Origin of the sequence: Mucilaginibacter lacusdianchii (assembly GCF_009770985.1) — a bacterium.
Classification (GTDB): Bacteria; Bacteroidota; Bacteroidia; order Sphingobacteriales; family Sphingobacteriaceae; genus Mucilaginibacter; species Mucilaginibacter lacusdianchii.
In genome coordinates this window covers 1-230,686 of the sequence record NZ_WSRW01000002.1, presented here as the reverse complement: position 1 = coordinate 230,686, position 230,686 = coordinate 1, and the positions used below count along the sequence as shown (strand labels likewise).

The 230,686-nt window shown below is 40.6% G+C and carries 185 protein-coding genes, 5 tRNA genes and 2 pseudogenes (1 of these 192 cut by a window edge); 104 read left to right on the top strand and 88 right to left on the bottom strand.

Annotation, left to right across the window (positions count from 1 at the left end):
- Together GPM24_RS08005 and GPM24_RS08000 are read right to left on the bottom strand one after the other, a co-directional pair.
- A protein-coding gene (locus GPM24_RS08005) for a sensor histidine kinase (protein ID WP_158826243.1) crosses the window boundary here: on the bottom strand, positions 1-528 show its beginning. Its footprint begins 819 nt before the window's first position; only the first 528 of its 1,347 coding nucleotides appear in the window; its start codon is at positions 526-528; its stop codon lies off the left edge, out of view.
- A complete protein-coding gene (locus GPM24_RS08000; RefSeq protein WP_158826242.1) occupies positions 518-1,876 on the bottom strand; it encodes a sigma-54-dependent transcriptional regulator in 1,359 nt (452 codons plus the stop codon). The genes GPM24_RS08005 and GPM24_RS08000 overlap by 11 nt, the downstream gene beginning before the upstream one ends.
- Positions 1,877-2,178: 302 nt before the next feature.
- Between GPM24_RS08000 and GPM24_RS07995 the strand changes: the two genes are divergently transcribed.
- The 10 genes from GPM24_RS07995 to GPM24_RS07950 all read left to right on the top strand — a co-directional run bounded on the left by GPM24_RS07995 (position 2,179) and on the right by GPM24_RS07950 (position 16,423).
- Entirely contained in the window at positions 2,179-3,432 is a 1,254-nt protein-coding gene (locus GPM24_RS07995) for an efflux RND transporter periplasmic adaptor subunit (RefSeq protein ID WP_158826241.1), read from the top strand.
- 87 nt (positions 3,433-3,519) lie between these two features.
- Positions 3,520-4,197, top strand: a complete 678-nt coding sequence (locus tag GPM24_RS07990) for an ABC transporter ATP-binding protein (RefSeq protein WP_158826240.1) — start codon at positions 3,520-3,522, stop codon at positions 4,195-4,197.
- 124 nt (positions 4,198-4,321) lie between these two features.
- Complete coding sequence (locus GPM24_RS07985; protein ID WP_158826239.1) at positions 4,322-4,831, top strand: hypothetical protein; 510 nt, start codon at positions 4,322-4,324, stop codon at positions 4,829-4,831.
- 51 nt (positions 4,832-4,882) lie between these two features.
- Positions 4,883-7,306, top strand: coding sequence for an ABC transporter permease (locus GPM24_RS07980; RefSeq protein WP_158826238.1), 2,424 nt, complete (start codon positions 4,883-4,885; stop codon positions 7,304-7,306).
- Between the two features lie 38 nt (positions 7,307-7,344).
- Positions 7,345-9,762 carry an ABC transporter permease gene (locus GPM24_RS07975; RefSeq protein WP_158826237.1) on the top strand — a complete coding sequence of 806 codons (2,418 nt, stop codon included), beginning with the start codon at positions 7,345-7,347 and terminating at the stop codon, positions 9,760-9,762.
- Between the two features lie 23 nt (positions 9,763-9,785).
- The gene (locus GPM24_RS07970) at positions 9,786-12,158 is read left to right on the top strand and encodes an ABC transporter permease (protein WP_158826236.1); all 2,373 of its coding nucleotides are present in this window, start codon (positions 9,786-9,788) and stop codon (positions 12,156-12,158) included.
- A gap of 229 nt (positions 12,159-12,387) precedes the next feature.
- Positions 12,388-13,065 (top strand): ABC transporter ATP-binding protein, encoded by a 678-nt coding sequence (locus tag GPM24_RS07965; protein ID WP_158826235.1) that lies wholly within the window; start codon positions 12,388-12,390, stop codon positions 13,063-13,065.
- 5 nt (positions 13,066-13,070) lie between these two features.
- On the top strand, positions 13,071-14,417 hold the full coding sequence (locus GPM24_RS07960) for a TolC family protein (protein ID WP_158826234.1): 1,347 nt from the start codon (positions 13,071-13,073) through the stop codon (positions 14,415-14,417).
- Positions 14,418-14,505: 88 nt separating this feature from the next.
- Entirely contained in the window at positions 14,506-15,099 is a 594-nt protein-coding gene (locus GPM24_RS07955; protein WP_158826233.1) for a porin family protein, read from the top strand.
- 157 nt (positions 15,100-15,256) lie between these two features.
- Positions 15,257-16,423 (top strand): zinc-dependent alcohol dehydrogenase, encoded by a 1,167-nt coding sequence (locus tag GPM24_RS07950; RefSeq protein WP_158826232.1) that lies wholly within the window; start codon positions 15,257-15,259, stop codon positions 16,421-16,423.
- Positions 16,424-16,500: 77 nt separating this feature from the next.
- On the opposite strand, the gene GPM24_RS07945 is transcribed toward GPM24_RS07950, so the two are convergent.
- Entirely contained in the window at positions 16,501-17,760 is a 1,260-nt protein-coding gene (locus GPM24_RS07945; protein ID WP_158826231.1) for a nucleoside permease, read from the bottom strand.
- A gap of 196 nt (positions 17,761-17,956) precedes the next feature.
- Entirely contained in the window at positions 17,957-18,556 is a 600-nt protein-coding gene (locus tag GPM24_RS07940; protein ID WP_158826230.1) for a bifunctional nuclease family protein, read from the bottom strand.
- 294 nt (positions 18,557-18,850) lie between these two features.
- Here GPM24_RS07940 and GPM24_RS07935 point away from each other — a divergent pair, with 294 nt between their 5' ends.
- Complete coding sequence (locus GPM24_RS07935) at positions 18,851-19,195, top strand: tetratricopeptide repeat protein (RefSeq protein WP_158827300.1); 345 nt, start codon at positions 18,851-18,853, stop codon at positions 19,193-19,195.
- A gap of 26 nt (positions 19,196-19,221) precedes the next feature.
- Positions 19,222-20,421 (top strand): chromate efflux transporter, encoded by a 1,200-nt coding sequence (gene chrA / locus GPM24_RS07930; protein ID WP_158826229.1) that lies wholly within the window; start codon positions 19,222-19,224, stop codon positions 20,419-20,421.
- 4 nt (positions 20,422-20,425) lie between these two features.
- Here the strand turns inward: chrA and dnaB are convergent, their stop codons facing one another.
- Complete coding sequence (gene dnaB, locus GPM24_RS07925; protein ID WP_158826228.1) at positions 20,426-21,979, bottom strand: replicative DNA helicase; 1,554 nt, start codon at positions 21,977-21,979, stop codon at positions 20,426-20,428.
- A gap of 190 nt (positions 21,980-22,169) precedes the next feature.
- Here dnaB and rlmB point away from each other — a divergent pair, with 190 nt between their 5' ends.
- Positions 22,170-22,928, top strand: coding sequence for a 23S rRNA (guanosine(2251)-2'-O)-methyltransferase RlmB (gene rlmB / locus GPM24_RS07920; protein WP_158826227.1), 759 nt, complete (start codon positions 22,170-22,172; stop codon positions 22,926-22,928).
- Between the two features lie 104 nt (positions 22,929-23,032).
- Here the strand turns inward: rlmB and GPM24_RS07915 are convergent, their stop codons facing one another.
- Positions 23,033-24,118, bottom strand: a complete 1,086-nt coding sequence (locus GPM24_RS07915; RefSeq protein WP_158826226.1) for a mannose-1-phosphate guanylyltransferase — start codon at positions 24,116-24,118, stop codon at positions 23,033-23,035.
- A 247-nt stretch (positions 24,119-24,365) separates the two neighbouring features.
- Between GPM24_RS07915 and recQ the strand changes: the two genes are divergently transcribed.
- Complete coding sequence (gene recQ, locus GPM24_RS07910; RefSeq protein ID WP_158827299.1) at positions 24,366-26,558, top strand: DNA helicase RecQ; 2,193 nt, start codon at positions 24,366-24,368, stop codon at positions 26,556-26,558.
- Between the two features lie 85 nt (positions 26,559-26,643).
- On the opposite strand, the gene GPM24_RS07905 is transcribed toward recQ, so the two are convergent.
- Both GPM24_RS07905 and GPM24_RS07900 read right to left on the bottom strand, forming a co-directional pair.
- Positions 26,644-28,542 carry an OmpA family protein gene (locus tag GPM24_RS07905; RefSeq protein WP_158826225.1) on the bottom strand — a complete coding sequence of 633 codons (1,899 nt, stop codon included), beginning with the start codon at positions 28,540-28,542 and terminating at the stop codon, positions 26,644-26,646.
- 35 nt (positions 28,543-28,577) lie between these two features.
- Positions 28,578-29,201, bottom strand: coding sequence for a 7-carboxy-7-deazaguanine synthase QueE (locus GPM24_RS07900; RefSeq protein ID WP_158826224.1), 624 nt, complete (start codon positions 29,199-29,201; stop codon positions 28,578-28,580).
- 100 nt (positions 29,202-29,301) lie between these two features.
- Here GPM24_RS07900 and GPM24_RS07895 point away from each other — a divergent pair, with 100 nt between their 5' ends.
- Both GPM24_RS07895 and GPM24_RS07890 read left to right on the top strand, forming a co-directional pair.
- Entirely contained in the window at positions 29,302-30,066 is a 765-nt protein-coding gene (locus GPM24_RS07895) for a hypothetical protein (protein WP_158826223.1), read from the top strand.
- Positions 30,066-30,404, top strand: coding sequence for a Rieske (2Fe-2S) protein (locus GPM24_RS07890; RefSeq protein ID WP_158826222.1), 339 nt, complete (start codon positions 30,066-30,068; stop codon positions 30,402-30,404). Before GPM24_RS07895 ends, GPM24_RS07890 begins: the two co-directional genes overlap by 1 nt.
- Before the next feature lie 101 nt (positions 30,405-30,505).
- Here the strand turns inward: GPM24_RS07890 and GPM24_RS07885 are convergent, their stop codons facing one another.
- The 3 genes from GPM24_RS07885 to lepA are packed head-to-tail and all read right to left on the bottom strand — an operon-like array spanning position 30,506 to position 33,922.
- A complete protein-coding gene (locus tag GPM24_RS07885; RefSeq protein ID WP_158826221.1) occupies positions 30,506-31,402 on the bottom strand; it encodes a bifunctional 5,10-methylenetetrahydrofolate dehydrogenase/5,10-methenyltetrahydrofolate cyclohydrolase in 897 nt (298 codons plus the stop codon).
- 8 nt (positions 31,403-31,410) lie between these two features.
- Positions 31,411-32,115: an acyltransferase gene (locus tag GPM24_RS07880; RefSeq protein ID WP_158826220.1), complete on the bottom strand. Its 705-nt coding sequence runs from the start codon at positions 32,113-32,115 to the stop codon at positions 31,411-31,413.
- A gap of 19 nt (positions 32,116-32,134) precedes the next feature.
- Entirely contained in the window at positions 32,135-33,922 is a 1,788-nt protein-coding gene (gene lepA / locus GPM24_RS07875) for a translation elongation factor 4 (protein ID WP_158826219.1), read from the bottom strand.
- A 71-nt stretch (positions 33,923-33,993) separates the two neighbouring features.
- On the opposite strand from lepA, the pseudogene GPM24_RS07870 reads away from it, so the two are divergent.
- From GPM24_RS07870 to GPM24_RS07850, 4 genes and pseudogenes are all read left to right on the top strand, one after another.
- Positions 33,994-34,878, top strand: a pseudogene (locus GPM24_RS07870) (fructosamine kinase family protein).
- A 22-nt stretch (positions 34,879-34,900) separates the two neighbouring features.
- Positions 34,901-35,212, top strand: coding sequence for a hypothetical protein (locus tag GPM24_RS07860; protein ID WP_158826217.1), 312 nt, complete (start codon positions 34,901-34,903; stop codon positions 35,210-35,212).
- Positions 35,213-35,357: 145 nt separating this feature from the next.
- Positions 35,358-35,442: transfer RNA gene (locus tag GPM24_RS07855), tRNA-Ser, on the top strand.
- Between the two features lie 206 nt (positions 35,443-35,648).
- Positions 35,649-36,959, top strand: coding sequence for a hypothetical protein (locus GPM24_RS07850; RefSeq protein WP_158826216.1), 1,311 nt, complete (start codon positions 35,649-35,651; stop codon positions 36,957-36,959).
- A gap of 141 nt (positions 36,960-37,100) precedes the next feature.
- On the opposite strand, the gene GPM24_RS07845 is transcribed toward GPM24_RS07850, so the two are convergent.
- Complete coding sequence (locus GPM24_RS07845; RefSeq protein WP_233268762.1) at positions 37,101-38,402, bottom strand: NAD(P)/FAD-dependent oxidoreductase; 1,302 nt, start codon at positions 38,400-38,402, stop codon at positions 37,101-37,103.
- A 388-nt stretch (positions 38,403-38,790) separates the two neighbouring features.
- Between GPM24_RS07845 and GPM24_RS07840 the strand changes: the two genes are divergently transcribed.
- A complete protein-coding gene (locus GPM24_RS07840; protein ID WP_233268761.1) occupies positions 38,791-39,381 on the top strand; it encodes an EcsC family protein in 591 nt (196 codons plus the stop codon).
- 155 nt (positions 39,382-39,536) lie between these two features.
- Positions 39,537-42,242, top strand: coding sequence for a non-ribosomal peptide synthetase (locus tag GPM24_RS07835; RefSeq protein WP_158826215.1), 2,706 nt, complete (start codon positions 39,537-39,539; stop codon positions 42,240-42,242).
- 27 nt (positions 42,243-42,269) lie between these two features.
- Here the strand turns inward: GPM24_RS07835 and GPM24_RS07830 are convergent, their stop codons facing one another.
- The 4 genes from GPM24_RS07830 to GPM24_RS07815 form a co-directional block, all read right to left on the bottom strand.
- Positions 42,270-43,229: a hypothetical protein gene (locus GPM24_RS07830; protein ID WP_158826214.1), complete on the bottom strand. Its 960-nt coding sequence runs from the start codon at positions 43,227-43,229 to the stop codon at positions 42,270-42,272.
- Between the two features lie 4 nt (positions 43,230-43,233).
- Complete coding sequence (locus GPM24_RS07825) at positions 43,234-44,661, bottom strand: MBOAT family O-acyltransferase (RefSeq protein WP_158826213.1); 1,428 nt, start codon at positions 44,659-44,661, stop codon at positions 43,234-43,236.
- Between the two features lie 95 nt (positions 44,662-44,756).
- Positions 44,757-44,999 (bottom strand): acyl carrier protein, encoded by a 243-nt coding sequence (locus GPM24_RS07820; protein ID WP_158826212.1) that lies wholly within the window; start codon positions 44,997-44,999, stop codon positions 44,757-44,759.
- A 3-nt stretch (positions 45,000-45,002) separates the two neighbouring features.
- On the bottom strand, positions 45,003-46,730 hold the full coding sequence (locus tag GPM24_RS07815) for an HAD-IIIC family phosphatase (protein ID WP_158826211.1): 1,728 nt from the start codon (positions 46,728-46,730) through the stop codon (positions 45,003-45,005).
- A gap of 380 nt (positions 46,731-47,110) precedes the next feature.
- On the opposite strand from GPM24_RS07815, the gene GPM24_RS07810 reads away from it, so the two are divergent.
- Complete coding sequence (locus GPM24_RS07810; protein ID WP_158826210.1) at positions 47,111-47,989, top strand: heparin lyase I family protein; 879 nt, start codon at positions 47,111-47,113, stop codon at positions 47,987-47,989.
- 169 nt (positions 47,990-48,158) lie between these two features.
- Here GPM24_RS07810 and GPM24_RS07805 read toward each other — a convergent pair whose 3' ends face one another.
- On the bottom strand, positions 48,159-48,497 hold the full coding sequence (locus GPM24_RS07805; RefSeq protein ID WP_158826209.1) for a hypothetical protein: 339 nt from the start codon (positions 48,495-48,497) through the stop codon (positions 48,159-48,161).
- A 234-nt stretch (positions 48,498-48,731) separates the two neighbouring features.
- Here GPM24_RS07805 and GPM24_RS07800 point away from each other — a divergent pair, with 234 nt between their 5' ends.
- The 12 genes from GPM24_RS07800 to GPM24_RS07745 all read left to right on the top strand — a co-directional run bounded on the left by GPM24_RS07800 (position 48,732) and on the right by GPM24_RS07745 (position 66,026).
- Complete coding sequence (locus tag GPM24_RS07800; RefSeq protein WP_158826208.1) at positions 48,732-50,894, top strand: AAA family ATPase; 2,163 nt, start codon at positions 48,732-48,734, stop codon at positions 50,892-50,894.
- Positions 50,895-51,094: 200 nt separating this feature from the next.
- A complete protein-coding gene (locus GPM24_RS07795; RefSeq protein ID WP_158826207.1) occupies positions 51,095-51,592 on the top strand; it encodes an OmpA family protein in 498 nt (165 codons plus the stop codon).
- Between the two features lie 244 nt (positions 51,593-51,836).
- Positions 51,837-53,198, top strand: a complete 1,362-nt coding sequence (locus GPM24_RS07790) for a lipopolysaccharide biosynthesis protein (protein WP_158826206.1) — start codon at positions 51,837-51,839, stop codon at positions 53,196-53,198.
- Complete coding sequence (locus GPM24_RS07785; protein WP_158826205.1) at positions 53,167-54,492, top strand: O-antigen ligase family protein; 1,326 nt, start codon at positions 53,167-53,169, stop codon at positions 54,490-54,492. Before GPM24_RS07790 ends, GPM24_RS07785 begins: the two co-directional genes overlap by 32 nt.
- Positions 54,485-55,855: a glycosyltransferase family 4 protein gene (locus GPM24_RS07780; protein ID WP_158826204.1), complete on the top strand. Its 1,371-nt coding sequence runs from the start codon at positions 54,485-54,487 to the stop codon at positions 55,853-55,855. The genes GPM24_RS07785 and GPM24_RS07780 overlap by 8 nt, the downstream gene beginning before the upstream one ends.
- 9 nt (positions 55,856-55,864) lie before the next feature.
- Entirely contained in the window at positions 55,865-57,040 is a 1,176-nt protein-coding gene (locus GPM24_RS07775) for a glycosyltransferase family 4 protein (protein ID WP_158826203.1), read from the top strand.
- Between the two features lie 70 nt (positions 57,041-57,110).
- Positions 57,111-58,967, top strand: coding sequence for an asparagine synthase (glutamine-hydrolyzing) (asnB, locus tag GPM24_RS07770; RefSeq protein ID WP_158826202.1), 1,857 nt, complete (start codon positions 57,111-57,113; stop codon positions 58,965-58,967).
- Positions 58,968-59,031: 64 nt separating this feature from the next.
- Positions 59,032-60,114: a glycosyltransferase gene (locus GPM24_RS07765; protein ID WP_158826201.1), complete on the top strand. Its 1,083-nt coding sequence runs from the start codon at positions 59,032-59,034 to the stop codon at positions 60,112-60,114.
- 38 nt (positions 60,115-60,152) lie between these two features.
- A complete protein-coding gene (locus GPM24_RS07760) occupies positions 60,153-61,301 on the top strand; it encodes a glycosyltransferase family 4 protein (protein WP_158826200.1) in 1,149 nt (382 codons plus the stop codon).
- Positions 61,302-61,432: 131 nt separating this feature from the next.
- Positions 61,433-62,806, top strand: a complete 1,374-nt coding sequence (locus GPM24_RS07755) for an exopolysaccharide biosynthesis polyprenyl glycosylphosphotransferase (RefSeq protein WP_369409675.1) — start codon at positions 61,433-61,435, stop codon at positions 62,804-62,806.
- Between the two features lie 38 nt (positions 62,807-62,844).
- Entirely contained in the window at positions 62,845-63,651 is an 807-nt protein-coding gene (locus GPM24_RS07750) for a polysaccharide biosynthesis/export family protein (protein ID WP_158826198.1), read from the top strand.
- A 23-nt stretch (positions 63,652-63,674) separates the two neighbouring features.
- A complete protein-coding gene (locus GPM24_RS07745; protein ID WP_158826197.1) occupies positions 63,675-66,026 on the top strand; it encodes a GumC family protein in 2,352 nt (783 codons plus the stop codon).
- A 235-nt stretch (positions 66,027-66,261) separates the two neighbouring features.
- Here the strand turns inward: GPM24_RS07745 and GPM24_RS07740 are convergent, their stop codons facing one another.
- The gene (locus tag GPM24_RS07740; protein WP_158826196.1) at positions 66,262-68,079 is read right to left on the bottom strand and encodes an AAA domain-containing protein; all 1,818 of its coding nucleotides are present in this window, start codon (positions 68,077-68,079) and stop codon (positions 66,262-66,264) included.
- Positions 68,080-68,222: 143 nt separating this feature from the next.
- Positions 68,223-68,567 carry a hypothetical protein gene (locus GPM24_RS07735; RefSeq protein ID WP_158826195.1) on the bottom strand — a complete coding sequence of 115 codons (345 nt, stop codon included), beginning with the start codon at positions 68,565-68,567 and terminating at the stop codon, positions 68,223-68,225.
- A 246-nt stretch (positions 68,568-68,813) separates the two neighbouring features.
- On the opposite strand from GPM24_RS07735, the gene GPM24_RS07730 reads away from it, so the two are divergent.
- Together GPM24_RS07730 and GPM24_RS07725 are read left to right on the top strand one after the other, a co-directional pair.
- On the top strand, positions 68,814-69,992 hold the full coding sequence (locus GPM24_RS07730) for a sensor histidine kinase (RefSeq protein ID WP_233268760.1): 1,179 nt from the start codon (positions 68,814-68,816) through the stop codon (positions 69,990-69,992).
- Complete coding sequence (locus tag GPM24_RS07725; protein ID WP_158826194.1) at positions 69,955-70,686, top strand: LytR/AlgR family response regulator transcription factor; 732 nt, start codon at positions 69,955-69,957, stop codon at positions 70,684-70,686. Before GPM24_RS07730 ends, GPM24_RS07725 begins: the two co-directional genes overlap by 38 nt.
- A gap of 145 nt (positions 70,687-70,831) precedes the next feature.
- Here the strand turns inward: GPM24_RS07725 and GPM24_RS07720 are convergent, their stop codons facing one another.
- Both GPM24_RS07720 and GPM24_RS07715 read right to left on the bottom strand, forming a co-directional pair.
- Positions 70,832-71,653 carry an alpha/beta fold hydrolase gene (locus GPM24_RS07720; protein WP_158826193.1) on the bottom strand — a complete coding sequence of 274 codons (822 nt, stop codon included), beginning with the start codon at positions 71,651-71,653 and terminating at the stop codon, positions 70,832-70,834.
- A gap of 181 nt (positions 71,654-71,834) precedes the next feature.
- On the bottom strand, positions 71,835-73,010 hold the full coding sequence (locus tag GPM24_RS07715) for a DUF5009 domain-containing protein (RefSeq protein WP_158826192.1): 1,176 nt from the start codon (positions 73,008-73,010) through the stop codon (positions 71,835-71,837).
- A gap of 284 nt (positions 73,011-73,294) precedes the next feature.
- Here GPM24_RS07715 and GPM24_RS07710 point away from each other — a divergent pair, with 284 nt between their 5' ends.
- The 6 genes from GPM24_RS07710 (at position 73,295) to GPM24_RS07685 (ending at position 84,486) form a co-directional block, all read left to right on the top strand.
- Positions 73,295-74,632, top strand: a complete 1,338-nt coding sequence (locus tag GPM24_RS07710) for an alpha-L-fucosidase (protein ID WP_158826191.1) — start codon at positions 73,295-73,297, stop codon at positions 74,630-74,632.
- Positions 74,633-74,979: 347 nt separating this feature from the next.
- On the top strand, positions 74,980-75,561 hold the full coding sequence (locus tag GPM24_RS07705) for an RNA polymerase sigma-70 factor (RefSeq protein WP_158826190.1): 582 nt from the start codon (positions 74,980-74,982) through the stop codon (positions 75,559-75,561).
- An 88-nt stretch (positions 75,562-75,649) separates the two neighbouring features.
- A complete protein-coding gene (locus GPM24_RS07700) occupies positions 75,650-76,843 on the top strand; it encodes a FecR family protein (protein ID WP_158826189.1) in 1,194 nt (397 codons plus the stop codon).
- Positions 76,844-77,156: 313 nt separating this feature from the next.
- Positions 77,157-80,387, top strand: a complete 3,231-nt coding sequence (locus tag GPM24_RS07695) for a SusC/RagA family TonB-linked outer membrane protein (RefSeq protein ID WP_158826188.1) — start codon at positions 77,157-77,159, stop codon at positions 80,385-80,387.
- Positions 80,388-80,400: 13 nt separating this feature from the next.
- Positions 80,401-82,041, top strand: coding sequence for a RagB/SusD family nutrient uptake outer membrane protein (locus GPM24_RS07690; protein WP_158826187.1), 1,641 nt, complete (start codon positions 80,401-80,403; stop codon positions 82,039-82,041).
- Positions 82,042-82,206: 165 nt separating this feature from the next.
- Positions 82,207-84,486, top strand: a complete 2,280-nt coding sequence (locus tag GPM24_RS07685; protein ID WP_158826186.1) for a GH92 family glycosyl hydrolase — start codon at positions 82,207-82,209, stop codon at positions 84,484-84,486.
- Positions 84,487-84,759: 273 nt separating this feature from the next.
- On the opposite strand, the gene GPM24_RS07680 is transcribed toward GPM24_RS07685, so the two are convergent.
- A complete protein-coding gene (locus tag GPM24_RS07680; RefSeq protein ID WP_158826185.1) occupies positions 84,760-86,748 on the bottom strand; it encodes an HRDC domain-containing protein in 1,989 nt (662 codons plus the stop codon).
- A gap of 234 nt (positions 86,749-86,982) precedes the next feature.
- Here GPM24_RS07680 and GPM24_RS07675 point away from each other — a divergent pair, with 234 nt between their 5' ends.
- Positions 86,983-88,173: a PAS domain-containing sensor histidine kinase gene (locus GPM24_RS07675; RefSeq protein ID WP_158826184.1), complete on the top strand. Its 1,191-nt coding sequence runs from the start codon at positions 86,983-86,985 to the stop codon at positions 88,171-88,173.
- Positions 88,174-88,350: 177 nt separating this feature from the next.
- Here GPM24_RS07675 and GPM24_RS07670 read toward each other — a convergent pair whose 3' ends face one another.
- The 4 genes from GPM24_RS07670 to GPM24_RS07655 all read right to left on the bottom strand — a co-directional run bounded on the left by GPM24_RS07670 (position 88,351) and on the right by GPM24_RS07655 (position 92,699).
- On the bottom strand, positions 88,351-89,805 hold the full coding sequence (locus GPM24_RS07670; RefSeq protein WP_158826183.1) for a TolC family protein: 1,455 nt from the start codon (positions 89,803-89,805) through the stop codon (positions 88,351-88,353).
- Between the two features lie 24 nt (positions 89,806-89,829).
- Positions 89,830-91,209 carry an HlyD family secretion protein gene (locus GPM24_RS07665; RefSeq protein WP_158826182.1) on the bottom strand — a complete coding sequence of 460 codons (1,380 nt, stop codon included), beginning with the start codon at positions 91,207-91,209 and terminating at the stop codon, positions 89,830-89,832.
- On the bottom strand, positions 91,202-92,203 hold the full coding sequence (locus GPM24_RS07660; protein ID WP_158826181.1) for an ABC transporter transmembrane domain-containing protein: 1,002 nt from the start codon (positions 92,201-92,203) through the stop codon (positions 91,202-91,204). The genes GPM24_RS07665 and GPM24_RS07660 overlap by 8 nt, the downstream gene beginning before the upstream one ends.
- 205 nt (positions 92,204-92,408) lie before the next feature.
- Positions 92,409-92,699, bottom strand: coding sequence for a hypothetical protein (locus GPM24_RS07655; RefSeq protein WP_158826180.1), 291 nt, complete (start codon positions 92,697-92,699; stop codon positions 92,409-92,411).
- Between the two features lie 457 nt (positions 92,700-93,156).
- Here GPM24_RS07655 and GPM24_RS07650 point away from each other — a divergent pair, with 457 nt between their 5' ends.
- The 3 genes from GPM24_RS07650 (at position 93,157) to GPM24_RS07640 (ending at position 96,080) form a co-directional block, all read left to right on the top strand.
- Positions 93,157-94,323 carry a DUF6807 domain-containing protein gene (locus GPM24_RS07650; protein ID WP_158826179.1) on the top strand — a complete coding sequence of 389 codons (1,167 nt, stop codon included), beginning with the start codon at positions 93,157-93,159 and terminating at the stop codon, positions 94,321-94,323.
- Positions 94,324-94,400: 77 nt separating this feature from the next.
- On the top strand, positions 94,401-95,273 hold the full coding sequence (locus GPM24_RS07645; protein ID WP_158826178.1) for a sugar phosphate isomerase/epimerase family protein: 873 nt from the start codon (positions 94,401-94,403) through the stop codon (positions 95,271-95,273).
- Between the two features lie 315 nt (positions 95,274-95,588).
- Positions 95,589-96,080 (top strand): hypothetical protein, encoded by a 492-nt coding sequence (locus GPM24_RS07640; RefSeq protein ID WP_158826177.1) that lies wholly within the window; start codon positions 95,589-95,591, stop codon positions 96,078-96,080.
- A gap of 201 nt (positions 96,081-96,281) precedes the next feature.
- On the opposite strand, the gene GPM24_RS07635 is transcribed toward GPM24_RS07640, so the two are convergent.
- The 3 genes from GPM24_RS07635 to GPM24_RS07625 are packed head-to-tail and all read right to left on the bottom strand — an operon-like array spanning position 96,282 to position 97,493.
- Positions 96,282-96,545, bottom strand: coding sequence for an MBL fold metallo-hydrolase (locus GPM24_RS07635; protein ID WP_158826176.1), 264 nt, complete (start codon positions 96,543-96,545; stop codon positions 96,282-96,284).
- Positions 96,526-96,936, bottom strand: coding sequence for a DUF6691 family protein (locus tag GPM24_RS07630; RefSeq protein ID WP_199269711.1), 411 nt, complete (start codon positions 96,934-96,936; stop codon positions 96,526-96,528). The genes GPM24_RS07635 and GPM24_RS07630 overlap by 20 nt, the downstream gene beginning before the upstream one ends.
- The gene (locus tag GPM24_RS07625) at positions 96,933-97,493 is read right to left on the bottom strand and encodes a YeeE/YedE family protein (RefSeq protein ID WP_158826174.1); all 561 of its coding nucleotides are present in this window, start codon (positions 97,491-97,493) and stop codon (positions 96,933-96,935) included. Before GPM24_RS07625 ends, GPM24_RS07630 begins: the two co-directional genes overlap by 4 nt.
- Positions 97,494-98,247: 754 nt before the next feature.
- On the opposite strand from GPM24_RS07625, the gene GPM24_RS07620 reads away from it, so the two are divergent.
- Positions 98,248-98,808: a TlpA family protein disulfide reductase gene (locus tag GPM24_RS07620; RefSeq protein ID WP_158826173.1), complete on the top strand. Its 561-nt coding sequence runs from the start codon at positions 98,248-98,250 to the stop codon at positions 98,806-98,808.
- Positions 98,809-99,042: 234 nt separating this feature from the next.
- Here GPM24_RS07620 and GPM24_RS07615 read toward each other — a convergent pair whose 3' ends face one another.
- Complete coding sequence (locus tag GPM24_RS07615; RefSeq protein ID WP_158826172.1) at positions 99,043-99,960, bottom strand: helix-turn-helix domain-containing protein; 918 nt, start codon at positions 99,958-99,960, stop codon at positions 99,043-99,045.
- Positions 99,961-99,968: 8 nt separating this feature from the next.
- Positions 99,969-100,778 carry an SDR family NAD(P)-dependent oxidoreductase gene (locus GPM24_RS07610; RefSeq protein ID WP_158826171.1) on the bottom strand — a complete coding sequence of 270 codons (810 nt, stop codon included), beginning with the start codon at positions 100,776-100,778 and terminating at the stop codon, positions 99,969-99,971.
- Positions 100,779-100,902: 124 nt separating this feature from the next.
- Between GPM24_RS07610 and GPM24_RS07605 the strand changes: the two genes are divergently transcribed.
- The 4 genes from GPM24_RS07605 (at position 100,903) to GPM24_RS07590 (ending at position 103,725) form a co-directional block, all read left to right on the top strand.
- Entirely contained in the window at positions 100,903-101,946 is a 1,044-nt protein-coding gene (locus GPM24_RS07605; RefSeq protein WP_199269710.1) for an amidohydrolase family protein, read from the top strand.
- 126 nt (positions 101,947-102,072) lie between these two features.
- Positions 102,073-102,318 (top strand): hypothetical protein, encoded by a 246-nt coding sequence (locus GPM24_RS07600; protein WP_158826170.1) that lies wholly within the window; start codon positions 102,073-102,075, stop codon positions 102,316-102,318.
- A 67-nt stretch (positions 102,319-102,385) separates the two neighbouring features.
- Positions 102,386-102,670 carry a hypothetical protein gene (locus tag GPM24_RS07595; protein ID WP_158826169.1) on the top strand — a complete coding sequence of 95 codons (285 nt, stop codon included), beginning with the start codon at positions 102,386-102,388 and terminating at the stop codon, positions 102,668-102,670.
- Positions 102,671-102,804: 134 nt separating this feature from the next.
- On the top strand, positions 102,805-103,725 hold the full coding sequence (locus tag GPM24_RS07590; RefSeq protein ID WP_158826168.1) for a helix-turn-helix domain-containing protein: 921 nt from the start codon (positions 102,805-102,807) through the stop codon (positions 103,723-103,725).
- Between the two features lie 170 nt (positions 103,726-103,895).
- On the opposite strand, the gene GPM24_RS07585 is transcribed toward GPM24_RS07590, so the two are convergent.
- Positions 103,896-104,099 (bottom strand): hypothetical protein, encoded by a 204-nt coding sequence (locus GPM24_RS07585; RefSeq protein ID WP_158826167.1) that lies wholly within the window; start codon positions 104,097-104,099, stop codon positions 103,896-103,898.
- 786 nt (positions 104,100-104,885) lie between these two features.
- Complete coding sequence (locus GPM24_RS07580) at positions 104,886-105,974, bottom strand: NAD(P)-dependent alcohol dehydrogenase (RefSeq protein ID WP_304608909.1); 1,089 nt, start codon at positions 105,972-105,974, stop codon at positions 104,886-104,888.
- A 183-nt stretch (positions 105,975-106,157) separates the two neighbouring features.
- Here GPM24_RS07580 and GPM24_RS07575 point away from each other — a divergent pair, with 183 nt between their 5' ends.
- The 3 genes from GPM24_RS07575 (at position 106,158) to GPM24_RS07565 (ending at position 108,451) form a co-directional block, all read left to right on the top strand.
- Positions 106,158-107,045 (top strand): helix-turn-helix domain-containing protein, encoded by an 888-nt coding sequence (locus GPM24_RS07575; protein ID WP_158826166.1) that lies wholly within the window; start codon positions 106,158-106,160, stop codon positions 107,043-107,045.
- 14 nt (positions 107,046-107,059) lie between these two features.
- Positions 107,060-108,199, top strand: coding sequence for an LLM class flavin-dependent oxidoreductase (locus GPM24_RS07570; RefSeq protein ID WP_199269709.1), 1,140 nt, complete (start codon positions 107,060-107,062; stop codon positions 108,197-108,199).
- 84 nt (positions 108,200-108,283) lie between these two features.
- Entirely contained in the window at positions 108,284-108,451 is a 168-nt protein-coding gene (locus GPM24_RS07565) for a hypothetical protein (RefSeq protein WP_158826165.1), read from the top strand.
- A gap of 554 nt (positions 108,452-109,005) precedes the next feature.
- Here GPM24_RS07565 and GPM24_RS07560 read toward each other — a convergent pair.
- Positions 109,006-109,079: transfer RNA gene (locus tag GPM24_RS07560), tRNA-Ile, on the bottom strand.
- A gap of 66 nt (positions 109,080-109,145) precedes the next feature.
- Between GPM24_RS07560 and GPM24_RS07555 the strand changes: the two genes are divergently transcribed.
- From GPM24_RS07555 to GPM24_RS07505, 11 genes are all read left to right on the top strand, one after another.
- A complete protein-coding gene (locus tag GPM24_RS07555; RefSeq protein WP_158826164.1) occupies positions 109,146-109,778 on the top strand; it encodes an HAD family hydrolase in 633 nt (210 codons plus the stop codon).
- Between the two features lie 331 nt (positions 109,779-110,109).
- The gene (locus GPM24_RS07550; protein WP_158826163.1) at positions 110,110-111,789 is read left to right on the top strand and encodes a GMC oxidoreductase; all 1,680 of its coding nucleotides are present in this window, start codon (positions 110,110-110,112) and stop codon (positions 111,787-111,789) included.
- A 22-nt stretch (positions 111,790-111,811) separates the two neighbouring features.
- Positions 111,812-113,263: a Gfo/Idh/MocA family protein gene (locus GPM24_RS07545; protein WP_158826162.1), complete on the top strand. Its 1,452-nt coding sequence runs from the start codon at positions 111,812-111,814 to the stop codon at positions 113,261-113,263.
- 49 nt (positions 113,264-113,312) lie between these two features.
- Positions 113,313-113,882, top strand: a complete 570-nt coding sequence (locus GPM24_RS07540; protein ID WP_158826161.1) for a gluconate 2-dehydrogenase subunit 3 family protein — start codon at positions 113,313-113,315, stop codon at positions 113,880-113,882.
- Between the two features lie 17 nt (positions 113,883-113,899).
- Positions 113,900-115,051, top strand: a complete 1,152-nt coding sequence (locus GPM24_RS07535; RefSeq protein ID WP_233268759.1) for a Gfo/Idh/MocA family protein — start codon at positions 113,900-113,902, stop codon at positions 115,049-115,051.
- Between the two features lie 7 nt (positions 115,052-115,058).
- Positions 115,059-116,111 (top strand): sugar phosphate isomerase/epimerase family protein, encoded by a 1,053-nt coding sequence (locus tag GPM24_RS07530; RefSeq protein WP_158826160.1) that lies wholly within the window; start codon positions 115,059-115,061, stop codon positions 116,109-116,111.
- 14 nt (positions 116,112-116,125) lie between these two features.
- Positions 116,126-116,563, top strand: coding sequence for a c-type cytochrome (locus GPM24_RS07525; RefSeq protein ID WP_158826159.1), 438 nt, complete (start codon positions 116,126-116,128; stop codon positions 116,561-116,563).
- A 25-nt stretch (positions 116,564-116,588) separates the two neighbouring features.
- The gene (locus GPM24_RS07520) at positions 116,589-117,842 is read left to right on the top strand and encodes a nucleoside permease (protein ID WP_158826158.1); all 1,254 of its coding nucleotides are present in this window, start codon (positions 116,589-116,591) and stop codon (positions 117,840-117,842) included.
- A 4-nt stretch (positions 117,843-117,846) separates the two neighbouring features.
- Positions 117,847-118,731 carry a hydroxypyruvate isomerase family protein gene (locus tag GPM24_RS07515; RefSeq protein ID WP_158826157.1) on the top strand — a complete coding sequence of 295 codons (885 nt, stop codon included), beginning with the start codon at positions 117,847-117,849 and terminating at the stop codon, positions 118,729-118,731.
- Between the two features lie 32 nt (positions 118,732-118,763).
- Positions 118,764-119,639, top strand: a complete 876-nt coding sequence (locus GPM24_RS07510) for a sugar phosphate isomerase/epimerase family protein (protein WP_158826156.1) — start codon at positions 118,764-118,766, stop codon at positions 119,637-119,639.
- Positions 119,636-120,418, top strand: a complete 783-nt coding sequence (locus GPM24_RS07505) for a 3-keto-disaccharide hydrolase (RefSeq protein ID WP_233268758.1) — start codon at positions 119,636-119,638, stop codon at positions 120,416-120,418. The genes GPM24_RS07510 and GPM24_RS07505 overlap by 4 nt, the downstream gene beginning before the upstream one ends.
- A 35-nt stretch (positions 120,419-120,453) precedes the next feature.
- Here the strand turns inward: GPM24_RS07505 and GPM24_RS07500 are convergent, their stop codons facing one another.
- From GPM24_RS07500 to GPM24_RS07485, 4 genes are read right to left on the bottom strand one after another with little or no spacing between them, the layout of a single operon-like run.
- Positions 120,454-121,107 (bottom strand): response regulator transcription factor, encoded by a 654-nt coding sequence (locus GPM24_RS07500; protein ID WP_158826155.1) that lies wholly within the window; start codon positions 121,105-121,107, stop codon positions 120,454-120,456.
- Positions 121,104-121,910, bottom strand: coding sequence for a sensor histidine kinase (locus GPM24_RS07495; protein WP_158826154.1), 807 nt, complete (start codon positions 121,908-121,910; stop codon positions 121,104-121,106). Before GPM24_RS07495 ends, GPM24_RS07500 begins: the two co-directional genes overlap by 4 nt.
- Positions 121,891-122,568, bottom strand: a complete 678-nt coding sequence (locus GPM24_RS07490; RefSeq protein WP_158826153.1) for a hypothetical protein — start codon at positions 122,566-122,568, stop codon at positions 121,891-121,893. Before GPM24_RS07490 ends, GPM24_RS07495 begins: the two co-directional genes overlap by 20 nt.
- Positions 122,558-123,097, bottom strand: coding sequence for a hypothetical protein (locus GPM24_RS07485; RefSeq protein WP_158826152.1), 540 nt, complete (start codon positions 123,095-123,097; stop codon positions 122,558-122,560). Before GPM24_RS07485 ends, GPM24_RS07490 begins: the two co-directional genes overlap by 11 nt.
- A 391-nt stretch (positions 123,098-123,488) precedes the next feature.
- Here GPM24_RS07485 and GPM24_RS07480 point away from each other — a divergent pair, with 391 nt between their 5' ends.
- Complete coding sequence (locus GPM24_RS07480; protein ID WP_158826151.1) at positions 123,489-124,325, top strand: sensor histidine kinase; 837 nt, start codon at positions 123,489-123,491, stop codon at positions 124,323-124,325.
- Positions 124,326-124,375: 50 nt separating this feature from the next.
- Here the strand turns inward: GPM24_RS07480 and GPM24_RS07475 are convergent, their stop codons facing one another.
- The 5 genes from GPM24_RS07475 to GPM24_RS07455 all read right to left on the bottom strand — a co-directional run bounded on the left by GPM24_RS07475 (position 124,376) and on the right by GPM24_RS07455 (position 130,988).
- Positions 124,376-124,585 (bottom strand): hypothetical protein, encoded by a 210-nt coding sequence (locus tag GPM24_RS07475; protein ID WP_158826150.1) that lies wholly within the window; start codon positions 124,583-124,585, stop codon positions 124,376-124,378.
- Between the two features lie 156 nt (positions 124,586-124,741).
- Positions 124,742-127,927: an efflux RND transporter permease subunit gene (locus GPM24_RS07470; protein ID WP_158826149.1), complete on the bottom strand. Its 3,186-nt coding sequence runs from the start codon at positions 127,925-127,927 to the stop codon at positions 124,742-124,744.
- Between the two features lie 52 nt (positions 127,928-127,979).
- Positions 127,980-129,041, bottom strand: a complete 1,062-nt coding sequence (locus GPM24_RS07465) for an efflux RND transporter periplasmic adaptor subunit (protein ID WP_158826148.1) — start codon at positions 129,039-129,041, stop codon at positions 127,980-127,982.
- A 42-nt stretch (positions 129,042-129,083) separates the two neighbouring features.
- Positions 129,084-130,457: a TolC family protein gene (locus tag GPM24_RS07460; RefSeq protein ID WP_158826147.1), complete on the bottom strand. Its 1,374-nt coding sequence runs from the start codon at positions 130,455-130,457 to the stop codon at positions 129,084-129,086.
- Between the two features lie 75 nt (positions 130,458-130,532).
- The gene (locus tag GPM24_RS07455; RefSeq protein ID WP_158826146.1) at positions 130,533-130,988 is read right to left on the bottom strand and encodes a MarR family winged helix-turn-helix transcriptional regulator; all 456 of its coding nucleotides are present in this window, start codon (positions 130,986-130,988) and stop codon (positions 130,533-130,535) included.
- Between the two features lie 131 nt (positions 130,989-131,119).
- Here GPM24_RS07455 and GPM24_RS07450 point away from each other — a divergent pair, with 131 nt between their 5' ends.
- The gene (locus GPM24_RS07450; RefSeq protein WP_199269708.1) at positions 131,120-132,760 is read left to right on the top strand and encodes a M28 family peptidase; all 1,641 of its coding nucleotides are present in this window, start codon (positions 131,120-131,122) and stop codon (positions 132,758-132,760) included.
- Positions 132,761-132,814: 54 nt separating this feature from the next.
- On the opposite strand, the gene GPM24_RS07445 is transcribed toward GPM24_RS07450, so the two are convergent.
- Both GPM24_RS07445 and GPM24_RS07440 read right to left on the bottom strand, forming a co-directional pair.
- Positions 132,815-134,314, bottom strand: coding sequence for an MFS transporter (locus GPM24_RS07445; protein ID WP_158826145.1), 1,500 nt, complete (start codon positions 134,312-134,314; stop codon positions 132,815-132,817).
- Between the two features lie 441 nt (positions 134,315-134,755).
- Positions 134,756-137,389: a glycoside hydrolase family 3 C-terminal domain-containing protein gene (locus tag GPM24_RS07440; RefSeq protein ID WP_158826144.1), complete on the bottom strand. Its 2,634-nt coding sequence runs from the start codon at positions 137,387-137,389 to the stop codon at positions 134,756-134,758.
- Positions 137,390-137,573: 184 nt separating this feature from the next.
- Here GPM24_RS07440 and GPM24_RS07435 point away from each other — a divergent pair, with 184 nt between their 5' ends.
- Both GPM24_RS07435 and GPM24_RS07430 read left to right on the top strand, forming a co-directional pair.
- On the top strand, positions 137,574-139,427 hold the full coding sequence (locus GPM24_RS07435) for a PAS domain S-box protein (RefSeq protein WP_158826143.1): 1,854 nt from the start codon (positions 137,574-137,576) through the stop codon (positions 139,425-139,427).
- 144 nt (positions 139,428-139,571) lie between these two features.
- On the top strand, positions 139,572-142,139 hold the full coding sequence (locus GPM24_RS07430) for a TonB-dependent receptor (protein WP_158826142.1): 2,568 nt from the start codon (positions 139,572-139,574) through the stop codon (positions 142,137-142,139).
- A 68-nt stretch (positions 142,140-142,207) separates the two neighbouring features.
- Here GPM24_RS07430 and GPM24_RS07425 read toward each other — a convergent pair whose 3' ends face one another.
- Complete coding sequence (locus tag GPM24_RS07425; RefSeq protein ID WP_158826141.1) at positions 142,208-142,429, bottom strand: hypothetical protein; 222 nt, start codon at positions 142,427-142,429, stop codon at positions 142,208-142,210.
- Between the two features lie 53 nt (positions 142,430-142,482).
- Positions 142,483-144,435 carry a hypothetical protein gene (locus GPM24_RS07420; protein WP_158826140.1) on the bottom strand — a complete coding sequence of 651 codons (1,953 nt, stop codon included), beginning with the start codon at positions 144,433-144,435 and terminating at the stop codon, positions 142,483-142,485.
- 273 nt (positions 144,436-144,708) lie between these two features.
- Here GPM24_RS07420 and GPM24_RS07415 point away from each other — a divergent pair, with 273 nt between their 5' ends.
- From GPM24_RS07415 to GPM24_RS07405, 3 genes are read left to right on the top strand one after another with little or no spacing between them, the layout of a single operon-like run.
- Entirely contained in the window at positions 144,709-145,644 is a 936-nt protein-coding gene (locus GPM24_RS07415; RefSeq protein ID WP_158826139.1) for a ring-cleaving dioxygenase, read from the top strand.
- A gap of 4 nt (positions 145,645-145,648) precedes the next feature.
- Positions 145,649-146,305 carry an alpha/beta hydrolase gene (locus GPM24_RS07410; RefSeq protein ID WP_158826138.1) on the top strand — a complete coding sequence of 219 codons (657 nt, stop codon included), beginning with the start codon at positions 145,649-145,651 and terminating at the stop codon, positions 146,303-146,305.
- A 2-nt stretch (positions 146,306-146,307) separates the two neighbouring features.
- On the top strand, positions 146,308-146,595 hold the full coding sequence (locus GPM24_RS07405) for a GNAT family N-acetyltransferase (protein ID WP_158826137.1): 288 nt from the start codon (positions 146,308-146,310) through the stop codon (positions 146,593-146,595).
- A 124-nt stretch (positions 146,596-146,719) separates the two neighbouring features.
- Here GPM24_RS07405 and GPM24_RS07400 read toward each other — a convergent pair whose 3' ends face one another.
- Together GPM24_RS07400 and GPM24_RS07395 are read right to left on the bottom strand one after the other, a co-directional pair.
- Complete coding sequence (locus GPM24_RS07400; protein WP_158826136.1) at positions 146,720-147,142, bottom strand: secondary thiamine-phosphate synthase enzyme YjbQ; 423 nt, start codon at positions 147,140-147,142, stop codon at positions 146,720-146,722.
- A gap of 130 nt (positions 147,143-147,272) precedes the next feature.
- Positions 147,273-148,919: an ATP-binding protein gene (locus GPM24_RS07395; RefSeq protein WP_158826135.1), complete on the bottom strand. Its 1,647-nt coding sequence runs from the start codon at positions 148,917-148,919 to the stop codon at positions 147,273-147,275.
- A gap of 252 nt (positions 148,920-149,171) precedes the next feature.
- On the opposite strand from GPM24_RS07395, the gene GPM24_RS07390 reads away from it, so the two are divergent.
- Positions 149,172-150,053 (top strand): SDR family oxidoreductase, encoded by an 882-nt coding sequence (locus GPM24_RS07390; protein ID WP_158826134.1) that lies wholly within the window; start codon positions 149,172-149,174, stop codon positions 150,051-150,053.
- Between the two features lie 60 nt (positions 150,054-150,113).
- Here the strand turns inward: GPM24_RS07390 and GPM24_RS07385 are convergent, their stop codons facing one another.
- The 3 genes from GPM24_RS07385 to GPM24_RS07375 all read right to left on the bottom strand — a co-directional run bounded on the left by GPM24_RS07385 (position 150,114) and on the right by GPM24_RS07375 (position 153,696).
- Positions 150,114-151,121 (bottom strand): SDR family oxidoreductase, encoded by a 1,008-nt coding sequence (locus GPM24_RS07385; RefSeq protein ID WP_158826133.1) that lies wholly within the window; start codon positions 151,119-151,121, stop codon positions 150,114-150,116.
- Positions 151,122-151,336: 215 nt separating this feature from the next.
- A complete protein-coding gene (locus GPM24_RS07380) occupies positions 151,337-152,320 on the bottom strand; it encodes a hypothetical protein (protein ID WP_158826132.1) in 984 nt (327 codons plus the stop codon).
- Positions 152,320-153,696 carry an MBOAT family O-acyltransferase gene (locus tag GPM24_RS07375; protein WP_158826131.1) on the bottom strand — a complete coding sequence of 459 codons (1,377 nt, stop codon included), beginning with the start codon at positions 153,694-153,696 and terminating at the stop codon, positions 152,320-152,322. The genes GPM24_RS07380 and GPM24_RS07375 overlap by 1 nt, the downstream gene beginning before the upstream one ends.
- Before the next feature lie 54 nt (positions 153,697-153,750).
- On the opposite strand from GPM24_RS07375, the gene GPM24_RS07370 reads away from it, so the two are divergent.
- The gene (locus GPM24_RS07370) at positions 153,751-154,032 is read left to right on the top strand and encodes a hypothetical protein (RefSeq protein WP_158826130.1); all 282 of its coding nucleotides are present in this window, start codon (positions 153,751-153,753) and stop codon (positions 154,030-154,032) included.
- 2 nt (positions 154,033-154,034) lie between these two features.
- Here the strand turns inward: GPM24_RS07370 and GPM24_RS07365 are convergent, their stop codons facing one another.
- On the bottom strand, positions 154,035-156,314 hold the full coding sequence (locus tag GPM24_RS07365) for a GH92 family glycosyl hydrolase (protein WP_158826129.1): 2,280 nt from the start codon (positions 156,312-156,314) through the stop codon (positions 154,035-154,037).
- A 510-nt stretch (positions 156,315-156,824) separates the two neighbouring features.
- Complete coding sequence (locus GPM24_RS07360) at positions 156,825-157,409, bottom strand: hypothetical protein (protein ID WP_158826128.1); 585 nt, start codon at positions 157,407-157,409, stop codon at positions 156,825-156,827.
- A gap of 226 nt (positions 157,410-157,635) precedes the next feature.
- Here GPM24_RS07360 and GPM24_RS07355 point away from each other — a divergent pair, with 226 nt between their 5' ends.
- Positions 157,636-159,324, top strand: coding sequence for an RluA family pseudouridine synthase (locus GPM24_RS07355; protein ID WP_158826127.1), 1,689 nt, complete (start codon positions 157,636-157,638; stop codon positions 159,322-159,324).
- A gap of 62 nt (positions 159,325-159,386) precedes the next feature.
- Here the strand turns inward: GPM24_RS07355 and GPM24_RS07350 are convergent, their stop codons facing one another.
- The 5 genes from GPM24_RS07350 to GPM24_RS07330 form a co-directional block, all read right to left on the bottom strand.
- Positions 159,387-160,568 carry a metallophosphoesterase gene (locus tag GPM24_RS07350; protein WP_158826126.1) on the bottom strand — a complete coding sequence of 394 codons (1,182 nt, stop codon included), beginning with the start codon at positions 160,566-160,568 and terminating at the stop codon, positions 159,387-159,389.
- Between the two features lie 123 nt (positions 160,569-160,691).
- The gene (locus tag GPM24_RS07345; protein WP_158826125.1) at positions 160,692-161,417 is read right to left on the bottom strand and encodes an SDR family oxidoreductase; all 726 of its coding nucleotides are present in this window, start codon (positions 161,415-161,417) and stop codon (positions 160,692-160,694) included.
- A gap of 287 nt (positions 161,418-161,704) precedes the next feature.
- A tRNA-Leu gene (locus GPM24_RS07340) sits at positions 161,705-161,790 on the bottom strand.
- A 47-nt stretch (positions 161,791-161,837) separates the two neighbouring features.
- Positions 161,838-161,910: transfer RNA gene (locus GPM24_RS07335), tRNA-Gly, on the bottom strand.
- Between the two features lie 101 nt (positions 161,911-162,011).
- The gene (locus tag GPM24_RS07330) at positions 162,012-162,503 is read right to left on the bottom strand and encodes a regulatory protein RecX (protein ID WP_158826124.1); all 492 of its coding nucleotides are present in this window, start codon (positions 162,501-162,503) and stop codon (positions 162,012-162,014) included.
- Between the two features lie 57 nt (positions 162,504-162,560).
- Between GPM24_RS07330 and GPM24_RS07325 the strand changes: the two genes are divergently transcribed.
- Together GPM24_RS07325 and GPM24_RS07320 are read left to right on the top strand one after the other, a co-directional pair.
- A complete protein-coding gene (locus tag GPM24_RS07325) occupies positions 162,561-165,029 on the top strand; it encodes a bifunctional UDP-N-acetylmuramoyl-tripeptide:D-alanyl-D-alanine ligase/alanine racemase (protein WP_158826123.1) in 2,469 nt (822 codons plus the stop codon).
- Between the two features lie 14 nt (positions 165,030-165,043).
- Complete coding sequence (locus GPM24_RS07320; RefSeq protein ID WP_158826122.1) at positions 165,044-165,637, top strand: DUF502 domain-containing protein; 594 nt, start codon at positions 165,044-165,046, stop codon at positions 165,635-165,637.
- A 54-nt stretch (positions 165,638-165,691) separates the two neighbouring features.
- Here the strand turns inward: GPM24_RS07320 and GPM24_RS07315 are convergent, their stop codons facing one another.
- Positions 165,692-166,939, bottom strand: coding sequence for a TCR/Tet family MFS transporter (locus tag GPM24_RS07315; RefSeq protein WP_158826121.1), 1,248 nt, complete (start codon positions 166,937-166,939; stop codon positions 165,692-165,694).
- A 73-nt stretch (positions 166,940-167,012) separates the two neighbouring features.
- Positions 167,013-168,245: a TCR/Tet family MFS transporter gene (locus tag GPM24_RS07310; protein WP_158826120.1), complete on the bottom strand. Its 1,233-nt coding sequence runs from the start codon at positions 168,243-168,245 to the stop codon at positions 167,013-167,015.
- Positions 168,246-168,337: 92 nt separating this feature from the next.
- Here GPM24_RS07310 and GPM24_RS07305 point away from each other — a divergent pair, with 92 nt between their 5' ends.
- Positions 168,338-170,296, top strand: coding sequence for a TlpA family protein disulfide reductase (locus GPM24_RS07305; protein ID WP_158826119.1), 1,959 nt, complete (start codon positions 168,338-168,340; stop codon positions 170,294-170,296).
- Positions 170,297-170,400: 104 nt separating this feature from the next.
- Here the strand turns inward: GPM24_RS07305 and GPM24_RS07300 are convergent, their stop codons facing one another.
- Together GPM24_RS07300 and GPM24_RS07295 are read right to left on the bottom strand one after the other, a co-directional pair.
- Complete coding sequence (locus GPM24_RS07300) at positions 170,401-171,108, bottom strand: LOG family protein (protein ID WP_158826118.1); 708 nt, start codon at positions 171,106-171,108, stop codon at positions 170,401-170,403.
- 25 nt (positions 171,109-171,133) lie between these two features.
- A complete protein-coding gene (locus GPM24_RS07295; protein WP_158826117.1) occupies positions 171,134-172,618 on the bottom strand; it encodes a sodium:solute symporter in 1,485 nt (494 codons plus the stop codon).
- Between the two features lie 172 nt (positions 172,619-172,790).
- Between GPM24_RS07295 and recR the strand changes: the two genes are divergently transcribed.
- The 3 genes from recR to GPM24_RS07280 are packed head-to-tail and all read left to right on the top strand — an operon-like array spanning position 172,791 to position 175,048.
- Positions 172,791-173,408: a recombination mediator RecR gene (recR, locus tag GPM24_RS07290; protein WP_158826116.1), complete on the top strand. Its 618-nt coding sequence runs from the start codon at positions 172,791-172,793 to the stop codon at positions 173,406-173,408.
- 1 nt (position 173,409) lies between these two features.
- Entirely contained in the window at positions 173,410-174,249 is an 840-nt protein-coding gene (locus GPM24_RS07285) for a glycosyltransferase family 2 protein (protein ID WP_158826115.1), read from the top strand.
- Positions 174,233-175,048, top strand: a complete 816-nt coding sequence (locus tag GPM24_RS07280; protein WP_158826114.1) for an SDR family oxidoreductase — start codon at positions 174,233-174,235, stop codon at positions 175,046-175,048. The genes GPM24_RS07285 and GPM24_RS07280 overlap by 17 nt, the downstream gene beginning before the upstream one ends.
- Positions 175,049-175,238: 190 nt before the next feature.
- On the opposite strand, the gene GPM24_RS07275 is transcribed toward GPM24_RS07280, so the two are convergent.
- On the bottom strand, positions 175,239-176,099 hold the full coding sequence (locus tag GPM24_RS07275; RefSeq protein ID WP_158826113.1) for an SDR family oxidoreductase: 861 nt from the start codon (positions 176,097-176,099) through the stop codon (positions 175,239-175,241).
- 68 nt (positions 176,100-176,167) lie between these two features.
- Positions 176,168-177,115 (bottom strand): ion channel, encoded by a 948-nt coding sequence (locus GPM24_RS07270; RefSeq protein WP_158826112.1) that lies wholly within the window; start codon positions 177,113-177,115, stop codon positions 176,168-176,170.
- A gap of 290 nt (positions 177,116-177,405) precedes the next feature.
- Here GPM24_RS07270 and trpD point away from each other — a divergent pair, with 290 nt between their 5' ends.
- The 4 genes from trpD to trpA are packed head-to-tail and all read left to right on the top strand — an operon-like array spanning position 177,406 to position 180,997.
- Entirely contained in the window at positions 177,406-178,395 is a 990-nt protein-coding gene (trpD, locus tag GPM24_RS07265; protein ID WP_158826111.1) for an anthranilate phosphoribosyltransferase, read from the top strand.
- Positions 178,396-178,420: 25 nt separating this feature from the next.
- On the top strand, positions 178,421-179,029 hold the full coding sequence (locus GPM24_RS07260; protein WP_233268756.1) for a phosphoribosylanthranilate isomerase: 609 nt from the start codon (positions 178,421-178,423) through the stop codon (positions 179,027-179,029).
- Positions 179,026-180,207: a tryptophan synthase subunit beta gene (gene trpB, locus GPM24_RS07255; protein WP_158826109.1), complete on the top strand. Its 1,182-nt coding sequence runs from the start codon at positions 179,026-179,028 to the stop codon at positions 180,205-180,207. Before GPM24_RS07260 ends, trpB begins: the two co-directional genes overlap by 4 nt.
- A 4-nt stretch (positions 180,208-180,211) precedes the next feature.
- Positions 180,212-180,997 carry a tryptophan synthase subunit alpha gene (trpA, locus tag GPM24_RS07250; RefSeq protein ID WP_158826108.1) on the top strand — a complete coding sequence of 262 codons (786 nt, stop codon included), beginning with the start codon at positions 180,212-180,214 and terminating at the stop codon, positions 180,995-180,997.
- 151 nt (positions 180,998-181,148) lie between these two features.
- Here the strand turns inward: trpA and GPM24_RS07245 are convergent, their stop codons facing one another.
- The 3 genes and pseudogenes from GPM24_RS07245 to sucC all read right to left on the bottom strand — a co-directional run.
- Positions 181,149-181,769 carry an L-threonylcarbamoyladenylate synthase gene (locus GPM24_RS07245; protein ID WP_158826107.1) on the bottom strand — a complete coding sequence of 207 codons (621 nt, stop codon included), beginning with the start codon at positions 181,767-181,769 and terminating at the stop codon, positions 181,149-181,151.
- 119 nt (positions 181,770-181,888) lie between these two features.
- The gene (locus GPM24_RS07240; RefSeq protein WP_158826106.1) at positions 181,889-182,422 is read right to left on the bottom strand and encodes a YceI family protein; all 534 of its coding nucleotides are present in this window, start codon (positions 182,420-182,422) and stop codon (positions 181,889-181,891) included.
- A gap of 134 nt (positions 182,423-182,556) precedes the next feature.
- A pseudogene (gene sucC, locus GPM24_RS07235) lies at positions 182,557-183,750 on the bottom strand (ADP-forming succinate--CoA ligase subunit beta); the annotation flags it as partial.
- 119 nt (positions 183,751-183,869) lie between these two features.
- On the opposite strand from sucC, the gene GPM24_RS07230 reads away from it, so the two are divergent.
- The 4 genes from GPM24_RS07230 to GPM24_RS07215 are packed head-to-tail and all read left to right on the top strand — an operon-like array spanning position 183,870 to position 187,013.
- Positions 183,870-184,526, top strand: coding sequence for an ABC transporter ATP-binding protein (locus GPM24_RS07230; protein ID WP_158826104.1), 657 nt, complete (start codon positions 183,870-183,872; stop codon positions 184,524-184,526).
- An 11-nt stretch (positions 184,527-184,537) separates the two neighbouring features.
- The gene (locus GPM24_RS07225) at positions 184,538-184,840 is read left to right on the top strand and encodes a hypothetical protein (RefSeq protein WP_158826103.1); all 303 of its coding nucleotides are present in this window, start codon (positions 184,538-184,540) and stop codon (positions 184,838-184,840) included.
- A complete protein-coding gene (locus tag GPM24_RS07220) occupies positions 184,833-185,444 on the top strand; it encodes an HAD family hydrolase (protein WP_158826102.1) in 612 nt (203 codons plus the stop codon). Before GPM24_RS07225 ends, GPM24_RS07220 begins: the two co-directional genes overlap by 8 nt.
- A gap of 57 nt (positions 185,445-185,501) precedes the next feature.
- Positions 185,502-187,013: a S41 family peptidase gene (locus tag GPM24_RS07215; RefSeq protein ID WP_158826101.1), complete on the top strand. Its 1,512-nt coding sequence runs from the start codon at positions 185,502-185,504 to the stop codon at positions 187,011-187,013.
- A 10-nt stretch (positions 187,014-187,023) separates the two neighbouring features.
- Here the strand turns inward: GPM24_RS07215 and smc are convergent, their stop codons facing one another.
- The 10 genes from smc to lpdA form a co-directional block, all read right to left on the bottom strand.
- Positions 187,024-190,569, bottom strand: a complete 3,546-nt coding sequence (smc, locus tag GPM24_RS07210; protein WP_158826100.1) for a chromosome segregation protein SMC — start codon at positions 190,567-190,569, stop codon at positions 187,024-187,026.
- Between the two features lie 209 nt (positions 190,570-190,778).
- Positions 190,779-191,564: a PhzF family phenazine biosynthesis protein gene (locus tag GPM24_RS07205; protein ID WP_158826099.1), complete on the bottom strand. Its 786-nt coding sequence runs from the start codon at positions 191,562-191,564 to the stop codon at positions 190,779-190,781.
- Between the two features lie 12 nt (positions 191,565-191,576).
- On the bottom strand, positions 191,577-192,227 hold the full coding sequence (locus tag GPM24_RS07200) for an ATP-binding cassette domain-containing protein (RefSeq protein WP_158826098.1): 651 nt from the start codon (positions 192,225-192,227) through the stop codon (positions 191,577-191,579).
- Complete coding sequence (locus GPM24_RS07195) at positions 192,220-192,537, bottom strand: hypothetical protein (protein ID WP_158826097.1); 318 nt, start codon at positions 192,535-192,537, stop codon at positions 192,220-192,222. The genes GPM24_RS07200 and GPM24_RS07195 overlap by 8 nt, the downstream gene beginning before the upstream one ends.
- Before the next feature lie 73 nt (positions 192,538-192,610).
- Positions 192,611-193,807: an early set domain-containing protein gene (locus GPM24_RS07190; RefSeq protein WP_158826096.1), complete on the bottom strand. Its 1,197-nt coding sequence runs from the start codon at positions 193,805-193,807 to the stop codon at positions 192,611-192,613.
- Between the two features lie 5 nt (positions 193,808-193,812).
- Entirely contained in the window at positions 193,813-194,754 is a 942-nt protein-coding gene (locus GPM24_RS07185; RefSeq protein ID WP_158826095.1) for a pepsin/retropepsin-like aspartic protease family protein, read from the bottom strand.
- Positions 194,755-194,841: 87 nt separating this feature from the next.
- Positions 194,842-195,543 (bottom strand): deoxyribonuclease V, encoded by a 702-nt coding sequence (nfi, locus tag GPM24_RS07180; protein ID WP_158826094.1) that lies wholly within the window; start codon positions 195,541-195,543, stop codon positions 194,842-194,844.
- Between the two features lie 57 nt (positions 195,544-195,600).
- Positions 195,601-196,461, bottom strand: a complete 861-nt coding sequence (locus GPM24_RS07175; protein ID WP_090466905.1) for a sigma-70 family RNA polymerase sigma factor — start codon at positions 196,459-196,461, stop codon at positions 195,601-195,603.
- 173 nt (positions 196,462-196,634) lie between these two features.
- Entirely contained in the window at positions 196,635-197,477 is an 843-nt protein-coding gene (locus GPM24_RS07170; protein ID WP_158826093.1) for an MBL fold metallo-hydrolase, read from the bottom strand.
- A 119-nt stretch (positions 197,478-197,596) separates the two neighbouring features.
- Positions 197,597-198,988 (bottom strand): dihydrolipoyl dehydrogenase, encoded by a 1,392-nt coding sequence (gene lpdA, locus GPM24_RS07165; RefSeq protein WP_158826092.1) that lies wholly within the window; start codon positions 198,986-198,988, stop codon positions 197,597-197,599.
- 340 nt (positions 198,989-199,328) lie between these two features.
- On the opposite strand from lpdA, the gene GPM24_RS07160 reads away from it, so the two are divergent.
- Complete coding sequence (locus GPM24_RS07160; RefSeq protein ID WP_158826091.1) at positions 199,329-202,523, top strand: TonB-dependent receptor; 3,195 nt, start codon at positions 199,329-199,331, stop codon at positions 202,521-202,523.
- A 148-nt stretch (positions 202,524-202,671) separates the two neighbouring features.
- Here GPM24_RS07160 and GPM24_RS07155 read toward each other — a convergent pair whose 3' ends face one another.
- On the bottom strand, positions 202,672-203,853 hold the full coding sequence (locus GPM24_RS07155) for an AIR synthase related protein (RefSeq protein ID WP_199269707.1): 1,182 nt from the start codon (positions 203,851-203,853) through the stop codon (positions 202,672-202,674).
- Between the two features lie 70 nt (positions 203,854-203,923).
- On the opposite strand from GPM24_RS07155, the gene GPM24_RS07150 reads away from it, so the two are divergent.
- Complete coding sequence (locus tag GPM24_RS07150) at positions 203,924-205,702, top strand: chloride channel protein (protein WP_158826090.1); 1,779 nt, start codon at positions 203,924-203,926, stop codon at positions 205,700-205,702.
- Positions 205,703-205,749: 47 nt separating this feature from the next.
- On the opposite strand, the gene GPM24_RS07145 is transcribed toward GPM24_RS07150, so the two are convergent.
- On the bottom strand, positions 205,750-207,921 hold the full coding sequence (locus GPM24_RS07145) for a glutamine synthetase III family protein (RefSeq protein WP_158826089.1): 2,172 nt from the start codon (positions 207,919-207,921) through the stop codon (positions 205,750-205,752).
- A gap of 271 nt (positions 207,922-208,192) precedes the next feature.
- On the opposite strand from GPM24_RS07145, the gene GPM24_RS07140 reads away from it, so the two are divergent.
- Positions 208,193-209,044 carry an energy transducer TonB gene (locus GPM24_RS07140; protein WP_158826088.1) on the top strand — a complete coding sequence of 284 codons (852 nt, stop codon included), beginning with the start codon at positions 208,193-208,195 and terminating at the stop codon, positions 209,042-209,044.
- A 97-nt stretch (positions 209,045-209,141) separates the two neighbouring features.
- Here GPM24_RS07140 and GPM24_RS07135 read toward each other — a convergent pair whose 3' ends face one another.
- Positions 209,142-209,543 (bottom strand): GNAT family N-acetyltransferase, encoded by a 402-nt coding sequence (locus GPM24_RS07135; protein WP_158826087.1) that lies wholly within the window; start codon positions 209,541-209,543, stop codon positions 209,142-209,144.
- 155 nt (positions 209,544-209,698) lie between these two features.
- Here GPM24_RS07135 and purL point away from each other — a divergent pair, with 155 nt between their 5' ends.
- From purL to GPM24_RS07115, 4 genes are read left to right on the top strand one after another with little or no spacing between them, the layout of a single operon-like run.
- Positions 209,699-211,924: a phosphoribosylformylglycinamidine synthase subunit PurL gene (gene purL / locus GPM24_RS07130; RefSeq protein ID WP_158826086.1), complete on the top strand. Its 2,226-nt coding sequence runs from the start codon at positions 209,699-209,701 to the stop codon at positions 211,922-211,924.
- The gene (gene gloA2, locus GPM24_RS07125; protein ID WP_158826085.1) at positions 211,925-212,314 is read left to right on the top strand and encodes an SMU1112c/YaeR family gloxylase I-like metalloprotein; all 390 of its coding nucleotides are present in this window, start codon (positions 211,925-211,927) and stop codon (positions 212,312-212,314) included. It abuts the gene before it with no gap.
- A 2-nt stretch (positions 212,315-212,316) separates the two neighbouring features.
- On the top strand, positions 212,317-213,030 hold the full coding sequence (locus tag GPM24_RS07120; protein WP_158826084.1) for a tRNA1(Val) (adenine(37)-N6)-methyltransferase: 714 nt from the start codon (positions 212,317-212,319) through the stop codon (positions 213,028-213,030).
- A 47-nt stretch (positions 213,031-213,077) separates the two neighbouring features.
- Positions 213,078-213,566 (top strand): metallophosphoesterase family protein, encoded by a 489-nt coding sequence (locus GPM24_RS07115; protein ID WP_158826083.1) that lies wholly within the window; start codon positions 213,078-213,080, stop codon positions 213,564-213,566.
- 260 nt (positions 213,567-213,826) lie between these two features.
- Here the strand turns inward: GPM24_RS07115 and rnhA are convergent, their stop codons facing one another.
- Positions 213,827-214,285: a ribonuclease HI gene (gene rnhA / locus GPM24_RS07110; RefSeq protein WP_158826082.1), complete on the bottom strand. Its 459-nt coding sequence runs from the start codon at positions 214,283-214,285 to the stop codon at positions 213,827-213,829.
- 112 nt (positions 214,286-214,397) lie between these two features.
- On the opposite strand from rnhA, the gene GPM24_RS07105 reads away from it, so the two are divergent.
- Positions 214,398-214,474: transfer RNA gene (locus tag GPM24_RS07105), tRNA-His, on the top strand.
- Between the two features lie 669 nt (positions 214,475-215,143).
- Here GPM24_RS07105 and GPM24_RS07100 read toward each other — a convergent pair.
- On the bottom strand, positions 215,144-215,947 hold the full coding sequence (locus GPM24_RS07100; RefSeq protein ID WP_158826081.1) for an alpha/beta fold hydrolase: 804 nt from the start codon (positions 215,945-215,947) through the stop codon (positions 215,144-215,146).
- A 511-nt stretch (positions 215,948-216,458) separates the two neighbouring features.
- Here GPM24_RS07100 and GPM24_RS22195 point away from each other — a divergent pair.
- The gene (locus GPM24_RS22195) at positions 216,459-217,007 is read left to right on the top strand and encodes a plastocyanin/azurin family copper-binding protein (RefSeq protein WP_158826080.1); all 549 of its coding nucleotides are present in this window, start codon (positions 216,459-216,461) and stop codon (positions 217,005-217,007) included.
- 493 nt (positions 217,008-217,500) lie between these two features.
- Here GPM24_RS22195 and GPM24_RS07090 read toward each other — a convergent pair whose 3' ends face one another.
- Together GPM24_RS07090 and GPM24_RS07085 are read right to left on the bottom strand one after the other, a co-directional pair.
- A complete protein-coding gene (locus tag GPM24_RS07090) occupies positions 217,501-218,172 on the bottom strand; it encodes a TerD family protein (RefSeq protein WP_158826079.1) in 672 nt (223 codons plus the stop codon).
- A gap of 7 nt (positions 218,173-218,179) precedes the next feature.
- Positions 218,180-218,755 (bottom strand): TerD family protein, encoded by a 576-nt coding sequence (locus tag GPM24_RS07085; protein ID WP_158826078.1) that lies wholly within the window; start codon positions 218,753-218,755, stop codon positions 218,180-218,182.
- 200 nt (positions 218,756-218,955) lie between these two features.
- On the opposite strand from GPM24_RS07085, the gene GPM24_RS07080 reads away from it, so the two are divergent.
- Positions 218,956-219,183 carry a hypothetical protein gene (locus GPM24_RS07080; RefSeq protein WP_158826077.1) on the top strand — a complete coding sequence of 76 codons (228 nt, stop codon included), beginning with the start codon at positions 218,956-218,958 and terminating at the stop codon, positions 219,181-219,183.
- A gap of 445 nt (positions 219,184-219,628) precedes the next feature.
- Here the strand turns inward: GPM24_RS07080 and GPM24_RS07075 are convergent, their stop codons facing one another.
- From GPM24_RS07075 to GPM24_RS07065, 3 genes are all read right to left on the bottom strand, one after another.
- Positions 219,629-221,800: a TIM-barrel domain-containing protein gene (locus GPM24_RS07075; RefSeq protein ID WP_158826076.1), complete on the bottom strand. Its 2,172-nt coding sequence runs from the start codon at positions 221,798-221,800 to the stop codon at positions 219,629-219,631.
- 127 nt (positions 221,801-221,927) lie between these two features.
- Entirely contained in the window at positions 221,928-223,688 is a 1,761-nt protein-coding gene (locus GPM24_RS07070) for a RagB/SusD family nutrient uptake outer membrane protein (RefSeq protein ID WP_158826075.1), read from the bottom strand.
- 15 nt (positions 223,689-223,703) lie between these two features.
- A complete protein-coding gene (locus GPM24_RS07065) occupies positions 223,704-226,718 on the bottom strand; it encodes a SusC/RagA family TonB-linked outer membrane protein (RefSeq protein ID WP_158826074.1) in 3,015 nt (1,004 codons plus the stop codon).
- Between the two features lie 451 nt (positions 226,719-227,169).
- Here GPM24_RS07065 and susR point away from each other — a divergent pair, with 451 nt between their 5' ends.
- The 4 genes from susR to GPM24_RS07045 all read left to right on the top strand — a co-directional run bounded on the left by susR (position 227,170) and on the right by GPM24_RS07045 (position 230,228).
- Positions 227,170-228,777 (top strand): SusR family glycan utilization regulator, encoded by a 1,608-nt coding sequence (gene susR, locus GPM24_RS07060; RefSeq protein WP_158826073.1) that lies wholly within the window; start codon positions 227,170-227,172, stop codon positions 228,775-228,777.
- A gap of 385 nt (positions 228,778-229,162) precedes the next feature.
- Positions 229,163-229,354: a hypothetical protein gene (locus tag GPM24_RS07055; RefSeq protein WP_158826072.1), complete on the top strand. Its 192-nt coding sequence runs from the start codon at positions 229,163-229,165 to the stop codon at positions 229,352-229,354.
- 53 nt (positions 229,355-229,407) lie between these two features.
- Positions 229,408-229,668, top strand: coding sequence for a hypothetical protein (locus GPM24_RS07050; RefSeq protein WP_158826071.1), 261 nt, complete (start codon positions 229,408-229,410; stop codon positions 229,666-229,668).
- Positions 229,650-230,228 (top strand): hypothetical protein, encoded by a 579-nt coding sequence (locus tag GPM24_RS07045; protein ID WP_158826070.1) that lies wholly within the window; start codon positions 229,650-229,652, stop codon positions 230,226-230,228. The genes GPM24_RS07050 and GPM24_RS07045 overlap by 19 nt, the downstream gene beginning before the upstream one ends.
- The last annotated feature ends 458 nt before the right edge of the window (positions 230,229-230,686 follow it).

The window sequence follows — 230,686 nt, the reverse complement described above, 5'->3', positions numbered from 1 at the left end:
GCTACTGCCAGCTTTCAGGTTAGTTAATTCTGCATATAGTGATGGATCACGTGATTGGAGCGAGTGAATGCTGCGCAGGTAGGGGATCTCTAAAAGTTGCTTGCAGGCGTCGTTTATCCAGCCAGTGTCGCCGCTTTCTTGCTCATAAGATAATATGCCGGTTCCTACCAGTTCCAGGATATTTTGCAGATAATGATATTGCGTTTCGCGCTCTCGCCTGATGGTTTGATAGGTTTCATTTATTTCATTGAAGCCGGCACGTAGCTCTTGTATGCTGGCCGGTGCAGTCTTAACGGCATAATGGCGGGAAAAATCACGGTAATGAACGGCTTCTGCAAATTCATGAACTTCTTGCTGTACTTTATTTAAATATCGAATAAGTTTTGCAATAACGTAGATAGCTATTGGCACCAACACCAGGTCATAAGCGTACTGATGCTTTAATGTAAAATAACTTAGCGCAAACAACAAGGCCGATAATATCAGCACTTGTAAGATAAGTTGCCACTTATATCGTTTAAATATCATACTTGTTCAATCGGCGGTACAAGGCGGTACGGGTAAGGCCAAGTTCTTTAGCGGCTCGCGTAATATTGCCGCCATGCTTTTCAATAACTTTTAAAATGGCGTTCTTTTCCATAGTACTTAAAGGTACATTGTCTAAAGCCGGAACAGCTTCATCAACACTTTTCTCAAGCGACGAGAATAGCAAATCATCTGCTCCTAATACGCTGTTGTCAGCCATTATTACTGCGCGTTCTATGGTGTACTGCAGCTCGCGTACATTGCCCGGAAAGCTGTACTGCCTCAGCTTTTGAACGGCAGACGTGTCAAAGTCCACGGCCGACTTCATGTATTTTGTAGCATATACTTTAGCAAAGTGCCGGGCCAGCAATACAATATCGTTACTGCGTCTGCGCAGTGGTGGCATGGTAATTTCAACCGTGTTAATCCGGTAAATCAAATCTTTACGAAAACGGTTTTCATTGGCCAGTTCCATTAGCGGAACGTTGGTGGCACAAATCAGGCGTATATCTACATCAACAGGCTTGTTGGTACCTAATCGGGTAACCTGGCGGTTTTGCAATACAGTAAGCAGTTTAGCCTGTTGTTGTAACGTGATGTTACCAATTTCATCCAAAAATAAAGTGCCGCCGTGTGCCTCTTCAATTCGGCCAACGCGATCTTCACGCGCATCGGTAAAAGCACCCTTTTTGTGTCCAAACAATTCGCTTTCAAATAACGAATCGGTAAGAGCGCCCACATCCACCTTAACAAAAGGCTTGTTGGCACGTAACGAACGCTCGTGGATAGCTTTAGCCATTAAATCTTTACCGGTACCGTTCTCGCCTAAAATTAAAATATTGGCATCGGTGGGGGCAATTTTATTCACTTTGTAAAAAATGTCCTGCATTACCTCAGCTTCGCCTAAAATGGCAGTGTTGCCAGCATTGCTTTTTACAGTTACTTTAGGTTGTTTTGGTCCTTCTTGCTTATCCAGCAAATCACGAATGGTTTCAATAAGCTTTTCATTATGCCAGGGTTTTACAATGAAATCATGAGCACCTTCTTTTAACGAGCGCACTGCTAAATCGATATGACCATACGCAGTAATCATAATTACGCAAATGTTGGGTTTCCATTCTTTAATTTTGCGCAGCCAGTATATACCCTCGTTGCCGGTATTAATGGCACTATTAAAGTTCATATCCAACATTACCAAATCAACCTGATTGCGGTTTAAAAGGGAATTAATATTCTCCGGATTTTTTTCGGTGATGATCTCCCGTACCTCTGTTTTAAGCAGCAGTTTTACGGCCGTCAATACATCAGTGTCGTCATCAACAACCAGCACAGTTGCTTTTTTTAATATCATTGGATCTGCTGTGAAAGGTTATATTAAATATACAATTACTAAAATTATAAAAAACGCTGCTTATAACCAACATTTCGTCAGTTAGCACTTTGCCCAAAACTAGCAATTTGCCAGCCATAGCGGTAAGTGTTTGTATTCCATATAATTGAAATGATAAGTGCTTATTTATATTGTATCATAACCGTACAGTTGTTGTAATACAAGCGTACGGCTAATATTATATGTGTTGTATAATTTGCTGATAATTAATTATTTATGTTGTGGCATAAGCTTTATATATCCTTTAGCAAATAGTTTTAAACGTGGATAGAATTATACAACAAAAGAAATGGAATAGCAAACGGCTGATGACTATAGGCGGTGTGGCAGCCGTGGTAGCGTTGGTGGCGGGCAGCGTATATTTCACATCAGGCAAAAGCAAATTAAATGTAGACGTTGAACGCATTACCATTAGCGATGTTAAAAAAGGAGCCTTTCAAGAGTTTATCCCTGTAAACGGAACTGTATTACCCATTACTACCATTTATTTAGATGCTGTAGAAGGTGGCCGGGTAGAGAAGTTGTTTGTGGAAGATGGCGCTACCATGAAAAAAGGCGATCCTATACTGAAGCTATCGAACACAGATTTAGAGCTGAACTTGGCCAATCAGGAAACTGCCGTATTTAACGTGCTTACACAAATGCAAATATCGCATGATAACGCCCGCCAAAATACCATCAGCAAATTAAACCAAATGGCCGAGGTAGAGAGCACCTTAAAAGAAGCCGAGAGGATTTATAAGCTAGATAAGCGTTTGTATGAGCAAAAGGCCATTGGTTTGCAAGAGTATCAGAAAGCCGAAAACGATTACCAGTATGCTATGCGCCGTAAACGTTTAACCAGCCAGATACTTAACCAAGATTCTACTTCAACGCAGCAACAAAATGCCCAGTCGAAAGAATCATACGCTCATATGAAAGGTACGCTGGATTTGATGCGCAAAAAAGTAGGCGATTTGGTAGTGCGCGCGCCGGTTGACGGTCAGTTAACGTCGATGGATGCCGAGATTGGTCAGAACAAAAATAAAGGCGAACGTTTGGGACAGATTGACGTGTTATCGGGTTTTAAAATTCGGGCCGATATAGACGAACATTACATTACACGCGTATTTAACGGTTTGATGGGCGATTTTACTTTGGGTGATAAAACATACAAACTGAAAATAAAAAAGGTGTATACTCAAGTAACAAACGGCCGCTTTCAGGTTGATATGCAGTTTGACGGACCTATGCCTAAAGACATCCGACGAGGACAGAGCCTGCAAATAAGGTTGGCACTAAGCGACGAAACGCAAGCGGTATTGGTGCCAAAAGGCGGCTTTTATCAGCAAACTGGCGGCAATTGGATTTTTAAACTAAGCGATGACGGCAAAATGGCTTATCGTGTGGATGTGCAACTGGGCCGCCAAAATCCTGAATATTATGAGGTGATGCAAGGTTTAAAACCCGGCGACCGAGTAGTAACGTCAAGTTATGATAATTACGCAGATATGCAGGAACTGGTGTTAAAGCAGTAGTTAAATAAGGTTCAATTTCGCCATTTCAATATACAATTACTAATCACAATTAAGCATAAAACCCTTGAACATGGGGTGGGGAGGCATATGATACAAATAACTAATCTCGAAAAATTTTACCGTACCGAAGAGGTAGAAACAGTTGCCTTAAATAAATTAAACCTCGAAATAAAAACCGGCGAGTTTGTGGCCATCATGGGGCCGTCCGGCTGCGGCAAATCTACTTTGCTGAACATATTGGGTTTATTAGATGACCCCGACGCTGGTAGCTATCTTTTTAACGGCACTGAAGTAGCGCATTTCAATGAACGCAAACGTGCCGATTTACGCAAGCATAACATTGGGTTTGTGTTTCAAAGTTTTAATTTGATAGACGAACTAACCGTGTTTGAAAATGTAGAACTTCCGCTAATTTACACAGGTGTAAGTGCTGTGGAACGTAAGACGAGGGTAGAAGAGGTGCTCACCAAAATGCAGATTATGCATCGGCGTAACCATTACCCACAGCAATTATCGGGCGGACAGCAGCAGCGTGTGGCAATTGCACGGGCGGTGGTAAATAAACCAAAACTGATATTAGCAGATGAGCCCACCGGTAACCTTGACAGCAGTAACGGTAATGAAGTGATGGAACTGCTAACCGACCTGAATGAACAAGGAACCACCATCATTATGGTAACACACTCCGAGCATGATGCACGCTACAGCCATCGCATTGTGCGCCTTTTAGACGGGCAAACCGTAATGGAAAATATTATGATGTAATTATATACATCACTATTATCAGAACCTAACCCATTATCATAACTGCAACAGGCCTGTGCAATTTGGCACAGGCCCAAATACCAGCTCTGGCAAAACATGATTGCTATTTAAATCACAGATTATAATGAAAAATTTCATCACCATCATATTGCTATCAGGTTTGGTTTATACCACCCAGGCCCAACAAAAAGTTCATCAAAATCTGCATAAAAGCGTACATGATAACGGCACCACTATGCAAGTAAATATTAGCGGTACCACGGGTAAAAAATCGGTATATTATAACCAAAGCTATAACATCAAAGGCTGGACCCAATCGCAAAAAGATGCACTGCTTAAGCGGATTGCCGACTCGCTTCAGATACAAGATCCGCCACCGCCGCCTCAGCCACCCGTTCCGCCAACCCGTCCAGGTGTTAACGCTGAGGCTAAAAACGCACATATTAACTCCAGCATAAATGATGATGGAGCGGTAATGAGCCTGGACTTTAGCGGTACAAGTAAAAATAAGACGTTTAGTTATAGCCGAACTTTCAACGTGAAAGGCATGAGTAAACAACAAAAGGCCGCGCTGATTAAGCATGTTACCGATTCATTAGGTATCAGCGAGCAAGTAAAAATCAGCGGACAGTAATTTATTAAAATAAATCTCGTACTTCCTTACAAGAGGACAAGCATAAAGTTTATGTTCAAAAATTATCTTAAAACCGCTTGGCGGAATTTGTGGAAAGGCAAAGTGTTTAACGCCATGAACGTGGTAGGTTTATCGGTAGCTGTTGCCTGCTGTATCTTACTCTTCCTGACGGTTTACTATGAATTCTCTTACGATCGGTTTCATACTAACTTATCCAATCTATACCAGGTATATGCCGTATCTCACCGGCCAAATGGCGATGAACCTTCTACATCTATGCCTGTTCCGCTAACTCCGGCTTTAAAAGCGGAGTATCAGGACGTGAAGTTTGCCAGTCGCTCGGCCAACAGCGGTGCAATAGTTAGATACGGAGATAAAGAGCTGGACAAAGATATTCATTATGTAGATGAAGATTTTTTGAAGATGTACAGCTTTCCACTTGTACAAGGCAATGCTAACACGGCTTTGTCTGGTATCAACAATGTGGTCATTAGTGAAAATGCAGCTGAGTCCTTATTTGGTAAGCAAAATCCAATCAATAAAACTATTCAAATCAACTTAGATAATAAGCCAACCAGCTTTTTGGTAACAGGTATAGCTAAAACTGCCCCAGATAATTCAAGCATCCAGTTTGATATATTAATGCGCTTTGAACATTATGAGACCTACCAGCGCGACCTCGATCATTGGGATAATGCTACGCATTTGGTATATGTGCAAATGAAGGAAGGTTTTGATCCATCAACCTTTACCAAACGGTTGCAGCCGTTTGTAAAAAAGCATTTCGCCCAAAATATTGATCTTTTGAAAAGGGATGGTGCCAAACCAGATGCTGAAGGAAATATATACTCGCTTAAGCTTACCAATTTTGCCAACAACCATTTTAACGTAAACATGGGCGGGGTAGAAGGTAGTCCGATAAGCAAAATTTATGTTATAAGCCTGGCAGCCATCGGGTTATTTATATTGGTCATCGCCTGTATTAATTTTATTAATTTATCAGTAGCTCGTGCATTCACCCGCGCGCGCGAGGTTGGCGTTCGCAAAACGCTAGGAGCCGGTAAATGGCAGCTACTTGTACAGTTTTGGATGGAAACGGTTATGGTGTGTTTTGCTGCAACTGTGTTGGGAACCCTTTTAGCAGCTGTAGCTATGCCACAGTTTAAAGCCATTTTCAAAAGCCAGGTAAGCATGGGAATGCTACTGCAACCCACACAATTAATCGGTGCATTATTGCTTTTCATTATCATCACTGTTATAGCCGGCTTTTATCCCGCTTTGATAATGATGCGCTATAAAACCGTGAGTGTGCTTAAAGGTGCTGTTTTAAATAATAAACCGGGTAAGCTGCGCAATACTTTGCTGGTAGTGCAATTTTCTTTATCAACGCTGCTTATTATATGTACCATCGTTACCTGGCAGCAAATTCAGTTTCTGCAAAATAAGCCGCTGGGATTTAACAAAACGGAAGTGCTGAGTATACCCACCGGACACAACGAAATTGGTTTGAACGTGCTTAGCCTAATGCGTAACAAATTAAGCGACAACCCTGACGTGGTATCGGTAACAGGCGCTTACATGAATTTTGGCCGTGGCACAGATGGGTCTATGCGTACATCCATTCAAGGTTTTAACTACAAAGACACAGAGGTGCGCACCCACATTGAAAGGGTAGATTACGAATATTTGAAAACACTGGATATCAAATTACTGGAAGGACGTGATTTTTCGAGAGCGTATGCCGGAGATACAACAGCAGTGGTAATTAATGAGGCTATGGCTACTCAACTAGGCGGTAAAAATTTGGTTGGAACGTATTTGCCGATGTATGATAACGGAGAAAAGACGCAGATTATCGGCATTGTGAAAAATTACAACTTCCGCTCCCTGCATGAGGATATTGCGCCGTTAACGCTAACCATGAATAAAGAATATTCCATTAACTACATTTATGTAAAGGTAAAACCAGGCAGCTTGATACAGGCTTATGATCGTATTAAACAAAGTTGGCATGCTCTTTTACCTAACACTGAATTTCAGGGTTCATGGCTCAACGAAAATACTGAGCGGCAGTACCGCGCCGAAAAGCGCCTGTCTGGTATTTTTGTAAGCGGTGCGGTCATCGCCATCATTATTTCGTGCATTGGCTTGCTGGCCATCTCAATCATGATTGTTATGCAACGTAACAAAGAAATTGGAATCCGCAAAGTTTTGGGCGCTAGCGTACCTCGTATTGTGATGATGCTTTCAAGCGATTTTGTGAAGCTGGTGTTGCTTGCTGCGGTAATTGCTTTTCCAATTGCATGGTGGCTGATGCATAACTGGTTGCAAAGCTTTGCCTATCGTGTGGTTTTGCATTGGTGGGTATTTGCTGCAGCGGCGTTGTTGGCTATGTTGGTCGCCTTTGTTACTATCAGTTTTCAATCTATTAAGGCGGCAGTATCAAATCCAATCAAAAGCTTACGAAGCGAGTAAGCGGTATATCAATCCAATTAACTGTAACACATTAGCTTATGTTAAAAAACTATTTCAAGATAGCGTTTAGGGGGCTATTAAAAAACAAAAGCTTTACCCTTATAAATATACTCGGCCTGGCTTTAGGAGTTACTGCTTTTTTGCTTATTGTTTTTTATGTGGTTGATGAATTAAGTTATGACCGTTATAACATCAAAGCCAGCAGAATTTACCGTGTAAATGAAGATCTGAAACTTGGTGATAATAAAGTGCAATATGCGGTATGTATGGCGCCTTTGGCGCAAACCCTAAAAAGTGACTATCCGGAAGTTGAGAACGTAGTACGGTTTAAAAGGACATCGTCTCATTTCAAAAAAGGAACTGAAACCTTTTTAGAGTACGATGTACTGTTTGCAGATGCCTCTGTATTCGATGTGTTTACGCTGCCGCTGATATACGGCGATGCGCACCATGCGTTAGCAAAGCCGAATACGGTTGTACTTACCAAAACGGCTGCTAAGAAATACTTTGGCAGAACCAATGTTGTGGGCGAAAGCCTGCTGGCTGACAACAATGTAAGTCTTTTGATTACTGGCGTAATGAATGATATGCCGGCAACATCACATTTTAAGGCAAACTTTTTAGTGTCTATGTCCAGTTATCCTAATAGTTACTCGGATGAATGGTTAAGAAGCGATTACAATACCTATGTATTGTTCCATGATAAATCTGGCTCAAAGAAGCTGGAAGCCCAATTTTCACAATTGTTGAAAAAGTATAGTGGTTTGCAAATGCAAAGCGAATTAAAAATGAGTTATGATGCATTTGAAAAAGGCGGCAGTTATTTTAAGTTAAATTTGATACCCTTAACCGATATACACCTGCACTCGAACATGACGGGCGAACTGGGTGTAAATGGTACAGTACAATACGTTTATTTCTTCTCCATCATCGCTATATTTATACTGGTAGTAGCCTGTTTAAACTTTATAAACCTGTCAACCGCACGTTCAGCTAACCGCTCGCGAGAAGTTGGTGTACGTAAGGTGCTTGGTTCGGCCCGTAAACAGCTGGTTTTTCAGTTTTTGAGCGAATCTGTTTTAATTGTGTTTATTGCCACTCTAATTGCCTTAGCAGCAGCCGCGCTATTACTTCCGGTATTTAACCAGCTTTCCGGAAAAAGCCTTGCCGTTACAGTAGGTACACTGCAGTGGTTAGTACCGGCCGTTTTAATTTCGATTATGGTTGTTGGCTTACTATCAGGTGCTTATCCTGCATTTTTTCTGTCATCATTCAGGCCTGTTGATGTGCTTAAGGGTAAGCTGTCAGGCGGGTTCCAATCCAGCAAACTGCGTAACGCTTTGGTGACATTTCAGTTCTTTATATCGGTGTTTTTAATTACAGGTACACTGGTTGTATTTAAACAGCTTCAATATGTACAAAACAGAGATTTGGGATACAACCGCAATCAGGTTTTAATTATACATAACGCATTTGAACTGGGAAACCAAGCCAAAGTATTAAAACAAGAGCTGAGAGCTATGCCTGGCGTGGTAAACGCTACTTTAACTGCATTTTTACCGGTTGCAAGCGCCCGCAACACCGCCATCTTTTACAAAGAGGCAGTGGCTGATCCGAAGCAATCATTATTTCCACAGGTTTGGAGTGTAGATGAGGATTATGTAAGCACACTAGGGATGAAAATTATAGCAGGGCGTAATTTTTCCAATCGTATGTCAATGGATTCGTCCGGTGTTATTCTAAACCAAACTGCAGTAAAGTTTTTAGGGCTTATCAATCCTATTAATAAAACCATATACCGCTCATCAGGAGGAGTTAATCCGACGTTTAAGCCTTACCGCATATTAGGTGTGGTGAAAGATTTCAATTTCAATTCGCTAAGAGAAAATATAAGTCCGGTGATAATGCAGCTTAGTGAAAATTCAGGCAGTTTGAGTATTCGTATCAACACAGCCAACTTACCGGCTTTGTTAACCAATATTCAGCAAAAATGGAAATCCTTATCGTCTGCACAATTCGAATATGCCTTTATGGATGCCGAATTTGATAAACTCTACCGCACCGAACAACAGGTTGGAAAAATATTTTTAACATTTACAATCTTGGCCATAACTATCGCTTGTTTGGGGCTATTTGGCCTGGCTGCCTACGCGGCCGAACAACGTACTAAGGAAATAGGTATACGTAAAGTATTGGGAGCCGAGGTATCAGTAATAGTAGCACTGCTATCAAAAGATTTTATCAAATTAGTGGTAATTGCCATTGTGCTGGCTACACCGCTGGCTTGGTGGGCCATGCACCAATGGCTGCAGGAATTTGCCTATCGCATAAACATATCATGGTGGGTATATGCGCTGTCGGGATGCACAGCTATTTTCATCGCTTCAATTACGGTTAGTTTTCAATCTGTTAAAGCGGCAATGGCTAACCCAATTAAAAGTTTACGAAGCGAGTAATAAGAATTTTAATTATCGTCTACATGCTGAAAAACTATTTTAAAATTGCTTGGCGCAGCTTAGTTAAGCGTAAATTTTACTCAGCCTTAAACATCGCAGGCTTGGCTTTGGGTGTAGCCTGCTTTATGCTGATTTACTTGTATATCACTTACCATAATAGTTTTGATACTTACCATGCTAACGCTAATAAGATATACCGGCTGGTAAATGTACTGCATCTCGACAAAACGGAGTACGAAAAAGGCTCATCTATAGCTATGCTGCGTGCATTGCAAAAAGACTTTCCGCAGGTGCAAAAAGCAGCAATTTCCATCAGCAAGCAAAGTTTTGTGGTGAATATAGAGGGTAACAGCAACAAGCGTTTTAAAGAAGACAAGACCGTCACTTTTACAGATGCCGATTGGTTTAAAACGTTCAGCTACCAATGGGTGATTGGAAGTGCCGCCGGCTTAGATGAACCGAATACCGCCGTTTTAACTCAAAGGCAGGCTTGTAAGTATTTTGGTAAGGAAAGTCCGGTTGGAAAGGTTTTCAGCATTAATCATCAACAAATTAAAGTTGTTGGTTTGATAGCTGACGAGCCTTATAATACTGACCTGAATTCTGATATTTATCTTTCTCTATCTACGTTTAAAAACGTAAACCCGAAGGTAGAAAATAATTATTTTACCGATTGGGGGTACATCATGTCGGTGCACAATTCGTTCGTGGTGTTAAATAGCACCAATCAGCAAAAGGCTGTTGAGTCACAATTAAAAAGAATGATATCCAAGAGGCTGGGAGCCGATGCCAATAAGTACTACACGTTTAAGTTGTTGCCGTTAAAAGAGATGCATTTTGATACTCGTTACGGCGGCACTGTGCAAAAGTCGCTCTTGTATACGTTGGCTGCCATTGGCACGCTTATCATCTTAATTGCTGGTATCAACTACGTTAATATGACCATTGCACAGCAGGCGCGGCGAAGTGTTGAGATTGGCACACGTAAAGTTTTGGGAGGTTCGACATTTCAATTGTTTATGCAGTTTATGGCCGAATCTTTTCTAACGGCTTTCCTTGCTGTAATCATCGCGGTGGTGTTGGTTTGGTTAACTATACCGCAGTTAAACCAAACTTTATTTACCGATCAGCCTTTGCATATCGTTTCTTACAAAAATTTTTACCTTTTCTGTTTGCAGGCGCTGTTTCTTATTACTATAGGCACCGGCATTTATCCTGCTTTGCTATTGAGTAGAATGAGCATTTTTAAGGCTATCAAAAATAATGTGTGGAATCTTTCGGCTGGTACAAATCGCAAAATTTTGGTTGTCATACAAAATGTAGTAGCACAGGCGCTCATTGTAGGAACAATCGTAATTGTTAAGCAAGTGCAGTTTTTGAGGAATACTGATAAAGGATTTAACCGAGATTTTGTGATGACGATACCCTTAGGCGAAACAAGCGCCTCTCAAAAAGAGCAGTTGAACCAAAGCTTGCGGAATATGCCCGATGTACAATCATTCAGTTATTGCCACCGTTCGCCTGCCAGCGAGAGCATGCGCGGTTCTACAGTAATGTACAATGGCCGCTGGCAAGACTGGCCGGCACGTTATGCCATAGGCGATTCTGCGTATTGCAAAACATTTGGTATAAAAGTGGTAGCTGGCCGCAATATCCGAAGTGAGCAGGCTGTACCCGAATTTTTGGTAAATGAAACCATGGCTATCCGGTTAAGCCCCAAAAATCCATCAGATGTCGTCAATAAAAATCTGGTGGCTGGTGATGGTAAAGGAGTTATAGTAGGTATTGTGAAAGACTTCAACGTTCGCTCTCTACTCGAACCTATTGAGCCGTCTGTGTTGTTGGAAGATAAATTTGCTCAAACTAATTTAGCTATTAAGCTTTCGGACAAGCACAATGCACAAAATATTGATCAGTTGAAGAATATTTATCAACGTGTTTTTCCTGATCAAGTTTTTGCCTATCAGTTTGTTGATGAGCAGATTGCAATGCTGTACAAAAAAGAGATATTGCAGCAAAAATTAATCGGCATTGCAGCAACGGTGGCTATTATTATTAGTTCATTAGGGCTACTAGGCTTAGTGTCCCTCATTACTTTACAACGTACAAAAGAGATTGGTATTCGTAAGGTTCTAGGCGCATCAGTTGCCCGCATTGGTGTAATGCTATCTACAGAACTCTTACAAATGGTAATAATAGCCGTGCTTATTGCAGTGCCCATATCCTTGTGGGCAATGCACCAATGGCTGCAAAATTTTGTTTATCGCATTCATATATCTTGGTGGGTATATGCTTTAGCAGGATGCACCGCTATCTTAATTGCGCTAATTACAGTAAGCCTGCAATCTGTTAAGGCTGCAATGGCTAACCCGGTTAAGAGTTTGAGGAGTGAATAGTTTTTGTAAATTAATAACTAGCCCGATGCTGTTTAGCATTGGGCTTTTTTGTTTCAAACTAATTGTATCGTAACCGCACATCCTTGTTGCACAAGCGTACATGTAAACTTTATAAGTTTGCATATAAGCAATTGTGAATCAGCTTTTTAATTGTTTGGTACAAAATTGCTTATGTTTAAGCTAATACATAAGAGTTATACTTAATACATTTCAACTCCTTTCATACATCATGCTATCATTAAAGCAAATATCCAAATACTATCAAAACGGGGGCAGCAAGGTTTATGTTTTAAACCGGATTGACCTTGACGTCGACAAAGGCGAATTCATCTCCATTATGGGGCCGTCTGGCTCAGGTAAATCTACCTTACTTAATATAATTGGTATGTTGGATGAACCCAATGAAGGTTACCACTACTTTGTGGGCGAGCCGGTACATCAGCTAAAAGAAAAACAGCGGTCGGCGTTGTACAAGCAAAATATTGGGTTTGTGTTTCAGGCTTATCATCTAATTGATGAGCTAACCGTATATGAAAATATAGAAACGCCGCTGATTTATCAAAATGTAAAAGGCAGCGAACGTAAAGCTTTAGTAGCCGATGTATTGGATCGGTTTAATATCGTTGGTAAAAAAGACTTATTTCCTTCACAACTATCAGGCGGACAGCAACAATTGGTTGGTATAGCCCGTGCATTGATTGCCAAACCTAAGCTATTGTTGGCCGATGAACCTACCGGCAACTTAAATTCTAAGCAAGGCGAGGAAATTATGGACTTATTCCGCAAGCTGAACCAAGAAGATGGTGTGACCATCATCCAGGTAACGCACTCCGAAAAAAATGCCCAGTATGGTTCGCGCATTATTGAACTGCTGGATGGTGCAATTGCTTCTTCTACTAACGTTTGAAACCGATGATACGTCACATTTATACACTATTTGTATTGATTGCCATTATAACGGGCACCAAAGTATATGGCCAGTCTGCAGCTGATTCGGTATATAGTCTGCAACAATGTATTGACATAGCTATACGCAACAACTTAACCGTTAAACGCAGTGAGCTGGATATGGAGCGTAGCCGCGTATACTGGCAACAACAGCGTGCACTTCTGTTACCGGCGTTCAATAGCAATATAGCACATACTATTAGTAACGGCCGAAGCCAGGATCCTACCACGTATAACTATGTAAACCGGCAAATTACCTACGCTCAATACAATGTGAACGGCGAGCTTTTGCTGTTTAACGGACTAAACGTACAAAACGCCATAAGGCAGTATGCACTAGCCTATGAAGCCGGCAAAATGGATTTTCAGCAAGCTAAAGATCAGATTACTCTAAATGTAATTACTACGTATTTACAAGTATTAAGTAATGAGGATGTTTTGACTCAAGCTAATAATCAGGTGGCTGTTTCTCAAAAACAGGTGGAGCGATTATCTATTTTACAAAACGCCGGCAGCGTACCACCTGCACAGTACTTTGATTTAAAAGGTCAGTTGGCTAATGATCAGTTGGCTGTCATTGACGCAAAGAACGCCGCCTATGCCTCCAAATTGAATTTGTTGCAAATCATGAATGTAACTTTTAACAAAGAAACTAAGTTGCAGCGTTTGTCAGTAAATGATCTTCCCGGCCAATATACAGCCTCGTCTAACGATGTTTACCAGCAATCGTTAAATAACCTGGCTCTTGTTAAAGCTGCAGAATTGCGTTTGCGAAGTTCCGTAAAAGGGGTTAAAGCAGCTAGGGGATCGTTATTTCCAGCGATATCTTTATCAAGCGGCGTTACAACTAATTATTCAAGCACTTCGCTTAATAGCAGTGGTAATACGCAAGCTTATTTCAGCCAATTGAAAAATAACTACAGCCGCTTTGCGTCCATAGGTTTAACCATCCCAATCTTAACAGCCTTTCAAAACCGCAACAAGGTGTCCTTAGCCAAAATTGACTACTTGGATGCCAAGTTTACCGACGAAAACACTAAAATCCAGTTAAAGCAAAGCATTGAGCAAGCATTCGTAAATATGACGGCAGCTTACGATCGCTACCAAATTTTGAACGATCAGGTGGCTGCCTTTGCAGAATCATTCCGCACAGCCGAGGTAAGGTTTAATGCTGGCGTGTTAAACTCTGTCGAATTCCTGGTATCTAAACGATACATGGATAACGCCCGCACAAATCTTATCAATGCCCGGTACGATTATTACATCCGTACCAAAATTCTTGACTATTACCAGGGGCATTTGTCTTTATAAAGATGTTTGATTTACTTTACAACTTGATAAGCTGTTTTGTTCAGCACAAAACCTTTTCAGCTTTGTTAACATTCAACACTTTATTACTATGAAAAAAATTATTTACCTCATTGCACTAAGTTTATTAACGGCTGGTTCAGCGTCGGCGCAGCTAATACCAAGCTTTCAGTTTGGGGCAAAAGCAGGCTTCAATTTGTCGAATTTCTCTACCAATAATACACTAAGCAGTAAGAGTCGTGCAGGATATCTAGCAGGCTTTTGGGCTAGGGTAGGTGCTGCCGGGTTTAACTTTCAGCCCGAGATATACTTGACCAGCAAAAATGTAGATATTACCAACAACGGTCAAACCAATCGTGCCAAATTTACAAGTATTGACGTGCCTTTATTAATAGGCACACGCATTGGTGCTGTAGGCATTGCCGGTCGTTTAAATACCGGCCCGGTTCTGTCTTTTGCTGTAAATAAAGATCAAAGTGTTGGAGATGCTTTTGGCAATGCAACAAGGCTTAATGCAAAAGACCAGAATTATGCCTGGCAGTTCGGTGCCGGCTTAGACATTCAGCGTTTATCACTTGATTTGCGATATGAATTAGGTTTAAACAAAGTGAGCAATAGTCAGGGCGACGAAACTCGCATCAACATGTTTAACCTAACGTTAGGTTATCGTCTGTTTTCTCTATAAAATAGCAGCTGCTATTTATCAAAGCCCTGCATAGGTAACTATGCAGGGCTTTTTTGTAATGGCTTAATTATGAACAATATTATTTCAAACTAACATTCATTGGTTTTGTTGAATTTTAGTATTTGCTTATAAAATAAACTAAAAGTTAAGATCTATTATGAAAGCAGCAGTTTTTCACAAACCTGGCGATATCAGTTACGATACCGTTGAAGATCCAAAAATTGAAGAAGCCAATGATGTTATCTTAAAGGTAACTTCTACAGCTATTTGCGGATCTGATTTACATATTTACGACGGTGGTATACCGCAAACCAAAGACTTAATTATGGGCCATGAATTTATGGGCATAGTTGAAGAGGTTGGTCCTTCGGTAAGAAATTTGAAACGTGGTGATCGGGTAGTAGTACCATTCCCGATAGCTTGCGGTCATTGTTTTTTCTGTACTCATGGCGCATCGCCGCATTGTGAAAACTCCAATCACGAGCATTACGGTCCGGAAGGCGATTTGATGGATAATAAAGGTGGTGCCTTATTTGGTTATACCGATTTGTACGGTGGTTACTCTGGCGGACAAGCCGAGTATGTACGTGTGCCTTATGCCGATATTAGTCCGCGTATTGTGCCCGATAACATGACCGATGAGCAGGTGCTGTTCCTGACTGATATTTTCCCAACTGGATGGTCAGCCATTGATTGGGCGCAGATGAAAGGTGGGGAAGTAGTAGCCATATTTGGTTCCGGTCCGGTGGGTTTGATGGCTCAAAAAGCCGCCTGGATAAACGGCGCTAGTCGCGTTATTGCTATCGATCCGCTTCCGTACCGGTTAAAACGTGCCAAAGAAGTAAATAAAGTAGAAACCATCAACCCGCATGAGGTTGACCCGATTGAGGCCATCCGTGAAATGACCGGCGGCCGCGGTGCCGACGTATGTGTGGATGCTGTGGGTTTTGAAGCCGAACGCAATTTTTTAGAAAAGGTTAAGGCAACAGTTAATTTCGAAAAAGGTACATCTAAAGTAATTGAAAACTGCTTTAAAGCTGTACGCCGGGGTGGTACGGTTACTATTGTAGGGGTGTACGGCACGCCATTCGATAATTTCCCGGTGCATCGTATGTTTGATAAAGGTATTACTATTAAACAAGGTCAGGCACCGGTGTTAAATTATATTGATCATCTGATTGAATTAATTAAGCAAGAAAAAGTAGTATTGGATGATATTATTTCTCACAGGCTGCCATTAAGCGATGTGGCGCATGCTTTTGATATCTTCAAAAACAAACAGGATGATTGCGTGAAAGTGGTTTTAAAACCGCATGAATTGTAAACATCTCTGCATTTAAACAAAAAAGGCTGCTCTTAAACTGAGCAGCCTTTTTTGTATGATAACGTATGTAAGCCTAATTAAGCGTGCTTATAAGCATTTTCTAACGCTGCGTTGTGTTTATATCTGAACACAAATGGAAAGATAACTGCAATAACTAAAGCATAAGCGGCAAAGCAAAGCCAGATGTGATGCCAGTCTTTAGTGTTGTTTGAAAGCGTAAAAAATTTGTCAATTAAAATACCGCTGGTAAAGCTGCCGAATAAAGCGCCAAAGCCGTTTACCATCATCATAAACAAACCTTGTGCACTACCGCGAATGGCAGGTGTGGTTTGCGTTTCAACAAACAGGGAGCCTGATATATTAAAGAAGTCGAATGCCATACCATAAACAATGCATGATAAAACAATCATCCACAAGCCACCGGCCGGATCGCCAAAAGCAAATAGTCCGAAACGCAATACCCAGGCCAGCATGCTGAACAACATCACATACTTAATGCCGAACTTGCGCAAAAAGAATGGGATTGCCAAAATGAATAACGTCTCTGATATCTGAGAGATAGACATGATGATGGCCGGATACTCTACTGCTATCGAATCTTTGTATTTATCTACCGTGGCAAAGTCATGTAAAAACGTATCACCATAAGCATTGGTAAGCTGTAAAGCCGCACCTAATAGCATTGAAAAAACAAAGAAAATGGCAAACTTTGGCTCTTTAAACAATGCAAATGCGTTTAAACCAAAGCGGTCGGCCAATGATTTATTATCATTCTTACTTAATAACGGAGGTGATTTAGGCAAGGTAAAAGCATAAATTCCTAATCCTAAAGCTACTGCTGATGCAATGTAGAATTGATTGGCCGAGGTTTCGTTATGGGTTAAACTCACTGTCCATAACGCTGCAATAAAACCGATGGTTCCCCAAATGCGGATAGGGGGATAATCTTTCACTACATCAAGATTGCTTTGTTTCAAGGCAGAATAAGCAACGGTAATGGATAGCGATAAGGTGGGCATGTAAAACAGCATGTTCAACAACATCACCCAAAAAAATGTAGATGGATTGGTAACCAGTGGTAAGCTAAATAATACCAATGAGCCTAAAATGTGCATAATGCCATAAAGTTTTTCGGCATTAATAAAGCGGTCAGACAAGATACCAGTGAGTGCAGGCATAAAGATAGCCGAGATACCCATGGTAGAGAAGATAGCGCCAAACTGCGCGCCAGACCAATGCTTATTCTGAAACCAATATGTTGCAATAGTGAGCAGCCATGCTCCCCAGATAAAAAATTGCAAAAAGTTCATCACTATTAAGCGAAACTTAATATTCATACTGCACCCAAGTTTGAAATAAAATTAATCAATGTTAAATTAAAGACGGAAAGTAACGAAATATTGCGAAACCAGAAACTGGATTAATACATTCGTAGAAAAGAGAATATATTCAAGGCCTTTAGCAAACCAAATGATATATGCATTAACGTTGACAGAACGTGCTTAAAGTATCAACGCTTTAAGCACGTGATTATTAGGAAGATTTACGTTTAGTCAGTTCGTCACGGATTTTAGCTGCTTTTTCATAAGCTTCTTCGCTAAGAGCTTCCTGCAACTTGGTTCGCAGTTCTTCTTCGCTTAACGAAGCATAATTGGTTGCACCAGCAGCAACGTTTTTCTCCTCGACAGCTTCACCAATGTTTTCCAGATATACGAAATCGTTGCCCTCAATCACAATACCAGCGGTGGATAGGATAAATTCGTGCGTGTAAATCGGGCAGTCAAACCTAACGGCCATCGCAATAGCGTCAGACGTGCGAGCGTCAATCTCTACATTCTTTTTACCGTCCGAGCAAATGAGTTTCGAGTAAAAAATACCGTCAACCAGATTATAGATAATAACCTCCTGGATGGTGATATGATAGGCGTGGGCAAAGCTTTTGAACAAATCATGGGTAAGCGGGCGGCTGGGTGTCATTTTTTCAATTTCAATGGCAATGGCCTGCGCTTCAAAACTGCCAATGATAATAGGCAGCCGGCGTCGGCCACTAACTTCACCCAAAACCAAAGCATAGGCACCCGATTGTGTTTGACTGTAAGACAATCCAACAATATCGAGTTTTATTTTTTTCATGTTATTACCCATCACAGCTTACCTTATATTTTATTGCAAGCATTATTTGTGCCGCAACCGGTTATGATACATCTTTTTGTATCGGATAGTTTTATCTAATTTAACAATAAACCCGGTAAACTTATGTTTGTTGCACCATAAGTATATAAGTTTATGCTTGTAAATTGCACAAGGCGTTTGCTATATAAATAACGGTTTATAGGTATGAATACTTACAAACAGTACCTTTGTACGCAAACGAATTGTCTGCTTAAACAAGCAGCACAAAATTAATTAAAAAACACACAGTTGAAAATGCAGGTGAACCGGTTACAAAAATTACTTGAGTTTTTAGAAAACGAACCTAACGACCAATTTTTACTATACGCGCTGGCTACAGAATATCTAAAGCTAAACGAAACCGACAAAGCTTTGCATTACTATGAAAAGTTGGTAACAGAATATCCTGGCTACACCGGTACATATTATCATCTGGGTAAATTGTATGAAGTGTTAAACCGTAAAGACGACGCTATAGCTACTTACCAAAAAGGTATGCAAATTACCCGCGAAAAGCGTGATAACCATGCCTATTCTGAGCTGCAGTCGGCTTATAACCAAGCTTCGGGCTTGTTTGATGATGACGATGATGATTACTAAATCGAGGTAATTTTAAATTGCAACTTTTGACTCAACGGCGCCTTTTATTTCTACGCGATGTGCTGGTGTATGCCTTTACCACATTTGGTGGTCCGCAGGCGCACGTAGCAATTTTGCTGCGTGAATTTGTGGAAAAGCGCGGCTATATTACCGAAGAGGAGTTGATGGAGTTGAACGCTTTGTCGCAAGTATTACCTGGTCCGTCATCTACACAAACGCTTGTGGGTATAGCCTGGAAGGTAGGTGGCTTAAAACTGGCTATTATTACGTTTTTGATATGGATACTGCCCTCGGCAACAGTTATGTGCCTGGCGGCAATCTTTTACAAAGCGTTTGCCACAAGCGGTAGGGTAGATGAGGTTTTGCGTTTTTTACAGCCTACAGCTGTTGGTATTGTAGCTTATGCTGCCTTTAGCTTCGGCCAAAAGTTTTTAAAAACCCAGGTAAGCAAAATGCTGGCAGTGGGGTCATTGGTTGCCACGCTAATCTTGCAAAATCCGTATGCCTTCCCGTTATTGATATTATTGGGCGGTATCATTTCATCTGCGTTGGAAACGCAGCCTAAAGAGGATGAACTTCGCGTGAAATTGTTTTCGAACGTAAATCCAAAAAAGGTGGGTTACTTTCTCGGGATCTTACTGTTCTTTGCTGCGTTGGGTGCCATCATCAACCGTACATCGCCATTTAGTTTACCGGTACGATTGTTTGAGAATTTTTACCGCAACGGTATTTTGATATTTGGCGGAGGGCAGGTATTGGTACCACTGATGTACACTGAGTTTGTTGAACTAAAGCACTATTTATCTAACTCCGAATTTCTGTCGGGTTATGCTTTGCAGCAAGCGTTGCCGGGACCGACATTTTCTTTCACGTCATTTGTAGGCGCTATTACTTTAAGTAACAAGGGCTATAGTTTAGGCGGACAAATTATCGGTGGTGTGGTAGCGGTGATTGGTATTAATTTACCGGGGCTCATCCTCATTTTGTTCATTGTGCCGTTTTGGGAGGATTTAAAGAAGATAACCCGTATTAAAAACTCACTCAGCGGTATCAATGCCGTAGCAGTAGGCTTTATGGTTACGGCGCTTATATTGCTCGTTAAACCTTTTGGCACAAACTGGCTTGCTTATGCGGTTATGGCAGGGGCCTTTTCGCTCATGTGTTTTACCAAACTAAAAACGCCGATTGTTATTTTAATCGGCGTTGTGTTGGGGTTAATATTTTAATGTTTTAAAATGGCGGCTCATCATCCATATCGTCCATTCTAGATGGCCGGATGATGATGTTGCCCGGATTGCTTTCGAAACCTTGCGAAGGAGAAAGCCCGCTGAAAGCACTTGCACCACCTGTTGGTGGTGGCATGTATTCCATGCTTTGTTCCAAATCGGCAAATTTTACATATTTACCAACAAATTTCAAGCGCACGGTACCGGTTTCACCATTACGGTGCTTGGCAATAATAATCTCGCCCACGCCCTTCGTTGGGTTGTTATCTTCATCGTATTCTAAACCATAGTATTCCGGACGGTACAGGAACAACACCATGTCGGCATCCTGCTCAATGGAGCCGGATTCACGTAAGTCGGACAACATGGGCTTTTTGGATCCACCCGGACGATTTTCAACCGCACGGCTTAACTGCGACAGTGCAATTACCGGCACGTTTAATTCTTTGGCCACTGTTTTTAATGAACGGGATATGGCACCAATTTCCTGCTCACGATTACCACCCTTACCATCTGTTTTACCAGACATCAGCTGCAAGTAGTCGATGATGATCATCTGGATATCGTATTGCGATTTTAAACGGCGGCATTTAGCACGGAATTCAAAGATATTCAAACCAGGGGTATCGTCAATGATGATAGGCGCCTGCTCTAAGCGACCAATTTTGGAGTGAAGTTGTTGCCATTCCCACTCTTCCATTTTACCTTTCCGTATTTTTTCCTGTTCAATTTCGGCCTCACCAGATATCAGACGATTAACCAACTGAACCGACGACATCTCGAGCGAGAAGATAACAACCGGCTTTTCAAAATCAACAGCGGCATTACGTGCACAGCTTAATACGAAAGCGGTTTTACCCATTGCCGGACGGGCAGCAATAATCACCAAATCTGATTTCTGCCAGCCCGATGTCATACGGTCAAGCTCTGTAAAGCCCGAACCAACTCCGGTTAGTCCATCTGTTTTATCACGCAGCTTTTCAATCTCGGCTAATGATTCTTTTACGATGTCATCCATCTTGCGCGAGTCGCGGCGAAGGTTGTTTTGGGCAATCTCAAAAAGGTTTTTCTCAGCTCGGTCCAGCATTTCCAATACGTCACTCGTGTCTTCGTATGCGCTGGTAATTACATCTGTAGATATACGAATCAGCTCACGCTGAATGAATTTTTGAATTACAATACGCGCATGATACTCGATGTTAGCTGCAGAAGCCACCCGCTCGGTAAGCTGCGTAATATAATAAGCGCCGCCAACCATCTCCAACTCACCTTGCTTACGCAACTGGGCCGTCACCGTCAGGATATCTACCGGCGAAGTGCTTTCAAATAATGTACGGATAGCCAAGAAAATTTTCTGGTGGCTTTCCACGTAAAACACCTCGGGTTTTAATACGTCAATTACGGCTGATAGGGCGTCGCGCTCCAGCATCAAAGCGCCTAAAACGGCCTCCTCCAAATCACGGGCCTGAGGTGGTAATTTGCCTAAAGTACTTACCGTATTGGCAAAGTTTTTAACCCTCCGGTCACTGTTCGCTCTGTTACTGTTCTCGAAAATCATACTCAACAAAAATATGCAAAAAGGCTTCTAGCTGTGTTAAAAAGTCATCCACATTCTTGTGGATAACTTATGATCCTGATAATGAGGTGATTTTGTATTTTTACGCCTTAACCGCGGCATTTTTTGAATACTGGCATCATATGTTACAAGGTAAATAAATATACTTACTTTTGCTGCCTTAATTCAAGATATGTCAGGCAACTTTAAACCCAGAAGGGATAATAACCAATTTGTTTTCGGGATACGCGCTATTATTGAGGCTATAGCATCGGGTAAAGAGATCGAGTCACTTTACATACAGCGCGGATTAACGGGGGGCTTGTATCAGGAATTAAAGACTATTACTAACGAGTATCACATCGTTCCGCAATATGTGCCGGTTGAAAAGCTTAACCGGATGACGCCTAAAAACCATCAAGGCGCTGTTGCGGTAATATCGCCAATCATATACCAAAGGGTTGAAAACATAATTCCCGAAATTTTTGAAAAAGGTGAGGTACCATTAATATTGGTATTGGATAGTATTACCGACGTACGCAATATGGGTGCCATAGCCCGCACGGCCGAATGTTCCGGTGTGCACGCAATAGTAATACCAGCTAAAGGATCAGCTCAAATTAATGCAGACGCTATAAAAACCTCGGCTGGGGCGTTGTACAAGATACCGGTTTGTCGGCACGAAAATTTCGTTCAAACTGTTCGCTTTTTACAGGAATCGGGTTTGCAGGTGGTTTGTTGTACCGAAAAAACACAGGAATATATATACAAACCTGATTATACATTACCTACCGCTATTGTAATGGGATCGGAAGAAGACGGTATTCGTAACGAACTAATCCGTACGGCCGATCATCTGGCTAAGATACCGATGCATGGCGAAATAGAATCGCTGAACGTTTCTGTATCTGCCGGGATTATTCTATATGAGGCTGTAAGGCAGCGGCAATAAAATAAACCAGAAACAAGAGCCAAGAACTAAGAAACAAGACTCGATCAAAAGTTTGGTTTTCTTAGTGCTTGGCTCTATTCAATTTCCCCGTTAGGGGCAAGGGCTTAAATATATTTTACGCCGAACTTTTGCTTTACGTCAGCAACTACCTGTTTTACATTTTGTTCCTGGTCGCGAGGGCAAATAAGCAAGGTGTTGTTTGACTCTACCACAATAAAATCGTGCAAACCTTGCAATACCACTAGCTTTTCGTCCGGTACGTTTACCATACAGTTAGATGAATCGTACATAATCACCTTTTCTGACGGTATAACGGCATTACCCACATAATCCTTTTCGGCCAATTGGTAAATAGATGCCCATGTGCCTAAGTCAGACCAGCCAAACTCTGACGGCAACACGTATACATTCTCGGCTTTTTCCATAATACCATAGTCGATGGATATGTTGGTGCAGCGTTGATATGCAGCGTTAACATGGCTCTTCTCATTTTCACTGTTGTAAACAGAGCGGGCTTCGGCAAATATCTCGAACATATCGGGCAGGTGCTTATCATAAGCACCGATGATAGCCTTAGCCGACCATACAAAAATGCCTGCATTCCACAAAAAGTCGCCGCTTTGGATAAAGGTTTTGGCAATTTCTAATGTAGGCTTTTCAGTGAAAGTTTTTACTTTATGAAACTCTCCGTCAAGCACCTGGTCAGTGTACTGAATATATCCATAGCCGGTATCCGGGCGTGACGGCATAATGCCTAACGTTACCAGGCATTCATTTTTTTGAGCTGTTTCTAATGACTTGTTGATGGCATCTACAAAACGATCTTCATTCAAAATCAAGTGATCAGATGGTGCTACCACAATCACCGCGTCAGGGTTGATACTCTCAATCTTGAAGCAGCCATAAGCAACGCAGGGAGCGGTGTTGCGCATTACCGGTTCAGTAAGTATCTGCCCATCAGTCATGGCAGGCAACTGGGCCTTGATGATATCTGTATAGCTTTCATTAGTTACTACATAAATATTCTCTGGCGGACAAATCTTCAAAAAACGATCGTATGTATTTTGGATAAGCGTTTTACCCGTGCCTAAAATGTCAATGAATTGTTTAGGATGTGAGGTACGGCTTATAGGCCAGAAGCGGCTTCCAATACCACCTGCCATTATAATGGCATAATAGTTTTTATTCATAGTTAACAGCACTAAAGATATCTTGTGATACTGTGGTCAAATTTGTAAAAAAAAAGCTACAGTTCAACAATAATATTTTGTTATATTTAGTTATAACCTTTGTAAGGTCGATACGTAAAGAGAACCGCGATGATAACATTAAAAATCATAATACTCTAATATTTTGTTAACATTTTCCCGGTTTTACGAAAAATTTTGTTATTTTGAACCTTTATTCAGAAATACCCAAGTCCCTTAAAAGAAAATGATTGAAATAAAAAAATCGCTCTTTGATAACCTGCAAAATTTTTTCGGATTTGATAATTTTAAGGGCGAACAAGAGGCGATTATTACTAATATATTAGCCGGTAAAGACACGTTTGTAATCATGCCAACCGGTGGCGGCAAATCCATGTGCTACCAGTTGCCCGCCTTAATGACCGAAGGAACCGCTATCGTCATTTCTCCCCTTATAGCCCTGATGAAAAATCAGGTTGATCAGTTAAGAGCTTTTTGTAATTCTGACAGCGTTGCTCACTTCCTTAACTCTTCTTTAACCAAGGCCGAAACCATTAAGGTGAAAGATGATGTGCTGAGTGGCAAAACCAAACTATTATATGTAGCGCCCGAATCTTTAACTAAACAAGATAATATAGATTTTTTACGCCTGAACAAGCTTTCGTTTGTGGCGGTTGATGAAGCGCATTGTATCTCGGAATGGGGACATGATTTCCGTCCGGAGTATCGTAAAATACGCCAGGTGATTAGCAACCTGGGCGAAAATATTCCTATTATTGCTTTAACGGCAACTGCTACTCCAAAAGTACAGCACGATATCCAAAAAAACCTGCAGATGAACAATGCAACGGTTTTTAAATCATCGTTCAACCGTTCAAACCTGTATTACGAGGTTCGTGCTAAACGCAATGTACTAAAAGAAATTATTAAATTTATTAAGCAACATCAGGGCAAATCGGGCATTGTATATTGCTTAAGCCGCAAAAAGGTTGAAGAAGTAGCAGGGGCGCTTAACTTAAACGGCATCAAAGCTTTGCCTTATCATGCAGGTTTAGATGCCAAAGTACGCGCCGATACGCAGGATAAGTTTTTGATGGAAGATGCTGAAGTTATTGTAGCAACGATAGCCTTCGGTATGGGTATAGATAAACCGGATGTTAGATACGTTATCCACCACGATGTGCCGAAAAGCATGGAAGGTTACTATCAGGAAACTGGTCGTGCCGGTCGTGACGGCGGAGAAGGTATCTGCGTGGCATTCTACTCTGAAAAGGACGTAGATAAGCTGCAAAAGTTCATGAAAGATAAACCTGTTTCGGAACGCGAAATAGGTACACAGATATTGAAAGAGGTTATTGATTATGCCGAGTCGTCTGCATGTCGCCGTAAACAAATTCTTCATTATTTTGGTGAGGATTACGATGCTGCCGATTGCAACTGTATGTGCGATAACTGCGCTTCACAACGTCAGTTCTTTGATGGCGAAGCGCAGTTGCACCGCGTATTAAGCCTTATCAAATTATTAGGCGAAAAGTTTGATGACCACCACATCATCAGCGTATTGATGGGGCAGGATAACCCGAACGTTCATCATTACGAGCATCATTTGATGGATGTGTTCGGCTCGGGAAAAGAAGACGGCGAAAATCTGTGGAAATCATTGATTCGTCAGGCCCTGCTGGACAATTTCCTTTCAAAAGATATCGATAATTACGGCTTGTTGCATGTAACGCAAAAAGGCCACAATTTTATAGAAAACCCTTACAGTCTTCGATTTGTGATGAATACGCCTATAGAGGCGGGTGATGATGAGGATGGTGAAGATGGGCCTAAAACAGGTGGCGGCGCACTGGATACGCAGTTGCTGCAAATGCTTAAAGATCTGCGCAAAAAGATTGCTAAGCAAAAAAACCTGCCACCGTTCGTTATCTTTCAGGATCCATCGTTAGAAGAAATGTGTACGCACTACCCGGTTAGCACCGATGAGCTGAAACAGATATCAGGTGTTGGTGCCGGTAAGGCTGCTAAATTTGGCGGACCGTTCATCGAACTTATCAAAAAGTACGTTGAAGATAATGATATTGATCGCCCTGTAGATCTAGTGATTAAAAGTGCTGCCAACAAATCAGCATTAAAAGTTTACATCATTCAGAATATCGATCGCCATTTAGATTTAGAAGATATTGCGGCTTCAAAAGGATTAACTTACGAAGAGATACTTCGCGAGATTGAATCCATAGTAAACTCTGGTACCAAACTAAACCTTAACTATTACATAGATGAGGTGATAGACGAAGACAAGCAAGACGAAGTTTATGATTACTTCCGTTCGGCTGAAGTTGATTCCATAGATGATGCACTGGTGGATTTGGGTGTAAATGATTATACCCGGGAAGAAGTGCAGTTGATGCGTATCAAATTCATGTCGGAGTTAGGAAACTAATATGTCTACATGATGCCATAAGCAAAAAAAAGGAATTGCAACTGGTTCCTTTTTTTGTTTATACCACCCCCTTGCAAAAGAAATGCTATTTACTAATGACCTTGAATTCTGTACGACGATTTAAACTACGGCCCTCGGCAGTGGTGTTAGGAGCAATAGGCTGTAGTTTACCATAGCCTTTATATACAAGCTTAAGTGGATTTACACCATGAGCAGTAAGATACTGATATACGGCTTTTGCCCGATTTTCGGATAGTGTTTGATTTATTTTATCGTTACCTGCATTATCCGTATGCCCCGAAATTTCGATACGTACAGTCGAATTCAGTGACAAAAATTCGCTCAGCTTTTGTAGGGCCGATTGCGATTCCGGTTTTAAATCAAATTGATTAGTGTCAAAGAAGATATTCTTTAACACGGCCCTTTTTCCTATCTCTATCGGGTCGAGGCTAACGCTGATTTGGTAATCCTTTTGCGGTTGACTGCCTTTTAATGAAAAGTTCTCTGAATAAAATATATAACCGTTTTTAGAAATGGTAAGGCCATAAATTTTACCTACTGGCAAAGTTGCTAAAAAATCGCCGTTTTGCGGCGTGCTGTAGTTTTGGTAAACTGATCGGTTGTTTTCCAAATCTGTAATTTCTACACTTGCTTCCAGAGGCTGTTTGGAAGCTGCATCCTTTACACTACCTTTTACATAAATGACCGTATGTGGACGTGCTGCCTGTGGCAATTCAAAAGTATAAATATCAAAGCCACCAAAACCATTTAATGTGTTGGAGGCAAAAAAAGCATAGCTGCCGTTAGCAGAGATAGTCATGCCGTTTTCGTCACCGCTGGAGTTGATGGGATAACCCATATTTTCTGGTTTTTGCCATTTGCCATTTGCGTCTAGGCGGCTTACAAATAAGTCCTTATTACCCATGCCAGGCCAGCCGTTTGAACAAAAGTAAAGTGTACTATCATCGGGATGTATATACGGTGACTGCTCATCGTAAGGCGTATTAACATTTGGGCCCAGGTTTTCTGGCTGCGACCAGCCTTTTTCACTTACCTGGCATTTCCATATATCATATCCACCATAGCCACCCGGCCGGTTACTTACAAAATATAAAGTATGGCCATCGGCACTGATAGATGGCTGTGATTCCCACCCCGAACTGTTAACCGGTGTGCTTAAATTAAACGGCTTACTCCAGTCGTCGCCCTTTTTTTGCGAAACGTAAATATCACAGCGTCCACGGCCATCGGGGCGGTTGCATCCGGTAAAAAACAAATACTTACCGTCTTGCGATATCGATTGGGCACCTTCGTTGTACTCGGCGGTATTAATTTGCTTACTCAGGTAAACGGCGTTCGTCCACTTATTATCGAGCTTTTGGCTTTTATAAAAATCTTCGTTGTTATTTATCTTCCGGGTAAAAATCAGCGTGGCTTCATCCGCTGTAGATACCGGTAGATATTCGTCATTTGCAGTATTGATGGATGCCCCTAAATTAACCGGTTTAAAAGGTACCGGATGTTGTAAAGCGTTTACAGCAAAGTTACAATCATCAATTAGTTTACGGGCGTAGAATCTGTTCTCGGTAGTAATATTAGGATAAGTGATATATTTTTCGAGATGTACTTGCGCTTGTTTGTAATCGGCAACGTTAATCTCTGTCTCCCCAATTTTTAAATAAACAGCACGACTGAATTCCGGGTTTAGCTCAATAACCTTTCGATAATGTTCAAGCGCTTCTTTATATTGTAGTTGCAGTTTTAACAGATCGGCCAGTTGGGCGTGGGCCTCCGTAAAATTAGAATCAGCGTCAATAGCCTTGGTTAGCATGTCTACAGCCGCCATGTGATCGTGGCGGTCTATACCTGCATTAGCTTTTTGATAGTAGGTAATTGCCGCACTGCTTTTCGTTGCATATGGTTTGTTTTGTCCATAAACAGCAGCTGTTGCCAGCATCAAAATCAAAACTACACAACGCCTCATTTGTAAACAGTATACGTAAGGCTAAGCTATAATGTTTATGGAATGTTCATGTACTTGTGGGTTTGTAAAGACATCTCCCATTTAGGATTGTTCATTACATAATCCACAATTAACGGCATCATTTCTTTGGATTTTGACCATTCAGGCTGCAAAAACAATTTGCACTCGGGCGAAACCCGTTTGGCGTGCTCCTCGGCCCAGGCAAAATCAGATTTGTTGAACACAATTACTTTCAATTCATGCGCAAATGCCGATACATCTGGCATAGGTGCCTTAAACTTTTTAGGCGACAAGCAAATCCAGTCCCACTGGCCCGAAAGGGGATAGGCGCCGGACGTTTCTATAAAAGTTTTAATACCGTTTTGATGCAGCTGAGTGGTTAAATACTCTAAATTATAGATAAGCGGTTCTCCACCGGTTACCACAACATTTTTGGCGGGGTAGCGGTTGGCATTTTCTACAATTAAATCGGCAGATGTGAGCGCATGAAGTTCTGCATCCCAGCTTTCTTTCACATCACACCAATGGCAGCCTACATCGCAGCCGCCCAGCCTAATAAAGTAAGCTGCTTTGCCGCTGTTGTAACCTTCACCTTGTATTGTGTAAAACTCTTCCATTAACGGAAGCTTTGTGCCGTCATCCGGTATTATATGTGCCATAAATTAATCGGCAAATATACATAATCCGTAGTTCCTAAAATCATTTTAAAAGCTTCATTAACCAATAATTTATTCGTATAATTACCTGCAAATGAGGGCTATGAAAAAAGTTTACTTTTTGATTATACTCGGCATATGTGTATGCTGCTCATCTTGTGTAGATGTGGTAGAGCAATACACCTTCAAAGCAAACGGCTCTTGCAATGTAACTTATAACTTTGATATGAGTCATGCGGTATCAGTACTAATGAACCTGATGTCTGATTCGGTTACGGCCACGCCGCAGTTTGCAATAGTAAAGGACACCTCCATGAATTATTACAGCGCCCTTCCAGATAGTACTCAGGCCAAAATGACATCATCCGAAGCGGAGATTGCTAAAGCAAGTAATTTGTCTATCCTGATGAACTTGAAGAAAAGGCAAATGAAAGTAAGTATTAGCCATGAATCTAAAACTGCGGCCGACTTGGAGTTCTATTTGCAGCGCTTATCTAAGCTGGCCGCCGACAATCATTTAAATACATCCGGTAAAGAAGACAAAGGTTTTAAGGGAGTTGATGTGCAGCAGTTAATTGCCGGGCAGGATTGTTACAATTATCAAATTACGCCACACAAATTTTACCGCATTATTGACAAAACAAAGTTTAATCAATTTCTGAAAAAAACGCAGGCTACCTTTGCCATGGCCCGCGCCATGCTCATTGAAACGCCTTATAAGCTGGTATTGAAGTTTGCCAAGCCGGTTAAAAAGCTGGACAATCCCAAAGCTGTACTCTCGGCAGATCGTCGTCAGGTAACGTTGCAGACGAATATGGATGAGATTATGCGGAACCCAATGGTGATGAATTTGAAAGTTGATTTTTAATGGCCTGGTTTAAAGTAGATATTTTAGATGACAGCAAAGCTTCTTACATCCAAAAAGTAAAAGCAGGATCGCAAACTATTTGCCTGGTTAAAGAGAATGGTAATTTGTATGCACTATCCAGTAAGTGCCCCCATGCCGGTGCCGATTTAACGCAAGGCTGGTGTGAGCAAGGTAAATTAATTTGCCCCTATCACCGATACAGTTATTATTTGCAAACAGGCAAGGGCAGTACCGGGCAAAACGATTATGTGAACACGTACAAAACCAAGGTACGTACCGATGGAATATATGTAGAAGTTTTGTCGTTTTGGGAGCGGGTCAGTCAAGCGTTTAAATGAGTGAACAATATTAAGTATTGATTATACCCTTGTCAAATCACGAATAGTAAAAAAGCCATTGCTTAAAAGCAATGGCTTTTTTATAAAATTCTATAATAGTATTATATTGTTTCAAGATCAGGATAAATCTGGCGATTGGCAGAAGCTAAAGTGTTCTTTAACAAACCAATAATCGTCATCAATCCAACCCCACCCGGTACAGGTGTAATCCATGACGATTTAGGCGCTACGCTATCAAAATCTACGTCGCCATACAATTTATAACCAGATTTGGTTAGGGTAGATGTTTCGCGGTTCATACCTACGTCAACTATAACCGCCCCTTCCTTCACCATATCGGCTGTAATAAAATTCTTCTTGCCGATAGCTACAATCAGGATGTCTGCATCTAACGTAAATTTTTTAATATCCGGTGTGCGGCTATGGCAAATAGTAACCGTGCAATTGCCCGGTTGGGTGTTGCGTGCCATTAAAATACTCATTGGCGAGCCAACAATATTGCTTCGGCCTACTACCACACAATGCTTCCCGGCGGTATCTATCCCATATTCTTTCAACATCAGAGTAATGCCATAAGGCGTAGCCGGAATGAATGATGGCAGATTGCGCTGCATGCGGCCCAGGTTGATAGGATGGAAGCCATCCACATCCTTACGGTGATCTATCTTTTCAGTTACTTTTTCAGGATCTATATGTTTGGGTAAGGGAAGTTGTACAATGATGCCGTCAATGTCCGGATCACGGTTCAACTCGGCTACTTTAATCAACAACTCTTCTTCCGTTACATCATCTTCGTACCTTACTAAGCTCGATTTAAAACCTACTTTTTCGCAGTTGCGCATTTTGCTGGCTACATAAGTTTCGCTACCGCCATCATGGCCAACCAATACGGCAACCAGGTGTGGCTTGCGGCCTGTTTGTGCCAAGTATTCTGCCGCTTCTTCGGCTATTTCAACTTTTAATTTTTCGGATACGTACTTTCCGTCAAGTAGTTGCATATAAACAATTATTGGTATGGGACACCAAGTTGTGCTTTGTCATAAAGCCTTTTCCGGTCCCAGTTGATGTTTTCTTTAATAATTACAGCAGGGCTACCGCCTACAATCACTCCTTTTTTATCGAATGATTTAGTAACTACACTGCGTGTGGCGATTACACTATTGTCTGCAATATTTACTCCTTTAAGTATCGAACAGTGTGCTGCCACCCAAATATGGTTGCCAAAAATCACATCCTTAGCATAGTTGATACGCTTATTACTTGTAGCGTCGAGTATAGAGTGTGAATCCCCGGTCCGAACGTCTATGTCGTATGCAAACATGCAATCGCTGCCGATAGTTATTTTGCTGTTCGGTTCAGTAGCCGCTAAATGCACTGATTCAAATGAAGTATGGTGAGCAACACTAATTACACAATGCTCATCCTCAATCCAAAAATCCGCAGAGCGGTTTACGCGGACATGTTCAGCGATATTAATTGTGTTATTGCTGCCCTTAATGAAGAATTTAACATTGTTCAAGCGACAATTAGCAGCTACGTAAATAGAATTATTATCACCTATAACTTCGATAACACACTGATTAATCTGACAACCTGGCTCAAATATTACGTTGTTGTTTTCGCCTTTAATACTTTTTTTTAGAGTATTTGATGTGTTACTCCTTAAAAGTCTTGAAGGATTTTTTACATAATATTTGAGTTTCTTAATCATTTGCTATTCAGTCATGAATTTAATCCAGTTTCAATACAGCCATAAAAGCAGACTGCGGTATTTCGACGTTGCCTACCTGACGCATTCGTTTTTTACCCTTTTTCTGCTTTTCTAACAGTTTACGTTTACGCGAGATGTCACCACCGTAACATTTGGCCGTTACGTCTTTACGCAAGGCACGCACGTTTTCGCGGGCAATAACTTTGGCACCAATGGAAGCTTGAATAGCAATTTCAAACTGCTGGCGTGGTAAAAGTTCTTTCAATTTTTCACAAATCTTTTTGCCAAAATCATATGAATTACTGCGGTGAATCAAAGATGACAAGGCATCTACAGGTTCACCATTCAGCTTAATATCTAAACGAACCAAGTCCGACTGGCGGTAACCAATCTGTGTGTAATCGAATGATGCGTAACCTTTAGATATGGTCTTCAACTTATCGTAAAAGTCGAACACAATCTCGCCCATCGGCATTTCAAAGATCAGCTCAACACGGTCCGACGTTAAATATGACTGGTTGACAATTATACCGCGCTTCTGAATACATAAAGACATTACCGGACCTACAAATTCGGCTTTGGTAATGATGTTGGCTTTGATGTAAGGTTCTTCTACAAACTCTAATTTGCTTGGGTCGGGTAAGTCTGATGGGTTATTCACAATCAGCTCATCACCTTTGGTGGTATAAGCGATATAGGATACGTTGGGAACGGTAGTGATCACCGTCATGTCGAACTCGCGCTCCAAGCGCTCCTGGATAATTTCCATGTGGAGCATTCCCAAAAATCCGCATCGGAACCCGAAGCCTAACGCTGCAGATGATTCCGGTTCGAACACCAGCGACGCATCATTCAATTGCAACTTAGCCATCGATTCACGCAGTTCTTCGTAATCCTCAGTATCAACCGGGTAAATACCCGCAAATACCATTGGTTTTACTTCTTCAAAACCTTGTATACCTTCGGCAGCAGGGCGCTCAACCAACGTAATGGTATCACCTACCTTTACCTCACGGGCTTCTTTAATGCCCGAAATAATATAACCTACGTCGCCTGTTTTAATAACGTCTTTAGGTAACTGGTTCAATTTTAGCGTACCTACCTCGTCGGCAAAATATTCGCGGCCTGTAGCCATAAATTTTACCTTCGTGTTTTTACGAATTTCGCCGTTTACTATTTTGTAGTAAGCAATGATACCACGGAACGAGTTAAATACCGAGTCGAAAATTAAAGCCTGCAAGGGTGCTTCCGGGTCACCAACTGGTGCAGGAACGCGTTCAATAATAGCACGTAAAATATCTTCGATACCCATACCTGTTTTACCCGATGCTGCCAAAATTTCTTCACGTTTGCAGCCAATCAGGTCAACAATCTGGTCTTTTACCTCCTCAGGCATAGCACCGGGAAGGTCCATTTTGTTCAACACTGGGATGATCTCCAGATCATTCTCTAACGCTAGGTACAGGTTAGAGATAGTTTGGGCTTGTATACCTTGTGATGCGTCTACAATCAGTAATGCGCCTTCACATGCCGCAATAGAACGCGATACTTCGTATGAGAAGTCAACGTGTCCGGGCGTGTCAATCAGGTTTAAAACATAGGCTTGGCCATCCAGTGTATAATCCATCTGGATAGCGTGGCTTTTTATGGTTATACCGCGCTCGCGCTCCAGGTCCATGTCGTCTAGCAACTGGGCCTGCGCTTCGCGCTGGGTAATAGTTTTGGTATATTCCAGCAAACGGTCGGCCAGGGTACTTTTACCGTGGTCGATGTGTGCGATGATACAAAAGTTACGAATGTGCTTCATTTCAAAACGCAAAAATAGCTTTTTAACCGGATAATTTGTTATGCTGCAAACGATTTCGCTAATTTGAAATTATGCCTTTGCAAAAGCAATTTATCACTTGGCTCGAAAGTGGCTTAACCAGCATTTTACAGCAATCTGTAACTATAAGCGATACCAGCCCAGTAAGTGGTGGTAGCATCAATTCAGCTTGGTGCGTACAAACCAATCAAGGTAAGTTTATGCTGAAGCTGAATAGTAAAGATGCGTATCCTGATATGTTTAGGTTAGAAGCTGATGGACTAGTCGCTATCCGCAATACACAAACCATCGGTGTGCCTGACGTGATTTGGCAAGCGCATTACGCAGATCAAAGCTTTTTGCTGATGGAGTGGATTGCGCCAGGAAGTAACACTCAGCAAGCGTCACAACTATTAGGCCGTCAATTAGCAGCTATGCACAAGCATACTGCAGTCAAATTTGGCTTTGATAATGACAACTACATGGGTTCTTTGCCTCAAAGTAATCGCAAGCATGCTACCTGGACCGCATTTTTTACTGAAGAACGCTTGCAACCCATGGTAAAGCTGGCTTATGATAAGCACTTGATTACCTTACAAGATGTAAGCGATTTTGAGCAACTATACCGCAACTTACCCAGCTTGTTTACCGAAGAGCAACCTGCTTTTATACACGGCGATTTGTGGGGTGGTAATTATATAATTACAGCCGATGGAAAGCCTTATCTTATCGACCCGGGAGTAAGCTACGGCCATCGAGAGTTTGATTTAGCTATGACCACGCTGTTTGGTGGATTTAGTAACGAGTTTTATTTGGCTTAGCAAGAAGCATATCCGTTAGCTCCTGACTGGCATGAGCGAATTGATCTGTGGAACTTATATCCACTGCTAATGCATTTGAATTTATTTGGTGCAGGATACTTGCAACAGGTGAGAGAAAATTTGAAGCAATATATTTGACTAAATATATCTTTATATTATTATGAACGAAAACTTAGCCCCCTCAACGAACATGCCTGTGCAGTATTGCATACTTAAAGTAAATACTAAATTTTTAAGCAGCAAATTAGAATTTGAAGTGGACTTTGGAAAGGAAAGCGAATCGATTATTGGCAATCAAGAGTCGCTGATTGCACAAGCTCTAAAGGTTACTAACTATTACACGCTGGTTGATGGCTTGAATTATATGTCGAGCCTGGGTTGGGAAATCGTAAACGTTTATTACCGGGAGTTTAGCGGTACTACATATAATAACCCCGAATATTTAATGAAAAAGAGCTTAAGCAAAAGGTAATTTCTAATTGTGATGGGGAAATTGTGAACAGATTGAGTCGCTAATTAACGAATGTTTTAAATTTTTATTGCTGATAATTAGCGAATTGCCTGATAAATCACAAATTTCATCTGAAAATTTAAAGCAGAATACTACTTTTGTCCCCGGAGAGTTGGCAGAGTGGTCGATTGCGGCAGTCTTGAAAACTGTTGACTGTAACAGGTCCTGGGGTTCGAATCCCTAACTCTCCGCCTACAAAATTCATCAAAAGCCTGCAATGTAAATTTGCAGGCTTTTTTGTTTGCTATGAATCGGTATGATTATACTTGATTCTATTCTCAACTCTAAATTTCTTCCCACTTTAAAGGTTTGCATTTCATTAAAATATTCTATTGGTAACCGTTTTTCATTAAGTCGTCTGTTGTTTGTAGTTTTACGGCGGTCTATTTATCCGTCTATGAGAAAATTATTGTTGCTGGCACCGGTGTTGTTTGTTTTGTCGTGTAAGAGCACTGCTGAGAAAGAAGAAAATAAAAAGCTGAATAAACTTGCCGAAGAATACGTGCGTTTAGGCCTTACCATCGGTCAGTATGACGGTGATTTTGTAGACGCATACTACGGACCAGATTCGTTGAAACCCAAACAAGAGGCAGCAGATGATTTTCCAAAAGACAGCTTGTTAGCCTCAGCAAATGAGCTGATGAACGACCTGAGATCTTTGGCACATACAACAACTGTTGATTCCAACAAAATCAGGGCAAACTGGATGTGCGATCAGTTGCTAGCTTTTAGCCGTCGTGTCAGGATATACAGTGAAGAATATGAGTCGTTCGATGAGGAGTCAAAAGCACTTTTTGGTGTGGTAGCACCTGTTTATGATGAAGATTACTTTAAATCATCCATAGCGGAGTTGGATAGCATACTGCCGGGTAAGGGCAATGTGAACGATCGCTTTCAAAAACTGGCCAACAAATTCGCTATTCCCAAAGACAAGCTGGAGCCGGTTATGAATGCTGCCATTGCCGAAGCGCGCAAACGTACTAAATCCCACTATCAGCTGCCGGCAAACGAAAGTTTTACGCTTGAGTTAGTTACCAAAAAGCCTTGGTCGGGCTATAATTGGTACAAAGGCAATTATAAAAGCTTAATACAAATAAACACCGACAACAAAATTTTTATTGATCGTGCTATAGATGTAGGCAGCCATGAAAGTTATCCGGGGCATCATGTGTACAACATGCTGCTCGAAAAAAATCTATATCATGACAGGGGATGGGTGGAGCTTTCGTTATACCCATTGTTCAGTCCGCAATCTTTAATTGCTGAAGGCAGTGCAAACTACGGTGTGGAATTAGCTTTTCCAGGTAACGATAAAGTGAAATTTACCAAGTCGGTATTGTTGCCTTTGGCCGGATTAGACACTGCCGGTGTAGACACATATTTTAAAGCATTGGCTATAAAAGGTAAACTAAATTATGCTAGAAACGAAGCAGCACGTGGATTAATCAATGAAACCATGAGTAGGGGCAAAGCCATTAGCTGGCTCAAAAAGTATTGCCTGATGAATGATGAAACCGCAGAGAAATCTATAGATTTTATTAGAAAGTATCGCAGCTACGTTATCAATTACAACTACGGGCAGGATTTAATAAAAAGCTATGTTGAACAAAACGGTGGCACTGCTCAAACCCCCAACAAGCGGTGGGATGCATTCGGGAAATTGCTGAGTGAAGAAGTAACGCCTGCCAGCTTAGTAAAAACAAAGTGATAAAATTTTCAATTGAAATTTATATAATTCTTATACAACAATAAAAAGAAATGGCTGCCTGAATTCAGGCAGCCATTTCTTTTTAGAATTACTATTGGTACTTCAATACGAGCATGTTTAATTTAAAGTACCTTACGGATATTAGCGCCAGTGGTCGGCTTCTTCTTCCTGTAATGTACGTGATTTTACAATCATGCGTAAATGCTGGTCTTTGCTTAAGTAAGCCGCTACCCAGTTGTAAGCAGTTTTAAGCTTGTTACGGAAGTTAACCAAGCTAATTAAGTGAACAAACAGCCACATTAACCAAGCTATAAAGCCGTTCATATGAATAGCCGGTTTTGGCAGATCGGTAACTGCTTTGTTGCGGCCAATAATAGCCATTGAGCCTTTATCGTGGTAAGTAAACGGCTTTTGGTTACCACCATTCATTGTTGCCACCAAATTTTTGGCCAGGTTTTGACCTTGTTGAATAGCCACTTGTGCTACTTGTGGGTGCCCGCCTGTAAATGCAGGGTCGGTGGTTTGTAAACAGTTATCACCAATGGCGTAAATGTTACCTTCGCCTTGTACTTTGTTAAATGCATCTACCAGCAAACGGTTGCCACGACCATAGCTTTCTACGGGTAAGCCTTTAAAGCGTTGAGAAGTTACACCGGCTGCCCAAATTAAGTTGCGGGTTTCAATTACCTCGCCGTCTGCAAATGATACACGCTCGCCTTGAAAGTCTGTTACCCGTTTGTTCAGCTTAACCTGAACGCCCATATTGGTTAACGATTTTAAAGTATAAGCCTGAGATTTTTCACTCATTGGGGTTAACAGTGTGGCCATGCCATCTACCAAATAAATATCAAATGATAAGTCCGCTAACTCAGGATAATCTTTTTTAAAGATGTTCTGACGAAGCTCAGACAGCATACCTGCTACTTCAACTCCGGTAGGGCCGCCACCAGCTACAACAATAGTAGTTAATCTTTTACGCTCGGCCTTGTCTTGTGTACGCGAGGCAATTTCCAATCGGCTAAGCAGCGTGTTTTTAAGCGCAATGGCATCGTCGATGGTTTTCATCGGCAAGGAATATTTTTCAATATTTTGCATGCCGAAGTAATTGCTGGTTGTACCAGTAGCTATGATCAGATTGTCATAGTGCAATTCGCCGGTAGATAATTCAATTGTGTTTTGATCCGGACGGATTTCCAGCAATTCACCCATTTGAAAAGTGAAATTGGGCTGATTGCGGAACAAACGGCGGTAAGGGTAGCTGATGTTCGAAACATCCAGAAAACCCGTAGCCACCTGATAAAGTAAAGGCGGGAAAAAGTTGTAATTATTCCGGTCTACTAATGTAACGTGAATATTTTGGCTGCTTTTTAATAGTTGCTGTGCAAGGTTGATGCCGGCAAAGCCGCCGCCGACAATGACCGTTTTCATCTTGGTCGTATCCATAGCTTTAAGTTTAAAATATAGACAGGGTGCAAGACAGCAATTCAATTAAATCAAGCGCTTGCCCATTAGTATTTTTCCACCGGGCTATCTTGCTTTCCTGACTTGACAAATATACGAAATATTTCTCATAGTGTAGGAATTACACCCGTCACGTACCTTCCTGTTCAATATCTTTTACGCAATAAATCACCTTATAGTTGTTAAAAAGCGTAACGATCCATTAATTGGATTGAAAACTTGATAAGAAAGTTGAAAAGTTTGATTTGCTTGAGATACATCACAATAATGTAATAATATATGTTTGGTTAATGTCTGAAAAATGAGCAGAAGAATATTTACCAGTTATAAAAATATGGCATGATAATCGTTTTAAGTTTGTTAATTAAAAATGAAACAGATGCGCAAGATACGCTTACCTAAATTGAGGCTGGACAAGGTTAAGGTTGATTTGAAAAAAGGATTAGAACAACTGTCGGCCGGAGGGTTTCAGAAAATTTATGAACAGATAGATCAGCTGAATATTAAAAAAGGGGTAGATCAATTGGGTATTGATAGGTTTGTAACACAATGCGCTATACTGGCCGCAGGTTCGGGCGCTATCACTGGTTTAGGCGGTATTACAACATTGTTGGTTGGGGTGCCGTTAGATATCATCAATTTAATCACCCAGCAATTTCGGGTAACACTGGCTATCTCATACCATCATACAGGTAAATATGCGCTTAGGTTCGAAGATTTTTTTCGTATCGTGGCATCTTCTTTTAAAGTAGATGCTGGTATGGCAGTGTCAAAAAATATGATGGAGCAGGTTGCCGAAAAAATCCTTTTAAGTGTGGGCGCAAAAACCGCTGAACGCCTTGTTCCTGTTGTTGGTGCTGTAATCGGCGGAACCACCAATTATCTTTTTATCAAACGAATTGCAACCAATATCATTGAAAAACACAATGAAAATAAGGTGGATATAAGCTCATTAAATTAGTTGATGTTGCTTAGATTTATTATTGTAAAATGTAAAGAAAACCTAACTGCTGCAAAACTCATATCTTTGAAATTTCGTACTACGTTTTAAAGTGATTTTAAAGATGCCTGTTTTGGCTTGTTCATCAAGAAGGAAACAGGCGTGAAATTTCCGATATGGCAGGAGAAATCAACAGAATACATATTAGCAGTTACTCTTCAAACTTTTTAAATGACACGCCGGTATCAGAACAATATTCTCATGCTAAATCCTTAATTGGAGGAAAGCAAAAAGATATGTTTGGCATAAAAACTTTGCCCGAAATTATAGCGGATATAAGCCAGATCGTTCCAGATAAGATTGCCGTAGAATTTAAAGATCAAAAACTCAATTATCGCGATTTAAATCAGAAAATCGAAAATATAGCTTCCTTCCTAAATGCAAACGGGGTTAGTGATGGCGACATTGTCGGTTTGGCCGTTGACCGGTCAGCTGAACTAATCGTGCTACTTTTGGGAATACTTAAAAGTGGGGCAGCGTATTTGCCACTAGATCCAACTTTTCCGGATGAACGCCTTTTATTTATGCTGCAAGATTCATCTGCTAAAGTAATTGTAACAAATGGTCGGTACAAAGGCAGATTCCAGCCTCATGTTAAAGAGTTGATAACAGAAGAGTTTGATCACGCTCATTTTACGTCAGCCATGCCGTCTGTGCAAGTTCATGGCAACCACTTGGCATATGTACTTTACACATCTGGCTCAACAGGCAAACCAAAAGGTGTAATGATTAGTCATGCCAATCTGGTAAATCTGCTTGTTAGCATGATTGACTTTCCGGGTTTGGGAGCGTCAGACAGATTGCTGGCTATCACTACCATATCCTTTGATATTGCCGGGTTAGAGCTTTTTTTACCTTTAATTGTAGGCGCTACTGTGGTAATTGGTGATACCAGCACTATACGGGACGGTAAAGCATTATTGCAATTGATTAAGCAAGAGCAAATCAGTGTAATGCAGGCTACTCCGGCCACTTGGAAATTAATGCTGGCCAGCGGCTGGCAAGAGAAGTTACCGTTAAAAATATTATGCGGCGGCGAACCAATGTCCAAAGACTTGGCCGAAAAGCTCTTGGAACGTTGCAGCTCACTTTGGAACATGTATGGCCCTACAGAAACCACCGTGTATTCTACCGGAAAGCAAATCACTAAACACGATACAGAAATTACGATTGGTGTGCCTGTAAACAATACACTGGTTTATCTGCTGGATGAAGCTGGTTTGCCTGTGAGTATCGGCGAACGAGGCGAACTTTACATTTCGGGGGATGGTGTAGCGATGGGTTATTTAAATAGACCGGAACTTACGGCCGAAAAGTTTTTGCCTGATCCTTTCAAAAAAAGAAATGCCACTATGTATCGCACCGGTGATCTTGGTCAGTTAACACCCAACGGAGAAGTGTTATGCTTAGGGCGTATCGACCAGCAGATTAAAATAAGGGGCTACCGTATTGAGCCTGGTGAGATAGAATATTTACTTAAACAACATCCGGAAGTAAAAGAGGCCGTGGTAACAGCGCGCCTGGAAAAAGGGGAAGAATATCGTTTAATTACTTACATAGTGCCAGCAAGTAATGCGCACTTAAATAATTTTAAAGCGCTGGTGCCATTGCTCAAAAGTGAGTTAAAAAAGGTATTGCCAGGCTATATGGTGCCTTCTGAATTTTATCCGGTTGTGGAGTTGCCTTTAACACTTAGCGGCAAGATAGATTATAAAGCCTTGCCTGCTGCTAAATATATCATGCACGAGGAAGAAAACGGCGCTTCAAATTGTTGTAATGATACAGAAAAGTTGTTGTACGAAATTTGGGCCGATGCTCTGGAAAGCCGCGACTTTAATGTTAACGATAACTTTTTTGATATTGGAGGCCACTCGCTTATTGCAGTATACGTAATGAGTGAGATTGAAATCCAAACCGGAAAAGGCTTACCCATTTCTGCATTCTACGAATATCCAACTATCAAAGAATTGGCGGCCTTGTTAAATACCGATACTCGGGAACGTTTGTGGAAATCGTTGGTTGCCATCAGGGCAACGGGCAATAGAACGCCACTTTATCTTATTCATGGTGATGGCTTAAATGTGTTGACATTTAGCCATTTGGCCAGCTTGCTGGATGATGAACAGCCAGTTTATGGACTGCAAGCTATAGGCCTGAATAATCCAAAAATAGAAATTGGTACGATGGAGCAAATTGCAGCCCGTTATGTAAGTGAAATTGTACAACAAAATCCTAAAGGCCCCTATGCTATAGCCGGATACTCTTACGGCGGTAATATTGGCTTGGAGATGGCAAGACTGCTGACAGAAATGGGAAGAGAGGTAACAGTTTTAGCCATGATTGATGCCAATGCTCAAAATTCTGAACGGCATCGCGCACTCATCCCAAAGCTAGTAGCGAAAGTTTTAAGGCAGGTTCCGAAATTAGAATGGTTTGTCAAATCTTTGCTTCAACACCCCAAAAAAACTATTGGTTATCAGTACTTGGTTTTACAACGGCGTTTACATGCTGTAAGCGGTAAGCTAGGTTTGCGTAAAAAAGAAGAGCTAGAAGGGATGTTTAAGCAGTTTGAAGTAATTCAAATGAAATATGAATGGGCATATGAAAATTATCAGCTTAAGCCATATGATGGAGAAATCTTTCTTTTTAAGGCAAATGAAAGGGTGTACTTTGTAGAAGACCCCGATTCTTTAGGCTGGTCAGCGTATGCAACAAATGGTGTTGGCGTTTTCGACATTCCTGGCGATCATAAAACCATGCTGCAGCCTCCTAATGTTAAGGTTTTGGCTGAAGCACTTCAAAAGCTATTGAACCGGCAATAAGAGTACTCACAAAACAAAACGGTTGGCTTATCTAAGAGGGGGAGAGCTTGTGGTCTGGTTGGCTATTTCAAAGTGCTTGTTTTGTTGATTGATGTATTCTGCAATTTGCTTTGAAAACAGCCGTGCACCGTTGACATTTAAGTGGTAATCGTCACTGTATAATTTGTTATCTATCCAGCTTTTGTTGTTAGCAAAATTTAAAAAAGCAGTGTTGCTAAACTTTTCATCTGCTTGTTGGCAAATACTGGTAGTTACAGAATTGACGTACTTATAATGCATCGGTGAGATTACAAGCAAAGTAGGGATGTTCTTGTTATTCAGCCGACCTAGCAGGTTATAAAGTTCTTTTACTTTCAGACTGTCTGTGGCGCCCTTTTCTTTCAGCGGCTCCAATTTGGTGTTTGATATGACACTGGTTTTAGGAACGTAGCCTTTGTAATCTTCTATCCAGTTTCTATCAAGTCCAACCAGTAAATTTGTGATTAATGAGTTGTAAGGGTAAATATGCGACAGCATTTTTACCTGCTGAAATTTACCGTTGTATTTTAAATAAGGTTTTACTGCATTGTTGTTGTAATAAGGTAGTAATGTGGCGAGCTCTCCTTCCTCAAATTGTGAAAATTCGTCGGGCTTAATTTCAATGATTACATACTTTGGTGTATATCGGTTTAGTATGGACGATATTACCGCGCAGCTGTAAAAAATACTTTGTTTATCACGGCCACAATTATAAAAACTGGAGTGAATGCTACTCTCAAAAACACGCGGGTCATAATGATGATTAGCCCTGGAAGCGCCTACAACTAAATAGTCGGCTTTGGTGCTGTCTATGGCATAACTGGTTCTGTACAGCACGCCTGATTGTTGTTTGCTATATAAATATCCTAAAGCATTGCCTAATAACCAATCGCAAAGGAGTATAGCCAGCAATATAACCAAGAATGATTTTATGAATTTAAAGATATCCGGATTGTTAGCGATCATCATATCATCAAAACTGAAAGTATATAAACTGGCTGTTGTCAAATACCCCAAACTCCAGAATGGCAATTACAATCATTACGTAAGATAACCGCCTGATCAGTATGTTAGAGTTGTTAAAAACGGAAAAGCCGTTGAAAAGCTTATACTCGCTAATAACTTCAACTACTATAAGCAGTGCTATAAAGAACAACGAGAAGATCATATTTTTGCGTTCGCCGATAAATAAGGAGCCGGGCTCAAGAAAGATTTTGTGAAGGATGCTGACCGATGTATGTAGATCGGGAGCACGGAAGAAAACCCAGGTAAAGCAAGCAAACAGAAAGGTAAGTATGATGCTTAACGGATCGTAAATGAATTTAGGCGTATTTTTAGATAACTTTTTTCTGAATTTTTTGGTCAACAGTTCATACACAATGCCGAGTCCGTTTAGCAATCCCCAGACGATGTAGGTCCAGTTGGCACCATGCCATAAACCGCTTACCGAGAAAGTAACCAGTACGGCAAACATTACCGCATATTTACCCCAATGGCGTTTAGCAAATATAATGGGTGTAAAAAGATAATCGTTGAACCAGGTAGATAATGAGATGTGCCATCTGCGCCAAAACTCGGTAATGCTGCGGCTTTGAAACGGCATGTTAAAGTTAGTCATTAGCTTAAAGCCCATTGTTCTGGCAGCGCCAATGGCTAAATCAGAATAACCCGAAAAATCACAGTAAATCTGGAAAGCAAATAGAATAGTAGCTATCAGTAAAGATGTGCCGTTATGTTTGTCGTGATTATTGTAAACAGCATTTACATATATGGACAGCCTATCAGCTATCACCACTTTTTTAAACAGGCCCCAAGCCATCTTTTTTAAACCGGCTGTAGCATCATTATAATTAAACTCATGCTTTTCATAAAACTGGTGTAGCAGGTTTTGCGGTCGTTCAATGGGCCCAGCTACCAACTGCGGGTAAAACATTACGTACAAACTGTATATACCAAAGTCTTTTTCAGCCTTTTGGTTGCCCCAGTAAACTTCAATTACATAACTTAAACTTTGAAAAGTATGGAATGATAGTCCTATAGGCAAGATTATATGCAGCAATGGCAGGGAGTAATGCAAATCTAAAAAGCTGGCCACTTCATTAATATTGCTGTTTACAAAGTTGAAATATTTAAACACAAACAACACCAGGCAAGTAGAAATGATACTGAACAGGAGCCATGCCTTGCGTGCTTTGCCTTGTGCTTGTTCAATGCGTATGCCAGCGTAATAATCAATAATGATCGTAACAATCAGAATCAGTATATAAACCGGAATAAAGAAGCAATAAAATATACAGCTGGCCAACAGCAAATGAATCCACCTGAATTTGTGCGGAAGCAAAAAGTATAAAACGGTAACAATTGGAAAAAATACCAAAAAGTTAAATGAGTTAAATAACATATTGCTGTAGCGGTTTAAATTGTATGTGGGCAGTAAAGTCGTAATGCTCCGAGTGGCAAGAGCTTGCTTTGAAACGGATAAGGACCATCAAAATATTATTGCGTCTTAGCCATTATGGAATCTATCATTTCGCCAACGTTATTCCAGCTATGAATTTCTGTAGATTTAAAGCGGATATTGAAACTTTTTTCGATGTCAACAACTAGCTGGATATGGTTAAGGGAATCCCATTCATCAACGTCTTTAGCTGTTGTTGCGTAATTAATGCAAAGGTCATCGTTTTCTAAAGTGTCTTTAAATATCACGTTGAGTTTTTCTAATACTTCGCTCTTTTCCATATTCTAGTTTTTGTTTTTAATAAAGCAGTCTTTGTTTTGATATTGGGAAATGTTTAACAGCCAGTGGCCGTTGCATTGTTCAAAGCCGAGATTAGCATAATGGTCTTTAACCATCGCGTTTTTGGCCGTTGGTAAATACTCTCCTTTAATATAGGCAAACCCTTTTAGCCGTGCACAATCAACAATGGTGTTGAGCGTAAAATGCTCCATTTTTCGTTTCAACACACGGCAGCTCATACACCAGGTGTCAATAAACAGTGTGTCTTCATCTTCCTTTTTTAATATAATGACACAGATAAGGCCGTTATCACCAAATTTATCTTCAAGCGTAAATGAAAACGTAAAAGCCGTATGTGACTGAGTCAGGGCTTCTACCTCTGCTTCGTTGTAGCGTATGGTTCGTAAATTAAACTGGTTTGAGCGCTGTGTAAGTTGTGCAACCCTTGGTGTGTTAAATTTATTAAAGGGCTCTACCAGCGAAAGCATATTTAAACTTTTCAGATAATCATCTTCATTTACAAAACTTTGCTGTATGGCTGTTCGCTGCGCTTCAATCTGGTATTGCTTGGTTCGTTCCGCATCTTCGGCTGATACGGACACCGTTTCAAATAAATTTAAGGTGTATAGGTATTCTAAATACTCTGCCGGGTCTTCGGGTAGTTCCGGTACGCATAGCTGTGGGATACTCTCTTTAACCAGATTTCTTTCAAATGGATTGTCATCTAAAAACACCATCGAATCAAAGCCTATATTCAGTGTTTTTTGAATAAGATGAATATTGTCGGCCTTGTTATCCCAGTTGGCCACAAAAACCGCAATGTCATCCAGGTGCAGCACCATATCCGGATGCCTTTCAAAAGGTTCTTTAGCAACGTGCTCGGTGTTTTTACTGCAAACCGTTAAGATAATTCCTCTGTTTTTTAATTTCTTTAACCAGTATTGAAACTCGGTAAACGCTTTGCCAATACCCAATGAGCCTAGCTGTATGTTTTCTAAGCCATCATCGCCAATGATGCCGCCCCATAAGGTATTGTCTAAATCCAAAACAACGCACTTAATGAATTTGCCATACATAGCGCCTATCAAATCAAGCGTACGTGCTGCCACATAGGGTAAGCCGGCAATACTCAGCACCATATCAGAGTTAATATAAACTGAGGGGTGAAAGAGCACTGACTTGCTTAGTTGGCTTTGTAACGCCGAAATGTCAAGCAAATGGAAGTTTGGATATTTGATGGCCAAATTCATCAGTTCGTAGTTAAGCTTACGAAGTTGATACAGAAACGATGTTGCGGATTTGTTGGCGTAATTGCCAAACACGCTATCATTAATCTCGGGATAATTAAAGAATATAATATTTGAATTTATTCTTTTGGTAATTTGTGTGATAAGGCTTTCAATGGTCATCAACTCATTACCAGCCAGATTGTTGTACTTGTTTGCGGATAACTTATTGTATTGCGATAGCAGTTTATGTGATGATTTAAAAATAATGACTACATCAGGCTGATAAGCATATAAGTTTGATGACGGATCAAATACTTCTTGTTCTATTTGATTAAAATCAGCCTCATAAATTTGTAAATCAAAGCCGTAATCAAAGCCGGTGGCACGAATGCCCTGCACTAAGAATTGAGTTGCGGTATCGCCTAAAAGAGCTACTTTAACTTCCTTTAAACCCGAAAAATCTTTTTTAAGATTTTTCTTTAAAACGCTAAAATCTTTTGTCATTTACAAGGTTTTGGTAGGCCTGCTATTTATATTCGTTGAATCAAGAAGGCTTAACATATAAGTATCAGTTTAATATTTATTTGATTAATGAACTGCAAGAATTAAATAATGGCCTAAAGTTGTAGCAAGGATTTTTAATTTAAAAGGAATAATTATAAACTGTATAGAAACGTTACTTAATTGTACAATATTTCACATAAGTAATTTTCTATCTTGAACCAATTAATTACGGTAAAAAGTGTTTAAACTTTTAATACCTCATTTTTAACGCTTAAAGGGATTTAATTAAGTTAAAGGCAACAAATATTGAACTTATTCGTAAAAGCTCTTGTATTTAAAGCCCTAATTAATTAATGAACTATTTGCAAAAATTGTACACAATGGTATGGTTACTCTTGTTGTCGTTGAATTTTATTTCGTGTAAAAAAGACTCGGCCGAAGTCCCTTTGGCCGATGCCCCTAACTTTTCTGCAAGTCAAATTGCGGACACTACCTCTTTGGCTTCAACTTCATTTAGTCAAGCAGGTAATGTGAAATTTTTTGATGCTGGGTTGGATGATCGTGGTTGTCTATCAGCCTATAACAAAACCAACACAGCTTTCACTTCTATGATTATCAATCCTGATTTGATTAAAGTGGTTGGCGATCCGGTTTATGGTGCTAAAAGAAAAGTGATGCTGATGGATGTAAAACCCGATCAAACCGGTAACGTTACTAACAATCCCCGCGCACAGGTGCAAACACCTATGCAGTATACCGAAGGTCAGGATGTTTGGATTGGTTTTTCTGTTTACTTCCCTAAGACCATCTGGACTTACTTTTTAACTTTTTCTGAATTGTACGGCGCTCCTTATAAAGGAAGCTCGCCATTTAGATTAGGTATCCAGGAAAGCAATATCATTATCGACTATAACGGCGGTACCAAATGGCGTAAACCGATGAAGGCCGGCGTTTGGTATGATTTTGTATATCATGAAGTGTTGAGCCAAGACGCCACAGTAGGTAAAGCCCAAGTGTATTTACGTGAACAGGGTAATGCCAAATATACAGAAATATTGCCATTAACCAACATGCCAACTATCACGGCCGCTAATTTTGCCGGCCCGCAATACCACAAGTTAGCTTGCTATTATGACCGCACGCACACATTTACAGATGCAACCAGAAAGACTAATGTAGATCGTGTTCAGGTGTATTTTGCTAACCATAAAGTAGGTAACAGCTTCAAACAGGTAGCACCTGCCAATCTGGATAATTAAACTAAAGTTGTTCCAATAAAAAAGCCTGCTGGGTACATAATCTTAAATATGTACCCAGCAGGCTTTTTTTATTAGAAAGTATCTAATTACGACTTATGATGTCAGTTAATGACTGCGATGCAACCGTAATATCGAAATATAATTAGCCTTTAAAAAAGGCTAATTATATTTATACCTCAACTGCTGTGAAAGGGAGTTTTTGACGGTTAACAGCGTTGTTCTCATCATCAGAAACTTGGCGTTTATTTCTGCAAATGCAACCTGTTTCTTTAAACGTTTTAAACTTAATGTAATACGAGATGCCGTATGTGAATGGTATTAACCCAACGGCAAACAGTATAGCAGATGCATTATAGTGTTTTACGCAAAAAGCCAAAACAGCTACAATGTAAGTAGCTATTGCGGAAGTAAATAGAACAACCGCGCGGGTCAGTAATGCATGTTTAGCAACAATTTTATCGTCACATTTGCATTTAGTGCAGCATGTTATATCAGAAGTATCTTTCATGTTAATAAAAAGGCTTGTGGCCAAATGAGAAGTCTTTAAGCTTATTTGATTTAACTTAATATGTATACGATAGCTTAAAGCAAACTGTTGTGAAAAAATCTGGTAAAAAACATATTGCTTACAATATGTACTTTTGCCTAAGTATACTGATTGACAATGCGTTGATTCTCATATTTTCACATTGGTTCACAAAAGTATATTATAACACTTTACGTTCCTAATATTTCAATCTAAATGTCGTCTTCAAATCCCTTTTTAAAACAATTAGCTGGTAGATATAAATCGATATTCAAAAGCAAAATTGGTTTAATTGTTGTGGGTTTGGCGGTACTGATGTCTCTTTATGGCATTTACTGGCAACCGCCATTGTATATTGTTTCTGCTAACATTCCGGTAAGCACTATATTAAGCAGTATTGATAAGTTGCGCGATTCTACCACTGTTAATAAAATATCAGGTGCAACATCAAAACAACAAAGTTTAAGTTTATTGAAGTCTAAAATCTTAATAAGCCACTTAGCAAGCGACGACAGATTTCAAGTAAACTTTTATAAACAAAACCGGCTACACAAAAGTCAGGAACTTTATGAGGATCAAGTACCAATTGAGATTAAGATTTTAAGGAACGATCTTAATACTAACCGAACTTACCAGTTTAAGCCAATTAATCACTCAAATTTTGTATTGGTTGACGATGATGGCAATTCCAAAATCTATTCATATGGTCAACTTGTCGAATCAAGTGACTTAGCGTTTGCTGTTTCAAATAAGCCGAAAAAGGTGGGCGGTTCACAAAATTTGTTTTTACAAGTTGACAGCCGAAATAAATTTACAGATGATGTGGTAAAAAAAATGGAAGTGCAGCCAGCAAGTGCCGATACCAGTGTGGCAAATTTATCTATCAAAGATGTAAATCCGCTAAAGGCTAGTCATATCTTACAAGCCATTTACCATCAATTTTTGCTTGCCAACGTCAATTATGCTGAAGATAGAAAAGCCCTGTTAGATATTGATAAGCAAATTAAAGCTTTAAAAGAAGAGTTAGCGCAAAATAGCAAACTTAAGGATACCTATACAGCTAAACCTGTTGCTGCCAAGAACAATTCAAAAAAGCTGAATTATAAGGAGGCAAAGAAACAGCTATCTGTATTACAAATACTAAAGCCTTACTTAAATAACTCCCCTAAACAATTTTCGCTGTTGCCGAGTGCTTATAAGTTGTTAGATGATAGTTTAAATAATCTCATCATCAGATATAATACAAACCAGTTTGAAAAACAACAGGCGTTAAAAACTGAGCCAGCTACTTCGGCTAAGGTTAAAAGTACTGAAAACACGATCATTGCTCTAACTCAATTGATTTTAAGAAAGATTAATGCTGATCAGCGTTTTTACAACAAATTCATCAACCACGGCAATCTGCAAAAGAGCATTCCAATTAAGACAAAGCTGGATGCTAACAAGTATGCGCAAGATTATCAAGCCAAGGTGAGACTCTATCTGTATTTAGTGGCACAGCGTGAAAATGTTCTGGCCAATAAGAAGCTTATTGATCAGCTAAATAAACAGAGTGCCAATTTGATAGTTACTGTGAGTAAGTCATATTATTATCGATTTTTATATGGTGGTTTAGGGTTGGCTTTACTTATCATATTGCCATTGATTATTGCACTTTTAACAGCAAAAAAGCACACAAAGCTTGACATAGCTACGATACAAAGGTTTACCTCTATTCCTGTATTGGGTATGGTGCATGATCTTCCGCGCTGGGGTGATATATCTGCGGGAAAAAATCCGCAAAATGGTTACCAGATGTCAGCTATCGCCCGAAAAGTATTGAGTATATTAGATAAGAATGATAAAGAAGGTAAAGTCGTTATAATTAGCTCTGATGCAAAAAGTAGCGGAAAAGCATTAATAAGTGCCAACCTGGCTCATTGCGTAGCACAAACTGGTAAGAAAGTATTACTGGTTAACGCACAAGTTGGACAAATTAATACTATAGATATTACCGCCCAATCAATTACTTGGGGCCTTGCCGACTATATAGAAGATATTGGAATAAGTGTGTCCGAGAGTATTCAAAAAACAGATGTTGCCACAAACTTATTTGTTATTGGAGCAGGGAAAACGGCGGCAGATGAAGACGATTTGTTTGCAAACGAAAGATTCCAAGTGCTACTGCAGCAAGTAAAGCAGCAGTTTGATTATATAATTATAGAGGTGCTCACCTTTACACAAATTAACAACAATAAAACGCTTATAGAATGTGATAGCTGTATTAATATTGTCGATACTAAACTAGCAAAATGGTCTCTTATTCAAACGTTTGAAACTTTTTCTAAAAATAATCAAATCAAAAATCCATTGTTGTTGTTTAATGAGTCAAAGGTTTAATAATTTGCACGTAAAGGAATTTATAGTTACCTTTCGTTAAAATACGTTTTTCTTTTCCCGATCCTGACATAAAAGACATGCCGTGAAAGTTATATATAGAGCTGTAAAAATAGCTCTGTATTAGCTTATACCAATTGCTCATCCTGATAATACGTTAACTATTACTGATTCGGAGTTGTTAATCATCAACCAGTAATATTATGAAAACAGTTCATTTAATCAGGGCGGCAGCGCTAAGCGTTGGCCTGTTTGTAGGTTTATCCGGATTTATTTTTGCCCCTTTATCTGTCAAAGCAAATAAAGGAAGTAAGCCGGCTAAGTTGAATGTCGGCACTACAAAACGTCCATCTCCCAAAGTGGACTTGAAAGATATAGCCTTAAAAAACGTAGAGTTTAATTTTAACTCCAATTCCGTTCGTGCGTCATCTTACCCGGAACTCGATCGGGTAGCCAAACTTTTAGTCGAAAACAACGGCTCTATTCAGCTATCTGGCCATGCCGACAATAAAGGTCCATACGTGTACAATTGGCATTTATCGAAAAAAAGAGCAGACGCTGTTAAAGCTTATTTAGTAAAAGCAGGGGCACAGGAGGCTAATATTGCTTCTGTAGAGTTTGGCGATACCAAGCCTATTGCATCAAATCAATCCAAAACTGGCAGGCAAAAGAACAGAAGGGTTGAACTGACTTTTTTATAACCTATAATACACTGCTATATACAGATGCTTAAAAGGTATAATAGAAAAGTCATTAAGATTACTGAATATAATAATTACGTGAGCTGCAAGACTTATAGGCTTACATGTTCCGAATAGGGTTAACTAGCATACAGACTACCTATCGGATCAATAGGTAGTTAAATATTGCATAACACAATCCTTTAGAAGTTACTTATTAATACCTGCAGTTCAATTCAATTTTACACCATTTTTTACTATTTGCGTGATATTAGTTAACAAAATCTCCCGTAAGATACTGGGCGATAATGACAGAACCATCCGGGCTGGAAAAAACATATTGTATTCCTTTTTGATAAAAGGCTACTCGGTTGTTATTCAGTTTGCCTTAGTACCACTTACACTGCATTATCTTGATAAATTTCATTATGGTATATGGCTTACGCTGGCATCACTATTAGAGTGGTTCAACTTTTTTGATATCGGCATTGGTCATGGCCTCAGAAATAAGTTAGCCGAGGCGTTGGCACAAAATAATACTGCATTATGCAAAACCTATATCAGCACCGCTTATGCTTTTGTAGCTACCATATTTACAGGTTTCATAATTATTTTTTGCCTGATTAACCCTTTCTTACACTGGGCATCCATACTCAATACTTCTGCAAGCTTAGGAAGTGAGCTTCGGTCGTTAGTGTTATATGTGTTTATATTCTTCTGTTTAAGGTTTATTTTCAACCTAATCAGCGTAGTCATTTACGCTAATCAAAGTCCGGCATTAAACAATTTGATGGGACCGTTGGGCAGTACATTATCTTTTATTGCCATTTACATCTTAACCAAAACCACTACCGGCTCTTTGTTTTGGGCGGCTATGGTTTTAAGTGCTGCTCCGCTGATCATACTCATACTATTCAACTTGCTGTTGTTTAATACTAAATACAAGCATATTAAACCTGCCATTAAGCATGTAGATTTTAAATATGCTAAAGATTTGTTGGGCCTTGGGTTACAGTTTTTTGTGATTCAAATGTCTATACTGGTAGTATTTTCAACAGACAATATTATTCTTACCCAGCTTTTTGGCCCGGCGCAGGTTACGGTTTATAATATCGCCTTCAAGTATTTTACCATTGCACTGCTTATCAACAGCATCATTACTTATACCTTTTGGACACCCTTTACAGAGGCTTATGTGAAACGCGACTTTGACTGGATTCGAAAAACTCTGGCTAAGTTAGATACAATAGCATTGGTACTCATCATTGGCGTCTTCCTATCAACCTTAGTAGCCGATAAACTGGTTTATCTGTGGGTAGGCAATGCGGTTGTTATTCCGCTTTCCATGAAAATCGCGCTGGCCCTATACGTCATTATTAACCTGTCATCGGCGCCTTATAATATGTTTATCAATGGCTCCGGAAAGATAAGATTGCAGTTGTACATGGCCATCTTATCAATAATCACTACCATACCGTTGTCTTACCTTTTTTCTAAAACGCTGGGATTTGGGCCTTCGGGCGTAACCATTGCAATGGTTTTTACAGTATTACCCAATGCAATTTTGTGGAGAATACAATCAAATAAAATTTTAAATGGAACAGCTGCGAATGTTTGGAACAAGTAACCAGAAAATGCCTGTTACTGCCAAAGAGTACGGACTGATGTTCTTGTTATTAGCTACATCCGGAAATCCGTTTTTTACGCAGAACTTGCCCATTGTTATCACATTAGTTTCAGCTTTTTCATTGTATTATATATTAAGTCATTACAACCAAAAAATCTATCACCGCACGTTTTTAATTTTTGTGTTCTTTATGGGATATGAAGTGTTACATGCAATCATGTTTCATCTTGATTACTCCGTAACAATCGTCAAGTTGTTTCTGATAATGTTGTTTGGTTTTGCAGTGGTTAACACGCTTAAAAAGCGGTTTGTACCAGTGTTTATCCAAACTATGTATGTTATCAGTATTATCTCTTTTGTATTTACAGTACTGGTTTACATACCGGGACTTGGCAGAGCTTTATACAATATTGCTGAGCAGCTTTTTCCATTAAAAAAAGATTTTAAAAACTATTCAACGCCAACGCTTCTGTTATATACCTTTTTGCCTGAATTTTTTGACGGACGTTTTACTTATGCCCGTAACGCAGGTATATTTTGGGAAAGTGGTGCTTTTGCAGTGTATTTAAATGTGGTGCTATATCTGCATTATTATACTAAAACCATTGTAGGATACAAAGACCTGATCGATAAAAAATCAGTTGTGTTTGTCATCGCTATCCTCACTACTGCGTCAACTATGGGCTTCTTGTCTTTAATAGTTGTATTAACTGTTTACGCACTTCAGTTTAAATCAAACCTAAAGTATTTATTTGTGGTACTGGTGTTCCTCGCGTCGGCATTGGCGTTTAATAGCTTTGACTTTTTGGGTGCTAAAATTAGCGAGCAACTAGCCGTTAGCGGTGTAGACAATAACCGTTTTGGATCGGCTTTAATGGATTGGCATGACATTATGCAACGGCCAATTTTAGGTTGGAGCCGCCGGATAGAAGTATTGTTTGGCACTACGGTATCAAGTGCCCGCTCGCACAGGCCTAATGGTTTAACCAACTTTTTACGAAACTACGGTTTCTTGTATTTCACCGTTTACTTCTATTTGGTATATGCATCATTTAAAAGCATAGGTACCTATTACAAAATTAGCAGAGCTAGTATGGCAATCCTTGGTGTGTTGCTACTGTGGATTGTAAGCTTTTCGGAAATGATTTTTGATGAGGCTTTCTTCAAATCCCTGCTTTTTTTATATATGGTTTATTTGCCGGCATCGGTACCCACAGTAAGCTATGTAAGGCCGAAAGGAAGCATTACGCTTAAGCAACTTCAATCAGTTATAGGTCAAAACGCTCATGAATAACGCTAACGACATATTAATAGTAGATACAGACTTGCCCAAAGTAATGATAATTGGGCAAACCTTTACCACGGATACAGGTGGCGGTATAACCTTATCGAGCTTGTTTAAAAACTGGCCTAAAAATAAGCTGGCCGTAGCAGTTGAAAGCAAAGAAACACTCGATTTCAGCAAAGCATCAAATTATTATCGCTTGGGTTTTCAGGAGCAGGCTATGCCTTTCCCATTTTCCATGTTTCAGCGCAAAACTAAAAGCGGAAGGGTAACAGAAGCAGTTGTACAAGGGGCTGTTCATGTAAAAGAAACCACTACTTTAAAGGCAACGCTTAAGCGCAATTTAGATAACACATTGCATCACTTAGGGCTATTTTATTGGCTATACGGCAATCAAAAGTTAAGCAATGATTTTATCGATTGGTTTAATGATTTTAACCCCGATATTATCTATTATCAGCCCAACTCTTATAAATCTTTTGGCTTTGTTACGGCATTAAAAGGCATAACTAAAAAGCCACTGGTTATACATGTGATGGATGACTGGTTTACGTTTGCTGTTAAAAACAGTCCACTTAAAACCTATTGGGAGCGCAAGTTTGATCAAAAAGTGCGCTTGTTATTTTCACTGGCTCAAGTTCATTTGAGCATTTGCCAATATATGGCTGATGCCTATTTGCAAAGATATGGCTACCAATTTTATCCTTACCATAACTCGGTCGACCTGGATTTTTGGACACATACAAACCTCAAAATCAAAGTTGATGATAGTCCTTTTCGGCTTCTCTATGCTGGGCGGGTTGGATACGGTGTTGAAAACACATTGCAAAGCGTAGCAAATGCTGTTGAAACAATGGCATCTGAGGGTTTGCCTATACAGTTGGAAATTCAAACAAAAGACGCAAATCATCCGCTGATAGCCACGTTGCGAAAATTAGGGCATACCATCATCTCCGAAACTATACCCTACAAACAATTGCCTGACAAATTTGCTTCAGCCGATGCTTTACTTATTCCTTGTGATTTTGATGAAATGGGCTTGAAATTCATTAAATATTCTATGCCCACTAAAGTGAGTGAATATATGGCTGTAGGCACGCCGGTGTTTGTGGTCGGCCCGCCGCAAACTGCATTGGTTGAATACGCCAGACAAGGTTGGGCGCATATATGCACATCTATTGATGCTGTAGCAATTAAGAGTGCTTTGGCCGAATTGGTAAACTCACTGGATTTGAGAAACGGGCTTGTTAAAAGTGCTGGTGCCTTAGCCCGGCAAAATCACGATGAGAAAGAAATTATTAAACAGTTTAGATCGATGATGTATGCTGCAGCACACAATAGGCCGGTATCTGAAGTTTCCGTTAACGCTTAATTAAAAAGAATGAATAAACCGCTAAATATCGTGTTTTTCCCGCATTCGGCTAATTACGGATTGGCAGGTACTAACCGGCTGCAAAACATTATCTATCATTTAAAGCTCAACCACCCCGACATTGAGATAGCCAATATTGCACTTGAAGATGAGAGTAAACTACTGAGTAAGGAGCAGGCTGAATTGTATGTGCCTAAATATAAGGAGTTGTATTATGGGCCGTCTGTAAAGCAGTTTGTTAAGCACATTCCACAAACGTTTAGCTACCTCCGTAAATTTAAGGTGGCTGGGCGCAAAAATGTAATTTACTTTTATGGCGAGGTTGATATCAAGAATTTCTTTTTTGTATTGTGGGCAAAATCGTTAGGGTATAAAGTGGTCATTGATATTGTTGAGGACTTGGACACCTACACTCAATATAAGTCTTTCAAAAACCGCATCAAATATAAGTCCGCCGTTTTCTTTCGTCAAAGGCTAAATCTTTTCGCCGATGGATTTACAGCGGTGTCCAGGCATCTGGAACAAAAGATTAAGGGCTTATTTAAAAAAACGCCTGTTTTCTTTTTGCCGGTAACAATAAACAAATACTTACTGAACGCCATAGATCCGAATGCTGAAAATCAAGGCGCAACCACCATATTTTATAGCGGATCTTTCAATGAAAAAGACGGACTTGTATTCCTGTTGAAGGCATTACAAGGTGTAAAAGCTAAGGGCAAAGCATTTCGGTTTTTATTGTCGGGCAAAGGTTCTGACAAGGAGATGGAAAACTTTTGGACAAAAGTAAAACAGTATGACCTAGAACAAGAGATTAATTATTTAGGCTTCTTAACTCGTGCCAATTACATACAAATATTAACTACAGAAGCAGATATTTTATGCATGACCCGTATTAATTCGGCTTATGCCAATGCTGGGTTTCCATTTAAACTGGGCGAGTTTTTGGTTACCGGCAAGCCAGTAATTGCATCAAAAATTGCTGACGTAGAAAGCTACTTAACATTCGAAAGTGCCTGGTTGGTGGAACCGGAAAACGCTGATGATATATGTAAGGCCATTCTTGAAATAATGGATAACCCGCATATGGCTAAAAAGGTGGGAGAGAACGGACGTAAAGCAGCATTAAAATACTTTGATCACGCTAATTATGCTGACGCATTAGAACGATTTATCGAAACTGTTTGATGGTAGCAGTCAGGACGACCTTGAATTTAATAAGACAATAATAAAGAACAAAAAGAAAGAACAAATCAATATGTGTGGAATTGCAGGTTTATATCATTTTGATAGGCAAAGAAGTGTTGATGCAGCACGGCTGCAAAACATGTCGTCCGTAATTCACCACCGAGGGCCCGATGGCGAAGGCTTTTATATTAATGGAAATGTAGGTTTGGCACATCGCCGGTTGTCTATTATTGATCTGGCCTCCGGTCAGCAGCCCATGTACAATGATGATAAAGAGATAGCGCTGGTGTTTAACGGCGAGATTTATAATTATTTGGAAGTACAGCAGGAGTTGATTGCCTTAGGACACCGCTTTCATACTTCTTCAGATACCGAGGTAATTATTAGAGGGTATGAAGAATGGGGTACAAAGTGCCAGGAAAAATTCAACGGCATGTGGTCATTCGCCCTTTGGGATAACCGGCAACAGCTTTTGTTTATTTCGAGAGACCGGATGGGCGAGAAGCCGTTGTATTATGGCGTGATAAACAACACACTAGTATTTGGGTCGGAAATAAAAAGCTTTAAAGGTAATGGGTTGAGTTTGCAACCAGATACCGATATGCTGGAATTATATCTGTTTTTAGGCTACATTCCCGAGCCTCACACGTTTTATAAAAATATAAAAAAGCTAAGGGCGGGTCATTACTTACTAGTAAGCGGTCAAAATGTTCAGGAACTTAAATATTGGGATTTACCCGATATTAACGAGAACCATTTACTAAGCAATGCTGGTGAAGTGACAGAAGAATTCTCGCACCTTTTTACCAGTTCAGTTGATTTACGGATGCGTAGCGATGTGGCTTTCGGCGCTTTTTTAAGTGGCGGGCTCGATTCTTCAAGCATTGTGTCAGTGATGTCGGGCATTAGTAAAAAGCCGGTTGAAACCTTTACTATTGGCTTTAACGAAAAAAAGTTTGACGAACGCGATAAAGCCCGGCTAGTTGCCGATCGCTTCAAAACCAATCATCATGAGCATGTTATTGAAGTTGACACGCTGGAGGATGCGCTGAAAAAGATTCTGTTTCATTATGATGAACCCTTTGCCGATCCGGCGGCAATACCTACTGGTATTATTTCCAAATATGCCGGGCAAAATGTTAAAATGGTACTCACAGGCGATGGCGCAGACGAAGTACTGGCTGGCTATTCATCTTACCAAAGTGAAAAGATGGCAGGTGGTTACAATAGTTTGCCAGGTGTGATACGCAAATCGTTACCATTTTTACTGCAGCAGTTTTCACCGCTGTTCGCCGGTAATCTGCGCTATAAAATTAATCAGGGCGTGCGTGTGCTTAACGCTTATAACATGCCATTCCAAAATCGGCTTATCTCAAAATCGGTTAAAATTGCGCCCTCGGGTATGAAGGCACTTTTATGTGATAAGCATTTGCCCATTGAAGATTTTGTGCAAAATGCGATGAAAGATTGCCCTTTCACTGATCCTTTTTATCAATTGATGTACTATCATCTCAAGGTATCATTACCCGGACAAATGCTGGTTAAGGTTGATAGGATGAGTATGGCCTATTCGATAGAAACCAGAGCGCCGTTTTTAGACCACCGTATTGTAGAGCATATGTATAAGGTTGATAAAAAGGTAAAAGTGCCTGATATGAAATCGGTAAAGCAGGTGCTAAAGTCGGCCATGAAAAATAAGTTGCCGGATGAAATCATCAACCGGAAGAAAAAAGGCTTTGATGTCCCTCTACGTGAGTGGTTTAAAGACGATTCTTTGGGCAAAACGCTAGACGTCGATTTTGGCCAGTATGGCTTGAATCAACAATATATTAAAACATTAATATCCGAAAACAACGCCGGTAAAGCCGACCACGGAACGTTGATTTGGCGCTTACTAGTGTACAGCAACTGGATGAAGCAGTTCTAACAATGGAGTAAGCATAACAATAGACGGTTAAAAGTCAATGATCTAAATTTAATGGAACAAAGCTTTGGAAGATAAGAAGAACATAGTAGTATTTACCAATACCTTATTATCAGGTGGTGCGGAGAAGCAAGCATTGCTGTTGGCTTCTGCGCTGCATAAAACACACCGGGTGTTGCTGGTAATTTATCACGGGCAAAAGGTAGAGCAAAAGTTTTTGGACATCATTGTTCGTGAGCACCTGCATGTGGTTTACCTTTCTGGTAATGCTGTGGCAAAGACGTTGGCTTTTTACAAACTCTTAAGAAAATATAAAGTAGATATCATATTTTCTTACTTGCTTACTACTAACTTAATAGGTGCGTTAATAGGCAGATTGGCAGGTGTAAAATATCGGGTAGGCGGCATTCGCAATGCACAGCTTGATCCAAAAAAGTTACCTATACAGCGTTTTATAAACAACCATCTAAATACGCATACCATCTTCAATAATTACACAGGTCTTCAGTCACTTAAAACCAAAGGCTTTAATGATAAAAATGCTGTAGTTATATCAAACGGATTTGAGCTGAACGGCGATGTTTTGACTAGGGCAGATAAGAAACCCATTAATATTATTACGGTAGGCAGGTTTGTACAGCAAAAAGGGTACTTTATTGCATTGGAAGTTATGCGTGCTCTACAACAGGCAGGCGAGAACTTCAACTATACCATTATCGGATATGGCGAGTTGGAATCGCAAATCCATGCAGAAATCATTGCCTTACAGTTGCAGGATTGTGTGCAAGTGGTCATCAATCCCACTAACATCAACGCTTATTACGAATCGGCTGATATTTACTTATGTACCTCCTTCTTTGAAGGACTATCTAATACCGTTATGGAGGCACTGAGTTTTAGCTTACCGGTAGTGGCAAGCAACGTGGGCGACAATAATCTTTTGGTAGAACACGGGCGAAATGGATTTATTGTTCAGGATATGGAATACAAATCGTTTATCGAACCGATAAAACTGCTCATAAATTCATCAAAAGTGAGAAATATTATGGGACACGAAAGCTTTAAAATAATTAGGGATATTTACGGTATGGAAGCTTTTGAAAAAAAATACCTCGATTTTATACAAAGGTGTGATATGCAATTAGCTTGATGTTGCGAATGCAACCTAGGCTTATTAACTAAACAAAAGTGAAACCAAAAGTAATAATATACGGGGTAAACTATTATCCACCCAAAGGCGGTACCAGCCGTGTTGTGGAAAATCTAATTATCCAACTCAAAGATCGTTATGATATAACGATATATTGCTATAAAAATGCTCTTGCCAAACAGCATATTGAAGGCGTGAATGTGGTGCAGTTTACGCCGATCGCACCGGGCAGTTTAGGTTCTTTAATCTATTTTTTTATGTCGGCCATACACATCCTTTTGTTTGGAAAGGCCGACCTTATTAATGCGCATAAAACCGATTGTGCCCTGTTTATTCCATTGTTGCGCTTGCGGTTTAAAGTAATGGCCACATCTCATGAAGCGCCATACAAACGCGATAAATGGAATTTTATACAAAAAATGTACTTCAAAGCTGCTGAATATATATTTATTCAGGTATCAAATGTTTGCACTTGTATATCAGAACCGTTAACCCACTATTATCAGCAGAAGTATCATAAAGACGTTTACTTTATTCCAAATGGTATTAATCCGGTGCAGCCTGGCGACTATGATTTTGCTGCTGCCCAAGCTTTTATACCTGCGGGTGCTTCTCTGCACCAGCCATTCATACTATTTTCAGCAAGGCGCCTTATGGCTACCAAAGGTTGCCATACCATGCTTAAAGCGTTGAATGCTTTAAACTACACCGGACAAATATTTATTTCGGGCGAACTGAATGAAAACTCTTCTTATTTAAAGCAATTGAAACAGCTGGCCGGCAATTTAAACGTGTTTTTTATAGGATACGTAGAGCCGCTGCCTGCATTGCTGGCCCTCATTCACTCTTCCAGCCTTTTTATTTTCCCTTCCGAAACGGAAGGTATGTCAATCATGCTGTTGGAAGTGGCGTCAGTAGGCAAGCCTATTATAGCCAGTGATATACCCGAAAACACACAAATATTTTCAGATAAAGAAGTGCTGTACTTCCAAAATCAGGATGTGCCGGACTTGGCTCAAAAAATAAAATATGCTTTGGCCAACCCTGATGCCATGAAAAACTTTGGCAGGCTTGCTAAGCAAAAAGTGTACGCAAATTATTTATGGAAAACCATCGCTAACAGATATGATGATTTATTCTTAAACGCTATAAACAATACAAATATGATTAAGCAAAATATTAATTAAATAAATAAGTAATGTGTAAATTAGTTAAACCAAATAAATACAACCATACGCGAGGCATCCTTTTCTTTTCGGGAAAGTAGTTTCCCTTTTGCCGTCTACCTATTACTTCTTAAATAACTATCATTTAGCTTATGAGAATGAGAAACATTATTCTTTGTTTTCTATTGCTGGACCTCGCTATAATCAGTTGTTTGATGCTGCTTGTGTCGGGACTGCATTATGATGACGGGCCTGGCAATTACTTTCCGGCAATAAGAAGCTTGCTGATTCAGTTTAACATAGGCTGGATTATTACAACGCTGATTTTTATTGACGATATGCGCAACCTGAAATTAGGTTTGTCCAGCGCTTTTAACACGCAGATTAAAAAGATAGTTGTATTCGTCTCTATCGTTTCTGTCGCTATAATCAGTGTTAAAATCAATGATTTTTCGCGCACGGTTTTTTTCGGAACCGTAGGGTTGTTCATCCTGGTTAAAATGATGATATCCTTATGGGTATATTATTACTATACCATGCGCGATCATGTGACCCCAAGGCCAACGGTGATTATAGGAAACACCAAAATTGGGAATGAACTTTTCAGATACTTTTCAAAATACGCATATCTGGAATTAAGCCCCATAGGCATATTGGATGACAAAACTGTGCCAAATCCAAACAACAAAGTAATTGGTAATATTGCTGAGTTTACGAAGCTTTATGAAGAGCAACCGTTTTTGGATGTGATTATCACCTTGCCCTTAAACGAAATCAACAGCATCGAAGAAATCATTTTTACCGCAGAGAAAAATGGTATCCGGGCACATATAATACCTAATTATTACGGCATCATCAATCGGTCATTTAAGGTGAAAACCTTCGGTGCCATCCAAATGCTCGATTTGAGATGTGTTCCTTTAGACGGATACACCAATCGGTTTTGGAAACGTGCATTTGACCTTCTATTTGGGCTTTTTCTGTTGGTCATGCTCTCTCCCTTGCTGCTGTTTATAGCAATATTAATTAAGCTGGATAGTAAAGGGCCTGTATTTTACAAACCCATGCGGTTGGGTATAAATGGTGTGCCTTTCAAAGTTTTCAAATTCCGATCCATGTACAACGATGACGATTCTGCTGGCGGAACAAGATCGACAGTACTGAATGATAGCCGCATCACCAAACTGGGTAAGTATTTAAGAAAGTATAATTTAGATGAATTGCCCCAACTGCTTAATGTCATCAACAACGAAATGTCGTTAGTAGGTCCACGGCCGCACCGCTTGCACTTAAACATGACACTTAAGCAAAAGATGAACAGTTACATGGTACGTCACTGGGTGAAGCCTGGTATAACCGGCTGGGCTCAAGTGAACGGATGGAGAGGACCTACAGAAAATAAACTGCAATACCGTGCCCGTACACTTCATGATTTGTGGTACCTCGAAAATTGGAATTTCTGGATTGATATATACATCATCATACTTACTGTATTCGGCAAAAAAACCAATAAAAACGCTTTTTAGATACTAACTACGCTATACCATACTAACTACATCTTATTATGAATAAAAATTATCACTTACCTTTTCTCTCTAATTTCATTTTTCTTCTGGCAATTGCTGTTGTGCTTTTCTCATCATGCCGTTCGCATAAAGACCTGATGTATCTGCGCGACGTAAACGGACGCGAAACCTTAAGCGGGTTGCCAAGAGCACAAACTATGTATAGAATTAAGCCCAAGGATAACTTATACATCAGCATAGTTACTGCTAACCCCGATCTGAACAAGGTATATAACCCACCGCAAACCGGAACCAATACATCTGAAAATAATCAGTTTGAAGGAATGGCAGGGCAGTTTATTAATGGTAACGAAGTTGACGCTGCTGGTAATGTAACCCTACCTATTATTGGTAAAGTAAACTTGGAAGGTAAAACGTTACCCGAAGCCCAACAGGAAATTGAAACTAAAGCAAACACTTTTGTAAAGCAGCCTACCGTAAAAGTGCGTTTACTCAACTTTAAAGTGACCGTTTTAGGCGAAGTGAAAAATCCGGGTGTGTATACCAATTACAACTATGATTTTACAGCGCTTGAGGCTATCGGAATGGCTAATGGGAATACTGAGTTTGCGGCGCTGAACAATGTGCTAGTGTTGAGGCCGTCGCCTAAGGGGAGCCAAACTTACATTTTAAATTTCAATACAAAGGCAGTATTAGGCTCAGAAGGGTATTACTTGCAGCCTAACGACGTAATAGTTATTCAACCCGCCAAGACCAAGAATTCGCAGTTCCGCATTTCAACTGCATCACTGGTTTTAGGAACAATAAGCTCTATACTGCTTCTTTTAAATTTCTTGAAAGACTAACTAAATCCCGAAGCAACATCACCATGAAAAGAATTAGAAATAATATTCGAACTGTAAACGAACCATCGGGTATAAACGTCCAGCAATTGCGTGTTGCTATTTACAATAATCGCATTTGGTTTATAGTATTTGGCGTACTCGGCATTTTGGCTGCCATACTTTATAATGTAGTATCTCATCAAAAGTACAAGGTGGGAATGACGGTTTTGGTTAAACAAGATAATACCCAAGGTACTTTAAGTGCACTTTACAAACAATTAGGCGTTCCTCAAAACATAAATGTACAAAATCAGGTAGGCGTTTTAAGTTCATTCACCGTCAATTTGCAAACGCTGCAGAATCTTAATTGGAAATATTCGTGGGCTTTAGACGGTGTATTAACCAAAAAAGATTTGTATAAGAATGCGCCACTAGCAATTACTTATTTGCCTAATGTTGAACAAACGTTAGATGTACCACTGCACATTAAAATATTAGATGCACAGCGATACGTAGTAAAAGCAAGCACAACTAGGGAGATTGATGGTATAAAAAGGGATATTGATTTTGAGGAAACCGGTACGTTTGGCAAGCCCTTTAAAAATTCTTACTTCGCTTTTACACTAAATAAAATACCAAACCATATTATTGAAAAAGACGACCAGTTTGTACTGACTTTTAACGACTTGGTATTAATGGCCAAAGATTATCAGGAAAAGTTGAAAGTTACAATGAACGATGCCGAAGCGAACCTGATTAGTGTTGAATTAAAAAGCCCGCACTTGGACAGGGCAATTGATTATTTAAATGAATTGGGCAATGTTTATATTCAATTTGGCCTGGCCGAAAAAAACAGGTTGGCTAATAACACTGTAGAGTTTATTGACAAGCAATTAGCAGGCGTGTCAGATTCTTTGCAGGTGGCCAGTAATAATGTTACCAGTTACCGCTCCAACAATAATATTGTTGACGTTGATCAACAGTCTACATCCATTATTGAAAACATGAGCAAACTGGAAAGTGACGAGGCTACCGCACGTATGAAGGTAGATTATTTCAGAAGTCTTAAAAGATATATCAACAACTCGGGCGCTTTACGAAATTTGGTTGCGCCGTCTGTTGTTGGTGTCACAGATCCGTCGTTGAATGCACTGGTAATCCAATTAAGTGATTTGTTCAGGCAGCGTGAAGTCTTGTCAAACACCGCACAGGAGGGAAGCCCGCAATTAGTTTCGTTAAATAGCGAAATTGCTTATACCCAACGCAGTTTGTCTGAAAACATTAACAATTTATTGGGTAATGCACAGCTTGAGTTAAATAACCTGCAGCAGCAACGTCAAAACATGGGGGCTCAGAGATCTGTTTTGCCTAAAAAGGAACAAAATTTAACAAACATAAAGCGTAATTTTGATCTTAAAAACGAGCTTTACACCTTCCTTTTGCAAAAGCGTTCAGAAGCTCAAATTGCTCATGCCTCACGTGACCCGGACGCACAAATATTGGATAAAGCTAGTTTGGGTACTGCTAACCTTGTTGGATTTAATCGTTACGTGAACTTAATTATTGGTTTTATTTTGGGCTTGTTATTGCCACTGGCTTTCTTGACCAGCAAAACGTTTTTCCAGAAAAATCTAGTTCACGTATCAGATGTTAGTACACAATTGAAGCTTCCTATTTTAAGCAATATACTTTACAACAAGTTTAATGATGAGTTACCGGTGCTGACTTACCCAAGTTCTGATATCACAGAGTCTTTTAGAGGATTACGAATAAATATTCAATATCTGCTACAAAATTCAATGTCAAAAGTGGTTGCTGTTCATTCATCAATAGCAGGTGAGGGCAAAACATTTGTGTCTGCCAACCTTGCTGCAATTTTAGCCATTACAAACAAAACCGTTCTACTGGTTGATGCCGACATGCGTAAGCCGCGAACGCACATCCTGTTTAAAATTAGTAACGAGGTAGGTTTGTCTAATTATCTGCAGGGCGAAGCCGGCTTTACCAGTGTGGTACAGCCAACCACTGTTAGCGGATTGAGTGTAGTATGCGCCGGTCCGAAACCGCAGTTTCCGTCTGAATTATTGAATACTAAATATTTGGAAAGCTTTATCACTGAAGCTAAAAAGCATTACGAATACGTCATCATTAACAATCCACCGGTAAACATTGTAAACGATGGCCTGATGGTAGCGCCTTTTGCAGATATCAACATGTTCTTACTACGCATTAAAAGCAGTACCAGAAACGAATTGCTTTATGTAAACAACATGGCACAGGAAGGGCTTATAAAAAATATGGCTGTAGTGCTAAATAATGTAACCAATGAGAGTATTGGCTTGTATGGCAAAAACAGTGGCGGTTACTATAGTGATAACCGGATGCTGACAACGTAAGCCTAAATGTGAATAGTACATAAATATACCACTTTAAGTACAATTAAAACGTAATTAACTTAAAGCGACATAAAAAGAAAAGCCATTTTCAGATTAGAAGATGGCTTTTCTTTTTATGTTGCTTAATCACTCGATTTATTCGCTGTGAGTACAATTGAGTCAACTATAAATGCGATTATTTTGATAAGCAATATTGAATTATTAGGAAAGAGTGAAGTAAACGGCAAAAATAACTTCAATATTCCCATACACTTTCGTAACCATCCATACGCTCTGCGTAACTAATCAGTTCCGCATAAAATGGCGTTTGCGCCAGGGTTGCACTATCACCAACCAAAACTAGTTTGTATTTGGCCCTCGTCATGGCCACATTCATTCGCCGGTAGTCAGATAAAAAACCGATGGTGCCGTCAATATTGCTTCGGGTGAGTGAGATATAAATCACATCACGTTCCTGGCCCTGAAAACCATCTACGGTATTTACTTCGACAGGTGTTCCAAGTAATAATTCTTTCAACGTGTTAACCTGTTCTTTATAAGGCGCAATAACGGCAACGCTAACACCCGCGTAGTTCATTGCGGCAATGTGCCGGGCAACAAAAGCAGCTTCCTCGGGGTTGGTGGTGCTGGTTCCTTCAGCCTGTTCTTCAAAACCCGCTCCGGCAGTATCTATAAACAAAAATGGTTTATCTCCAGGAGCCAATACACGATCCGCCACTGACGCGTGTGCAGTAAGTTTGTTTTGATAAAATTTTTCCGAAGAAAATCCCATGATTGACGTATTCATGCGGTATTGTTCTTCCAATAACGTTACCGCATCTGGGTGCAGTATAGTACATTTTTCGAGCAGGGTAGTTGTTAATTCACTGGGAAACGATTTAACCGTTGGCGGCAATTGGAGATGATCACCGGCAAGAATGATACGCTGTGCCTTTAAGATTGGTATCCAGGCAGCCGGTTCTAGAGCCTGTCCGGCCTCATCCATAACCACGGTATCAAATTTAAGCTTTTTAATAGAGTAATGGTCCGACCCTACAAGCGTAGCGGTAATGATCTGCGCTTTGCTAATTACATCATCACTCACAAACTCTTCAATCGCAGTTACATCGCGCATAATGCGGTGTGCTTCGTTAAATAGCGCCTTGCGTTGGTCTCGTTCAGCTTTGCCAAAACTGCGTTTATACTTGTGCGCCATGTTTTTGTACTCGGCAGCTGCCTTTTTTAGCTTTTTCACTTCTTTCATCTGGTCATGCGCTGCTATGCGGCTGTCCAGTGTCAGTGTTTGAAGGCGCTCGGTTACCCGAACCGGGTTGCCAATGCGCAGCACATTCAGCCCGGTTTGGGATAGCTTTTCGCTCAACAAGTCAACCGCCGTGTTGCTGGGAGCAACTACCAGTATCTGCTTTTCATTACGTTCAATTAAAGCACGGATGGCAGCTACTAAAGTGGTTGTTTTACCAGTACCGGGTGGGCCATGCACAATAGCCAAGTCATGTGCGCTCAATATACTGCTTACAGCCGCCGCCTGCGACGCATTTAAAGCAGGATTACGGTAGGTAGTAGGCACAAATTGAGGACTTTCATGTCCAGTCAATACACGAACAATTCGGGAGTCGGTTTTGTCTGCTTGTTTGAGCGCGTTCCGCATCTCGTCATAACTGTAGGCATCAAACAGTAGGTCAATACCCAGCTTACCGTCGCCAGCCCAGTCTGGTAGCTCTTCGGTCGTCAACGTTACCCTCATGCGGTCTGCGCCCAAATAGCTAACTGTTCCGTTAACCCGGTTATTTTGATCGTGGTTGGAAAACAAAGATACTGAGCTGCCAAACCGTATCTGATGCGATAGTTCTTTATAAGTGGTGCGTTCAACCTCAACACTAATGTAATCTCCGCGTACGGGCTCGGTGCCACGAATGGCGATAGGGTACCAGCATAAGCCTAAAGCCCGGCGTTGAGCGGTTCCTGTACCTGCGGTTAACCCAGCAAATGAAGCTTCATCGGCCGTACGCTCCGCAGCAAGTAAAGTTAAAAGATCCTGGAAATAGCTGCTCATGGGCAGCAAATGTAGGATAATTGAACTTCAATAAATACTTTCTACATCTTTCCATGTGTAATTGATTACATGATAATACTCACGAATGTGGGTGCTTGCCAAGCTAGTTGTATTCCAAACGCTGTTAGCTTAGGTAATTTCATTTATCGCTGTTTGCCTTTAAGGTTAATGGCTACCCAGCTTTTGTTGTATACAGCTTGCTTTTCTAAATTCCACGCAAGTAATGCAGAGTCTAAACCTTTCTTAAGGCAACGGAGTGTTTTAATGCGATTGATATTTACTTTTTGATCCCGTATTTCTTCTTGATAGATAAGGGAATTCTCTGCGTTATAAAACTGGACCGTTGTGACGTTCTTTGTGTTTTTATTGCTTACCAATACCCAGTAACCATCTGGTGATAAACATTCAGTTCTGCTTTGTGCATTAACTTGAGGGGCAAAAGCGCTAATTAATAATAACGCAATTGTAGTCATAAAAAGATTTTTCATATTTAACGAGTTAATTTGTTGATTATAAATAAACTATACATCAAATATAAGTTCTGCTAACGCATCAATTTTGGAAAGTAGACTGGTGGCTGTTTCATGGTGTCATAATATTAATTAACACACATGAAGTCTTTTTATCGTCGATGAAATGCTTTTGTACCCTAAAAAGAGTTGTTGAGCTAATAAGCATACTTGTGCTGTGCTTTTGTTAGAAACAATTGTATCTTTAAAGTAAGTAGCTTGGTTATGAATGCTTTACCTTTCGTGTTTTCCAATCAAACCAAATGGCGAATTGTTAGGCATTGCGTATTTTGGTTATCGTGGTTTCTGTTTCAGGCGGTGCTGTATTCCTTTTCGCCTTCGCCGGTATTGCAACAGCAAAGTTTTTTAGCACGCCTAAGCATGACTAGCCCCGAGAGTCTTGCTTATTTAATGCCGCATCAGTTTTTGGCTTATACACTGATGTATTGGGTAATACCCCGCTTTGTGTTAAAAGGGCAGTATGGCATAGCAACTTTTGTGTCTGCCATTCTGTTTCTGGTTACGGCTATATTGTCGGCCATTATTACGCTTACGTTAATAGAGTATATGCGAAAGGCATCAGGCGTTCCATCAATTAATGCTGAGTCGCCTCTATATATTCAGCTCTGTATTTCTGTTATGGCTGGTCTCAGAGGGGGGATAACTATCGGCGGATTAGCTGCAGCTATTAAGCTGATGAAATGCTTTTATGAGAAAGAGCAGGCTGCGCTGATTTTAGAGCGGGAAAAAGTAAGTGCAGAATTACAGATGCTAAAGGCCCAAATACACCCTCATTTTCTTTTCAATACATTGAACAACATATTTAGTTATACACAGGAGGTATCGGTCACTGCATCAAACATGATATTCGGACTATCTGAATTGCTGCGCTATATGCTTTACGAGTGTAATCAGCCATTTGTGTCGCTCGACAAGGAGTTGAAAATGTTGGCTGATTACATAGCGCTGGAAAAAGCCCGTTATGATAAGCACCTCGATCTGTCTGTAAATATGCCAAAGCCGCCAACTAACTTAAAAATTGCTCCATTATTGCTGCTTCCGCTAATTGAAAATTGTTTTAAACATGGCGCCAGTAAAATGATAAGCGATCCGTGGATTAGCATGGACATGACTTTGAACGGAGCTGTGTTATCTTTAAGGCTAATTAATGGCAAAGCCCCGGGCATAAAAGAAGCCCATGCCGGTATAGGTACCGCAAACACACAAAAAAGATTAGATCTAATTTATGCCGGTAAATATGAATTTAAGGTGCTTAATGAAGTAGACATGTACGTAGTTAACTTGAAACTTTCGCTTGATTATGTACCACCTGCTGATCTAGCTACCTCAAAACCAAACCCATATCATGAAAGCAGAAAAGATATTCAATTGTCTGATCGTTGACGATGAACCGCCTGCGCGGGAAATATTGAAGCGGTACATCAGGCAAATACCTATGCTTAACTTAATTGATGAATGCAACAATGCCCTGCAAGCACTGGCCGTACTACAATCACATGCCATTGACCTTTTGTTTTTAGATATACACATGCCACAGGTAAGTGGTCTGGAGCTAATTAAAACACTAAAGGCACCTCCTAAAATTGTGCTTACCACGGCTTTTGAGCAATACGCATTGCAGGGTTTTGAACTTGATGTAGCTGACTATTTACTAAAGCCAATACAATTTGACCGATTTTTAAAAGCCGTTATGAAAGCATTGCCAAAAGAGGTTGTGCAAGACCAAGTAAGTGAAAGGCCGGTTGAACCATTATCAAACCAAGCTTTCCTTTACTTTAGGGCCGACCGGAAGATGGTTAAGGTTTTAATAAAAGACATCCAGTACATTGAAAGCCTTAAAGATTATGTAAAAATCATTACAGAAAAAGGCACCATTATTACCAAATACTCTATTGCGGCATTAGCGGTAATGCTGCCTGAAGAATCGTTTATACGAACACATCGCTCGTTTATCGTTGCTATTGACAAAATAACTTCATTCACTAACGAATCGCTCGAGATTCAGCAATATCAAATCCCGGTTAGTAAGTTGTACCGGCAACTAGTGCTAAAAAGTCTGAATGTGTTCCCACATTAAAATCTCTTGAGAAAAACTTCGTTTAGAATTCTGCATACTGGTAAAACCATAGGTACTTTCTAACTAACTGCGGTTTGATACAAAAAAAGCTGCCAACATCTCCGTTGGTAGCTTTTTAGTGTTTATATCTTAAACGATATACAGATCAGGATTGAATGAAAGCTAAAAGATCTTTGTTGATGGTTGCCGCTTCCGTTGTTGGCATTCCGTGCGGAAAGCCCGGGTATGAAATCAGTTTTCCATTTTTAACCAGTTGGGCTGCTTTGGCGCCGGTAATTTCAAAAGGTACAATCTGGTCATCTTCGCCATGTAAAACTAGTACTGGTATCTCAATACTTTTTAAATCTTCCGTAAAATCTGTTTCCGAAAAAGCTTTTATACAATCATAGTGCGCCTTGATGCCACCCATCATACCCTGGCGCCACCAGTTGTCACGAACACCTTGCGATACTTTTGCACCTTCACGATTATAACCGTAAAAAGGCAGCGTAAAATCCTGAAAGTATTGTGTTCTTTGCGTTGCCGTCATTTCACGAATTTCATCAAATACGGACAAAGGCACACCGTTGGGGTTGTTTTCATTTTGAACCATGATAGGGGTAACAGCGCTAATAAGTACCGCTTTCGCAACACGGCCTTTACCATACTTGGCCACATAGCGTATTACCTCACCGCCTCCGGTAGAATGGCCTACATGGATAGCGTCTTTAAGGTTCAGGTGTTCAACCAGTTCTGCAACATCGGCCGCATAAGTTTCCATGTCATTGCCGGTTGCTGTTTGGGTTGATCTGCCATGGCCTCTGCGGTCGTGGGCAATTACCCGGTAACCTTTTTCTACAAAAAACATCATCTGTGAATCCCAGTCATCACTTGATAAAGGCCATCCATGATGGAAAACAATTGGCTGACCTGTTCCCCAGTCTTTGTAATAAATTTCGGTTCCGTCTTTTACTGTAATTTTGCTCATGATATGTGTTGTTTAGTTTGTTAATGCAAAGAAACTTTAGTTACGTCAACTCAGAGTTAATGTACATTAAGAAATGTTACATCCTTAATTATCTGCAGCAAGCCCAACTGTAAGGAACCAATGACATCATACCAACTAAAAACGGTAATATTGAATTTACATATCTGCTTGTTATTGCTTGCTATATTTTAAGTCGCAAATGCCTTTTCTCTAAAAAGCCTGCAATTTGAATAAGAATAAAAGCAGTAAGCAACGAGCGTAATATGCCGCCTGCCCCATAATTGAACACATCCGGATATTTAACATTGAAAAGCATCAGCAGAAAGACTTGGAAATAGGGTAGAAGATAACAGGTAAGTGTGCTTGTGCCTGCTGGTCGTATCCACTTAAACCAGTCTTTATTACCTTTTACGTCTATTAAATAAATAGTTAATTCAAAGGCAAGAATAGTGATGCCGCTGCATATAAATACCCAAGCCGGTGTTGAGCGTATTTTGGATATGCCTTCTGCATAAGGCCTTATTAGTAATCCTGCCAGTATAAGGCCGGTACCCGCAACAGCTAAAAATAACCACATTCTATTGCTTTTTCCTGTTTCTACCAGATAAGCAAATAGCTTTGAAATCATAACGCCACCCATAACCAGTGCAACCGAAGATGCATCGCCAATTATCCACAACTTGCCTTTGGGTACTGCTGTATGAAATAGAATGTTAATAACAATAAAGATTACATAAAATACCAGGAGCAGTTTTATATTACCTTTCAGGACGAAGTACAATAGCCCGCATACCAGATACGACCATCCGATGATACCCAGAATGCCCCACCATGAAGGGCGCATGCCATGAGGTACGGAATCATCACCGCCTTTATATAATGAAGCCATAGCTAATAGCAACAATAGGCCAGCTGCCATAAGGCTGTATTTTGCTGTTTTTAAAAATGTCTTGGGATAATCGAGCCAAATCAAAAAAAAACTAAAGGTGATGATAAGTGCCCAAACGGCTTTGGGTAACATCGCAGTGGCGCTGTACGATTCCAGATTAACGTGGTAAAAACCCATAATTAAAAGCGCAGCGCTTCTGGTAAGTATATAGTAGAATAACCGCCGGTTATTGTCGCCTTTTTTGATACGGTTATTAATGGCCAGCGGCAAAGACAGTCCAACAATAAACAGAAACGCAGGAAATATAACATCTGCAAAACCCATGGCATCATCTGACGCTTTTGCATGGTCTATCCATTCTGGAATATGTTTTACACCGCTTACATCGTTAACAAAAATCATCAAAAACATGGTTAAAGCTCTTAGCACGTCAATAGATAATAGCCGCTGAGGAAGTTGTAGTTGCATATATGGCCGTAATTGATTTTAGGTTTTAAATTCAGGTAGATATAGTTTGGACAAGCCATTCTATGAAGAAGCTTGCCAGCACTTATCCTAATATAGATTAAATAAGTAACAACTTCTTAGTAAATGAAAAACGATAACTGACAGATAAAAAAATCAATCGCTTTGCTTCCAGAAGGACACGCAGGTAGTATTGTAAAACATAAGCATGTTATAGCTTTAAGCAGCAAAATAGCTTACTTATTACTATCTTGTTTACTAATACGTTTTATGCCATGTTCAACCTCATGAAAGTGAAATCTATAGTCTTTTGCGCTTTATCATTAATTATTGCTATCCGTAGTTTTGGACAGGATACTTACAAACCCACAGTCGCTAATCAGCAAGCAAGGCAGTGGTTTACACAAGCTAAATATGGTATGTTTATTCACTGGGGGCCTTTTAGTTTACCTGGCGATGGCGAATGGGTGATGAACAATCGAAATATCACGGTTAAAAATTATACCCGGTTAGAAAGGTTTTTTAACCCTATAAACTTTAACGCCCAGCAATGGGTTGCCATAGCTAAGCAAGGTGGCATGAAGTATATAACCCTGGTTAGCCGCCATCACGATGGGTTTAGCTTGTGGGATACCAAGTATTCCGATTTTAACATTATGCATACGCCTTATAAAAAAGATATTGTTAAACAGATGGCAGACGAATGTCATAAGCAAGGTATTAAGCTATTTTTATACTACTCTCTGCTTGATTGGCGGCGGGATGATTATCAATACTGGACCGGTCGAACCGGTAAAGGGACCGGTCGGACAGTGCGTGGCGATTGGAACAACTACATCCAGTTTATGAAAAACCAGTTAACCGAACTGCTGACCAATTATGGCGAGATTGGCGGAATTTGGTTTGACGGTTACTGGGATCAGATGGAAGAAAGCAAAGATCATAGAGTTACTAAAATTAATGCCGACTGGCACATTCGTGAAATTTACGATTTAATTCACCGCTTGCAGCCACAATGTATGATAGGGAACAACCATCACAATACACCATTGGAAGGTGAAGATTTTCAAATGTTCGAACAGGATGTACCCGGCGAAAATACTGCAGGCATGAGCTTTCAAAACATATCAAATTTGCCACTGGAAACCTGCGCTACTATTAATAACAGCTGGGGTTTTAACCTTGTGGATACGACTTATAAGTCGCACGCCCAACTGGTTAACCTGTTGGTTAAATCAGCAGGTAACGGCGGCAACCTTTTGTTAAATATTGGCCCGATGCCCAATGGCGAAATTCAACCCGAATTTGTAGAACGCCTGCATTGGATGGGAGAGTGGCTGAAAACTTATGGCCCTAGTGTATATGAAACCCAAATGGGATACATTCGTCCGCAAAAATGGGGCTGCATTACACAAAAAGACAATATACTTTACATTCATCCCCTTAAACCAGTAAACAATCAAATTGTACTGCAACAGGTTCCCTTTAAAAAAGTTGAGAGGGCCTATCTCCTGAAAACAAAACAACAGGTAAAAGTTAGTCTAATTGGCAAAACGCTTACAATGCCAGTTCAGCAGCCTGATGCTGATGACCCGGATAAGGTAATTGTATTAATAACCAAATAAAGAGGTGCTGTATACGTCATGATTTACGCACTTGAAGATTGCTCATCAGTGAAAAGTATAATTTGGTTCATTTTAACCAAAGCTCGGTTTGTTTTATCTTCACACAGGCATTGTTACGATGTCTAACTGTAAAAAAATAGAAATAAATCAAATTAAGATAAAATGATGAAAGTCGAATATTCTTACTTATTTAGTGGAGAAAATGGTGAGAAAATAATCGGATTTAATTTAAAGAAAAAAAAATTATAATTATGTCTGGGCTATTTTCATTTGTAGATATATTATATATTTACCAAACGCTATATTTAAACAAATTCAATAGTACATCCTAAACAATTATAATTGCTGTGTCTTACTTTGAGTTATGTGATCAAGAATCTCTAAAAAAAATTGCTGACGGCGATGAAATTGCATTTCGCCAGCTATTTAATCAATATCATAATCAGTTAGGACGATACATAATGGTCTTAACTAATTCTGTTGAAATGGCAGAAGAAGTGGTTCAGGATGTTTTTCTAAAAATTTGGATGAACCGATCTGCATTAAGATCCGTCAAAAATTTTAACGCTTACTTGTTTGTTATATCAAAAAATCATGCCTTAAACTGTTTAAAAAAACAGTTTAGCATTCGCATGGGGCAAAAACAAGTTGAAGAAAGCTATAGCCAAATTTTTGAAGAAGATGCCAGCTTGAATGATTGTTATGAGCTAATTGACGAAGCTATTGACCGCTTACCCACTCAACAACGTAAGGTGTATTTGCTAAGCCGCCACGAGCGGTTAAAATATGCTGAAATTGCCGAAGTAATGCATATATCGCATGAAACGGTAAAAAAATATCTTCAGATAGCTAATATATCCATTGTAAATCATGTAAAAAGTCGCAGCAGTTCACTGCTGTTCTTAACTTTCATGATGAATTTTATTTAAAATATTTCAAAGTCAATACCCCCTTTTTTTGCTCTCTTATTGTCTTGTTATTAATTAGCCTTAAACTACTGTTTGGGCGTTATAACCTATGGATATCCTAAAGGAGAGGCTTTACTATCTTTTACAAAAATATTTTGATAATACCGCCACATCGTCAGAATTGGAGGAATTGTATCAGCTATTTAAAGATGGCCGATATAACGATGCCATTGATTCTTATTTATCTGATGTTTGGGAAAAAGCTCAAAAGCCCGAACCGCTATTTTCTGCTGAGCAAAGCGAACGTGTATTTAAACACATTTTTGAAACACACCCTACTGATACAGAGAAACACACTACCAAGAATAACTTTTCCTTTTGGCTTTTCATGGCAGCAACGCTGTCGGCTGTCTTAATAACTGTTGGTTATATATATTGGAAAAACCTAACGCCTTCAATTAAAGAGGGTGTTGATAAGACGAAACTAGCGCATGACCTTCTACCCGGAAGCGACAAGGCTACGTTGACATTAAGTAATGGAAAGGTAATTGTATTAAACACATCTCAGCAAGGAGTGCTTTTAAATCAAGGTGGTATTGCTGTACGCAAAGAAGCTAACGGACAGTTAGAATATAAGTTTAACGGCAATTTACTTAAACAGCAAGCATTAGTATACAACACATTAGCCACACCGCAGGGTGGGCAATACCGCGTGGTATTATCAGACGGTACAAAAGTTTGGTTAAACTCTGCGTCCTCTATACACTTTCCTTCAGTATTTAATGCAAGCAATAGAATTGTTGAACTAACCGGAGAGGCTTATTTTGAAGTAGCAAAAAATCCGTCAAAACCATTTAGCGTTATAGCCAACCAATCAGAAATTAAAGTATTTGGTACCCATTTTAATGTAATGGCTTATAGCGATGAAGGTGTAACTAAAACTACTTTGCTTGAAGGCTCGGTTCAAGTGAAGAAGAATGCGGTAGAAAAACTATTAACTCCAGGAGAACAAGCTGTTACTGACTCACAAGGAAAATTGATTGTTAAAAGCAATATAGACATTGAAGCCGAAACAGCCTGGAAAGACGGATTTTTTAAATTCGACGACACCAGTATTTCCGAAGTTATGCGGCAGATAAGCCGTTGGTATAATGTAAATATTACCTATGCTGGAAATATACCCACAAAAAATTTAACCGGAACCATATCACGCAATGTGAAAGCGTCTGAACTGCTTAACATGCTTAGCTACACAGGCGTTAAATTCAAAATTGAGGGCAGTAATATTATTGTCCTCAATTAATTTTTCTAATCATTAACTCCAATCCCAATTACATTTATGAGAAAAAAAGTACTTAATTAAACCCACTAAGCGGCAAACCTGTAATGTATGTACAGCATGGCCGAAAGTTAATGTGGCTTTTATTTTTATAACTGGTTTATGAAATAAAAAGCCGGAAAGTGTTGGCGCACTTTCCCGACTTCAGTTAGTCGCATTTTCTTAAAACTATCCGAGTAAGAAATCGAATGTTTATTTAACCTTTAACGCAAGTATGAAATTTAATACTAGGGCCAATCCCTTATATTGGCCTCAACAATCACAAACGATTTTAGTTATGAAATTAATTGCTGTTTTTCTTCTTACATCATTAGTGAATGTATATGGAAAAACGTATAGCCAAATTGTAAGCCTGCATGAAAAAAATGCAAATGTAAAAACTATCTTAAGTGAAATCGAGAAGCAAACAGGCTATCATTTTTTGTATGACAAAAAAGATGTTTCAAAAGCAGGTTTGATCACCGTAAATCTTGAGCAGGTATCATTAGAAAAAGCTTTAGAAATATGCTTTAGAAATCAACCTTTAAACTTTAAGGTTTTTCAACAAACCATCGTGCTTAAAAAGGCAGAGGTTTCTGTAAATCACTCAGCAGTAGCTGCTCCAATTCAAGTACAAGGTACAGTAACCGATAGCCAAGGTCAACCTTTACCTGGTGTAAGTGTTAAGGTAAAAGGTTTTACTACTGGTACGGTTACAGATGTTGCCGGTCGCTATAGCATTAGCGTAGAAGCAACCGGAACGCTGGTTTTTAGTTTTGTGGGTTTTACAACTCAAGAAGTAAGCGTAATTAGCCGTACTCAAATAAACATTAAGCTTGCAGAAAATTCTCAAGCTTTAAGTGATGTTGTAGTTGTAGGTTACGGTAGCCAAAGCAGAAAAGAAGTAACATCGGCAGTTGCTCACGTTGATTCGGCCGATTTTAGACAAAGCGGAGCGAGAAGTCCGATAGACCTTGTACAAGGCAAAGTGGCTGGTTTAACTGTTACCCGTGCCGGAGGATCTAACCCTAATAGTGCTGTTTCCATTCAGTTACGTGGTGCTGTAACGGTTACCGGAAGTACAACGCCGCTATTTGTAATTGATGGTATACCTGGTGGTAATTTGGATTTGTTACAACAGGATGATATAGCATCGATAGACGTACTTAAAGACGGATCGGGTGCTGCAATTTATGGTACGACAGCAAATAACGGCGTAATTTTAATTACTACAAAAAAAGGTAAAAAGGGCACTCCTCAGTTTGATTACTCTAATTATGTAAGAAAAGAATTTTTAATTAGGCGCCTTGACTTTTTAACTGCTGACGAATACCGTCAGCGCATTGCTTCAGGCGACATCAAGCAAAAAGATTTCGGAAGTTCAACTGACTTTCTTGGCGATTTGGTTAATAAAGACAACATAAGTCATAACCATAACTTTGCGCTTTCGGGTGGTACAGACAAAAGCACTTACCGGGCGAGTTTAAACTACCGGGATTTGCAAGGTATAGGTAAAGAGAACGCACGCAAAGAGTATACCTTAAGATTAAACATGACCCAAAAAGGTCTGAATGATAAGCTGAATGTTGCTGTGGATTTAGCCACCAATTTTAACAGAGCTAACTTATTAGGCGGCGGCGGATGGGAAAGTGAACGTACCAAAAACCCAACGCTATCTAATTTTAATCCCGATGGCAGCTACCGGTTTGATTTGACTAGTACTAACGAATATGCTCGTTTATTTCAAGAAACAAACATACGTAAGCAACAAACCACATCAGGTAGCGTGAAAGCTGATTTGGAAATTGTTAAAAATTTAACTGCAACAGCATTTGGCTCCGTAGTAAGAAACAGCTATGTTGATAGCCGGTATGCAATGAAGCAGAGTGAGGCATCTAGAGAGTATACCAGCATTGTTAATGGAGGTTATGCTTATAAAGGTGACTATTTAAGCCAAGAGTATGCTTTTGAGCCTACGTTGCAATATAAAAACACCTTTATGCAAAAACATAGCGTAACAGCGCTTGCGGGGTATAGTTATCGTTATGGTATATTTGAAAATTCCTATGCTGAGAATAGAGGATTTATCAACGATCAGTTTCATGAGGATAATTTAAGCCAAGGCTCTGCACTTACACTTGGCAGAGCAGGTATGGGCAGTGGTAAGAATGATAACACTTTGGTTGCATTATTTGGTAGAATTAATTATGCTTTTGACGACAAGTACCTGTTGCAAGGTATTGTAAGAAGAGAAGGATCATCAAGATTTGGGGACAATAACAAGTTCGGATACTTTCCATCAGTAAGTGCTGGATGGGTGCTTAGTCAAGAATCATTCATCAAAAAGTACGATTTCATTGATTATTTAAAGCTACGTGTAGGTTATGGTGTAACCGGAAATAGTGGCTTTGAAAACAATGCCTCAAGAGTAACGTTAGGCGGCGGCGGTAGATACTTATTTCCTGATGGAACATACTTAGAAACCTATGGACCAGACAGGAATCCTAATCCAAACTTACGTTGGGAAACCAAAAGGGAAGCAAATTTAGGTCTAGATTTCACCTTGCTGAAAAACCGCCTTTCTGGTTCAATTGATGTATACAAACGAACCACTAAGGATTTATTAGACCGGTATGAAGCACCTGTGCCTGCCTTTGTTCGAAACTTCTTATATACAAATGTCGGAACAATCTCTTCAAAAGGTATAGAATTACAGTTGAGTTACGCGGCAATACAGGGTAGAGATTTTAAATGGAACATCGATGCTACTGCGAGCACATTTAGCAATAAGTTAGATTCTTACTCAAATAATGAATACACAATCAAATTAATAACATCATCTCCAATCGGTGGAGCAGGTGCGTTAGGTGATGCTGTTGCAGTATTTGAAGGCGGTGCGCTGGGCGAGTTTTGGGGTAAGCGTTTTGCCGGATTTACGCCTGACGGTAAATGGTTGTTTTACAACCGTAACGGAGAGGCAGTACCAAATGCTTCGATCAACAGCAACTTAAACGATCGTAGCACTACAGATTTAGCTAAGCTGGGTAATGCTATCCCTAAGTATTATGCATCATTAACAAACAGCTTCGCTTATAAAAACTTTGATCTAAGAACGTTTTTAAGAGGAAAGTTTGGTTTTAAGATACTTAACACCACTGCTTTAAGCTATGCAAACCGCACATGGTCGGGTAACTTATTGGAAAGTACATTCTCAAAATATAACCAGATCAACGATACTTATCAATACTCTGATTACTACCTTGAAAACGGCTCATTCTTAAAACTTGACGAAATAACTTTAGGCTATACGTTTAAATTTAAGACAAAGATGATTCGTAATCTGCGGGTGTATTTAACAGGCCAAAATCTAATCACTATAACCAGTTATACTGGAAACGATCCAGACTTTGTATCAGATATAAGTGCCGCACGTACTAATGACAATAGCCCATTATCATTAGGAGTGGATAACAGAAGTTCATATCCAAGCACTCGATCAGTCTTAGTAGGTTTAAATGTTGGCTTCTAATATTATAAGTTATATGAAAAAGAAATCATTATTATACATGGCGCTTGCCGGTGTTTTATGCACTACAGCTTGCAAGAAGCAGTTGGAAGAAAACGCTTACAACCAATTGCTTACTGAAAATTTTTACACAAATAAAAACGAAGTTATATCAGCAGTATTAAGGCCTTATACCCATGCCAATGCCTGGGTAACACCATCGGGACAAGACGGCTGGTGGCGGTTGGCTGAACTATCGGCGGACCAATTAGCTTGGCCAACTAAGGGCCGTCACGGTGAAGATGGCGGCAAATGGAAGCGTTTGCATTACCACACCTGGACCACTGACGAAGGGGGGATAAATAACGCGTGGGTATTAATGTACTGGGGAATGGGCTTATGTAATGATGCTATCGGCAATATCGAAAAACGTGATATTGCGCAGATGGGTATTACCCAGGCCGAAAAAGACAGTTATTTGGCTGAATTAAAGCTATTGAGAGCCTTCCATTATTTAAAACTAATGGATTTGTTCGGTAACATACCTATAGCAACAGAAGTAGGAACTCCTGTTAAGCCGGAAACTAGATCAAGAGCAGAAGTTTTTGCGTTTATCGAGAAAGAAATTAAAGATAATATTGATAAGGCGCCGAAGCTTTCAAAAGGACAACTAGGCCGCATGAGCCAGGCCGGTGCTTACGCAATGCTGGTAGAGTTATATCTTAATGCAGAGGTATGGACTGGTACCCCACGTTGGGATGACTGTATTGCAGCAGCCGATCAGCTGATCAATAATGCTGGTGGCGGTCAGAACGGAGTTATGGCGTTGGATCCAAACATTACGGATCAATTCAAAACCACTAACGATTTGTCGAAAGAGGCCATATTTTCTATCGCTTATAACTTCAGTGTCGCTAATTTTGAGCCATCATGGCCAAGCGAATTTTATCACTTCAAGCAACAAGAGATTTATGGTGGCGGCCGCAATGGTAATGACGGTATTGTAGTTATACCTAACGTATATCCTACTTACGATGCTGCCGACCAGCGCCGTTCTAATTGGTTGCTCATCGGCCCGCAAGTTAAATTTTCTGATGGCGTTACACCGGTACTTGCATCTGAAGAATACAATGGTTCCCAACTGGAATTTGTAGATAACATTCGCAAAAATAAAGCAGGGTCCACTGTTTCTAACATGAGCGAAGGTGAGGAGAATAGCGGTGTCCGCTTTAATAAATACAAGCTTGGTAACCAAATACCAGGGCCAGGTGGTGTGCCGGCAATCGATCCAAACTACAACAATGGTGACTGGAACATCTACCGTTTAACCTGGGTTTACTTTGCCAAAGCAGAAGCGTTGATGCGTAAAAACGGTGGAGTAGCTACTGATGCAGCTGTTCAGTTAGTTAACGATTGCAAAAAGCGTGCGTTTTCGTCAACTGATTGGGCTACAAAAGCTTATACTACATCAACTTTAACCTTAGACGAATTACTAGCCGAACGAGGCCGTGAATTTATATTCGAAGGTTTTAGAAGAGACGATATGATACGTTTTGGTAAGTTTACAACTGCAACCTGGTGGGATCACAATGCAACACAGCCTACAAAGGCGTTGTATCCAATTCCTGTCCGTCAGATCAACTTGAATAGTAATCTGAGACAGAACCCTGGCTATTAATAACAATTAAAAGTCGTTACACAGGGCTGGCGTTTTAACCAACGTTGGCCCTGTGTTCTGTATAAGCCAGCTTATAACCAAACTTGAGTTCTTAAACAGAAATAATTATTTGCTTTGTTTATTATTAAAAGCAAATTTATATAGAACCAGAATTGCAATAACTAAATGAAAAAATTATTAATCGGCACTTTACTATTGGCCACCAAAATTGTTTTCGGACAACAGGTAGATAAAGTTAGTGCGCCAGAGGAGTGGGCTAACCCTTTAATGGGTTCCGACTCTAAATTTGAGCTATCTAACGGCAATACTTACCCGGCGGTGGCTGTGCCTTGGGGCATGAATTTTTGGACACCGCAAACCGGCAAAAATGGCGACGGTTGGATGTATACCTATGGCTCCGACAAAATACGTGGTTTTAAGCAAACCCATCAGCCATCACCATGGATGAATGACTATGGTCAATTTTCTGTAATGCCGGTTACCGGGAACATGGACTTTGACCAGGAAAAGAGGGCAAGCTGGTTTAGTCATAAAGCAGAGGTAAGTAAACCTTACTATTACAGTGTTTACTTAGCCGATCATGACGTTACTACCGAGCTTACACCAACTGAGCGCGCTGCGCAATTTAGGTTCACTTATCCAAAGGCCGACAGTTCCTTTGTGGTGATAGATGCTTTTGATAAAGGATCATACATTAAAGTGATTCCAAGCGAGCGGAAAATCATTGGTTATTCCACCAAATATTCATGGGGAAAGCTTCAAAATTTTAAAAATTACTTTGTTATATACGTAGATAAGCCCTTTACAGTGGCGCGTACATGGAATGACAAAGCTTTGGCTGGCGATTCATTAGAGTTAACAGCTAATCATGTTGGCGCAATCATCGGATTCAAAACTGCAAAAGGCGAAAAAGTACATCTTAAAACAGCATCGTCTTTCATCAGCTTTGAGCAGGCTGAGCTTAATTTAAAGCGTGAACTAGGAAACGACAGCTTTGATGCAACGCAGCAAAAAGCGAAAGCCATATGGAACAAAGCCATGAGCCGCATCAAGGTAAGCGGTGGCTCGGTTGATCAAACCCGCACTTTCTATTCTTGCCTGTATCGTATGCTGTTTTTCCCAAACAAGCTGTATGAAGTAGATGCGCAGAATAAGATTATGCATTATAGCCCATATAACGGACAGATTATGCCGGGCTATATGTTTGCCGGCACCGGCTTTTGGGATACTTTCCGTGCATTATATCCTTTCTTGAATTTGATGTATCCATCCATTAACAAAGAAATGCAGGAAGGTTTGATTAACGATTACAAAGAAGGAGGGTGGTTGCCCGAATGGAGCAGTCCAGGATATGCCAACATCATGGTGGGTAACAACTCGGCGTCTGTTGTGGCTGATGCGTATTTAAAAGGTTTGCGCGGGTATGACATCAATAAACTGTATGAGGCATTGATACACGGTGCAAACAACGAAGGGCCAATTTCGGCCGTTGGTCGCTATGGTGTTAAATATTATAATGAGCTGGGTTATGTGCCAACAGATGTAAAAGTAAGAGAAAGCGTGGCCCGTACTTTAGAGTACGCTTATGATGATTTTGCCATATACCAGCTAGCTAAGGCTTTGAATAAGCCCGCCGCCGAGGTGGAACTGTACAGAAAGCGCTCACAGAACTATCGTAACCTGTACGATAAAGCCAGCGGTTTAATGCGTCCTAAAAACGAGGATGGAAGTTTTGACAAAAACTTTAATCCGCTTAAATGGGGCGGAGCATTTACCGAAGGTAATAGCTGGCATTACTCATGGTCGGTTTTTCATGACGTACAAGGATTGGTTAATTTGATGGGTGGTTCTAAACAATTTGTAAACAAGCTCGATTCTGTATTTACACTTTCGCCTAGTCTGGCGGGCAATGGTGGTGTAATACATGAAATGCGCGAAATGCAGGTGATGAATATGGGCCAGTATGCGCATGGCAATCAACCTATACAGCACATGCCTTACTTGTACAATTTTGGAGGTGCGCCTTGGAAAACGCAATTCCATGTGAGAGAGATAATGAACCGGTTGTATATGGCAACGCCGGATGGCTATTGTGGTGATGAAGATAATGGACAAACCTCGGCTTGGTATGTTTTCTCAGCTTTAGGTTTTTATCCGGTTTGCCCGGCAAGTAACCAGTATGTATTGGGCGCTCCGTTGTTCAAGCAGGCAGTGATTACCTTAGAAAACGGTAAAACTGTCACCATCAATGCAGCCAACAACAATGCCGATAACAAATACATCCAATCGATGACCGTTAACGGCAAGCAATATGATAACAATTGGTTAGGACATGCTGCGCTTATGCAAGGCACAACTATAAATTTTAATATGTCTTCCACGCCAAATACTACCCGTGGTACTAATCCGTCAAGTTATCCTTTTTCATTATCAAGTTCTAAATAATAGCTTTAAAAGAATTGGTTTACACGCAAAATGGAGCGTTAATATCCAACTTACGTATAAAGTTATAAATATAAAAAGAGCTGCTTAGCAATAGGCAGCTCTTTTTGTACAACCGCAATCAAATCTTGTAAAATTTTACCTGTACGAACTTTTTTCTCAGCTCCACTTCCATGTGCTTAAAAACACGTTAAGTTTTGCCAAGATTGTGTAGGCTCACTTATTTTGCTCAACCGTATTTAAAAGCTTATGTATTAATTGTAAAACCTTGATGAATTAGAATAAGCTAGCTTGTTCAGTTGTGCCGTTTTCGCTCTGCTGATAGGTGCGAATCAGGGTTAAAATAGCAGCGCCATAGCGGTTGGTTTTTTCCGGCCCAATGCCTCTGATGCCGCTTAGGGCTCTGAGCGTTGCAGGTAGTTTAGCAGCAATGGCGGTTAACGTTTGTTCTGTAAATAGCATACTGCCCAAAACGCTTTCTGCTTTTGCTGTTTCATTGCGCCATGTAATTAACTGTTCGTAAAGCTTTTCATTGGCTTTCGCGTTTAACGCTTTTAAGTATGAATGTTTCAAAGAAACTTTCGGTTCTCGTTTAAGCGTAAGATAATTATCTGTAGCAAACGGTAAGTCCTTAAAAGCTTCCAGCAGTTTTAATCTGGTCATTAACCACCGCAATAGTTCGTCTGCTTTACCTGCCAGTTCTTTAGAGTTGCCTACAAGTTGACTAAGCTGTATATGCAGGTCTGGTATTGCTGTCTCTAACTTTTCATAAAAATACGTGGCCGCTTTCTGAATGCGTTCGGCGGAATACTTGGATAATTGTCCAGGTAGTTTTTCGGCCACCATAAAAATATCATCTGAAAGCTTTGGCAATAAGCCGTCAAATTTTTGAACCCTATCTTTAAGTTCGTTGAAATTGAATAATTCCGTTAATAAATATAAGCGATAAGCGTCCTGATGTTTTTGCAAAGTATGGTTATCGGGCTGATGCTTGTATGTGTCTTGATTAAAGCGCGTAACAGCCGGATCGCCTATGATATTCTGTGCTGTTACCGGATTACGCAGCACCAAGCCTTCCAACGACCGGCAACGGCTGAGTGCTACGTAGGCTTGCCCGTGTGTAAAGGCTTCGCTTACATCGATTATGGCCTTATCAAACGTAAGTCCTTGACTTTTGTGTATGGTAATGGCCCAAGCCAGTTTAAGCGGAATTTGTACAAAGTTTCCGGCATTATTCTCTTTAATCTCTTCCCCGTCCAGCTGATATTTAACGTTTGACCATTCAAGCGCCTGAACAGCGATTTCCAAGCCGTCTGGCGTAATCACATGAACTGTATCGGCTTCGAGCTTTATCACGGTTCCGACTTTTCCATTATAGTACCGTTTCTCAGGCGAACTATCATTCTTGACAAACATAACCTGGGCGCCCGGCTTTAACTTTAAGCTGGTTTCTGTAGGATAAGCGTCGGACGGAAACTCGCCACGTATACTGGCTTTATACTCGGTTTCAATACCGGGCTTTTCTTCTAACCGTTCCGTATTAATTTGCTGTGCAATACGGTTGTGGGTAGTTAAAGTGATGTAAGGGTCTCGAGGGCTAGGTTTAAAGTTGGGCAGATAACGGGCATTTAATTTTTCTAGAGCAGCAGCCGATATTCGCTGCTCACGCATTTCGTTTAAAATACGCACAAAATTCTCGTCGTTTTGTCGGTAAACTTTGTCAAGTTCAATACGCAAATATGGAGTGCGTTGAAGTACTTGGCTGCTGAAAAAGTAAGGTGTAGTGTAGTAGGGGCGAAGCAAGGCCCATTCTTCATCACGCACAATAGGGCTTAGCTGAGCCAGATCACCAATGAGCAACAACTGCACACCACCAAATGCATGCTGGTTGCCACGAACATTACATAAGATAAGATCAAGCTGATCGATCACGTCTGGCCGTACCATACTGATCTCATCAATGATGAGCAATTCCAAACTTTGCAGCAAATCACGCTTTTCTGCATTAAAACTAATTTCCGGTCGTTCTGCCGTGCCAGGCAATATAGGGCCAAACGGCAATTGAAAAAGTGAATGGATAGTCATACCGCCGGCGTTAATGGCAGCAACACCAGTAGGTGCAATAATGGCCAGCTTTTTTTTAGAAGTTTGGCGAATGTGTCTTAAAAAAGTAGTTTTTCCGGTTCCCGCCTTTCCTGTCAAAAACACCAAGGTATTTGTTGTATCAATGTAGGCTTGGGTTAGTTCAAGTAAGGGGTTCTCCATATTGGCTACAAAGATAGCACCCTTGGCTAAAGGAATTAAGCATTTGTTTGAATGCTTATCAACCACTACTAAAGTAGTGGTTGATGCGACGTAAATTATTGGCAACCGATACTTGCTATTCAAACAATATTGTGCTTAAAGTAGTGGTTTTTACACAACTAAAATGACAATTGTGCCCTGGGTGGTTCAATAAACATTTTTAAACACAGTTTGTATTTTTAATAAAATATTGCTTTGGAAACATCCTTACAAGACTTAGCTACAGAAAATCGGTTGCTTAAAGAACAGTTGGAATCATTGAAAGCATCACATGAACAGGCTCTTCAAAAGCTAAATGAAAGCTTAGTGATTGAAGAGCATCTTCAGGAAAGTCAGCAACGGTTCAAAACTATATTTGAGCAATCCAGAGTTGGCCATAAAATCATTAACACGGATCTGAAAATGATTCAGATTAACCAAGCGTTAGCCGATATGCTGGGTTATACTAAAGAAGAAGTAACCAACTCTGTAATTCTAGATTATACCCATCCAGATTTTGTTGCCTACTGGTATGACCTGCACGAGGCGTTATGGACAAGAGAACTACCGTATTTTGAACTGGAAGCATGTTTGATTAGGAAAGATGGTAAACATATTTGGTGCATAGTTCATACCATACGGTTTACAGACAGGGGGCAAACACTTGGGTATACCATTTTGGAAGATATTACAGAACGAAAACAGCTGGAACGGCATAAAGATGAATTTGTGAGTACTGTAAGCCATGAACTTAAAACGCCACTTACATCGCTTAAATCACAATGCCAGGTTTTAAACCGGCATGTGCAAAAAGCCGCAGATGATTTTGCTGCAAAAATGACGGCAGGAATGGACAAACAAATCAACCGCTTAACGCGCTTAATAAAGGATTTGGTAACTGTATCTAGAATTGAAAGCGGAAAATTGCAACCTATGGTTGTGCCTTATCAGCTTAATGAACTGGTAACTGAAGTGGTTAACGAGTTTAAAGTCATTCAACCGGATAGAAGAATGAATATTGATGCGCCAAAGATTTTAAATATGAAAGGCGATAAGGATAAAATACATCAGGTAATTTATAATTTAATAGCAAATGCGGTTAAGTTTTCGGCTAAAGAAACCGGCATTGATATTACCGTTCAAGAAAAAGACCGCCATGCTGTAGTGTGTATACAAGATTACGGCAAAGGTGTACCTAAAGACAGTTTAGAGCGCATTTTTGATCGGTTTTATAAGGCAGAAACCGCGTCTAGCCATGTAGAATCGGGTATGGGATTAGGGTTATACATTTGTACAGAAATAATAAAATATCAAAACGGAAAGCTATGGGTGGATAGTGAACCAGGTAAAGGCTCAACCTTTTGTTTTACGCTGCCTATGCTGACAAATGCACTTATGGTGAGTTAGGAATAGTATTAATAAAGGCATAAACAACGAGTAACTGATTGCAATCGCTTGTTATAAAATTAGCTACGGTTATAACATGCCTTAATATGATAAAATAAAACCGGCCCTTTAAACTAATGTTGAAGGGCCGGTTTTTTTAAAAACGAAAATCTAGAAACATGCAATCACATGAAGCCACTAGTCTTGGTTTTGCCTAGTTCCAGCTTTATAATAAAGGCCAGCAAGTGCTTTTTGAAAGCCGGCAATCATTTCTTCACGTTTCACCTGCATATCAATCAACTTCGATTCGCGACTATTGATTAAAAACAAAGTACTCTCACCTAAATCAAACTTTTGAGATTCGCCTTTGAGTAGCACTTGTTGATAATCTATATTTTTAATTTGTATAGCCAATTGCGATTCATAAGCCTTTAAATCATTGTAAGAGGTCATAACATCATTTTGTATAACCCGGCCCGATTGCTGTAAATCATAATCAAGCTGTTCTTGCTTAATCTTCACTTCACGGAGCTTCCCCCGTTCGGCCCGCAAAAACAGCGGAAAAGAAAACTCTAATCCAACTTTGTAGTTGCTCCATCCAAAGTCATAATAGTCGGGCACATAGGTATCAAAACTTCTGCGTTTTGAAAGCAACGAACCGGTTACGTTAATTTTGGGCTTCAACATTTCGCGGCGGTAACTACGTTCAATAGCCAGCTGTCCGCTTTTAGCGCGAAGCTTTACTAGCTCCGGGTGCTGATCGGCAGCCTGCCTAATGAGCGTGTCAACTACTTGACGGTCAACTTTCGAGGCCGCTGCCAATTGCGGAACAGCATCAACAGGTAATTCAAGCGGCGTGTCTTTGTCGCTCCATAAATGATTAGATAATACCAACCTGGCGTTTTGCAGTTCAATTTTAACTTTTTCTAGCTGAATACGACGATCCTGAACAGTGATGTTCGCCTCAACCGAATCTATGCCTGGTTTATCGCCCAAAAGTGTTTGGCCGCTCACGGCAAGATATCTTTGTTGTGCTAATCTTACCCCTTCGTTGATGAGTTGGTATTGTCTGTATGCATAATACCAGTTCCAATAATCTTTCACCGCGTTATACCAAACCGCGTTGATTTGCTTAATACGTTCGGCTTCTGCATAGCCTACCATTATTTTCGATTGCCGGAGCGTGCTACGCCGGGAATCTATAATCAGTCCCTGGCCAAGCGGAATGCTTAAGCCTATACCTGTAAGACCAGACAAACTTGTATGGGTCTCGGGGTTAGTGTATTCGCCCACATTCCGGTCGTAACCAATTTTTAAATCGGCACCGGCCAACCACAGCGGCACTTTAAGTTCGCTGGTCCAATGATTATAATACTCGGAATGGCCAAAAAGCTTCCGGCCAAATGCAGCTTTTAAAGCCGGATCAAAATAGCCTAAAGATTGCAGTACATTGGCCCTTGCAGCGTCGCTTAGTAACGCGGCCTGTTTAACAATAGGGTGGTTTTTAAAGACAAACTCTTGTAAATCCTGAAGGGCAAAAACTTTACTACTGTCCGAAACTTTATTATTCTGAGCCTGGGCTATTGCGCTGCCTTTGCTTAAAAAGAACAAAAGGCAACTGATAAGCCCGTAAGCTATTAACTTCAATTTCATGTTATCCTTGCACAATTACTGGGTTTAACCTTTTTTCTCTTTACCATCACTTGCTTTATCGCCCTTTGGTTCTTTTTCCAGACTTGGCGGAAAGCCGTTCAGCTGACGCCATATTTCATACCACAACGGAACCGAACGCAAAACAATACGGCCGAAAGCACCTGATCCCTGGCGCAGTTGTTCTGGCCATTTTTCATCATTAGCAGGTACCGGATAGGTTTGCTTAATGAGCACACGATATTTCCCGCCAGCACTGCTTACACGGTCTATAACCGCAACTTTGCCGGCAAAAGTTCCAACCGCTACTGATGGCCAACCCGCAAACTGCACTGATGGCCAACCCTCAAATTGTAGTCTGACATCGCTGGTATCCAAAATAAGTGGTACGTCCATGGCATCCACATAAAGTTCAACCGCAACCAATGGCGATTTGGGTTGTAAGGTGGCTATTGATTCGCCCTCTTTTATGTTTTCACCAATACCGGCTTTTAGTGTTTTTACCACAAATCCGCTTTGCGGTGCACGCACCACATAAAGGCTACGGCGAACACCGATATTGGCAATCTCGTTACGCAATTTAGCAATCTCGCCACGTACGCTTGCCCGGCTGGATACAGCGGAACTTAAATCTGACTGTGCCTTTGCTAAGCCTTCTTGATATTTAGCACGGATGTTATCCAAATCAATACGAGCGTTTAGCAGGTTTTGCTTAGAATTATTCAGCTTATTTTGCTGGCTGATAACTTTGGCGTTATCTTCTTGCAGCTTTAATCTGCGTGTTTCAATATCTGTAAGAGAGAATAATCCGTTTTTGTAACCGGCTTCGTAACGCACCAAACGGGCTTTACTGGTTTCGTAAAAGTTTTTAACCGCGACCAAGTCCGCGCTATCTATTTCTACATAATTAATGGCCTGCTTTACTTTATTTTCGGCAGCTGATAACTGATAACGCAACCCACTGGTCATGGCTTGGATTTGAGCATTTGTAGCCTCCATTTTTTGAGCAGCGGCCGTTTCGCTTCCTCGTTTGGCATCAAGCTGTTCATTTAATCGGGCAGGCAGTTCCGGGTCAAAGTATGACTGGCTGGTTTCAGATAAAACAAGAATTGTATCACCTTTTTTAACCTCTTGACCTTCGCGTACCGCCCAGCGCTCTATGCGGCCGCCAATTTGATTTTGTACGGTTTGCGGACGGTCTTCGGGCCGTAAGGCAGTTACGCTTCCCCGGCCGGGTATGGTTTGCCGCCAAGGCAGCAGCAGTATAATGATAAAGGCAGCCAGCAGTATCAGCATAATTTTGCCTAGTATACGCGGCCCTTTGGCTACTAACAGGGCTTTGTTTGATTCCCTGTCTATATCTTCCCAGTTATGTATCTGTTGAATAAATTTTAATTGATTAGCCATGCTTTACCTCGCTTTCTTCTAATTCCAGATCGGTAACAACAGCCAGCTTTTCACTGCCGGTAACCATATCAAAAACGGTGTTCATATTGGTCATCAATTTTTCAATAGCGTAGCTAATTTGTACAATAATAACTTCGGCGGCCACAAACTGACCGAAAGTCATTTGGCGTTCTACCACGAAGTAAGATCCCAGTAATAGTAATCCTCCCATTAAGACTGTTCTTAAAGCAACAGCGCTGGCAAAAAACTTTTTCAGTACACTAAAGTGATCGTTACGTGCGCGCAAATAATTGGCTGTTATATCATCAGTTTTATCAATTACAGTGGCCTTATCTTTATCATTACGATGGGCATCTAGGTTGGCAGCAACTTCTTCCAGGTATGCCACCACCTCGTATTTATACTCAGACTCTTCAATGCTGGTTTGTACGCCTCGCTTAAAATATAGTACCAATACCAAAGCAATAACGATCAGTGTAAGAAGTCCAAAACCCATAAAAACCGGATGGTAGAAGGAAAGTAATATAGCACTGAATAATATTTGAATGGCAGCAGCTACAATATCTACCAGCAATTTGGTAAGCCCTTTTTGTATAGTAAGAATATCAAAAAAGCGATTAACCAGCTCTGGTGGATTTTCTCCTGCAAGTTCTTCTTTTTTGATGCGTGGTAAGCGGTAAGCAAATTCAAGCGACGCTTTAGCAAATAATTTTTGCTCAATCACTTCAACTAAGGTAAGCTGTCCAATAAGTAATAGACCACCCAGCACTATACCCATCAATACAACAATAATTAAAATGTACGTAGAGCTGTACATAGCACCATTTGATAGCAGGTTGTAGATAGCTGTGGTGCCAAGGGGCAGTGTTAGGCCAATAAGACCTATCAGGCCTGCATAAATAAAAATATAATTAATAGTTGAGCGCTCATAGTGGAGCATGCCCATCAGTCTTTGCCACGGACTAGGCGCATTGACTGCATGTTTCTTTTTCATTTTTACCAAGTAATAAATAGGAAATCAAAGTTTAATTCGGGAAAGCACATGCGCCATCAGCACCCAAAAAGCAGGTTCAAATGGTATCACTGTTATGTGCAACACAAGTTTTAAAACAAATTTTTTTTAATTCAGCATTAATGCCGAACAAAATCTGTTAAATCTCACATGTACGTATAGCGCATGTGTGAGACTAAGAGAGTACTTAGCAAAAAAGAGGAGGGGGCGTAGGCACCGTTTGCGGTGGATCTTGAACGGTGTTAAGATAATAAAATGATATGTGCGATTTAACACTGCCAACCAGTGCTAGCGGAGCATATAAATAGCTATGATAATCGCATGAATATATTTTTTTCTCGGTCTTATCTAAAAAGTCTTCTTTAGTATCCTTACCGTCTTCTGCATTTTTTTCAAGCGAAATCGGGTCGGTATTAGACTTAGTGAAATGATGAATAAAAAGGGCGCCAGCGTTCAAAGCAAAAACGCTGAGCAGCATAATGCTTAATAAACTTGTTAATATTCCCTTTCTAAAAACGTTCATCAATTTGTGCAAATATAAGAAATACCTTCCATGAACAAAACATGTTACAACATGTTTTAAGAATATAGAATATATTGTTTATTATATCTAACATTCTGTATGAGAGAATATAAGTATGTTGTTATAAGCTTAAGAAGCGGTAATATTATTGCGTTTAAATGAAAAATGTTGATGCACCTGTCTTAATACTCTTGTTTTTTTTGCCCAAAAGTGATGCGGCAAGTACACGTTTGGGTGTTATTCGATATGCAATAATAAATTACATTCTCACTGTCACCCAAATTGCAATCCGTAATAAATTTTATTACTTAACTCATTTATCATCAATTATCTTCGATATTTAATTCTATCGTTGTTATAAACCATACTTCGTTATTTAATCCGCTTTTATCACAAACTCATTTTAATTAAAATGGAGCTATCTTTTGAAATTCTTATCAGGCAAGTATTCCGTGCAAATGCCAACGTTCCTCTAGTTAGAACTGGTTTGAGTGCCATCAATATCAATCGTATTATTCGCGCATATTGTTCGTTACTCGTAATTTCGTTTAACGCATTATGTTATTTAGCATTATTTATATTTTCTGCATTGCCTGCAACAGCACAAGAGCAGGTGGTAACCTTTAATAACGATGTTGCGCACAAAACCGTTGATGTGTTTGTGGGCGGTGAGCTGTTTACTGCATTTAGATACCCAGATACGGTAGAAAAGCCGGTTTTATTTCCGTTGATTGCCGCTAACGGGACGGTTATTACCCGTGGTTTTCCTTTAAATCCAAAAGCCGGAGAACCAACGGATCATCCTCATCATATTGGTTTGTGGTTTAATTTTGAAAACGTAAACGGTCTCGATTTTTGGAATAATTCTTATGCAATTGCCGCCAACAAAAAAAATCAATATGGCTGGATACGGACAGATAAGATTACTAAAGTTAAGAGCGGCGCTTTAGGTGTATTGGCCTATCATGCAAACTGGGCCAATCAAGCCGGGCAGGTAATATTGGAAGAAACTACCGAGTTTGAGTTTAGCGGCACGGCCAACCAGCGCGTAATTAACAGGTTTACTACATTAAGGGCCAAGATGGATGCGGTGTTTACCGATGCGAAAGATGGACTACTCGGGCTTCGCCTGGCTCACGAGCTGCAGATGCCAACCACTAATGACGAACGCTTTACCGACAGCAAAGGTATAGTAACCTTAGTAAAAGGCGGTACAGATAACGTACCAACAGGCAATTATTTAACCAGTGCAGGAAAAAGCGTCAATGACGCATGGAGCAGCCGTGGTATATGGTGTAAAGTGTACGGCAAAATGGGGGCTGATTCTATGAGTATTGCAATTATTGACCATCCTAGTAATCCAAATTATCCTACCTTTTGGCATGCCCGAGGTTATGGTTTGTTTGCAGCCAATCCTTTGGGAGAAAAAGTGTTCACCAACGGCAAGTCTGCAAAGAACTTAAGTTTGAAAAAAGGGGAGTCGGTGACATTCAAATATCAGGTGGTTATTACTAATGGCCAGCATACGCCAGATGCTAAGCAATTAAACAAAATGGCAGCGCAATTTGCTAAGAAGTAATTATAATCAATTAACTTTTAAGCTTTAGCTTTTGTAAGCTATATAAGTATTTTCTGGCATTTAATCATAGCAGCAACATGAATTGGAAACCTAAAAGGCACCTTGTTTTAAGTGCAATTTATTTGATACTATTGGGTATAGCTAATACAACTTTTGCACAAGCGAAAAAACTATTTCCTGAACCACCAGGCATAGTATCATATACTTACCGTAATAATTTTGCAGAAAACGTTCCGGCTACACTGGATCTGATCAAAGAAAACGGCATCACGGATATTGAGTTCTCAAATCTTTTTAATCAAAAGCCGGAAAATTTGCGCCGTATGCTTGATGAGCGAGGCTTGAAATGCTCATCGTACGGTGTCAGTTGGGAAAGCCTGATGGAGAAGACAGAAGAAGTGGCCGTTACAGCTAAAGTGCTTGGTGCGCAGTATGTTCGTGTAGCTGGCATTCCACATACTAAAGGTGCTTTTACGTTAAATGATGCCAAATTAGCCGTTGCGGAGTTTAATCGAGTAGGCAAGATCCTGAAAGATAAATACAATCTGGACTTTATTTACCATAATCATGGTTTTGAGTTTGAGCCGTATGAAGATGGTACGCTTTACGATTATATAGTTAAAAACACGGAACCTCAATACGTAAGTTTTGAACTGGATATACTTTGGGCGTTTTTCCCCGGGCAGAATCCGGCGCAGCTATTGGATAAATATAGAAGCCGTTACAAAGCTTTGCACCTAAAAGATTTGAAAAAAGGTGTGACCGGAAATAATTCAGGCGGTACCGATCCGAATAACGATGTCGTTTTAGGTTCAGGGCAAATAGATATTCCTGCTGTCATTAAATCTGCTCGACGTGCCAACATCAAACATTTTTACTTGGAAGATGAAAGTAGCACATCCGTGCAACAGGTGCCGCTAAGTATCCAATATCTCAATAATCTTAAATAAAATTGTAGCTGTATGATTCAAAGGCTGATGACACCAGTTCGATCAGAGTCATAAGTAACATATCTCTGTGGATTAAATACCTAAGGTTATTAAACTTAAACAAACGCTGCCTATATTGAATTATTTATGCGAATGATGTAAAGGGTTAGTGCTGGTAGTTTATTAGTTATTGATGAATATACGTTTGTTGAATTAAAAACAACGAAGTTTTAATAGTATATGTTGTTGCATAGTTGACCCAGTGTGCGTATAGCATATTATGAAACCCAGTAAACCTTATGTCGAGGTTTATGTCTTAGCATTAAACAATACTAGATGATACGTCAAATTTATTCCGCCTTTTTAGTAGCCGCAGTTTTTTCTGTTGGCTGCCATTCACAAAAGTTGCCGACCGAGAGCGGTCAGTCTGTAACTGTTACAAATAAATTGAAAACCCATATGGCACTTGCGGTGCAGCCAGTAGCTAAAGATTCCGTCATGTTATCGTTTACGGTTATCAATCCAACAGGCAAGCCGCAACGTTTTTGCAAATGGGAAACACCATTTGAGCCTCGTTTAGGCAAGTATTTTGATATAGAAGATAACAAAGGCAGCAAAGCAGCTTTTAAAGGTGCTATGGCCAGACGGGTTATGCCACCACCTCCTGAAGCTTACATTGAAGTATCTGCGCACGACAGCGTTCGAACAGTTATTAATCTGGCGAACCATTATACCTTTGTGGCAGATAAATATACACTCAAATACACTGGCGGTGGTGTAAGCGGACTGAATGCGGGAAATACAATCAGGATAACATTTAACAGGTAAACAAATGACAAGACGTCGATCTGTATACGGCACATTGGCGTCTCGTTATTAGCTACAAGTTTGCTGGATTCGAATCTTTTCTAACTTCGCACAATAGCGTAACGCTTGATAAGGTATGTCTGTGCAAGACTGGCCAATGTCAACGCCTCCTCACTTTCGGCAACTAAAAAAAACTTCTTTCGGGGCAATGATGCTCCCTAATCAGGTTTCAAATTGTCCGCCGTCCTGGATATTGATCGAACCTGGCAGGTGCCCGCTTACAAAGTCAGCATAGGGATGTGTTTTGATCACGCCTATAATGGTTGCAGCATGCTTTTGGGCATAGGTAAGATAAGGGAATATATCCCTTGACGGGGCAAGCAACACAATCTGGCTTTCGCATTCGCTAAGTATAGCATCGGAGTAATGCGATAACCCTTTATTTTCAAATTGTCTAATTTCGTAATTAATGAGGAAGTTTTTCACGTAAAAAACCATAAATCCAAGTACCGGCTATAGCACTAAATAGTGTAACCAAAGTAACCAGAGTACCACCGCCGATCTGCGCGAACAATGGTCCGGGACAAGCGCCCGTAATTGCCCAGCCCAGACCAAAGATCAGTCCACCGTAAACGTTGCCCCAGTGAAATTTCTTATCAGGAATTACGATACTTTCACGGTGTATCGTTCCGATTTGGAAACGCTTGATGAGTAATATGGAGATCATCCCTACTAAAATGGCACTGCCAATGACACCGTACATATGAAATGACTGTAACCGGAACATTTCCTGAATGCGGAACCAAGATATCACTTCAGATTTGACCAGGATAATGCCGAAAAGCATACCGATGATCAAAAATTTAATATTATTCATAACCGTAAAAGATAAGGTAAAATAAACCATGTCATCACAAAGCCGCCGATCATAAAGCAGCAGGTAGTCACCAGTGAAGGCCATTGAAGTGATGAAATGCCCATAATGGCATGGCCAGAGGTGCAGCCCCCTGCATAGCGGGTACCAAAACCAATCAAAAAGCCGCCTACAACCATAAACACAAAACCCCGTAAAGTTAACAGCTTGTTAAAGCTAAAAATATCCCCGGGCAATAAGCCACTAAAATCCTTCACACCTTGTTGCTGTAACGAGGCTACGGTATGGGGATTGAGATTTATTGGACCCTGCACCGATAAAAAGTATGTGGCGATAAAGCCACCAATTATAATACCCGCTGCAAAAAACAGGTTCCAGCTTTCCTTATTCCAATCGTATTTGAAGAAGGAAATGTTTGCCGGGACACACGCCGCACAGATATGGCGGAGTGTGGAGGAGATACCGAAGGTTTTATTGCCCAACAGTAACAAAGCCGGTACGACTAGCCCGATCAGTGGCCCCGCAATATACCAGGGCCAGGGTTGATTAATGATTTCCATATTATTTGTTCAAAGTGCTTAAAGGTACAAAGGTTCCCATGAGCAATACAAACCAGCCAAAAGCAGGTTTAAGCTTGGCATCATTGATGTATTTAGTTAAATAATTGCCGGCAATTATACCATATTTCTGCCATAGCAATGTTAACACACCTCATAAGCTTAAGGAGTCATCAGGTTTACGTTTATAAGCACTTCAGCATCTTAGTGTTTTAGCGGATTTAACATTATCTAGCTACCATACTTAAGCTACCTAAGCATAAACGAAACTTACATCTGCAAACAGAAAAATACTGGAATTAGATGGCAGCAGTCATCGTAATAACAATTTTAATACGTGTCTTAACTGGTCTTTCTGTTCGTCAGTGCGGGCACTTAATAGTTACCGCAATTTTCAGTTTCTGGTTAGGGCTGCTCTTGGCATCGGTAATATCTCTTAGAAAGAGAATATTACATTGATCCCATTCTTTCCTCAAATTTAGCTTCACGCCAGCACAGCGTTCACTTCGTTCAGGGTAGTACATAGAACTATGGAGTACCCTATATAGGGATACTCCATAGTTTTATGTCTTTACCTTGTTATAGTGCTGCCCTTATCGCCTTCGGATTACTGCTCTCATTTTAGGTAAATGCACAGTACAAATCTCTAGTTGAATCTCCAATGTTCAAAAAAGACAAAGTAAATCTATTTTTGGATAGTGCCAACCGGCAGGTCTTTACGCTACCTCATATAGACAGCTTGTATCAAGCTGGTAAAATGAAATTCCAGATCTACAACCGGGAAGTCAGAGCAGATAGCATCTATTGGAAAATACGGGTGATTGACACCTTACCGACCATTCGCGCCAAATGGATCGGCAAGCAATTTCCCATGGCAAATTTTACAGATATGAAAGGAAATAAGCTATCCATCACTGATTTGCAGGGGAAGGTGTTAATCATCAATTGTTGGAGTGTTACCTGCGGACCCTGTGTCTCAGAAATACCGCAATTGAACCGGGTAGCGGATGAATCTGCAAAGCGGGGAATACTATGCCTGGCTTTAACTTATGATAAGGATCAAGAGATTACGCGTTTTTTCAAAGCAGAAAAATTGAAGGAATATATCAAGATGTCCCGGCCCGAATTTAAATTTCGCATCATTGCAAATCAAAAGCCATTTCTAGATCACTCACTGCAGGTCATTAATTATCCAACCACATTCATCGTTGATAGGAATGGAGTAATTAGGGAGGTACTGGAGGGTGTTAATCTGGACGAGGCCGGAAAGCTCAAATCATACAATGAAATTATGAGCGTAGTTGCTGAACTTAAATGAATTATCAGCAAACTATTTTAAATACCTTGTAAATAATACAATCTAGCAGATGTTACACTTTGGCTTTTATTAAAAAAGGAAGGCTTTTTAAAATGGTAAAGCTGTAAGGTTAGAATAGCATCCACTTTCCGATTTCAATACAAGTCATTGAAGTATGTTAATCAAGTTGCTCAAGTATATAACAGTTAGAAATTTTTAAAATAGCATAACAGCATTGGATTTGCACCTAAAATGTTATCTCAATTGATTGAACGATTGCCTGAAGGCCAACGGCGTGAGGGCGGATTTGCTCTTGAACAACTTGCTAAACGATTGCGACTGTTCAAATCCCAATTGAAAAGCAATTTCGTTGATGGTCAACGTTGTTGAAGTGAGTAGACCTTTAGCCTGTTCTACAATCCTGTCATGAATAATTTGCTGCGTGGTTTGCCCGGTTAACTGTTTCAGGCAATCACTCAGATACTTCGGAGACAGGTTCATTTGATCTGCTAAATGGGCTACGGTTGGCAAGCCGCTTTCAGCCGCATTTTCCATCTGCCTTCCCAAAACTTCTTCAAATCTAATCAGCAATTCATGGCTTAGAGCTTTGCGGGTGATGAACTGGCGGTTATAGTAACGGTTACAATACGTAAGCAGCAAATCCAGGTTGGAAACAATTACATCCTGACTGAAGCTATCAATAGGTAAATAATATTCTTTCTCAATTTGCAGAAAGATGCTTTCAATGCTTTGTTGTTCTTCATCCGATAAAATCAAAGCTTCGTTTACCGCATACTCGAAAAAACCGTAGGCTTTTATCTTTTTGCCTAACGGATGCAGGCGGAGAAAGTCGGGGTGAATAGACACCTGCCAGCCGGAAGTAGCAGGTCTAAAATCCTGATTGATGAAGGCAACTTGTTTGGGTGCAAAACAAGAGATGATACCTTCATTAAAATCAAAGATATTTTGTCCATACTGAATCTTACAAGGATGCGCCTTTTTTAATGTAACCTGGTAGAAGTCTGTAACCAAGCGTGTTCGCTGCTTAATCTCGATTTTGGGGAAATCCTCAAAACGTAAGATACTGAACAGCGGGTGACGGGGTTTGGCCACATTCAGCATCTGGTGCATTTGCGCAACGGTTTCAATATGAATGTTTACGGTTTCCAGCATGACCAAAACTACATTTTCTGGTTTGTTTTCTTACGATACGAATCGGCCATGTATTTGGTAATCATTTTATTGGGTAGCAAAGCTAGTATGCGCATGCCCCAACGATTCTTTTTGCCGGAGATATGAAAGTGCTTGTTCTTGCCCAACGCGTTTAATGTTTCGGTGGCCACTTCTTCCGGGGTTTGGGTGGACGCAGTGGCGTAATTTGAACTTAACGCATTTCCTTTTTTGCTGTTCAAGCCAGCCGCCTCGTTGAAATTAGTACGGGTAAGCCCGGGACTAAGCAGCATCACCTGTATGCCGTAGGGTTTGTATTCCTGGGTAAGTGCTTCGGTAAAAGAGCGAACGAATACTTTACTGGCGGCATAGGTAGCCATGTAGGGAACTGGCATAAAGGCCGTCATTGAGGCAATATTAATCAATGTTCCTCTTCGTTTTTTCTTCATTTCTGCCAAATACAAATGCGAGAGCGTTACCAATGAGACGATATTGAGTTGCAGTAGGCTAAGTTCTGAGGAGAGGTTAATATCTGTAAACTCACCGCTGGATCCGATGCCGGCGTTATTGATAAGCATACTGATGTTCAGGCCCTGTCTTTGTGTTTCGTTAAATAATTGGAGCGGGGCGTCGCGATTTGATAGGTCCGCTACAATGATCTTTATGTCCGCTTGGTATTTGGTGGTGAGCTCATCTCGCATTTTGCTTAGTTTATCAGCGTTACGGGCTACCAGAACCAGATGGTGTTTTCTTGCTGCCAGCCCATGGGCTAACGCTTCACCAATCCCGCCGGATGCACCGGTAATTAAAGTATATTCCATTTGATGTCGTCTTAAAATTTTGGACAAAGCTCAGAAAGTAGTGGCTGGTATTTGTGTGCTAAAGTCGGTAAGTTGTGTCTGATTAGCGGTTTCCATTATTGAGAATTGAACTTTATAAAAAGCCATGCCAAGATTGTCTGGAATCTACACCATTAATTTCACTAGGCATAAAGCAGGCATTGATAAAACGGCATATGTAAGCTCATATAAACTTGTTAGTCTAAATGGCTACAATGATCTGACATTTGGCTACGTCTGTATCTTAGATAATGCTGAATTTTGCATCAACATAAAAACAGGTAACATGAAACTCATTGCAGTAGAAGAGCATTTTCTAACCAAGGCAGTCAAAACTGAATGGCAAAAATTTCCAGATAAAGACGACCCGACCCATAAACTTCATTTCGGTGAGATTGAAAGTCATTTAGAAGATATCGGAAATTCACGGCTTAGGTTGATGGACGAAACAGGCATAGACGTGCAGGTGCTTTCGCTGACCAGTCCAAGCCTCCACAATCTGGAAAGTGAAAGTATTAACCTTGCCATACAAACAAATGATTATGTTGCTGAAATCGTCAGGAAAACACCCGACAGGTTTCAGGGATTTGCAGCCTTACCCATGTTTGCACCAAAAGAAGCGACCAAAGAACTGGAGCGTTCTGTAAAGGATTTAGGGCTGAAAGGTGCCATGCTATGCGGACGAACCCGGGAGAAAAATTTAGACCATAAAGATTTTTGGGAATTGTTTGCATGCGCAGAAGCCCTTAGCGTTCCCTTATTCATTCATCCGCAAATCCCTCAAAAAGCAGTCAGGGACGTTTATTACTCTGGTTTTGACGAACTGACCGACCTTGCGTTTTCAACTTTTGGACTGGGTTGGCATTATGAAGCGGGAATACAATTTGTGCGCTTGGTATTAGCCAAAGTGTTTGACCGATTTCCTAACCTTCAAATTATTCTTGGGCATTGGGGTGAAGTGATTTTATTCTATACGGAAAGATTGGCTTCGCTTAATAGAGCAACTAAGCTTGATAGATCTTTTATGGATTACGTTCAGCAAAACCTGTATGTAACGGCAAGCGGAATGTTCAGCCATTCATACCTGCAACGCTCCGTTGAGATCATCGGAGCGGACCGCATACTCTTTTCTGCTGACTATCCTTATTAGTACCGGCCGGGAAGGGATGCTCGCAATTTTTTAGAAGCAACTAACTTGACTCAGGCAGACAAGGAAAAGTTTGCTTTTGCAAATTGGGAACGATTAACGGGTACAAGTGCCAGATAACAAATCAGCATGAAAACAGCACAAAGCCTCAGCATATCAGCCATAGAAAAGCTTTTCCTTAAACTGGGAAAAATCGTTGCCGTGCGTAGTTGGAACGGTGGTCATATTCACGAAGTAGATGTTCATTTACCAAACGTGAATTTTGACACTTGGGGTAAAGCACAATCTAAAAATGCAGGATATCGGCTTCGCATTACACCGATTATACACCTGCCATGTGGGACGCCAAAGAAAAACCTGCAGGCTTTATATTGATACAAGTCACAACGGCCAGGGAAGTATTTGGGCTAAAAATTAAGCAGCAGGAAACGACTTTTATTATTTGAAGATAGAAAATGCAAAGCACTATCCTACCAGCGGCAAGCACCTTGTTTTTTTAGGTGATCAAACAAGTATTGGACATTTTTGTGCTTTGTGGCAGTTGGCGACTGAAGATACGCCGGTTAGCGGATTCATCACCTTTGACGACCCGCAAACGGCTGGTGCTTTCTCGAAAAATTGTTCCTGGTTACCTTTGCAGGCGGTTTCGAATTATAGCGCGATATACAAACAAACAGAAGACTGGGCAATCACACACCAGTCTATTAAACAAGATTTTGCTTTTTAAATTGTTGGCTGTGCAGAATTGATTGTTGCATTGAGAAAACTCTTGCAAACATACGGCTTTGATGGTAGCCAGATCAAATTAAAAGGATTTTGGCATTAAGCATGAGCAAAGAAAGCAATTTTTAGATTTGTAGAATGGAGCATCGACGAACCCAAAGAATAAAAACAATCAGTGAATTTCATCGGCTTAGAGGTTTGCCTCAGCCCGAACATCCGCTAATCAGTATTGTAAATTATGCTGATGTCGAGCGGCCGATTAACATCAGTGAAACGAACTGGATATTTGATTTCTACCAGATTTCTATCAAAAGGGGAATGAATGCCAAAATGAAATATGGACAACAGGAATATGATTTTGACGGGGGCGTTGTCTTCTTCGCAGCACCCAACCAGGTTTTCCGAATTGAACCTAGAGCCGATCAAACAATAAAACGTTCAGGATGGATATTGCTCATTCACCCTGATTTCTTTTGGAATACACCGTTTGCAAAAACCATTAAGCAATACGAGTTTTTTGATTACTCGGTGAATGAAGCCTTGTTCATTTCTGAAAAAGAAGAAAACATGCTCAATACAATTATCGAAAACATTAGACGGGAATACCAAGCCAATATTGACCGGTTCAGCAAACAGATCATGATCTCACAAATTGAAAGTTTCCTTAATTATTCGGAGCGTTTTTACAACCGTCAGTTTATCACGAGAGAAAAATCCAATCATCAAATTCTGGAACGTTTAAATATCATATTAACAGATTGCTTTGATACCCATGAGTTGGTTCTCAAAGGTTTGCCGACCGTTCAATATGTTGCCGAAACATTGAACATATCGCAAAAATATTTAAGCAGCTTATTAAAAGCGGTTAGCGGACAAAGCACACAACAACATATTCATGACAAGTTGATTGAAAAAGCGAAAGAAAAATTATCTACGACAAATTTATCAGTCAGCGAAATCGCTTACGAAATGGGGTTTGAACATTCGCAGTCGTTCAGTAAATTATTCAAGACAAAAACTAATCTTTCACCTTTGCAATTTAGAAAGTCTTTCGATTGACAATAATACTTTTTTCCTTTAAATAAAAGTATTTCGCCTTCAATTTTCAAGGCGTAGATGATATTGATGACAGCATACGTTAAAAAGTGCAGGGTAGAACTTGTTAAAGGCTGTAACCCATCACACTCATAGTACTGGTTAGGCTGCAAGGCGTTGCCGGAATTATAAAACTAGAAATCATCGATTGTGGTAGACAGTAAATAATTTTTATCATCTTTATAAGTATAAAATAAGTCATATTTTGCATTTTTTCGCTTGGTGCCGGATAAATAAGAGGACCGGAGAGTAGAATCCAACTGATTCCCGTTATTGCCCAGCAAGGTTTGCGTGTTGGTGCGGTCATGGTTTCTAAAGAAGTTTCCATTGACTGACATGCCAAGGGGTCCGTTTTTCCTGCTGCGTAATCGCCGCCAATAATTTAAAAATACAGGTTATTGATATATTCGGCTTTTTTACTGTCAATGAATGTTTGGTAACGGTTGCCTGCATTGATCGAATTGGCACTGTAAAAAGTGCCCTGATTGCGTCAGAAGAGGGGGTGTGGCAGAAAACTGCGACACATGAAAACGGCCTTTAAGATATCGTAGAGGCCGTTTTTGCTGTCTTGGTGTGCGCCCACCTGGGTGCTTCTCAAACCACTTTATTGAAGACTTAAGACGATTGGCTTCATTAACATTTTGAGGGTAAGCTTGGTTCCAGCCCAGTCTCTGGGGCCACATTGGGCAAGCGCGTTTTAGGGTCGCTTGCCCTTCTTTTTTTCTTAGCTAATTCATTGTTAGTCAAGTAGATTAAAGAATATAAATCGCTTGTTTGAGCGGTTCGATGTTCTAATTCTTCAAAAGTGAATTTCTGTGGATAAATGAAACCTATCAACTCCCTTTTGCTTGCCACATCAGCCTATAGATAAATCATATGGAGTTGGGTAAGCTTAATGATCGCGTTTGTAACTAACGCGACTAACTGTAGAAAATAATATTAAATCACGAAAGCTAAAGGAAGGATGAGCATAATCCTGATGTTCTCCTATTCGCACTTGTTTCCCTCCAAGAAGTGATTGCCCATATCATAACAGACCACTACACTTTGCGGTCTTCAGTCTAATAAATTAACAAAAGCTACCTCGGTAGCTTTTGTTAATTTATTAGACTTACTTGCTTAATCTAGCTTTTCAACGACTCCATATCTATAACAAAGCGATATTTCACTTCACCTTTAAGGAGACGTTCATAAGCATCATTAATATTTTGAATGTCGATCATTTCAATATCCGCAGTGATATTGTGTTTACCGCAGAAGTCTAACATTTCCTGAGTTTCGGCAATCCCGCCTATAGAAGTTCCAGCAAAACTTTTTCTGCCCATAATAACACTGAACGAGGAGATTGGCAGAGGCTGCGCTGGTGCTCCAACCATTGCCATAGTACCATCTACACGAAGTAAAGCTAAATAGGCATTTACGTCATGCTCAGCTGATACTGCATCCAGTATAAAGTGAAGTTTTCCGTAGTAAGCAGCCATTTGTTCTGGATCTTTAGACAATACTACCTCATCAGCGCCTAAACGCTTTGCTTCAGCAAATTTGCTTTCAGATGTAGTAAATGCAACTACTTGCGCTCCCATTGCTTTAGCAATTTTAATTCCCATGTGACCCAGGCCGCCAATACCAACAATGCCCACTTTTTTGCCTGGCCCTACGTTCCAGTGACGAAGCGGCGAATAGGTAGAAATACCTGCACAAAGAAGAGGAGCTGTTGCTGCTAGATTCATGTTCTCAGGTATGCGCAGAACATAGTTTTCATCAACTACAATGCTCTCTGAATAACCACCAAATGTTGGATTGCCAGGCAGGTATTTATCTTGGGAATTATAAGTGAAGGTGTTCCCTGGTACGCAATATTGTTCAAGGCCTTCATTGCAGTATTCACACTCTCGACAAGAATCTACCAGACATCCAACACCGACCAGATCTCCCACTTTGAACTTACTCACGTGGCCTCCAACACTCTTTACTTTGCCAACTATTTCGTGTCCTGGCACGCAAGGGTACATCGATGGCCCCCACTCGCTCCTGGCAATAATTAGGTCTGAGTGGCAAACCCCACAAAACAGGATCTCTATTTCGACATCATGTGGCGTTGGTTTCCTTCGAACAATGGTTAATTGGTTTAAAGGTGCTTCGGCAGCCACAGTGCCGTACGCCTTAGTATTATTCATTTCCATATTATTCTTTATTGCATTTAAAAATGACATCTGGTTCCTCTATCTACCATGACATCACTGTTCAATTTATGATGCAAATTTCGGCAGCATATCCGGGATGAGATTTATACAGAATACTGATCTTTTTACCAGTTTTACTGATTTAACTAGCCTTAGGTGAAATAGATCTTTCAGCGCACTAATTTTGTGGTATTCAGATTTGGATATAGAGCAATGGAAAGAATTGACACGGTAAAACAATATAATGACTTGATGAACGCAGACACAATGCATCCGTTGGTTAGCATAGTGAAATTTAATGAAGTTCCGACGGTGGTGAATATGAAAGCACAGTTCGGGATTTATGCCATTTTTCTTAAAGACATCAAGTGCGGCGACCTGACCTATGGATGCCAGCCTTACGATTATGAAGATGGAACCTTAGTTTTTATTGCACCTGGACAAATATATGCTTCTGACAGTGGTGGCATTCCGATTATTCCAACGGGCTATTCCCTGACTTTCCATCCTGATTTGATTAGAGGAACTACCCTTGGGAAAACGATAAAGGATTACAATTTCTTTTCTTATGAAGTCAATGAAGCTCTTCATTTATCTAAGAAAGAAAGACGAACAATTATAGACCTATTCAAAAAAATTGGTGAAGAAATTGAGCAAAATATAGATAAGCATAGTAAAACCCTTATTGCATCGAACATTGAACTATTAATGAATTACTGCATGCGTTATTATGACCGGCAGTTTATCACCAGAAGCAATGTCAATAAAGATGTTCTTACAAGGTTTGAACAAATTTTAACAGATTATTTCAATTCAGGCAAAGGACGCACTTCAGGTTTGCCTAGTGTAACTTGGTGTGCAGATCAACTACATTTATCTCCGAATTATTTTGGTGATCTGGTCAAAAAGGAAACCGGGAGCACAGCTTTGGATTATATACATAATAAATTAATTGACGAGGCAAAAACACGGATTTTCGACACTTCAAATACTATCAACGATGTATCAAGTGAGTTGGGATTCAAGTACCAGCAACATTTTACTAGATTGTTAAAACAGCGGACCGGGTTAACGCCCAATGAGTACCGGAATCTAAATTAGGCTGTGTCTAAAGCTTGGGTAAAGCTCTCAAAAAAAATCTGCTTTTTAGCAATATCTCATTAACGTATAAGATGACAACGAAAAACAAGCACATGATCCTGGGTGTAGTTCTGGGGAACAATTTTGGTGATAACCCCGCTACTTGGCGGATGCCAAACGTAGACCCGAATTCCTTTACAAGCATTGATGCCACGGTGAAACAGGTTCAGACCGCGGAAAGAGGTGGGATGGATTTTGTCTTCCTGCCCGACCGCCTCTTCATGCATGGAAACTTGGCCTTTTCACCACCCATGTTCAATATAGACCCAATCATTACTCTCTCGGCAGTGGCGCAGGCGACTGAACGGATTGGACTAATTGGCACTGCGTCCACCTCATTCACGGAGCCGTATCTGCTAGCTCGTCAGCTTAAGGCGCTCGATATTATCAGTCATGGACGCGCGGGATGGAACGCTGTCCCAAGCTACGAACCTGAGGCATTCGCTAATTTTGGGAAAGTACTACCGCCCCGAGAGAAAAAGTACGAGCGTCTCCACGAAGTAATACATGTCGTACAGGCGCTCTGGGGAAGCTGGGGCTACGAGGCGGGGCAGCCCAACCAGTCCGGAATGTTTGCTAACCCAGCACATATCCAACCTGTCAACCTGCAAGGGAAGCACGTGGGAGCACGCGGCCCTCTTCCCGTACCACCTTCCGAGCAGGTACAACCAGTTATCATGATGCCCGTAAGTAGCGGCTACGGAATACAAGCGGCCGGCATGTACGCCAACCTTGTAATCGGAATGCCATCCCACATAGAACAAAACCGAGCTATTCGCCACACTGTCCGAGAGGCCGCAGTACAGGCGGGCCGGGATCCAGAGGAAATTAAATTCATTGTATTCGCCCCCTTCACTGGATTCACCGCCGAGCAGGTGGCCGACCACCTCCAGGAATTGTTTGAAGCCGAGGCAGCTGACGGATTCGTAATGAATTTTGACGACTTTCATACGGAGATTGAAGAATTCGTTCATTATGTTATTCCAATTTTACGCAAACGTGGCCTATTCTCTAGCGGCTACAACGGAAAGACTCTCCGCGATCACCTAGGAGTGCCACCGCAATACGGGGTCGACCCTCGTGTTGCAACCAGCTCAACAGGGGCAACGAGCTAGTACCAATCAGCCTTGCTTTCCAACCACTCGCGATTAATTACGGCCCAGGCTCTCTATTCTGATATAATTGCCGTACGGAAGCTGATGCAGGAAAAGAAAATTAATCTGCATGCTGATATCAACAATTATCTAAGCTCCTGGGACGGTTCCCTACGACTTGGTAGCAAGGGCGAAAATATTAGTTATCTATTTTATTCAGCTATACTGGCGGTAGGCTGGATGCAGGATGGTTTGTATCTAAATCAATTTTAAAAACGATTAAGTAAAATGCTTTTTAATGAATTCGTTTTGGCTAATTCTACGAATTCCCGGCACTGCAAGAATTATGCGCATTAGTGTTGTTAGATCACTATAACAATGAGACCAGCGGGTTTAAAGACGACCGGAAAAGTGTCTTGAGCAAATTGATAATCAAAACGACCGGCTCAGGAAAGCGCGCGAACTGATGCTAAACTTAAAGATCGATACGGACGATTATACTATAATTAAAAAAGAATGTGAAGTAGAACTTAATAGACTTGAGGCAAAGCTATCTAATTATGCAAGTAACCCGGTTAAGATCGAAGAACTACTTAGCAAAGCAGTTGGGATAATGGCAAATATTAGTGTATGGTTTCAAAATGCTGATAATGAACGAAAAAGGGCAATCATTGATTCGATGTATCCTGAAAAGTTGAGTTTTGACGGTGATGTACATCGAACCACAATATTGAACGAAGTAGTTGAAAAGATAAGTCTGATTTCCAGTGCTTTAGGTAGTAAAAAAAGAAGGGCAAGCACTGATAGATCAGCCTTGCCCACTTGGGTGCGCCCACCTGGGCTCGAACCAGGGACCAAAAGATTATGAGTCTTCTACTCTAACCGACTGAGCTATAGGCGCAGGTCATATTGTGGATTGCTTTCCGGCTGCAAATTTAGATATTTACGGCAAATCGCCAAATACAATATGCAAAATATCAAAAATATCATCTTCGATTATGGTAACGTTATCTTCAAAATCGACTTTACTAAAGTTCAACAATCTTTCAGGAGCTTGGGTATCAGTAAAGTAGAAGAGTTTTTTGGGCACAGGCAGCAAGATCCAATTTTTGATTTATTTGACCGTGGACAAATTTCAGCAGCTGACTTTAGAGATCGTATACGCGAAAAAGCGGGGGATTGGCAACTACCTGATGAAAGAATAGACGAAGCTTGGAATAGCATTTTGGTCGGTATTTCCGAAGGTACGCACGATTTGCTGCTACAGCTGAAAGCAAAATACCGTACCTTTTTATTAAGCAACATCAACGAAATTCATTACAGCTTCATCATGAAGTATCTTAAATCTGAATTTGGTTTAGATAACAATGACCACTTATTCGAGAAATTGTATTACTCTCATTTTATAGGAAAGCGCAAGCCCGAATTGGCAATTTTCGAACAGGTATTGAAGGAAAATGAATTAAATCCTCACGAAACTTTGTTTATCGATGACAGCCCGCAACACTTGGCCGCTGCCCAAACTTTAGGTATTAACACTTTTTTAATGACTGCGCCAGATAGCATTCAAGCTTTTGTTGAGCGCGAAGGCTTATTGTAATTTAAAATTGCCGGCCTCAAAGACTGTAAGTTTGATAAAAATAATTAAGCTGTTTTATAATAAATTTCAACCAAAAATAAACGAAATTCAACTTTCCGTTCGTTTAGATATAAATCGAATATAATCGAATAGCCAATTGATCTTATTAAACTAATAATTAATAATATTTTACACAGCCGTTAAAAAGCACGTAAGGAGCACTTTTAACGCATAACGTAAAAAAAACACTAAGAGCTTGTTGCATTAGATAAAAAAATACCTACATTGGAGGCGCTAAAACCATTTATCAACCAAATAAAACTCTTACCTTAAATATTTATTAAACACACATATGGCCAGCAATACTTACGATGCTATTGTAGTGGGGTCAGGCATATCGGGGGGATGGGCAGCTAAAGAGCTAACGGAAAAAGGCTTAAAAACGCTTTTACTTGAACGTGGACGCAATGTTGAACACGTTAAAGATTACGTTAACGCCAGCAAAGCACCTTGGCAGCTTGAACACCGGGGCAACCGCACACAGCAAATGATCAAAGATCATCCGGTACTAAAACGTGATTACGTATTAAATGAAGCTAATGTTAACTATTGGGTTAACGAAAAGGACAGTCCTTATGTAGAGGCTAAACCATTCGATTGGTTTAGAAGCTACCAGGTAGGCGGCCGATCGCTCTTGTGGGGACGACAATCTTACCGTTGGCATGATACCGACTTTGAAGCGAATGCTAAAGACGGCATAGCTGTCGATTGGCCGATACGTTATAAAGACATAGCGCCTTGGTATAGTTACGTTGAAAAGTTTGCGGGCATTTCCGGCAATCGCGACGGCGTGCCTATTTTGCCGGACGGCGAGTTTATGCCGCCGATGGAAATGAACGTTGTTGAAAAAGATGTAGCAGCCCGTATCAAAGCTCACTACAAAAACGAACGGCACATGATTATCGGGCGTACTGCCAATATCACCGTTCCGCATGAAGGGCGTACCAATTGCCAGTATCGTAATAAGTGCTGGCTCGGTTGTATGTTTGGTGCTTATTTCAGCACGCAATCGGCAACGTTACCAGCAGCTACAAAAACAGGTAATTTAACATTACGTCCTTTTAGTATTGTTACACGAGTGCTGTATGATAAAGACACTAAAAAGGCTAAAGGAGTGGAGGTTTTGGATGCCGAAACCAATAAAACATACGAGTATTATGCAAAGGTGATCTTTATAAATGCATCAGCTTTAAATTCTGCCTGGATATTAATGAACTCGGCAACTGATATTTGGCCGGGTGGGTTAGGTAGCAGCAGTGGCGAATTAGGGCATAACGTGATGGATCACCATTTCAGAGCTGGTGCCACAGGTACTGTAGAAGGTTATGAAGATAAATATTACTTTGGCCGTCGTGCTAATGGTATTTATGTACCACGTTACCGCAACCTTGGCGATGAAAAGCGCGACTACATCCGCGGTTTTGGCTATCAAGGCCGTGCAGGTCGCGAAACTTGGAGCCGTGCTGCTGAAGAAATGAGTATAGGAGCAGATTTCAAAGACGAGTTGAGCGAACCAGGTCATTGGACTATGAGCTTAGGCGGTTTTGGTGAAACCTTACCTTACCACGAAAACCACATTAGTTTAGACAAAACTAAAAAAGATAAATGGGGATTGCCGGTGCTGGTGATGGATGCAGTGATTAAAGACAACGAGCTTAAAATGCGCGTTGATATGATTAACGACGCCAAAGAAATGCTTGAGACAGCCGGATTGAAAGATGTAAAAACTTTCAACAGTGATTACAATCTGGGTGGCGGAATTCATGAGATGGGCACCGCACGTATGGGGCGCGATCCAAAAACATCTGTACTGAATGAGCATAATCAGGTTTGGGATGCTAAAAACGTGTTTGTCACCGATGGTGCTTGTATGACATCTACAGCCTGCCAAAATCCTTCGCTAACTTATATGGCGCTTACCGCACGTGCAGCAGATTACGCAGTAAGTGAACTTAAAAAAATGAATATTTAAATTGCTTAAACCTTCTAAATCAATGACAGAGCAAAAAACAAATACTTCAAGACGTAGCTTCATTAAATCTGGTTCGCTTGCTGCGGCTGGTTTTATGATTGTTCCCCGGTACGTACTAGGCGGCAAAGGCTACACAGCACCAAGTGATAAATTAATTGTAGCCGGTATAGGCGCAGGCGGTAAAGGTCAAACCGACCTTGCCGAAGTATATAAAAGCGGCAAAGCCGAGATCGCCTACCTGTGCGATGTTGACGACCGCAGGGCTGCAAATTCGGTTAAAAGCTTTCCAAAAGCAAAGTATTATAAAGACTGGCGCCAGTTGCTGGATAAAGAAGGCAAACATATAGACGGTGTTACAGTTTCAACCCCCGATCATAACCATGCTATTATAACCTTAGCGGCCATGCAAATGGGCAAACACGTGTATGTACAAAAACCGTTAACCCATGATATATACGAGGCTCGTTTATTAACAGACGCCGCCAAAAAGTATAAAGTAGTTACCCAAATGGGTAATCAGGGCGCATCAAATGATGGTGTTAGACAGCTAATGGAATGGTACGATGCAGGCACAATTGGTGACGTGCATACCGTATATTGCTGGACCGACCGTCCGGTATGGCCACAAGGTATTCCATGGTCAACCAATAAGGCTGACGTGCCAAAAGATTTAGACTGGGATTTATGGTTGGGTACTGCACCTTATAAAGACTATGTAGAAAAGTTAGTTCCATTTAACTGGCGTGGCTGGTGGGATTACGGAACCGGTGCATTAGGCGATATGGGATGCCATTTGCTTGAATCTGCATTTAGCGTGCTCGATTTACAGTATGCTAAAGATGTGCAGGCCAGTGTAGGAAGCGTTTTTGTGGATGAATTTAAACGCGGATATTTTCCGGAAAGTTGTCCGCCATCAAGCCACATTACCTTAACCTTCCCTAAAACTAAAAAAACTAAGCAAGATGTTACTGTTCACTGGATGGATGGTGGTATACAGCCTGAGCGTCCGGAAGAACTAGGACCAAATGAAATTTTTGGTGACGGCGGCAACGGTACATTGTTTATCGGTACCAAAGGTAAAATGATATCAAGTACCTATGCTAATAATCCCCAATTGTTACCTACATCCCGCACTAATGAAGTTAAGGTAAAACAAACTTTGCCTCGCGTAAAAGGTAGCACCAACGGGCACTATACGCAGTGGGTAGAAGCATGTTTAGCCGGTTATGGCAAACAACAGGTAAGTTCACCGTTCGAGAAAGCTGGTCCATTGACTGAAGCGCTTTTAATGGCTAACTTGGCCATCCGCGGGTATGATGTCCGTAAACCGACAGCCGACGGCAGAGGATTTACTTACCCAGGCCGTAGCGTAAAATTGCTATGGGATAACAACGCCATGCGCATAACTAACTTTGATGAAGTAAACCAATTTGTGAAACGCGAGTACCGTCAAGGTTGGGCGTTAAAAGCATAGTTTGCTGTTTAATTTTAAAATATCTCATTAATCATAACTTAACTCAAGAATGAACAGGAGAGAAGCCATAGAAAGAGTAGCCCTGTTGATGGGTGGTACTGTAATTGGTGCCGAGTTCTTTCTGTCGGGATGTAAGCCAACAGAAAAGCAGACCGAAGACTTGTTTGACGCCGAGCATGTTGCATACATGAATGAAATTGGCGAAACCATACTACCTGAAACATCTACACCTGGCGCCAAGGCGGCTAATGTAGGTCAGTTTATGGCTGTGATGGTGCGTGATTGTTACACACCCGATGATCAGAAAGTGTTCAACAAAGGCTTATCGCAATTGAACGATGCGTCCGACAAAAAATTCGGTAAAAAGTTTATGGAAGCTGATGCAAAGCAGCGAACCGCTTTGTTAAACGAATTAGACAAAGAACAAAGAGAATACAACAAAACTAAAAAGCCTGAAGCACCTAACCACTATTTTAGAATGTTGAAAGAGTTAACCTTACTTGGTTATTTTACATCTGAAGTAGGTGCTACAAAAGCTTTACGTTATTTGGAAATTCCAGGTCATTATGACGGAAACGTTCCATACAAAAAAGGCGATAGGGCTTGGGCCTTGTCTTAATAAAAGTTATATTATTAATGAAGCTTAAGTTAGGAATGATAGGCGGTGGGCAGGGTGCATTTATAGGCGCTGTCCACCGCATTGCCGCCCGCATTGATAACGAGTATGAATTGGTTTGCGGCGCTTTTAGCAGCGAACCCCAAAAGTCAATCAATAGTGGATTGGCACTTGGGTTACAGCGCAGCCGTATTTATACATCGTATCAGGAACTGGTAGAAAAAGAAAAGCAATTGCCTGAAGATGAGCGTGTACAGGTTATCAGTATTGTAACGCCTAACCATGTGCATTTTGAGCCTACCAAGCTTGCTTTGCAAAATGGTTTTCATGTGGTATTGGATAAGCCCATGACATTTTCATTGGCTGAGGCAAAGGAATTGGAACAAATAGTTCAAGCATCTGGCAAGCGTTTTTGCCTGACACATACTTACACCGGTTATCCAATGGTGAAAGAGGCCAGGCAAATAGTTCAGTCAGGTAAGTTGGGCCCAATACGCAAGGTATATGTTGAGTATCCGCAAGGCTGGTTAAGTACCTTTTTAGAGGGTAATGACAATAAACAGGCTGCATGGCGTACAGATCCTGGTAAAAGCGGCATAGCCGGTGCTATGGGCGATATAGGTACGCATGCTTTTAACTTGGCCGAATATGTAACCGGTTTACAAGTTAGCAAGCTGTGCGCCGATATCAATATCGTGGTAGAGGGTCGCCAGTTAGATGACGATGGTGCAGTATTACTTAAATTTGATAACGGTGCCAGTGGTGTGTTGATAGCTACGCAAGTAGCTGCAGGCGAAGAAAACAACGTGAAAATAAGAGTGTATGGTGATAAAGGCGGACTTGAGTGGCAGCAGGTAGATGCTAATACGCTACAGGTGAAATTGCTAGACAAGCCTGTAGAAATTTGGCGTACTGGCGGCGGCTACACCAGTTCGTTCGCGTCACACAATACCCGTACACCTGCCGGTCATCCCGAAGGCTATTTAGAGGCATTCGCTAACCTGTATCGCAACTTTGCCCTGTCGGTCAAAGCCGATTTGGAAGGGAAGCAAGCAGAACCCGAATGGCTGGATTATCCTGGTGTTGAAGAAGGCGTACGTGGTATGGCCTTCATTGAAAATGTAATCGCATCAGGCAAATCTGAACAAAAGTGGACAACCTTTAACATTTAATACAAATATGGTAACTATTAAAGGACCAGCCCTGTTTTTAGCACAATTCATCGGCGACAAAGCGCCGTTTAATAGCTTGCAGTCTATATGTCAGTGGGCGGCCGGTTTAGGTTTTAAAGGCATACAGATACCTACAACCGATCCTCGCTTTATTAATCTGCAAAAAGCTGCTGAAAGTAAAGACTATGCCGACGAAATTAAGGGCATTGTTAACGAAAGCGGTTTGGAAATAACCGAGCTGTCTACGCATTTGCAAGGACAATTGGTTGCCGTTAACCCCGTTTATAATGAGCTGTTTGACGGCTTTGCACCAGCAGAATATCGTAACAACCCTTCGGCACGTACAGAATGGGCTATTAATCAGTTGAAATTTGCAGCTAAGGCATCGCAAAACCTAGGGTTAAATGCCCACGCTACATTTAGTGGCGCTTTTGTTTGGCCAATGGTTTACCCGTGGCCACAACGCCCGGCCGGTTTGGTTGATGATGCTTTTACCGAATTGGCAAAGCGTTGGACGCCCATCCTCAATACTTTTGATGAATGTGGCATCGATCTTTGCTATGAAATACATGCGGGCGAAGATTTGCACGATGGTATTACTTACGAGATGTTTCTCGAGAAAGTGAACAATCATCCTCGCGCTTGTTTGCTTTATGATCCATCACACTTTATATTGCAATGCCTGGATTATTTGGAGTATATTGACATTTATCACGAGCGCATTAAAATGTTCCACGTTAAGGATGCTGAGTTTAATCCTAGCGGACGACAAGGCGTTTATGGTGGGTACCAAAACTGGGTAGATCGTGCAGGGCGCTTCCGTTCCTTAGGCGATGGGCAGGTCGATTTTAAATCGATATTTAGCAAAATGGCGCAGTATGATTTTCCGGGTTGGGCAGTGTTAGAGTGGGAGTGTGCTTTAAAACATCCGGAAGATGGTGCTCGTGAAGGTGCTGAATTTATTAAAAATCATATCATTCGGGTTACCGACAAAGTGTTTGACGATTTTGCTGCATCAGGAATTGATGCTTCTTTAAATAAAAAAATATTAGGTTTATAACATTTACAAAACTCATGAAAAAAACATTTCTGATACTTACTGTAGCATCTTTTTTAGCAGCCTGCGGCGGCTCTAGTAGTGACAAAGTAAGCGGCGACAGCACAGATGCTACGCACCAAAGCGCTGCAACCCATCAGTCTGACGCAGAGAACGACACTACTGTTGGAAATACTGGTGCCGAAAAAACTGGTGGCGTGTCGTCATCGTCAAAAGGTGCGCAGCTTATTGCCAATTCAGATTGCTTAACCTGCCACAAAGAAAAAGAAAAGCTAATTGGTCCGGCTTACGCAGATGTAGCTAAAAAGTATTCAGACAAAGATATTGACATGCTGGCCAACAAAATTATTAAGGGTGGTGCAGGTAACTGGGGCGATGTGCCTATGACCGCACACCCGGGCTTGGAGTTGAACGATGCTAAAGAAATGGCTAAATATATTTTGACACTTAAGTAATTTTTACAAACTCATTGTTACTGCCATGACACTTGCAACGCGAATTAAACTATCGGCCATGATGTTCCTGGAATTTTTTATCTGGGGCGCATGGTTTGTAACATTAGGTACCTATCTGACTAAAACATTGCATGCTACGGATGTGCAAAACGGGGTAGCTTATGCCACCCAGTCTTTAGGTGCTATTTTGGCTCCATTCATCATCGGACTTATTGCCGATAAGTATTTCGCTGCGCAAAAAATATTGGGTGTACTGCACCTTGTTGGAGCAGCATCATTATGGTATGCTACTACGCTGACGGATTTTGATGGCTTTTACCCAAACATCCTGCTTTATATGATTATTTATATGCCTACGCTTGCTTTGGTAAACTCAGTTGCGTTTAAGCAGATGACTAATCCAAGTAAAGAGTTTCCGCCAATTCGTGTTTTAGGTACGTTGGGATGGATAGTAGCTGGTTCATTAATTGGCTGGCTGGGATGGGAAAAAACCGGCAGTCTGATTTTGACTTTCAAAATGGCTTCGGTTGCGTCGTTAATATTAGGCTTGTTGAGCTTTGCTTTGCCTAATACGCCACCGATAAAAAAAGGTCAAAAAACAACTTTTGGTGACATCGTTGGATTAGAGTCTATTGGGTTATTAAAAAATAAATCTTATCTGGTATTTTTCCTTGCCTCTGTTGCCATATGTGTGCCGCTTGCATTTTATTACAACTTTACCAATCCGTTTTTAAATGAGGTAGGGGTAAATGCTGCTGCCGGAAAGCAATCATGGGGGCAGATTTCCGAATTGTTATTCATGGCGTTAATGCCGTTGTTTTTTGTTCGGTTAGGTGTAAAAAAAATGCTGGCATTTGGTATGCTGGCTTGGGTATTGCGTTATGTGTTTTTTGCTTACGGCGATACCGGAGCCAATTATTGGATGTTGATTGCCGGCATTGTAATGCACGGTATCTGTTATGACTTTTTCTTTGTAACCGGGCAGATCTATACAGACAACTTGGCTGGCGAACGTTTTAAAAGTGCTGCTCAGGGTTTTATCACATTAGCCACTTATGGAGTTGGGATGCTGATTGGTTCTTATATTTCCGGCCCTATTGTGAATAACTGGAAAACAGGTGCAGATATTCACGACTGGAAAACCATCTGGCTCATTCCGGCTGGTATTGCAGCGGTGGTGCTTCTGGCATTTTTAGTGCTTTTCCGTGATCGTAATCATGTGGAATCTAAAGAGGGTTTGGATGCTACGGGAGCTGATAATGTTTTAGTAGAAGTATAATTTCATGGCATCGCACAATAGAAGAAAGGCTATCAAAAGTATGCTGGCTGGCACCGCAGCGCTAACCGCATCAAGTATTGTGGCGCCCGTTAGCAGCTTGGCAATGGAACAAAGTACCGAAAAGTTAAAAGGTAACATCAACCATTCAGTTTGCCGGTGGTGTTACAATGATTTATCGCTTGATGATTTATGCCGTGCTGCAAAGCGGATAGGTATAAAAGGCATAGATTTGGTTGGACCAAAAGATTGGCCAACGCTTAAAAAGTATGATTTAGATTCGCCCATGTGTAATGGTGCGGAAATAAATTTGACAGACGGCTTTAATGACAAACGCTTCCATGATACACTTGTCAAAAGCTATTCGGAGATGATACCATTAGTTGCTAAAGCCGGGTATAAAAACCTGATTTGTTTTAGTGGTAGTCGCCGCGGAATGGACGATGAAACTGGCTGGAACAACTGCGCTGCCGGTTTAAAGCAGCTGATGCCGTTAGCTGAAAAACATAAGGTAGTGTTGGTTATGGAGTTGTTGAACAGCAAAATTAATCATAAAGATTACCAATGCGACCGTACCTGGTGGGGTGTTGAACTTGCCAAGCGCGTGGGATCTGAAAATTTTAAATTGCTGTACGATATCTATCACATGCAGGTAGATGAGGGTGACGTTATTCATAACATCACTGAATATCATAATTATATAGCCCATTATCACACAGCCGGAGTACCCGGACGTAATGAAATAGATGAAACGCAGGAATTAAACTATCCAGCTATTATGCGGTCAATAGTAGCAACTAAGTTTGATGGTTATGTAGCTCAGGAATTTATTCCAAAGTATACCGATAAGCTTGCGTCATTGCAAAATGCTATACACATTTGTGATGTTTGATGAATCGAGAAACTAAATTATAAATAAACGTTATGACTACCAGAAGAACGTTCTTGACACAGGCCGGAATGCTCTCGGCAGCTGCTTTATTAGCACCGAATATTTTAAGTGCAAAGGGCGCCAGCAAAACTGGATTACAATTATTCACATTGCGTGAGCAACTGCCTAAAGATGTAAAAGGTACAATAGCCAAAGTAGCTGCTGCAGGATACGGTGAGGTTGAGACCTTTGGTTATTCAAAAGATAACGGCTACTGGGGACTAAAGCTGCCAGAATTTAATGCTTTATTAACTTCTCATGGTTTAACCACACCGAGCGGACACTACGGTATGGATTCGGTTTTAGCTGATGATAAATATGATCAGGTAAAATTAGGTATTGAAGCTGCTAATGCATTAGGGCAAACTTATTTTACCATTCCTTATGTTGATCAAAGGTTTCGTAAAACAGCCGATGATTTAAAACGGCTGGCCGAAAAAATAAATAAAACTGCTGAAGTGTGTAAGGAAGCTGGTTTAAAAACAGCTTATCATAATCATAACTTCGAATTTGAAACAGTGGATGGTACTACATTCTATGATGTACTTCTAAAGGAAGGAGATCCTAAGTTATTAAATTTTGAACTGGATTTGTATTGGGTAGTACGGGCAGGAAAAGATCCGGTTACTTTATTTAACCAACATCCGGGGCGTTTTGCAATGGTACATGTGAAGGATATGAATAAAACTAAACGAGAACTAAATACTGAAGTAGGAACAGGTTCTATCGATTATAAAACCATAGTAGCCAAAGCTAAACAATCAGGCGTTCAGCATTTTATTATGGAACAGGAGAATTTTACTAACATCGATCCATATGTTAGCATAGGCAAAAGCTTAAATTACATGAAAAACGTATTACACGTATGAAAATGCATATCAACTTTAAATTAATTACTACTGGCCTTTTAGTAAGCTCTTTTTATATGGCTAACGCACAGCAAAAAGCCAAACCAGAAGACACTGAAGTTTGGGATCCAATTCCTAAAGTGGTAGCGCCAGGTAAATCAACCTTAGATGCGCCTTCAGACGCCATCGTATTATTTGATGGTAAAAACCTGAATGAATGGGTAACTACTGAAGATAGAAACAAACCAGCAGAATGGACAGTTTCTGGAGGAATATTAACTGTTAAAAAAAGCGCTGGAAACATCGAAACCAAGCGGTCTTTTAAAAATTATCAGTTGCACATTGAATGGCGTATACCTGCTAACATAAGCGGCACAGGCCAGGGCAGAGGTAACAGTGGTATCTTTTTAGCATCAATAGGTAAAGGCGATGCAGGGTATGAGTTGCAGGTGCTTGATTCATACAACAATAAAACTTATGTAAACGGTATGGCCGGCAGTATTTACAAACAGTTTGTACCGTTAGCTAATCCGGCTAGAAAGCCAGGCGAGTGGCAAAGCTACGATGTGATGTGGTCAGCACCTGAATTTAACAGTGATGGCTCTTTACAAACGCCTGCTAAAGTAACCGTTTTGTTCAACGGCGTATTGGTGCAAAATAACACGATACTAAAAGGTCCAACTTTATACATCGGCGCACCGTCTTATCAACAACATGGTGCAGCACCTATCAAATTGCAAGCACACGGTGATCCAAGCGAGCCAATCAGCTATCGCAATATTTGGATTAGAGAATTATAATAATACTTAAAGGCATAACTGGTAATAGTAACCGGTTATGCCTTTACTATACCGTTTTTTACGGCAAACATAACTAAGCCTGCCGTATTTCTGACACCAACTTTGTCAATTAGCCGCTGGCGTATACCTTCTACCGAACGTGGACTTAAAAATATCTTTTCGCCAATCTCGGCTGTAGTCCTTTCTTCACAAATTAAATTTAACACTTCCAACTCCCGTTCACTAAGCTGAATATCGGGCTTAAAAGAAGGTTTTACATTACCTTTAGTCACTAGTTTTTTTAACAAGGCCTTGCTCACCAAATCGTTAAAATATACATCATTCTCATGTACGGCGTTGATGGCTTGGCATATCTCGTCTGGGTCGGCATTTTTAAGTAGATAGCCATTGGCACCGTTTTCCATTAAGTGAGCTATAAACTTATCATCATCATACATGGTAACAATGAGTACCTTGATATTTTTGTAAAGCTTTTTAACTTCCTTTGTTGCCTCGATGCCGTCCATAACTGGCATTTTAAGGTCCATCAATATCACGTCTGGCGTTATTTGCTCTAGACCAGTTAGTAGCCGGCTGCCATTTTCAGCTTCTAAAATTACATTAAATCGCTCATCGCGCATCAAGCCCACTTTCAATCCGTCACGAAAAATTTTGGAGTCGTCGGCAATGGCAATTTTAATTTCACTCATGAGTTTAGTACCTTTTGTGGTACAAAAATATCAATATAATAATAGCCGTCCTGTTGTAATGTAAATTCAATACTTCCTTTAAGCAGAATAATTCGGTTTTGAATGTTTTTTAAACCTAGCCCGTCTCGTTTATATCTAAGTTCTTCAAACTGTGCCTGGTTTAGTCCATTGCCATTGTGCGACAGTGTAATTTGTAGTATGTTGTTTTTAAATCTCGATTTAACGTGGAGCTGTTCCGGTTTCGCGTGCTTTAACAGGTTGTTAGTTAACTCTTGAATAATGCGGTATATACTGGTGTCATTTGCCGGATCAGAAGTTTCATAGCTATCATCTAAAGAAGTGCTGGTTTCGATAATATCATCATGTGACAACTTTATTAAGAAGTGACGGATTGCTTCATTCAAACCAAATTCCTGCAAAATACTGGAGTGCAAAGTATGGGATATACCACGAACCTTCTGGATGGCTTCATCAAGAAGTTCCTTACCCTTTGCATGCAAAGCTTTTACTTTAGGGTTGTCGGAATTCAATCCGTGAAAATGAAGTTTAGTGGCTGCCAGCAGAGCGCCCACCTCATCATGCAGTTCTTCGGCAATGCGATGCCTTTCAGACTCTTCACTACGAACAGCAGCCTCAATTAATTGATTTTGCTGGCCTTCTCGCAGTTGCTGCAGATGTTGCTTATACAAAAACTTATTGCGCTGAGTGAAGATAAATATGAGCAAGAAGCTGATAAAAAGAAGTAGCATTACAGCAATGCCTACTACTAGTAAAAGCTTTAAATTATTTGCATCGTGATTCATACAAGCCTCTTGCCAAAAACAAATTCAGCACAACGTATGAAATATTATGCACATTCCAAATTTGCACAGCAAATTGTGATGTCAATACGGTCAGTTCGTTGTAGAGCAAAAAAATGAAAAAGTTAACGGCTACATAAATGCCCAACCCTGTTACAATCCAAAAATCGGGCTGATGCTTATGCAGCATTTCATTTTCATCTTTTACTTTGTAAAAGTAATACAAGAGGCAATAAACCAAAAGTAAACCGGCTTCTATAGCTAAAAGGCGGCTGCTAAACTTCCAGTAATCAAAAAAGCTTTCAAAGAAGCTAAAATTTATACCTAAGAAGGCTAAAAAAATTACAGGAATAACTTTCTTAAATGTTTGCAAAAAAGGTTGATTCAGTTTTAAAAAAAAGGTACTGAACAATACAAAAGTTACTACCGAATGTGTGTTGTATAGATAGTTGTTGGAATTTAAGTGAGGAGGAAGTAGGGTACGTAGTTTCCAAGTCAAATCAATCACCAAATTAATGGCCAGCGATAGCCATACATAGGCTGCTATCAAATTATATAACGGTGGCTGCTTTCGGAAACGCACTAAAATGGCTGATGGTATGAGCAATGCCCATACCTCAGCCCAATCAAAAACTAAAGCTAGAATTTTATCAGTTACCAAAACCTCTTATTGATTGTATGGTTGCTGGTGGCGAAGGATTAGTGTCATCGCCGTAATCGCCATCGTTATGGCCTTCTGGCACAACGAATTCATAATTACCTTCAACAAGTTGAGCAGGTCTAACTCGGTAATAAATACAATTTTCCGGACTGATTTTAGGAACAAATATCAGTGCATCTGCTAAAGCTTCACCGCTTCCTATCAACTCAACTATTTGAGCCTTAGATATGCCGTTAGGGGCTAATATAAAAGGAGCATCTACAGCAACGGTGAAATTGCCAAATGGAGCAAGCGCATCGGGGTTGCTGGCGTTGTAGTAAACTTCATTGTACCCTAATGTGCTGCCTTGGGTGTTGCCATGCGCATAAGATAATAAGTGCAATGTGGGCGAACCATCGCTGCCAGCATTAAAATTTTGCAGAAACATAAAGCAGTCTAACTGCGGATATTCGGCTAAAGTGTTTTGAATATCTGCTACACTATACAGTAAGTGAGGCAAATTTAATTGAACAGTAGTGTTTAAATTCATCGGCTAAAAAATGTTAAGAAGTGATAAGGTTTAGGCTGGCTCTATATTTTAGCATCGCAAATAACGGCATTTTAGGGTCTCGTTTACAATAGTGTATATACGCTGCTAAAACAATACGTATTTATACGTTTGCGAAAGCAAAAAGGTCACATTAGTTTAAGCAAATACAAAGCTATTTATATGCAATGGAAAGTGTTTTATGTACGGTTTATTACATGCGTAAAAGTACGCTTAATACAATTTAAGTAGTTCTGCTTGTTAAAAAATTAGCTGTTAGCACTACATTTGAAATTCATTCACTGCCTCTGATAAATGTGCCTTGTCAAAAGGTAAACTTATTGCTTTAAAAAAGCAGCTTGATAATTAACTGTTTGTAAAATCTGTAAAAAAAATGAACACCGATAGTTATTTTGAGCATGAACATGTAATTGCTACGGAATGGTTTAACGTTAACAACATAGCCAATAATATGGGCGATATTGCCGGCAAAAAAACTAGTATAGAGCAAGAACAAGAACGGATGATTGCCAACTTGTTGCAGCGTAATCGCGACTTAGAACAATTTGCTTATATCATATCTCATAATCTTCGTGCACCTATGGCCAACATTGTTGGGTTATCGGGCTTGCTTTCGGAGAGTGGTAATCACAACCAAGGTGATGAACAAATATTGCAAGCACTGCGCCATTCGGTAAATATGCTGGATAAAGTAATCACCGACTTGAATGATTTGGTGCAAATAGACAATGATACAGAAGATAACGCTGAAACCGTTAACTTATCTGACTTGGTCCATGAGATTTATTTAAGCATTGATCATTTAATTGAGCAAAGCAACGCGAAAGTTATATGCGATTTTGATGCTATACCTGAATTGCGTTGCCTCAAGAGCTATCTATACAGTGTTTTTCAAAACCTAATTGTTAATAGTATCAAGTACCGCCGAGAGGATTTGAATCCTGAAATGGTAATTGTTAGCCGTTATGAAGGAAATAAAGTTTGCGTTTATTTTAAGGATAACGGGCGGGGGATAGATCTGTATAAGCACGGGCATCAGTTGTTTGGCTTTTACAAACGTTTTGACCACGACACCGAAGGTAAGGGCATGGGGCTGTTTATGGTAAAAAGGCAGGTGGAGCGACTTGGAGGCACTATATCTGTTCAAAGCAAACCTAACGCCGGTACTGAGTTCCGGTTGGAATTCCCAATCAATATTGCGAAATTCTGATTTTAGGAAAAATAGAATTAAAAAAGGACGAGCTTATGGCTCGTCCTTTTTTATTTTTCGTCTAAACTGCTAAAGTAGTCTGGTTCTGATGCGTTACGCTGGCTTGGTGTGTAGTGCCATTCCGGCGTAGAATAGATATCTTCAGACGGGTTAGTAAACTCCATCATCTTAAGTAAGCCACGTACAAATGATACGTTAAACTTTTTCCGGTCAAGCTTAATCAAAAATTCTTTATCTGTAATTTCTAATGTCGAGTTCATAGGATTATCATTTTTATAAAGCTATTATACATTTATAAACACATGATTATCCTTATTTTAAATTTTGGTTAAGAAGTTTATGGGGCGTTAAAAAGAAAAGCCTCATTGTGAACATATGCACAATGAGGCTTTTAGCTTTATACAATATAGGATTGATTAATGATGGCTCAAGCCGCCTTCTTCATCAACTAACACTTCTTCTTCCATTTGCGATAAAATCAGTTTCTTTTTATCAGGGCCGCCTTTGCTAAAACGCGCGATAGCACGGTCGAGTATTTTGTAAACCACCGGAACAACAATCAATGTGAGGAACATGGATGATATTAATCCGCCGATGATTACCCAAGCCAAACCGTGTTTGATTGCACCCACACCGCCACCGGCTAAGGCAATCGGAATCATACCTATAACCATCGCAATAGTAGTCATTAAAATAGGGCGCAAACGGGCGTTGTTGGCATGTATCAACGCTTCGTCGGTACTTTGGCCAGCTTCTTTCATCTGGTTAGCAAAGTCAACCAGCATAATTGCGTTTTTAGCAACCAAGCCTATCAGCATGATGATACCCAAAATACTAAATATGTTCAACGTATTGTTGGTTAATGCCAATGCCAGCAAGGCACCAATTAACGATAACGGAATAGAAAACATCACCACAAACGGACGCGCATAGTTATCATACAATGCCACCATGATTAAGTACATGATGATAATTGATAGCAATAAGGCAATACCTAAAGTGCTGTTCGATTTGCTTTGATTCTCGGCATCGCCACCAAATACATACGATACACCCTCAGGCGTTTTAAGCTTAGTAAGCAGCGCTTGGAATTCACTGGTAACCGTACCGGTTGGACGGCCAATTACCTGGGCCTGTACGTTCACAGACGAAAGTTTGTCACGACGTTCCAGGCGGCTAGGGCCGGAGCCTTCGGTCACCGTCGCAAATTCAGACAAACGCACATTCTGACCTTTGTTGTTAACAAATTGTATGTTGGCAACGTCGTTAACATTTTTACGGTTGAAGTTGTCGTACCGCAGGTTGATGTCATATTCGTACTCACCCTGGCGCAACTTCAATTTACTATCTTGGTCGGTTCCGCTAAATGCAGTCTGCATGGTACCGCCTACAACATCCATTGTTAATCCTAAGGCCGCCATTTTATCGCGGTCAACGCTTACATGCACTTCGGGGTTACCTTCCTCAACAGATAGTTTCACCTCCGATGTACCGTCAACCTTTCTTAGTTCGGTCATTGCCTGTTTAGCGAAAGCCATTGCTTTATTCAAGTCTGTACCCATTACTACCAAATCAATAGCAGCACGGTCGGTAGTACCGAATATGTTCAGCGGACTGGTTTTTACTTTGGCACCTACCAGTATTTTACTTAACTCGCCTTTTAGTCGTGCCGCATATAAGTCAGAAGGTTCGCTTCTTTCTTCCTCGGGCACCATGGTTACGTTGATTTCAGATTTATAGAAGGTAGCCTGCGTAGCACCAAAACCATCCTCACTGCTTTGGCCAACGGTAGTGGTAAGCGATGTAATCAAAGGTTGCTTACGTAAATAAGCCTCGGCACGCATGGTGTACTGGTTGGTTTGTTCCAAAGAAGCATCCTTGGGCAATTCCAAACCAACTACAAACTGGCCACGGTCGCCTTTCGGTATAAATTCGCCGCCTATAAAGCCGCCACCCAGTAAGCCCATTACCGATACCAAGAAAAGCACTATGGTAGCAATAAGGGTAATAGCTTTATGATCTAAAGCCCACTTTAAGATATTAGTTACCCAATTGGTGAAATTGGTTAATTGCTTTTCAAACCAAAGAATAAATTTTTCGAACAGGTTTTTACCGGTGATGTGTTCCAACTTGCCAAAACGTGACGATAGCAGTGGAACTACGGTAAATGACACCAGCAAACTCAAAAGCGTAGCGATCACTACCACAATACAGAACTGCTTTAATATCAACGTTACCAAACCCGAGGTTAAAGAGATGGGAAGGAACACAACCACAATTACCAAGGTAATTGATGTTACGGTAGTACCAATTTCGGTTACACCATCATAAGCCGCACGTACGCGGTTTTTACCCATTTCCATGTGGCGATAGATGTTCTCGAGTACCACAATGGCATCATCCACCAAGATACCTACTACCAGTGATAAGGCCAGTAGCGACATCAGGTTCAATGAGTAACCTAACAATTTCATACCCGCGAAAGTTACAATCAATGATAATGGAATGGATACCATTACAATTAATGAATTCCGTAAACTGTGCAAAAACAATAGCATTACTACTGCCACCAGCACAATTGCAATCATTAAGTCTTTAATTACGTCATTGGCCGATTCGAGCGTAAACTCTGAAGTATCTGAAGCGGTAATCAGCTTCAGGTTACTGCTGGCATATTCTTTTTCTATTTGCGCAACGGTTGCCTTAACGCCTTCACTCACATCCACCGCGTTAGCGTCAGACTGTTTGATAATCTGTACCACAATCGATGCCTTCTGATTATAGCGGGCCAGTTTTTCCGCATCTTTTTGCGTATCCTGTACATCGGCTACATCCTGCAAACGTACTTGCGAGCCATCAGCACTTGTGGCTACTACCAAATTGCGTAACACATTTACATCGGCATACTTACCCGACAAACGGATCAGCATTTGATTGTTGATCGTTTTGATGCGACCGGTTGGGTAATCAACGTTGGAGTTAGTGATAATTTGACGCAGTTGCAGCAAAGAAAGGTGGTTAGCGTTTAACTTACCAGCATCCACGTTGATTTGAATTTCACGTTCTTGGCCACCTACTAAACTTACCTGTGCTACACCGCTTATACGTGCTATACGCGGGGCCAGGCGCTGATCCATCAAGTCGTAAAACTTAACAGGGTCCATGGTGGCTGTAGCCGATAGGGTAACGATAGGCAAATCATCCAGCGAGAATTTATTTAACGATGGTGTTTTAGCGTCACTAGGCAGGTTAGATAACACACCGTTAATTTTACGTTGGGCATCTTCCAAACTGTAGTTGGCATCAGCATCATCCTGCATTTGAATAGTAACGGTTGACACCCCTTCCAGCGAGCGGGAAGTAATCTTGTCAATCTTTTCCATAGACGACACCGCATCCTCAATTTTTTTGGTGACTGTGTTTTGCACCTCATCCGGACCTGCGCCTGGATACACAGTTGTAACGTTTACAATGGGCTGGTTAAACTTGGGTAGCAACTCGTAGTTAAGCGAGCTGTAGCTTATCAATCCCAAAATACCGAGTATGGTAAACACCACCACCACAATGGTTGGGCGCTTAATGGATATTTCTGTAATTTTCATTGAATCTATATATCTTGTAAAAGCCGATTATTGACATCGGCCTTGGCCCACTTTATTGTTGTTGCGTAACTGCTGTGCCATCTGTAAGGTTAACCTGGCCGCTTACAATCACGGCGTCACCTTCTTTCAAACCACTGCGAATTTCTACCTTGTCGCCAAATACACGACCGGCTACCACCTGACGGTTCTTTGCCTGACCGTTTTCATAAACGTAAATAACATTAGCATTTAAGCCTGCATAAAATGCAGCACGTGGAATTAGTAGGGCAGGAGCTTGTTTTGGTAAGCTAAAATTAGCTGTGCCATACATGCCGGCTTTCAATTGTTTGCCTTTAATATTTACTACTTCAACTTCTACAGGGTAATTCAATGTAGCATCGCCGGCAGCAGCTATAAAGGTAATCTTGCCATTGTACTCGGCTTCCGGAAAAACGTTTGCGGTTACTTTTACGCGGTCGCCCTGTTTTAATTGTACAACGCGGCTTTCAGGTACGTTTACAACCAATTTTAATCTAGATATATCTACAATCTCGAACATTTTTGTGCTGGGAGACAAATATGTACCTACGTTTACACTGTTACTGTTGATGATACCATTTATGGGCGATTTAATAGTGGTATTTGATAGGTTTTTATTGACCTGCGCATAGCGTGCTTTTGCATTTTCGTATTGCAAACGCGCATCATCTACTTGTTTTTGGGTAACACCACCTGTAGTTAATGCTTTTGAGTAGCGGTCAAAGTCGGTTTTAGTTTGATTCAGGTTGTTGCGAGCGGTTTGCAGGTCGGCATTTACAATATCATTGTCCACACGGGCCAGTACCATCCCTGGTGAAACCACGCTGCCATTATCAACATATAAGCGAGTAATACGACCGGAAATTTCAGAAGAAAACTCCACTTGATTTACGGCCTGAAAATTACCATTCGCGCTAAAATCCTGATCAAAAGCAGTGTAAGCGGCTTTGGCTACACGTACCGGAACGGCACCTGATGTGCTTTCTTTTACTTGTGCAGTACGCTCGGCGCTTTCCTTTTTATTGGTTTGCAATTTCCAGATGATGAGCGCCAGAACAGCTATAATGATGACGCCGTATAGCAGAAACTTTTTCATTTTTTGTATTTAGTTGACTGTTTAGAGTTTTATCAAATTAATTTATTGTAATAACGACCGGATGTTGCCTGCCGAACGGATACTTTCAATCTCGGCCAGTTTATAGTCTAGCAGTGCCTGGGTATAGCTGTTTTGTGCGGTGATGAAAGAATTTTGTGCATCCAGCAAATCGGTTAATGTAGCTAGCCCTAAGTTGTAGTTGGCTTGGCTGGCACTATACACGTTTTCGGCCAGTTGCACATTTTGACGTTGCGCTTGTATGGAGCTTATACTGTTGGCCATTTGAATACGCGAGTTTTGGAAACCGGCGGTTAAGTTTAATGCAGTTGCTTCCCGGCGTTTTTCAATTTCATTTATCTGAATTTGATTTTGGGCAGCGCGTGACCGGCGTGAAAACCCGTCAAAAATTGGAATGTTCAACCGCAGACCGAATGCCCCGATACCATAGTTCACCTGATCGCCACCGCCGGCAAACAAGTTGCTAAAGGTGTTGCTTTGCGCGTTTTGGCTATAATTAAAAAATGCACTTAGCTTAGGGTAATTTTCTGCTTGAGTAGCTTTTTTTTGTAATTGACCTAGCCTTACTTGAGTATTCAATACCAGAATTTCTGTACGTTTTTGTAAATCGAAATTGTCTTCGGGCACATATTGCGTAACCCGTTCTTCTATATCACGTATTGATAAATCAGCCGGAGTAATGTTGCTTTCTACTGATACGCCCATTAATACTTTAAGCTGATTTGTTTGAATGGCAATTTGATTCATAGCCTGCGTACGTTGAGTTTGTGCGTTAGTCAAACTAACCTTAATGCGGTCTAAATCAATTTTGCGTGCTAAACCATTATTGTATTGGCCTTGCGTAGCATTAACCAGTCGGGTTAGGCGTACAATGTTAGTATCCTGTACTTTAATCTGTTCACGATTAGCCAAGATGCGATAATATGCTTGCGAAACCTGACTAATTACCTCTTCTTCTGTTTGCTTAGTGCTTAATTTATAATACTCGCGTCCGGCTGTAGCTGCTTTTAAACCAGTAAATGCAGCTGCGTCAAACAATGGTTGACTTACATCAGCGCTGATTGCAGTAGTATAAGTGGTACCTGCAACCAATGTAGTAGGCTTACCATCGCTGCCACCTGCCCCCGGAAATACACCTGCAGGGATTACAATTACTTGTTTTTTAAAGTTATCACTCAGGTTACCCGTGGCATTTACCTGTGGTAAGGAGCGCGAGCGGGTTTGAATGATTTGCTGTTCGCCGTTTTGTTCTTCATACCGGCTTATGGCAATATTTTGATTGTTAGAAAGCGCCTGTTGCAGGCATTGCTTTAAGGTAAGAGGCTGGCTTTGCGCCATAAGCAAAGCCGGAAAACCACTGAACAGTAGGAGTGCTGCTGATAGTTTTCTGATATTCATATTTGTGTTTGGGATTAAATTAATTATTTATGACGCTAAAAAAATGTTTTATTAAGTTGATGTATCAACTATTAATCAAAAAATATTCTCTGTATTTGTAATATTTGTAGTCACTTTATCCAGCAGTTCTGTTAAAATAAGCTTTTCTGCAGTTGACAGATTGGCAAACATCTTGTCATCTACGTTATACGCTTCCTGTGCCATACGTTCGGCTAAACTGGTACCGGCTTCCGTGAGCATTACCAGCTTTTTACGTTTATCGTTGCTATCTAACTCAATTTTCACATAACCGGCCTTTTCAAGATAATTTACTGTTCTTAAAACAGATGACTTGTCACGCATTAACTCGTCTGCAATTTCTTGCTGAGATTGCGGACCGTTATAATAAGCAACCATCAATACGGGTGCCTGTTCAACCTGGATCTGCAATCCCTCTTTTGACAGCGTTTTGTTAGCTTTGTTACATATTATTTTATGTATATCAAAGATTTTAAACAGCAATAAGTCTTTATTGATATTACACTTTTTCACAACGCAAAGTTATTAATTATAGTTGATGTGTCAACTATTTTCTGTCATCATGTTTTCACATTGTATAAAGTAGGGACAAGAGCCATGTGCAACGGAAATTTATATCTTTAACTTTTTAGTAAAGTTTTACAATGATGAATGTTTCTAAAAAGTTTGCTACCGCTGTTCTGGTTTCTTCGGTGTGTACAAACCTTTATGCGCAAAAGCCTAATGTAGCAGCGCCTGTAGCTCAGGCAATGCAGTTTTCAAACGCTGATCAGCTTAAGGCAGACATTGCTTATTTGGCCGACGACAAATTAAAAGGCCGCCAGCCCGGTACAGAAGGTTTTCAAATGGCTGCCGATTACGTGATTGCCCGGATGAAAAGTTATGGCGTGCAACCTGCCGGCGAGAACGGTGGCTGGCTACAACAGGTAAGGTTACGCAAGGCATTTACCGATAAAGGCGCTCAGGTAAACCTAACTATTAATGGTCAATCGGCTAAATTGGAATATGGCCGTGATGTAGTAATTTATCCCAATCCCGAAGCCAAGTCTTCTTCTGTGAGTGCGCCCGTTGTGTTTGCAGGGTTTGGTATTACCAACTTGGAGCAGCACTATGATGATTATGCTAGTGTTGATGTAAAAGGTAAAGTGGTGATGGTATTCCGCGGGGCACCCGAAAGTTTTCCGTCATCCGAAGTATCGCACTTTATGGATATGATTACCATTCAGAAAACGGCTGCGCAGCACGGGGCCGTAGGTGTTATTATCGCTTCGGCTGATAGTACAGGTCGTATGGCAAATTTAAGTCGCGGTATTTACAGCGTGCTGGATAGCAAAGGCAAAATTGTAGTATCACGTAGTTATTATAACAACCAAATTAAATCATTAGCAGCCTTAAACTATAGCTATGTTCAGCAATTATTGAAGGGAACAGGCAAAAGTGTAAAAGAAGTTTACGCGGCATTAAAAGGTGGAAAGTCGCAAAGTGCGATGTTGAACGGCGTTGTATTCAGCGCTAATTGTAACAGCACCTATCAGGATATCAACAGCTTTAATGTGGTTGGTAAGATTAGCGGAACTGATCCTGTCTTGAAAGATGAGTATGTAGTACACAGCGCACATTTAGATCACTTAGGCATTAGTACGCCCATACAAGGTGATAGTATTTATAACGGTGCACATGATAACGCATCGGGCGTTTCCAGCATGTTGCAAATCGCCAATATTTACTCGCATCTAAAAGTTAAACCTAAACGCTCAATTCTTATGGTTGCTGTAACAGGCGAGGAGCTTGGCGACCTAGGCTCAGGTTATTTCGCCGCGCGCCCAACAGTGCCGGTTAAAAATATGGTGGCCGATGTAAATACGGACATGCCAACTATAATAGCACCACTGCTTTCTGTTACAGCGTTGGGTGCCGAGCACTCCTCATTGGCTAAAGTGGTTGACGAAGCCGCTGCTTATTTGGATTTAAGTGTAGAACCTGACCCGGAGCCAAAAGAAAATCGTTTTGTCCGTAGCGACCAGTATAGTTTTGTTAAAGAGGGTATACCGGCGCTGCACATTAAATATGGCAGCAAAACCGCTGATGGTAAAAATAACCTGAACGAGTTTGTTGCCCAGTGGCGCGCCAAGTACTATCATAAGCCGCAAGATGATATCAACGGGATTTTTGATTTTAATGCGGGTGCCAAGTATGCACAGCTTAACTTTTTGATCGGTTATATGGTGGCAAATACCAAAGCCAGGCCGGAATGGAATAAAGGTGATGTTTTTGCTGTAAAATAGCAGATAAGCATAAAAGAAAAGGCCCTCTAAGTAAATCGAGAGCCTTTTCTTTTATCAAGCTAGCTGTTTTGTCTTGGCGCGTTGTTTACGTAGTTTTTTAATCATTTTTACAACTTTGCGGCGTGGATGATAAATGCCGTCAGTAAAGTCCTCTCCTAAATTTGCACGCAAGCGGTATCTGAACCTTTTATGCATGTGCACTACTACCTTTTCTTTTTTAACTTCACCCTGTTCTTGAATGCGGCTTAAAAAACGCAACGAGAGCATGGCTAGCAAACCACCGATGATGAAGAAGTAATTCCAGCCTTGCAGATTGAGCAGGGTCAGGTTATTTACATCGTCTGAGCTTTTAAGCACCATGTTCCAGGTAAACTGATTATTAGCAAAATAATCTGCCATTAAGCCACCAATCATCGGTGCAATAGTAGAGCAAAAAGCCACCAACATGTTTTTGGTGGATATATAAACAATTGCCTCATTTTTAGGAGCCAGTTTAATGCCAATGTTGCTTAGCGCCAAGTTAATACCTGCTGTTGATAAGCCGCTTACAATATGGATACCCATCAACAATGCCAGCGTAAACAAATGCGATTGCGGCATATTGGTAACGGAAAAAGCTAAAATGCATCCAATGTATAACGGTGCACAAATGCGGAGTATAGTTTTATTACTAAACCAATCCGAATACTTGCCCCAAAGTTTTAACGACAGGATACCGCTAATTTGCCCCAGTATGCCCAAAGCAATTATATAGGATAAAGAAATACCGATAGTTTTAAGCATGTATACGGTGAAAAACGGCGTAGCCAAATTCAGCGCAAATGCCCAAAACGAATTGAAGATCAGCAGCGTCTTAAAGTTTTTGTTTTTAAGCGGCTTGGCAAATAGCTTGAAAAGCTTATCGTCCATTTTTTGCGGCTGAGGCTCTGGCGTACGCAGCAAGAAGCCAACACTGGCTAAACCTAATGTTCCACCAATGAGAAACAGAATATTGTATGTCAGAATTTCCTGCTGTGGATAATGCGCTTTTATATAATCAATACATAGGGCAGTAGTTAAGCTGAGCGTAACATTCAATATTTGCCCCATGCGGCTCCTGCGCGAAAAGAAAGAGCCGAGTCGCTGCTCGGGAATCAAATCTTTCATCCATGAGTTCCAGCTGGCACCGGCTATGTCGCCAAACACATGCTGAAAAAACAGCATCAGTAAAAGTATTTGGATACTGGTGCCTTTAGTAAATAAAAATGGGAGCAAGCCAATCACCAAAATTGGAATACGGGCCAAAAAATTAAAAAGCGCGGTAATAATACGGCGGTTTTTAAAATGCTGCACCATCCATATCGAAAACAACTGGAATACGGTGGTGAAGGTTGGCAGTGCAGCAAACAGCCCCAGCTGAAAGTTGGTAGCGCCCATATTAACAGCCATGGCTGTTAAAAAAGTACCGCTGGTAAACACCACCATGGCTTCTGACGTTAATCCATCGGCAATAACCAAGCGCAAACCTTTGTTTACCTGGTTTTCAGACAAATGTTGAGAAGGACGTAAATTCATCATGCAAAGCAGCCCTTACGGGTGCTCATGTTAAGTTTAATCAATAATTTAAATTAGTTTCAGGGAGTGCAAATTTAGCAATCTGCAACTTGTTTGTGACAATAATTTTGCCCAATGGTTTAATTTTGGTGTTATTTTAGTAACCAGTTGAAAATCAATAATATGTGATACTTAGTGATGTGTTGTGCGTATTGTATGATGCTGAATAACAGACGAGTTGGGAAAATTTTGACACAAATTGAGACTATGAATTCTCAAACTGATTTTCATTTAAGGAAAATCTCTTGAATGCCCGAATAGAACGTTCTAATCAATCCTAAAATCCATTTAAGAATTAATATGAATCAAGTTCTGACTATCGCTATTAAAAATTTTTACCAGTTATTTATTCTAATAAATAACTGGTAAAAACAAATGCAATGGTATTAATGAAAGGAAATATTAGCCGTGAATGGTAATTAGGTGTTCAACTGTTTTCTTTGTCGCCTGTGTTTGTACACTCGGTTGCGATCCACCAACACTAATCAGCACTTTGCCGGGTACTTGCTGAGTTATTCCGTCATTGTCTGTAGTGGCAAGTTGCTTGGCGGTTAGGGTAAAGCTTACAATCTTACTTTCTCCGCTTTTTAAATAAATGCGCTTAAAGCCTTTCAGCGCTCGGATAGGGGCTTTTACTTTAGGGTTTTGGTGTGAAACGAAAAGTTCCACTACTTCATCGCCACCCATTTTACTGGTATTCGTCACCCTCACACTAATTGGAATTTCTTTTCCAATGATTGATGTAGTGGGTAGTGTCAGTTTGTCATATTTAAATGTGCTGTAACTTAATCCATAGCCAAATCCATATAACGGTTCTCCTTTAAAGTAACGGTATGTGCGGTTTGCCATTGAATAATCTTCAAATGAGGGCAAATCTTTGTCGCTTTTGTAAAACGTTACCGGTAAGCGACCAGCCGGGTTGTAGTCTCCAAATAAAACGTCGGCCAATGCTGTTCCAGCTGATTGACCGCCGTACCAAGCGTTCACAATTGCCGGAATATTTTCCGATTCCCATGGCGTGGCAATAGCACTGCCTGTCATCATCACAAACACCACTGGCTTGCCGGTGGTCTGTAATGCTTTTAACAAGTCTGTTTGCACTTTTGGTAAATTGATGCTTGTGCGGTCGCCACCGTTAAATCCGGGCTGATTCACCCGCATCTCTTCGCCTTCTAGCTGCGGCGATATGCCGCCCACATAGATAATGGCATCGGCATCTTTAACATTTTGCACCACTTGATTAAAATTTGCCTTAACCGCAATGCCCGATTTAAAATTAAATGTAGCTCGGCCTTCGGTCTGCACATATTCTATTTCTACGTGATAACTCTTGCCATTTTTAGCGTTGAGAGTATATGTTTTCGGACCAAAACCATCAGGCTCACCACTTAAGGTGCGTTCTTCTCCGTCAATTATCAGTCGGTAAGGTTTGTTACCGGTAAGTTCAAACGTAATATCATCGTTGCCGGATGATTTGAAATTGGTTGTCCACCGGGCCGAAAAATTCTTTTGACTGACATTGCCAACCACAAAGGTTCCGTCGCGCCAAATGTAATTGATATTATTTTCCATGCGCGTAATTGCAGGCTGACCAGACAATCTGGTGTTTTGGAAGTATTCGGCTTTAAATCCTCTCTGACCATCAACCATACCCATCTCACCCAAATCAACATTACGGGTGTAGCTGTCGCTGGTGTAATTAATGGCTTGGTCATAATATACCTCGGTATTGCTGCCAAGCTTAGTTTTAATAGCTTGGTAAGGCGTGCTCGTGCTTGATGGCATGCCATTATAGTTACCAAGTATGCTAACGGCATTATCAGCATTTGGACCAATCACCGCAACCTTTTTCAATTTTTTGCTAAGTGGCAAAACATGGTTTTGATTTTTAAGTAATACTATAGACTGCCTTGCCATTTTCAGAGCAAATGCTTTGTGCTCGGGCGCTTCCAGAGCAGACATGCCTATTTTATCATATTTGTTTGAACCAAGTGGGTCGAACAAGCCTAAACGAAAACGAATGGTAAACAAGCGTTTCAGAGCAATATCAATTTGCTGTTCCGTAATCTTTTTATCTTCAACAGCTTTAACCAACGATAAATAAGTAACGTTACCACACTCAACGTCGGTGCCATGCAACACGGCATCAGCCGCCGCATCTTCAGCTGTTTTATGCGTTTTATGCTTTTGGTAAAAGTCGTCAATAGCGCCGCAATCAGAAGTTAAGTAACCCTTGAAGCCCCATTGATTACGTAAAATATCGTTCAACAATATACCGCTGCCGCAGCAGGGCTCGCCTCTAAAAGCGTTATAGGCACACATTACACCAGCTACTTTACTATCAACTACAAGCGCACGAAAAGCCGGCAAGTAAGTGTCCCACAAATCGTAGTTACTTACATCTGTATTGAACTCATGCCTTGAAGGTTCTGGTCCGCTGTGTACGGCGTAGTGCTTGGCACAAGCAGCCGCCTTCAAATATACCGGGTCGTTGCCTTGTAAGCCATTAACAAATGCCTGACCAATAGAGGTTGTCAGGTAAGGATCTTCTCCATAAGTTTCCTGTCCACGGCCCCATCGCGGGTCTCTAAAAATGTTGATGTTGGGTGTCCAATAAGTTAAACCCAAGTATATACCCCTATGATTTTGTTTAATGCTTTCATTATAAATCGCTCTGCCTTCATCAGCTGTGTATTCAGCCATTTTATGCATTGAGTTTACATCAAATGTGGCTGCCATACCAATAGCCTGCGGATAAACGGTTACTTTGAACGGCGTACGTGCTACGCCATGTAAACTTTCGTTCCACCAGTTGTATGCAGGTATACCCAGGCGCTCAACAGCAGGAGCCGCATTCAGCATCTGCGAAACTTTCTCTTGCAATGTAAGGTGTGAAACTAAATCATTGACACGCTGTTCGATAGATAAGGAGGGGTTCTGAAATTCGTATTGATATTTCTGATTTTTTATTAATACGTAGGAGGAAATTGATATGATGAGCAAGCAAAGTAGTAGCAGGTGTAAAGTTTTTTTCATAAGAGGTTTAATTGGTTCTTTAGACGGTCTTTTAATTTAAGGAAATCAGATAGCAATCGATTGCATAAATATATAAATCACTTTAAATAATAAAAAATATTTACAGCTTGTGATTTCTAATTAAATTTTTAACATTGACGAAATTAGTAACCAATTACATAATCTACCTTTAAATACTTTTATAATGAATACAGAAGAGGGAAAGGATCACTTTTGCTTTGATGTTTTATTCTATGCTAATCCACAACCTATGTGGGTTTTTGACACCGCTACATTAAATATATTGGAGGTGAACGAGACTGCTGTAAAACAGTACGGCTATACTCGCGAAGAATTTCTGAGTAAAACCATTAAAGATTTGAAGCCGCAGGAAGATTGGCCGGCCTTAGAACAGCTATTGATTGACATACGTGGGGAACATACGAACAGCCGCGAGTTTAGGCATAAAACTAAAGATGGGCTGGTGTTTCATGTTGAAATCATATCTTATAGTATAGTATATAAGGGGATAAATGCCCGACTGATACATGCTCATAACATCAGTGAAAAAAAAGAGATTGCCGGTAAGTTGGCCTTTACGCAGCATAAGCTGATGCAGATATTAGAAACTACTACGATTGGCTTTATGCAAATTGGCTTTAATTGGGAGATTACCTATTGGAATAAAGCAGCAGAAGATTTAATAGGCTATAAACGTAGTTGTGTATTAGGTAAGAATTTCTGGGCGGTATTACCAGAAATTAACCATTCCGATTTCCATACTTATTTTGGTATGGCTATGCACAGGCGCATCAGCACCGACTTTGTCGATTATTTTTGGCCCACGCAGAGCTGGTTTTCGTGCTATGCATACCCTGTGGATGACGGCATCATTGTACATTTTCGGGACATAACCGGTAAGAAAATGGCACAAGAAGGATTGCTCGAAAAAATTGAGCAACTAAAGGAAATTTCATTTTTGAACTCTCATGCTATACGTAAGCCCATCGCCAGCTTACTTGGCTTGACTAATTTATTTAAAGAACAATTAGTAAGCGAAAGCGAATTAAGGGAAGTTGCAGGCCTCATTCATAATTGCAGCCTTGAGCTTGACGAAGTAGTAAAAGAAGTTAACGAAAAAGTGAATGATGATTCGCAAAGCATGCCAACCATTAATCTTGAGTATTTTTCGTTTAAAGAGTTTTTAAATAAAATTATTGTACAGGCACAAAGTTATTCGCCAAAACATAAAATAATTCTTAAAAAGGTTGCTGATATAACTTTTTACGGCAACAAAAAACGGATCGAACAAGCGGTTAAAAGCTTAATTATAAACGCCATCAAATTTTCATTAGATGCCAATTGTGTATTGGTTGATACTGAAATAATTCAGCAAAACTTGGTATTAACCGTCAGAGATTATGGTGTAGGTATGTCTGAAGAGCAGATAGATCGTATATTTTTAAGCTTAAGTCGGCCCGACTATCCTAAAACTTCTTCTTCAAGTCTGCTCAAAGTTGCAGAGGTTTGTCACAGGCACCATGGCAGCATGTGGATTGAAAGCGAAATAAATAAAGGATCTACTTTTAGCATGCGTTTCCCGCTTTCAAACATTGCCATGTTCAAGCTTACAGGGCGGACCGATTTTTCCGTCTATCGCGAATCTGAAGCTGATATTCAGTTTCATGATGCTGAAAATTATATTAGCGTGCAATGGAATGGGTTTCATAACCTCCATTCGGTACGAGACGTTTGTAACCGTATATGCAGCCAGGTTGAAAAAACCGGGTGTCCTAATCTTTTAAACGACAACACTAATGTGCTAGGCCCTTGGGACGATGCCATTGAATGGCTAATCAATGAGTGGTTTCCGACCATGGAGCGGATAGGGCTGGCAAACATAGCATTGGTGTATTCGGCAAGTACATTCAGCAAACTATCAGCACTGCACACTATAGAGCAGGTCAAAGAAAACATCTGCATCAAATCTTTCAAAGAACGGGGCGAAGCTTTAAACTGGCTATTGCATGTAAGCCATACTGGTAATAAAAATCATTAAATGTAGTATAATAGTAGTTAATCGCATCTACAGTACTACCTATTTTAAAAATACAATTTATTTAAACTAATTCTAAATAACCTCTTGCAAGTAATAGATGTTTGTCTATTTTTGTCGCAAAGTAGAATTAGTCTAAATAACCTTATGCGTAACCTTTACAAAATCACGTTTCATCTCTCTGTTTTATTACTATTATTTACAAGTGTATGTTTTGCTCAGAAAAATTCTGGAAAAATTACCGGTAAAGTTTTAAGTAGTGATGGTAAGCCAGTTGCAGGTGTAACTGTAGTATTACAAGAAATTAAGAAGACTACAGTAAGCCAGGAAAATGGCCGTTATGTTTTCAACAACGTTACTCCCGGAACTTTTACTGTTATCATTACTCATGTGGGTGCAAAGGCCGAACAGCAAACCGTTACTGTTGTGGCCGGACAAACCACAGAATCAACATTTACCTTAACCGAAAGTGCATCTGAATTAAAAGATGTAGTGATCAAACAAGCTAAAAGTTTAAACAGAAAACCGGTCAACATCGGTAAAATTGATGCGAGCCCGCTTGATTTACCTCAAAGCATCGTTACTATCGGACAGGATGTTATTGAAGAGCAGCAAGCTGTGCGATTAAGCGATGTTGTTAAAAATGCCAATGGTGTTTATTTATCTAGTTCGCGCGGTAGTACGCAAGAAACTTTTGCTGCACGCGGCTACAATTTTTCGAATACCAATATGTTTAAAAACGGCTTCCGCGTAAATTCAGGAACAATGCCCGAGGTAAGTTCGCTTGAGAAAGTGGAAATTTTGAAAGGCAACGCTGCTTTGCTGTATGGTAACGTTGCACCGGGTGGAATATTAAACATGGTTACCAAAAAGCCAAAGTTTGAGCAGGGGGGCTCCGTTTCTATGACAGCCGGAAGCTACAATTTTTATAAACCGGTTTTTGATGTTTACGGCCCGCTATCTTCTAAATTGGCGTACCGTGTAAATGGAACTTATGAAAATTCTAAAAGCTATCGGGATATAGTTAAGAACGAACGTTTTTATATCAATCCGTCTTTGCTGTATAAAGCAAGCGATAGAACCACTATTTTACTGGAAGGTGATTATTTGAACTACGATTTTACACCAGACTTTGGAACCGGCCAGGTAAACAGCGATGTATTTACCGGCGCGCCAAGAAACCGGTATTATGGTCCGCTTTGGACGGCCGGTGCAGGCAAGGCTAAACAGGTAACTGGTACGGCCACTATTAATCATGAATTAAATAACGATTGGAAATTGAGTGGAGGCCTGTCTTTTCAACGATATGAAAGAGGATACACCGCTACTGAACGTTTACAACCCACTAGTACCGGCGATTTTAATTTGCCATTGAACCGTACTAAAACATCAGAAAACTACTATACCGGTCAGGTTAATTTATCCGGTAAGTTTACTACCGGCGCTTTAAAGCACAATGTGCTGTTGGGTGTAGATGCAGACCGTTACAACAACATCAACTATAGCTACTCAGGAAATGTACTTTTGGTTGACAATAGTGGCAACCCTTTAAGGGATGCGAATGGTAACCAGCGTTCATTAGCCAATCAGTATATTGATGGGAATTTTGCCCTGCAAAGCACTACTTATGCAACCAGCAATATTTTTAACCCGAATACCTCTTTACCAACAACTAAACCTGTGCTAAATGCAATCAATCGTACCGAAACACCAACTAACCGGTTTGGCGCATATATTAATGATTTGATTAGTATATCCGAAAAGTTTAAGTTAATGGCTGGTGTAAGATGGTCTTACCAGTATGTTTCACCTGTACAAACCACAACTTATGCTAATGCAACGCCTATTGTAACCGGCAATACCACCACTTATCGGGTTAATTATAATGCTGATGGAACAACCGCTTATGCTGTTAACGGTAAGGCGGATGCGGCTTTTTCGCCACGTGTGGGTATAGTATATAAACCGCTTACCAACACTTCGTTATTCGCCAGCTACTCTAATTCATTCATTGTAAATAGCGGTATTGATGTAAATGGTAACAGCCTTGATCCATCCACAGTAGATCAGTACGAAGCTGGTGTCAAGAATGATTTCTTTAATGGTACATTATCGGTTAATGCAACCGTATTTCGCATAAGAAATAACAATCTGGCACAAACGGCTCAATTTTTAGCTGATGGTGTTACGCCAAACAGCAACACTAATCTTAAATCACTAAATGGCCAGACCACCAGTGATGGGGCAGAACTGGATGTTGCTGGTCATCCGATACAAGGTTTGGATATATTGGCCGGCTATAGCTACAATTTCGCTCGCTACACCAAAACGCCAAGTACAGCCGGTAGCATTCTAGAAGGCGACCCATTACTGAATACGCCTAAGCATACGGCTAATGCCAGCGTTTTTTATACATTTTCTTCAACAGCTTTGAAAGGATTTAAATTTGGTGCGTCGGCGTTTTACTTAGGAAATCGTAATGCTGGCTTCAACAACGTACGTCCAGTTTCTGGTCTTCAACCAGCCAATAGGCTAGTGCCTGTTAAAGGGTTTACCACCGTCGATCTTTCAGCTGGATATACTTACAAAAAGGTATCTATCATTGGTAAAGTGTCTAACGTAGGGGATGTGCTGAATTACAATGTGCACGAAAACTATAGTGTTAACCCTATTCCGCCAAGACAGTTTATTGCAACAGCAACCTATAGGTTCTAATTAAACCGCCTTTATTAAACAAAAAGCCGGATAACTTATAAGTTATCCGGCTTTTTGTTTAACCGCTATTATATATTTTTTCTCTTCTTACCGGTCACGGCCACCACAATTCCGGCAATTACCAATGCACCGCCTACATAGGGCGGCCAGTTAATGGAGCGTTGCCGGCTGGCATAGTTTTGTATAGAATTACCGTCTATTAGTTTCTCGCTGTCATTATATGTTAATCTTGACCATATCAGGATGATGATTCCAACTACCATCAAAATTACGCCGGCGTATCTGTTCATAACAAGTTCTTTTATACACAAGTACAAACGCTTGCAAATTGTTTAGAATAGCGTTATTTGACAGGTTCGCTGATTAAGGTAACGTAACTTTCAGATTTTAAGGTAAAGCTGATTTGTCCATTTGAAACTTTCTTTAATCCGTCATTTTTATACGACTCTTGCTGATTGGTAACATACAGGTGCATGGCTTTAACTGTGGTCGGCAAACCTGTTAATACAACTTTACGGCTGCATCCATTATTAACCAGGTGTATGGCATAAACTCCTTTGCTGTTATCGCCCAAGGCTGCAACCGATACGTTTTCCTTGCTGGCAGTTATAGGCATGCTGTATAAATCCTCAGGAGTTAATGCCAGTTGTTTAAGGTTCCAGAATCGTTGTGTTGGGCGTAGCGGACTGTTGTCGCCAAATATGCCTCCGCCAGCTAACGGCGAGTAGTCTGCTGTCAGCTGCCATTGTAAAATGGAAACAGGCTGGCAAATGGCTAACAAGCGAGTGTATAGATTTATTTCCTCAAGAGCGTAAGTGGGTTCTTGAAAAATGTCGGGATATTGCCAGGCGGCCGCATCAATACTTCCCTCGCCAACAAGTAATGGTAATTGTAATTGCGTAGCGGCGTCAGCCCATTTTTGCAGCGTTTCGGTTTCCCAGCCTCGCCACGAATGGAATGATACAGCGGCTATGTATTTGCGCGCTTCTGGATCGTTTAAGGCCGGATAAATAAAGTTATAGGTTGTAGCATCGGAATTATCGCCCAAAAGCACTTTGGTTTTTAATCCTTTTGCCTCCATATAAGCACCCAGTCCTTTTATAAAATCCGCATGTTCCTGCGGCGTCATGCGAATGTTGATACCTACGTCCGACTCGTTAAATGAAAATGCTTTTGCTTCAACACCATAATTGTTTTTCAAATACAAGATGTAATCGGTGATGGATTTGTAAATGTTTTGCATTTGAACTGCGTTAAGCGGATTTCCCCAAACGCCATTAACAGGTTCCGTGGTGGCTTTACCAACTATTGCCCAATCAGGTGCATACCATGCTGATAGTATTACCGGTACACCCATTTTGCCTAAGCGCTGGGCCATCTCCATAGATTTAACTACCTGTGTTGGCAAACGACTGGCCCTAGCTTCGGCAGTAGGGTCCGTTATTAAATTAGGATGCCACAAGCGCCAAGGTAGCTCCACGCGGCTCCAAGCCACGCGCAGATTAGCCAAACTATAGTCAATCACCTGCGGGTCGGTGGCAGGGTTTTGTAATCTGAAATTACCGCCCAGCCCTTCAAACTTACGGCCTTGCTGCGTGGAGTTTAATGTAAGCGTTATGGGGTCGGTGTCCATCGGGCCGTTTGCTTCTATCTGATAGGTTTTGATAATCGTTTCACCCTTTTTTACATTATTCAGTTGGATGGGAAGATAAACCATCAAATACTCTATTCCATTTATCCATTCATGTCTAATAAATAACGAATCGCTAGCCGGAATTTCTACTTTCACTTGCAAGCTGTCAGACTTGAATTCAATTCCTTTCGCAAAAACGCCGGGGAGAATTTTTAATGATACATCTTGAAGAGCAGATAAGTCAAACGCATTATTATTGATTAAATCCAGCGAGCTTTTATCGCTGGTTAAATACGGCAGGCGCAAAGTAAAATAAGCACCTGTTACCGTTACGTCCGAATGCGAGGTTAATTGTACATCCACCGCCGCTTTACCGTTTCCAGCTTCGGTAATTGTTTCGATAAAATGCAGGCTGTCTAGATTAGTTTCAATTACTTGCTTATTACCATTGCGATGATATTGAGGCCGTTGCCTTTCCCGGGCGGTGGCTAACACCTGTATGCCATCGTTTTTGACTAACTGGATACTGGTTTCAAATTCGAAAAGCTGACCGTTTCTACGAATGCCGGTTATATTTCCCCAAGGCTTAACCTCAATTTGGCTAAAAGCGTTATTGGTATATAACAAAATGCTAATCAGTATAATAGATAAAAAAAGCTTCATAAATATTTAAGCAAAACAAAGCAGTGTAAATGTACTGTTTTATAAATGTTGCACGGTCAGTTAATGTGTGCTGTCTTAATTAAAATTTATCTGTTATAGCTTTAGTTGGTTGTATAATAGCACAAGTATGTTTTATCAAGAACCCGCCTAGCCAAAAAATCGTCTCAAATAGCTTAATTTCTTATTCTACATTAAGTGTGTGGTCTTTAAGCACCACTACTTTTGTGATGTAAATAATCAACAAACACTCACAAACATTAAAATAACAAAAACATGGAAAATCAAATTAAAGGGCTTCACCATATAACTGCAATAGCTGGCAACGCACAGCGCAACTATAATTTTTATACAAAAGTATTAGGTTTAAGGTTGATTAAAAAGACTGTTAATTTTGACGATCCCGAAACCTATCACCTGTATTATGGCGACGAGGTTGGCACACCCGGTACGGTACTTACTTTCTTCCCATGGCAAAATATTATGACCGGCAGAAGGGGCAGTCGTCAGGCTACAGAAATTGGTTACTCGGTTCCTGAAAACAGCCTCGAGTTTTGGTTGAAAAGATTTGAACAGCATAATGTGATTCATAACAAAGTGGCCGAAAAGTTTGGCGAACGCTATCTGACATTTCTTGATCCAGACGGGTTAAAGCTAGAGTTGATTGCCTCTAAAAAACCAGATAACCGTTTACCTTGGGAAACCAATGAGATAAAGGCAGAAAATGCCACTAAAGGCTTTCACAACGTAACTATTACCACTAACAAAATGCAGCCTACAGCAGATATTTTAACGGGTGTATTTGGTTACAAACTGCTGGAACAACACGTAAACCGTTACCGCTTTGTGACTGACGCAGTAGACAATGCCAATATTGTAGACTTGGTAGAAGTAGAGGGTGAAAAAGCAGGGCACGTTGCTGGCGGATCTGTACACCATGTAGCTTTCCGGGTAGAAAATGAGGCTGTGCTGATGCATTACAGAGAAAAGATTGAAGCCTTAGGTTTGCATATTACCGAAAAGATAGACCGCAATTATTTTTATTCATTGTATTTCCGTGAGCCGGGAGGTGTACTGTTCGAACTGGCTACTGATAACCCGGGTTTTTCTGTAGACGAGCCCGTGAATGAGTTAGGTTCACATTTGAAATTGCCGCCACAATACGAAGAGTATCGTGCCAGCTTGGAAACCACCTTACCTAAATTAGTGTAATTTTATGTATACGCATCAAACGCAAATTATAAGAGCCGGTGTAACGCCCAGTCAGGCAAAAGCGGCCCTGATTTTACTTCATGGCCGGGGCGGCACAGCGCAAAATATTTTGAGCCTCGCAAACGAACTGGAAATTAATTCATTTGCGCTTTACGCGCCGCAAGCCAGCAACCAAAGTTGGTATCCGTACAGCTTCATGGCGCCCGACAAACAAAATCAGCCTGCACTTAATTCTGCCCTGGATATAATCTATGAGGTGGTTGAACAGGTAAAAGCTGACGGGATACCTGCAGATAAAATTTACTTTTTAGGCTTTTCACAAGGCGCGTGTTTAACGCTTGAGTATATTGCACGTAATGCGCAGCGTTACGGCGGCGTTATCGCCTTCACTGGTGGCTTAATAGGGGAGACATTAGTACCAACTAATTACACTGGTAATTTTGGCGAAACACCTATACTTATCACAACCGGTAATCCTGATGCGCACGTGCCTTTGAGCAGGGTAGAGGAGAGTGTTGCTGTTTTGCAGGAACAAGGAGCTACAGTTACTTTGAAAGTATATTCTGGTAGGCCGCATACCATTACTATGCAAGAAATTGAGTTGGCTAAGCAGTTGCTATCTGCCACTGAAAACCATCAGCAAACAAATTCAGCTACCTGATTATGAAGTACGATAATATTCAACTTATTAATAATGTAGCCATCCATAACTTTGAATTATTTGTAGACGGCTACCGCTCATTTATTGACTATAAGCAAAAAAGTAATAAGGTTTACCTGATACATACCGAAGTACCTGCAGCGCTTAAAGGAAAAGGTGTAGCCGAAGCGATTGTAGAAAAAACGCTTGCTTATTTGGAAGCAAGTCATCAAAAGCTGGTTCCATTATGCAGTTATGTGCAGGTATACTTAAAGCGCCATCCTGAATGGAACCGACTGCTTGCTACTTAATTATGCATATCATGAAAGGCAAGGTTAATTGAAAAATTAATCTTGCCTTCTTGGTTCATTAATTTATGAAACGAATTAAAATATTATCAGCATTCTATGTATAATGTATCAAGAAAAAATGACCTTATTCGCCCCAGGCAGTTATCATAACATTCCTTGGTCCGCCGTAATTGCGATGTTCACACAAGTATATGCCTTGCCATGTACCTAATGCCAATCTACCGTTACGTATAGGAATCATTACAGAGCTGCCTAACATTGCCGCTTTCAAATGTGCGGGCATGTCGTCGGGCCCTTCATCATTATGCATATAATCCGGGTCATTTTCGGGCACTGCTTTATTAAAGTACATTTCAAAATCCTTACGAACCGTAGGATCAGCATTTTCATTGACAGTAAGCGAGGCAGATGTATGCTGTATAAAAACCTGGCACATTCCAGATTTAAATTCGCTGATTTGGGGTAAGGCCTCAATAATTTCGTTTGTGACCAGATGAAAACCGCGTGGCTTAGCACGTAATTTTAAGAGTTGCTGGTAAATTTTCATAGTGACTGATGATGTGTATAAAATACCCAAAAATACATAGTCGCAATTTATCGGCAGTTCTACAATGGTTATTTTACGATTGAGTAGTGCAAGAATGATAATCCTGCATTCTATTGAATGACCGACCGAATTATTTTACTGGCAGTATAAACCAAAAAGTAGTACCCTTGCCTAATTCGCTTTCAACACCAATTTCGCCACCATGGCGTTTAATGATTTCAGAGCTGATGAACAAACCCAAACCTAACCCTGATGCCTGGTAGCCAGCAGCATCAACGCGGTAATAGCGGTCAAAAAGGTGCGGAATCTTCTCTTCCGGGATGCCGGGACCTCGGTCGGTTACGCTAAGTTTCACCAAGTTGTTGTTTTTATGGATAGTTAAGGTAATGTCTTCCGATTCCGGAGCGTATTTAACCGCGTTGTTTACTAAATTAGTTACTACCTGATCAATGCGATGCTCGTCTGCAACAATCTCAAGCTCTAGTTCTCCTTCAATCCTAATCTTCTGCTTCCCTAATATACTGATTGGATTGCAAATAGAATTAAGTAGCTGAGATAAAATAAACGGTGCTTTGTTCAATGCAACTTCCGCCTGCTGTAGCCTGCTGACATTTAGCAAATCTTCAATTAATGTACTTACTCTTTGTATACTTTTTCGAGATTGCAAAATGAGCTTAGGCAGCATATCTTTAGATGGATTATCTTTCATTTTATCCATCAGCTGTAGTGATGCCTTTAAGCTGGTAATGGGGGTTTTTAATTCGTGGCTGGCAATGCTGATAAAATCGTCTTTTTGCTGCTGCAACTGTTTCAAAGCATCAATATCGGTAGCTGTGCCAATCCATTGATCTATAATGCCGATTTCATTACGCACAGGTTGAACGCGAACTAAATGCCAGCGGTAAACGCCGTCGGCACCACGCTCGCGTACTTCAAATTCGCCGGGTTTGTTGGTGGCCACAATTTTACGATATGCATTTACGCTGTTTTCAACATCGTCAGGGTGTACTACCGTACTCCAGCCGGTAGCTTTGGTTTCCTCGTAGCTTAAACCAGTATAATCGTACCAGCGCTGGTTAAAAAAGCTTACTTCGCCTTGTATAGTGCTGGTCCAGGCAATTTGTGGCAGTGCGTTAAGCATCGATCGGTATCTGCGTTCGCTTAATGCCAGTTGCTCTGTACGTGCGGTAATGCGTTCTTCCAGTTCGTTGTTTAAACGATGCAGCTTTTGTTCTGATATACTTAATTCTTCTACCGTTGCGGTAAGCTCTTCATTGGTTGATGCCAGCTCTTCGTTCATGGCCTGCAATTCTTCGGTCATTGCCTGCTCTTTGTCTTTGGAGTTCTCAATCTCCAATTTAAAAAGTTCACGATCCGAAACGTCCTGCGTAACGCACATAGCGTACATTACTTCACTGTCTGCATTCAAAACTGGTGTTATTTGCACTTGCCACCATGAACGATTAATAGATAATCCATCTGCAGAAGGATAAGCAAAATGTATTGTAGGCAAATTAACCTGACGCTTTTCGCTTATAGCCTGAACAATGCCCCGTTTAAGCAAGGCAAATTGTTCTTCGCTCGCTTTATCCCAAGGTTTATATATGTCAAAAGCGGGTTTGCCTATAATATCGGTAGCCGGAATTCTAGATCTGTTTCTATAAAGGTGATTTACCGCTACAACAGTGAAAGTTGGCGCATCGGCTTTAACAACAGAAACAGGGTTGGGCAATTGATTAAAAAGAGCTTCAAACATTTGGGCTTGTTCAGCATTCATTCAGTAGAAAAACTTGTGATTGCCAAATATACAACTGAACAGCATATAGTGTTCTTTAAAATTGATGGTATTTTAGGTTGATGTAATTGTTTGGTTTATTAGTCAGGAGTTTGCAAGAACAATTATTGATCTACGTTTCTGTGTGATTTCTTGCTCACATTAAAAACCAATAAATTAATAATAGAAACATTCTGGCCAACCGGTTCTTTTTACTTATAAAGAAAGTAACATTTAACATAAGTAGAAGAAATCATGTCACAAACCAATCAAGACCCAATAAACAAGTACGAAAATCGGCCTTTTAAGGAGCAACAACAAGAGGTTCCCGGAACAGAAGCTGAATTGCAGCCAAAAGCTGATCACGGTGAAACCAGCTACAAAGGTACCGGAAAGTTAACCGGGCGTAAAGCCATAATAACTGGCGGCGACTCTGGTATTGGCCGTGCTGTTGCTATCGCATTTGCGCGCGAAGGAGCGGATGTATTAATTGCCTACTTAAACGAAGATGAAGATGCGCGCGAAACCGCCAGATATGTTGAGGAGGCTGGCCGTAAAGCGGTTTTGATAGCAGGCGACATTAGTGAAGAATCACATTGTCAAAAGATTATTGACACAGCCGTATCAGAGCTAGGTGGAATAGATATTTTGGTAAATAACGCAGCCTTCCAAATGGCGCGTCAGTCGTTACAGGAAGTATCTACTGAGGAGTGGGACCGGACATTTAAAACCAATATCTATCCCATGTTTTACTTATGTAAAATGGCTGAACAACACCTAAAACCAGGTAGCACTGTAATTAATACAACGTCGGTTAACGCTTATAAACCAAGACCAACCCTGATAGCTTATGCAGCCACTAAAGGCGCCATTCAGAATTTTACAGCTAATATGGCGCAGCTGTGGGCCGAGAAAGGTATTCGTGTAAACTGCGTGGCACCGGGACCGATTTGGACACCGCTGATTCCGTCTACCATGAGTGAGGAAGATGTAAAATCTTTCGGACAAGATGTACCTTTAAAACGTGCTGGTCAGCCTGCCGAGCTTGCACCGTCGTACGTGCTGTTGGCTTCAGAAGATTCCAGTTATATTACCGGTGCAACTATACAGGTAACCGGCGGTTCGCCAACTATTTAAAAAAAGAAAGCTGCCTTTACGGAGGCAGCTTTCTTTTTTACTAAATGTATCAATTATTAATCACGGCTGGCCGCTACCACCTGCAGCACCGTACACCTGGCCGGTAGCATAACTCGCATCACTAGCCGCTAATTGTACATAAATAGACGCAAGCTCAGCTGGTTGTCCTGGGCGTCCCATTGGGGTTTGTCCGCCAAAGCTTTTCAATTTTTCTTGTGTGGCACCACCACTTACTTGCAAAGGCGTCCAGATAGGGCCTGGAGCGACACCGTTTACACGTATGCCTTTTGGTCCGAGCTGTTTGGCTAACGATTTAACAAAATTCATGGTTGCCGCCTTGGTTTGGGCGTAGTCGTACAAATCAGGCGACGGGTCATAAGCCTGTTCAGACGTTGTACCGATAATTACTGAACCTGGTTTTAAACTTGGCAACGCCGCCTTTATAATCCAAAAGGGTGCATAAATATTGGTTTTCATAGTAGCATCAAAATCTTCGCTGCTTACATCCAATATTGATTGGCGGGCTTGCTGCCGCGCGGCATTACTTACAACTATGTCTAGTCCGCCTAATTGCTGTATCGCTTGTGATACCAGGCGCTGGCAAAACGCTTCGTCGCGTAAATCGCCCGGTATGGCAACTGCTTTTCTACCTTCAGCTTTTATCAATGCAATTACTTCTCTTGCATCCGCTTCTTCGGCCGGTAAGTAATTAATAGCTACATCAGCACCTTCACGTGCGTAAGCTATCGCAGCGGCACGGCCCATGCCCGAATCGCCACCTGTGATTAAGGCTTTGCGTCCTTTCAATCGGCCCGAGCCTTTATAGCTGGTTTCGCCATGATCGGGGCGAGGATCCATTTGGCCCGCTAAGCCAGGCCATGGTTGCGACTGACCTTTAAATGGCGGTTTGGGATATTTAGTAGTAGGATCAACTAATTCTGCCGGGGCCGAATCACTAGTTGGTGATGAATTATCGGCAGCTAAAACCGGCGATACGGCTGCCGCAGCAATCCCGGCCCCAATGCCGCCGATTACTCTACGGCGGTTTATTTTATCTTGTTCAGTCATGATACTTATTGCTTCTGTGTTTGCTTTAATAACTGATTGACCAATAATATGTTTTTAAAGTGTTTAATTACTACGAAAGTATTTTACCAATAAGGTATATCAAGTAAAATGAACGGAAAGTGTATGATGATTAAAAATTTTAACTAGTTCCTCTACACCGATAGAAAGTTTGTCATACAACATCTAGCTTAATAACTAGACGCTAAGCCATAAGCTTAATTTTCATTTTGTACTACAGTTTCAAAATTTGGTAGCTGTGAAATTCGAAGACCACTTAAAGCCTTCAATAAGTTTTGAGTATTAATTTCAGCTCCGCGTTTATTGAGGTGATACCATTGATCATATACATACTCATTAGAAAACTGAGTGTTCTTAAAGTTATTAATTGGTTTTAGAACGCTCGAAATTGTATTAATGGTGGAATTTGACAACGAGTTGTTGTCTTTATTAATTGCAGGAAGAGAAAAGTATACTTTGCATTTTATATTATTGGCTATGTAAGATTTGATGTCTTCTAAATAACCGGTGTTAGTGTCCACGTCGCGGATAAAGTGCATTTTAGAGTTATACGGCGCCGAGCTGTTGATATAGTCTGGTTTGAAGCTAGGGTTCGAATTAACTTTTAAGCTTAGATCGGCATACGTGGCGTCTGAGCCTTTGCCAGATACCGCATTCTTTATGGCTCCTTTAAAATAGTCGCTTATTATTGGGTTGAATAAAGAGATTTGCGAAGTGTAAGAAAAAAATGTTCTTGGAAATGATTTTGCAACTTTCCAGTAATCGTCAGCACTTAAATGTACTAATGTTTCCTTTGTTGGTAGCACAAATTGGTCTCTGCTATATAGTGAATACGGTAAGTCAACTATCACTATATTCTCTTTTTGATTCCATTTAGAGTTGATAAATTTTTTCAAAGTTATATACAGCCCGTAAGTTGCCTTAGTAGATACCGAATGAACAGAGCAAACGTTGGGTTTTTGATTTAATAATTTATAATCAAAATTATAACGTGAATTGGAGCATCCCAACACAATTACCTGTGTCGAGCTCATGTCATTTCCATAATTTTCTTCCATTTTAAAGTCATCAAAGTACTGGTAGGAAGAATTGTTGATATAGAAAATAATACCAAATAGCGCTACTTTGTAAGTAAAGTAAATAGCTCCGATAAGTAATAGATTTTTTGCTACCCGTTTCATTAAAATTGGAAATATATAAATTGTTGGGAAGTAGTTTGATTGAAAACAAAAAGAATGGCTTCTATCACCATTAAATAGGCGGCATACCGAACCACCTTTCGGTTAAGTAAATAAAAAATTAACTCTTTGCCTTTTTTATAAGTAAAGTATTCAATACCTAAAAACAGCAGAACCAGCAAAATCTGCCCCGAGTGGTGTTTGACATCACTAAAGTATCGATAAGTTAAATTGTGAAACATTTGTGCAGCCACATGAAAGTTATCCGCTCTAAAAAATACCCAAGTGAGCGAAACAATGATAAATGTAGATACGCCCATTAGCACACTTTTACTTTTTGAGACGCCGAGCAAGCGCTCAGCAATAGAAAGCAAACCGTGAATTAATCCCCATACTACAAAAGTCCAGCTGGCACCGTGCCATATGCCAGAGACGAGAAACACAATGAGGATGTTTCTGATATAATGAAACTTAGTTTTGTTGCCGCCTAATGGGATGTACAGATAATCTCGAAACCAGGTCGACAATGAAATATGCCACCTGTGCCAAAATTCGGTGATGGTATGCGAAAAGTATGGGTATTTAAAATTTTTCATTAATTCAATCCCCATAATTCTGGAAGCGCCAATAGCAATATCTGTATATCCTGAAAAATCGCAATAAATTTGTATGCTGAAGAAGAAGATGGTAAGAGCAGAATTAGTATGGGTGGTGTATACGTTGTAATAGTAATCATTCACAATAGCTGCCAAGGTATCTGCAACAACCACTTTTTTAAATAGACCCCACAGCATTACCTTTAAGCCAGACATGAAACGGTTAGTATCAAAGTGGTGCTTTTGATGAAACTGGTGCAGCACATTTTGCGGGCGTTCAATGGGCCCTGCAACCAGTTGTGGATAATACATAACGTAGAGCGAATAATAACCAAATTGTTTTTCAGCTGGTTGATGGCCTCGATATACTTCGATAGTATAGCTCATGGCCTGGAAGGTATGAAAAGATAAACCTACAGGCAGTAGTATGGTTAAGTAAGGTAAATTGTTTTTAAAGCCTAAAAGGTCGCCCAAAGAAGTAATATTGGCGTTTAAAAAGTTAAAGTATTTAAAAAATACCAGTACCCCAATATTAGCAACGAGGCTACAAGCCAGTAATAGCTTTTTATTTTTCTTACCCTGTGCTTTTTCTATGTAAATGCCGGCATAATAATCTATTACTATTGTGATACCCAGTATGAGTATATAGATGGGTTTGAAAAACATGTAAAAAAACACGCTGGCACTTAACAACCAAATCCATCTAAAACGAAAGGGCAGTACAAAATAAAATAGCGTAACTATTGGAAAAAAGACAGCAAAAGCCAGCGAGTTGAATATCATGTAGTAAATAGTAAGTGATAGAAGTTTGCGTCAACCCGGATAAGAACAGCACATATGACTAAACTGATGTTGAAACACCAAAGCGCTGATTGTGTTTTAGCAGTTTGTTTTTTGGGAAGAAAATCTTGTATTACTATAGGCAATAAAATTCGACAGCTACTTAGAGTTATCCTGCCAAAATGTTTTATTAGAACAGCCGATATTAATAAGATAATGCCGATTAAAGACGGATTTATTCAAAGAAAAACACCAACAGATTCTGATAATGCAGGCTACAAAATACAAAAGGTGTTGAGTAACTATACTCAACACCTTTTTAACTGTGCTATCAAATAAGCTTAGTTCATATTTGGCATTTGGAAAGACGGTGGGAGTGATGAGTCAGATGAAGCCCAGCTTTTGTTGGGATGAGCCCCCATTACTAATTCAAGCTTGCCCCCATTCATTAATTCTTGATGAGAGAACCACGATTTATTCCAAACTTTGCCATTCAATGTGGCTGATTGAATGTACTTGTTTTCGGGGGAATAGTTTTTGCAAAGCACTGCAAATGTTTTTCCGTTACCCAAATTGATAGTTGCGCTTTGGAACGCCGGGCTACCAATTACATACATAGGCAAGCCAGGCGTAACCGGGTAAAAGCCGATTTGTGAAAAAACAACAAACGAGGTTAAACCGCCACCATCTTCATCACCCGGAATACCCATTAGGTCGTTTCTGAACCATTCTTTTAACAAATTGCGAACACGTTTTTGCGTACGCCATGGCTGACCTGCGTAGGTGTATAAATATGGTATGTGCATAGCCGGCTCATTTCCCATTGAAAACTGACCTACGTTACCAGTATGGTCACCAAATTGGTGGTAAAAGTCGGGCCGGCCTTTGCCCAATGGGGTGCTAAACATGTTTTCCAAGCCATCTACAAAGCTTTGTTTTCCACCCATCATGGTTACCAAATCGCCTATATTATGTTGTACATCCCAACGGTACACGTAGCCATTGTTTTCGTCATATGCTTCGCGGGCACCGATACCGCTCGAATACCGGTAGTCAAACGGTTGTATAAATTTACCTTGCGCATCTTTTGGATGAAAAAACTTAGTGTCCGGATTGAACACTTTGTGGTAGTTTAAACTTCTGTTCAAAAAGTATTTGGCGTCGTCTGCTTTGCCCAAATTTTTAGCGATGTTTCCCAGGCACCACTCGTCGTATACCGTTCCCAGGGTTACTGCTATTGGTTGTCTTTTTTCCCAACTGTGCACTTCGGGTACAGTTTCTTTTTCGCCGCTGGCTAGTGCAGGGAAGTAGCCGTTATCTTTATAGAATTGATCAAGTGAGCCAGCTTTTTTCCCCGACCATGGAGCAAGAGTTTTCTCGGTTATAGCTGCCTTGCAATATTGATAGGCTTCCTCCAAATTAAAAGATCGCAAACCTTTGTTGTATGCATCTATAACTGTAGCTACACCATGATTACTGTTCATGCGTCTGCTATCACCAGTTACCTCCGGGAACGTAGGCATCCAATGGTTTTGCATTTGGCTGGCCATCCGCAAATACGAGTTAATCATATCCGATTCTTTTTTTGGTTCAATGATAACTCTCAGTGGATGTACCGCCCGGTAAGTGTCCCATACCCAGTCGTCCGTATAAAATGGCGTTCCTTCGTCATTATGCACTTTTCCATCATAAGCACTAAAGTAACGGCCATCTTCCGATATGCAAATCATGCGTTCGTAAGTGCGATACAGGGAGGTGTAAAAAATGGTCTTCGCATTTTCATCAACGCCCTGAACTAATATTTTGCTTAAAGTATTATTCCATACTTGGCGGCCTTTATCAGCAACCGCCGCCAGATCGTAGTTTTTAATCTCGCGTGATAGATTTTTTTGCGCCTGCTCTTCATTGATGAAAGAAACACCGTACCTAACATGTATTACAGGTGTTTTAGCAGGATATTTTATTGCTAAGAAAGCATCTTTACCTTGTACATATTGATTTTTTGAATTTATAATACCGCCATCTACTTGTCCGGATGCCACTGGCTTGATGTCAGTCTCAGCGTAGATATATACTTTTGTATTGTTATCTAAAAGCTGATAACCACTCACTGAATTACCCTTTACCGTCAATCCACCCTCTCTGGTGTTCAGGATTAGATAAGGAGAAGTGTTGTTGGCCTCAAAACGAATTTCGTAAATGCCAGACTGCTGAGAAGGAGCATATCTTACATTTATATTGTAATCATCTAAATCTACCTGGTAATAATAAGGCTTAATTATTTCATTATCATAACCGTAATTAACAACGCTTTTAATATTCGAAATATCACCTTGATATGGACTAAGATTAAAGGCCGAGCTTCCACGGTGGCTTGTAATCATTAATGGCAACCCATTTATGGTGTTGCCGGTGAAGTTTTCTCGCTCAGGATAAACCCTTAAAAGACTATTCGGCAAGTGAACTGTTGGATAAGTAGGCACCAATAAGTGACTTATATTTCCAATGTAAGGATTAACATAATCAATGGGGTCTTTTTTTACTTGTGCATTCGAAATATACGATGAACAACAAATAGATAATAGGAAGACGCAAAAAGTACGGCGTTTAAATATTTTCATGGCGTTTCAATGATTGTTCATAGATAGTAAAGATTATTTGAAACGACATTAAAAATTATGTAATTGATTTGTGTTGACACCAATTTCCTCAAGATAAGAGATAGCAAATTGTCGAACAAATGATAATATTACGTGAAAACGATGTCATGCTACAAAGCAATTTATGATGGATAAGTACTCATAGCGAAATTCTAAAGAAATATTCTTTTTAACTAATGAGTATTATGCGTAAAGGTCTTCTGCAGAAGTGCTTACACCAATATGAGAAATAAGTAATTTATAATTGTGCTTCTGATTAATCATAGCGCCCAAGTTAATCAGGCTAGTAAGTTTGGACTAACCGATCTTTATTTTGCTCAACAACTTAACGACACAGATATTTTAATTCGCTTTTAAATGGTAAGCAAAGTGAATAAGCTGGTAAAATTAAAAACAGAAGAGGCTGAATATTATAATTCATCCTCTTCTGTAAAATAAGGGGTGCTTAATATTCCTGTAAATTAACCGTTATTAACGGCGTACATCCCCTCTAACTTTGGCGGCTGTTCCACGACCCGGAAGGTAAATCTGTAAACCAAAGTTTAAATTTAATGTACTTTGGTAACCGGCATTGCCAAAACCGGCAACACCATTATATTTAAGTAAGGTTTCTAGTCCAATATTAGGCGTAATAAAATACGCAAAACCTGGTCCGAACCCAAAATCTAAACCATTGGTATGTCCGCCGCCATCACTTACGTTAATGCCACCAATACCAACATTTGCTTCCCCAAAAAGGCGTCCGTGACGCAGTACAGCCACATCTGTACCAGTGTAATACCTGCCCAGTGTACCTACGCCATAAGTAACGGTAGTACTGGAGTTTTTGGCCGTTTGCAAACCAAAATTCACATAACCACCCAGCGCAATGTTATCTTGAATAAACCATGCAGCCTTAGGGGATATGTTAAAATTGAAAACCTTTGCGTCATCCAATCCTAAACTAATGTTGGAGAAATCGCCGCCAACCAATACATTGCCTTTCTGGATTTGTGCGCGAGCAGAAAAGCTTAGTGCAAAGGCTGTAATAAATGTAAGTAGAGTAAATTTTTTCATAACTGTATTTTAAAAAGATTAATTATTACTTAACTATGCTACAGTATTTAGCACCTATAGTTTTAAAAAGATGTAGTATTTAATAAAAAGGTCACCTAATTATAGAGGCTAGTGATGTGTTGTATGGGTTGTTGGTTTATAATAAGGTATAGTGAATTGCAAAAAGATTACATCGCTTTTCGATTAAAGAAATATTATTTTTGCAGTTTACTCTATACAGCAGCAATTGGATTCGAATAGTCAAAGCAGAGTTACTTATTTTCAGGACAACGTAGCAAAAGGTGTAGCCTTACCGGAGCGATTTACTTTTCCCTTTTATTATGAGCCGCATCCGTTAACTCAAATTGCAGCTGCTGAATTGCAACAATATCTTGAAACGCAAACTGAGTTAGATCACAACTTTGGGCTTGTTATAGAGCAAGAAGGGATGGTTATCGGAAAAATGTTTGGCGTATTAGTGGTGCAGGATACTGAAAGTAAACTGGGGTACTTGTCAGCTTTCTCTGGTAAGTTGGCAGGCTCAAACGATCATCCAAAATTTGTACCCCCTGTTTTTGATATGCTGGTTGAGAACAGTTTTTTCTTGAAAGAGCAAGAAATTCTAAATACCATTAACGCTCAGGTAAAGGAAATTTGGTTAGATGAAAAATATACGCGTTTAAGGCTGGAGTTGGAACAGTATAATACGCAATCTGAAAAGGAAATTTTGGCTTTTAAAAACCAGTTGAAGATCAATAAAGCCGAACGTAAAAAGCAACGGGAAGAGCAAAAGAAGTGTTTGAACGAACACGATTATGCACTGCTGGAAGCTTACCTGATTAAGCATAGCTTGCATGATAAGCATCAACTTAACGTACTGGCAAATAAATGGAAGCTGCTGATAGACGAAAAGCAGGCGGAGATAGCACAATTTGATGTTAAAATCGAAACCTTAAAAAATGAACGTAAGGATCGATCGGCTGCTTTACAGCAACAGCTTTTTGACCAGTATGTATTTTTGAATGCAAAAGGACAAATCAAGAGTTTACAAGATATTTTTAGCTCAACCGCCTTTGGTAAGCCACCTTCGGCAGCGGGCGAATGTGCCACGCCTAAGCTATTACAATACGCCTTTGCTAATGGTTACAAGCCGTTGGCCATGGCCGAGTTTTGGTGGGGGGCTGCACCAAAATCTGAAATAAGGAAACATAAACAGTTTTACCCGGCTTGCACCGGCAAATGCAAACCCATTTTAGGGCATATGTTAGAAGGAATGCTGGTTGACGAAAACCCGCTTTTGCTTAACCCGCTGGAGCATGGCAAACTGGATATAATTTATGAAGATGATAGCTTTGTTGTAGTAAATAAGCCTGCCGGATTGCGGTCTGTGCCTGGTGTAGATATTGAAGACTCGGTGTATAGTCGGCTTAAATATAAATTTAAGAATGTTGAACCGTTGATTATCCACCGTTTAGATATGGGTACCTCAGGGCTTTTGGTGGTAGCTAAAACGGTAGAAGCCCATAAAGACATTCAAAGGCAGTTTCTAAAACGTACGGTAAGTAAACGTTACACGGCACTGTTATCTAAAGTAATAGAACAATCGGAAGGAGAGGTTGAACTTCCATTGCGAGGCGATTTTTTTAACAGGCCAAGGCAACTGGTTTGTTTTGAACACGGCAAAAGAAGCCATACTATATGGAAAGTAGTTGAACGCACAGAAGCATCAACCAAAGTGCATTTTTGGCCGCTTACCGGACGTACGCACCAATTGCGTATGCACGCAGCTCACGAGTTGGGACTTAATGCGCCTATTGTTGGTGATGATTTGTATGGTACTGCTGCCGAACGGATGTACCTGCATGCAGCAGAACTTACTTTTGTACATCCTAAATCTAAAAAGACGGTTAATTTTAAGGTACCAGAAGATTTTTGAACGGGTATTATAATTAATGGCAGTAATTGCTGAGTCCAGCCATTGCAGTTAAGCTAATTAAATTACAACTGGCGCTTTAATGTAATTACTGCTATTTCCGGCCACATGCCAATTCTCCCTTTCAAGCCGAGAAAGCCGAACCCTCGGTTAACATATAAATAGCGTCCTTTTTGCTGATAAAGACCTGCCCATTGTTTATAAACATACTTTATAGGGCTCCACTTGAAGCCAAACAGCTCGATACCAAATTGCATACCATGTGTGTGCCCAGAAAGCGTAAGGTGAATGTGTTGGTGGTGATCAAGAATTACGCCTTCCCAATGAGAGGGATCATGCGACATTAAGATCTTAAAGGCTTTATCGGGAACACTGGCGGTGGCCTTGTTCAAGTCGCCGTATTTGTGAAAACCACCTTTTCCCCAATTTTCTACCCCGAGCAAAGTAATTGACTGGCCATTCTTTTGCAGGGTAATTGCTTCATCTAACAGCAATCGAAATCCAATTTCGGCGTGTATTTGTTTCAATCGGTTTAAATTGGCACGTTTGGCCTCGGTCGATTCCCACCTGATATAATCGCCGTAATCATGGTTTCCTAATACCGAAAATTTACCCATTGGCGCTCTTAATTCTTCAAAAGCAGGTATCCATCTATCCATTTCAGATGCCTGGTTATTTACTAAATCGCCTGTAAATAAAATAACATCGCTGTGCTGTGCGTTAACCAGGTCAAGTCCTTTTTGCACTCCATCTGCATCAGAAAAGCTGCCGGAATGAACGTCGGTTATCTGCGTAATTGTAAAACCATCAAAGGCTTCTGGTAAATCTGTAAAATAAAGTGTTTCACGCCTTACCCGGTAAAAGTGCCGTCCGCGGGTGAGGCCGAATAGTACGATTAAGAACAATACAGTAGCTATACCAAACGTTAATTCACTTACCCAAATGGCTCTTGGCGGAAAACCTCGAAAAAGTCGGGTGATATCTTCCACCAGCAAAATAGGGAGCGAAAACAAACGAGGAACAAATGTTAGCAGCATAAGTCCCATTAACCAGGTAAATAGTGTCTGCTGGATACTCGATCCGCGTTGAACAAAAATAGCCGCTACAATACCACTCATCAACAACAGATCGATCAGCCAATAGAACCATATAAATGTGCTCGAATTTGAAAGAGTTTTTACCGTTTGGTAAAAGTATATGTCAGTAACAAGCCAAAGTAAAAAAATTAGGGGAAGCCTTTTTGCCATTTGTAATATATGTCAATACCTTCTTAAACGGGCATTTCTGTAAGCAGACGATTCAACGCCGAAAATATTTTAAAAAATGCAAAATAAATTTAGCTTCCCCATAATGGCAACGTGATTTTCTACTTAACTTGGGTTAAGCTTGCTAAAGTACTCGGCTATACTATCGTTATTAGCTTTTACCCGTCCTTCGCTGGTACCAAACGTGAGTTCGTTACTGCCATTATGCAATTGTTCAAATATTGACTGAATAAATTCGCTTACTGGGGGCGCTGAATTGTGTATGCCTTGTCCGCCAAGATCGGTTTTTATAGCAGGTGGTACAATTTCAATTACCTCAATGCCACTGTTTTTCAACTGATGCCTTAATGTAAGTGTAAATGAACGGAAAAACGCTTTGGTAGCACTATACACCGCAACTTGTGAAAAAGGAACAAATGCCAACCCTGAAGTAACATTCATGATAGTAGTAAGTGAGCCCAGCTGAAGGAAAAGATTGGTTAGGTGTAAAGGCGCTAGTATATTGATGCTTACTTCTTGACTGGCTTTATTAAAAAATCCTTCATCAGTAATTTGCATCCAGTTCTGAATGCCGGCGTTATTCACCAAAACGTTAAGGTCGCCATGGTTTTCAGCTATCCAGTTATATAGGTCAATCCGATCGGCTTCAACAGAAAGGTCACATTGCCGGGTAATTAAACCCGGAAGCTTACCTGCTGCTTCTTTAAGCGCTTCTTCACGTCGGCCGCAAATAATAACCGTATTATTCTCTTTAATAAATCTTTCGGCTAGTCCAAATCCAATGCCGCTTGCTCCGCCAGTAATTAAAATTTTATTGTTCGATAATTTCATAAGAAGGTATAAATAAAAGAGTTTTTGATGTTTTGTATCTTTTAGATTCTCTAATGCTTTTCATTAAATACTCAGTTCGGGAGAAGTTCATCCCGACAGCTTATAAAAACGAAATTCGATAAACTGTTTTAAACTTATCAAACGGACTAAAACATCTAACTGTTTAATGACAATTCTATTTCTGGCTGTATTACAGGAAGAAGGGTAGTGTATGATTGAAAGATAAGTGACTAATGCTTAACTTATGCGTATAAAAAAAGGGAACACTTTATGAAGTGTTCCCTTTGTACTCGGGGCGGGAATCGAACCCGCACGATCTTTAAGGATCACAGGATTTTAAGTCCTGCGTGTCTACCAGTTCCACCACCCGAGCAGGTGATTAACCTTTTCAAAAATAAATCCCTTTTAGAAAGGGATTTGAGCGAAAGACGAGATTCGAACTCGCGACCCCGACCTTGGCAAGGTCGTGCTCTACCAACTGAGCTACTTTCGCATTTAACGTTGAGGGCTTATTTTTAGGTAACCCCCTTCCGTTTTGGTGATGCAAATATAGGCACAAATTGATTCCTTCCAAATTATTTTCTTAAAAGTTTTCTAACTTTTTGATAACTCGCTGGCTTTCAAAACATCATTTATCAAATCATTTTCAAATCCCCGGCTCATAGCATACTGTTGAAGCTTATAACGTCGTTTATAAGGATCATTCTCCAGTATTTTATCCTGCTTTTTTTCTAAAATGCGTTGCAGTGTATTTAAATACTCGTCGCCGTCAATACTTAATAATGCTTTAGTGATAAGTTTATCTGATACACGTTTAAATTTCAAACCTTGCTTAATTTTGATACGGCCCCAACCTTTTTGTCTGAACTTACCAACCGTGTATGCTTTGGCAAAACGTTCTTCGTTTAAAAAGTTGGTGGCTATTAGTTGGCTAATCACACTTTCTACGCCAGTAGGGTACATGCCTAGGTCATAGAGCTTATCGCGCACTTCCTGTTGTGATCGTTCCTGATAGGCGCAAAAATGTTCGGCTTTGGCTAAGGCGGTTTTTTCGTCGGTTATTCTCTTCTTTTTCGGCTCATCCATGCAAACCAAATTTACCAAAAATTCTTCTCTTTACATAAATATAGCCAACTTCGTACCATGCTCAGCAGCCAGTATTCTATCAAAGACCTTCAACAAATAATTCATGCAAAGGGCACAATTGTCCGCGAAAATTCTATCAATTACCTGGCAACAGATAGCCGGCAGATTAGCAACGCGCCTGACAGTTTATTTTTTGCGTTAAGTGGTCGGCGTGATGGTCACGAATTTGTAAATGAAGCCTATAATGAAGGTGTGCGGAACTTTGTAGTTACCTATCAACCGGCTGGCGACTTTCAAGGGGCAAATTTCTTGATAGTTGAAGATGTACTGAAAGCCTTGCAAGCGTTGGCCGCTTATCACCGCAAGCGGTTTAACATACCGGTTATTGGTATAACCGGTAGTAACGGCAAAACCATTGTCAAAGAATGGCTATACCAGGTAATGGCCGCCGGTAAAAACATAGTGCGTAATCCAAAAAGTTACAATTCACAAATTGGCGTTCCACTATCCGTGTGGCAAATTACGCAAGATAACGACTTGGGCATTTTTGAAGCTGGTATATCAACGGTCAACGAAATGGATGCATTGGAAGCCATTATTCAGCCTACGGTTGGTGTTCTTACGCATATTGGATCGGCCCATGATGAAGGTTTTGAAAGCCGGAGCCAAAAAGTATTGGAAAAACTAAAACTTTTTAAAAATGCCGGCTTGCTAGTGCATAATTACGACCAACTGGTAGAGTATAAAAGCGAGCTACCAGCATCGCTTAAAACTTTCACCTGGAGCTTAAAGTTTAAAGAAGCTGATTTATATGTGTTCAGCGAAACCATTATATCCAAGCGGTTTTACCTGCGGGCAATGTTTAAAGGATATGAAATTGAATGTTTAATTCCTTTTTTGGACGAAGCGTCTGTAGAAAATGCCATCACCTGCTGGGCTACGCTACTGGCTATGGACTATAGCGCCGTAGAGGCTGACATAAAACTGGAGCGATTAGCGCCTGTAAGTATGCGCCTGGAAATGAAAACAGGGATTAATGATTGTTCGGTTATTGACGATTCATACAATTCTGATATCCGCTCACTCGAAATCGCCTTAAATTTTTTGCAACAGCAAAATCAGCACCCGGTCAAAACGCTGATCTTGTCGGACATTTTTCAGTCAGGTCTGCAGGAGGATGTTTTATATCAACAAGTAGCCGAGCTGGTGAAAAGTAAAAAGGTTGATAAGTTTATAGCAGTAGGCGAAGCCCTATACCGGCATCAGGATTTATTTGAATTGCAACATAAGCATTTTTATAAGGATACGCAAGAAATGCTGCGTTACCGTAAGCAGCTCAATTTTAATAATGAAGCGATATTAATTAAAGGATCCCGCAGTTTTGAGTTTGAACGCATTAGTCGTGCGTTGTCACAAAAGGCACACGAAACCATGTTGGAGATTAATCTTAATGCTTTGTTGGGTAATCTTAATTTCTACAAGTCGAAACTTAAGCCAGGCACAAAATTAATGGCCATGGTTAAAGCATTTAGCTACGGCAGCGGGACTTTTGAGGTAGCCAACATACTGCAATACAATAAGGTTGATTATCTGGCTGTTGCTTACATTGATGAAGGTATAGCACTACGTCAGGCCGGTATCAAACTGCCAATTATGGTGCTTAATCCTGAACTTGCAGCCTTTGACAAACTAGTTGAGTTTAAGCTTGAACCCGAAATTTACAGCTTCAATTTGTTAGACAGGTTTATAAAATTCGCTCAAATTCAAAATATTAAGGGCTATCCGGTACATATTAAAATTGATACCGGTATGCACCGCCTGGGTTTCGAAGATCATGAAATAGAAGTACTTTACGACTTGTTGGAAGATAATCCGTACATCGAAGTGCAATCGGTATTTTCACACCTGGTTGCCAGTGATGCCGAGGCGCATGATGCATTTACCCAACAACAGATCAAAACCTTTAAACGGGCCTTCACCTTAATTGAAAAAGCGTTAGGCTATCCGGTTATCAAACATATTTGCAATACGTCGGCCATTATACGCTGGCCCGATGCTCATTTTGATATGGTACGCTTAGGAATAGGTTTGTATGGCATTGATGCTGCTGTGCCCGAACACTTAAATGGCCTGCAACCCATTGCTACATTAAAAACCAGCATTTCGCAGGTAAAAAGCATTATGGCAGGCGATACCGTAGGGTACAACCGGAACGGTAGCTTAATAAAAGATGGCAAAATAGCTACTGTGCGTATAGGTTATGCTGACGGTTATTTACGTGCTTTTGGCAATGGTGTTGGTAAGATGCTAATAAAAGGTGTGGTAGCACCTACCGTAGGTAACATTGCCATGGATATGTGTATGATAGACGTAAGCGCAGTGCCCGACGTGAAAGAAGGAGATGAGGTTATTATTTTTAACGAACAGCAAACCATTGAAGATTTAGCCCAACAAATTGGCACCATTCCGTATGAAATTTTGACGAATATTTCTCAACGGGTAAAAAGAGTGTACTTTTATGAGTAAAATTGCACCCGCTTATGAACAGGGTAGCCCGAATCGTACTTAATTATTTTATAAAAGGTTTACTGGTGGTAGTGCCGCTGGGTGCTGCTGCATTTCTCATTTTTTGGGCTGTTTCCAGCTTGGATAACGCTTTGAATTTAAGTGATGAGCTTTGGGTGAATCCCAAAACCGGTAAGTCGGTGTATATTCCGGGTTTGGGTATATTAAGCGTGTTGGTGATCATCCTGATAGCCGGTATTTTAGTAACCAATGTTATTACTGATCCTATCAAAAATTGGTTCAACCGGTGGCTAAGCCGTCTGCCTTTATTTAAATTTTTATATTCATCCATTAAAGACTTGACAGAGGCTTTTGTAGGTGAAGAAAAAAAGTTCAACGAGCCTGTATTGGTTGATGTAGGTAACGGCGTTAAAAAGATTGGCTTTCTAACACAAAAAGACCTTACTAAACTGGGTTTGCCCAGCGATGTAGCAGTATATTTTCCTTATTCTTATTCCTTCGCAGGTCAGGTCGTAGTTGTGTCCGCCGACAAGGTTACACCTATTGATCGAAGCGCCGCCGAAATTATGAAATTTGTTATCTCGGGTGGTGTAAGCGGATTGGAATAGCTAATTGGTAGTGTTCTATTGGCGCCTGTATAAAGATCTTCAATTAAGGTTAGCTTACAATTTATCCTTTAACGGAACAGATGCATTTCTAAAGTTGCGCATAGCAATGAAAGTACTAATCAGCATTAATATTGCTCCTGCCAGATAAGGTGCGCCAGGAAAGTATAGTGCTGATAAATGCTTGTCAGTAAAGTGCGAGAATAGTGATGTCATCAACAAAGGACCAATAATGGTTGTGACACTAACTAAACTGGTTAAAGCACCTTGCAACTCTCCCTGCTCATTTGCCGGAACCTGGCTGGTTATTAAGCCTTGTAAAGCCGGGCCCGATATACCGCCCAAGCAGTAAGGTATCATATATAAATACATCTGCCATCCATGATTGGCAAAAGATATCAGTGCTAAACCAATGGCGTAAAATAGTAAGCCCGAAACGATGCTTTTTTCCTGTCCAAATTTGGGGATGATAATGCGTATCAAAAATCCTTGAATAGAAATCAGCAAAGCACCAATAAAAATCCCTAAACTGCTGATACTGTTTAAGCTCCAATGAAACTTCTCGACTAAGAAAAATGGCAACACCGACTCAATCGCTTTTTGCGCAATATAAACCAGTGTGAAGGCGCTTACTAAACCAGTAATGGCAGGATACAGTCCTAACCGGCGTAAAGAAACAATAGGATTAGCCCGTTTCCACTGAAAAGGTCGCCGGTTTTCAGGCGCCAGAGACTCAGGCAACACAAAAAGCCCATACAAGGCATTAAAAAACGCCAGGCCCGCAGCAATTATAAAAGGAAGCTTTATATGTATGGCGCCCAGGTATCCTCCTAATCCGATCCCTAGAACAAAGCCTAATCCGGTTGCGGCGCCTACCAGACCAAAGTTGGCAGCGCGCTTGTCGCCAGTACTTACGTCTGCAATGTAGGCGGTGGCTGTGGTATTACTGGCACCAGTAATGCCTGCAATAATACGGCCTATAAACAGCCACCAAATGGTTGGGGCAAAGGCCATGAATAAATAGTCGACTCCGAAACCAAACAATGATCCCAACAAAACAGGTCGCCTGCCATAACGGTCACTTAAATTACCCAGCACCGGCGAAAACAGGAATTGCATGGAGGCGTAAGCAAACGTAAGGTAGCCGCTGTATTGTGTGGCTGTACTGTTGTTGATATGCCCAAGTTTCTGTAGTAGTTCAGGTAGTACAGGTATGATAATACCTAAGCCCAAAACGTCTATAAAAATGGTTATAAAAATAAAGCCTAGTGCTGCAGGGCGTTTAGACTGTGCGGGTTGATTCATAAGTAATAGTCAACTGGCTTTTGCCATATCATAAAGGCAGTTATATTGATATTGTTTTGGCATGTTAAATCTATTAAGCGACTTGCTTTGCACGTCTAAAACTACGAATGGCAAGCACGGTACTCAGCAGCATTAAAACAGCACCCATCAAAAATGGTGCTCCCGGAAAAATGACAGGTGCTTTTCTGTCGGTAAACCAGGCAAATAAAGTGGTCATCAGTGGCGGACCTATAATAGAAGTGACGCTGATTAAGCTGGTTAAGCCACCTTGAAGTTCACCTTGCTCATTTGCCGGGACTTGCCCGCTGATTAAGCCTTGCAACGCAGGGCCGGCAATGCCACCTAAACAATAAACAACAAGAATGGCAAACATCATCCAACTTTGATTAGCAAATGCAAAAAGCAACAAACCTATCGTATACAACATCAAACCATATACAATACTTCTTTTTTGCCCAAATTTTGGAATAGTATAGCGAATCAATAAACCCTGAACCAAGCCCGACATGACACCCACGAACCCCAGTGAGTAGCCAACCAAATCTTCTTTCCAGCTAAAGCGCTCCATCGTAAAAAAGGTCCATGTGCTCTGTACAGCATGGGCAGCTATGTAAATCAATATTAATGAACCTACCATTCCACTGATGGCCGGATACTTTTTAAGTTGAAGTAATGACCCTATTGGATTAGCTCTGCGCCACTCAAATGAACGGCGATTTTCTTTCGCTAATGATTCGGGTAGTATAAAAAAGCCATAAATAGCATTTATTAAAGCTAAACCTGCTGCAGCTAAAAATGGTAGCTTGGTACTAAACTGTCCGAGTAAGCCGCCTAAAACTGGTCCAATTATGAAACCTAAGCCAAATGCTGCGCCAATAATTCCAAAGTTTTGTGCACGCTTTTCTGGCGTACTTACATCGGCAATATAAGCAGATGCTGTAGTGAAACTGGCTCCGGTAATACCCGCAATTATACGGCCCACAAACAACCACCAAATAGAAGGAGCAAAGGCTAAAAATGTATAATCAATGGCAAAACCTAATAATGAGCCAAGCAAAATAGGCCGGCGGCCATACTTGTCGCTTAAATTTCCCAATACCGGTGCAAATAAAAATTGCATTACCGAGTAAGCAAAGGTTAGCCAGCCGCCCCAACGCGCAGCATCACTTAAATTGCCATGTATTAAATGTTCAATAAGCTTTGGAAATACCGGAATAACAATGCCGAAGCCGGTAATATCTATCAGTAGCGTAACAAAAATAAAGCCCAGCGCAGCTTCTCGTTTAGGTTGAACAAATTGGTTCATAATGCATTAGAAAACTGTAAAATAACGGTTTTTTGCTTTTACTTTTATTATTAAATAATTTATTCATACATTGACTAAAATATTAGTTTACTATGAAAAAACTTAACCTTTTGTTTGCGTTGCCAGGCGTTATGGCAGTGCAAACCGCAATTGGTCAGGCTAATTCACATCTGATTTTATCGGATGCCTATCCAAAGCCTGGCGAAAAAATCACACTTACTTATAACACTGCAGGTACACCACTTGAGGGTGAGAAAAATCTGAATGCAATGGTATACTATCTGGATAACAAAGACTATCCAGCAGCCGACATTAACTTTAAACCAGTTGGCAAGTTGCTAAAAGGTGAAATTACTGTTCCCGCCAGCGCCAAGGCGTTTATGGTCCGCATTTACAAAGATGAAAAAGTAGATGACAACGGCGAAAAAGGTTATGTTTACATGGTTTACAATGGCAAAACGCCAGTACCTGGTGCTTACGCTTCAAAAGCGTATGTGGTATATAGTGGTATGGGATCGGCTTTAAGTAAAATTAAAACAGATCAGGATCAAGGGCTGGCACTCATGAAGCAAGAGGTTGCCGCTAATCCACAATCAGAGAAAGAATATCAAGCCAATTACTACGGTTTGTTAAGTGCAAAAAACGATCCCGAGTCGGTTACCTTACTCGATCAAAAATTGAAAGTGTTGGCTGCAAGCGGCGATGAAAAAGACATGCTTTTGGCGAGTAACCTTTACCGCCGGGTTAAGAAAACAGCACAGGCCGATTCACTGACAAACGTTATCAAAGCTAAATTTCCAAATGGTCAGTTCAGCAAAAACGATAAAGTGATGGCTTTTAACCAGGAAAAAGATCCGGTTAAAAAAGAGGCCTTATATAACGAATATGTAAAAAGCTATCCCGAAGACGCGACTGAAAAAAGAAGTATTCCAGACAATTTTAGAAGCCAAATAGCATTTGCATACCTGCAAGCCGGAAAAAATGAGGATTATAATCGCTGGGCTTCTCAGGTGAAGGACAAAGGTATGTTAGCTAGTGCGTTAAATAACAAAGCATACGAGTTGGCTAAAACAGGCGAACGTTTAAATGAAGCAGCGGCGATGTCGAAACAATCTTTGGACATTACGCAAGCTAAACTGGCAAATCCGGGTACGCAGCCTTATGCTTCGCCATCAAGTCTGAAAAAAAGTATTCAAAGTACCTATGATATGTATGCTGATACCTATGCATTTATATTATTAAAACAAGGTAAAGCTAAAGAAGCCTTGGCTTATGAACAGCCGCTTTACGACAAAGAGAAAGGCAAAGATGCAGAATTGAGCGAGCATTATGCTTTAATGCTGCAAGCCGCAGGTCAGCAGGCAAAAGCCAGAGAGGTTATGGAAACAGCCGTGAAAAACGGTAAAAGTTCAGAAAAAATAGACGCTGAGCTAAAAGCCAGTTATATTAAAAGTAAAGGCTCTGAAGCAGGTTTCGATAACTATTATGCGTCGTTAAAAAGTACATCAGATGCGGCTTTGAAAGCAAAGCTGGCTAAAGAAATGATTAACCAACCTTCGCCAGCTTTTGCATTGAAAGATTTTGAGGGTAATACTGTATCGCTGGCTAGCTTAAAAGGAAAAGTAGTAGTGGTTGATTTTTGGGCTACCTGGTGTGGGCCGTGTAAAGCATCTTTTCCGGGGATGCAATTGGCTGTCAACAAATACAAAGAGAATCCAAATGTGAAGTTTTTATTTATTGACACTTGGGAAAACGGCGACAATTATGCCGACGGCGTTAAGAAGTTCATTGCTGACAATAAATACACTTTCAATGTTCTGATGGATGAAAAAGGCGAAGATGGTCGTCAGTCAAAAGTGGTAAGTACCTTTAAGGTGGATGGTATTCCTACCAAATTTGTGATAGATGCCAACGGTAACATTCGCTTTAAACACGTAGGTTATTCTGGTAGCACCTCTGGTGTGCTGGATGAAGTATCTGCTATGGTTGATATGACATTAAACCCTGATGCAGTGAACGCTGCTCAGAAGGTTACTAAATTAGAAGAGTAATAAGCGAATTATAACATAAAAGGCGCTTACCTGATTGGTGAGCGCCTTTTTTATTTAGTCTAGCCATCGTTAAAGAATCGAAGCTTGGCTGAAAATAAATTATCTTAAAAGTTCGGTTTCAATAAATACTTATCATAGAAACGGAAAATGTGTTCCACTGCTTCTTCTGCAGTATCTACCAAACGATATAAATTTAAATCATCCGGACTGATGTTGTGCTCTGCGTTCAGCATCTTTTCTTCAACCCAATCAAACAACCCTTTCCAGTAATCCAAGCCCACAAACACAATAGGGAAGCGGGCAATTTTACCGGTTTGAATAAGTGTAATGGCCTCAAAAGATTCGTCCATAGTACCAAAGCCGCCAGGCAATACGATGAAGCCCTGTGAGTACTTCATGAACATTACTTTACGCACAAAGAAGTAATCAAACTCCAACAACTTATCACGGTCTATGTATTTGTTATGAAATTGCTCAAACGGCAGTTCAATGTTCAAACCCACAGATTTACCGCCAGCTTCGTAAGCGCCTTTATTGGCAGCTTCCATGATGCCGGGGCCACCGCCCGAAATTACGCCAAATCCGCGTTCAGTAAGCAGCCGGGCTGTATCTTCGGCCAGTTGATAGTATGGGTTTTCATTTTTAGTACGTGCAGATCCGAAGATGGAAACGCATGGACCTATCTTGGCTAACTTCTCAAATCCGTCTACAAACTCAGCCATTATTTTAAATATCGACCAAGAGTCGGTCACCTTTATTTCGTGCCAGTTTTGGTTTTGAAAGGCCTTTCTTATTTTTTCGTCACCTGTCATATTCTATTTTTCAAAAGTATTCTGATTATAAAGCTGCTATTTTCGTTTTCGTACGCGAAGTAAGCAGCAAGCCGGCAAAGGTAATTAATCCGTTGATAATGATTAGCTCATTATCAAAAACATATCCACCCAAAAGCTCTTTTGACGAGGTGCTTAAAAAGAAGCACACCGCCGGGGAGATTAAACAAATAAAAGGCACCAGTTTGTCATTCACTTGGCGCCCGCTCATAAACAAACCAAACGCATACAAGCCCAATAACGGTCCATAGGTATAGCTTGCTACCTTAAAGATGGCACTAACCACTGCATCATTGTTTACCGCATTAAACAAAAGAATGACCACAAGCATCAACCCTGAAAAAGCGACGTGTACATAATGTCTGGTTCTAACCATGCGTGGGCTATTTGTATCTCCTCTTTTATTGAAGTTTAAAAAGTCGACACAAAATGATGTGGTTAATGCCGTCAGAGCGGAATCGGTGGTGGCGAAGGTGGCCGCTGTTAAGCCCAGCATAAAAACAATGGCTGGTGCCACACCCAGATATTTTAAGGCTATAGTAGGATAGAGGTAGTCGGTTTTTTCGACACTAATGCCGTTTTTGGCAGCGTACAGGTACAGCAGTGCACCTACACTAAGAAAAAAGATATTGATGATGACAAATACCGTAGTGAAGCTGAGCATGTTTTTTTGTGCCTCGCCAATATTCTTACAACTTAAGTTTTTCTGCATCAAATCCTGGTCTAAACCCGTCATGGCAACTGTGATAAACAGTCCACCAAAGAATTGCTTACTAAAGTGAAATTTGCTGCTCAGAAAATCGTTCCAAAAAAATACTTTAGAATAGCTACTGTTTTTAATCGCCTCAGCCGCTTCAAAAATGTTGTAATTTAAACTTCGGCAAATGAAGTATATAGAAAGAAATACTGATGATACCAAAAACAGCGTTTGCAAGCTGTCTGTAATGATGATGGTTTTTAAACCGCCTTTAAACGTATATGACCATATGAGCAACAAGCATATAAGGACAGTTGCCCAGAACGGTATGCCATAGCTATCAAAAATGAATTTTTGCAATACAATTACCACCAGATACAGCCTGAACGCTGAACCAATAGTACGGCTAATCAGAAATATACTAGCTGCTGTTTTATAACTCCACTTGCCTAAAGCACTTTCAATATAACTGTAAATGGATGTAAGCTGCATGCGGTAATACAAAGGCAATAATAGTCCTGCTATTACCAGGAAGCCCGCAGCATTGCCCAGCACAAACTGAAAGTAAGCGAATTGATCGCCGCTGGCAGCGCCCACTTTGCCAGGTACCGAAATAAAGGTAACGCCGCTCAGGGCAGTCCCAATCATACCAAAGGCTACTAAATACCATTTAGAATTACGGTTGGCTACAAAGAATGTATCGTTGTCTGATGCTTTGCGCGATGTTAGGTATGAAATAAGTATCAATACCAAAAAATATCCAGCTATAAATAAAAGTAGTATTCCGGGAGACATGTAAATAATTTAAGGGCTATTGATTAGCATCTGCAAGCTAACAAAAACAACAGTAAGTGTACAAAAATGTAGTTATAAATGTTGGAAATTTTGTGTTAAAACTAGAGGCCCAAACGCCTTAATGACCTTGCTTTGACAGCAAAAATGGCTTATTTTTTTGTAAATTTGATGTATGAATTTTTCTTCAAAGTTGTTAGAAAATGCTGTAGCGGAGTTCTCTAAATTGCCAGGTATCGGCCAGAAAACTGCCCTTCGTTTGGTTCTGCACCTGCTTAATCAGGACAGGCCTGATGTGGAGCGTTTTAGTATGGCCATGACCAAACTGCGCAACGAAATTCAGCACTGCCGCGTTTGCCATAATATAGCCGATTATACTGTTTGTGAAATATGCTCGTCGCACAAGCGCGACCGTAATACCATTTGTGTGGTAGAAGATACCCGCGATGTGATGGCTATAGAGAATACAAATCAGTACACTGGTGTATACCATGTACTAGGCGGACTGATTTCGCCCATGGATGGAATAGGTCCGTCTGACCTGAAAGTTGACTCTTTGGTAGAGCGTTTACGGGCAAATGACGTGAAAGAAGTGATATTTGCCCTAAGTGCAACCATGGAAGGGGATACCACCATTTTTTATTTACATAAAAAGCTAAAAGATTTTAACATAACGCTTTCAACCATAGCTCGTGGCATAGCGTTTGGAGGTGAACTAGAGTACGTGGATGAGATCACACTGGGTCGGTCAATAACTACTCGTGTACCTTACGAAAATTCACTCGCCAAATAACATGAAGCTTTCTATTATCATTGTTAATCAAAATTATTGCAGGTTACTTAAGCAGGCACTGGCATCGTTAACCATAGCCGCCCAGCATTTTGATTACGAATTGATAGTAGTAGATAACGCTTCAATTGACAGGTCTGTGGAAATGGTGCAAACCGAATTTCCACAGGCCCGGCTTATCATAAAAGAGAAAGCTGTAGGGTATTCAAAAGCCGCCAACTCAGCACTTCAATGTGCCACCGGCGATTACGTACTATTTTTAGATCCGCATACCATTACCGGAGAAGATACACTCGATAAGGCTATTAACTTTATGGATGTTCATCCGCATACTGGCGCATTAACAGTGCGTATGCTTGATGCAGATGGGCATTTTATTCCCGAATCAAAAAGTGGTATTCCCAACGCTTGGGTAAAATTTTTTAAATACAGTGGGTTAACGCGATTGTTCTCCAAATCGCGCTTGTTTGGTCATCACTACCAACCAGGATGGGATGAGGAATTTGAAAACTCGGAAACTGATATTATTTGCAAGGATTTTATGTTAGTGCATAGATCAGTGTTGGATAAGGTAGGTCCGTTTGATGAGCGCTTTGCCCGTTATGGCATGGATATAGATTTATCATGCCGTATCCGTTTAGCCGGTTTTACAAACTACTATTTTGCTAAAACTTTTATACTTCATCAGCAGGTACAAAAGGTAAGTAAATATAGCTGGCAATATTTCAAAGACTTTTATGGTGCAATGCTTATTTTTGCTGCTAAATACTTGTTCAAAATGCCTGAATTGCCTATTAAAGGTGTAGGCGGCTGGACAGCCCCTTCATATGAATTTGAAAGATAAAATCGTAGTTATCACCGGAGCGTCTTCCGGTATCGGCAAAGCTCTAGCTTATGAATGTGCCCGTAGGGGTGCCAACCTGGTATTAGGTGCACGCCAATACGTTACACTTTGCCAAATTACTGAAAAGTTGCAGCAAGAGCACGGTGTAAAGGCAATAGCAGTACAATGCGATGTAAGTAATGAGGACGATTGTGCTTTCCTGATTAAACAAGCCGTTTTAACTTTTGGACGAATTGATGTGTTGATTAATAATGCAGGCATATCTATGCGGGCATTATTTAAGGACTTGGATTTGCAGGTACTGAAAACTTTGATGGATGTAAATTTTTGGGGAACGGTTTATTGTACGAAACACGCCATGCCCGAGTTATTGAAATCTAAGGGAACAGTAGTTGGCGTATCATCAATCGCAGGATACAAAGGTTTACCGGGGCGTACCGGTTACTCAGCATCTAAGTTTGCTATGAATGGTTTTTTGGATTCGTTAAGGGTAGAGAACTTAAAGACAGGCGTAAATGTGCTTACGGCTTGCCCGGGCTTTACGGCATCCAATATTCGTAACACCGCCTTAAACAGCGAAGCCAAACAGCAAGGTGAAACAAGTATGGAAGAGGATAAGATGATGACCGCGGATGAGGTTGCTAAAATCATCACCGATGGTATAGAAAATCGTGCACGTACTTTAATCATGACCGGGCAAGGTAAGCTTACTGTAACCTTAAATAAAATCTTCCCCGCTTGGCTGGATAAGTTGGTTTACAACGTGTTTACAAAAGAACGAGATCCGTTGCTAAGGTAAATCTCTAAATCTTCCGGAAAGAGGAGAGCTAATAACAAAATGTCGTCTCGAACGACAGTAAGAGATGTTTTGAAACACAACAGTCGACCTATCGCTTTCAAAAGATTTCTCGTTAGTACTCGAAATGACAATCTTGTTTATGGAAATTGAGTAAATTAAAAACCCTCCCGGGGGGAGGGTTTGAGAAAGGTTAGCCATTGACCACTTCGCCACCATTTACATGAATAATTTGGCCGGTGATGTAAGATGCATCTTGTGAAGCCAAGAAAACATAGGCAGGTGCCACTTCTGAAGGCTGACCAGCACGGCCCAGCGGTACATCCTGACCAAACGATTTAACCTTTTCTTCCGGGAAAGTAGATACGATCAGCGGTGTCCATATAGGACCGGGCGCTACACCGTTAACCCTGATTTTTTTCTCGGCCAGGTTTTTTGATAATGAACGGGTAAAAGTTACTATAGCCCCTTTAGTTGATGAATAGTCTATTAGTTCAGGCGATGCACGATAAGCTGTGACCGATGTGGTGTTTATTATGCAATCGCCTTCATGCAAATAATTTAAAGCAGCCGATGCAAAGTGGAATTGCGAGTAAATATTGGTTCTGAAAGTGGTGTCTAATTGTTCAGCATCTATATCTTGCAGATTTTCCTGCGGAAACTGCATGGCAGCATTATTAACCAGGATGTTTAGCTTACCTAAATTGGCAACTGTTTTTTCAACCGCTTCTTTACAAAAGCTACTTTGTTTAATATCTCCTTTAATCAGCAGGCAGCGTTGTCCGGCTTGTTCAACCAATTTTTTGGTTTCTTCCGCATCCTGATCCTCATCAAAGTAAACAATAGCCACATCGGCACCTTCGTATGCGTAGTGTACACTAACGGCACGACCAATACCACTGTCTCCACCAGTAATAAGGGCTACCTTACCTTGTAATTTGCCGGAAGCTTTGTAGTTTTCATTAATGTATTCCGGTTTCGGTGTCATTTCTTGTTCAACGCCCGGTTGAGAGGCCTGGGTTTCTGCCGGAAATTGTGTTGGTTTTTGTTCCATGGTAGTTAAATACTTTATAAGTTAACTAAGAAACAACCTGTGTGTTTAATTAAAACGAAAAAACATAATTAGGAAGGTAATTCAGCCGGTATGCAGTCGCTTATTTTGTTGATGTCTAAAGTTACTTTACCAGTTTCATTGGTATAAAATGCAGGGGTAAAGCGGGCTGCCCAAACAATTTCATCGAATTGGTAAGAGGTACGTGAATGCACGGTTTGTGCAAAGGTATCGTCATAAGCTTTAAGTAATACAGCAAAGCTGGCGTTAGTAGCTTTCAACTCTTCAAGGGTGATATTTTTTATGGGACTGTTATCGTCCAGCGGATGTACTACCGTCCAGCTCAGGGTTAATATGCTCGCCTGCCGGCGTTCTAATTCCAAAGGGAAAAACTTACGTACCGTTTTACCATCCACATTTTCATTGTATGAAAAAATGATTTCCACGGTTACGTCGGCCAGTGTATTGCGTCTTTTGTTGGCCAGCCTAAACATTAATCCTCGACCGGTTATTCGGTAAGGCGCTATCAGCATCGAACTGCTGTAAGCGATTTTAGCAGACGGCCTCGAAAAGCGACCGTATAATAAACCAGTGGCAATAGCAAAAGCTAATAAGCCCATCATCGATTCAAAAGCTGCAACAAAGTTGGTGGCTACACTTTTGGGGCTGATATGTCCGTAGCCAACCGTAGAAAGTGTTTGAGCCGAAAAAAAGAAAGCATCCAGAAAGTGGTGCAGGGGCGAAGCACCGTCGGCACCGTTTAAGTTTTCAATACCCAGTGTTACATATATACTAGCAAATAAAATATTAGTAGCCAGGTAGGCGCTAATCACAATCATCCAAAACTTAGGCCAGGGCATGGTGATTAAGCTGTTGTAATTATCAATGGTATTGAAAAAAGGCAGGCCTTTGCGAATTACATTGATTGAGCCATCCCGGTTTATAACGCGCTGAGAAACTGCTTGGTTACCAAAGCCGAGGTCGTCTTCGGGATTTATAGTTTTTTTCTCGATAGCCATGTGATAATTTGTGGTCGCTGTTTTTATAGCCGGATAAAAATATAATTAAGTATTTGCATTTAGAAAAAAGTATTTTCATATTTGCCACAACGAACAATGAATATACAAAACAACAATTGGTGGTGGCTTAACGAGTAATCGTAAGGCAATCTCCTATTTGTTATTTTAATAGATATTACAAGGGTTGCCCAAAAGGCAACCCTTTATTTTTGCGCCCCGGTGCCGTAACGGAGAGGCGTATTAAATCGAGGCATTATTTAATTTTATTTCCTGTTTAGGGATTAAAGCATATGAAAGCAATACTTAACCATTTATTTGAACATAAAACATTCAGCCGCAACCAGTCAAAAGAAATTCTGACCAATATTGCACAAGGAAAGTATAATGCCTCGCAGATGGCAGCCTTCATGACGGCTTACTGCATGCGCAGTATTACCGTTGATGAACTGGAAGGTTTCCGCGATGCCATGCTGGAACTGTGCCTGCCTGTCAATCTGGAAGCCGACCAATTGATAGACCTTTGCGGTACTGGCGGCGATGGAAAAGACACCTTTAATATATCTACGCTGGCTTCGTTTGTGGTAGCGGGTGCTGGGTACAAAGTAGCGAAGCATGGCAACTACGGCGTATCGTCTGGCTGTGGCTCATCTAACGTAATGGAATATTTGGGGTACCAGTTTACCAACGACCAAAGCTGTTTAAATACAAGTTTGGAGAAAGCAAATATTACTTTTTTGCATGCACCGCTATTTCACCCAGCCATGAAAACCGTTGCGCCTATCCGTCGCGAACTGGGTGTGAAAACATTCTTTAACATGCTGGGCCCAATGGTTAATCCGGCTAAGCCCAACAACCAAATGGTAGGGGTGTACAACCTGGAGCTGGCACGTTTGTATGCTTACCTTTACCAAAAGTCATTTGTTAACTACACTATTGTAAATGCATTGGATGGATATGACGAAGTGTCGCTAACGGGGGACTTCAAAACATTTTCGACCGCAGGTGAGCAAATCAACACATTGGAAAGTCTTGGTTTTGAAAAGCTGGATGCCTCTGAAATAACAGGTGGGCATACGATAGCAGAGTCTGCTGACATTTTTATGAAAGTGTTGAACAACGAAGCAACTAATGCGCAAAGTAGTGTTGTGCTATGCAACGCTGCATTAGCAATAAAAACTATCAAACCCGAGCAGACTTTTGCCGATAGTTTTTACGAGGCTGAAGAAGCACTGATGAGTGGTCGTGCATTGAACAGTTTTAAACAACTGCTCGCAAATTAAGGTTATGAAAATAAAAGTGTGCGGAATGAAGCATTCCGAAAATATACAAGCCGTTGCTGATCTTAAACCCGATTACATGGGTTTCATCTGCTACGATTTATCGCCCAGATATATTGCCGCTTTACCACCCGAAACTTTAGATCAATTACCAGAATTCATTTACAAAACAGCAGTGTTTGTAAATGAAGATGCAGATAAAATAAACCTATTAATTGAACAGTTCGACTTTAATGCTGTGCAACTGCATGGCACCGAAAGCCCGGCCTTTTGCCAAAGTCTTCAAACTAAGGTAACCGTGTTTAAGGCGTTTGGTGTAGATGATAACTTTGATTTTGAACAACTGAACGCTTATCAGGGATATGTCGATTACTTTATGTTTGATACCAAAACGGAAGGCCATGGCGGATCGGGCAGAACGTTTAACTGGAGTATTCTAAACAATTACCGACTAGATACACCATTTTTTGTTTGTGGCGGTTTAAGCTTGGAAAATATTGATCAGGTAAAGCAAATTAAACATCCGGCTTTTTATGGTGTTGACCTAAACAGCCGGTTTGAAACCCAACCAGGTTTAAAAGACGTAGAAAAGCTACACAATGCATTTCATATACTTAGAGAAAACGATATACAATGAAATATACAGTTAACGAGCAGGGGTATTACGGTGATTTCGGCGGAGCTTATATCCCTGAAATGCTGTACCCGAATGTTGAGGAACTGCGTCAGCAATACCAAAATATAACTAACGATGCCAGTTTTATAGCAGAGTTTGATCAGTTGTTGAAAGATTACGTTGGCAGGCCATCGCCTTTGTACTTTGCCAAACGCCTGTCTGAAAAATATGGCGCTAACATATTTCTAAAGCGCGAAGATCTGAACCACACCGGTTCGCATAAAATCAACAATGCCATTGGCCAGATTTTACTGGCCGAGCGCTTGGGCAAAAAACGTATCATTGCCGAAACTGGAGCTGGGCAGCATGGCGTTGCTACCGCAACAGTATGTGCGTTGCGTGGCATCGAATGCGTAGTGTATATGGGCGAAATAGACATGGAGCGTCAGGCACCCAACGTGGCCCGTATGAAAATGCTGGGTGCTAAGGTAATTCCGGCCACCTCAGGCAGTAAAACGCTGAAAGATGCTACCAACGAAGCCATGCGCGACTGGATTAATAACCCAGAAGATACGCATTACATCATCGGCTCGGTAGTTGGTCCGTATCCGTACCCAGAAATGGTTGCCCGTTTTCAATCTATCATTTCATTAGAAGCTAAAAAACAACTGCAAGAACAAACCGGCAAAGATCTTCCCGAGTATGTACTGGCCTGCGTGGGCGGAGGTAGTAATGCGATGGGGATGTTTTACCATTTTTTAGATGATGAAGCAGTAAAGTTAATTGCGGTTGAAGCTGCGGGTAAAGGTTTAGACAGCGGCCATTCTGCTGCCACATCGGTACTTGGCAAAGAAGGCATATTGCATGGTAGCCGTACCATTTTAATGCAGACTGACGACGGGCAGGTTGTAGAGCCTTATTCTATTTCGGCTGGGTTAGATTACCCAGGCATTGGGCCGCAGCATGCACATTTGCATAAAGTACAGCGGGCGCAATACGTAAGCATTACCGACGATGAAGCATTAAACGCCGGATTGCTGCTTTCGCAACTGGAGGGAATTATTCCGGCAATTGAGTCGGCTCATGCTTTCGCACATCTCGAAAAAATGCAGTTTCAGAAAGACGACAACGTAATTGTATGTCTGTCTGGGCGCGGCGATAAAGACTTAAATACTTACATTAAACACTTCGGCTTTTAATTATATGCAAACTGTAATTGCAAACCGGTTGAACACCATGTTCGACGAAAAGAAAAACAACCTGCTATCGGTTTATTTTACGGCTGGTTACCCCGAACTGAATACCACTTTAGATATAGCCGAAGCGTTGGAAAAAGCGGGAGCAGACTTTTTGGAAATCGGCTTTCCGTACTCCGATCCTGTAGCCGATGGTCCAACCATCCAACACAGCTCACAAAAAGCGCTGGATAATGGCATGAATCTTAACCTGCTGTTTGAGCAATTAAAAGACCTGCGCCAAAGGGTAACTATACCTGTACTATTGATGGGCTATGCCAATCCAATGGTACAATACGGCGTAGAACGTTTTTGTGCCAAAGCCGCTGAGGTAGGAGTAGACGGCGTGATTGTACCCGACCTGCCGATGTACGAGTATGAACAATTATATAAAGACATATTTGCCAAGCACAACCTAAGCAATATCTTTTTGGTAACACCGCAAACTGCAGAGTCACGCATCCGAAAAATTGATGAGTTGAGCAACAGCTTTATTTATCTGCTTTCTTCAGCATCCATCACCGGTCGCAACCTTACCATCTCCGACACAATAGAAAGTTATTTTCAGCGCATTAAAGATATGCAGCTTAAAAATCCTACGGTGATAGGTTTTGGTATTGCCGATAAGCCAGCTTATCAAAAAGCCACGGCTTATGCCAATGGCGCCATTGTAGGTAGTGCCTTTGTTAAGTTCTTGGGAACGGAAAACTATTTGGAACGGATACCGGAATTTATCCAATCTATTAAAGGATAGAGCAAAAAACTGTCATTTCGAGTGCTAACGAGAAATCTTTTGAAAGCGATTTGTCAATCGTTTCTTTTCCAAAAGATCTCACTGCCATTCGAGATGACACAATTTTATATAAAAGCTGTCTTGGTTCTTAGCTCTTAACTTTACTCACAAGCTACAAGTAAATCTCCAAATCGCCTTTACCTTCACGTATAACTTCAAAATCGCCGTTGGTACAATCTACCACAGTTGAAGCGGTATTGTCGCCATATCCACCATCTATCACAATATCTACTAAGCTCTCGTATTTCTCGTGAATAAGTTCCGGGTCGGTTGAGTATTCCATGATATCGTCTTCATCACGGATGGAGGTAGACAGGATAGGATTACCAAGCTGTTTCACAATTTCACGTGCAATATCATTATCAGGTACCCGTATACCTACAGTTTTCTTTTTTGAACTTAACAACTTGGGTACATTATGACTTGCGTTAAAAATAAAAGTGAACGGGCCAGGCAAAGCTTTTTTTAATACCCTGAAGGTGGCGTTGTCAATAGGCTTAATATAATCCGATATATGGCTCAAGTCGTAGCAGATAAATGAAAAATTGGCTTTTTCAGGTTTGATGTTTCTAATACGGGCGATGGCCTCGATAGCCTTTTGATTGGTAATGTCGCAACCTAAGCCATAAATGGTATCGGTAGGATAAATGATAAGGCCGCCTTTGCGTAATACTTGCACTACCTGCTCGATAGCTTTAGGATTCGGATTTTCGGGATATATTTTAATGAGCATGCTATAGAAAGCAAATATAGTGTATGGTTGGTTTTAAAAAGTTTTTTACGATACTATGTACAAAGTAAACGCCCGTATGTAAAACATACAGGCGTTTAATAAATATATGCTTCGTAATATTAGGCTTGCTTAATAAACTGCACATTCATAATTAATTTGATTTCGTCGCCAACTACTACAGAACCTGCCTCGGTAACAGCGCTCCAGGTTAAGCCAAACTCTTTACGGCTAATTTTACCGGTTACTTCAAAGCCTGCTTTGGTATTGCCATAAAAGTCATCAGCCGAGCCACCAAACTCTACGTCTAAGGTTACCGGTTTAGTTACATCTCTCACAGTCAGGTTGCCTTCCAGTTTGTAAGTATCACTGTCAACCTTTTTTAATGAGGTCGATTTGAAACTGATTTTCGGATAAGTAGCCGCGTCAAAAAACTCTGCTGATTTCAAGTGCTGGTCACGCGCTTCCTGGTTGGTATCAATGCTTTCCACGTCCAATGAAAAATCGATTTCCGAATCCTGAAAATCGTCGCTCTCGGTTACCACTTCACCTTCAAACTTTCTGAAAGCGCCTGTAACGGTCGAAATGACCAGGTGTTTTACTTTAAACTGTACTTCTGAGTGGGTTGGGTCTAATACCCATTTTGTAGTAGCCATAGTTAATTGATTGTTTTAGTGTTTTCTCAAATTTAACGTTGAATGTTGTAACATGCAACGTTTCTGTAATTATTTAACGACACAAAAAAAGGGAACTTTTTGAGTTCCCTTCTTAATGTAGGTTAAGAAATTAGTTATGCTAAAACTTCTTTCACTCTTTCAGCTGCTTCTTTTAATAGAATTGCCGAGAATACTTCTAAACCTGAGTTGTCAATCAGTTCTTTAGCTTCTTCGGCGTTAGTACCCTGTAAGCGAACAATGATTGGAACTGGTATATTGCCAATTTCCTGATAAGCATCAATAACGCCTTGCGCTACACGGTCGCAACGAACGATACCGCCAAAGATGTTAATTAAAATAGCTTTTACGTTCGGATCTTTAAGGATAATGTTAAACGCTGCTTTAACCGTTTGTGCGTTGGCAGTACCGCCTACATCCAAAAAGTTAGCAGGCTCGCCACCAGCAATTTTGATGATGTCCATGGTGGCCATTGCTAAACCAGCACCGTTAACCATACAACCTACGTTACCATCAAGTTTTACGTAGTTAAGGTTTGATTGGCTGGCTTCAACTTCCATCGGATCTTCTTCAGATTCATCGCGCATAGCAGCATAATCCGGATGACGGTATAATGCGTTATCATCCAGGTTTACTTTAGCATCAACGGCTAAAATTTTATTGTCTGATGTTTTTAATACCGGGTTAATTTCAAATTGTGAAGAGTCGGTAGCTTCATAAGCTTTGTATAAAGCGGTGATAAATTTCACCATATCTTTAAATGCATCGCCCGATACGCCTAGGTTAAAGGCAATTTTACGTGCCTGAAAGCCTTGTAAACCTACTTTAGGGTCAATCTCTTCTTTATGAATCAGGTGAGGAGTAGAGTGTGCTACTTCTTCGATATCCATACCACCTTCGGTTGAGTACATGATGATGTTGCGGCCTTTGGCGCGATCTAACAATACGCTCATGTAAAACTCCTTGGTTTCGGTTGCGCCCGGATAATAAACATCCTGTGCAACTAACACCTTATTTACTTTTTTACCTTCAGGTCCGGTTTGTGGGGTTACCAGCTGCATGCCTAAAATAGCGCCTGCTCTTTCTTTAACCTCGTCCAGGTTTTTGGCCAGTTTAACACCACCGCCTTTACCGCGGCCTCCGGCATGGATCTGAGCTTTAATTACCACCCAGTCTGAACCGAAATCTTCTTTCATTTTTTGGGCGGCTGCAACAGCCTCTTCCACAGTGTCGGCAACAATGCCTTCCTGTACTCTAACGCCAAAACTTTTTAGAATGGCTTTACCCTGATATTCGTGAATATTCATGTCTTGTGAAGAATTTGCGGTAAATCTACAATTTCAGTTCTATTTAAAAAATCAATCAGGTAATATTATATGTATTAATACTGTTGTATGCTGATATGCAGCAGGTATTTTTATTTTTGCACATGCTTAAAGCACAGTCTATCCAAAAATCATACGGTGCGCTGCAGATATTAAAAGGGGTAGACCTGGAAGTATCTAAAGGCGAAATAGTTACCATTGTAGGTGCATCCGGCGCCGGTAAAAGCACATTGCTTAATATCATAGGCACATTAGATAAGCCCGATTCAGGTCAGATTTTTCTGAACGACCTGGAGGTGAATCGCTTGAACAGCAAGCAGCTAAGTGCTTTCAGGAATACAAACATTGGTTTTATATTCCAGTTTCATCACTTACTTGCCGAATTTAACGCTATTGAAAACGTATGTATCCCGGCGTTCATAGCAGGCACTTCAAAAGTGGAAGCCGAAAAGCGCGCGGCGCATTTGCTAAATAAGCTTGGCCTCAAAGAAAGGATGCATCATAAACCTAATCAGCTTTCGGGCGGCGAACAACAACGTGTGGCTGTGGCTCGGGCGCTAATTAATAATCCAGCACTTGTGCTAGCAGACGAACCTTCGGGTAACCTTGATTCAGCTAACGCGCGCGATTTGCACGAGTTGTTTGTTGACCTGCGTGATGAGTTTAAGCAAACTTTTATCATCGTAACCCATAACGAAGAATTAGCCGGATTATCAGACCGTAAAGTAACCATGAAAGACGGCTTGATAGTACAGTCATAAATTATATCAGAGTGAATATTTTAATAACAGGCGCAAGCACCGCCAAAGCCCATCAAATAAAAAATAATATAAATAATGCAATTGTGTTGTTGGGCGATTACCTGGATTTACCCGATGTAATGATCAAGTCGGGCAGAATGCTGAAGCTGCCCAGTCCACTGTCTGACACTTACCCGCATCAGATGCTGGCTTTTTGTTTGGATAATCATATTGAAACTGTTTATCTGCTGTACTTTGCAGAAGCAGAACAATTAAAGCCTGCACAGCAGTTATTCGATGAGTATGGCATTCAATTGATACCTGCCCATGATTAAATACACTGATTTAGACGCACGCAACAATGCGTTTGTTTTCGAGTTGGACAACGTTTTGTATCCCGAAAAAGATTATTTGTATCAGGTATACTACTTGTTTGCAGGTTTTTTAGAATATACCGAATTACTTGACGCAAAGGTGCTGGTAAACCTAATGGTACAAACACACGATGCTGAAGGAAAAGAACAGGTGTTTGACCGCTTACAGCAACGGTTTAAAATAGACGAAAAGTATCGCTTCAATTTTGAGCATCTGCATAAAAACGCCAAGCTTCCACTAAAGCTGCTACTTTATGAGGACATGCTCAAATTGCTTCAGGACATTGTGGTTGACCGTAAAAAGATTTTTATTGTAACCAACGGCAATCCGCAACAGCAATTGAATAAGATTAAACAAACCGATTGGCAGGGGCTTGAACAGTATTTAATTTGCTATTTTGCTGATGAAATAGCGCCTAAGCCAGAGCCGGACGTTATCCACAAGTTGATTGATGATCATCACCTGCAAAGAAGAGAATTAGTGATGATAGGTGCCACCAACATAGACGAGCTATGTGCTGAAGCAGCAGGTATTACTTTTTTAAATTATAGCACAGTGCTATAGGAAGTTATATAACTTATCATTACTTTGCATATACAATAATTAACAATATTAACTTTAATGAAAAGAAATTTATTTTTTTCGATGTTGCTCGCTTTGGCTTTTACATCGTGTAAAAAAGATAAGCAAATAACTACCGATCCAGTACAAGGCTCCAGTGAGCTTGATAAAATGCGTGACTCTCTTTACCAATATGCTAAAGAAGAGTATCTATGGTATGATGCTATTCCAAATACGTTTAACCCGCAATCTTATTCCGGAAGTTCGGATTTAACTGCTTTACAAAGTGAAATAGACGCTATTTCCCAATTTAAAAAAAACCCTACAACTGGCCAAGCTTACGAGTATAATGCCGCTTACCCTGGCGAGTCGAAATATTCATATGTTGACGGTGGCGAAGCTGCAACGTCTATCGGCGGAACTGGTGGTGATTTTGGTTTTGCATTAACTTACGTTGCTACAAATGATTTAAGGGTAAGATATGTTTTTCCAGGCTCTTCTGCCGCTTCCCAAAATCTTGTTCGCGGTTATAAGGTAACGGCTGTAGATGATGCATCGGTGACCTTAACTACTGGTACAAGTACCGATCCGGCTCTTGTTGCAATTAACAAGTCGCTAAGCAACAACTCTATCAAACTTACGCTGCAGCGTCCGGACGGTACATCTTTTACAACCACCGTTTCAAAAACCACTTATACTATAAACCCGGTTATTAAATATAAAGTGGTAACTACCACTAGCGGAAAAAAGGTAGGATACTTTGCTTTCAGTCGCTTTACAACCCTTGATAATGCCAAAACTAAAATTGATGAAGCATTTAATAGCTTTGCGGCTAGTAATATAGATGAAATAGTGGTCGACTTACGTTATAACGGCGGTGGTGCGGTGGAAACATCAGAGTACATTGCTAATTACATGGTACCTGCATCTAAAAACGGTTCAACAATGTTTACTGAGTATTTTAATGACAAATTACAAAAAGGTGATTACCCATTTTTAGCAAAAAAATATTCTATTCCAGCCGGTTATTTTAATCAAGCAAACAACACTTACAAATTTGCAAAAGTAGGCGGACTTAATTTAAGCAGAGCTTTCTTTTTAGTAACTGGCAGCACTGCATCTGCAAGTGAGTTGCTAATTAATAACCTTCAGCCTGCTTTGCCGCAAGGCGTTCAAATAATTGGTCGCACTACTTACGGCAAACCGGTAGGTTTCTTTGGTATTCCGTTGGGTAACAAATCACAGTATGATGTATACTTGGCCGAGTTTGAAAGTCAAAATTCAGCTGGTAAGGCCGACTTTTATCAGGGCATGGTACCCGGAAGCAACTTCGCAGGTGCCGACGTAGCTGATGATGTAACCAAAGATTTTGGTGATACCAGCGAGGGGCTGTTTGCAAAAGCGCTGAACTTTATTGATAAAGGAAATTATGCCACAGCAGGTTTGCAAACATTGAGCTTGCAGTCAACCAGCGAAAAAAATCAGTTACGCAATGCCAATATTGTGCTGGATGTAAAACAGCAGTTTAGTGGCAGTGTACATACCAAAGATCTGAAACGACTACAGAAATAATGCGCTGGTGTTAATCGGCCATTTGGCGTAAGTCAACAGGTACTACACGGGATATTCCCTGCTCAACCATAGTCACACCGTAAACCACATCGGTGCTGGCTATGGTTTTTTTGTTGTGTGATACAATGATGAACTGCGATCCGGTGGAAAACTTGCGGATGATGTTGTTGAACTTGTCAATATTCGTATCATCCAAAGGCGCATCAACCTCATCAAAAATACAGAAAGGTGCTGGCTTTAACAGGTATAGCGAAAACAGAATAGCAGTGGCCGTTAAAGTCTTTTCACCGCCCGATAGCTGGTTGATTGACAGCGGGCGTTTGCCTTTGGGCTTAGCAATAATATCAATGTCTGATTCCAGTGGATGGCTTGGATCGGTCAATGTTAAATCACAAGAGTCTTCTTCATTGAAAAGGGAACGGAATACTTTAATGAAGTTTTCACGCACCATAATAAAGGCCGACATGAACTTCTCGCGGGCGGTATCATCAATCTCCTGAATGGTTGAAAGGAGGGAGGCCTTGGCTTCCATCAGATCCTTTTTTTGCGACTGGATAAATTGGTAACGCTCGTCCATCTCTTTGAATGCTTCTAACGCCATAGGGTTAATAGCGCCAAAATCATCTATCTGTTTTTTTAATTTTTCCGTTTTTTCACGCAGATCCTGCTCGTTCTCTTCGGCCGGAAGTTCAGTTTCCAACAGGTCTTGCATGTCTATATTAAATTCAACAGCCAGGCGTTCTTTCAAAGCGTTAAGTTCCAGTTTTAAGTTGGTGCGGCGGTCTTTCAGCTCATTTTCAATAACATCTGCCTGATCTTTTTTACGGCGAAGTTGTGTAATTTCATTTTCTACCTCGGTAATTTGTCCGCGTGCCGAGTAATATTCCTGCTCGGCCTGGCGGGTAGCTTGTTCCAGTAAATCGCGCTGGCTGTACATCTCCAGCAGTTCTTCGTCAGAGAAATCAGTTTGTTGTACCGTTTCCAATAAAGCCGCCTGAACCTTTTCCATCTCGGCAGTATTTATTCTAATCCTACCTTCCAGGTTCTCTTGCTGACTCTCGCGGTATTCTAAATCTTTGTTTAAGCTGGATACCTTGTTTTGTTGCTGATGAAAACGAATATTTTCTTGATTATAAGCGTTGGATTGTACTGAGGTATACTCATTTAATTCATTGGATGCCTGCTGCTTATCTAATAACAAATCGCTTTGTATTTCTTTTTGCGTTTTCAGCTCGGCTAATTGAGGCTGCAACGTTTGCTCTTCCTCTTTAATCGTATCAATTTTACGAGCGATATCTTCCTTACGGTTGCGGCTGTTGGTTATAAAGGTTTGGTACTGCTCGCGCCGCGTAGTAACGGTAACCAACTCAGTGTGTAAACGATTTAACTCCTGCTGGCGTTGCTGAATTTCGGATGTTTTGCCGGATGATCGTAAAGCGGTTAAAGTTCTCTGTAGCTCTTCCTGCTGGCTTTTAAAGGTTGTTACCTTACCTTCTAACTGTTTAATTTCTTTTGCCAGATTTTCGAGGTTTTTAGCCCGACCAATACGTTTACCCTCAAACAATCCTACCGAACCACCGGCCATGCTTAGTATCGATTTGCTGAATTTACCGCTTTTGCCCAACAGCACAACACCGTTAGGGACAGGACCGTTATTTAAGTCGTTATCTGAGCTATCACTCACCAAGTAAACATTACGCAGCAGGTAATTGCACAACGGTTGATAGCGGCCGTCTACTTCGATAGTATCCAAAGCCGAAATCCATTGACTGGGGTTTGGGTTTGGCACAGGCTGGGCTGCTATTTGCTGATAGTGGCTTAATATAAAAAACTGAGCACGGCCGCGCGAGGCATTCCGAAGTAAATTGATAGCGGTAATGGCTTCATCATAGTTGTTTACCACATAATAGTTCATTAACGGCTCCAGATAGTTTTCAATAGCTACCCGGTATTCCTCTCTACAAAATAGAACGTCACTAAACAGCGGAACATTCTTGGCCCAATCTGCATTTTTTTTAAGAAAGCGGATTGACTCCGGAAAGCCTTCCAAGTTGTCAACTAAACTTTTGGTCAGGTTATACTCATTCTGTTTGGCATCCAGCTGGCGGGTGTGTTGTATAATGGTGTCTTTAACGCTGGCAATGCTGCCCTCAGTTTCCTTTATTCTTTCCTGCAGGTTGTTTTCAAATTCAACCGCTAACTGGTATTCTTTTTCAGTAGATTCTGTACGGTATTCCAGTTCGGCCACCATTTGGTTAAAGTGCGATAGCTCCACCTCGCGGCTGGCGGCGTCTTCCATATTGCGCTGACTTTCCTGCTCCAGTGCCTGCTGTTGGATGCGCAAAATATCCAAGTCTTTTTCAGCCTTGTAAATTTGGTTTTGCAGGCGGTTATTGATGTTGGTTAGTTCCGTAAGCTCCGCACGGGCAGTAGTTTGTTCCTCGCGCAACTCATCAACGGCGGCCTTCAAGTCGGCCACTCTTGAGCTCACGCTTTCCAAGGTCTCTTCTTCTTGCAATCTTTCTTCTGACAACCTTTTAATGTTGTACAGCACGTGGTTGAGCTGATTGCGGTCGCGCTCAAGCTCTTCTGTTAAACGAGTCTCTTTGTCGCGCTGAAATTTGAGCTGTTCGTTCTTGATTTTTTTATCGCTCTCGTAAGCTCTAATCTTGGCTACATATTCATTAGTAGCTTTTTGCTGTATTGATAGGTTTTTCTCTTTGGTAAGATTGTCAACTTTCAGTTGTTGCACCTGCGCCTCAAGCGTATCAATCTGTGTTACTATACTAGTTTTTTCGGCCTGATGTTTTTGTTCCCGCTCTTCAATGCTGATTAATGAATCGCTGAATGAGGCTAAACGAAACGAAGCCAGCATAATACTCAATGTTTTATACTGCTCTTTTAAGCGGTAATAACGTTCAGCTTTTTTGGCTTGATTCTCTAATGTTTTTAAGTTTTTTTCAATCTCGAAAAGTAAGTCTTCAACCCGCTCCAAGTCAGCCTCTGTATCTTTGAGTTTATTGAAAGTTTGCTTTTTGCGCAGTTTGTATTTAGATATACCCGATGCTTCTTCAAACAGATTACGACGTGAGCCTTCTTTATTTGTGATGATTTCGTCTATCATCTTTAGCTCGATGATAGAGTATGAATCGGAGCCTATACCTGTATCCAAAAATAGGTCGGTGATGTCTTTCAGCCGGCACTGCACATTATTTAGCCGGTACTCACTTTCTCCGGTACGGTAAAGTTTGCGGGTAAGCGTTACTTGCGAGAATTCGGTAGGCAGTACGTTTTTGGTATTGTCGAAGGTAAGCGATACCTCGGCCAAGTTGGCTGGCTTGCGGCTTTTGGTACCGTTAAAGATGATGTTTTCCATCTTTTCTGACCGTAGCGCACGGGTGCTCTGCTCGCCCAGCACCCAGCGGATAGAATCAACTACGTTAGATTTACCGCAGCCATTCGGACCCACTATGGCAGTAACGCCTTCATTGAAATTAATGGTTATCTTATCGCCAAAGCTTTTAAATCCTTTGACTTCTAACTTAGTTAACTGCAATCTTTACTTATCAATAGTTCAACCTTCAAAATTACAAAAAAAGGTTTAATAAGATGTTAATTACATGTTGAAATTGCCGGTTTTAGGCATTAAAAGGATGAAGGCAAATGATACTAAAATAGCGGACGAAAAGGGGTTCAGAATGGCTTAAAAAAATTAAGTTAAAAGAGTCATTACATTCTCACGTAACAACTCTTTTAACTTATAAATCAAATATAAATCTCGCCTTTTAAATACGTCACGGCATTGCCACTCATCAGCGCGCGGTCGCCTTTGTGTTCGCACCACAGCTCACCTTTGCGAGCAGACAGCTGGTAGGCATGCAATTCGTTTTTACCAAGCTCTTCCGCCCAGTAAGGTATCAAGTTGCAATGTGCCGATCCGGTAACCGGGTCTTCGGGCACGCCAGCGGCGGGGGCAAAAAAGCGCGATACGAAATCAACAGTATTACCGGGTGCGGTTACAATAATACCAATCGCATCTATTTTAGCTAATGCTGAGTGATCAGGCACAATGTCGATGATATCCTGCTCATCTTCATATACCAAAAAGAAATCGCGTGAGCGTAATATGTGCGATGGCTTTTTACCGCCTAAGGCATCTATTAGGCCTCCAGGCAACTCAACCGGGTAGGGCGGACGCGATGGAAAGTCGAGCGTGTAACGGTCACCATCACGAGTCACAATCAAAGTTCCGGCTTTTTCGGTGGTAAAATGTATAGCAGGTTCTGCATGTCCTAACTCTGTAAACAGAATGTGTGCTGTCGCTAGGGTAGCATGTCCGCAAAGGTCAATCTCCAGCTCTGGTGTAAACCAGCGTAAGTGATACCCTTCATGCGTTTTTACGAAAAATGCCGTTTCGGCCAGGTTATTTTCGGCCGCTATCTTTTGCATGGTTTCATCGGGTAGCCATTCGGTTAAAGGGCAAACGGCAGCCGGATTGCCACCATACAAACTACTGGTAAAAGCATCGGCCTGGTAGATGGGTATAGTCATGGTCGGTTTGATTTAAATACCGCTAAGATAGCCGTAAGCAATCAAGTCTGCATGGTCTTTTATCAATTTGGTAGCGCCGTTGTGCAGCAATACCAGTTTATTGCTAACCTCTAAAATGTTGTAGTACTGATGATCGGTTACAATAATTCCTTTATAAACCGACCGTGCACGAATGATTTGCTTAATTTCTTCAGCTTGCACTGGCGATATATGCGTAAAAGGCTCGTCCAGCAAAATATAATCGGCTTTACTGTAGAGTATCATCAGCGTTTCGAGTTTACGTAATTCGCCGCCTGATAATTGACGCGCTGTTTTATGCTGATGCTGCTGGTAGACGTCATGCTGAATAAACTCGTTCCAACTGTTCTGGTCAACCAGCATAGGAGCAAGGTTTTTTATCGGAACGCTTTTAGGCAGATAGTTGTGTTGAGGCAGATAAGCTACGTTGTGATTAAGATACCCGGTAGTTACATAATTATCGTTTATGCTGATATGCTTGAAGGTAGGGGTAATGGTGCCAAATATAATTTTTAACAGGCTGGATTTGCCGCTTCCATTACGTCCGAGCAAGCCAATAACGTCGCCTATCTTGCAATCCAGATAAACGTCCTGCAATATCTTGCGGCCGTTGTAAGCTAATTGTACACTATCAACTTTAAGCATTGATGTGGTGTGAGATATATACGCAAAGGGGCAGCAATATTATAAAAATGAGGAAGTCGAAGCCGAATGCATATAAATACATACGCCTAACAGAATAGCCGGCATTGCGATAGTAGTAGTAAACATTGCTGTTGAAGTAGTACTGGTATCCCAACGCACTTGCGTAACCTGACAGTTTAAATAGTATAGTAATAAGCAGGAATACCAGCCCGTAAATGGTGATCGCATAAACCCCAATGATGGTAAACAGTAGATGATACCACCAAAATGGCCTGTAGAACTGAAGCAGGAGTGTACTAAAGTGATGCATTGTGAAGCAGGCGTTGAAATTATAAAACTGCTTCCATTATCGGTTTATTATCAACAAGTAGAAATTAATGCTGCTAATCTATCCATAGCACCGAATTCCCGGTGTTGTATTCGTTTTGTTCCCACTGTCGGTTGCCTGGGTCAAGTATCCAGTTGCCATCTACAATAAACTTGTAGCGGTATTTGCCCGATTTTAAGCGCAAACTTATATGCCACTGGTTGCCTGAATGTGCCAATGTGTAACCATCGGGATTCCAATCATTAAAGTCACCAGCTATCCTTACTTCTTTGGCACCATTATAACCATTCAGAGTAAAGGTGTGGTTAGGTGCCACTGATAAAAAGGAATTTTGATTTCCTTCGATGACAGTAGTATGCGGGTTGAACGGATCCGTAATCCACTGGCCGTCTACTATAAATTTATACTGATAATTTCCTTTAGGTAATACGTATGGTAAAGCCCAACCTCCCGCAGCTTTTTGCATGCGGATAGTATTGGAACGCCAGTTATTAAAATCGCAGGCTATAAATACATTTTTAGCGTTGCTATATCCGTTTAACTTAAAGTTGACGCTTTCGCCAAAATTTAAAATTGAACTGGCTGTGTTGTTTTGTACAGTTTGTGCCGGATTAGCCGGATCTGTGATCCAGCGGCCATCTACCATGAAACGATATAGATGCGTGCCTTCATGCAGGTATATCTGCCTTTCCCAATATTTCCCTTTAGGGGATAATATAATTTCGTTCGCGTTCCAATTGTTAAATCTACCCGCTACGGCTACACGGTGAGCAGTAGCAAAGCCACCTAAACGGAAGGTATAGTTATATCGGTAGTAAATGGAATTATAATCGCCCCAACCGTCGTCTTCTTTTAAGTTGTTCGTTACATCCCGACTCCATCTGCCGTTAATTATGTACTTGTAGGCATAAACGCCCGGTTCCAGCGTGATATCGCTCACCCAGCCACTATCTGTACGCGTCATGACGCCTTTTTGTGTGGTCCATCTGTTAAAGCTTCCAGATAGTTGTACATGGCGAGCATTGAGATTTCCAGGGACAAAAAACCTGGTAAGTCCCGAGGGTAATTCACGAACGGTTACTGTCGAGAAGTTGTTGACGCCATAGGGTACGTCACCGGGGTAGCCTGGGTCGTAAGATTGTTGAGCGGCAAATTTACGGTGGCCAAAAACTGAGTAGTGAAATTGCGGCACAGTCATGCTAATGCCGCAAAGGGCAAAAAGCAATATGGTGTAATAAATAAGCCGCTTCATATTTGTCAGTGGTTGTAAATGTACATTTCAAATTCTTTTTTTACGAAGTTTATCGTGAAAACGCCTCGTCCAAAAAAGTCGTAACCCAATATAGCGTCCATACTGTAACCATACGCGCGACTTAAGTGGGTTAAATTAGTAAGTAAAATCCGGTTGTTGGTGAACTGGTAATTGCCGATAATCAGCTTGTCAAAATTTGCATATGCGGTTTCATTCCCTGGCCCGCCAACGCCAACAATTGTAGATCGATTGATGGTGTGCATAGTTTTCAAAACGGCTTTAGGTACGTCATTCGCCAACAGGTTACTTTCGGCACCTGTGTCAAACACAAACCATAGGGGTTTTTCGGCTATCATACCTTTCATAAAAATCACATCATTAATGTATTTAAATGAGGTGCGCATATCTGGGTTCCGAAAAGTACGTTGCGCTTCCGGAATTTCACCTTTGCTATCCAGCTTGTGCAAATAAATTACACTATGAAACAGGTCGATGGTAATAGCCATTTTTCGGAATAGCTGCGTTCCCATTATTCCAAGCACCTTTAATTTTTTGCTATTTTCTATGGAAGAGAGGTCGCAAACGTCGGCCTTTATCCGTTTGTATTGTAAATCTAACCCCAAAAAGAAATCTTTTACTTCTGTACGAAACGTTCCATTTGAACTGCCATTCACACCATTGGCATCTATATCGCCAATTTTAGGCATATTTCTAAAGTATGTTGTATTAAGAACCAGGTAAGGTGCGCCGGTGTCTAATATAAAGTTGCCTGCAACAGAGTCTACCTGAGCTTCAACAACGATAAGGTTCCTTGCTCTTTTAATGGGGATTGTAACTGTCTTTAAATCACCAGGAAAGATGGGCTCAATAGCTAATAGGGGATTTTCAGCATGCCGGCTTATTTTTAATATGGGTTTTGCTGATGCAAAGTTTGCGAGCAACAGCATAACCAATATTATTAATAATTTCCGTTTGCACATGTAATTGTGATATGTGCATAAGACGACCCCGGTGTGAGAGATGTTACACTGTAATTAAAATATTGAAAGTTGCGAGGTATCATGTCCACCCATTTCCACCCGTAATTTATTTACTAATATATGCGCTTGCCTGGTAGGCTCAGGTATACGGTATCCCTTTAAGCAATTTTTAATAACATCTACACTTTGCTCAAGTGTGATGCGATGACCGGGGGATATAAAAATAGGATTGCAATTCTTTTTGCTTTTTAAAGCTACGCCGATTGTTTCCTCCTTATCTGTCATGGGGCTTTGAGCCATGGGTACATTAATTGGTTCATCATAACGGCCAAACAACCGGCTCTTGGCGCTTCCTATAGTCGGTGTGTTTGTTATCACGCCAAAATGAGAAGCAATGCCCATGCGTCGGCGGTGCGCAATGCCTTGCCCGTCTAATACTAGTATATCTGGTTTGGTTTCCAGTTTGTTCCATGCTTCTAATAAAGCGGGCACTTCTCGAAATGCCAGTAGCCCGGATATATAAGGAAATGTTGTACGACTAACAGCACTGGCATGCCCGATGATTTCCATTTCTGGATATTTAAGCAATACTATACCTGCATACACTACTTCCGAGTATTTGTTGAATGATATATCTGACCCACCAATAATTTGGATCGGCTTATCAAATGGTTCTAACTTTATTTGACTGCGCAGCTGCTGTTGATAGTTGATAGCTTGCTCAGCTGTTAAGTTTTCATAATCGGCAGGTTCCATACCAATATAAAACAAAAAAGCCCCCGGTTGTTTACCGGGGGCTTTGTATAAAATAGGTTATCCTAAATATGATTTTAATATTTTGCTGCGTGATGTATGACGCAAACGTTGCAAGGCCTTATCTTTAATCTGACGCACACGCTCGCGGGTTAGATTAAATTTTTCGCCAATTTCCTCTAATGATAGGGGATGATTGGTACCTAAACCGAAGAATAATACAATAATCTCGCGTTCGCGCTCAGTTAAGGTTGATAGCGAACGTTTAATTTCTTCTGACAAAGACTCGTTAATTAAAATAGAGTCAGTATTTGGCTCTTGGTTTTCGAGTACGTCTAACAAAGTATTTTCTTCGCCCTGAACAAACGGTGCATCCATAGACACATGGCGGCCTGAGTTGCTCAGTGTATCAGAAATCTTGTCAACGGTAGTTTCCAAAATATCAGCCAGCTCTTCTGGTGATGGCTCACGCTCATATTCTTGCTCTAATTTAGAGAAAGCTTTGCTGATTTTACTCAATGAACCTACCTGGTTTAATGGCAAACGCACAATACGGGATTGCTCGGCAATAGCCTGCAATATAGATTGGCGAATCCACCAAACGGCGTAAGATATGAATTTGAAACCTTTAGTTTCATCAAAACGCTTAGCTGCTTTGATCAAACCTAAGTTTCCTTCGTTTATTAAGTCGCCCAATGTAAGGCCTTGATTTTGATATTGTTTGGCTACCGACACAACGAAACGTAAGTTGGTTTTAGTTAAACGTTCCAAAGCGGCCTGATCGCCCTCGCGAATTTTTTGCGCTAAAATTACTTCTTCCTCGGCAGTGATTAGGTCAACCTTACCAATTTCATGCAAGTATTTATCAAGTGATTGTGACTCACGATTGGTAATGGATTGTGTTATTTTGAGTTGTCTCATCTACTTTATTACCTCGATTCTTGTTTTAGAATTCAACGCGCAAAGGTACAAATTGTTACGGAATTATACTATTTAAAAGTGATAATTACAAAACAATAATGTAAATTACTTTACAACCTGTGTGCGTTTGTTTTATATGTAACATCAATCATACCAATGGTTTGATTTTAAATTTAAATGTCTGTCAATTTAAACACATTTTTCGCTCTTATGCCCTTTTCTGTGTCTTGTAAAGTACAACATTCATTTATGACATCGTGTTCAAAGTACAATATGTAGTTATTTTCAAGTGCTTCCCGCAAAAAAGCCTTTTTTTCTTGCATGGCTTTCAGCGGAAATACGTCATAAGCAGCTACATATGCGATGGGTAAATGACCAACAGTAGGTATCAAGTCGGCTACATAAAAGACTTTTTTGCCATTGTACTGCAATAATGGCAGCATCATTGATTCCGTATGTCCTGAAACGAAACGCACTCGCATATTCGTTGAAAAGTGTCCGCCATCTGGCAAATCAACAAACTTCAATTGCCCGCTTTCTTGCAACGGCATCAAATTTTCTTTTAAGAACGATGCTTTTTCGCGTTCGTTTGGGGCAACGGTTGCCCATTCCCAATGTTTTTGGTTGGTCCAGTAGGTGGCATTTTTATAGGCTGGTGCTAACTGGTCGCCATTTTTAGTCACAGCGCCGCCAACATGATCCAAGTGCAAGTGAGTTAAAAAAACATCGGTAATATCATCCGAACTAAACCCATGCTTGGCAAGCGATTTGTTTAAGCTATCATCACCTTGCAAATGCATAAGCGCAGAAAGCTTGTCGCCTAACTTGTTGCCAATACCAGTATCAATTAATATTAGCCTGTTATCATCTTCAACCAGCAAACAGCGCATGGCTAGTGTGCATAAATTGTGTTCGTCGGCCGGGTTTGTTTTGTTCCAGATAGCTTTGGGTACTACGCCAAACATGGCGCCGCCATCTAATTTGAATAAGCCAGTATCAATGGTATAAAGGTTCAAATCTACAGTTGTTTATGTTTAGGCCAATTGACAAAAGGATATTTAAAACAAAAGTCCATAATTATAAGCAACTTTTGCATTACTTACAACTATGGACTTGGTGTATATATAGTAATATATTATAAGTGAATCACTTCGCCATACGCATCAGCAGCGGCTTCCATAATCGCTTCGCTCATGGTTGGGTGAGGGTGTACGGTTTTAATAATGTCATGACCGGTAGTTTCCAGCTTACGCGCAGCAACCACTTCTGCAATCATTTCCGTAACGTTGTAACCTAACATGTGGGCACCTAAAAACTCGCCGTATTTGGCATCGAATATAACTTTTACAAAGCCATCTTTGGCACCGGCCGCACTAGCTTTACCTGATGCCGAGAATGGGAACTTGCCTACTTTAATTTCATAACCGGCTTCACGTGCTGCTTTTTCGGTATAACCTACAGAGGCAATTTCAGGAGAGCAGTAAGTACATCCAGGAATGTTGCCATAGTTTAAAGGCTCAACATGCAGGCCCTTAATTTTCTCAACGCAAATAATACCTTCGGCTGAAGCTACGTGCGCTAACGCTTGTCCTTTTACGATATCGCCAATGGCATATACGCCCTCAACGTTTGTGCGGTAGTAATCATCTACCAATACTTTTCCTTTGTCAAACTTAACACCGGTTTCTTCCAAACCAATACCTTCCAGGTTGGTAGCAATACCTACGGCAGATAGTACGATTTCAGCTTCCAGTACTTCAGTGCCTTTTTCAGTTTTAACGGTTGCTTTACATAATTCGCCGCTGGTATCAACCGATTCGACGGTCGACTTGGTCATGATGTTGATACCTTGTTTTTTAAGTGTACGGGCCAGAGCTTTTGAAATTTCTTCGTCCTCGACCGGAACAATGTTATCCATAAACTCAACAACCGTAACCTTGGTGCCAATAGCATTATAAAAGTAAGCGAACTCGATACCAATAGCGCCAGATCCAACTACTATTATAGATTTAGGTTGCTGAGGCAGTACCATGGCCTGGCGGTAGCCAATTACCTTTTTGCCATCTTGTGGTAAGTTTGGTAATTCGCGTGAGCGGCCACCTGTAGCTAATATAATGTGTTTAGCAGTGTGTTCCGTTACGGCACCATCAGCGCTTTTAACCTCAACTTTACCTTTACCTTTTAGTTTACCAAAACCAATAATTACATCAATTTTGTTTTTCTTCATCAAAAACTGAACGCCTTTGCTCATGCCATCGGCCACACCGCGGCTTCTTTTAATAACGGCGTCAAAGTCTACTTCGCCCTGACCATCTATTTTAATACCATAATCAGTAGCGTGATTTATATATTCAAATACCTGCGCGCTTTTCAATAAAGCTTTGGTTGGGATACAACCCCAGTTGAGGCAGATACCGCCTAACGATTCTTTTTCGACTATGGCTGTTTTGAAACCCAGCTGTGAGGCACGGATAGCGGCTACATAACCACCGGGACCAGAGCCAATAACAATTACATCGTAGTTCATTATATTTTACTTTAACAGTTTGCCGCCAAAACTAAATAAAAAGGCTGAAACTATAAAGCTTATCATGGAACGGAAAATCAGACCATTGCAATGTTTCAAGTTAGGTGCAAATAATAACAAAAAACGTAAAAGATGAGGCGGGAGCGGGGCGCAAATTGCACAAAAGGTAACAAATACTTAATTATGGGATGCAGATGCTCAAAATAGTGGCGTGTTAATTGAAAAATGTTCAAAATTTCTAAAAATTATTAACACTAACTTAACATTGGAAGCTAAGCTATTAGCTATATTTGCGGTGATTTTAAAAACTATTTAAACGTTCATTAAACAAAAAACAAGCATGAGAAAAATTTTACTTCTCGCGATTCTTTTCTTGTTTACTGTCACGGCAACCTTTGCACAGGTTACCACAGGTAGTATTACAGGAACAGTAAAAGATTCGAAAGGTGAACCGCTGCCCGGTTCAACTGTTGTAGCTACGCACGTGCCTACTGGTACCAACTACAGCACAGTAGCCCGCAGCAACGGACAGTACACCATTCCTAACGTAAGAGCTGGTGGCCCTTACACTATCAAAATTTCATTTGTGGGTTTCACCACCCGCACTTTTGCTGATTTAACCGCCAGCTTAGGTACTCCGTTGAAAGTAGATGCTGTTCTGGTTGAAGAAGGCAGAACTTTAAGTGAAGTAAATGTTAAAGGTGCTAGAAGAGGTAGCGTTATTAGCCGTGAAAGAACCGGTGCATCTACCAACGTGTCATTACAACAATTACAAACACTTCCTACTATCACTCGTAACATTCAGGATTTTGCCCGTTTGACGCCACAAGCATTATCTTACAATAACAATAGTGATGGTAGCCCTGCAGGTATCAGCTTTGCTGGTCAAAGCAACAAGTATAACCAGTTTACTATTGACGGTGCCGTATCAACCGATGTGTTTGGTTTGGCAGCTACTGGTACTAACGGTGGTCAGGCTAGTGCTAACCCTATTCCTTTAGAGTCTATTCAAGAGCTGCAAATCGTGCTTTCTCCGTACGATGTAACTCAAGGTGGCTTTACTGGTGGTGGTATGAATGCTGTGACCAAAAGTGGTACTAACCAGTTTCATGGTTCTGTTTACGGTATTCTGCAAAATCAAGACCTGATTGGTAAAAGCGTTTTAAATAATACCAAATATCAAGAGTTTAAAAATCAAACTGCAGGTATCAGCTTAGGCGGTCCTATCATTAAAAACAAATTGTTCTTTTATGGTAACTACGAGCGCGTAAGAAACTCGACTCCACTACCGTACGATCCAACTGTAGCCGGATCTGGCTCTCAATTTGACCCTAACGCGCTTAAGGATTTGCATGATTATGTTTTAGGCAAATACGGTTATGATGTTGGTGGCTGGGGAGAGATCAACAAGAAAACTGAAACTGATTATATCTTTGGTCGTTTAGACTGGAATATCAACAGCAAAAACCGTTTAACATTACGTCATAACTATAACAAAGGTTTTAGTGACAACATCAGCCGTCAGGATAAAACCATGACTTTTGCCAATAGCGGTTATACTTTTAACACCAAGAACAATTCAACGGTGTTAGAGTTAAACAGTACTTTTTCTAACAACGCGTCTAACGTTTTGCGTTTAACTTATACTGCAACTCGCGACTTCCGTTCAACCGGTGCTTTCCCAGCTGTATTTATTCAGCAAAATGGTTTGAACTACAATTTGGGTTCTGAGGCTTCTTCAGCCAGAAACCGTTTAAGCCAGGATGATTTCACTTTTACTGATAACTTTACCATCTACAAAAACAAGCATACCATAACTTTTGGTACAGATAACTACTTCTACAAGTCGAACAACATATTTGTACAAAATTACTATGGTTACTACAACCGTTATAATACTATCCAGGCGTTTAAAGACAACACAACTGCCCCAACTGGTTACTCGGCTTATTACTCGGTAGATCCATCTAACCCAGATGCTCCGTCAATCTTAAAATCTGCCCAACTGAGCTTATATGGTCAGGACGTTTGGACTATGTCTGATCGTTTTAAACTGACTTACGGTTTACGTGTTGATGCGCCACTTTTCTTCAATGATCCAGCTGAGAATGCTAACTTTAATGCAACAGCAATAGCTCAACAGTATGATTTAAAAACCAACCGTCCGCCAAGCACTTCATTGTTGTTTGCACCACGTGTAGGTTTTAACTGGGACGTTCATGGTGATGCTTCAACCCAAGTACGTGGTGGTGTTGGTTTATTTACCGGCCGCGTTCCTTACGTTTGGATCTCTAACCAATACGGTGCAACTGGTGCTACTATCGTAAGATACTCAGCTACAGGTTCGGCTTTAACTCCAATCCGCTTTAACTACAATCCTAACGATCTGCACTTAGGTGCTACAACCGGTAGCTCAACTGCTCCAACCGAAATCGACTTAACTGACAAAGACTTCAAGTTTACACAAACATTGCGTGGTAACTTAGCAGTTGATCAAAAATTGCCGGTTTGGGGATTAGTAGGTACCTTAGAAGGTATCTTTACTAAAAAGGTTAACGATATTTTATATCAAAACTTAAATACACCTGCACAAGTTGGTAGAGTTACCACTGGCGGTGTTACCCGTCCGTACTACGGTGGTACACGTGTAAACAGCAGCTATACAGATATTCTTTATTTATCTAACACTAGCAAGGGTTACGCTGTTAACTTAACTGCTCAAATCCAGAAGCCAATGCAAAACGGCTGGACTGGTAGCATTGCGTATACCTACGGCTCTTCTCGTTCATTAAACGATGGTACAAGTTCTACAGCAATTTCTAACTGGCGTTTTGCTTATAGCGTAAACGGTCAAAACAGTTTAGAGCTGGCTCGTTCTAATTATGATCCGGGATCACGCGTGATTGGTTACATTTCTAAAACTTTCCGTTATGCACACAACCACTTGGCTACTTCATTTGGTTTAGTGTACACCGGTCAGTCTGGCCAGCCTTTCACTTGGTTGTATAACGCCGATATCCACGGTGATGATGCAACTAACAGAACAACAGGTATTGCAGATATCGCCTTTGTTCCAGCAACTTTGGCTCAAGCGCAATTTGGTACAACATCTACATTCGCTACCACTCCAGCTCAACAATGGGCCGATTTCCAAGCCTTTGTATCAGGTAATAAATACCTAAGAGAGCACCAAGGTTCATTAGCTACCCGTAACGGTGATCGCTTACCATGGGAGAATCATTTCGACTTGAAAATCAATCAAGATTTCATTGTATTCAAAGATCACAAATTATCAGTAACTGCTGACGTATTGAACGTAGGTAACTTGCTGAACAAATCATGGGGCAGAGCTTATAACTTAGGTAACCAAAGTGCATCTTTATTTTACGTAGCTAGTTCTGGATTTACACCTAATCCATTATTCTACTTTGACAAAAGCAGGTTTAACTTAATTGATGGTAAATTACAGCCATATGCAGTTAGTGATTACTTGTCTCGTTGGAGAGCACAATTGAGTGTACGTTACAGCTTCTAAGCTTTAACATAAATCATTAATAAAAAAGCCGGTTCGATTATATCGAACCGGCTTTTTTATGGTCACTACTATGTATTTATTCTCTTTAATACAAAAGGGCTTGCTGATAATACCAGCAAGCCCTTCTATATTGATATTAATTAAAGTCTTAATTATACACAAACTCGCCAAACTCCGATTGAACAGTTACCTGCTTCTTATCAGCATTTTCTACCCGTCCAATAATTTGTGCATCTATACCGAAGCTTTTAGATATTTGTATTAAATCAGTTGCGATGGCTTCTGAAACATAAAGTTCCATACGGTGGCCCATGTTAAACACTTTATACATTTCTTGCCAATTTGTACCCGATTCTTCCTGAATCAATTTAAATAACGGAGGCACAGGGAACAGATTGTTTTTGATGATATGTAAGTTATCTACAAAATGCAGCACCTTGGTTTGTGCACCACCGCTGCAATGTACCATGCCATGTATCTGGTTACGGTATTGGTCTAATATAGCTTTAATTACTGGTGCATAGGTACGGGTAGGCGATAAAACCAGCTTTCCAGCGGTGATGGTTTGGCCATTGCTAATGTCAATCAGATCAGTCAGGCTTTTACTGCCCGAAAACACCAAATCGTTAGGTACAGCCGGGTCAAAGCTTTCAGGAAATGACTGTGCCACCAGTTTATTAAATACGTCATGACGAGCCGAGGTAAGACCATTCGAGCCCATGCCGCCGTTGTATTCTTTTTCGTAAGTAGCTTGCCCGAACGATGCTAAACCTACAATTACGTCACCAGCCTGTATGGTATGGTTGGAGATTACCTCGTCACGGCGCATTCGGCAGGTAACTGTTGAGTCAACAATAACAGTACGCACCAAGTCGCCCACATCAGCCGTTTCGCCACCGGTAGAGTAGATGCCAATTCCATAGCTTCGCAGCTCTTCCAAAATTTCTTCCGTGCCGTTAATAATGGCTGCAATTACTTCACCTGGTATCAGATTTTTGTTACGGCCAATGGTTGAGGAAAGCAATATCTTATCTGTTGCGCCTACGCATAGTAGGTCGTCCAAGTTCATTATAATGGCATCTTGTGCAATACCGCGCCACACAGATAGGTCGCCGGTTTGTTTCCAATATACATAAGCCAGCGACGATTTTGTACCTGCACCATCGGCGTGCATAATATTGCAATAGTCCTCATCGTTGGTTAATATATCAGGAATGATTTTACAAAAGGCTTTCGGATATAAGCCTTTGTCAATGTTTTGGATAGCGTTGTGCACGTCGTCTTTTGAAGCTGATACACCGCGCTGATCATATCTTTGCTGAGAAATCATGGTCAAATATAAAGTTTACCGTTAGCTTTAAGTAGTAAAATCGTTACTTTGCCACACATCGAGTTCTCTTATGCTTAAAACGTTATTAGTTCATATTAATCAGTGGCGCCTTCGGCAAACCACACAGCGTAACTTCTTAATATTATGTAGTGTTATTGTAGGGTTAATAGGCGGATTGGCTGCGGTAATGTTAAAATACCTGGTACATATAATGGAAGAGGTAAGCCGCAACATAGCCTTACATTTACCTTTTCATATCATCTATGTGTTTTTACCAGCTTTAGGTATACTGTTAACAGTGGCTTACGAGCATATTATTAACCGTGATCATATTCAAAAAGGAATAGGAAATATTCTGGTTAATATAAAGAAACACAAATCAGCAATTGGCTTAAATAATACCTATTCTCACCTCATCAGTAGTTCACTCACTGTTGGGTTTGGCGGCTCATCGGGCTTAGAAGCACCTATTGTTTGTACAGGTGCAGCCATCGGTTCAAACGTGGGGAGGTTGTTTAATTTAAGTGCATATGATAAAACTATACTACTGGCGGCTGGTTCTGCGGCTGGTATTGCAGCGGTGTTTAACAGTCCGATAGCCGGTGTGCTGTTTGCGCTCGAAATATTGATCGGCGAAATCACCATTCCTACTTTTATACCCTTACTCATAGCTTCGGCTACAGGAGTAGTTGTTGGAAAGGTACTTCAATCAAGGCAACTATTTCACTTAGTTACCGAAGGTTGGCTGATTAGTGCGTTGCCGTTTTACGTAATACTAGGCGTGCTAAGTGGTTTTGTAGCCGTATATATTACTAAAGTGGCTGATACTTTAGAAAAAGGAATTTTAAAAAAATACAACCGGTACATCAGGGCGTTGGCTGGTGGTTTGTTGTTAGGTATCCTTATATTGATTTTCCCGCCGTTACTTGGCGAAGGTTACCATTATTTGCAAGAGGCGCTTAATGGTAATATGGAGGCCTTGAAGGAAGAATCATTGTATGGAGAATGGTTGTCGCAGCCTCTTATCATGCTGTTGTTCATTGCAGCTTTAGTGCTTGCAAAAATTGTTGCAGCAGGTATCACTTTAGGCTCTGGGGGTAACGGTGGTACTTTCGCACCGAGTATGTTTACCGGCGCGTTTTTGGGATTGCTGGTGGCGTATGGTGTGAATCAAACCGGGTTAATTCATTTAAGTACCAGCAATTTTATAGCAGTAGGTATGGCCGGTGCACTAAGTGGGGTGTTACATGCACCTTTAACAGCCATATTTTTGATTGCTGAAATCACCGGAGGTTATGTGTTATTTATTCCGCTGATGATTGTTTCTGCTATATCATACATCATCTCTCGGTTGTATAACCCACATAACATGTACTGGCAGCATCTTATTCATGAAAAAAAGATATACCCGGATCAAGACTATAGCATGCTTAATTCAATAAGGTTGGATACTATTGTAAACCGCGATTATACGGCTTTAAGTAAAACCACACCTATGTCCGATTTCTTCAAAGAAATATCATCTACCAATGCCAATATTTTTGCGGTGGTGGATAATTCGGGGAAATTAGAAGGCGTAATATGGATGGATGAAATACGTAAACGTTTGTTTGATAATCAAACGGCTTCGGCAACTGTGGGTGATTTTATGGTAATACCTCCGGCGGTTGTTGAGCACAATCAAGCAGTAAGCAATGTAATGCAATTTTTCGATCAGTTGGACGTATGGCAGTTACCGGTTGTTAAGAACGGAACGTTTATTGGCTTTATATCTAAGTCGGCCTTACTTACCCAATATCGAAAGGCGTTTATAGAGCAGCACCGCAATGCCGATTTATTTGCCAGATAATAAAAATGCCACCGCAAAAGCGGTGGCATTTTTGTTATAGGTTGTTTTTATTTAAAAAATAATAACTCTCTGAACTTAGGCAATGGCCATAGTTCATCATCAATCAATTGTTCCAATTTGTCTACGTGGTAACGGATTGGCTCAAAGAAGCTTTTCACCGTCTCGTCATAAGCAATGGCACGTTCGCGTACATCTTCAATAACATTCGCTTTTTTACGAGCCTCTACCATTTGATCGGTATTGTTTTTAATGAAGTTTATGTGTTCAGAAAGTTTGGTGATAATGCCCAATTGTGTTTCATAAGTGTTTTCGGGTAAGCCAATTTCTTTAAGACCTTTCACATTTTCAACTAGTTTGCTTTGATAGGCAATGGCCGTTGGGATGATTACACTATTCACTAATTCGCCAATAACACGAGCCTCAATCTGAAGTTTTTTATAAAATTCTTCCAGCAATATCTCATGGCGTGCATGGGCTTCGCGGCGGGTGAATACACCAGTCGATTCAAATAGCGATTCGGTTTTTTCGGTTATCAATACATCAAGTGCTTTGGGTGTAGTTTTAATGTTGGATAAGCCTCTGGTCTCGGCCTCTTTCTGCCATTCGTCGCCGTAGCCATTACCTTCAAAACGGATGGCTTTTGATTCTTTAATGTAGCGTTTAATAACGGTCAACAAGGCCACATCTTTCTTTTCGCCTTTTTTCAGCAGCTTGTCTACATCTATCTTAAATTTACGCAATTGATCGGCCACAATCATGTTCAAGATAGTCATGGGGTTAGCCGAATTGGCTGAAGAACCAACAGCACGCAATTCAAACTTGTTGCCGGTAAAAGCAAAAGGAGAGGTGCGGTTGCGGTCGGTATTATCTTTTAATATTTGCGGAATTTTTGGGATGCCCTGCCACAGCAAAGCTTCTTCTTTAGCCTTACGGTTTATGCGCGAAGTTTCGATTTCATCTAATACTTCGCTTAACTGGCTGCCTAAAAAGATTGAAATGATAGCCGGAGGCGCTTCATTAGCCCCAAGTCGGTGATCGTTGTTTACGGATGCAATAGATGCACGCAATAAATCTGCATGCTCATGGACGGCTTTAATCGTATTTACAAAAAACGTTAGGAACATTAAGTTGTTCTTTGGCGTTTTGCCCGGCGATAATAGGTTTTTGCCGGTATTGGTTATCATCGACCAGTTATTATGTTTACCCGATCCGTTTACGCCTGCATAGGGCTTTTCATGTAACAGTACTTTAAAATTATGACGTTTTGCAACCCGGTCCATAATGTCCATCAGCAGCTGGTTGTGGTCAATCGCCAAATTAATTTCTTCGTAGATAGGAGCACACTCAAATTGCGATGGAGCAACCTCGTTATGGCGGGTTTTAAGCGGTATGCCTAATAATAGAGCTTCGGTTTCAAAATCCTGCATAAATGCATATACGCGGCTTGGAATTGAACCGAAATAGTGGTCTTCCAGTTGTTGGTTTTTGGCAGACATGTGCCCGAATAAGGTACGACCAGTCAGGTATAAATCGGGTCGGGCATTAAATAACGCTAAGTCTACCAAAAAGTACTCTTGTTCAATACCTAATGATGCATTTACTCTCTCAATACTTTTATCAAAATACTGGCAAACGTCAACAGCGGCTTTGTCTAAAGCGTTAAGCGCTTTTAATAATGGCACTTTATAATCTAACGCCTCGCCTGTGTAAGAAACAAACACGGTTGGAATACATAATGTACGCCCCATGATGAACGCCGGTGACGATGGATCCCAAGCGGTATAGCCTCGTGCCTCAAAGGTATTGCGGATCCCGCCGTTCGGAAAGCTGGATGCATCTGGTTCTTGCTGAGCTAGCGCATTTCCGCTGAATTTTTCTATAGAGCCGTCAACAGTGGGCTCAAAAAAAGCGTCATGCTTTTCGGCAGTGGTGCCGGTAAGCGGTTGAAACCAGTGTGTATAATGTGTAGCACCCTTGCTGATAGACCATGCTTTCATGGCTGATGCAATTTGTTCTGCCGTGTCGCGGCCAATTGGTTGGCCATACTCAATAGAATTTACAATGCTGTCGTAAGCTTCTTTAGATATATACTCACGCATTTTCTTTTTATCGAAAACATTTGCACCATAATAGTCCGAAATTTTGTTAGAAGGAAAATTTACCTCTTGTATAGTACGGGTCGAAACCGTTTGCAGGGCCTGAAATCGGATGTTTGCCATGTTTTTTATGTGGTTTAGTTAAAAAAACGTTGCAAAAATATAAATAAGTTAAGATTTATACTGCCATTTAACCTTAATATAACACTTAAACTATTTATGTATTGTAGTGTGATTAAAATCACAAGTAAAAACGCTTATTGTTAAAGAGATATAAATATTTTATATCTAAAAATATTAAAAGCGCAATAATAATATTTTTAATCATTATTGTTTAAACCAAGCAATAAAGTTTAGTCTAAGCTATTAAATGACAAACTAAATTTTAACCATTATGCTTATCTCCAAATTTGATTTGTACAAGCGCGAGTGGCTCGACCTTGTATTTGCTGATCGTAACAAAAGTTATGGTGCTTATGAATTACGAAGCCATTCCGGTGATTATATGATGAGGGCGCTGGCCATCACCGTATTAGGTTTTACAACTGCGTTTATTACAATAACATTAGCGACAAAGCATGATGTTGTGCCGAATGATCCGATTGTGCAAATTATTCCAGATATTCCAATTCCAAAAATTTTACCAATAAAAGAAAAGCCTATTGAAGCTAAACTTAAACCACTTCCACAAACTCACACTAAACCTGTTGCGTCAACACCACCAGCAATGAAAGTGCCTATGACTAAATGGATTCCGCCAGTTGTCACTAATGGACCTGAAGCAGTAGATCCACCTAAAATGAGTGAACTGGAAAGAACAGCAATTGGCCCTCAAACGGTTAAAGGAGAAGGAACAGCTCCGCAAAACGTTACACAAACAGGGCCGGGTGTTGATGGTGGTAAAGAGGGTATAGATGCTGGTACTGGTACTGCGCCTGTTGAAGTAGGGCTTTTGGATGCTTTGCCAGAACCAATTGGCGGCACAGCAGCCTGGAGTAAATTTTTACAAAGAACATTACGCTATCCATCAACCGAAGCTCAAGGCCGTGTAATTATAAGTTTTGTAGTTGAAAAGGATGGTTCGCTTACAGATATAACCGTATTAAAAGGAGTGTCGCCCGAACTGGATAATGAAGCTTTGCGTGTGCTTAAAAAGGCACCGGCTTGGAAACCAGGTATACAAAACGGCCGTCCTGTACGGGTTAAGTTTACAGTACCTATTGTATTTCAGTTAACTGAACAATAAAATATCAAAATTAAATTACAAATAAGAAAAGCGCTATTTAAAGCGCTTTTCTTATTTATATATCGAAGTGAATACTATTGGCTAGATGTTGTATCTGTTAATACCCACTGGTAACGGCACTTTCGCCTCTTTTGTACATATCTGAGTCAACAGGCAAGTCTACAATTTCGATAAATGTTGCGCCTATTTTCTCACATACTCGCCTTGAGCCTATATTTTCAGGATTATAGGTTATCCATAAACAGGAAAATCCATTTTGAATAGCACTGGGTTTAAGCAATATACAGGCTTTCGTGGCATAACCCATGTTCCAAAATGCTTGATCAATTCTGTACCCAACCTGACCACCGTACATCTTTAAAAAATCAGTATCTCCTGACCGCAGATTGATTTCTTCAATGATGGAAGTGTCGTTTAGAATTATATCGTAGGTTAATGATGGTACCCAATTTTTCAATGAATTAGCTGGTGTGTAAACTGGCAAACTAAGGGTAATCATACGGCACTGCAATATATAATAAATGTAATGAGTTAAACTCAGTATGCACTACTTGCTATGCTGCAAAGCCCTTTCATAGTTAAATATCAATATTTATCCCTCTGTTTTAAGGCATTTTTCTAATTTTGGGCATTCATCCATAAAAAAGCAAAACATTGGAGCAACAAGAATTAACCACCGTTGAAACTGCCAAAGATTTAGGCCTGCTTCCCGAAGAATTTGAACGTATTATAGAGATACTAGGGCGTACGCCTAATTTTACCGAACTTTCAATATTCTCGGTAATGTGGAGCGAACACTGCTCTTACAAAAACTCCATCAAATGGCTTAAAACTTTACCTCGTGATGGTTCTCGTATGCTGGCTAAAGCCGGTGAGGAAAATGCTGGCGTAGTAGATTTAGGCGATGGCATTGGTTGTGCTTTCAAAATAGAATCACATAACCACCCTTCAGCGCTGGAGCCTTATCAGGGTGCAGCAACAGGTGTAGGCGGTATCAACCGTGATATTTTCACGATGGGTGCACGCCCTATAGCACAGTTAAACTCTTTACGGTTTGGCGATTTAAGTTTGGACCGTACCAAATGGTTAATTAAAGGTGTTGTAAAAGGTATAGGCGATTATGGTAATGCTTTTGGTATACCAACCGTAGGCGGCGAATTATTCTTTGATGAATGCTATAATGTAAACCCGTTGGTGAATGCTATGTCGGCCGGTATATTAAAGGAGGGTGATATGGTTTCGGCCACCTCTTACGGCGTGGGCAACCCGGTTTATATTGTGGGTTCGTCTACTGGTAAAGATGGTATACACGGAGCAGCGTTTGCATCTAAAGATATCACAGAAGATTCCGTTAATGATTTACCGGCCGTTCAGGTTGGTGATCCGTTCCAGGAAAAACTGCTGCTGGAAGCCACACTTGAAGTTATTCAAACTGGTGCTGTTGTAGGTATGCAGGATATGGGTGCAGCCGGCATTATTTGCTCTAACTCCGAAATGTCGGCCAAAGGCGAGCATGGTATGCGCATTGATCTGGACAAAGTGCCAACCCGTCAAGCCAATATGAAACCTTTTGAAATATTGCTTTCCGAGTCACAGGAGCGTATGCTGATTGTGGTACACAAAGGCCGTGAAGCTGATGTAGAGGCAGTATTTGACAAATGGGATTTGAACTGCGTGCAAATAGGAGAGGTTACAGATACCAAGCGCTTAGAATACTATATGCACGGTGAGCTGGTAGCCGATGTACCTGCCGACGATTTAGTGTTAGGTGGCGGCGCGCCGGTTTATGAGCGCGAATACCGCGAGCCGGCTTACTACCAAGAGTATCAAAAATTCGACATCAACAGCGTACCTGTTCCGGAGGATTTAAAAGATGTTGCCGAGCACTTAATTTCGCATCCTAACATAGCGTCAAAACGTTGGGTAACCAACCAGTATGATTCTATGGTGGGTACGGCAAATATGACTACCAACCGTCCATGTGACGCTGCGGTTGTGGCTGTAAAAGGTACCGATAAAGCTATTGCTTTAACAGTAGATTGTAACTCACGCTACGTAAATGCCGATCCGCAAAAAGGTTGTGCTATTGCAGTAGCCGAGGCAGCACGTAATATTACCTGTGCAGGTGGCGAACCGGTGGCTATTACCAACTGCTTAAACTTTGGTAACCCTTACATACCCGAAGTTTTCTGGCAGTTTGTGGGCGCTATTAAAGGTATGGGCGAAGCTTGCCGTAAGTTTGAAACCCCTGTTACCGGTGGTAACGTAAGTTTCTACAACCAGTCGTCAGACGAAGGTCCGGTATTCCCAACGCCAACTATCGGTATGCTGGGTGTGCTGGATAATATTGATAACATGATGACCGCGGACTTTAAACAACCAGGCGATTTTATTTACCTGATTGGCGAGTCGCAAAATGATATAGCTTCTTCACAGTACTTAGCATCATACCATAAAATACAAGCGTCTCCGGCACCATACTTCGACTTGGAGAAAGAGTATAATATGCAGCAAGTTGTTAAAGAACTGATTAAGCACAAAGCTATTCAATCTGCTCATGATGTGGCTGATGGTGGTTTATACATTGCTTTGCTCGAGGCTGCTATGCCATTAGGCTTAGGGTTCGATATTGCCACTGACAGCGACATTCGTAAAGATGCATTCTTGTTCGGCGAAGCGCAGGGAAGGGTAGTGGTAAGTGTTGCGCCCGAAGATCAGGACCGTTTTGTAGAAATGATGGCTACCAGCGGCGATGTAGATTATACCTTACTAGGTACCGTTACCAATGGCTTCTTGAATGTTGATGAAGCGCTGTTTGGTCATATCACCGATATTAAATTAGTTTATGATAACGTGTTGCACGTTACTTTGGGCGAATAAATGTTAAAGCTTAACCGGGTACACCACATTGCCATCATTTGCTCCGACTATCAAAAGTCAAAGCACTTTTACACCGAAATATTAGGTTTAAAAGTAGTGCAGGAAGTGTACCGGGCCGAGCGTAATTCATACAAGCTTGATCTGGGGGTTGCTGGGCAATACCAGATCGAGCTTTTCTCTTTTCCCAATCCTCCTGTTCGACCATCACGACCAGAGGCTGCTGGCTTACGCCATTTAGCTTTTGAGGTGGACGATGTTGTTGAAGCAGTTGAGTATTTGCAACAGTGCGGCGTACAACCCGAACCAGTAAGGGTTGACGAACATACCGGCAAACAATTTACTTTTTTTGCCGATCCAGACGGGCTCCCGTTGGAATTCTACCAAAGCTAGCTATGTCCGGCGTATTTCGCTTTAAGCAGTTTAACGTAAACCAACAGGGCTGCGCCATGAAAATTAATACGGATGGCGTGTTGCTTGGAGCATTGGCACAAGCAAAAGCTTCATCTTGTATACTCGATATCGGTACCGGTACGGGCGTTATCGCATTAATGCTGGCTCAGCGCTTTGCTGATGCTAAAATTGACGCTGTTGAGTTGGACGCATCTGCGGCTGTTACAGCAACTGGAAACTTTGAGCAGTCGCCGTATACCGAAAGGCTTACGCTATTTTCCGATAGCTTTCAAGATTACTTTGATTGTTATCCCGACAGAAAATATGACCTGATTGTTTCTAACCCGCCGTTTTACATCCATTCACTTCAATCTCCCGGGGCTGGAAAAGCACTGGCAAAACATGCAGATGTTGATTTTTTTGAAGAGCTGATTAGCCAATCCGCCAAGCACCTGCATGTTGACGGCAGATTGTGGATGATATTACCTATAAATACAGCAGCGGCAGTCAGGCTTATTGCCAGTCAATATAATTTAAGTGTACAGCAGATCATCAACATCCATTCTTATCCACATGATGAAGCGCATCGTCAGATACTGGTCTTTGGGACTCATCAAACAGAACCCGTCATTCAACGTTTTGTAATTTACGATGCACCTAAACAATATAGTGAAGACTATCAGCAATTGCTGAAAGAGTATTTTACAATATTTTAGTGTAAGCTGTCATTAATATATATATTCACCCTATATCTATTACTTATATGACCCGTATTGGCCTCATTTCCGATACTCATGGCTATTTAGACGATGCTGTTTTTGAATACTTTGACAGCTGTGATGAGATATGGCATGCCGGTGATTTCGGAACGGTTGAACTGGCCGACAGATTAGCAGCCTTTAAACCGTTAAAAGGTGTTTACGGAAATATTGATGGTAAGGAACTACGACAAATCTATCCCGAAAACTTGCGGTTTACCTGTGAAGGCTTAGATGTTTGGATGACGCATATTGGCGGTTATCCAGATAAATATAGTCCGGCGGTGAAACGTACTATCTACATTAACCCTCCTGGTTTATTTATCAGCGGTCACTCTCATATTTTGAAAGTGATTTTCGATAAAAAGATCAATTGCTTGCATCTAAACCCCGGAGCTGCTGGAAAACAAGGTTGGCATAAAGTTAAAACACTAATGAGGTTTAGTATTTCCGAGGGTAAAATACATGATTTGGAAGTGATAGAATTAAAATGATTGTGTTTTGTGTGAATTACACCAATGCAGGGAGTAAAGACATTAGGGCAGTTTAAAATTAAATAGTAAGCGGACTTTTATATACCAAAGGTGAGTTCTAGGTTTTTTTGCAGCACTGGCAAACGGCGATAGTCACTGCTTAGAGCAATTGGGAAAAAAGCCGAAGAGATGTTAGCCTGCTTTTCGCCAGAAATCATTAACCGTACTTTAAAAAATAAAGTCACTATTCAATAGCAAGTTTAGCAATATCACAGTAAATTCTATTTTTGATTCTCAACCTCAAAAACAGAATCTATCAGCAATTCTCGTTGTTGAGAGGCCGCTACGGCCAGGCGGTCGCAACGTTCGTTTTCAGGATGACCGGCGTGGCCTTTAACCCATACAAAACGGATGTTATGCAGTTTGCTTATCTGAAGATAGCGTAACCAAAGATCTTTATTCTTTTTCCCGGCAAATCCTTTTTGTAGCCAGCCATGTACCCAACGCTTCTCAATGGCATCAACCACATATTTTGAATCGGAATAGATAGTGACTTGTTGATTAGGAGTTTTCAAAGCTTCTAAGCCTTTAATAACAGCCAGTAGTTCCATGCGGTTATTGGTGGTTTTGCGAAAACCTTCAGATAACTCTTTATAATGCTTTCCCGATCGTAATACTACGCCATATCCACCCGGACCAGGGTTGCCGCTTGAAGCGCCGTCTGTAAAAATCTCAATCATAAATCAGGCAGCAATATTATGCAATTAGAGGCAACCCAAAAGAATTTTAATTTTTTTTAAAAAGGATTTGCAAGAAGTGAAGATATTTCTACCTTTGCAGTCTCCAAACACGGTAGGTATAGCTCAGTTGGTTAGAGCATCAGATTGTGGTTCTGAGGGTCGTCGGTTCGAGCCCGATTACTTACCCCAATAAACTTAGGTTATCGGTTAATTCTGATAACCTTTTTTTATACCTATTGCTTATTAAAACAGCCTTTTTCAGAGTATTTAGTACTGAGTGTGTGCTGTGAAGGTGTATAAATTAATTTTAAGAACAGAACCAATGCTGGCGTTATTGATCGCATTCTAATTTTCAACTCATGCTTTCGTGTTTCATTAAATAGTTGCTGGGAAGCCTCCAGCTTTGACAATTTTGATGCAATGAACCTAATGTCTGTTTAGTGTTTGCCAGTAAGATCCAGGTACAGTTTGCTTTATCTTGACGCTACGTGCTACAACACCAAATTGATTTTTTACTGCCAATCCAGAAGCCATCGTTTCACCGATCGCTCAGATACGCCAGTGATCAAAGTATATTCCATTTATAGTAATTATTTATTAACTAAAATTCAGGAAGTACCGTCTGGTATTTGTGTGCTATAGGCGGTAAGTTGTGTTTGAATACCGGTTACCATTTTATAGGTAATTCATATTCTGAAAATATTGACGAATGGCGCTCTTAAAACTGCATTGTATTTTAGAGGACGAGACAGGCGTTTGTTAAAACGCCATATATTTAGTTTTTACAGACTGGTTAGCTTATAACGAGTACTAGTAACAACGACAAGAATAAAACTTACCTTATATTCAGTGCTATGTTTAGCTGATGAATTCCTGAATCACTTTAGCTATCTCTAAAGGTGCGCTCATATGTGGGAAGTGGCCTTCGGCATTGACCGTTACCAGTGAGCTGTTTTTAATTTGCTCATTAAGATAAATAGATACAGACTCTGGTACTACGATGTCCGTCTCCGATCGAACCAGCAGTACCTCGTGATTAATTTGGGGTAAAATATCGCGGAAGTCAGATTCAAAAATAGATTTAGCAACCTGCAATGCAATATCTGGTCTTAAAGCGCTTAAGCTTTTCGAAAAGCTGGATGCAAGATCGGGATTATCGTCATTAGCCATGGTAATTTTGGAGAACCCGCTTGCCCATTGGAGATAGCCGTTAGTCATTTGCATATAAAGTGAGTTCAAAGCTTTTTGGCTAAAACCACCAAAGTAACCGTCATCGTTTAGGTACCTGGGTGACGCACCAATTAAAACAAGTTTTGAGAACAGGTTAGGTGCATGGAGTGAGGCTAAAAGACCAACCATTGCGCTAACAGAATGGCCTACAAAAATAATATCCTTTAAATCGAGGGTTTCAGCAATCTTCAGAAAGTCTAATACATACCCTTCTAGTGACTGATATTTAACAAAAAAGTGTGCCATCTGGTGTGCTTTGCCGGCACCGGCATTGTCAAATAAAACTAGCTTGTAGTTGTTAGTAAATAAGGATTTCACCCCATCCCAAGCGGTTTGATCACAGCCAAATCCATGTGCAAAAACCATCGTGTAAGGGCTGTTATTGTTCCCTTCTATATGCACATTATTCCGCTTTAATATTCCATTTTTCATCCGAAGTAAACACTCTCAGTAATATAATCAATAATGGTTTAGTACGACAAGCATTTTCATTCACATCCTGATTATAATCAATTAATAGAGTTTTGATCTTCTTTACAGACTTTAAAACCAATTAATTCAAAAATTTAAAAAAATGTTACTGAGTTCAATCCTTGTCAGGTACTGCATCTGTAATCGTATGTTTTTTCGCTTGCAGAGTAATTTTTACGATGATAAGCTGCTTTAAGTTTTACAATATTATAGTAAGAATGAAATGAATTTGCTTCTTATTTGTTCTGCATGTAACTCTGCTTGTTTCTCGGCAACGCTCTTGGGCAGGTTAAACCTCACAACTTCATGACGGCAAGCGTATCTAGAGCTTTGGTTTTGATTGCTGCCCGCAGATTTGCCACTGCAGGCATTGCATTTACTTTCTGCCCGGCAAGCAATGCAAATCACATTTTCACTTGACCTTCATCATTTTTAACCTGTATGCTTTATTTCAATTTTGTAAAAAAAATGTATGAAATATTTATTTACGATAATTATAGGTGGCCTTTTGTTCTCCGCATGCGATAACGGAGGCGACAAAAACACACGTGGATCCACTGCTGATACCGGCAGGCTGGCCAAAGCGACCGACAAGCCTACAGCTATTGCGACCCATAACAACCCGGCCATTGAATCGGAACCGGTGAACAACCGGATTGTACTGACCGCTAATGACCGCATGCAATACAGTGATACTTTGTTCAAAGTTAAAGCAGGAGAAAAAATCAGCTTGAAACTCACTAACATTGGCAAGATGCCAAAAAATTCGATGGGGCATAATTTTACTTTGCTGAAAACCGGTACAGACATTACAAAATTTGCCAGTGATGGCATGAGGTTCCGTGATCGGGGCTATATACCGCCAGCCATGAAAGATTCAGTAATTGCACATACGCCGCTGGTAGGGCCTGGAGAAAGTGCGCAGATCACATTCGTTATCAAAAATAAGGGCTATTATGATTTCATTTGCCTCTTTCCGAACCATTATGGCAGCATGAGAGGTAAGATCATTGCGGAGTAATTACGTGAGGGTTGGAAATGCGGTTGAATATGCTGCGGCTATGGCGCAGGCGTTTCAGGAGAAATTTATCATGTTCAATTCTCTTACTTTGACCAATTGGTCATATGGACAATGCAATCATGTCCGCTAGAATCTTCAACTTTCCTGGCCGGCAACTAGGAAAATTGAAGATTCAATTTGGAAGGCTTAAGGCCCTGAATGGCATCGCTGTAGGGTATGAACCTACTTTTGAAAAGCATGCTGTATAGTTTATCCACTACGAGCCTGCGCATATAGATAGTGGCATCTCTTTATATTTTCATGACACCGACGTTTTGTATGTGACGGATACTCGGTGTAACGATCGCCTAATCATACCATTTTGAGTGTTTTCCAGGTCGAATGTTCAGCAGGCCTAAAGTATCTAAAAAAGATGTACCGAAACCTTTCTTATCATTGAAAATAGTAAAGCTTGTACACTTTGCAATTAAAGTAAACAGGCTTTGAATCTTAATTACTTGATGTATTTCTTTAACAGTTCAACAAAGTTGTCGGTTGAATGAGGCTCACCAATAGCCCTGAATTTCCACGAACCATCTTTACGGTATAGTTCGGCAAAGGTCATAGAGCACATACCGTTAAAGGTGCTGTCGCCCGAAAGGCTGTAGCGAGCAATTTCCTTACCCTTGCTGTCAATTGCCCTGATAAATGCATTTTCAACCATTCCAAAATGCTGATTGTTTGCTTTTCCCTGATATATGCTCACTAAAAAAAGGATGTTTTGATACTTTTGATCAAGCGAGTTCAATTTCACAATAATTTGTTCGTCATCGCCGTCTCCTGCGCCGGTGCGGTTATCGCCCGTTAGCCATATATGCCCCGATGGGTGGTTCATTGAGTTAAAAAATATCACGTCTCCTTCATATAGGTTAACTTGACGACCGTTAGTGGCGGTAACCTTACGGCCAAGGTTAGCTACCTTGCCATTGGCATCCAGTAAAAAGGCTATGGCATCAAGGTCGTACTCTTCTTCCTGGCCTCCACCAAATAGCTTACCTAAAAAGCCGTTGCTTTTTTGCCTTACATCCCAGCCAAGTCCCAAAGTTACTGTGGTTAAGTCAAATTCTTCCCCTTTATCGTTTTTGCGCAGGTCAATAGTTTGGCCTTTAATTAAGCTGATTGCCATGATCTGGTTATTTGATAATTTGACCTTTGAAATATTTACTCAGGAAGAAAGCAAGATCTTCACGATAACCAATACCTGAAGCCTCAAATTTCCAACTGCCGTCTTTTTTATATAAACGGCCAAACTCGATACCCGTCTCAATTGAAAAGTCTTCACCTAGTTCGTATTTGGCGATTTCTGTACCATTCGAGTCATCAACAATCCTGATATACGAATCTCTTACCTGCCCATAGTTTTGTTTACGCACAATGGCGTCATGGATGGTTACCACAAAGAGAATTTCAATTACCCTTGGGTCAACTAAGGATAGGTCAACAGAAATGGTCTCATCGTCGCCTCCGGCGCTGTTGCCGCCAGTTGGATCGTCGCCAGAGTGGTGCAAGGCGCCATCAGGTGAATCGGTATTTCCATAAAAAATAAAGAAATCTTCGGCAGGTATAATACGGTTAGTATCGATCATAATTGCTGATGCATCCAAATCGAAATCATAACCCGTTCCTTCATTAGGGTTCCACCCTAATCCAACACTGATTTTTTGCAAGCCGATATTTATTCGCTGGCCTTTTTGCAGGTTTATTGCCATTTTTTGTGATATTATTTATTGCTGTTAAGATACCGAAGAGTTTTTTAATTCATTGTAAAAGCTTCTACAATAACTTGGCAATAGGTAATTGGTTGTACTTATTGTTTGGTAGAGTAAAATATAAATTTGTGATAGACAATTATTATAATCACAATTTGTATAAAAACAATATTAATAACCTAAACCTTTTTTTTATTGGAATGAGCAGCGTACAGCAGGATAATTCGATTATAGACGTAACCGGACAATCGGTAATTATAAATTACAACCAACATTCTTCAATTCTTAAACAATACGCAAAAGGTGTTCCCGCATGGCCACATAAATATATCTATTCTGTAACAGACCTGAGCTACACCAGCAGCAAGCAGGTAGCATTTCATCAAACTTTTAAACAAAATTTTGTGCGGGCAAGTGTCTTGAGATAGAAGGCTTTGACAAATAATAGGTGCCGTTCGGCTATTAAACGGTCCGATATTGTTAGTCAGCTTAAAATAAATTCTGTTTTTCAGTCCAACATTACAGCTAAACTTCAGGAACTTGTTTATTATTTACTCAGTATTGATTATTTAGAGCAAATAGGCCATGAAATCATCATTGGTTTAGAAAGAGAAGGTAGTTGACCAGGCGATTTTTATAAACCGATGTTAAACGTCTGATTAGAAGCTACAAGATCAAATAACTTCAAGTGCATTTAATTAGTTAATAAAAGCGATTAAGTAGTTTTAACTAAAAAAGCAATCACTTAGGTTTGTGATTGCTTTTTCATATTGATTATATGCCTGCTTCAACAACTAAGGTGAAAACGTAAGCGATTTCGTCTTGCATACTTCATTGATTGCAGAATTAACATGCCATTGATGGCATGTTATATTAGTAAGATTTTATTATCACACCAGTCTTCAAATTTCCAGACCCATAATATGCTTTGCCGTTTTTAACAATTACGGCGTTAATTTGCTTGATTTCGTTATTAACCGGATATTTTCCAGACTGAGATGCTAGGCTAATTTTTGTAGCGCCGTTTTGTGTGGCCGCATGAAATTTTAACGTGGCGTTATTCCCTTTATTAAAACCCCTTCCATCACCCGCATCCCAATATAATTCACCGTTGGCTTGACCTTTACTGTCAAGGCAAACATAGAGTGTCAGTTTGTCTAAAGATTTTTCCTCAGTGTTTTGGATAACTTTGCCAGCAGGAATAATACTACCGCCTTTAATTAACAGTTTAGCTTGGTATGCGTCCGTTTCTTCTCCGTTAATTAAGTGCAAATTTTCCCAAATGCCCGTAGGTAACGCCGGATTTTTAGCAAAGGCCGGAACCACCAGTAAGTTACTTCCTAACATAAAAGCCTGCTCTTCACTTCTTAGGCGTGCATCTTTTAAATCAGCAAAAAACACCGGAGACATGATGGGTAATCCTGTGGTATGAGCTTTATAAAATAATGTATAAAGGTAAGGTAGCAAGCGGTAGCGTCGCTCCAATGCAATACGAGATGTGTTTTCAATCTCTGGGCCAAATGCCCAAGGTTCTTTATCGTTGGTGCCGGCACAGGCATGTCCTCTGGCAAAGGGTAGTAATGTACCAAACCCAATCCATTGTGCCCATAGCTCGCCACTAGTGTTCTCTAAAAAACCACCAATATCAGGTCCGCTGAACGGTTGTCCTGATAAACCAAGTGTAATTGACATTGGAACAGATACTTTCATAAATCTTGGATCGGCCAGGTTGTCGCCGGTCCAGGTTGCGGCATAACGTTGTCCGCCCAACAAATTGGCCCTGGTTAAAATGAACGGGCGTTTTTCTGGATTTACAGCTAATATACCATTTCTGGATGCTTCAACCATAAAGCGTCCGTAGGCGTTATGGTAAAGCAGGTGATTGCCGGCTGGCAAATTTCCGCCACCACGATGCGGTGTATTATATGGCATGGTACCCAAACGTAAATCTGCTGCTAATTCGTTGTCGTTAACGGCAGGCTCATTCATGTCGTTCCAAATACCATCAATTCCGGTACTCACAAAATCTTTATACAAGCCAGACCACCACTTGCGGGTGCGTGGCATGGTAAAATCAGGAAAGGCACAGTCGCCAGGCCAAACTTTCCCATGGTATTCTTTGCCGTCGGGCTGTTTCACCCAAACATCATTGGCCGTACCCGACTGGTAAACCCAGTAATTCTTGTCCACTTTAACGCCCGGATCAATCATGTATACTGATTTAAAGCCTTTTTGATGCAAATCATCGTTCAGCTTTTTAGGGTTGGGGAAGTTTTTGTTATTAAATGTAAAAACACGATATCCCTCCATGTAATCTATGTCCATCCAAATGGCGTCGCAGGGAATATTTTTTTCGCGAAAGGTGTTGGCAATAGATCGAACCTTTTCTTCTGTTCCATATGAAAATCGGCACTGGTGGTAACCTAAGGCCCATCTTGGTGGCATCGCCATAGTGCCGGTTAATTCGGCCAAGCCTTTCAAAACTTCTTGTGGCGATTTGCGGTTAATGACAAACACCCGAAACAATGCGCCGCCCTCTGCATTATATTCTATCTTGTCTGAGTTGGTGGTCAGCTCAGCTTTCCATGAACTGTCGAACAATACGCCAAAGGCCGTCCCGTCTTTACGTACGCCCAAAACCCAGGGATGAGTTTGGTATAAACGTTTTCCGTTGTCGGTGCCATAGGCACCATTATCAGTATTCCATAATTTTATGGTTTGTCCGTTTCTTAGTAGCGGACCAGTCACTTCTCCACCTCCGTACAGGCTTACATCACCTTTTAAACGGACAACTGCACTTGCCTTACCATCGTTTACGGAAAACTCAGGCACAATACCCCAGTCTGCCGGAACCGAACTTTTGATTTGAGGTTCTTTTTGGAGTATAAGGGAAGGTGTTTTAGAAATATCAAAGCCAACCGGAATAAACTCGGCGATAGCATTGCCAACCAGTCCGGACCGGCTTACAGGTACCGGCCTAGCCTCAACGGCGGTACAAATAATTAAGAACAAGAAAGATAGATGATACCTGAGCGATACTGTCATAAATAATTGATAGTGATTTAATGGATGGGTAAATAATTGTAACAAGGTTTAGGTAATACTTATGATTTTGTACAAAAACCTACCGCACTGAAATGCCATTTCATTTCGGTGCGGTAGGTAATTCTTTTTAATATCCTGGATTTTGTACCAGTTGCGGGTTTGCGTTCATGATAGATCGGCCGATTGGGAATATCTCTGTATGCTTATCGCCATCAGGTTTCTTATCCCACCAGGTTCCGGTGTTGAAAACACCCCAGCGTATAAGGTCTGTCCGGCGTCTGTTTTCGCCTAAAAACTCGCGGCCCCATTCATCCAGCATTTCCTGATCATCAAGCTGGCTGCCATCTGGTCTGTATAAACTTAACGAACCTTCCGGGTAGTTCCTTTTTCTTACTGTATTCAATAGGGTTGCGGCGCCAGCCCTGTCGCCCGCTCTGTATCTACACTCCGCAAGCATGTAGTAAACTTCAGAAAGACGAATTTCTGCATAGGCCGAGGTAATTCTGTTGGCGTCTGTGCTAGGGTACACAGGATACTTAACCATAAAAATTCCTGAATTATGATCGGCATGGTCCATGTTCGACACTTTATCTGCTATCTTGTTACCAGGTTTTGTTCCTAGAAACATACCTACCTGATCACGGATAAATAAAGGATAATTACCCTTGTTACCTCTAACGGTATCTGGGCGTGATACGCCGTTAACTGTGCGCACAAACGGCAGGTATCCATATAAGAACATTCCTTCACGTTTACTGTTGCCCAGATTCTTGTAAAGTTTTAAACGAACATCATCAGGATATTTTTGAAACTTCACAAATGGTTTTCCAAGCTTATGGCTGTACTCAACGCTATCTACATCCCGGCCCGGCTGCAAGGCATATCTGGGATTTGACTGGCCAAAGTCGGTAAAGCCGCAGTATAATGGGGCGGCGTCATAAGTCATTCCCCAAAAATACATACCACCATCATACTGCCAGTGTGTACGGGTTAAACTTGATGGAAATCCATAGATAACTTCGGAATTGGGTTGAGTATTGGTGTAATCAAATGGCGCGTCCCATCGCGTGTCGAGTTGATAATTGCCATATTTACCGTCAATAATTTCTTGGCAAATTACTGCGCAGTCTGCAAATTTATCTACCCCGGTGTAAACTTTTGAATTTAAGTACAAACGGGCTAGTAATGCCGCAGCACCGGCTTTAGTCCATCGGCCAATAGTACTGATCTCAGGGTTTTCGGGCTTAATAAGTGTTGCGCGGGTTGGCAAATCAGCAATTGATTCCCGCAACTCAGTTTCTATGAAGTTAAATGCCTCTTGAGGTGAAACCTGCTTACTGCCTTGCGTAATATTCTTAACCTCTTTTATGACTTCTATGTTGCGATAAAAATCTAAAGCACGTAAATGAAACCAGGCACGTAGTGTTCTGAGTTCTGCTTTAAAATCAGCCAATTCTGCCGGCGTTAAATTTAGTTTTGCTGGATCTTGGATACTTTCCATATCCTGAAGAGAGTTTGTGGCTAACACAATGCCTTGGTAAAACGCTGTCCAAGCTCCACTGGTAAAACCATCGTTTATGGTCCAGGTATGATAGTGCATACGTGCATAATAGCCGCCGTCCTGCCAGTCGCCCTGCCGGTTATAAGTACCAAATTCATCCGAACTATCTTCATTGACAGCAAAAACGTCGTTACCTTGTATGCTCCAATACGCGTGCTCAAAAGGACGAAGAAAATCGCGGATTACATCGTCGCGGCGTTGTAAAAAGTTACTTTCGGCCACCTTGTCATAAACCTGTTCATCAAGCTTTGTACAACTGTTTGTCAGTGCCATAAATGCAATAAGTGCCCCGGCCTTAACTTTTATAGATCTTAAATATTTTTTCATGTTGATAGATATTGATTAAAAGGTAACTTGAGCACCCACAATAACTTGTAATGTTGACGGATAATAGTTTAAAGTTCCGTTACCGTTACCATCAGTTTGCACCCCTGGCGTAAGCCCATTTACTTGTATTAAGTCAGGATCACCTACACTTAGGGCTTTAAACGTATGAAGGTTTCTTCCGGCAGCATAAAGTCTTATTCCATGAATGAATTTTGAGTTGACTTTATGTGTATAACCCAAGGTTACATTATCAATCTTCACAAAAGATCCGTTCTCTAAAAAATAATCAGAAGGAATAGATAAGGTATTGGTAAGCTTTGAATATTTGCTTTTGCTATCATAAGCAGTAGTAAGTACATTTGCATCTCCTTGTGTTGCAGGCGTTCCTATATAGAATGCGGCAGTATTAAACACTTGATAACCAAAATTGCCTCGCAAAAATACACTGAGATCAAAATTGCGGTAAGTAAAGGTATTACCCAATGAAGCTGTAAATTTGGGTAGGCCATTACCCACAAATTGATAATCAGTAGTATTTGCCTGATTAGCCGGTACTATACTTCCATCTTTTCTGTACACTAACAAGTTACCGTCAGCATCAACACCGGCATTTTTATACATATAGAACGAGCCAATGCGTTTACCTTCCTGCAAACGTTGTATGTTACCTGGAGAGCCTGGAGCCGGCAGACCGGCCACTTCTCGGTAATCAGTTCCTTTGTATAAATCGTTTGAAAAAGATACGAACTTGTTATCATTATAAGCGCCAGCAAAGGTGATGTTATAACTAAAGTTTTTCTTTTTAATCAAAGAAGAGTATAGCTGTACTTCAATGCCCGAGTTTTTCAGTGTTCCTACGTTTGTATAAGTTTGACTTTGCGCGTTAGGTGGTAAAGGAACGTCGTAAAGACCAAGCAGATCTTTATTAGTTCTTACATAATAATTTACTGAGCCGGAAAGTTTGCCATTAAACAATTCAAAATCAACACCTGCATTAAAATTGATAGCCTTCTCCCATTTTAGGTCGGGATTTGCGTTTTGTGAAGGCCCATATACCTGATATGATGTACCTTCATAAGGAAAAAAGCCGTAGGCCCCGTATAAAAGTAAGGATAGGTAGTTTCCAAAATCTTGGTTACCGGTAATACCATAGTCAACCCTTAATTTCAAATCATTCAACCATGATACTTTATTTTTCAGAAATGATTCTTCGGTAACGCGCCATGCAGCCGAAGCAGCAGGGAAGTTACCCCATTTATTGCCGATGCCAAATTTAGATGATCCTTCGTGCCTTAAGCTGGCTGTAAAAATGTACTTGTTATTAAAATCATAATTTACCCTGCCAAAAAATGAAATGAGTGTTGAGGTGTTTTTTGTAGATGCAACGGCATCTTGCCCTTGGCCCACACCTCCGCCATTATACGCACCAGAGTATAAGTTATTCCATAAAAAAGCATCAAACGGAATGTCATAATTTTGTGCCCTGAATTGCTCATAACTATACATCGAATAAGAGTAGCCACCCAACAATTTTATATTGTGCTTCCGAAAATTCAACGCGTAATTTGCTGTCCACTCAAAGTTTTTAACATCGTTTTCAACCTGTTCCTGCCGTCCAAAGTTTCTTTTTTTATCTGGGTTATTATAAACGATAGTGGAAAGTGTAGAGGGGCTGAAATATAAATTTTTGAAAGATGAGCTTGATTCAGATACCGTAGCCATAGTATTTAAATTTTTCAAAATATTTACTTTAAATGTCCCGCTGATATCCAGTTTCTTTATTTCCTGCTCATCTCTGATCATCTTTGCATTTTCAACCGGGTTATTTGAAAAAAAGCCGGTATTTATATAATTATATTGGCCATTTTCTCCATATATGGAATAGGTGGGGTTTAGTGTAAGTGCATTGTTAAACCCACTGTAATCCGCCCTGCGGGCATATGCATAACGCGGTGCGGCTGATATCGAAGCTGAATAGACGTCGTCCTTAGAATTAAAATTTACATTAACACGCGCACCGTACTCTTCCTTATTGGCTCTAAGATCAATACCATTGGCATTTCTGTAATCACCCGAGGCAAAGTAATTGGCACCCTTTGAACCGCCCGATAACTGTACTGTGTGTTTTTGCCCAAATGCCGGCGACTTACTTACCTCTTTTAACCAATCGGTGTTGCCGCCGCGGTCTAGCCCTGGGTTTTTGGTAACGTTGGTCACCCTGTTTTGCACATAGGCATCTCTCGAAAGCAAGTTATATTTGTTGGTGATGTAATCGAAGCTGGTATAACCATCATAAAATAAACGCTGGTCGCTTGTGCCTTTTTTAGTAGTTATGATGATTACGCCGTTACCACCTCGTGTACCGTAAATAGCAGATGCAGCACCGCCCTTAAGCACGTCTATCGATTCAATATCATTTTGATTGATGTTATCAATGTTGTCGCTAGTTAAAATTACACCGTTCACAATGTAAAGTGGTCCTAAACCTGCATTTCTGGAAGAAACACCTCTTAACTGTACTGAAGGAGTGGAGTTGGGGTCGCCTGTTGCGGTATTCGTTATCGTTAGTCCGGCAACTTTGCCTTGTAAAGCTTGTAACGGACTATTGCTTGCTACCGTTTGTAACTCTCCTCCGCCAACGTGTGTTATAGCGCTTGATACCTCTCTTTTATCCAGAGTGCCATAACCAACGCTTACTACCACTACGTCATTAAGTAATTTGTTGTTCGTGGTCAGTTTTACAACTAAATTGTTCGAACCAGGAATAGAAATGGTTTGGGTGTTGTAGTTAATATAAGAGAACCTAAGTTGGTTGACGGTATTAGGTACCGTTAGTTGAAAGGATCCGTTAATATCAGTTGTAGTTCCAATACTTGACCCCACTACGCCAACGCTAGCGCCAACGAGCGGTTCTGTAGTAGCAGAATCAATTACTCTTCCGCTGACAGTTCTGTTTTGAGCAAAAGCAGAAATTGCACAGGCGAAAAGTAAGATAAGACAACTTAACAAGCGTAAAAATTTTACTTGCATAATTTATGGTTTAATTGGTTTGAAAAACCGCCTTTCCCATTCGTCGCTGCAGTCGATTTCCTGGTGGGGCGAACGCCATTAATATGGCGCTTTAATTGGTTGGCCAAAATAAAGCTTGAAAGGATAGAAGTAGACTAAGCTGGATAGCAATCTATGTAAAATCTAGCCAGTGTAATGTGTAAGTAGTTGATTATTATGTTATTGAATATAATTTCCGTATAAATAATCTAAACTTGAATTGTATTATTTAGCGTTTAAAAGCCACAAAATCCTGCTGAAACAGTACTATAATTGTAAATATATAGTGATTAAGTTCTATAGCATATCCAGAAAAACGGTCAAATGTTAATGCAACGTTTAAAGTGAATGACTTATATTGCGTTGATAAAGTATTGGCTAACCACCACAGCTTTACACTCCATTTTGCCTATATTATTGCAGCTGATAGATAATGAGAATTAAAATATTTTTAGTGAATGTGTTGTTGCTAGCGAGCTTCTTTGCTTATTCACAAAATAACAAAACAGATAGTATCCTGTCTGTTTTAAAGGCGGAGCTCAAAAAAGAAAAAGCCTATGACCTTAAAAAAGAAGTTAAGATAAACCAGCTACGCAACCATCTGCTGCATACGAAAAACGCAAACTTTGAAACTCAATATTACCTATTATCACAGATATTTGAAGAGTACCGTTCTTTTAGATTCGATTCTGCATTTACCTATGTTAAAAGGATGATCACCGCTTCTGAACAATTTGGAAAAAAAGACTTTCAAACAAGCAGTCAAATTTTAATGGGAAGCATTTTATTAAATTCAGGATATTATAAGGAAGCGTTTGATGCAGTAAAAAAAGTTGATACTACTAATTTAACAGATAAATTAAAAACTGATTATTTTAATTTGCGGGCTCGGTTGTATATCGGAGCAGCTGAATATAATAACGACGCATATTTTTCCAAAATTTACTATAAACAATCGGAACTTGATTTCAAAAACGCTGAACTGGCTACACCTATCAGCGACTTTGAAAAGACCATTAATCTTGCATTTTTACCTGCATCAAAAAAAAATAAAAACTTAACGCCCGACTTCTTTTATAATTTTATTGTAGGCCAGCGTCTTCCTGAACACGGCATTGCGATGGTTGCCACGCGGGTTAGCTATGCATATACTGGAGAGGATCGAATTCTTTTCCTGGCGCTTGCCGCTATCAATGACATTCGTTCCTCGACAAAAGAGACACTCGCCATTTTTTTATTAGGGCAAGAGCTGTTTAAACTTAACAGAACTAATGATGCCTATATTCTAATGCAGCAGGCAATAAAAAACGCCAAATTTTATGGTACCAGAAATCGTGCAATCCAAATAGAGTCTATTTTACCGCTTATTGCAAGTAAATTGATAGATGAAAAACAACATGAAAAAGACAAAATACTGATTGGCTTTTTGGTTTTCGTAATAGTGGCAGTTGTTCTTTTCTTTTTGCTAATTATTTACCGGAAACAAATATTACATATTAAAGCCAACGAGCGAACAATTAAAGAAAAAAACAGCGAGTTGGAAAAAGTCAACGGAAAGCTATGGGAATCGTCAAGAATAAAAGAAGGTCTTATCGGCTTGTTTTTTAAAACGTGTTCAACATATATCGAAACACTTGACAGGGTTACCCGAAAAACCCAGCATAATATTAAATTAGGTAAATATAACGAAGCTAGTGCTATCCTCAACGACGTTCAAATTGGAAAGGAAAAAGACCGATTTTACGATACTCTTGACAAGGTTTTTTTAACCATCTTTCCCAACTTCATCTTATCTTTTAATGCATTGTTAAAAAAAGAGGATCAGGTATGGCCTAAAAAAGGGGAAGCACTTAATGCAACGCTTCGTATTTTTGCTTTAATACGGCTGGGCGTTACCGATTCTGAAACAATCGCCAAGATACTCAATTATAGCGTCAGCACTGTGTATACCTACAAAGTCCGTGTGAAATCTAAAGCGCTAGTACCAGCAGATGACTTTGAGCATAAGATTATGGAAATTAAGTTTATTGACGACCTGTAATAATCAGTATGATGCAACTGGTTTATAAAAATAGGGGGAGCAATATAACTAACCAAAACTATTTAAGTATTTAAAGACTGATTAACGAGTTTGTTGGCCTGAATCAATATATATATATATATATATATATACTTTTATCAAACCACGATATATTGCGTCTATTGAAGTTTAAAAATTTTGTTATCTAATAAAAATGAGACGTGGCTATCACTTCTGTTCATTTTATACATATGCTGTTCTGCTATAACCTTTAAGCTCAATTTTCGTTCATCTCGCTGATAGTTACACTAAGTAAGGTATTAAAAAAATATCAATGAGTGTTAGGCTAGATTTTGCAAAGCGTTTAATTCAAACTATTAGTGTTTGTTTTATTTCAATCGTGTTAATGAGCGTTAAGTCCCACGGCCAGTTAATTTTTAATATCAACCAATCAAACATCTCGTCTTCCATACTTACAACCGATAACTCATCTGTTGATTATTCAGCACCCGTGGTTGGTGCATTGCCTACTATTTCTATCGGTGCATCATCTGCTATTTTAAGTAATAATGGTATTACCATCCCAACCTTAACTTAGCTACAGCTACCACAGTGCCTTTACATACCAACGTAAAAAGTAATTTAAGTAAATTGTCTTATAACGCTGGCTATGCTGGTGCTGCCGATCCCGGAGCAGCAATTGGTTTAGTTGCTGCTCAATTCTTCAGTCCTCTTTCCGGAGCACCGGTTTATTTGAATACCAGCCAACAACGTTTAACATCTGGTACCGGTCTAGCAGTTACTGTCGGAAATAAACAAACTTTTACTCAAAAATTTTCGGTAAGTGCCTTAAACTTGAAAATAGTTTTTTGCAACAAGGCACCTACTCAACAATGCTATCTAAAAATGTAGCCGATGCTCAGACGACTCCAAGTGTAACAGCACTAACTTACAACATGCCGCTGAACATCGTAGTTAAAGATTTAACAGAACTGAAAGTTAATCAATCTACTGTAGATCTAAGTTACAAGTTTGCAAATGATTACATAAACGGCATCTATATAGATATTCCAAATCATCTCGCTATAAGCAAAACAACGCCATTTGATGTCTATGTTAAAGCCAGCAATAATACACTTTCAATGGGTGGTAGTACAATCCCGGTTGGCTTAATCACACTTTCGCCTACGCCAGATGTTAAAAGGAGTTTTAATGCAATAACACTATCAGCCACTCCTCAAAAACTATTATCTGGAGCGATGCCCGTTATTGACAAACAACTGAATGTCCGCTTTGCTATATCAGCTGAAAATACAAAGCAATTACTAGGAAAGGCGGCAGGCGATTATGCAACAACCATTACTTATAGCATAGTTGCACCTTCACTTTTAATAATTAGTAAGGCAGAAACCATAATTAATTACATTCTTTTCACTTTGAACAAACACTGCAATTTAGTAACAACTATGTAGAAGGTTTTAAGTTCTATAATTGCCACTTGTTTAGCGACCGTTAATGCCTTCATTCGCTAACGATTATTTAAATGTGAGCATTTCATAACTAAAGCATTACTTTCAATATCAATCGATATTCTAAACAAAATACTGAGGAACTATCTTAAGAGGAGGAAACAGTATCTAAAGCCATTACTTATAGTCATGAGATAAGTAGTATCAATTTTGGATAGCAATTCGCATTTCTAATTAAGCTGTTAAATTAAAAGCAAGTGAGCATTTCACTATCGCAAGAGCAGGTTTTTGCCTCTTTACTTAATGATTGTTAAGTGTGGGTCGCCGGTTGCCAAAGTAACGTATCATGCAGAAAATTCGCCACGTCGGGCAATATGTGTAAGCCTTTAAAGTCTTCGAGCAACACAAAAGGAAAAGCTTTGTATCTAATATTTAGCGGGTTAGGGGTATTGATACAAACG

What these genes read in the sequence shown, in the direction of transcription:
- GPM24_RS08000 (WP_158826242.1), bottom strand. Translation starts at nt 1,876, where the DNA reads ATGATATTAAAAAAAGCAACTGTGCTGGTTGTTGATGACGACACTGAT.
- GPM24_RS07990 (WP_158826240.1), top strand. Translation starts at nt 3,520, where the DNA reads ATGATACAAATAACTAATCTCGAAAAATTTTACCGTACCGAAGAGGTA.
- GPM24_RS07985 (WP_158826239.1), top strand. Translation starts at nt 4,322, where the DNA reads ATGAAAAATTTCATCACCATCATATTGCTATCAGGTTTGGTTTATACC.
- GPM24_RS07980 (WP_158826238.1), top strand. Translation starts at nt 4,883, where the DNA reads ATGTTCAAAAATTATCTTAAAACCGCTTGGCGGAATTTGTGGAAAGGC.
- GPM24_RS07975 (WP_158826237.1), top strand. Translation starts at nt 7,345, where the DNA reads ATGTTAAAAAACTATTTCAAGATAGCGTTTAGGGGGCTATTAAAAAAC.
- GPM24_RS07970 (WP_158826236.1), top strand. Translation starts at nt 9,786, where the DNA reads ATGCTGAAAAACTATTTTAAAATTGCTTGGCGCAGCTTAGTTAAGCGT.
- GPM24_RS07965 (WP_158826235.1), top strand. Translation starts at nt 12,388, where the DNA reads ATGCTATCATTAAAGCAAATATCCAAATACTATCAAAACGGGGGCAGC.
- GPM24_RS07960 (WP_158826234.1), top strand. Translation starts at nt 13,071, where the DNA reads ATGATACGTCACATTTATACACTATTTGTATTGATTGCCATTATAACG.
- GPM24_RS07955 (WP_158826233.1), top strand. Translation starts at nt 14,506, where the DNA reads ATGAAAAAAATTATTTACCTCATTGCACTAAGTTTATTAACGGCTGGT.
- GPM24_RS07950 (WP_158826232.1), top strand. Translation starts at nt 15,257, where the DNA reads ATGAAAGCAGCAGTTTTTCACAAACCTGGCGATATCAGTTACGATACC.
- GPM24_RS07945 (WP_158826231.1), bottom strand. Translation starts at nt 17,760, where the DNA reads ATGAATATTAAGTTTCGCTTAATAGTGATGAACTTTTTGCAATTTTTT.
- GPM24_RS07940 (WP_158826230.1), bottom strand. Translation starts at nt 18,556, where the DNA reads ATGAAAAAAATAAAACTCGATATTGTTGGATTGTCTTACAGTCAAACA.
- GPM24_RS07935 (WP_158827300.1), top strand. Translation starts at nt 18,851, where the DNA reads ATGCAGGTGAACCGGTTACAAAAATTACTTGAGTTTTTAGAAAACGAA.
- dnaB (WP_158826228.1), bottom strand. Translation starts at nt 21,979, where the DNA reads ATGATTTTCGAGAACAGTAACAGAGCGAACAGTGACCGGAGGGTTAAA.
- rlmB (WP_158826227.1), top strand. Translation starts at nt 22,170, where the DNA reads ATGTCAGGCAACTTTAAACCCAGAAGGGATAATAACCAATTTGTTTTC.
- GPM24_RS07915 (WP_158826226.1), bottom strand. Translation starts at nt 24,118, where the DNA reads ATGAATAAAAACTATTATGCCATTATAATGGCAGGTGGTATTGGAAGC.
- GPM24_RS07905 (WP_158826225.1), bottom strand. Translation starts at nt 28,542, where the DNA reads ATGAGGCGTTGTGTAGTTTTGATTTTGATGCTGGCAACAGCTGCTGTT.
- GPM24_RS07900 (WP_158826224.1), bottom strand. Translation starts at nt 29,201, where the DNA reads ATGGCACATATAATACCGGATGACGGCACAAAGCTTCCGTTAATGGAA.
- GPM24_RS07895 (WP_158826223.1), top strand. Translation starts at nt 29,302, where the DNA reads ATGAAAAAAGTTTACTTTTTGATTATACTCGGCATATGTGTATGCTGC.
- GPM24_RS07890 (WP_158826222.1), top strand. Translation starts at nt 30,066, where the DNA reads ATGGCCTGGTTTAAAGTAGATATTTTAGATGACAGCAAAGCTTCTTAC.
- GPM24_RS07885 (WP_158826221.1), bottom strand. Translation starts at nt 31,402, where the DNA reads ATGCAACTACTTGACGGAAAGTACGTATCCGAAAAATTAAAAGTTGAA.
- GPM24_RS07880 (WP_158826220.1), bottom strand. Translation starts at nt 32,115, where the DNA reads ATGATTAAGAAACTCAAATATTATGTAAAAAATCCTTCAAGACTTTTA.
- lepA (WP_158826219.1), bottom strand. Translation starts at nt 33,922, where the DNA reads ATGAAGCACATTCGTAACTTTTGTATCATCGCACACATCGACCACGGT.
- GPM24_RS07860 (WP_158826217.1), top strand. Translation starts at nt 34,901, where the DNA reads ATGAACGAAAACTTAGCCCCCTCAACGAACATGCCTGTGCAGTATTGC.
- GPM24_RS07850 (WP_158826216.1), top strand. Translation starts at nt 35,649, where the DNA reads ATGAGAAAATTATTGTTGCTGGCACCGGTGTTGTTTGTTTTGTCGTGT.
- GPM24_RS07845 (WP_233268762.1), bottom strand. Translation starts at nt 38,402, where the DNA reads ATGGATACGACCAAGATGAAAACGGTCATTGTCGGCGGCGGCTTTGCC.
- GPM24_RS07840 (WP_233268761.1), top strand. Translation starts at nt 38,791, where the DNA reads ATGAAACAGATGCGCAAGATACGCTTACCTAAATTGAGGCTGGACAAG.
- GPM24_RS07835 (WP_158826215.1), top strand. Translation starts at nt 39,537, where the DNA reads ATGGCAGGAGAAATCAACAGAATACATATTAGCAGTTACTCTTCAAAC.
- GPM24_RS07830 (WP_158826214.1), bottom strand. Translation starts at nt 43,229, where the DNA reads ATGATGATCGCTAACAATCCGGATATCTTTAAATTCATAAAATCATTC.
- GPM24_RS07825 (WP_158826213.1), bottom strand. Translation starts at nt 44,661, where the DNA reads ATGTTATTTAACTCATTTAACTTTTTGGTATTTTTTCCAATTGTTACC.
- GPM24_RS07820 (WP_158826212.1), bottom strand. Translation starts at nt 44,999, where the DNA reads ATGGAAAAGAGCGAAGTATTAGAAAAACTCAACGTGATATTTAAAGAC.
- GPM24_RS07815 (WP_158826211.1), bottom strand. Translation starts at nt 46,730, where the DNA reads ATGACAAAAGATTTTAGCGTTTTAAAGAAAAATCTTAAAAAAGATTTT.
- GPM24_RS07810 (WP_158826210.1), top strand. Translation starts at nt 47,111, where the DNA reads ATGGTATGGTTACTCTTGTTGTCGTTGAATTTTATTTCGTGTAAAAAA.
- GPM24_RS07805 (WP_158826209.1), bottom strand. Translation starts at nt 48,497, where the DNA reads ATGAAAGATACTTCTGATATAACATGCTGCACTAAATGCAAATGTGAC.
- GPM24_RS07800 (WP_158826208.1), top strand. Translation starts at nt 48,732, where the DNA reads ATGTCGTCTTCAAATCCCTTTTTAAAACAATTAGCTGGTAGATATAAA.
- GPM24_RS07795 (WP_158826207.1), top strand. Translation starts at nt 51,095, where the DNA reads ATGAAAACAGTTCATTTAATCAGGGCGGCAGCGCTAAGCGTTGGCCTG.
- GPM24_RS07785 (WP_158826205.1), top strand. Translation starts at nt 53,167, where the DNA reads ATGGAACAGCTGCGAATGTTTGGAACAAGTAACCAGAAAATGCCTGTT.
- GPM24_RS07780 (WP_158826204.1), top strand. Translation starts at nt 54,485, where the DNA reads ATGAATAACGCTAACGACATATTAATAGTAGATACAGACTTGCCCAAA.
- GPM24_RS07775 (WP_158826203.1), top strand. Translation starts at nt 55,865, where the DNA reads ATGAATAAACCGCTAAATATCGTGTTTTTCCCGCATTCGGCTAATTAC.
- asnB (WP_158826202.1), top strand. Translation starts at nt 57,111, where the DNA reads ATGTGTGGAATTGCAGGTTTATATCATTTTGATAGGCAAAGAAGTGTT.
- GPM24_RS07755 (WP_369409675.1), top strand. Translation starts at nt 61,433, where the DNA reads ATGAGAATGAGAAACATTATTCTTTGTTTTCTATTGCTGGACCTCGCT.
- GPM24_RS07750 (WP_158826198.1), top strand. Translation starts at nt 62,845, where the DNA reads ATGAATAAAAATTATCACTTACCTTTTCTCTCTAATTTCATTTTTCTT.
- GPM24_RS07745 (WP_158826197.1), top strand. Translation starts at nt 63,675, where the DNA reads ATGAAAAGAATTAGAAATAATATTCGAACTGTAAACGAACCATCGGGT.
- GPM24_RS07740 (WP_158826196.1), bottom strand. Translation starts at nt 68,079, where the DNA reads ATGAGCAGCTATTTCCAGGATCTTTTAACTTTACTTGCTGCGGAGCGT.
- GPM24_RS07735 (WP_158826195.1), bottom strand. Translation starts at nt 68,567, where the DNA reads ATGAAAAATCTTTTTATGACTACAATTGCGTTATTATTAATTAGCGCT.
- GPM24_RS07730 (WP_233268760.1), top strand. Translation starts at nt 68,814, where the DNA reads ATGAATGCTTTACCTTTCGTGTTTTCCAATCAAACCAAATGGCGAATT.
- GPM24_RS07725 (WP_158826194.1), top strand. Translation starts at nt 69,955, where the DNA reads ATGAAAGCAGAAAAGATATTCAATTGTCTGATCGTTGACGATGAACCG.
- GPM24_RS07720 (WP_158826193.1), bottom strand. Translation starts at nt 71,653, where the DNA reads ATGAGCAAAATTACAGTAAAAGACGGAACCGAAATTTATTACAAAGAC.
- GPM24_RS07715 (WP_158826192.1), bottom strand. Translation starts at nt 73,010, where the DNA reads ATGCAACTACAACTTCCTCAGCGGCTATTATCTATTGACGTGCTAAGA.
- GPM24_RS07710 (WP_158826191.1), top strand. Translation starts at nt 73,295, where the DNA reads ATGAAAGTGAAATCTATAGTCTTTTGCGCTTTATCATTAATTATTGCT.
- GPM24_RS07700 (WP_158826189.1), top strand. Translation starts at nt 75,650, where the DNA reads ATGGATATCCTAAAGGAGAGGCTTTACTATCTTTTACAAAAATATTTT.
- GPM24_RS07695 (WP_158826188.1), top strand. Translation starts at nt 77,157, where the DNA reads ATGAAATTAATTGCTGTTTTTCTTCTTACATCATTAGTGAATGTATAT.
- GPM24_RS07690 (WP_158826187.1), top strand. Translation starts at nt 80,401, where the DNA reads ATGAAAAAGAAATCATTATTATACATGGCGCTTGCCGGTGTTTTATGC.
- GPM24_RS07685 (WP_158826186.1), top strand. Translation starts at nt 82,207, where the DNA reads ATGAAAAAATTATTAATCGGCACTTTACTATTGGCCACCAAAATTGTT.
- GPM24_RS07680 (WP_158826185.1), bottom strand. Translation starts at nt 86,748, where the DNA reads ATGGAGAACCCCTTACTTGAACTAACCCAAGCCTACATTGATACAACA.
- GPM24_RS07670 (WP_158826183.1), bottom strand. Translation starts at nt 89,805, where the DNA reads ATGAAATTGAAGTTAATAGCTTACGGGCTTATCAGTTGCCTTTTGTTC.
- GPM24_RS07665 (WP_158826182.1), bottom strand. Translation starts at nt 91,209, where the DNA reads ATGGCTAATCAATTAAAATTTATTCAACAGATACATAACTGGGAAGAT.
- GPM24_RS07660 (WP_158826181.1), bottom strand. Translation starts at nt 92,203, where the DNA reads ATGAAAAAGAAACATGCAGTCAATGCGCCTAGTCCGTGGCAAAGACTG.
- GPM24_RS07655 (WP_158826180.1), bottom strand. Translation starts at nt 92,699, where the DNA reads ATGCTGCTCAGCGTTTTTGCTTTGAACGCTGGCGCCCTTTTTATTCAT.
- GPM24_RS07650 (WP_158826179.1), top strand. Translation starts at nt 93,157, where the DNA reads ATGGAGCTATCTTTTGAAATTCTTATCAGGCAAGTATTCCGTGCAAAT.
- GPM24_RS07645 (WP_158826178.1), top strand. Translation starts at nt 94,401, where the DNA reads ATGAATTGGAAACCTAAAAGGCACCTTGTTTTAAGTGCAATTTATTTG.
- GPM24_RS07640 (WP_158826177.1), top strand. Translation starts at nt 95,589, where the DNA reads ATGATACGTCAAATTTATTCCGCCTTTTTAGTAGCCGCAGTTTTTTCT.
- GPM24_RS07630 (WP_199269711.1), bottom strand. Translation starts at nt 96,936, where the DNA reads ATGAATAATATTAAATTTTTGATCATCGGTATGCTTTTCGGCATTATC.
- GPM24_RS07625 (WP_158826174.1), bottom strand. Translation starts at nt 97,493, where the DNA reads ATGGAAATCATTAATCAACCCTGGCCCTGGTATATTGCGGGGCCACTG.
- GPM24_RS07620 (WP_158826173.1), top strand. Translation starts at nt 98,248, where the DNA reads ATGAAATTCCAGATCTACAACCGGGAAGTCAGAGCAGATAGCATCTAT.
- GPM24_RS07615 (WP_158826172.1), bottom strand. Translation starts at nt 99,960, where the DNA reads ATGCTGGAAACCGTAAACATTCATATTGAAACCGTTGCGCAAATGCAC.
- GPM24_RS07610 (WP_158826171.1), bottom strand. Translation starts at nt 100,778, where the DNA reads ATGGAATATACTTTAATTACCGGTGCATCCGGCGGGATTGGTGAAGCG.
- GPM24_RS07605 (WP_199269710.1), top strand. Translation starts at nt 100,903, where the DNA reads ATGCCAAGATTGTCTGGAATCTACACCATTAATTTCACTAGGCATAAA.
- GPM24_RS07600 (WP_158826170.1), top strand. Translation starts at nt 102,073, where the DNA reads ATGAAAACAGCACAAAGCCTCAGCATATCAGCCATAGAAAAGCTTTTC.
- GPM24_RS07590 (WP_158826168.1), top strand. Translation starts at nt 102,805, where the DNA reads ATGGAGCATCGACGAACCCAAAGAATAAAAACAATCAGTGAATTTCAT.
- GPM24_RS07585 (WP_158826167.1), bottom strand. Translation starts at nt 104,099, where the DNA reads ATGTCAGTCAATGGAAACTTCTTTAGAAACCATGACCGCACCAACACG.
- GPM24_RS07580 (WP_304608909.1), bottom strand. Translation starts at nt 105,974, where the DNA reads ATGTCATTTTTAAATGCAATAAAGAATAATATGGAAATGAATAATACT.
- GPM24_RS07575 (WP_158826166.1), top strand. Translation starts at nt 106,158, where the DNA reads ATGGAAAGAATTGACACGGTAAAACAATATAATGACTTGATGAACGCA.
- GPM24_RS07565 (WP_158826165.1), top strand. Translation starts at nt 108,284, where the DNA reads ATGCAGGAAAAGAAAATTAATCTGCATGCTGATATCAACAATTATCTA.
- GPM24_RS07555 (WP_158826164.1), top strand. Translation starts at nt 109,146, where the DNA reads ATGCAAAATATCAAAAATATCATCTTCGATTATGGTAACGTTATCTTC.
- GPM24_RS07550 (WP_158826163.1), top strand. Translation starts at nt 110,110, where the DNA reads ATGGCCAGCAATACTTACGATGCTATTGTAGTGGGGTCAGGCATATCG.
- GPM24_RS07545 (WP_158826162.1), top strand. Translation starts at nt 111,812, where the DNA reads ATGACAGAGCAAAAAACAAATACTTCAAGACGTAGCTTCATTAAATCT.
- GPM24_RS07540 (WP_158826161.1), top strand. Translation starts at nt 113,313, where the DNA reads ATGAACAGGAGAGAAGCCATAGAAAGAGTAGCCCTGTTGATGGGTGGT.
- GPM24_RS07535 (WP_233268759.1), top strand. Translation starts at nt 113,900, where the DNA reads ATGAAGCTTAAGTTAGGAATGATAGGCGGTGGGCAGGGTGCATTTATA.
- GPM24_RS07530 (WP_158826160.1), top strand. Translation starts at nt 115,059, where the DNA reads ATGGTAACTATTAAAGGACCAGCCCTGTTTTTAGCACAATTCATCGGC.
- GPM24_RS07525 (WP_158826159.1), top strand. Translation starts at nt 116,126, where the DNA reads ATGAAAAAAACATTTCTGATACTTACTGTAGCATCTTTTTTAGCAGCC.
- GPM24_RS07520 (WP_158826158.1), top strand. Translation starts at nt 116,589, where the DNA reads ATGACACTTGCAACGCGAATTAAACTATCGGCCATGATGTTCCTGGAA.
- GPM24_RS07515 (WP_158826157.1), top strand. Translation starts at nt 117,847, where the DNA reads ATGGCATCGCACAATAGAAGAAAGGCTATCAAAAGTATGCTGGCTGGC.
- GPM24_RS07510 (WP_158826156.1), top strand. Translation starts at nt 118,764, where the DNA reads ATGACTACCAGAAGAACGTTCTTGACACAGGCCGGAATGCTCTCGGCA.
- GPM24_RS07505 (WP_233268758.1), top strand. Translation starts at nt 119,636, where the DNA reads ATGAAAATGCATATCAACTTTAAATTAATTACTACTGGCCTTTTAGTA.
- GPM24_RS07500 (WP_158826155.1), bottom strand. Translation starts at nt 121,107, where the DNA reads ATGAGTGAAATTAAAATTGCCATTGCCGACGACTCCAAAATTTTTCGT.
- GPM24_RS07495 (WP_158826154.1), bottom strand. Translation starts at nt 121,910, where the DNA reads ATGAATCACGATGCAAATAATTTAAAGCTTTTACTAGTAGTAGGCATT.
- GPM24_RS07485 (WP_158826152.1), bottom strand. Translation starts at nt 123,097, where the DNA reads ATGAATTTAAACACTACTGTTCAATTAAATTTGCCTCACTTACTGTAT.
- GPM24_RS07480 (WP_158826151.1), top strand. Translation starts at nt 123,489, where the DNA reads ATGAACACCGATAGTTATTTTGAGCATGAACATGTAATTGCTACGGAA.
- GPM24_RS07475 (WP_158826150.1), bottom strand. Translation starts at nt 124,585, where the DNA reads ATGAACTCGACATTAGAAATTACAGATAAAGAATTTTTGATTAAGCTT.
- GPM24_RS07470 (WP_158826149.1), bottom strand. Translation starts at nt 127,927, where the DNA reads ATGAAAATTACAGAAATATCCATTAAGCGCCCAACCATTGTGGTGGTG.
- GPM24_RS07465 (WP_158826148.1), bottom strand. Translation starts at nt 129,041, where the DNA reads ATGAAAAAGTTTCTGCTATACGGCGTCATCATTATAGCTGTTCTGGCG.
- GPM24_RS07460 (WP_158826147.1), bottom strand. Translation starts at nt 130,457, where the DNA reads ATGAATATCAGAAAACTATCAGCAGCACTCCTACTGTTCAGTGGTTTT.
- GPM24_RS07450 (WP_199269708.1), top strand. Translation starts at nt 131,120, where the DNA reads ATGATGAATGTTTCTAAAAAGTTTGCTACCGCTGTTCTGGTTTCTTCG.
- GPM24_RS07445 (WP_158826145.1), bottom strand. Translation starts at nt 134,314, where the DNA reads ATGAATTTACGTCCTTCTCAACATTTGTCTGAAAACCAGGTAAACAAA.
- GPM24_RS07440 (WP_158826144.1), bottom strand. Translation starts at nt 137,389, where the DNA reads ATGAAAAAAACTTTACACCTGCTACTACTTTGCTTGCTCATCATATCA.
- GPM24_RS07435 (WP_158826143.1), top strand. Translation starts at nt 137,574, where the DNA reads ATGAATACAGAAGAGGGAAAGGATCACTTTTGCTTTGATGTTTTATTC.
- GPM24_RS07430 (WP_158826142.1), top strand. Translation starts at nt 139,572, where the DNA reads ATGCGTAACCTTTACAAAATCACGTTTCATCTCTCTGTTTTATTACTA.
- GPM24_RS07425 (WP_158826141.1), bottom strand. Translation starts at nt 142,429, where the DNA reads ATGAACAGATACGCCGGCGTAATTTTGATGGTAGTTGGAATCATCATC.
- GPM24_RS07420 (WP_158826140.1), bottom strand. Translation starts at nt 144,435, where the DNA reads ATGAAGCTTTTTTTATCTATTATACTGATTAGCATTTTGTTATATACC.
- GPM24_RS07415 (WP_158826139.1), top strand. Translation starts at nt 144,709, where the DNA reads ATGGAAAATCAAATTAAAGGGCTTCACCATATAACTGCAATAGCTGGC.
- GPM24_RS07410 (WP_158826138.1), top strand. Translation starts at nt 145,649, where the DNA reads ATGTATACGCATCAAACGCAAATTATAAGAGCCGGTGTAACGCCCAGT.
- GPM24_RS07405 (WP_158826137.1), top strand. Translation starts at nt 146,308, where the DNA reads ATGAAGTACGATAATATTCAACTTATTAATAATGTAGCCATCCATAAC.
- GPM24_RS07400 (WP_158826136.1), bottom strand. Translation starts at nt 147,142, where the DNA reads ATGAAAATTTACCAGCAACTCTTAAAATTACGTGCTAAGCCACGCGGT.
- GPM24_RS07395 (WP_158826135.1), bottom strand. Translation starts at nt 148,919, where the DNA reads ATGAATGCTGAACAAGCCCAAATGTTTGAAGCTCTTTTTAATCAATTG.
- GPM24_RS07390 (WP_158826134.1), top strand. Translation starts at nt 149,172, where the DNA reads ATGTCACAAACCAATCAAGACCCAATAAACAAGTACGAAAATCGGCCT.
- GPM24_RS07385 (WP_158826133.1), bottom strand. Translation starts at nt 151,121, where the DNA reads ATGACTGAACAAGATAAAATAAACCGCCGTAGAGTAATCGGCGGCATT.
- GPM24_RS07380 (WP_158826132.1), bottom strand. Translation starts at nt 152,320, where the DNA reads ATGAAACGGGTAGCAAAAAATCTATTACTTATCGGAGCTATTTACTTT.
- GPM24_RS07375 (WP_158826131.1), bottom strand. Translation starts at nt 153,696, where the DNA reads ATGATATTCAACTCGCTGGCTTTTGCTGTCTTTTTTCCAATAGTTACG.
- GPM24_RS07370 (WP_158826130.1), top strand. Translation starts at nt 153,751, where the DNA reads ATGACTAAACTGATGTTGAAACACCAAAGCGCTGATTGTGTTTTAGCA.
- GPM24_RS07365 (WP_158826129.1), bottom strand. Translation starts at nt 156,314, where the DNA reads ATGAAAATATTTAAACGCCGTACTTTTTGCGTCTTCCTATTATCTATT.
- GPM24_RS07360 (WP_158826128.1), bottom strand. Translation starts at nt 157,409, where the DNA reads ATGAAAAAATTTACTCTACTTACATTTATTACAGCCTTTGCACTAAGC.
- GPM24_RS07350 (WP_158826126.1), bottom strand. Translation starts at nt 160,568, where the DNA reads ATGGCAAAAAGGCTTCCCCTAATTTTTTTACTTTGGCTTGTTACTGAC.
- GPM24_RS07345 (WP_158826125.1), bottom strand. Translation starts at nt 161,417, where the DNA reads ATGAAATTATCGAACAATAAAATTTTAATTACTGGCGGAGCAAGCGGC.
- GPM24_RS07330 (WP_158826124.1), bottom strand. Translation starts at nt 162,503, where the DNA reads ATGGATGAGCCGAAAAAGAAGAGAATAACCGACGAAAAAACCGCCTTA.
- GPM24_RS07325 (WP_158826123.1), top strand. Translation starts at nt 162,561, where the DNA reads ATGCTCAGCAGCCAGTATTCTATCAAAGACCTTCAACAAATAATTCAT.
- GPM24_RS07320 (WP_158826122.1), top strand. Translation starts at nt 165,044, where the DNA reads ATGAACAGGGTAGCCCGAATCGTACTTAATTATTTTATAAAAGGTTTA.
- GPM24_RS07315 (WP_158826121.1), bottom strand. Translation starts at nt 166,939, where the DNA reads ATGAATCAACCCGCACAGTCTAAACGCCCTGCAGCACTAGGCTTTATT.
- GPM24_RS07310 (WP_158826120.1), bottom strand. Translation starts at nt 168,245, where the DNA reads ATGAACCAATTTGTTCAACCTAAACGAGAAGCTGCGCTGGGCTTTATT.
- GPM24_RS07305 (WP_158826119.1), top strand. Translation starts at nt 168,338, where the DNA reads ATGAAAAAACTTAACCTTTTGTTTGCGTTGCCAGGCGTTATGGCAGTG.
- GPM24_RS07300 (WP_158826118.1), bottom strand. Translation starts at nt 171,108, where the DNA reads ATGACAGGTGACGAAAAAATAAGAAAGGCCTTTCAAAACCAAAACTGG.
- GPM24_RS07295 (WP_158826117.1), bottom strand. Translation starts at nt 172,618, where the DNA reads ATGTCTCCCGGAATACTACTTTTATTTATAGCTGGATATTTTTTGGTA.
- recR (WP_158826116.1), top strand. Translation starts at nt 172,791, where the DNA reads ATGAATTTTTCTTCAAAGTTGTTAGAAAATGCTGTAGCGGAGTTCTCT.
- GPM24_RS07285 (WP_158826115.1), top strand. Translation starts at nt 173,410, where the DNA reads ATGAAGCTTTCTATTATCATTGTTAATCAAAATTATTGCAGGTTACTT.
- GPM24_RS07280 (WP_158826114.1), top strand. Translation starts at nt 174,233, where the DNA reads ATGAATTTGAAAGATAAAATCGTAGTTATCACCGGAGCGTCTTCCGGT.
- GPM24_RS07275 (WP_158826113.1), bottom strand. Translation starts at nt 176,099, where the DNA reads ATGGAACAAAAACCAACACAATTTCCGGCAGAAACCCAGGCCTCTCAA.
- GPM24_RS07270 (WP_158826112.1), bottom strand. Translation starts at nt 177,115, where the DNA reads ATGGCTATCGAGAAAAAAACTATAAATCCCGAAGACGACCTCGGCTTT.
- trpD (WP_158826111.1), top strand. Translation starts at nt 177,406, where the DNA reads ATGAAAGCAATACTTAACCATTTATTTGAACATAAAACATTCAGCCGC.
- GPM24_RS07260 (WP_233268756.1), top strand. Translation starts at nt 178,421, where the DNA reads ATGAAGCATTCCGAAAATATACAAGCCGTTGCTGATCTTAAACCCGAT.
- trpB (WP_158826109.1), top strand. Translation starts at nt 179,026, where the DNA reads ATGAAATATACAGTTAACGAGCAGGGGTATTACGGTGATTTCGGCGGA.
- trpA (WP_158826108.1), top strand. Translation starts at nt 180,212, where the DNA reads ATGCAAACTGTAATTGCAAACCGGTTGAACACCATGTTCGACGAAAAG.
- GPM24_RS07245 (WP_158826107.1), bottom strand. Translation starts at nt 181,769, where the DNA reads ATGCTCATTAAAATATATCCCGAAAATCCGAATCCTAAAGCTATCGAG.
- GPM24_RS07240 (WP_158826106.1), bottom strand. Translation starts at nt 182,422, where the DNA reads ATGGCTACTACAAAATGGGTATTAGACCCAACCCACTCAGAAGTACAG.
- GPM24_RS07230 (WP_158826104.1), top strand. Translation starts at nt 183,870, where the DNA reads ATGCTTAAAGCACAGTCTATCCAAAAATCATACGGTGCGCTGCAGATA.
- GPM24_RS07220 (WP_158826102.1), top strand. Translation starts at nt 184,833, where the DNA reads ATGATTAAATACACTGATTTAGACGCACGCAACAATGCGTTTGTTTTC.
- GPM24_RS07215 (WP_158826101.1), top strand. Translation starts at nt 185,502, where the DNA reads ATGAAAAGAAATTTATTTTTTTCGATGTTGCTCGCTTTGGCTTTTACA.
- GPM24_RS07205 (WP_158826099.1), bottom strand. Translation starts at nt 191,564, where the DNA reads ATGACTATACCCATCTACCAGGCCGATGCTTTTACCAGTAGTTTGTAT.
- GPM24_RS07200 (WP_158826098.1), bottom strand. Translation starts at nt 192,227, where the DNA reads ATGCTTAAAGTTGATAGTGTACAATTAGCTTACAACGGCCGCAAGATA.
- GPM24_RS07195 (WP_158826097.1), bottom strand. Translation starts at nt 192,537, where the DNA reads ATGCATCACTTTAGTACACTCCTGCTTCAGTTCTACAGGCCATTTTGG.
- GPM24_RS07190 (WP_158826096.1), bottom strand. Translation starts at nt 193,807, where the DNA reads ATGAAGCGGCTTATTTATTACACCATATTGCTTTTTGCCCTTTGCGGC.
- GPM24_RS07185 (WP_158826095.1), bottom strand. Translation starts at nt 194,754, where the DNA reads ATGCTGTTGCTCGCAAACTTTGCATCAGCAAAACCCATATTAAAAATA.
- nfi (WP_158826094.1), bottom strand. Translation starts at nt 195,543, where the DNA reads ATGGAACCTGCCGATTATGAAAACTTAACAGCTGAGCAAGCTATCAAC.
- GPM24_RS07175 (WP_090466905.1), bottom strand. Translation starts at nt 196,461, where the DNA reads ATGAGACAACTCAAAATAACACAATCCATTACCAATCGTGAGTCACAA.
- lpdA (WP_158826092.1), bottom strand. Translation starts at nt 198,988, where the DNA reads ATGAACTACGATGTAATTGTTATTGGCTCTGGTCCCGGTGGTTATGTA.
- GPM24_RS07160 (WP_158826091.1), top strand. Translation starts at nt 199,329, where the DNA reads ATGAGAAAAATTTTACTTCTCGCGATTCTTTTCTTGTTTACTGTCACG.
- GPM24_RS07155 (WP_199269707.1), bottom strand. Translation starts at nt 203,853, where the DNA reads ATGATTTCTCAGCAAAGATATGATCAGCGCGGTGTATCAGCTTCAAAA.
- GPM24_RS07150 (WP_158826090.1), top strand. Translation starts at nt 203,924, where the DNA reads ATGCTTAAAACGTTATTAGTTCATATTAATCAGTGGCGCCTTCGGCAA.
- GPM24_RS07145 (WP_158826089.1), bottom strand. Translation starts at nt 207,921, where the DNA reads ATGGCAAACATCCGATTTCAGGCCCTGCAAACGGTTTCGACCCGTACT.
- GPM24_RS07140 (WP_158826088.1), top strand. Translation starts at nt 208,193, where the DNA reads ATGCTTATCTCCAAATTTGATTTGTACAAGCGCGAGTGGCTCGACCTT.
- GPM24_RS07135 (WP_158826087.1), bottom strand. Translation starts at nt 209,543, where the DNA reads ATGATTACCCTTAGTTTGCCAGTTTACACACCAGCTAATTCATTGAAA.
- gloA2 (WP_158826085.1), top strand. Translation starts at nt 211,925, where the DNA reads ATGTTAAAGCTTAACCGGGTACACCACATTGCCATCATTTGCTCCGAC.
- GPM24_RS07120 (WP_158826084.1), top strand. Translation starts at nt 212,317, where the DNA reads ATGTCCGGCGTATTTCGCTTTAAGCAGTTTAACGTAAACCAACAGGGC.
- GPM24_RS07115 (WP_158826083.1), top strand. Translation starts at nt 213,078, where the DNA reads ATGACCCGTATTGGCCTCATTTCCGATACTCATGGCTATTTAGACGAT.
- rnhA (WP_158826082.1), bottom strand. Translation starts at nt 214,285, where the DNA reads ATGATTGAGATTTTTACAGACGGCGCTTCAAGCGGCAACCCTGGTCCG.
- GPM24_RS07100 (WP_158826081.1), bottom strand. Translation starts at nt 215,947, where the DNA reads ATGAAAAATGGAATATTAAAGCGGAATAATGTGCATATAGAAGGGAAC.
- GPM24_RS22195 (WP_158826080.1), top strand. Translation starts at nt 216,459, where the DNA reads ATGAAATATTTATTTACGATAATTATAGGTGGCCTTTTGTTCTCCGCA.
- GPM24_RS07090 (WP_158826079.1), bottom strand. Translation starts at nt 218,172, where the DNA reads ATGGCAATCAGCTTAATTAAAGGCCAAACTATTGACCTGCGCAAAAAC.
- GPM24_RS07085 (WP_158826078.1), bottom strand. Translation starts at nt 218,755, where the DNA reads ATGGCAATAAACCTGCAAAAAGGCCAGCGAATAAATATCGGCTTGCAA.
- GPM24_RS07080 (WP_158826077.1), top strand. Translation starts at nt 218,956, where the DNA reads ATGAGCAGCGTACAGCAGGATAATTCGATTATAGACGTAACCGGACAA.
- GPM24_RS07075 (WP_158826076.1), bottom strand. Translation starts at nt 221,800, where the DNA reads ATGACAGTATCGCTCAGGTATCATCTATCTTTCTTGTTCTTAATTATT.
- GPM24_RS07070 (WP_158826075.1), bottom strand. Translation starts at nt 223,688, where the DNA reads ATGAAAAAATATTTAAGATCTATAAAAGTTAAGGCCGGGGCACTTATT.
- GPM24_RS07065 (WP_158826074.1), bottom strand. Translation starts at nt 226,718, where the DNA reads ATGCAAGTAAAATTTTTACGCTTGTTAAGTTGTCTTATCTTACTTTTC.
- susR (WP_158826073.1), top strand. Translation starts at nt 227,170, where the DNA reads ATGAGAATTAAAATATTTTTAGTGAATGTGTTGTTGCTAGCGAGCTTC.
- GPM24_RS07055 (WP_158826072.1), top strand. Translation starts at nt 229,163, where the DNA reads ATGAGCGTTAAGTCCCACGGCCAGTTAATTTTTAATATCAACCAATCA.
- GPM24_RS07045 (WP_158826070.1), top strand. Translation starts at nt 229,650, where the DNA reads ATGCTATCTAAAAATGTAGCCGATGCTCAGACGACTCCAAGTGTAACA.